Genomic DNA, 230686 nt, shown 5'->3' with positions numbered 1-230686 from the left:
CGAATAAAATCATCCTCCTCTTTAACATTGCGCTGACCCGGACACAGCCTCGCGAAGAGCTATCGGGACCAGGAAGATGTTATTGTGTGATATCAATCACATTTCATCTGGCTGGAAATGTAACTTTCATTTTCTTAAGTGAATGCTGTCACATATTTATCGGGCGTGCTGGCGTAGAGTGGCGCGATACCTTCCCTTAACAGGAGTCTGAAAAATGACACAGTCTGACGTTTTCCATCTTGGCCTGACTAAAGCCGATCTGCAGGGCGCCACCCTGGCGATTGTGCCGGGCGATCCGGAGCGTGTGAAGAAAATTGCCGGACTGATGGAAGATGCCACGCATCTCGCCTCACACCGTGAATTTACTTCATGGCTGGCAAAAATTGATGGTAAACCCGTTGTGGTCTGCTCAACCGGTATTGGCGGTCCTTCAACGTCGATTGCGGTGGAAGAGCTGGCACAGCTCGGCGTGCGCACCTTCCTGCGTGTCGGGACCACTGGCGCGATCCAGCCACATATCAATGTTGGCGATGTACTGGTGACCACCGCATCGGTTCGTCTGGACGGGGCCAGCCTGCATTTTGCGCCGATGGAGTTCCCGGCAGTGGCAGATTTTGCCTGTACCACCGCACTGGTTGCTGCCGCAGAAGCCTGTGGCGCGAAGACCCATATCGGTATCACCGCCTCATCTGACACCTTCTATCCGGGCCAGGAGCGTTACGACACTGTTTCAGGCCGCGTCGTCAGCCGCTTTAAAGGTTCGATGAAAGAGTGGCAGGAGATGGGTGTACTTAACTATGAGATGGAATCCGCTACACTGTTAACCATGTGCGCCAGCCAGGGTCTGCGAGCCGGCATGGTGGCGGGCGTGATTGTGAACCGCACGCAGAAAGAGATCCCGGATGCGGTCACCATGAAACAGACAGAAAGTGACGCAGTGAAGATTGTGGTCGAAGCGGCGCGTCGCTTGCTGTAGGCCGCGTCAGGCAGCAGGTTTTTGTCCAGACTCAAAACCTGCTGCCGGTCGTTAATGGCGCGTAACGTCAGTGAAACCTGAGAGTGTTTATGCGCAACACCATTCCTGTCCGACGTCCTCTCCCCGGCGCGAATCCTGCCGCACTCAATGCCCGCCTGGAACGCAGTGCCGAACGTTTCCGTGCCGCCATGCAACAGGGCGACTATGCGCTGGCAGCCCAGTGCTGCGAAGAGGTGCTGCGCTCAATGCCCAACCAGATGCAGGTGCTGAGCGACTACGCCCTTTGTCTGCTGCGTCTGGGTCAGTACAATAAAGCGTACAAAATCTATCAGAAGATTTATCAGTCACCGCCCGCTGTGCAGGCTACAGCTTCTGAAACCTGGCTGGATGGCCTGACCGAAGTGTGTGGCTGGCTGGATAAAAAGGACGAAGTCGCACGTTACGGTCTGGCGTCGCTGATGCGTTCTGATGCACGTTTCAGTCAGGGGCAGCGCATGGCCTTTCCCGCTCCGCAACCTGAGCCTGTTGATCTCCGTCAGCCGCAGCAGAATGTCATTGCTTTCTGCCTGTATGGCGATCAGCCACGTTACTGCGAAACCTTAATCAAAAACGTTGAAGTCGCGCCTGAGTTTTATCCCGGCTGGGTCTGTCGCATCTATCTTGATGACAGCGTGCCGCAGCATGTCTGGCAGCGCCTTGACCAGTCGCACGTCCAGCTGGTCGATATGTCTCATGAAAAAACTTTGTATCCAACCCTGTGGCGTTTTCTGGTGCTCGACGATCCCGCGGTGAAGCGCTTTATCGTGCGCGATGCCGACTCGTTGCTCTCGGAGCGCGAAGCGGCGGCGGTTAATGCCTGGCTGGCGTCGCCTTACTGGTTCCACCATATGCGTGACTACTTCTCTCATACCGAACTGCTGCTGGCAGGGATGTGGGGCGGCTGTCACGGCGTCTTCCGGGGTGTGGAACAGGCGATGCGTGATTTCATCGCGCAGTATCAGGGTAGTGAACGCTTCACCGACCAGTATTTCCTCAAGGTAGCGCTGTGGCCAACTGTGCGCGAAAGCCTCCTGAGCCATGATGAGTTGTTTCATTTCCATCAGGCCCAGCCGTGGCCTGACCATACGCCTGTGCGCTGGAATACGCCGCATTTTCACGTTGGTAGTAATGCGGGATTTGCCAGTATGACCGGTAAAACCAGCGCCGCTGACGGTAACCGGCAGCGCGTCGCGATCACCTCCGGCGAGACAACCTGGCACTATCTGGCGCAGGTCAAAAACGGTGAATGGCTGCTGCCGATGCCGTTTTTCCTGATTGATGCGTGGCAGGCTGGAAAGCTGACGGTGGCGGCTCTGTAAGCCGCTGAGTCTGGCTAAAATTGTCTGGACATTCATACAGTGCGACTCTACCTTTTCCCTCAGCAGCCTGAGTCGCGGGGAAATCATGGATCAGCACATCATCATCAGCGCCTGTCTGGCGCTTGCCGGGTTAGGGATTGGCTGGATGCTGGCACAGTTACGTGCCGGTCATCAGGTCGCCAGTTTCCAGACCGAGCGCCGTCTGCAGGAAGAGGCGCAACAGCGCCAGCAGCAGCAAATCGAACAGCTTCAGCAGCAGACGCAGCAGCGTGAGCAGGAACTGCGTCAGCTTCACGGCGCACTAAGCGGTGCCAATGAGCGACTGCAACAGCTTGATTACTGGCGCAATGAAAGCGAACAGCTCAATCGTGAACTGCGTAATCAGCTGGAGGTTAACAGCGCGCAGGAAGCAGAACTGCGTGAAGTGACCATCCGCCTGGAAGAGACCCGCTTCGCAGCTGAAGAGAAACAGCGCCTGCTGACCAACAGCGAACAACGCCTCAGCGCCCAGTTTGAAAACCTCGCCAACCGTATTTTCGAAAACAGCGGCCGTCGCGTCGATGAACAAAACCGCCAGAGTCTGGATGGGCTGATTGGCCCGCTGCGTGAGCAGCTTGATGGCTTTCGTCGTCAGGTTCATGAGAGCTTTGGCGCAGAGGCGCGTGAACGCCACACCCTGACCCATGAAATCCGGCAGTTACAGCAGCTGAATGCGCAGATGGCGCAGGAGGCATTAAACCTGACCAAAGCGCTGAAGGGCGACAACAAAATTCAGGGTAACTGGGGTGAAGTTGTATTGGGCCGCGTGCTGGAAGCCTCCGGACTGCGTGAAGGTTATGAATATGAAACCCAGGTGAGCATTCAGTCAGAACAACAGGGCAGGATGCAGCCGGATGTAATAGTGCGTCTGCCGCAGGGCAAAGATGTTGTCGTGGATGCCAAGATGACGCTGGTGGCTTATGAGCGCTACTTCAATGCAGAAGATGAAATTGAACGTGAGCAGGCGATTCAGGAGCATGTCGCTGCTATGCGGGCGCACATCCGTCTGCTGGGCCGAAAAGATTATCAACAGTTGCCCGGTTTACGATCGCTGGATTATGTGTTGATGTTTATCCCGGTTGAGCCCGCCTTTTTGCTGGCCATTGATCGCCAGCCTGAGCTGATTGGCGAGGCACTGCAGCAGAACATCATGCTGGTCAGCCCCACCACACTGCTGGTGGCGTTGCGAACCATTAATAATCTCTGGCGCTATGAGCATCAGAGCCGCAATGCACAGCGTATTGCCGATCGGGCAACCCGGCTTTATGACAAGATGCGGCTGTTTGTCGATGACATGACCGGCATTGGTCACAGTCTTGATAAGGCGCAAAACAGCTATCGCGAGGCGATAAAAAAGCTGTCAGAGGGGCGCGGCAACCTGATTGCGCAGACAGAGGGATTTCGGGCGCTGGGCGTGGAGATCAAACGGCCCATCAACCCGCAACTGGCCGAACGCGCCATGCCGGAAAACCGGGCGGATGAGGATGCAGATGACGACAGGGATGCGGATGAGAGTGAGCCGCGTGTGAGACGCCTCCACGAATAGTATGGGCGCAGCGTGCCTGACTTCCGTGACTCTGATACACTTCGGGAAGTATTGTTTGTGGAGCAGGTAAAACCGATGGCAGATGAATCACAGCAGGAAACCACCCATTTTGGCTTTCAGACGGTCGCCAAAAGCGAAAAAGCTGACAAAGTCGCGGACGTGTTTCACTCCGTAGCGGCAAAATATGACCTGATGAACGATTTGATGTCGTTTGGCGTCCATCGTATCTGGAAGCGTTTTACCATTGACAGCAGCGGCGTACGTCGCGGTCAGCGCGTGTTAGATTTGGCCGGCGGTACGGGCGATTTGACCGCAAAATTCTCTCGCCTGGTGGGCGAAACCGGTCAGGTTGTCCTGGCCGATATCAACAGCTCCATGCTGAAGATGGGCCGCGAAAAGCTGCGCAATCAGGGTGTGGTTGGCAATGTGAGTTACGTACAGGCCAACGCAGAAGCTCTGCCTTTCCCCGATAACTATTTCGACTGCATCACCATCTCCTTTGGTCTGCGCAACGTCACGGAAAAAGAGAAAGCGCTGGCCTCGATGTTCCGCGTCCTTAAGCCGGGCGGACGTCTGCTGGTTCTGGAGTTCTCTAAGCCGGTGCTGGATCCGCTGAGCAAGGCGTATGATGCTTACTCATTCCACATTCTGCCGCGTATCGGACAGCTGGTGGCGCAGGATGCAGAGAGCTATCGCTATCTGGCCGAATCGATACGTATGCATCCCGATCAGGAGACCCTGAAAGCGATGATGAACGATGTCGGTTTTGAAAATACCACTTACTCCAATATGACCGGCGGCATTGTCGCGCTGCATCGTGGATTTAAGTTCTGAGTGAGATGGTAATGAACCTGATGCCCTTGATTACCGCGGGCCTGGAAACGGCGCTGAACCGTATTCTCTATCGCGATCGCGGCCTGAAACCGGCGCGGCAACGTCTGAATGGCAAAGTGCTGACGCTGCGCCTGACTGAGTTCTCTTATCCGCTGGTGCTGGTTTTCAGTGAACAGCAACTGGACGTGTTATCGGACTGGCAGGATAGCAGTGACTGCACGGTGATCACCTCGCTGAAAACGCTGACGAAGCTGCGCGATCGCCAGCAGCTGACGCCGCTGATTCGCAGCGGTGAGCTGCAGGTTGATGGCGACCTGCAGGTAGTGCAGCAGTTCTCCGCGCTGATGGATCTGGCTGAGCTGGACCCGGCAGAATATCTGGCTCCCTGGGTAGGCGATATCGCCGCACAGGGCATCAGTCAGCGCTCGCAACAGGCATTCCGCTTTTTCACAGGCGAAGTGCAGCGTCGCCAGGATTATCTCGGACAGGCTATCACCGAAGAGTGGCGTGTTGCGCCTGGCTCACTGGAATTAGCCTGGTTTTCTGAGGAGGTCGACGCGATGGAACGTTCGCTTGAGGCGCTTGATGCGCGTCTGGCGCAGCTGGAGGCAAAATGAGTTTTGGAGAGATCCGCCGCTTATATCTGATCATGAAGGTGTTTCTGACCTATGGCCTTGATGAACTGATACCTCAGACACGCCTCACATTCCTGTTTCGCCTGTGGCGTCGCTCTGTTTTCTGGATCCCGAATCTGCATCAGCATGAACCCATCGGCGCACGTATGCGCATGGCGATGGAGCAACTGGGTCCGGTCTGGATCAAGTTCGGGCAGATGCTCTCGACCCGTCGGGATCTCTTCCCGCCGCTGATCGCCGATCAACTCGCGATCCTGCAGGACCGCGTAGCGCCCTTCGATGGCGTCAAAGCGAAAGCGCAGATTGAAGCCTCAATGGGCGCGCCGATTGAAACCTGGTTTGATGATTTTGATATCAAGCCACTGGCGTCGGCATCCATTGCACAGGTGCACACCGCCACGCTGAAATCGACCGGCAAGAAAGTGGTGATCAAAGTGATCCGCCCCGATATTTTGCCGGTGATCAAAGCGGACATGAAGCTGATCTATCGCCTGGCCCGCTGGGTTCCGCGTCTGCTGCCGGATGGCCGCCGTCTGCGTCCGGTCGAGGTGGTGCGCGATTATGAGAAAACCCTGCTTGATGAGCTGAACCTGTTACGTGAAGCAGCCAACGCCATTCAGCTGCGCCGGAATTTTGAAGACAGCCGCATGCTCTACGTACCGGAAGTCTATTCAGATTACTGCAGCGAAACCATGATGGTGATGGAGCGTATCTACGGCATTCCGATTTCTGACGTTGCTACGCTGGAACGCCATGGCGTGAATATGAAGCTGCTGGCTGAACGTGGCGTGCAGGTCTTTTTCACCCAGGTCTTTCGCGACAGCTTCTTCCATGCGGATATGCATCCGGGCAACATCTTTGTCAGCTATGACCATCCGGAAGATCCACAATATATCGGCATTGACTGCGGTATCGTGGGTTCACTGAACAAAGAAGATAAGCGTTATCTGGCGGAAAACTTTATCGCCTTCTTTAACCGTGATTACCGTAAGGTCGCGGAACTGCATGTAGACTCCGGCTGGGTGCCGCCCGATACCAATGTCGAAGATTTCGAGTTTGCGATTCGTACGGTCTGCGAACCGATTTTTGAAAAGCCGCTGGCTGAGATCTCCTTCGGACATGTGCTCCTGAACCTGTTTAACACCGCACGCCGCTTTAACATGGAAGTGCAGCCGCAGCTGGTCCTGCTGCAAAAAACGCTGCTTTATGTGGAAGGGATTGGCCGTCAGCTCTATCCTCAGCTCGATCTGTGGAAGACAGCCAAGCCGTTCCTGGAAGAGTGGATTAAGGATCAAGTCGGTCTGCCGGCCATTATCCGTGCGGTGAAAGAGAAAGCGCCATTCTGGGCTGAAAAGTTACCCGAGCTGCCCGAGCTGTTTTACGACAGCCTGCGCCAGCACAAGCTGCTACGGCATAGCGTCGATAAATTGGTGGGTGATATGCACGCACAGCGCGTTCGTCACCATCAGGCGCGCTACCTGTTTGGCGTCGGGGCAACGTTGCTGTTAAGCGGAACGGCTGTACTACTCACCCGACCGGATTGGGACTTCTTCCCGGCGGTGTTAATGGCGGCGGGAATCGTCTCCTGGTTAATCGGCTGGCGTAAGACAAACTGATTGTCACGTCCGTCTAAAAAAAGGTAATGTCGCTGGCTCAGGCCCGGTTGAAAAGGGCACTCTGTGGTGCATTACCTCATCGTTTTCACAGAATATTAGAGGCTATCTCATGGGCGGTATCAGTATCTGGCAATTGGTAATCATTGCCGTCATTGTTGTACTTCTGTTCGGTACCAACAAATTACGTAATCTGGGTTCGGATTTAGGTTCTTCGATTCGTGGCTTCAAAAAAGCCATGAGTGACGAGGACGATAAAAAGGATCAACCGAAAGAGCAGGATGCTGACTTCGCGGCCAAAACGCTGGCTGATAAACAGCACACTTCGGCTACCAAAGAAGACACCAAGAACGACAAGCAGGTGTAAACCGTGTTCGATATTGGTTTTAGTGAACTGGTATTAGTGTTCGTTATCGGGCTGATTGTACTCGGCCCGCAACGTTTACCGGTTGCGGTGAAAACCGTAGTTGGCTGGATCAGGGCGATTCGTTCGCTGGCAGCCAATGTGCAACATGAACTGGCGCAGGAGCTCAAGCTGCAGGAGCTGCAGGACAGCCTGAAAAAGGTGGAAGAAGCGAGCCGCGGCACGCTCTCACCTGAGCTGAAAGAGTCGATGGAAGAGCTGCGTAAAACGGCAGATTCAATGAAACGCTCGGTCAGTCAGAGCATCGACATTGAAAAAGAGGAAGACGAGGCAAACACCATTCATTCGGCCCAGCACAGGCCCGTGTCTCATCCTGCTTCAGAAGCAGGAGACGCATCTGAGTCTGGCACGGCGGAACTTTCGGCGACACCGGCTACCGCAGAACATCAGGCCAGCGCGCCAGCACAGGCCCCCGCTCCGGTTTCAGACGCTGTCACTGCTGTGCAACCTGCTGCGGCACCTTCCGCTGTTGCCACTGCCCCGGCACAGGCTCCGTCAGCCGTTTCATCCGCGCCGGCTGTGCAATCTTCTGCCGCACCTTCCGCCGTGGCCAGCGCCCCGGCACAGGCACCTGGGGATGAAGCCACCAGACCGGCCAATGCTGTGCGACATTCCGCCCCACCCTCTTCTGCAAGTGATGAACGATAATGGCCGTTGAAGATACTCAACCGCTCATCAGTCATCTGATTGAGCTGCGTAAGCGACTACTGAATTGCATGATCGCAGTATTAGCGATTTTTCTGGTGCTGGTTTTCTTCGCCAATGATATTTACCAGCTGGTCGCGGCACCTCTGATTAGCCAGATGCCGGTTGGATCGAGCATGATCGCGACTGATGTCGCCTCACCGTTTTTCACCCCGATTAAGCTGACCATCATTGTGTCGGTGTTTCTTGCGGTGCCGGTGATCCTCTATCAGGTCTGGGCATTTGTCGCCCCGGCGCTATACCGGCATGAGCGCAGGCTGGTTATGCCACTGCTCTTTTCCAGCACCTTCCTGTTCTATTTCGGCGTAGCGTTTGCCTATTTTGTGGTCTTTCCGCTGGCATTTGGTTTTTTCACCAAAACCGCGCCGATCGGTGTCACCGTTGCGACAGATATTGCCAAATACCTCGATTTTGTCATGACGCTGTTTATGGCATTTGGCGTGGCGTTTGAAGTGCCGGTGGCGATTGTGTTGCTGTGCTGGACCGGCATCACCAGTCCGGACGATCTGAAGAAGAAACGTCCTTATATTCTGGTGGGTGCCTTCGTCGTCGGGATGTTGCTCACACCGCCGGATGTTTTTTCCCAAACTTTGCTCGCTATTCCGATGTACTGCCTGTTTGAAGTCGGCGTATTCTTTTCCCGTTACTACGTGGGTAAAGGCCGCCGGTCACAGGATGAGGACGAGAACATCGACTCCTGATGCCGACAGCGTTACCGTTACCCGCACTGGCGGGAAGCGATCAATCCAAACCGCCCTGATGGGCGGTTTTTGTTTATAAACTGTGGGAAAAATTATGTTTGATATCGGTGTAAACCTGACCAGCACGCAATTCGCCTCCGACCGGCAAAAGGTGGTTAAACGCGCGCGTGATGCGGGCGTCACCGGCATGCTTATTACCGGCACTAATGCGCTGGAGAGCCAGCAGGCTCAGCGGCTGGCTGAAGCGCAACCCGATTTCTGCTGGTCTACCGCGGGCGTTCATCCTCATCATGCCAGCGAATGGTCCACGGACATTGCCAGTACCCTGCGTCGACTGGCTGAAAAAACGGAAGTGGTGGCTATCGGTGAGTGCGGGCTCGATTTTAATCGCAACCTGTCGGCGCATGAGCAGCAGGAGTATGCGTTTGATGCACAGCTGGCACTGGCGGCGGAACTCAACATGCCGGTGTTCCTTCACTGCCGTGAAGCCCATGCACGTTTCGCCGCGGTGCTTGAACCCTGGCTGCCAAAATTGCCGGGTGCGGTGATTCACTGCTTTACCGGCACGCGTGATGAACTTGAAGGCTGTCTGGCCATGGGATTATCCGTGGGGATCACGGGCTGGGTGTGCGATGAGCGTCGTGGTCTGGAACTGCGAGAGCTGCTGCCACTGATTCCGGCCGATCGTCTGCTGCTGGAAACCGATGCGCCGTATCTGCTGCCACGCGACATGCGTCCGCGCCCGACTTCACGCCGGAACGAACCCTGCTTTTTACCGCATATTGTGCATCAGGTGGCGACATGGCGTGGGGAGAATGCTGAGGAACTGGCGGTCCGCATTGATCAGAATGCGCGGACGTTGTTCAGACTGGCTTAAAGCTTGCGGAACTGCTTGTTATCCACACTGCGCATCACCTGCTTGTTCAGCAGATTAAGCAACAGAATCGAGCGTGTTTCACCATCCGGCTCGGCAAAGATGGCGCGCAGCCCCTCAAAGGTCCCTTCAGTGATAACCACTTCGTCGCCGCTTTGAGGGGTTTCCGGATCAAGCAGGATTTGCGGGACATCAGTCTCCAGCGCTTCAATCACGGCCGATGGCACGGTCGCAGGTGTGGTGCCGAAGCGCACAAAGTGGCTGACACCGCGCGTGCTGCTGATGGTCGTGGTGTGAATCGCTTCCGGATCGAATTCAATAAACAGATAATTTGGAAACAGTGGCTCACTCACCGTGGTACGTTTTCCGCGCACGATCTTTTCCAGAGCGATCATCGGACTCAGGCAATGCACTTCCTGCCGCTCCAGATGCTCCTTCGCGCGCAATAGCTGTCCACGTTTGCAATAGAGTAAGTACCAGGATTCCATAACTGCTCCCATTGAATGGACGCTAAGAATAGCAAACCTGCTGCCAGAGTTATAGCGCAGGGGCAGGGTAAAGCGTCCTGCAAAGAAAATAAACTGAGACTTTTCTTAACAGGCCGGCTGGCAGGTGAAAAGGTAACTGAAAATTGACGTCTGCTTAAGAGGCTGCACTATAAACCTCAGCATATCCGCTTAATCAGACCTATAATGGCCGATTCACTCTGGCCGGAAAGCTAAAGCCGCATGAAATATCACGATTTAAGAGACTTTCTCGCGCTGCTCGAACAGCGCGGTGAGCTAAAGCGCATTACCCAGTCGATCGATCCCGAACTGGAAATGACCGAAATTGCCGACCGTACACTGCGCGCCGGTGGTCCCGCCTTGCTGTTTGAAAACCCGAAAGGGTACGACATGCCGGTACTGTGCAATCTGTTCGGCACGCCAAAGCGCGTGGCAATGGGCATGGGCCAGGAGGAGGTCAGCGCACTGCGTGAAGTGGGTAAACTGCTGGCCTTCCTGAAAGAACCGGAGCCGCCAAAAGGCTTCCGCGATCTGTTCGATAAAATGCCGCAGTTTAAGCAGGTTCTGAACATGCCGACCAAACGGCTGCGTAATGCACCCTGTCAGGAGGTGGTGTTCAGTGGCGATGACGTTGATCTGACGCGCATTCCGGTGATGAAGTGCTGGCCCGGTGATGCGGCACCGCTGATTACCTGGGGCCTGACTGTGACGCGTGGTCCCCATAAAGAGCGGCAGAATCTTGGTATCTATCGGCAGCAGGTGATCGGCAAAAATCGTCTGATTATGCGCTGGCTGTCGCACCGTGGCGGTGCGCTTGATTATCTGGAGTGGACGAAAGCGCATCCGGGTGAGCGTTTTCCGGTGTCGGTGGCGCTGGGTGCCGATCCTGCCACCATTCTTGGTGCCGTGACGCCGGTGCCTGATACGCTGTCAGAATATGCGTTTGCCGGTTTGCTGCGCGGCAATAAAACAGAAGTGGTGAAGTGTCTCTCGAACAATCTCGAGGTGCCTGCCAGCGCTGAAATCGTGCTGGAAGGATATATCGAAGCGGGCGATATGGCGCCGGAAGGCCCTTACGGTGACCACACGGGCTACTACAATGAAGTAGATAGCTTCCCGGTGTTTACTGTGACGCATATTACGCAGCGCCATAAGCCTATCTATCACTCAACCTACACTGGCCGTCCACCGGATGAACCTGCGGTACTGGGTGTGGCGCTGAATGAAGTGCTGGTGCCGATTCTGGTGAAGCAGTTCCCGGAGATCGTGGACTTCTATCTGCCGCCAGAGGGTTGCTCATACCGCCTCGCGGTTGTGACAATTAAAAAGCAGTACGCAGGGCATGCCAAACGTGTCATGTTTGGCGTCTGGTCGTTTTTACGGCAGTTCATGTACACCAAATTTGTTATTGTGTGTGACGATGACGTTAATGCGCGTGACTGGAACGATGTGATCTGGGCGATCACCACGCGTATGGATCCGGCTCGCGATACGGTATTAGTGGAAAATACCCCGATCGATTATCTCGATTTCGCCTCGCCTGTGTCCGGGCTGGGATCGAAGATGGGGATGGATGCGACCAACAAGTGGCCGGGTGAAACGCAGCGCGAATGGGGTACACCCATTGTGAAAGACCCTGCGGTCACCGCGCGCATTGATGCCATCTGGGATGAGCTAGGTATTTTTGATCAGCCGCCACAGCGTTGATGGCGAGCACAACCATAAAGACGACCCGACAGAGGGAACGCATGACAACGTTAAGCTGTAAAGTAACTTCAGTTGAGGCGATTACCGACACGGTCTATCGCGTTCGCCTGATCCCTGAAGCGGAATTCAGTTTTCGCGCGGGCCAGTATCTGATGGTAGTGATGGATGAGCGCGACAAGCGTCCGTTCTCACTGGCTTCAACGCCGATGGAAAAAGATATCATTGAGCTGCATATCGGCGCGTCCGATCTGAACCTCTATGCCATGGCCGTTATGGATCGCATCCGTAACGATCGCCAGATCACGGTTGATATGCCGCACGGCGACGCCTGGTTGCGCGAAGAGAGCACTAAGCCGCTGATTCTGATTGCGGGCGGCACCGGTTTCTCCTATGCCCGTTCAATTCTGCTTACCGCGCTGGCGGAACAGCCAGAGCGCGATATCGCCATTTACTGGGGCGGACGTGAGCTCAAGCATCTGTACGATATGGACGAGCTGGATGCGCTGGCAGTCAAGCACCCGAACCTGAAGGTGATCCCGGTCGTCGAGCAGCCCGAAGCGGGCTGGCAGGGTCGGTCAGGCACGGTCCTGACAGCCGTGATGCAGGACTTCAGCACGCTGAGCGAGCATGAGATCTACATCGCCGGACGGTTTGAGATGGCGAAGATTGCCCGTGATCGTTTCTGTGCCGAGCGTGGCGCCGTAGAGTCACAGATGTATGGCGATGCGTTTGCCTTTATCTGATTCCCGGTAGCAGGCTGTAGCAGACAGAAAAAACCCGCCGGTTAACGGCGGGTAAATCTGACAAAGTAAGACTCAACGTATTACAGACGCTCGAATACGGTCGCAATCCCCTGACCCAGTCCGATGCACATGGTAGCGAGTCCGAAACGGGCATCGCGTCGTTCCATAATATTCAGCAGTGTGGTGCTGATGCGCGCGCCGGAACAGCCCAGCGGATGGCCTAAAGCAATCGCACCGCCATTCAGATTCACCTTTTCATCCATCAGCTCCAGCAAACCTAAGTCCTTGATGCAGGGCAACGTCTGCGCGGCAAAGGCTTCGTTCAGTTCAAACACGTCGATATCACTGACGCTTAACCCCGCCCGTTTCAATGCCAGTTTACTGGCCGGAACCGGTCCATAGCCCATGATCGACGGATCACAGCCGACCACTGCCATGCTGCGGATGCGGGCGCGTGGCGTCAGCCCCAGTTCACGGGCGCGTGATTCACTCATGACCAGCATGGCGGCTGCACCATCTGACAACGCCGACGACGTGCCCGCCGTGACGGTGCCATTCACCGGATCGAAGGCGGGTTTGAGCGCCGCCAGTCCTTCGGCGCTGGTCTCCTCGCGGATCACTTCATCAAAGTCATAGCGTTTAAGAATGCCGTCGCTGTCGTGTCCATAAGTGGCGACAATCTCAGTGGCGAAGTCGCCGCGCTGGGTGGCCTGCCATGCGCGCTGGTGCGAACGCAGGGCAAACGCATCCTGCTGCTCCCGGCTGATATGATGCATACGTGCCAGCATCTCGGCAGTTAAGCCCATCATGCCTGCGGCTTTGGCGACGGTGCGTCCCAGGCCGGGATGAAAATCCACACCGTGATTCATCGGCACGTGCCCCATGTGCTCCACGCCACCGATCAGGCAGCACTGTGCATCGCCCACCATAATGGTGCGGGCCGCATCGTGCAGCGCCTGCATTGACGAACCGCACAGCCGGTTAACGGTAGTGGCCGGTACAGAGTGCGGGATTTCGGCCAGCAGCGCGGCGTTACGCGCGATATTAAATCCCTGTTCCAGCGTCTGCTGTACGCAGCCCCAGACGATATCGTCGAGCGAACTCGGATCCACTGCCGGGTTGCGGCTCAGAATTTCGCGCATCAGGTGCGCAGAGAGGTCTTCAGCGCGCACGTTCCGAAAGGCTCCGCCTTTTGAACGTCCCATTGGCGTGCGCACCGCATCAACAATCACCACATTTTCCATCTTTTTGCCCTCAGGCGCTTTTCAGCGCGGCTTCATCAATCGGTTTAGCGGCGGGATACCAGCTTTCATGCTGATGGGCTTTCTGCACCAGCAGCGCAGGCAAGGCATAGAGCCCACCGAGCGCGCTATAGCGGCGTGCCTGATCGACCACATTACTGTTGCCAAGGGTATCGAGATAGCGGAATGCGCCGCCACGGAACGGCGGGAAGCCAAGGCCGTATACCAGCGCCATATCTGCTTCAGCGGGTGAGGCGATAATCTTCTCTTCAAGGCAGCGCACCACTTCATTCAGCATCGGCAGCATCATGCGGTTCAGGATCTCTTCGTCACTGAAGACCCGCGCGGGCTGACAGACCTGTTGCAGCAGTGTGTCCACCTCTGCATCGGGCACTTTCTTCAGCTTGCCTTTTTTATCCTCTTCCCAGCGCCAGAAACCTTTGCCATTTTTCTGGCCAAAACGACCGGCATCAAACAGCAGGTCAATCGCATCACGATAGTCATGCTTCATACGATCCGGGAAACCGTCCGCCATGACGCTTTGCGCGTGATGTGCGGTATCGATGCCTACCACATCCAGCAGCCAGGAGGGACCCATCGGCCAGCCGAACTGTTTTTCCATTACTTTATCAATCTGGCGGAAATCAGCGCCGTCGCGGAGCAGCAGGCTGAAAGCGGCGAAGTAGGGGAACAGCACCCGGTTAACAAAGAAGCCGGGACAATCATTCACCACGATAGGGGTTTTGCCCATTTTGCTGGCCCAGGCCACCACTTTACTCAGCGTGGCTTCACTGGTTTTCTCGCCACGAACCACTTCAACCAGCGGCATACGTGGCACCGGATTGAAGAAGTGCATGCCACAGAAGTTTTCCGGGCGTTGCAGCGCCTGCGCCAGCTGGCTGATAGGAATGGTCGAGGTATTGGAGGCCAGAATCGCGTCTTCACGCAGATGCTGTTCGGTTTCAGCCAGCACTTTGGCCTTGATCAGCGGGTTCTCAACCACGGCCTCCACCACCACATCGGCCTGATCAAAACCGGCATAATCGAGTGTGGGCTGGATAGTGGCGATCACACTGGCGAGTTTGTTGCCGTCGATTTTGCCGCGTTCTAACAGCTTATTAAGTAACTTACTGGCTTCGTTCATCCCCAGGGTTAGCGCCTGTGGGTTGATATCTTTCATTCTGACCGGCACGCCTTTCCACGCAGACTGGTAGCTGATGCCGCCACCCATAATGCCTGCGCCCAGTACTGCCGCCTGAGCGGGGGCGCCGCTTTCGCTGCCACGCTTTTTCGCCAGGCCTTTGACGTACTGGTCGTTAAGGAAGATGCCGACCAGAGCGCGAGCTTCATCAGACTGCGCCAGCGGCACAAACGCCGCGGTTTCAAGTTTCAATGCATCGTCACGGCCAAGGCTGGCCGCCGCTTCAATGGTTTTCACTGCCATCAGCGGGGCGGGATAGTGTTTACCTGCAGTCTGCAGCACCATCGCTTTCGCAATAGAAAAGCTCATGGCTGCTTCAATCGGGCTGAGTTTCAGCGGAGCCAGTTTCGGTGCCCGGCGCGCGCGCCAGCTGCCATCAGTGGCGGCGGCTTTGAGCATGGTGATCCCCGCCTCGCGCAGTTTTTCGCGAGCGACCACGGCATCGACCAGACCGAGTTTCAGGGCGGCATTGCCATCAACATCTTTGCCCGCCGCAATAATTTCCAGTGCACTGTCGGCACCCAGCAGGCGTGGCAACCGCACGCTGCCACCAAAGCCAGGCATGATGCCAAGTTTGGTTTCCGGCAGGCCAATGCGGGCGTCCGCAGTAGCAATACGCAGATCGGTTGCCAGCACACACTCACATCCGCCACCCAGCGCATAGCCGTCAATGGCGGCCAGGGTCGGCACGGGTAAATCTTCCAGACGATTGAAGATGCTGTTGGCATAGCTCAGCCACTGGCTCAGCTTTTCGGTGGGTGCATTAAACAGTGAAAGGAACTCGGTGATATCCGCACCCACAATAAAAGCAGGTTTAGCGGAGCTCAACAGCAGGCCGCGAAGATCTGGCTGCTGCTCCAGCACTGCAATTGCCTCGCCCAGACTGGCGACAGTTTGCGTATCAAGCTTGTTGACTGAGCCTGCAGCGTCAAAAACCAGCTCGGCGATACCATCGTCCAGCCAGTGAAGTGTAAGGTTAGCGCCTTGGTAGAGCATGTGCGTCTCCTGAAACCGCGAAAGGTGATCTGGTCATACCAGATGATCGTGAGTGTGGGAGGGATGTTAATTATTTGCAAACTGCTCTTTGCTTATTTGCTAACAAGATCACAGCCGTGTCGACATCAGCAACTGCGCAAGGGGTATGCTAAACTTGCGGCCATTTCGCGACACTGGAGAGACGTCAATGGATTCACTGAAGACCTTGTATCACGCGCACATCGCCACGTTGCAACAACGGGCGCAGCAGGTGCTGGCACGCAATAAACTGGATGCGATGTTGATCCATTCCGGTGAGTTGTTGACGGTGTTTCTGGATGACCACACCTATCCGTTTAAGGTGAATCCGCAGTTCAAGGCCTGGGTGCCGGTGACACAGGTTCCCAACTGCTGGCTGTGGATTGATGGTGTGAACAAACCGAAACTGTGGTTCTACTCTCCGGTGGATTACTGGCATAACGTTGAACCTCTGCCGGATAGCTTCTGGACTGAAGATGTCGAGGTTATCGGCCTGAAAAATGCGGATGAGATTGCGCAGTTGCTGCCTGCACAGCGTGATAATGTCGCTTATATCGGCCCGATCAACGCACGGGCGGCACAGCTTGGTATCGCCTCCGGCAATATCAATCCTAAAGCGGTGATCGACTTCCTGCATTTCCATCGCAGTATCAAAACAGATTATGAACTCGCCTGTCTGCGCCAGGCGCAGAAGCTGGCAGTGGCGGGTCATCGCGCAGCGAAAGAGGCGTTCTCGGCGGGTTTAAGCGAGTTCGATATCAACCAGGCGTATCTGACCGCGACCGGTCATCGCGATACCGATGTGCCGTACGGCAATATCATTGCGCTGAATGAACACGCTGCGGTGCTGCACTACACCCGGCTGGATCATCAGCCGCCGGCGAAACGCCACAGCTTTTTGATTGATGCGGGCGCTGAGTATCTTGGCTACGCCGCCGACCTGACCCGCAGCTATGCGGCGCAGAGCAGTTCGCTCTATGCCAGAATGGTTGAGGCGATGAACGCGGAAGAGCTGGCGCTGATCGCCACGCTGAAAGCGGGCGTGCGCTACACCGATTATCATCTTCAGATGCATCAGCGTATTGCGAAGATGTTGCTGAAGTTTGAGCTGGTGCAGGGCATCAGCGAAGAAGCACTGGTGGCTGAAGATCTGACCGGACCATTTATGCCGCATGGGCTGGGGCATCCACTGGGTCTGCAGGTGCATGACGTGGCGGGTTTTATGCAGGATGATCAGGGCACGCATCTGGCCGCGCCTGCGCAATATCCTTATCTTCGCTGCACCCGCGTGCTGCAACCGGGCATGGTATTAACCATCGAGCCAGGCTTCTATATTATTGACTCATTACTGGCACCACTGCGTGCAGGCCGTTTCAGTCAGCACTTTAACTGGCAGGCTATCGATGCACTTCGGCCTTATGGCGGAATTCGTATCGAGGATAACGTGGTGATCCATGCGCATCGCGTTGAGAACATGACCCGCGATCTGCATCTGGCCTGATGGAAGCCTTTGATATTCCCGCGGTGCCCGTGAGCAGCAGCGAGGAGACGATCAAAAAGAGTCGCTTCATTACGCTGCTGGCGCACACCGAGGGGGCAGAGGCGGCGCGCGCCTTTGTCCAGCAGGTCAAAAACGAGCATCCGGCTGCCCGGCATCACTGCTGGGCATGGGTCGCGGGCGCGCCGAATGATTCTCAACAGCTCGGCTTCTCTGATGATGGTGAACCTTCGGGTACAGCAGGGAAACCGATGCTGGCGCAGCTGATGGGCGCGGATATTGGCGAGATTACTGCCGTGGTGGTGCGTTACTACGGCGGCATCATGCTGGGAACCGGCGGCTTAGTGAAAGCCTATGGTGGTGGCGTTCAGCAGGGGCTTAAGCTGCTGCCACGACAGCGCAAAGTGCCGATGAAGCTGTTCACTCTGCAATGTGACTATCCACAGCTCAGTGATGTTGAACGGCTGGTACAGCGTTTTGACGGTAAGGTGACCGACAGTCAGTTTCAGGATCGCATTGCGCTGACGCTGGCTGTACCTTACGGACAAATCGACGGATTTAAAAAAAATCTGTCAGACTTTAGTCGGGGTGCATTATCGCTGATCCCGCTCACACCCTGATGTTCATCTCTATTATTTAAAGGAACGGCTGAATGCACTTTCGCGCCATTACCCGCATAGTCGGTCTGCTGGTGATCCTCTTTTCAGTGACGATGATTTTGCCCGGCCTGGTCGCATTAATTTATCGCGATGGCGCGGGGCGGGCGTTTAGCCAGACCTTTATGATGGCGCTGGTGATCGGCTCGCTGCTGTGGTGGCCGAATCGCAAAAAGAAAACCGAACTCAAACCGCGGGAAGGGTTTCTGATTGTCGTGCTGTTCTGGACGGTGCTGGGCAGCGTAGGGGCCATGCCCTTTATCTTTGCCGAACAGCCGCATCTTTCCGTGACGGATGCGTTCTTTGAATCTTTCTCTGGCCTGACAACGACCGGGGCCACTACGCTGGTGGGGCTGGACTCGCTGCCTAAAGCCATTCTCTTCTATCGACAGATGCTCCAGTGGCTGGGTGGTATGGGGATCATTGTGTTAGCAGTGGCGATATTGCCGATTCTGGGCGTCGGGGGCATGCAGCTCTATCGCGCTGAAATGCCGGGGCCGCTGAAAGATAATAAAATGCGGCCGCGTATTGCCGAAACAGCGAAAACACTCTGGCTGATCTATGTTCTGTTGACGGTGGCCTGTGCGCTGGCATTGTGGCTGGCAGGCATGCCGGCCTTTGATGCTATTGGTCACAGCTTCTCGACCATCGCGATTGGCGGCTTCTCAACCCATGATGCCAGCATCGGCTATTTTCACAGCGGCACTATCAATACTATCGTGGCGGTGTTTTTGCTGATCTCAGGCTGTAACTACGGCCTTCACTTTGCCATGTTAAGCGGGCGCAATCTGCGCGTGTACTGGCGCGATCCTGAATTCCGCATGTTTATTGGCGTTCAGCTGACGCTGGTGTTGATCTGCACGCTGGTGCTCTGGTTCCACAATGTTTACGACAGTGGCTGGCAAACGCTGAACCAGGCCTTCTTCCAGGTCGTTTCCATGGCCACCACGGCAGGATTCACGACCGACAGCATCGCACGCTGGCCCTTGTTCCTGCCGGTGCTGCTGTTGTGCTCCGCCTTTATCGGCGGCTGTGCCGGTTCAACCGGCGGTGGCCTGAAGGTTATCCGCATCCTGCTGTTATGCAAGCAGGGTAACCGTGAGCTTAAGCGTCTGGTTCACCCGAATGCGGTCTACACCATTAAGCTGGGGAATCGGGCGTTGCCTGAGCGTATCCTTGAGGCCGTATGGGGATTCTTCTCAGCTTATGCGCTGGTGTTCCTGGTCAGCATGCTGGCGATCATTGCCACCGGTGTCGATGACTTCTCGGCATTTGCTGCCGTTGCCGCGACCCTGAATAACCTCGGGCCGGGTTTGGGGGTTGTGGCCGATAACTTCACTTCAATGAATGACGTGGCGAAATGGATTCTTATCTCCACCATGTTATTCGGGCGTCTCGAGGTATTTACCTTGCTGGTGCTGTTCACGCCTACTTTCTGGCGTGAATAATTAATAAGGATGCTGACATGAAAGCGCTGATTCTCTATTCCACCCGCGACGGACAAACCAGGAAGATTGCCTCTTCTATCGCTGAGGTGATCCGTCAGCACCAGCCATGCGATGTGCTGGATATTCAGGATGCCGCTCTGCCTGACTGGGCGCAGTATGATCGCGTGCTGATTGGCGCCTCTATTCGCTACGGTCATTTCCAGCCGGTCGTCGACAAGTTCGTAAAGCTTCACCTCCCTGCATTGCAGCAGCGTACCAGTGGTTTCTTTTCGGTAAACCTCACGGCGCGCAAACCTGAGAAGCGTTCTCCTGAAACGAATGCTTATACGCAGAAGTTCCTGGCCAGCTCGCCGTGGCAACCTGATTGCTGTGCCGTGTTTGCGGGCGCGCTCTATTATCCGCGCTATCGCTGGTTTGATCGCGTCATGATTCAGTTGATTATGCGTATGACTGGCGGTGAGACCGATTCCACAAAAGAAGTGGAGTACACGGACTGGCAGCAGGTACGCACTTTTGCTAATGATTTTGCACAGTTACCAGGCAAATCGTAGCGAAATAGCGCGATTTGATGAAAATTACTGCGAACAGTAATCTTTTCGCAATAAACACTTGTCAGTCCGCGCGAACTCCCTATAATGCGCCTCCATCGACACGGAACACCGGCAACGGGAAGCGGGTTGAGAGGCACAGGGGACTGCGCCGCCGGAGAAAAACTTCTGAAATAGAGGTTGACTCTGCAGGAGGAAAGCGTAATATACGCCACCTCGCGACAGGACGCTAACGCACTGTTCGCACTGCTCTTTAACAATTTATCAGACAATCTGTGTGGGCACTCGCAGGATTGATATCAGCGTCTTAGGACGCAAAAAAATATCAAAGCCTCACGAGTGAACACATAATGAAATTCATTATGACGTTTTACAGATGAGCACCGCTTAACTTGTTTAAGCAAATCAAACTTAAATTGAAGAGTTTGATCATGGCTCAGATTGAACGCTGGCGGCAGGCCTAACACATGCAAGTCGGACGGTAGCACAGAGAGCTTGCTCTTGGGTGACGAGTGGCGGACGGGTGAGTAATGTCTGGGGATCTGCCCGATAGAGGGGGATAACCACTGGAAACGGTGGCTAATACCGCATAACGTCGCAAGACCAAAGAGGGGGACCTTCGGGCCTCTCACTATCGGATGAACCCAGATGGGATTAGCTAGTAGGCGGGGTAATGGCCCACCTAGGCGACGATCCCTAGCTGGTCTGAGAGGATGACCAGCCACACTGGAACTGAGACACGGTCCAGACTCCTACGGGAGGCAGCAGTGGGGAATATTGCACAATGGGCGCAAGCCTGATGCAGCCATGCCGCGTGTATGAAGAAGGCCTTCGGGTTGTAAAGTACTTTCAGCGGGGAGGAAGGCGGTGAGGTTAATAACCTTACCGATTGACGTTACCCGCAGAAGAAGCACCGGCTAACTCCGTGCCAGCAGCCGCGGTAATACGGAGGGTGCAAGCGTTAATCGGAATTACTGGGCGTAAAGCGCACGCAGGCGGTCTGTTAAGTCAGATGTGAAATCCCCGGGCTTAACCTGGGAACTGCATTTGAAACTGGCAGGCTTGAGTCTTGTAGAGGGGGGTAGAATTCCAGGTGTAGCGGTGAAATGCGTAGAGATCTGGAGGAATACCGGTGGCGAAGGCGGCCCCCTGGACAAAGACTGACGCTCAGGTGCGAAAGCGTGGGGAGCAAACAGGATTAGATACCCTGGTAGTCCACGCCGTAAACGATGTCGACTTGGAGGTTGTTCCCTTGAGGAGTGGCTTCCGGAGCTAACGCGTTAAGTCGACCGCCTGGGGAGTACGGCCGCAAGGTTAAAACTCAAATGAATTGACGGGGGCCCGCACAAGCGGTGGAGCATGTGGTTTAATTCGATGCAACGCGAAGAACCTTACCTACTCTTGACATCCACGGAATTCGGCAGAGATGCCTTAGTGCCTTCGGGAACCGTGAGACAGGTGCTGCATGGCTGTCGTCAGCTCGTGTTGTGAAATGTTGGGTTAAGTCCCGCAACGAGCGCAACCCTTATCCTTTGTTGCCAGCGCGTGATGGCGGGAACTCAAAGGAGACTGCCGGTGATAAACCGGAGGAAGGTGGGGATGACGTCAAGTCATCATGGCCCTTACGAGTAGGGCTACACACGTGCTACAATGGCGCATACAAAGAGAAGCGACCTCGCGAGAGCAAGCGGACCTCACAAAGTGCGTCGTAGTCCGGATCGGAGTCTGCAACTCGACTCCGTGAAGTCGGAATCGCTAGTAATCGTGGATCAGAATGCCACGGTGAATACGTTCCCGGGCCTTGTACACACCGCCCGTCACACCATGGGAGTGGGTTGCAAAAGAAGTAGGTAGCTTAACCTTCGGGAGGGCGCTTACCACTTTGTGATTCATGACTGGGGTGAAGTCGTAACAAGGTAACCGTAGGGGAACCTGCGGTTGGATCACCTCCTTACCTGAAGATACCTTCCCGCGCAGTGTCCACACAGATTGTCTGATAAAAAGTAACGAGCAGAAAAAACCTCTACAGGCTTGTAGCTCAGGTGGTTAGAGCGCACCCCTGATAAGGGTGAGGTCGGTGGTTCAAGTCCACTCAGGCCTACCAAATTCGCACTCACGCTGCGTTATGTTCCCGGCTCGCATAGTTCACTATGCTTCGCGGAAACATGCCTTGCCTGAGCACGAATTGCATTTCTCAAGAAGTGTACTCGGTTGAGTGGTAGTAGTGGTCTCTGCAGTAACTGTATGGGGCTATAGCTCAGCTGGGAGAGCGCCTGCCTTGCACGCAGGAGGTCAGCGGTTCGATCCCGCTTAGCTCCACCATACCGTTTTAACTGTTTTTTCTGAATACTTCAGAGCGTACCGGCAACGGTGTGCTGCGAAGTATTATGCTCTTTAACAATCCGGAACAAGCTGAAAATTGAAACGACGTGTCGTTTTCATTCTCCGTAATAAGAATGAAAAGCGCGACACGTTCGAGTCTCTCAAATGCTTGCAGCTCGCAGCGTTGTAAAACGCCTGTGGGTTGTGAGGTTAAGCGACTAAGCGTACACGGTGGATGCCCAGGCAGTCAGAGGCGATGAAGGACGTGCTAATCTGCGTAAAGCGACGGTAAGGTGATATGAACCGCTACAGCCGTCGATGTCCGAATGGGGAAACCCGGTGCACTCTGTGCATCATTGCAGCATGAATACATAGTGCTGCAAGGCGAACCGGGGGAACTGAAACATCTAAGTACCCCGAGGAAAAGAAATCAACCGAGATTCCCCCAGTAGCGGCGAGCGAACGGGGAGCAGCCCAGAGCCTGAATCAGCATGTGTGTTAGTGGAAGCGTCTGGAAAGTCGCAGGGTACAGGGTGATACTCCCGTACACAAAAGCACACGTGCTGTGAGCTCGATGAGTAAGGCGGGACACGTGGTATCCTGTCTGAATATGGGGGGACCATCCTCCAAGGCTAAATACTCCTGACTGACCGATAGTGAACCAGTACCGTGAGGGAAAGGCGAAAAGAACCCCGGCGAGGGGAGTGAAACAGAACCTGAAACCGTGTACGTACAAGCAGTGGGAGCCTTCTTTATGGGGGTGACTGCGTACCTTTTGTATAATGGGTCAGCGACTTATATTCTGTAGCAAGGTTAACCGTATAGGGGAGCCGCAGGGAAACCGAGTCTTAACTGGGCGTTAAGTTGCAGGGTATAGACCCGAAACCCGGTGATCTAGCCATGGGCAGGTTGAAGGTTGGGTAACACTAACTGGAGGACCGAACCGACTAATGTTGAAAAATTAGCGGATGACCTGTGGCTGGGGGTGAAAGGCCAATCAAACCGGGAGATAGCTGGTTCTCCCCGAAAGCTATTTAGGTAGCGCCTCGTGAACTCATCCTCGGGGGTAGAGCACTGTTTCGGCTAGGGGGCCATCCCGGCTTACCAACCCGATGCAAACTGCGAATACCGAGGAATGTTATCACGGGAGACACACGGCGGGTGCTAACGTCCGTCGTGAAGAGGGAAACAACCCAGACCGCCAGCTAAGGTCCCAAAGTCATGGTTAAGTGGGAAACGATGTGGGAAGGCACAGACAGCCAGGATGTTGGCTTAGAAGCAGCCATCATTTAAAGAAAGCGTAATAGCTCACTGGTCGAGTCGGCCTGCGCGGAAGATGTAACGGGGCTAAACCATGCACCGAAGCTGCGGCAGCGACACTATGTGTTGTTGGGTAGGGGAGCGTTCTGTAAGCCGTCGAAGGTGTGCTGTGAGGCATGCTGGAGGTATCAGAAGTGCGAATGCTGACATAAGTAACGATAAAGCGGGTGAAAAGCCCGCTCGCCGGAAGACCAAGGGTTCCTGTTCAACGTTAATCGGAGCAGGGTGAGTCGACCCCTAAGGCGAGGCCGAAAGGCGTAGTCGATGGGAAACAGGTTAATATTCCTGTACTCGGTGTTACTGCGAAGGGGGGACGGAGAAGGCTATATCAGCCGGGCGACGGTTGTCCCGGTTTAAGCGTGTAGGCGGAGGGTCCAGGTAAATCCGGTCCCTTATCAACGCTGAGGCGTGACGACGAGGCACTACGGTGCTGAAGTGATAAATGCCCAGCTTCCAGGAAAAGCCTCTAAGCATCAGGTAACACAGAATCGTACCCCAAACCGACACAGGTGGTCAGGTAGAGAATACCAAGGCGCTTGAGAGAACTCGGGTGAAGGAACTAGGCAAAATGGTGCCGTAACTTCGGGAGAAGGCACGCTGGCGCGTAGGTGGAGGGATTTACTCCCCGAGCCGAAGCCAGTCGAAGATACCAGCTGGCTGCAACTGTTTATTAAAAACACAGCACTGTGCAAACACGAAAGTGGACGTATACGGTGTGACGCCTGCCCGGTGCCGGAAGGTTAATTGATGGGGTTATCCGCAAGGAGAAGCTCTTGATCGAAGCCCCGGTAAACGGCGGCCGTAACTATAACGGTCCTAAGGTAGCGAAATTCCTTGTCGGGTAAGTTCCGACCTGCACGAATGGCGTAATGATGGCCAGGCTGTCTCCACCCGAGACTCAGTGAAATTGAACTCGCTGTGAAGATGCAGTGTACCCGCGGCAAGACGGAAAGACCCCGTGAACCTTTACTACAGCTTGACACTGAACATTGAGCCTTGATGTGTAGGATAGGTGGGAGGCTTTGAAGCGCGGACGCCAGTTCGCGTGGAGCCAACCTTGAAATACCACCCTTTAATGTTTGATGTTCTAACGTAGGCCCGTGATCCGGGCTGCGGACAGTGTCTGGTGGGTAGTTTGACTGGGGCGGTCTCCTCCTAAAGAGTAACGGAGGAGCACGAAGGTCAGCTAATCACGGTCGGACATCGTGAGGTTAGTGCAATGGCATAAGCTGGCTTGACTGCGAGAGTGACGGCTCGAGCAGGTGCGAAAGCAGGTCATAGTGATCCGGTGGTTCTGAATGGAAGGGCCATCGCTCAACGGATAAAAGGTACTCCGGGGATAACAGGCTGATACCGCCCAAGAGTTCATATCGACGGCGGTGTTTGGCACCTCGATGTCGGCTCATCACATCCTGGGGCTGAAGTAGGTCCCAAGGGTACGGCTGTTCGCCGTTTAAAGTGGTACGCGAGCTGGGTTTAGAACGTCGTGAGACAGTTCGGTCCCTATCTGCCGTGGGCGCTGGAGAATTGAGGGGGGTTGCTCCTAGTACGAGAGGACCGGAGTGAACGCACCACTGGTGTTCGGGTTGTCATGCCAATGGCATTGCCCGGTAGCTAAGTGCGGAAAAGATAAGTGCTGAAAGCATCTAAGCACGAAACTTGCCCCGAGATGAGTTCTCCCTGACTCCTTGAGAGTCCTGAAGGGACGTTGAAGACTACGACGTTGATAGGCCGGGTGTGTAAGCGCAGCGATGCGTTGAGCTAACCGGTACTAATGACCCGTGAGGCTTAACCTTACAACGCCAGAGGCGTTTTTGAGAGAGACGATTTTCAGCCTGTACCGGATATATCTGCGCGGCCTTAAGGGGCGGCGCGGAGAACAGAATCTGCCTGGCGGCTTTAGCGCGGTGGTCCCACCTGACCCCATGCCGAACTCAGAAGTGAAACGCCGTAGCGCCGATGGTAGTGTGGGGTCTCCCCATGCGAGAGTAGGGAACTGCCAGGCATTATATAAGTGAAGAAGCCCCGCACGAGAGTGCGGGGCTTTTTTACGTCTGCAGATCGTGAAAAACCTCATCATAATCCCCGAAAACAGCCTGAGAACCCCTCCCTGATACGGTAAACTACGCCCAGATAACTCAGTAAAGGTCGTCAAATGTCCAGCCAGCATCCTTCCTTAAAAGCCGACAATACGCTTGGGCTTGAAGTACATACACAGAAACGCATCGTTGCTGAGACGCCAGCTGCCATTCTGGCTGCATGGCAGGCCAGCCAGCGTGATCAAACCCCTTTCATGGTGCTTGGTGAAGGCAGCAATGTCCTCTTTCTGGATGATTTCGCTGGTACTGTGGTACTTAACCGCATTAAAGGCATCAACATTCAGGATGAGTATGAGTACTGGAAGTTGCATGTCGGAGCAGGTGAGAACTGGCATCAGCTGGTTAAGAGCACACTGGAAAAAGGGATCACTGGCCTGGAGAATCTGGCATTAATCCCTGGAATGACGGGTTCTGCACCGATTCAGAACATTGGTGCCTATGGTGTGGAATTAAAAGATGTCTGCGAATATGTGGATGTGCTTAACCTGGACAGTGGTGAGACAGAGCGTCTCGATCGTGAAGCCTGTGAATTTGGCTATCGTGACAGCATTTTCAAGCATCGCTATCAGAGAGGTTATGTCATCGTCGCGGTCGGGATAATCCTGCCTAAACAATGGCAGCCCGTATTGACCTACGGTGATCTGAAGACTCTGAATCCGGTAACGGCTAGCGCCTGGGATGTTTATCACGCGGTGTGCCAGATGCGGCAGAGCAAATTACCGGATCCAAAAGTGACCGGGAATGTAGGCAGCTTCTTCAAAAATCCGGTCGTTACCGAGGCGCAGTGCAGCGCCTTGCTGGCGCATTTTCCAGCTATGCCACACTATCTGATGCCGAATGGTGAAACCAAGCTGGCAGCCGGATGGCTTATCGATCAGTGTCAGTTGAAAGGTTATCGTATCGGCGGTGCCGCCGTTCATCAGCAACAGGCTCTGGTGCTGATTAATGCTGATAATGCCACACCTGACGATATCGTTGCGCTGGCAAAAACCGTGCGTGCGAAGGTGGGTGAAAAGTTTGATGTCTGGCTGGAGCCTGAGGTGCGGTTTATTCAGGCACAGGGCGAGTGCAATGCTGTCGGGGTAATCGCATGAAAGACAACAGTATCCCGCTAAAGCTGGTCGATATTTTATCTGACGGTGAGTTTCATTCTGGCGAACAGCTGGGTGAAACACTGGGCATGAGTCGCGCAGCCATTAACAAGCATATCCAGACCTTAAAAAGCTGGGGACTTGACGTTTATACCGTGACAGGGAAGGGCTACAGTCTCTCTGCCCCGATGCAGCTGTTGGATGAGCAGGCAATTGTCGCTCAGGTTAAGCAGGGCAATATCTCTGTTATCCCGGTGATTGACTCCACAAATCAGTATCTGCTGGAGCGCATGCATGAGATGGAGTCGGGTGCTGCCTGTATCGCTGAGTATCAGCAGGCTGGTCGTGGCCGTCGTGGGCGTCAATGGTTCTCTCCCTTTGGCGCTAATCTCTACATGTCTATGTACTGGCGTCTGGAGCAGGGACCCGCTGCGGCGATGGGTCTTAGTCTTGTGATTGGTATTATCATTGCTGAGACATTACGTTCATTAGGGGCTGATGATGTTCGCGTCAAATGGCCCAATGATATTTACCTTAACGATCGCAAACTGGCAGGTATTCTGGTCGAACTGACCGGTAAAACGGGTGATGCCGCGCATATCGTCATGGGGGCCGGGATTAACCTTGCTATGCGTACAGCCGATGCATCGCAGATTAATCAGGGCTGGATTAACCTGCAGGAAGCCGGTGTATCCGTTAACCGCAATGAGCTGGCCGCCCATCTGATAAATAATCTGCGCGAAGCCCTGCCGTTGTTTGAGCAGGAAGGGTTAACGCCCTTTGTTACACGCTGGATGGTGCTGGATAACTTTATTCACCGGCCTGTTAAATTGCTCATTGGTGAACGTGAAGTGCATGGTATTGCGCGGGGCATTGACAGTCAGGGTGGCCTGTTACTTGAGCAGGATGGCGAAATAAAAGCCTGGGTGGGCGGAGAAATATCTCTACGTCCTCTCTGATCAAAAAAGCCTGCACTAATGCAGGCTTTTTTACTGGAGCGGTTATTTACGCAAGCGAACCCTGTCGACCGCATGATTGCCACTTTTAGTCATGATCAGGCTGGCCCGTTCGCGTGTTGGCAGGATATTTTCCCGCAGGTTTAGCCAGTTAATCTCTTTCCATAAATTGCCCGCTATCTCTACTGCTTCCGCTTCTGAGAGCTGGGCATAATGGTGGAAGTAAGAGTCCGGGTCGGTAAATGCACCCTGGCGGAATTTGAGGAATCGATTGATATACCAGCTTTGCAGCAGCTCTTCCTCAGCGTCGACATAGATAGAAAAATCAACGAAGTCTGAAACAAAGACATGATGTGGGTCATGGGGATAGTCCATGCCACTCTGCAATACATTCAGACCTTCCAGAATAAGGATATCAGGCTGCTGAACCACTTTATCGCCATCAGGGATGACATCATAAATCAGATGCGAATAGACCGGTGCTGTGACCTGACTGGCGCCTGATTTCAAATCGGAGACGAAATTGACCAGCCGGTGCATATCATAAGATTGCGGAAACCCTTTTTTCTTCATTAATCCGCGCTCTTTCAGCACGGCATTGGGATGAAGAAAGCCATCCGTCGTGATCAATTCTACTTTACGATGTTCAGGCCAGCGGCTGAGCAACGCCTGTAATACACGCGCAGTTGTGCTTTTACCGACGGCTACGCTGCCCGCAATACTGATGATATAGGGGATTTTCTGGCCATTGGTGCCGAGAAATTGCTCCAGTACAGCCTGCCGACGAACATTAGAGCTGATATAGAAATTAAGCAGACGCGAAAGTGGCAGATAAATTTCTGCTACCTCCTCCAGCGAGAGATCCTCGTTGATGCCCTCCAGCTGCGCGATCTCTTCCTCTGACAGTGTCATAGGAACGGAATCACGTAATGCAGCCCACTGCTCACGAGTGAACTCTAAATAAGGCGTTGTCAGGGGGGTCGTTTTATCCATAAGCATGCATCTGACCGCAAATTCATTGCTATCAACCGCGTGTCATCCGATAAGCAGGAGAGCACAGGTGAAATAAATCACGAATCGCTGGTTTATCAGTGAGAACAATGGGCTGGAGGGTATCACCAGTATGGCTTTTAACAGAAGTAAAAAGATAAACGTGATCGCGCTTTCGTCGGCATACCCACAAAACATCATAATAACGCTAATTCTGACAGCTGTATCACTACGTATAGTGCTACACGGGCCATCAAAGCTTATGTGCGGCTTTTATCTGCCTTAAATAGCAGTCAGACGCCCTGTATGACCCAATAGAGCTGTAACGGCGTACAGAGAGGCTAAAAGCACATACATTCAATATGCAGCGTATATTTCCCGACTGAAGAATAAAGAGCTGCGAGACACTGGAACCGTTTTTTACCGTTATCGTCGTACCAGCGAGAGAGATATGCAGGACAAAAACGTCTCCCTGTTCTGCAGATATCTTAAGTGCACGAAAAATAACGCCGATAAGGGTTAAAAAAGCATCACTCAGAACAGGCTGCGCAAAATAAAAAGGCGATGGGCGGAATATTTTACCTTAAAAAGAGCATGCCAGAGCAGCAGGGGACGATAGCGAGGCAGGGTGGGCGGTGTAAAAACAGGACCAGATCGCACAAATATTCTGCACAAAAACGCCAGAATGCGATGATTTGCACAAATAGTAAGCGATAGAACAAAATTAGTGATTTTTTAGTTGCATCGAAGGCCCGACCTTCCTAGAATGCGCTCCACTTGATGCCGGCTTAGCTCAGTTGGTAGAGCAACTGACTTGTAATCAGTAGGTCACCAGTTCGATTCCGGTAGCCGGCACCATCAAGTAGGTGGGATTCCCGAGCGGCCAAAGGGAGCAGACTGTAAATCTGCCGTCACAGACTTCGAAGGTTCGAATCCTTCTCCCACCACCATCTCAGCCTCACGGTTGAGTACAGGTAAACAACCTGTTTATCTGTCAGGTGAGTCACTTATCACCCTGAATTCAGACTGAGCGTTAGCGAAGTCAACGTCGGTCAGCTTCGCTGGCAGACAGTAGATAGCAGAGAAACATTCACTGTTATCTGCAAGCTACAGAAAGAACAGGTAGCCGAGTTCCAGGATGCGGGCATCGTATAATGGCTATTACCTCAGCCTTCCAAGCTGATGATGCGGGTTCGATTCCCGCTGCCCGCTCCAGATGTGCTGATATGGCTCAGTTGGTAGAGCGCACCCTTGGTAAGGGTGAGGTCCCCAGTTCGACTCTGGGTATCAGCACCACTTCCTTTAATCTCCCTCCTGATTTTCTCTGTAACTTCCTTGCAGTCAGGCAATGCCTGGTTAATGTGATGATATCATTGATATATCCGTGTCTTAGAGGGACTAGCGATGGCTAAAGAGCAATTTCAACGTAACAAACTGCACGTAAACGTGGGCACCATCGGTCACGTTGACCACGGTAAAACCACCCTGACTGCAGCTATCACTACCGTACTGGCTAAAACCAACGGCGGCCAGGCTCGTGCATTCGATCAGATCGACAGCACACCTGAAGAAAAAGCCCGCGGTATCACCATCAACACCGCTCACGTTGAGTATGAGACTGCTGCACGTCACTACGCTCACGTTGACTGCCCAGGCCACGCCGACTATGTGAAAAACATGATCACCGGTGCTGCGCAGATGGACGGCGCGATCCTGGTTGTTGCTGCGACTGATGGCCCAATGCCACAAACCCGTGAGCACATCCTGCTGGGTCGTCAGGTTGGCGTTCCTTACATCATCGTGTTCCTGAACAAGTGTGACATGGTTGATGATGAAGAGCTGCTGGAGCTGGTAGAGATGGAAGTACGTGACCTGCTGTCACAGTACGACTTCCCAGGCGACGACACCCCAATCGTTCGTGGTTCTGCTCTGAAAGCGCTGGAAGGCGTTCCTGAGTGGGAAGCGAAAATCATCGAACTGGCTGAACACCTGGACAACTACATCCCGGATCCAGTCCGTGCGATCGACATGCCGTTCCTGCTGCCAATCGAAGACGTATTCTCAATCTCTGGCCGTGGTACTGTTGTTACCGGTCGTGTTGAGCGCGGCATCGTTAAAGTCGGCGACGAAGTTGAAATCGTGGGTATCAAAGATACTGCGAAATCAACCTGTACCGGTGTTGAGATGTTCCGTAAGCTGCTGGACCAGGGTCAGGCAGGCGAAAACTGTGGTGTTCTGCTGCGCGGTATCAAGCGTGAAGACATCCAGCGTGGCCAGGTTCTGGCTAAGCCAGGCTCAATCAAGCCACACACCCAGTTCGAGTCAGAAGTTTACGTTCTGTCTAAAGACGAAGGTGGTCGCCATACTCCGTTCTTCAAAGGCTATCGTCCACAGTTCTACTTCCGTACAACTGACGTAACCGGCTCAGTAGAGCTGCCAGAAGGCGTTGAAATGGTCATGCCAGGCGACAACATCAAAATGGTTGTTACCCTGATCCACCCAATCGCAATGGACGAAGGTCTGCGCTTCGCAATCCGCGAAGGTGGCCGTACCGTTGGCGCGGGTGTTGTTGCTAAAGTTATCGCATAATTACCGATAACGTTTGACGCAATGCACACGGAAAGGGCATCATTTGATGCCCTTTTTGCACGCTGTTTCATAGAACCTGGCTCATCAGTGATTTTTTGAATCATAATCATTGCTGAGACAGGCTCTGTTATGCGGCGTTGGATACCGAGTTACGCCTCAAAAGCTCATTCGGTTTGGACGCCTCGCACTGCGGGGCAGAATAGTTTCTGAATTATTGTGGCAGGTTGGTTTATGAGTGCGAATACCGAAGCTCAAGGGAGCGGGCGTGGCCTGGAAGCGGTAAAGTGGGTAGTAGTTGTATTACTGCTGCTTGCAGCGATTGTAGGTAACTACCTCTATCGTGATGTGTCACTGCCACTGCGTGCATTAGCCGTAGTTGTACTGATTGCAGCGGCTGGCGGCATTGCGCTTTTAACGACCAAAGGCAAAGCGACCGTGGCTTTTGCTCGTGAAGCAAGAACAGAAATGCGTAAGGTTATCTGGCCAACCCGCCAGGAAACGCTGCACACCACGTTAATCGTTGCCGCGGTTACTGCCGTGATGTCACTGATTTTGTGGGGGCTGGATGGTATTCTGGTCCGTCTGGTATCGTTTATCACTGGCCTGAGGTTCTGAGATGTCTGAAGCTCCAAAGAAACGCTGGTACGTCGTACAGGCGTTTTCCGGTTTTGAAGGCCGCGTAGCCCAATCGCTGCGCGAGCATATCAAATTGCACAACATGGAAGAGCTGTTTGGCGACGTCATGGTTCCGACTGAAGAAGTCGTTGAAATCCGTGGTGGCCAGCGTCGTAAGAGCGAGCGCAAGTTTTTCCCGGGATACGTACTGGTTCAGATGGTCATGAATGACGCCAGCTGGCACTTAGTACGCAGCGTCCCGCGCGTGATGGGTTTCATCGGCGGTACCTCTGACCGTCCGGCGCCTATCAGCGATAAAGAAGTTGATGCGATCATGAACCGTCTGCAGCAGGTCGGCGACAAGCCTCGTCCGAAAACGCTGTTTGAGCCGGGTGAAATGGTTCGCGTTAATGACGGTCCATTTGCTGACTTTAACGGTGTGGTTGAAGATGTGGATTACGAGAAGAGCCGCCTGACGGTTTCCGTATCTATCTTTGGTCGCGCAACACCGGTTGAGCTGGACTTTGGTCAGGTGGAGAAAGGTTAACCTCTTTCCGCTCACAAATTAGCTGTTGCAGCAGGCGCGAAATTTAACTACAATTTCGCGCCTTTTGTTTTTATGCGCTGGCAACAGCGTGTAAATCGTTATCACGGGGAGCCTTTACAGGCGCTATAACCCAATTGAGGAAATATCATGGCTAAGAAAGTCCAAGCCTACGTCAAGCTGCAGGTTGCAGCTGGTATGGCGAACCCAAGTCCACCGGTTGGTCCAGCACTGGGTCAGCAGGGCGTTAACATCATGGAATTCTGTAAAGCGTTCAACGCTAAGACCGAATCTCTGGAAAAAGGTCTGCCGACTCCTGTTGTTATCACCGTATACAGCGACCGTTCTTTTACCTTCATTACCAAAACGCCTCCGGCTGCCGTACTGCTGAAAAAAGCAGCGGGCATCAAGTCTGGTTCTGGTAAGCCGAACAAAGATAAAGTCGGTAAAGTGACTCGTGCTCAGGTACGTGAAATCGCAGAAACCAAAGCTGCGGACATGACTGGTTCTGACGTTGAAGCGATGACTCGCTCAATCGAAGGTACTGCTCGTTCCATGGGCCTGGTAGTAGAGGACTAAGAAATGGCTAAGCTGACCAAGCGCATGACCGTAATTCGCGACAAAGTTGACGCGACCAAGCAGTATGACATTGCTGAAGCTGTTGCTCTGCTGAAAGAACTGGCTACTGCCAAGTTCGTTGAAAGCGTTGACGTTGCTGTCAACCTCGGCATTGATGCACGTAAATCTGATCAGAACGTGCGCGGCGCGACCGTTCTGCCACACGGTACTGGTCGTTCAGTACGTGTTGCTGTCTTCACCCAGGGCGCAAACGCTGAAGCTGCTAAAGCAGCAGGCGCTGAGCTGGTAGGTATGGAAGACCTGGCTGATCAGATTAAGAAAGGCGAAATGAATTTTGACGTTGTTATTGCTTCTCCGGATGCAATGCGCGTTGTTGGCCAGTTAGGCCAGATTCTGGGCCCACGCGGCCTGATGCCAAACCCGAAAGTCGGTACTGTAACCCCTAACGTTGCTGAAGCAGTTAAGAATGCTAAAGCGGGTCAGGTTCGTTATCGTAACGACAAAAACGGCATCATCCACACTACCATCGGTAAAGTGGACTTTGACGCTGACAAACTGAAAGAAAACCTGGAATCTCTGCTGGTCGCGCTGAAAAAAGCAAAACCATCTCAGGCGAAAGGCGTGTACATCAAGAAAGTCAGCCTTTCAACCACCATGGGCGCCGGCGTTGCCGTTGACCAGGCTGGTCTGAACGCAACAGCAAACTAATTGCTGCTTGAAACGGGCGAAAAATTCACCTAGAATCTTACGCCCGTTGTTCTGTTATTAGCAGAACAGGACATCAGAGAGTCGGAACTGACTGTTGCGTTTATCGCCTTTCCTTCTGACTCTGCTGTGTCACACAGAATTTAGGTTGGAGCCAGGCCTTATCCTGGCCTCCGTCCAAGACCGCAGGCGCTGTTTATCTCCGGATATTCCGCTTAATACCCTGCGTAGACGGTGACAGAACCAAAAGAATTTTTTCTTAGCTGGATTCTGCTCACCGTGTTCGAGCGCTTACCACCCTTCGGGGTGGTTAAGTGAAGTGAGTTCCGGGGAAATCCTTTCCCGGTCAAATCCAGGAGCAAAAGCTAATGGCATTAAATCTTCAAGACAAACAAGCGATTGTTGCTGAAGTCAGCGAAGTAGCCAAAGGTGCGCTTTCAGCGGTTGTTGCGGATTCCCGTGGCGTTACCGTTGATAAAATGACCGAACTGCGTAAAGCAGGCCGTGAAGCTGGCGTTTACATGCGTGTTGTTCGTAACACCCTGCTGCGCCGCGTCGTTGAAGGAACTCAATTTGAGTGCCTGAAAGACACGTTTGTTGGTCCGACCCTGATTGCATATTCTATGGAACACCCGGGCGCTGCTGCTCGTCTGTTCAAAGATTTCGCGAAAGCGAATGCAAAATTTGAGGTCAAAGCTGCAGCCTTTGAAGGTGAGCTGATCACGGCGGCCAATATTGACCGTCTGGCAACTCTGCCGACCTACGAAGAAGCACTGGCACGTCTGATGTCGACCATGAAAGAAGCCGCTGCCGGCAAACTGGTCCGCACTCTGGCTGCTGTACGCGATGCAAAAGAAGCGGCTTAAGGCCATATTCTTTTCTTCGTACTTGCTTACGTATAAACTTTTTCTGATTCTTAGGAACAATTGTCATGTCTATCACTAAAGACCAAATTCTGGAAGCTGTTGCAGCGATGTCCGTAATGGAAGTTGTTGAGCTGGTTTCTGCAATGGAAGAAAAATTCGGCGTTTCTGCTGCTGCTGCTGTAGCTGTTGCTGCTGGCCCGGCTGAAGCTGTTGAAGAAAAAACTGAATTCGACGTAGTCCTGAAAGCTGTTGGCCCGAACAAGGTAGCAGTAATCAAAGCCGTACGTACTGCAACTGGTCTGGGCCTGAAAGAAGCCAAAGACCTGGTTGAAGCAACTGGCGTGATCAAAGAAGCAATCAGCAAAGACGACGCAGCTGCACTTGAAGCTGCTCTGAAAGAAGCTGGCGCTGAAGTTGAAGTTAAGTAAGACAACCTTCGGGTTGCAGTCTGAGTAGTTTCAGACTGATGGCTGGTGACTTTTTGGTCACCAGCCTTTTTGCGCTACAGGGTCTCAATGGGGTTTCACACTGTTTGTCCATTGTTACTCTTCAATATCTTTCTCTATCGACGACTTAATATACCGCTTTCCTGTGCGGGTTCCCTGCCTTCTCAAAAGCGATGAAATGATTTAAGCGTGATAGAAAGAGGTATTGCACTGCTGCCGCGCAGCCAGTGAATCAAACAAAATCGTGTTGCATGAACTGTCCTGTCAGGACGGACAGCGTGGGTCGACTTGTCAGCTAGCTGAGGAACCCTATGGTTTACTCCTATACCGAGAAAAAACGTATTCGTAAGGATTTTGGTAAACGTCCGCAAGTACTGGACATACCTTATCTCCTTTCCATCCAGCTCGACTCGTTCCAGAAGTTTATCGAGCAAGATCCAGAAGGTCAGTACGGACTGGAAGCTGCATTCCGTTCTGTATTCCCTATTGCGAGCTACAGCGGCAACTCTGAGTTGCAGTATGTGAGCTATCGCCTGGGTGAACCTGTCTTTGACGTGAAAGAGTGTCAGATCCGTGGCGTGACCTATTCGGCACCGCTGCGCGTGAAACTGCGTCTGGTGGTCTATGAGCGCGAAGCGCCAGAAGGCACCGTAAAAGACATTAAAGAACAAGAAGTCTACATGGGCGAAATTCCGCTCATGACCGACAACGGTACCTTTGTTATTAATGGTACCGAACGCGTTATCGTTTCTCAGCTGCACCGTAGTCCTGGCGTGTTCTTTGATAGCGATAAGGGTAAAACCCACTCATCGGGTAAAGTGCTGTACAACGCACGTATCATCCCTTACCGCGGATCATGGCTCGACTTTGAGTTTGACCCGAAAGATAACCTGTTTGTCCGTATTGACCGTCGTCGTAAGCTGCCGGCCACTATCATCCTGCGTGCGTTGCAGTTCACTACACCTCAGATCCTCGATATCTTCTTCGAGAAAGTGGTGTTTGAAATCCGTGACAACAAGCTGCAGATGGAGCTGGTGCCTGAGCGCCTGCGCGGTGAAACCGCTACCTTCGATATCGAAGCGAACGGCACCGTCTACGTCGAAAAAGCACGCCGTATTACTGCGCGCCATATCCGTCAGCTGGAAAAAGATGGCATTCAGCACATCGAAGTTCCGGTTGAATATATCGCGGGCAAAGTGGTCGCTAAAGACTACATCGATGAGAGCACCGGTGAGCTGATCATTGCAGCGAACATGGAACTGTCACTGGATCTGCTGGCTAAACTGAGCCAGTCCGGTCACAAGCGCATCGAAACGCTGTTCACCAACGATCTGGACCACGGTCCTTATATCTCCGAGACCCTGCGTGTCGACCCAACCAGCGATCGCCTGAGCGCACTGGTTGAGATCTACCGCATGATGCGTCCTGGTGAGCCGCCAACACGCGAAGCAGCAGAGAACCTGTTTGAGAACCTGTTCTTCTCTGAAGATCGTTACGATCTGTCTGCTGTTGGTCGTATGAAGTTCAACCGCTCATTACTGCGTGATGAAATCGAAGGTTCAGGCATCCTGAGCAAAGACGACATCATCGAAGTGATGAAGAAGCTGATCGACATCCGTAACGGTAAAGGCGAAGTGGACGATATCGACCACCTCGGTAACCGTCGTATTCGTTCAGTCGGTGAAATGGCTGAGAACCAGTTCCGTGTGGGTCTGGTGCGTGTTGAGCGTGCGGTTAAAGAGCGTCTGTCACTGGGCGACCTGGATACCCTGATGCCACAGGACATGATCAACGCGAAGCCGATTTCGGCCGCGGTGAAAGAGTTCTTTGGTTCAAGCCAGCTTTCTCAGTTCATGGATCAGAACAACCCGCTGTCAGAGATTACGCACAAACGTCGTATCTCTGCTCTCGGCCCGGGTGGTTTGACGCGTGAGCGTGCCGGCTTCGAAGTGCGTGACGTACACCCAACGCACTACGGTCGTGTCTGCCCAATCGAAACCCCTGAAGGTCCGAACATCGGTCTGATCAACTCCTTGTCTGTTTATGCACAGACGAACGAGTACGGTTTCCTTGAGACACCTTATCGCCGTGTTATCGACGGTCTGGTTTCTGACGAGATTCATTACCTTTCTGCTATCGAAGAGGGTAACTACGTTATCGCTCAGGCGAACGCCCCTCTTGATGATAACGGCGCGTTTGTTGATGACTTAGTCACCTGCCGTAGCAAAGGCGAATCAAGTCTGTTCAGCCGTGATCAGGTTGACTACATGGACGTTTCGACCCAACAGATCGTTTCTGTCGGTGCGTCCCTGATCCCGTTCCTGGAACACGATGACGCCAACCGCGCCCTGATGGGTGCGAACATGCAACGTCAGGCCGTTCCGACTCTGCGTGCTGACAAGCCGCTGGTTGGTACCGGTATGGAACGTGCTGTTGCTGTTGACTCCGGTGTTACCGCCGTTGCGAAACGTGGCGGTACCGTTCAGTACGTCGACGCATCACGTATCGTTATCAAAGTGAACGAAGACGAAATGCATGCTGGCGAAGCCGGTATCGACATTTATAACCTGACCAAATATACCCGTTCTAACCAGAACACCTGCATCAACCAGATGCCATGTGTTTCTCTGGGTGAGCCGGTTGAGCGCGGCGACGTGCTGGCAGATGGCCCGTCCACCGATCTGGGTGAACTGGCACTGGGCCAGAACATGCGCGTAGCGTTCATGCCGTGGAACGGCTACAACTTCGAAGACTCCATCCTGGTCTCCGAGCGTGTGGTTCAGGAAGATCGCTTTACGACTATCCATATTCAGGAACTGGCTTGCGTGTCGCGTGACACCAAACTGGGGCCGGAAGAGATTACCGCTGATATCCCGAACGTGGGTGAAGCCGCTCTCTCTAAACTGGATGAGTCAGGCATTGTCTACATCGGTGCTGAAGTGACCGGTGGTGACATTCTGGTTGGTAAGGTCACGCCGAAAGGTGAGACCCAGCTGACGCCAGAAGAGAAACTGCTGCGCGCTATCTTCGGTGAAAAAGCCTCTGACGTGAAAGATTCGTCACTGCGCGTACCGAATGGCGTGTCAGGTACCGTGATTGACGTTCAGGTCTTTACCCGCGATGGCGTGGAAAAAGACAAACGTGCGCTGGAAATTGAAGAGATGCAGCTGAAGCAGGCCAAAAAAGACCTGTCTGAAGAACTGCAGATTCTGGAAGCGGGCCTGTTCAGCCGTATTCAGAACGTCCTGATTTCTGGTGGCGTTGAAGCAGACAAACTGGACAAGCTGCCGCGCGAGCGCTGGCTGGAACTGGGTCTGACTGACGAAGCCAAGCAAAACCAGCTGGAGCAGCTGGCAGAGCAGTACGACGAACTGAAGCACGAGTTTGAGAAAAAACTCGAAGGTAAGCGTCGTAAAATCACCCAGGGCGATGATCTGGCACCAGGCGTGCTGAAAATCGTTAAGGTTTATCTGGCTGTTAAGCGTCAGATTCAGCCGGGTGACAAAATGGCAGGCCGTCACGGTAACAAAGGTGTTATCTCCAAGATCAACCCGATCGAAGATATGCCTTACGATGAAAACGGCACGCCGGTTGACATCGTTCTGAACCCGCTGGGCGTACCATCGCGTATGAACATCGGTCAGATTCTGGAAACCCACCTGGGCATGGCAGCGAAAGGCATCGGCGAGAAGATCAACGCCATGCTGAAGAAGCAGGAAGAAGTCGCGAAACTACGCGAATTCATCCAGCGCGCCTATGACCTGGGTAGCGATCTGCGTCAGAAAGTTGACCTGAACACCTTCTCCGATGACGAAGTTCTTCGTCTGGCAGAGAACCTGAAGAAAGGTATGCCAATCGCCACTCCGGTGTTTGATGGCGCGAAAGAGAGTGAAATCAAAGAGCTGCTGCAGCTCGGCGGCTTGCCTTCTTCCGGTCAGATTACCCTGTTTGACGGCCGTACCGGTGAGCAGTTCGAACGTCAGGTAACCGTTGGCTATATGTACATGCTGAAACTCAACCACCTGGTTGATGACAAGATGCATGCACGTTCAACCGGTTCCTACAGCCTGGTTACTCAGCAGCCGCTGGGTGGTAAGGCACAGTTCGGTGGTCAGCGCTTTGGTGAGATGGAAGTATGGGCACTGGAAGCATACGGTGCCGCGTATACCCTGCAGGAAATGCTTACCGTTAAGTCTGATGACGTCAACGGCCGTACCAAGATGTATAAAAACATCGTTGACGGTAACCATCAGATGGAACCGGGCATGCCGGAATCCTTCAACGTACTGTTGAAAGAGATTCGCTCGCTGGGTATCAACATCGAGCTGGAAGACGAGTAACCCCTTTTCAGGCTGCGGTTCGCCGCCGCCTGATAGCGCAGGGTTTAAAGCGCTCGCAATTGTACTGGTTACGGGGCGTTCAATTTCGGTTGGACGCCCTCTGAGTCTCACTCCGACGGGAGCTAATCCGTGAAAGACTTACTTAAGTTTCTGAAAGCGCAAACTAAGACCGAAGAGTTTGATGCGATCAAAATTGCGCTGGCTTCGCCAGACATGATCCGTTCCTGGTCTTTTGGTGAAGTGAAAAAGCCAGAAACCATTAACTACCGTACTTTTAAGCCAGAGCGCGATGGTCTGTTCTGTGCCCGTATCTTCGGGCCGGTAAAAGACTATGAGTGCCTGTGCGGCAAGTATAAGCGCCTGAAACACCGTGGTGTGATTTGTGAGAAGTGCGGCGTTGAAGTGACCCAGACTAAAGTACGCCGTGAGCGTATGGGCCACATCGAACTGGCGTCGCCGACAGCGCACATCTGGTTCCTGAAGTCACTGCCATCGCGTATCGGCTTACTGCTGGATATGCCACTGCGTGACATCGAGCGCGTGCTCTACTTTGAATCTTACGTGGTAATCGAAGGTGGCATGACCAACCTCGAGAAGCGTCAGATCCTGACTGAAGAGCAGTACCTTGACGCTCTGGAAGAGTTCGGTGACGAGTTCGACGCCAAAATGGGCGCCGAAGCGATCCAGGCCCTGTTGAAAAACATGGATCTGGAGCAGGAGTGCGAGCAGCTGCGTGAAGAGCTGAACGAAACCAACTCCGAAACCAAACGTAAAAAGCTGACCAAGCGTATCAAGCTGCTGGAAGCGTTCGTACAGTCTGGTAACAAGCCAGAGTGGATGATCCTGACCGTGCTGCCTGTTCTGCCACCGGATCTGCGTCCGCTGGTACCGCTGGATGGTGGCCGTTTCGCAACGTCGGATCTGAACGATCTTTATCGTCGCGTGATCAACCGTAACAACCGTCTGAAGCGCCTGCTGGATCTGGCTGCGCCAGATATCATCGTACGCAACGAAAAGCGTATGTTGCAGGAAGCGGTCGATGCACTGCTGGACAACGGTCGTCGCGGTCGTGCGATCACCGGTTCCAACAAGCGTCCGCTGAAATCGCTGGCTGACATGATCAAAGGTAAGCAGGGTCGTTTCCGTCAGAACCTGCTGGGTAAACGTGTCGACTATTCTGGTCGTTCGGTTATCACCGTTGGTCCATACCTGCGTCTGCATCAGTGCGGTCTGCCTAAGAAAATGGCACTCGAACTGTTCAAACCGTTCATTTACGGCAAGCTGGAACTGCGTGGCCTGGCCACCACCATCAAAGCCGCGAAGAAAATGGTTGAGCGCGAAGAAGCGGTTGTCTGGGATATCCTCGACGAAGTGATCCGTGAGCACCCGGTTCTTCTGAACCGTGCGCCTACGCTGCACCGTCTGGGTATTCAGGCCTTTGAACCGGTTCTGATCGAAGGTAAAGCAATCCAGCTGCACCCGCTGGTTTGTGCGGCCTATAACGCCGACTTCGATGGTGACCAGATGGCTGTTCACGTACCGCTGACGCTGGAAGCCCAGCTGGAAGCGCGTGCGCTGATGATGTCGACTAACAACATCCTGTCACCTGCGAACGGCGAGCCAATCATCGTTCCTTCTCAGGATGTTGTACTGGGTCTGTATTACATGACCCGTGACTGTGTTAACGCTAAAGGCGAAGGCATGGTGCTGACTGGCCCGAAAGAAGCTGAGCGTGTTTATCGCGCTGGCCTGGCCTCTCTGCATGCTCGCGTTAAAGTGCGTATCACTGAACACGAGAAAAACGAGCAGGATGAGTGGGTTGCTAAAACCAGCATCATCGATACAACGATTGGCCGTGCCATCCTGTGGATGATCGTGCCGAAAGGTCTGCCGTTCTCTATCGTTAACCAGGCGCTGGGCAAAAAAGCTATCTCCAAAATGCTTAACACCTGTTACCGCATTCTGGGTCTGAAGCCGACGGTTATCTTTGCTGACCAGACCATGTACACCGGTTTCGCTTACGCTGCCCGTTCAGGCGCGTCAGTCGGTATCGATGATATGGTTATTCCAGAGAAGAAAGTGGAAATCATCACCGAAGCGGAAGCGGAAGTGGCTGAAATTCAGGAACAGTTCCAGTCTGGTCTGGTAACCGCAGGCGAACGTTACAACAAAGTCATCGATATCTGGGCAGCAGCCAACGAACGTGTTGCCAAGGCGATGATGGAAAACCTCTCTACCGAAGTTGTGATTAACCGCGACGGTGCAGAAGAGCGACAGGTTTCCTTTAACAGCATCTTTATGATGGCCGACTCCGGTGCGCGTGGTTCTGCTGCACAGATTCGTCAGCTGGCCGGTATGCGTGGTCTGATGGCGAAACCAGATGGTTCCATCATCGAAACACCAATCACGGCGAACTTCCGTGAGGGTTTGAACGTACTTCAGTACTTCATCTCAACCCACGGTGCACGTAAAGGTCTGGCGGATACCGCACTGAAAACGGCGAACTCCGGTTATCTGACGCGTCGTCTGGTTGACGTTGCACAGGATCTGGTTGTTACCGAAGATGACTGTGGTACACACGAAGGCATCATGATGACGCCAGTGATCGAAGGTGGCGACGTTAAAGAGCCACTGCGTGAACGTGTACTGGGTCGTGTGACGGCAGAAGACGTTCTGAAGCCGGGCACTGCTGACATTCTGGTCCCACGCAACACGCTGCTCGATGAGCACTGGTGTGACGTGCTGGAGCTGAACTCAGTTGATAGCCTGAAAGTCCGCTCTGTTGTAGGTTGTGAAACCGACTTTGGTGTGTGTGCGCATTGCTACGGTCGCGACCTGGCACGTGGTCACATCATCAACAAAGGTGAAGCGATCGGTGTTATCGCAGCACAGTCCATCGGTGAGCCAGGTACACAGCTGACGATGCGTACGTTCCACATCGGTGGTGCGGCATCACGTGCGGCTGCTGAATCCAGCATTCAGGTGAAGAACAAAGGTACCATCAAGCTGACCAACGCCAAGTCCGTAACGAACTCGGCAGGCAAGCTGGTGATCACCTCGCGTAACGTTGAACTGAAAATGATCGACGAATTTGGTCGTACCAAAGAGAGCTATAAAGTTCCTTATGGTTCTACCATGGCGAAAGGTGATGGTGAGCAGGTTGCCGCGGGTGAAACCGTTGCAAACTGGGATCCGCATACCATGCCAGTCATCACCGAAGTGGGCGGTTTCATTCGCTTCACTGACATGGTTGATGGCCAGACCATTACCCGTCAGACAGATGACTTAACCGGTCTCTCTTCGCTGGTGGTTCTGGACAGTGCTGAACGTACTGCGGGCGGTAAAGATCTGCGTCCTGCGCTGAAAATTGTTGATGCCAACGGCAACGACGTTCTGATCCCGGGCACCGATATGCCGGCTCAGTACTTCCTGCCAGGTAAAGCGATTGTTCAGCTGGAAGATGGCGTTAAGATCAGTGCCGGTGACACGTTAGCGCGTGTTCCGCAGGAATCTGGCGGTACCAAAGATATCACCGGTGGTCTGCCACGCGTTGCTGACCTGTTCGAAGCGCGTCGTCCGAAAGAGCCCGCGATTCTGGCGGAGATCAGCGGCATCATCTCCTTCGGTAAAGAGACCAAAGGTAAGCGTCGTCTGGTCATTACCCCGCTGGATGGTAGCGAGCCGTACGAAGAGATGATTCCGAAATGGCGTCAGCTGAACGTGTTCGAAGGTGAACGTGTTGAGCGCGGTGACGTGGTTTCCGATGGCCCAGAGTCTCCACATGACATCCTGCGCTTGCGTGGCGTGCATGCGGTGACCCGTTACATCACTAACGAAGTGCAGGAAGTTTACCGTCTGCAGGGCGTTAAGATTAACGATAAGCACATCGAAGTCATCGTTCGTCAGATGCTGCGTAAAGCAACCATCGTGAGCGCAGGAAGTGCAGACTTCCTGGAAGGTGAGCAGGCTGAATTCTCTCGCATCAAGATCTCTAACCGTGATCTGGAAGCGAACGGAAAAGTTGGCGCAACCTTCATGCGTGACCTGTTGGGTATTACCAAAGCGTCACTGGCTACCGAATCGTTCATCTCTGCAGCATCGTTCCAGGAGACGACACGTGTCCTGACCGAAGCAGCAGTTGCAGGCAAGCGCGACGAACTGCGCGGCCTGAAAGAGAACGTCATCGTGGGTCGTCTGATTCCGGCCGGTACCGGTTATGCGTACCATCAGGATCGTATGCGCCGTAAAGCGGCAGGTGAAGTGCCGGTTGCACCGCAGGTTACTGCGGATGAAGCCTCAGCCAGCCTGGCTGAACTGTTGAACGCCGGTCTCGGCGGCAACAAAAACGATTAATCGTTCTTTGCCTGATAAAAACCCTGCCTCGGCAGGGTTTTTTTTGTCTGTCATTCAGGCATTCCAGTCGTTGCGCCTGAGACCAATGTCTTTCAACTGACTGTCACTCAGTTTCGACAGGATGACGCGGGTTTCACGCCGTAGTTGCCAGCGTTTATAACTACGCCACATGAAACGAACCAGCTGGTAAGGTGTGCCTGTAAAGGGTTTAGCTGCGCGATTCTCGTCGTATCCCATGATAGTGCCCTCAGTGAAGTATCTGAGGACCATTTTCATCGCATCGCTCTGTATGATACAGACGCAAAAATCACCTTTTTTTAACATACAGATTGCGGTTGTCGTGATCTGAATGGTAAAAAAGAAGCATAACTGTACTGGTTAATGCTCATCATCTGAGACAGAGGAAATACAATGACGCGATATGAACATCTGGCCACACTGCTGGCTCAGCGCATTGAACAGGGTTTATATCGCAGTGGTGAGCGCCTGCCTTCGGTACGCAGTCTGAGTGCCGAACATGGCGTCAGTATCAGCACCGTACAGCAGGCTTATCATCTGCTGGAAGAGAAGCAGATGATCACGCCGCAGTCTCGCTCCGGCTATTTTGTCGCCTCGCGCAAAGCGACACCCCCGATGCCTGCGCTGACCCGTCCTGCACAGCGGCCGGTTGAGGTGACGCAGTGGGATGCGGTACTGGAGCTGATTAACAGCCGACTGGAGGATGATGTGTTGCAGCTGGGCAGCGGTATGCCGGATCTGACTCAGCCGACGCTTAAGCCGCTGTGGAAAGCATTCAGCCGTCAGGCGCAGAAGCAGGACATGGCGCTGCTGAATTATGACAACCTCTATGGTGTTCTCGCGCTGCGACAACAGGTTGCACGGCTGGCAATAGACAGCGGCTGCCAGCTCACCGCCGATGACATTGTTATTACCACCGGCTGCCATGAGGCGTTATCGGTCTCCGTTCGGGCTGTCTGCGAGCCGGGCGATATCATTGCCGTTGAGTCACCGTCGTTTCACGGCATCATGCAAACCCTGCGCGGCTTTGGCATTCGTGCCATTGAGATCCCAACAGATGCGGTCACCGGCATCAGTCTGGAAGCGCTGGAACTGGCCTTTGATCAATGGCCGATTAAAGCAGTCGTTGTTGTGCCGAACTGCAATAATCCTCTGGGATTCATCATGCCTGAACAGCGTAAGCGGGCATTGCTGGCGCTGGCGCAGCGGTTTGATGCGGCGGTAATCGAAGATGATGTTTATGGTGAGTTAGCCTGGGAATACCCGCGCCCACCTACTATTAAAGCGCTGGATCTCGATGGCCGGGTTCTGCTGTGCAGCTCTTTTTCTAAAACGCTGGCGCCCGGTTTACGTGTCGGCTGGGTTGCACCAGGACGCTATCGCGACCGCGTGCTGCACATGAAATATATCGTCACAGGCTCCACCGCCACGCAGCCTCAGCATGCGGTTGCGGAGTTTATCCGCCAGGGCCATTATCAGCTGCATCTACGGCGGATGCGGCAAATCTATCATCGTAACTATGAAACCTTTAGCTGCTGGGTGCGCCACTACTTTCCCTGCGGCATCTGCGTTTCCCGCCCTCAGGGCGGTTTTCTGATGTGGATTGAACTCCCGGAAGCATTTGATGCGGTCCTGCTTAACCGGGAACTGCGCGAGTCAAAAATTCAGATTGCCGCAGGCTCACTCTTTTCGGCCTCGGGCAAATATCGCAACTGCCTGCGCTTAAACTACGGGCTGCCAATAAACGAGCAAACTGAACAGGCGCTGGCGCGGGTGGGTGCGGCCGTCGAACGCGCTATGCTCTCGTGCCAGCATGAGCCGCAGACTTCAGCCTCTGCTATCGTATAGAGGAAAGAAGAAGCAGGGCCGGCAAGAGGAGGGAACCGGCCCTGGTCAGTTAACCTTAACCTGACGGATGCCACGTTAAGGTTTTGGCTCACAGCACGCCAGCGGCAACCCTCACGTTTGCGCGCTGCTTTCCCGGAAGAATGCGGGCATTACCTGTTTTGCAGCGGCTATGTGGCACAGCTTCCACAAATCCTTAATGGCCAGGTTCTGCCAGCGCCATCAGTGTCCGGGTTGCTTCACGCCAGTCATCTGCCTGAGTAATCGCACTCACTACCGCAATACTTCCAACGCCGGTAGCCAGTACCTCAGGTGCTCGCGCAATCGAGATACCGCCAATCGCCACAGTGGGAATATGCGTCAGGCGTGCCAGATGTCGCTTCAGCTGCTCAATGCCCTGCGGCGCAGAAGGCATCTCTTTAGTCTGCGTCGGGAAAATATGCCCAAGTGCGATGTAAGAGGGCTGGATTGCCAGCGCGCGATCCAGCTCCGCGTCGTCATGGGTGGAGAGCCCCAGACGCAATCCGGCCTGATGAATGCGGGCAAGATCGGCCACATCCATATCCTCCTGCCCCAGATGTATGCCATAAGCCTGATGTTTAATTGCCAGCTGCCAGTAGTCATTGATAAACAGGCGTGCGTCATAGCGTTTTCCCAGTGCAATCGCATGGGCAATAGCGGGCTCAGCGATCGCATCGGGCTGATCCTTAATGCGCAGCTGCAGCGTGCTAACGCCCATCTCCAGCAGGCGTTCAATCCACTCGGGGCTATCAACCACCGGATAAAGCCCCAGGCGCGGGGCGGTAGCAGGGAATGCGGGCATCGTTACTCCTCCTTAATGGCATCGGCAGGGTGATAAAGCTCACCGCCGTGGCTGCGAAAACGGTCTGACATCTGCGCCATGCCCACTTCAACCGGCTCGGCACGCGCATCCTGGCGTGCTGCAAACTCGCGCACCTCCTGAGAAATTTTCATTGAGCAGAATTTAGGGCCACACATCGAGCAGAAATGAGCCACCTTTCCTGACTCCTGCGGCAGGGTTTCGTCATGCATAGCACGCGCCGTGTGGGGATCCAGCGCCAGATTGAATTGATCTTCCCAGCGGAATTCAAAGCGCGCTTTGGACATGGCGTTATCACGGATCTGCGCAGCGGGGTGGCCTTTGGCCAGATCGGCGGCATGCGCCGCGATTTTGTAGGTGATCAATCCCTGTTTCACATCCTCTTTGTTGGGCAGACCCAGATGCTCTTTAGGTGTGACATAACACAGCATCGCACAACCAAACCAGCCAATCATGGCGGCACCGATACCCGAGGTGAAATGGTCATAGCCGGGCGCGATATCGGTGGTCAGCGGACCGAGGGTGTAGAAGGGGGCTTCATCGCACAGCTCGAGCTGTTCCGTCATGTTGCGGCGGATCATATGCATCGGCACGTGGCCCGGACCTTCAATCATTACCTGAACATCATATTCCCAGGCAATACGGGTCAGTTCACCCAGGGTACGCAGTTCGGCAAACTGCGCTTCATCGTTGGCATCCTGAATCGAACCCGGACGCAGGCCATCGCCCAGCGACAGGGAGACATCGTACGCCGCACAGATTTCACAGATCTCACGGAAGTGCTGATAGAGGAAACTCTCCTGATGATGGGACAGGCACCACTTCGCCATGATCGATCCGCCCCGCGAGACGATGCCGGTCAGACGTTTCGCCGTCATCGGGACATAACGCAGTAGCACGCCCGCGTGGATAGTGAAGTAATCGACGCCCTGTTCCGCCTGTTCAAGCAGCGTGTCCCGGAATATTTCCCAGTTCAGCGCCTCCGCCACGCCATTCACTTTTTCCAGCGCCTGATAGATCGGCACCGTACCAATAGGCACCGGGCTGTTGCGCAAAATCCATTCGCGCGTTTCATGAATATAACGACCGGTAGAGAGATCCATCACCGTATCGGCACCCCAGCGAGTTGACCAGACCAGCTTTTCCACTTCTTCTTCAATGGAAGAGGTCACCGCCGAATTACCGATGTTGGCGTTAACCTTAACCAGAAAGTTGCGGCCTATGATCATGGGCTCTGATTCAGGGTGATTGATATTCGCCGGGATGATAGCGCGTCCGGCAGCAACTTCCTGACGCACAAACTCGGGGGTGATGCGGGCGGGCAGATGCGCACCAAAGCTGTGACCCGGATGCTGTTGCAGCAGCACCTCACTGCGGATTCGCTCGCGCCCCATGTTTTCGCGCAGAGCGATAAACTCCATCTCCGGGGTGATGATCCCCTGGCGGGCATAGTGCAGCTGCGTGACGCGGCGCCCGGCACGGGCATGGCGCGGTGTCGGAAGGTGATCGAAGCGCAGATGATCCAGCCCCTCGTCAGCCAGTCGCTGTTGGGTATAGCCTGAGCTGTTCTGTTCAAGAAGTTCGCTGTCGCCGCGTTCAGTAATCCAGCGCGCGCGTAGCTTTTCCAGGCCACGATGCACATCAATCTCTGCCGCGGGATCACCATAAGCGCCTGCCGTGTCATAGACCGGCACCGCTTCATTTTGCTCATAGAGAGGCTGTTCTTTGCTACCGCCAGTGTGGGTCGGGCTCAGGGTAATTTCACGCATGGGTACGCGAATATCCTCCCGGCTGCCGGTAATCCAGATGCGACGGGACTGGGGAAAGGCACTGCCGCTTTGCAGAGAATCGATAAATTCCTGCGCCTGGGCACGCTGTTCACGACGGGTCATTTTTGGGTCAGACATAGCAATCTTCCTGTTAAGAGGGAACGATGCTTGTCCGGAGTTCGGAAGGAGTAACCGTATAGACAGCGTAAGCGTGCTGACATACAGAGAATATTTACTCTTGTTCCCTTCGCAGGTTCTAACCTGATCAGGTTCCGCGGATCCCGAATTAACGGTCTCAGCCCAACTGGGCACTCCGACAAGAAGCTACTTTTTGCACTGGCGTCCTGTAACAGACTCCGGCGTAAAAAGCTTAAATTTCAAAGCACAAATAAAAAAGGTTCATTGGAAAGCGCTCCGCAGAACCTGTTTAGCATAAAAGGGCTGGAAGATAATCTCAACCCCTTTCCCGACGGCGATAATCAGGCCGGGCGGGCGATTTGGCTGTCATTCGCCACTGGCGGGGGGACGAGCTTGTTGTCCCATGCCAGCTGAATCAGCTTATCTTCAAGTGTAAACCGGGCTTCCAGCACTTCGCCCACTTCGGACAACGCCTGCTGGAAGGTCATGCAGTTTTCGTCATCAATCGCCTGCTGAAGGTGGCCGTCATAGAGCTGCATCAGACGTTCCGTATTGGCCTCCAGCGGGGGATAAATCTGCGCGGCAGCGATCATCGGGCTGTCGCCACTCATTTCACTGATCACACGCTCATAGATACTGAAGTGACCCGCAGAAAGATAATCGACCAGGCCATGACAGAAGTTGTCGAGCGCCTGTTCATCCAGACGCGTCAGCGCCTCTTTATTAGGTTTAAGACCCACCAGGTGATAATAGGTCACCAGTAGCTGACGACGGGCTTCAAGCCACGAATCGACCAGTTCATTACTGCCACCTACGCGTTCAGCCAGGACGTCTAACTGGTTAAGCATATCTAACTCCATGTGAGTTATAGTTGTTTATCTACACACTTAACATCAGGGCTTCAGCGTGCGATTTGACGCTAAGGATGACGAAATAAATGCAATGCGAAATCTCAAGCGTAGACGCTGGATGGTGGATTGTCAGCCATGAACAGAAAATTTGGTTGCCACAAGGTGATTTACCCCACGGAAACGCCGAAAAATTTGGTTTAACTGGCAGTAAGGCCCGGACCATCGGTGAGTGGCAGGGCGAAAAAGTCTGGCTGATTTGTGAACCGCGTTCTGCCGATATGTTCTCAGTCCGTCAGCTAATCGATCAGGATGCAGCGCTGTTTCAGCTGGTGGGTCGCGGTGTTCAGCTGGCGGAATTCTACCGTTCTCATCGCTGGTGCGGCTATTGCGGCCATGAAATGCATCACAGCAAACATGAATTTGCCTGTCTCTGCAGCCATTGCCGCGAGCGTTACTATCCGCAGATTGCACCCTGCATCATTGTGGCGATCCGTCGCGGCGATGAAATCCTGCTGGCGAACCATGCCCGCCATCGCAATAAGGTCTATACCGTGCTGGCGGGGTTTGTCGAAGTCGGTGAGACACTGGAGCAGGCCGTGGCCCGTGAAGTGATGGAAGAGAGCAATATCCGCGTCAAAAATGTCCGTTACGTGACCTCCCAGCCGTGGCCCTTCCCGCAATCGCTGATGACAGCATTTATGGCAGAGTATGACAGCGGCGATCTGCAACACGACGGCAAAGAACTGCTGGATGCGGCCTGGTTCCGTTTTGATGACCTGCCGTTGCTGCCACCTCCCGGCACCGTGGCGCGTCGTCTGATTGAAGATACTGTCGCCCTGTGCCGCGCCGAAGCGTGAAAGTGCTACACTACACGCCTGTTATTGAGAGAGTGTTGAGATGAGTGAACTGAAGAACGATCGTTATTTGCGTGCCCTGTTACGCCAGCCAGTTGATGTCACGCCGGTATGGATGATGCGACAAGCCGGTCGCTATTTGCCGGAGTACAAAGCGACACGCGCCCAGGCGGGTGACTTTATGTCGCTATGCAAAAACGCCGAGCTGGCCTGCGAAGTCACCCTGCAGCCGCTGCGCCGTTATCCGCTGGATGCCGCTATCCTCTTCAGTGACATCCTGACCATTCCTGATGCGATGGGACTGGGTCTCTACTTTGAAACCGGCGAAGGCCCGCGTTTCTCTAACCCTGTGACCTGTCGCGCTGACGTTGAGCGTTTACCGGTACCCGATCCAGAAATGGAACTGGGCTACGTGATGAATGCGGTCCGCACCATCCGTAAGAACCTGAACGGCGATCTGCCGCTGATTGGCTTCTCAGGCAGTCCATGGACGCTGGCCACCTACATGGTGGAAGGTGGCAGCAGCAAGGCGTTTACCAAAATCAAAAAGATGATGTATGCCGATCCGGCTACGCTGCACGCGATGCTGGATAAGCTGGCCGACAGCGTCATCCTCTACCTCAATGCTCAGATCCGCGCCGGTGCGCAGTCTGTCATGGTGTTTGATACCTGGGGCGGCGTGCTGACCGGTCGTGATTATCGCGAGTTCTCACTTCACTACATGCATAAAATTGTTGATGGCCTGCTGCGTGAAAATGACGGTCGCCGCGTGCCGGTGACGCTCTTCACCAAAGGCGGCGGGCAGTGGCTGGAAGCGATGGCAGCCACCGGTTGTGATGCGCTGGGTCTCGACTGGACCACCGATATTGACGACGCCCGCCGTCGCGTGGGCGACAAAGTTGCGCTACAGGGCAACATGGATCCTTCAATGCTCTATGCGGCACCGGAGCGTATTGAACAGGAAGTGGCCGGCATCCTGGAACGTTTTGGCTCGGGTACCGGGCATGTCTTCAATCTGGGTCACGGCATTCATCAGGATGTACCACCTGAAAATGCGGGTGTCTTTGTTGAAGCGGTGCATCGTTTATCACGTCCCTGGCATCAGGAGTAATTATGGACATTGCCGCACTCCGCGCTGAGCAGTTACAACGCGCCGCTGAGGTAGTGCGTGAGGATGACTTTGATGTGCTGCCGCCCCGTTTTATCGGCGGGGCGGACGTTGGATTTGAGCAGGAAGGCACCGTAACGCGGGCGGCGATGGTGATACTGGAGTATCCCTCGCTAACGCTGGTGGAGCATCGTATCGCGCGCGTTGAGACCACCATGCCCTACATTCCGGGCTTTCTCTCATTCCGCGAGTATCCGGCACTGATGGCCGCCTGGCAGATGCTGGAACAAAAGCCGGACCTGCTGTTTGTGGATGGGCACGGTATTTCGCATCCAAGACGACTGGGCGTCGCATCGCATTTTGGCCTGCTGGTGGATGTGCCGACGATTGGCGTTGCGAAAAGCCGTTTGTGCGGTCGTTTTGACGATCTGGACGCGCAGCCCGGCAGCCGGCAGCCGCTGATCGACAAAGGTGAGCAAATTGGCTGGGTATGGCGCAGCAAGCTGCGTTGTAATCCGTTGTTTGTCGCCACGGGTCATCGCGTCAGCCTGAATACTGCGCTGCAGTGGGTCGAAAACTGTACGCGCGGTTACCGGTTGCCGGAACCGACCCGCTGGGCCGATGCGGTTGCCTCGAACAGAACCGCTTTCCAGCGCTGGCAAAACGCGCTTTAACACTGTTTGTGCTGCGGTTTTGCAGTTACACTGCGGCCAGCGAAACGAATAAGAGCCACCTTTATGTTACAAAATCCCGTTCATCTGCGTCTGGCGAAGCTGGAAAGCTGGCAGCACCTTACGTTTATGGCCTGCCTGTGCGAGCGCATGTATCCCAACTATCGGGCGTTCTGCGAGCAGACTGAATTTGCCGATCCGGCGCTATATCGCCGCATTCTTGATCTGATCTGGGAAAACCTGACGGTCAAAGATGCGAAGATTAACTTCGACAGCCAGCTGGAAAAGCTCGAAGCTGCCATTCCGGATGGCGATGCGTTTGACGTTTACGGCGTTTACCCGGCTATTGATGCCTGTGTGGCACTAAGCGAAGTCGTGCATGCGCAGCTGAGCGGTGAAACGCTTGAACATGCAATTGAAGTCAGCGAGACGTCAATTACCACTGTCGCTATGCTGGAGATGACCCAGGCTGGGCGCGAAATGACCGATGACGAGCTGCGTGAAAACCCGGCTATCATCGATGAGTGGGACCTTCAGTGGGAGATTTTCCGCCTGCTGGCGGAGTGTGAAGAGCGCGACCTTGAATTGATTAAAGGTCTGCGATCTGATCTGCGTGAAGCTGGAATTAGCAACATCGGTATAAATTTCCAGCAGTAAGGCGATAAAACGTGACTTCAGGCCCGAATTAGCGCGCCTGGAGGCTTCACATTGGCCCCCTGTCTGGTCTACATTTGGGGGGCTGAAAATTGTGGCTATCGGTGCGTGCAGGCAGAAGAGTGCCAGAATATGGCTTTTCCCTCGCACTCGTTGCTTAGCAAGCGATAAATACACTTTAAGGATAACTTATGAACAAGACTCAACTGATTGATGTGATCGCAGAAAAAGCTGACCTGTCTAAAACCCAGGCAAAGGCAGCGCTGGAATCTACTCTGGCTGCGATCACTGAGTCTCTGAAAGATGGTGATGCTGTACAACTGGTTGGTTTTGGTACTTTTAAAGTGAACCACCGCGCTGAGCGTACCGGTCGTAACCCGCAGACTGGCAAAGAGATCAAAATCGCTGCAGCAAATGTACCGGCATTCGTGTCTGGTAAAGCGCTGAAAGACGCCGTTAAGTAAGACGTCGCACTGCGGTTAAGCTTTAAAACAGGGGGCGTTTCGCCCCTTTTGTTTAAGAGGCAAGCCATCATGACCCCGCTGTTTCAGCGTTTTTGTATTCTGTTTCTCTCCCTGATTCTTTTCGGTTGCAGCTCAACTCCGGATATTCCTCCTTTTTCTGCCAGTGGCTATCTTGCCGATCGTGGTGTTGTCCGTATCTGGCGCAAAAATAGCGATCATCAGTCGGTCCATATTCGCACCCTCTATACACCCTTCAGTGGCGGTGAAGGTGAAGTGACAGATTACGTCTGGCTGGAAGGGTCGTTGATCAGCATTCAGCGCCAGGTAAAGGGCAAACAGCCTGACGATGTGACCCTGCGCTTTGATCAGGCGGGTGGTCTCAACTTCATGCAGCGCCAGCTTGCAGGGCGGCGTGAGGCGGTCAGCCCGGATGCCATTGAGCTCTATAAGTTTGATGCGGAGCGGATGCGTAACCTCAGCGATGCGCTTTTAAGCGGCAGGGTGTTTCTGAAGCAGGGACACTGGCTGGGAAGCGATCGACTGGAGACGTGTGAAGGCCAGCAGGTCAGACCCGCTTTTGACGCTGACGATCGGCAGTTGCTGATACAGCAGCAGCAGAGCGCATCGGCACCGCTCATGGTGTCGTGGCTTGAAGCGCCGGAAGGGCTACAGTTGTTGCGGGTCAGTCAGCAGGATGACTGCTCACAGCAGCCGACAGAAGACGATATGTGAAGTGAAAAGGGGGCACGCTGTGCCCCCTGTGCTTATTTACGATTAATGGCGCGGTAGCCAATATCGCGGCGACAGAAGCTACCCTGCCATGAGATCGGCTTTGTCAGCTCGTAAGCCCGCTTTTGTGCGGCTGCTACGTCGTCGCCCAGCGCGGTGACACACAGCACGCGGCCACCGTTGGTCAGCACCCGATCTTCTTCCAGACGTGTTCCGGCATGGAATACCTTACCGTCAGCCACTTCCTCCAGTGGCAGGCCATGAATCTGGTCGCCCTGCGCATAATCACCCGGATAACCGCCAGCTGCCAGCACCACACCCAGCGCAGGTCGTGGATCCCATTGTGACGTTTTCTGATCCAGCTTACCGTCACAGGCAGCCAGGCAAAGATCGACCAGATCCGACTGCAGGCGCAGCATGATCGGCTGCGTCTCCGGATCGCCAAAGCGGCAGTTGAATTCGATCACTTTCGGCTGTCCGGTATGATCGATCATCAGGCCCGCATAAAGAAAACCGGTGTAGACGTTGCCTTCAGCGGCCATGCCACGCACGGTCGGCCAGATCACCTGATCCATCACGCGCTGGTGGATCTCATCGGTAACCACCGGCGCCGGGGAGTAGGCACCCATGCCGCCCGTGTTGGGACCGGTGTCGCCATCACCCACACGCTTGTGATCCTGGCTGGTGGCCATGGGCAGCACATGCTCGCCGTCCACCATCACGATGAAGCTGGCTTCTTCGCCCTCCAGAAACTCTTCAATCACAATGCGGTGTCCGGCATCACCAAAGGCGTTACCGGCCAGCATATCCTGAACCGCATCTTCAGCTTCCTGCAGCGTCATCGCGACTATCACGCCTTTACCTGCGGCCAGACCGTCGGCTTTGATAACGATTGGCGCGCCTTTCTCACGCAGATACGCCAGAGCAGGCTCAACGTCGGTAAAGTTCTGGTACGCCGCGCTGGGGATCTGGTGACGCGCCAGGAAATCTTTGGTGAAGGCTTTAGAACCTTCCAGCTGTGCAGCGGCCTGAGTCGGACCGAAGATAGCGAGGCCTGCCTTACGGAACGCATCGACCACGCCGATCACCAGCGGCGCTTCAGGTCCGACAATCGTCAGATCGATCTTTTCGCGCTGGGCAAATTCCAGCAGGGCGGGAACATCTGTCGCACTGATCGCAATATTCTGAAGCGCAGGCTCTAATGCGGTGCCCGCGTTACCCGGCGCGACAAACACCGTTTCCGCTAACGGCGACTGAGCCGCTTTCCAGGCCAGAGCATGTTCACGTCCGCCATTACCGATTACTAAAATTTTCATCTGTTACTCTCCAGAACAATTAATGGCGGAAGTGGCGCATGTCGGTGAAGATCATGGCAATGCCGTGCTCATCAGCCGCCGCAATCACTTCTTCATCACGGATGGAGCCGCCAGGCTGGATAACACAGCTCACGCCGGACGCCGCTGCAGCATCAATTCCATCACGGAACGGGAAGAAAGCATCTGACGCCATGGCGGATCCTTTGACTTCCAGACCTTCATCGGCTGCTTTGATACCTGCAATTTTAGCGGAGTAGACGCGGCTCATCTGCCCGGCACCTATACCAATTGTCATGTTGTCGCGCGCATAAACAATGGCATTGGACTTAACAAACTTCGCCACTTTCCAGCAGAACAGCGCATCACGCAGCTCCTGTTCGGTTGGCTGGCGTTTGCTGACCACGCGCAACTGGCTGGCATCCACCATACCGAGATCGCGATCCTGGACCAGCAGGCCACCATTGACGCGTTTGAAATCCAGTGCGGCAGTACGGTTTTGCCACTGACCACAGATCAGCACACGGACATTCTGTTTAGCCGCGGTAATTTTCAGCGCGGCTTCGGAAACGGCGGGTGCGATGATCACCTCAACAAACTGGCGGCTGATAATCGCCTGAGCCGTCGCTTCATCCAGCTCGCGGTTAAAGGCGATGATGCCGCCGAACGCGGAAGTTGGGTCGGTCTGATAAGCCCGCTCATAGGCTGCCAGCAGATCATCACCGGTTGCGACACCACAAGGGTTTGCATGCTTGACGATGACGCAGGCGGGTTCACTGAACTCTTTGACACACTCGAGTGCAGCATCGGTGTCAGCAATATTGTTATAGGAGAGTGCCTTGCCCTGAACCTGCTGCGCAGTGGCCACTGAGGCTTCACTGATATTCTCTTCTATATAGAAGGCTGCATCCTGATGGCTGTTTTCGCCGTAACGCATGTCCTGCTTCTTAATGAAGTTCAGATTCAGGGTACGCGGGAAACGGCCAGCGGGCTGATTGCGTTCACCGTGATAGGCGGGCACCAGGGTGCCGAAGTAGTTAGCGATCATGCTGTCATAAGCGGCGGTGTGTTCGAAGGCTTTGATTGCCAGATCGAAACGGGTCTCAAGCGTCAGTGCGTTCTCATGAGCGTCCATTTCAGCAATGATGGCATCGTAGTCGCCGCTGCTGACCACAATGGCGACATCTTTATGGTTCTTTGCAGCAGAGCGCACCATGGTCGGGCCACCGATGTCGATATTTTCCACTGCATCTTCCAGTGAACATCCTTCACGGGCGACAGTCTGTGCAAAGGGATAGAGGTTAACGACCACCATGTCGATTGGGCTGATATCGTGCTGCGCCATGATGGCATCATCCTGGCCGCGACGACCTAAAATGCCGCCATGCACTTTCGGATGCAGGGTTTTGACGCGTCCATCCATCATTTCCGGGAAGCCGGTGTAGTCAGAGACTTCAGTGACAGCCAGACCCGCATCCGCCAGAAGGCGAGCTGTTCCACCTGTGGAGAGCAGCTCGACACCGCGACTTGAGAGCGCCTGAGCAAATTCGAGGATACCGGCTTTGTCAGAGACACTGAGCAATGCGCGGCGTACAGGACGAGGTTGTTGCATGGTGGTTTATCCCTTGGCTTTGTTTCGCGTATATAAGAGCGTTACGTCAGGCTTCATAGCGGTTTTCTCTTCTATATAGGAAGAAAAGATCAAAAACCTCAGGTAACGCCCCGAAAAGGGGTGTCCGGAATATTGCCCGGCATTGTAGCGAAAACGTTTGCGCGATGCTCGCCTAAATTCATATAGCCCGCTCTGTGTGGATAACATTGTGTGTAACTGCGTATAACAGCGGCTTTTGCTGTGGAATGCAGCGAACGCTCTCTTTTATGCAATTTATGGGTTGCGACTCTCCGACAACTCCCTATAATGCGCATCCATCAACACGGAACACCGGCAACGGGAAGCGGGTTGAGAGGCACAGGAGACTGCGCCGCCGGAGAAAAACTTCTGAAATAGAGGTTGACTCTGCAGGAGGAAAGCGTAATATACGCCACCTCGCGACAGGACGCTAACGCACTGTTCGCACTGCTCTTTAACAATTTATCAGACAATCTGTGTGGGCACTCGCAGGATTGATATCAGCGTCTTAGGACGCAACAAAATATCAAAGCCTCACGAGTGAACACATAATGAAATTCATTATGACGTTTTACAGATGAGCACCGCTTAACTTGTTTAAGCAAATCAAACTTAAATTGAAGAGTTTGATCATGGCTCAGATTGAACGCTGGCGGCAGGCCTAACACATGCAAGTCGGACGGTAGCACAGAGGAGCTTGCTCCTTGGGTGACGAGTGGCGGACGGGTGAGTAATGTCTGGGGATCTGCCCGATAGAGGGGGATAACCACTGGAAACGGTGGCTAATACCGCATAACGTCGCAAGACCAAAGAGGGGGACCTTCGGGCCTCTCACTATCGGATGAACCCAGATGGGATTAGCTAGTAGGCGGGGTAATGGCCCACCTAGGCGACGATCCCTAGCTGGTCTGAGAGGATGACCAGCCACACTGGAACTGAGACACGGTCCAGACTCCTACGGGAGGCAGCAGTGGGGAATATTGCACAATGGGCGCAAGCCTGATGCAGCCATGCCGCGTGTATGAAGAAGGCCTTCGGGTTGTAAAGTACTTTCAGCGGGGAGGAAGGCGGTGAGGTTAATAACCTTACCGATTGACGTTACCCGCAGAAGAAGCACCGGCTAACTCCGTGCCAGCAGCCGCGGTAATACGGAGGGTGCAAGCGTTAATCGGAATTACTGGGCGTAAAGCGCACGCAGGCGGTCTGTTAAGTCAGATGTGAAATCCCCGGGCTTAACCTGGGAACTGCATTTGAAACTGGCAGGCTTGAGTCTTGTAGAGGGGGGTAGAATTCCAGGTGTAGCGGTGAAATGCGTAGAGATCTGGAGGAATACCGGTGGCGAAGGCGGCCCCCTGGACAAAGACTGACGCTCAGGTGCGAAAGCGTGGGGAGCAAACAGGATTAGATACCCTGGTAGTCCACGCCGTAAACGATGTCGACTTGGAGGTTGTTCCCTTGAGGAGTGGCTTCCGGAGCTAACGCGTTAAGTCGACCGCCTGGGGAGTACGGCCGCAAGGTTAAAACTCAAATGAATTGACGGGGGCCCGCACAAGCGGTGGAGCATGTGGTTTAATTCGATGCAACGCGAAGAACCTTACCTACTCTTGACATCCACGGAATTCGGCAGAGATGCCTTAGTGCCTTCGGGAACCGTGAGACAGGTGCTGCATGGCTGTCGTCAGCTCGTGTTGTGAAATGTTGGGTTAAGTCCCGCAACGAGCGCAACCCTTATCCTTTGTTGCCAGCGCGTGATGGCGGGAACTCAAAGGAGACTGCCGGTGATAAACCGGAGGAAGGTGGGGATGACGTCAAGTCATCATGGCCCTTACGAGTAGGGCTACACACGTGCTACAATGGCGCATACAAAGAGAAGCGACCTCGCGAGAGCAAGCGGACCTCACAAAGTGCGTCGTAGTCCGGATCGGAGTCTGCAACTCGACTCCGTGAAGTCGGAATCGCTAGTAATCGTGGATCAGAATGCCACGGTGAATACGTTCCCGGGCCTTGTACACACCGCCCGTCACACCATGGGAGTGGGTTGCAAAAGAAGTAGGTAGCTTAACCTTCGGGAGGGCGCTTACCACTTTGTGATTCATGACTGGGGTGAAGTCGTAACAAGGTAACCGTAGGGGAACCTGCGGTTGGATCACCTCCTTACCTGAAGATACCTTCCCGCGCAGTGTCCACACAGATTGTCTGATAGAAAATAACGAGCAAAGTGTCTTTCGAAGACAGACTTAATTGTCCCCTTCGTCTAGAGGCCCAGGACACCGCCCTTTCACGGCGGTAACAGGGGTTCGAATCCCCTAGGGGACGCCAAAGCTTGGTGACAGGTGAAAGATGTTGCCCACATATCTTAAAGATGACTTACGAGTCATGTTTAAGATATTGCTCTTTAACAATCCGGAACAAGCTGAAAATTGAAACGACGTGTCGTTTTCATTCTCCGTAATAAGAATGAAAAGCGCGACACGTTCGAGTCTCTCAAATGCTTGCAGCTCGCAGCGTTGTAAAACGCCTGTGGGTTGTGAGGTTAAGCGACTAAGCGTACACGGTGGATGCCCAGGCAGTCAGAGGCGATGAAGGACGTGCTAATCTGCGTAAAGCGACGGTAAGGTGATATGAACCGCTACAGCCGTCGATGTCCGAATGGGGAAACCCGGTGCACTCTGTGCATCATTGCAGCATGAATACATAGTGCTGCAAGGCGAACCGGGGGAACTGAAACATCTAAGTACCCCGAGGAAAAGAAATCAACCGAGATTCCCCCAGTAGCGGCGAGCGAACGGGGAGCAGCCCAGAGCCTGAATCAGCATGTGTGTTAGTGGAAGCGTCTGGAAAGTCGCAGGGTACAGGGTGATACTCCCGTACACAAAAGCACATGTGCTGTGAGCTCGATGAGTAAGGCGGGACACGTGGTATCCTGTCTGAATATGGGGGGACCATCCTCCAAGGCTAAATACTCCTGACTGACCGATAGTGAACCAGTACCGTGAGGGAAAGGCGAAAAGAACCCCGGCGAGGGGAGTGAAACAGAACCTGAAACCGTGTACGTACAAGCAGTGGGAGCCTTCTTTATGGGGGTGACTGCGTACCTTTTGTATAATGGGTCAGCGACTTATATTCTGTAGCAAGGTTAACCGTATAGGGGAGCCGCAGGGAAACCGAGTCTTAACTGGGCGTTAAGTTGCAGGGTATAGACCCGAAACCCGGTGATCTAGCCATGGGCAGGTTGAAGGTTGGGTAACACTAACTGGAGGACCGAACCGACTAATGTTGAAAAATTAGCGGATGACCTGTGGCTGGGGGTGAAAGGCCAATCAAACCGGGAGATAGCTGGTTCTCCCCGAAAGCTATTTAGGTAGCGCCTCGTGAACTCATCCTCGGGGGTAGAGCACTGTTTCGGCTAGGGGGCCATCCCGGCTTACCAACCCGATGCAAACTGCGAATACCGAGGAATGTTATCACGGGAGACACACGGCGGGTGCTAACGTCCGTCGTGAAGAGGGAAACAACCCAGACCGCCAGCTAAGGTCCCAAAGTCATGGTTAAGTGGGAAACGATGTGGGAAGGCACAGACAGCCAGGATGTTGGCTTAGAAGCAGCCATCATTTAAAGAAAGCGTAATAGCTCACTGGTCGAGTCGGCCTGCGCGGAAGATGTAACGGGGCTAAACCATGCACCGAAGCTGCGGCAGCGACACTATGTGTTGTTGGGTAGGGGAGCGTTCTGTAAGCCGTCGAAGGTGTGCTGTGAGGCATGCTGGAGGTATCAGAAGTGCGAATGCTGACATAAGTAACGATAAAGCGGGTGAAAAGCCCGCTCGCCGGAAGACCAAGGGTTCCTGTTCAACGTTAATCGGAGCAGGGTGAGTCGACCCCTAAGGCGAGGCCGAAAGGCGTAGTCGATGGGAAACAGGTTAATATTCCTGTACTCGGTGTTACTGCGAAGGGGGGACGGAGAAGGCTATATCAGCCGGGCGACGGTTGTCCCGGTTTAAGCGTGTAGGCGGAGGGTCCAGGTAAATCCGGTCCCTTATCAACGCTGAGGCGTGACGACGAGGCACTACGGTGCTGAAGTGATAAATGCCCAGCTTCCAGGAAAAGCCTCTAAGCATCAGGTAACACAGAATCGTACCCCAAACCGACACAGGTGGTCAGGTAGAGAATACCAAGGCGCTTGAGAGAACTCGGGTGAAGGAACTAGGCAAAATGGTGCCGTAACTTCGGGAGAAGGCACGCTGGCGCGTAGGTGGAGGGATTTACTCCCCGAGCCGAAGCCAGTCGAAGATACCAGCTGGCTGCAACTGTTTATTAAAAACACAGCACTGTGCAAACACGAAAGTGGACGTATACGGTGTGACGCCTGCCCGGTGCCGGAAGGTTAATTGATGGGGTTATCCGCAAGGAGAAGCTCTTGATCGAAGCCCCGGTAAACGGCGGCCGTAACTATAACGGTCCTAAGGTAGCGAAATTCCTTGTCGGGTAAGTTCCGACCTGCACGAATGGCGTAATGATGGCCAGGCTGTCTCCACCCGAGACTCAGTGAAATTGAACTCGCTGTGAAGATGCAGTGTACCCGCGGCAAGACGGAAAGACCCCGTGAACCTTTACTACAGCTTGACACTGAACATTGAGCCTTGATGTGTAGGATAGGTGGGAGGCTTTGAAGCGCGGACGCCAGTTCGCGTGGAGCCAACCTTGAAATACCACCCTTTAATGTTTGATGTTCTAACGTAGGCCCGTGATCCGGGCTGCGGACAGTGTCTGGTGGGTAGTTTGACTGGGGCGGTCTCCTCCTAAAGAGTAACGGAGGAGCACGAAGGTCAGCTAATCACGGTCGGACATCGTGAGGTTAGTGCAATGGCATAAGCTGGCTTGACTGCGAGAGTGACGGCTCGAGCAGGTGCGAAAGCAGGTCATAGTGATCCGGTGGTTCTGAATGGAAGGGCCATCGCTCAACGGATAAAAGGTACTCCGGGGATAACAGGCTGATACCGCCCAAGAGTTCATATCGACGGCGGTGTTTGGCACCTCGATGTCGGCTCATCACATCCTGGGGCTGAAGTAGGTCCCAAGGGTACGGCTGTTCGCCGTTTAAAGTGGTACGCGAGCTGGGTTTAGAACGTCGTGAGACAGTTCGGTCCCTATCTGCCGTGGGCGCTGGAGAATTGAGGGGGGTTGCTCCTAGTACGAGAGGACCGGAGTGAACGCACCACTGGTGTTCGGGTTGTCATGCCAATGGCATTGCCCGGTAGCTAAGTGCGGAAAAGATAAGTGCTGAAAGCATCTAAGCACGAAACTTGCCCCGAGATGAGTTCTCCCTGACTCCTTGAGAGTCCTGAAGGGACGTTGAAGACTACGACGTTGATAGGCCGGGTGTGTAAGCGCAGCGATGCGTTGAGCTAACCGGTACTAATGACCCGTGAGGCTTAACCTTACAACGCCAGAGGCGTTTTTGAGAGACACGATTTTCAGCCTGTACCGGATAATAATCTGCGCGGCCTTAAGGGGCGGCGCGGAGAACAGAATCTGCCTGGCGGCTTTAGCGCGGTGGTCCCACCTGACCCCATGCCGAACTCAGAAGTGAAACGCCGTAGCGCCGATGGTAGTGTGGGGTCTCCCCATGCGAGAGTAGGGAACTGCCAGGCATTATATAAGTGAAGAAGCCCCGCACGAAAGTGCGGGGCTTTTTTACGTCTGCATTATTTTGCGTCTGCGCTATGTCCCTTTAATACTATGCCCCTTTAAGCTGAAACATTTTCATTTTCCGCATGAAACCTCGACATCTCACAACGATCAGGCTAATGTTGGGCATCCAGATGTCTAAACGTTTATATGGTTGCGAGAGGTGAGCAGGTTATGCCAATCAGGGTTCCCGACGAATTACCGGCAGTGAATTTTTTGCGTGACGAAAACGTCTTTGTCATGACGTCGTCGCGCGCCAGTGTTCAGGAGATCCGACCGCTTAAAGTGCTCATACTGAATCTGATGCCGAAAAAGATCGAAACAGAGAATCAGTTTCTGCGTCTGCTTTCCAACTCGCCCTTACAGATCGATATTCAGCTGCTGCGCATCGACAGCCGCGAGTCACGCAATACGCCCACTGAGCACCTCAACAACTTCTACTGCAATTTTGAAGATATCCAGCATGACAACTATGACGGCTTAATCGTGACAGGTGCGCCACTGGGGCTGGTCGATTTTAATGATGTTGCTTACTGGCCCCAGATTCAGCGCGTGCTGCACTGGGCAAATGAGCACGTCACCTCAACGCTGTTTGTCTGCTGGGCCGTGCAGGCGGCGCTTAATATTCTGTATGGCATTCCCAAGCAAACCCGACATAACAAACTGTCCGGCGTCTATGAACATCAGATATTGCATCCTCATGCCTTACTGACCCGGGGTTTTGATGATAATTTCCTCGCACCACACTCTCGTTATGCTGATTTTCCTACTCAACTGATCTCGGATTACACCGATCTTGAGCTGTTTGCTGAATCGGAACAAACCGGTGCCTATCTGATGGCGAGTAAAGACAAACGCCTGGTATTTGTTACTGGCCATCCGGAGTATGACGCGCTGACGTTGTCTGGTGAGTATCATCGTGATTATGAAGCGGGTGTGAATCCGGAAGTCCCCTATAACTATTTCCCACAGGACAATCCGGCCCTGCCACCGCGCGCGACCTGGCGTAGCCACGGTAATCTGCTGTTCTCGAACTGGCTCAACTACTACGTTTACCAGATCACGCCATTCGATCTGCGTCGCATGAATCCAACGCTGGAGTAGTCCCGCCCGAAGATCAACTGAACCGTGTTAGCCGATGGCAACACGGTTTTTTTTCGCCTGAAAAACAGCAATGAAAGTCGTTCCTTTAATAAATAAAACTTTAAATCCATATAAAACATCAGGATAGCTGGGTTGGTGTATAAAAATGGAAATAGTTTTTGATTTAGAAAAATAAATGCTTATGCTCTGCTCCTGTAGCTCACAAAATAAACACCGTGTGGATCCGCTGCATTCGATCCTTTGAATACAGGAGAACGCCAGCATGACAGACTCAGTGATCAGCCCTGCGCTGAATTTCAGCCAGCCCTTTAGCCATGCCGAACAACAGCTGTTAACGCCCGAAGCGGTTTCTTTTCTGGAAGCGCTGGTCGCACGCTTTGCATCGCAACGCAACGAGCTGTTGTTGGCACGCCAGCAGCGTCAGCAACGCTATGACCAGGGCTATCTGCCAGACTTCGATATGGAAACTGCTTCCATAAGAGAGGGTGCGTGGCGTATTCAATCCATTCCGGCCGACTTAGAAGATCGTCGGGTTGAGATCACCGGCCCACCGGATCGAAAAATGGTCATTAATGCCCTGAACTCAAACGTAAAAGTCTTTATGGCCGACTTTGAGGATTCGCTGTCACCGGAGTGGTCAAAGCTGATGGAAGGGCAGCTCACACTGCGCGAGGCGGTGCAGGGCACGCTGAGTTACACCAGCGACAAAGGCAAAATTTATCAGCTCGGCGCAAACCCAGCGGTGCTGATGTGCCGGGTTCGCGGTCTGCATCTGTCAGAAAAACATGTCAGCTGGCAGGGTGAGGCGATTCCGGGCGGGCTGTTTGATTTCGCGCTCTATTTCTTCCACAACGTCCGGCCTTTACTGGCCAAAGGCAGCGGGCCTTACTTCTATCTGCCGAAAACAGAGAGCTGGCAGGAGATCGCCTGGTGGCGTGAGATCTTCAGTTTCAGCGAGGATCAGTTCGATCTGCCGCGCGGTACGATCAAGGCTACCGTCCTGATTGAAACGTTACCCGCTGTGTTTCAGATGGATGAGATCCTGTGGAATCTGCGCGATCACATTGTGGGCCTCAACTGCGGCCGCTGGGATTACATCTTCAGCTACATCAAAACCCTGAAACAGCATGCGGATCGCGTTCTGCCGGATCGCCAGTCAGTCACTATGTCGCAGCCGTTTCTGGATGCTTACTCACGTCTGCTGATTAAAACCTGTCACCGTCGGGGAGCCTTCGCGATGGGGGGAATGTCAGCCCTGATTCCTGCTAAAGACCCAACACGTAATGCCTGGGTACTGCAGCGCGTGACGGAAGATAAACAGCGTGAGGCGGGCAACGGGCATGACGGAACCTGGATTGCGCATCCGGGCCTGGCAGACACCGCTATGGCGGTCTTCAATGCCGTGCTGGGCGACCAACCCAACCAGTTGCATGTTATGCGGGAAGAGGATGCCCCGATCACGGCGGAGCAGTTACTTGCGCCCTGTCAGGGTGAGCGCACCGAAGCGGGGATGCGCGCCAACATCCGCGTCGCGCTGCAATACCTTGAAGCCTGGATCAGCGGTAACGGCTGTGTGCCGATTGACGGGCTGATGGAGGATGCCGCCACCGCTGAGATTGCACGGACCTCAATCTGGCAATGGATTCGTCATCAGCAAATCCTGAACAACGGCCAGCAGGTTACGGCCGAACTGTTTCTGCGCTGGCTGAACGAAGAGCTGCATCTGCTGCAAAACGCGCTGGGCGAAGCCCACTTCAGCGCTGGTCGCTATGACGACGCGGCACAGCTGATGGCGCAGATCACCACCGAACGCGAACTGGTTTCCTTTCTTACCCTGCCAGGCTACCGCCTGATCCCCTGAACAGAGGAGCTATTGCCATGACACGTACTCAACAGATCGATCAACTGGAACAACTCTGGCAGACCGCACGCTGGGAGGGCATTATCCGCCCTTACAGCGCAGCAGAGGTGGTTAATCTGCGCGGCTCCGTTCTGCCTGCCTGTACGCTGGCAGAGCGCGGTGCCGAAAAGTTATGGGCGCTGCTGAACGGCGAGGCGAAGAAAGGTTACATCAACAGCCTGGGTGCGCTCAGTGGCGGGCAGGCACTGCAACAGGCCAAAGCGGGCATTGAAGCGATCTATCTCTCTGGCTGGCAGGTGGCTGCGGATGCCAATGTGGCAGGACAGATGTATCCCGATCAGTCGCTCTACCCGGTGAACTCCGTACCGGAAGTGGTGACCCGCATTAACCAGACGTTTCAGCGTGCCGATCAGATTCAGTGGTCCAGCGGCATTGAAGAGGGCGACAGCCGGCATACTGATTTCTTCCTGCCGATTGTTGCCGATGCTGAAGCCGGTTTTGGCGGCGTGCTCAATGCCTATGAGCTGATGAAGGCGATGATTCAGGCGGGGGCGGCGGCTGTCCACTTCGAAGACCAGCTGGCGGCGGTTAAAAAATGCGGTCACATGGGTGGCAAAGTGCTGGTACCGACCCAGGAAGCGATTCAGAAACTGGTGGCGGCACGACTGGCGGCCGATGTGATGGGTGTGCCAACCGTGCTGCTGGCTCGCACCGACGCCGACGCCGCTGACCTGATTACCTCAGACTGCGATGAATACGATCGTCCCTTTATCCGGGGCGACAGGACGGCAGAAGGCTTCTTCCGCACTCATGCCGGTATTGAACAGGCGATCAGTCGCGGACTGGCCTATGCACCTTATGCAGACATCCTGTGGTGTGAAACCTCAACACCGGATCTTGCGATGGCGCAGCGTTTTGCTGACGCTATTCATGCGCGTTTCCCCGGCAAGCTACTGGCCTACAACTGCTCGCCCTCGTTTAACTGGAAAAAGAACCTCGATGACCGCACTATCGCGCAATTTCAGCAGGCGCTCAGCGACATGGGGTATCGCTTCCAGTTCATCACGCTGGCAGGCATCCACAGCATGTGGTTCAACATGTTCGATCTGGCCCATGCCTACGCGCAGGGTGAAGGGATGCGCCACTATGTGGAAAAGGTTCAGCAGCCTGAGTTCGCGGCCCGCTATCGCGGTTATAGCTTCTCGTCACATCAGCAGGAAGTGGGCACCGGCTATTTCGATCAGGTGACCAACATCATTCAGGGCGGTAAATCCTCGGTCACCGCGCTCACCGGCTCGACCGAAGAGCACCAGTTCTGACGCTTCTCCTCTGATGGGTTCCCCGCCCGCACCATGCGGGCGGGCATTGACCGGAGCTGACTATGCCGCCACGCGAATCGTTGATTGCCCACACTATCCTGCAGGGATTTGATGCTCAGTATGGCCGCTTTCTGGATATTACTGCCGGTGCGCAGCAGCGCTTTGAGCAGGCGGAATGGCAGGCAGTGCAGCATGCCATGAAGGCTCGCATTCATCTCTATGATCATCACGTCAGCCTGGTTGCCGATCAACTGCGCGTGCTGAACGGTGCGGCAAGCTGGGATGCGATGTTCTGGCTGAGGGTCAAGGATCACTATCAAAGCCTGCTGCCTGGCTATCCCCGGCACGAAATTGCCGAAAGCTTCTTTAATTCCGTCTATTGCCGGCTACACGGACATGCTGACCTGCAACCTGACCGGCTGTTTATCTTCAGCTCTCAGTCCCTGACCGTGCCGGTCACACCTCTGCGCCCCTTATCACGGCGTTACCAGCCGGAGCGGGGCTGGCGGGCATTGGTAGATCAGATACTGGAGGATTTACCGCTGACGCTACCGTGGCAGCACCGCGCGCGTGATGTGGGCTGGATTGTCCGCCACCTGGAGTCGCATTTTCCCCGGCTGAGCGAGGCATGGCTCGAGGTCAACAGTGAGCTCTTTTATCGCAACAAAACGGCCTGGCTGGTGGCGCGTCTGCATCTGCCAGCGGGTATCTTTCCCTGTCTGTTGCCGATCCAACGCACGGAAACCGGCGAACTGTGGATCGACACCTGTCTGACGGATGTGAATGACGCCAGCATTGTCTTTGGTTTTGCCCGCGCCTATTTCATGGTGTATGCCCCGGTACCTGCGGCACTGGTCGCCTGGCTGCAACCCATTCTTCCCGTTAAAACACTGGCCGAACGCTATATGGCGATTGGCTGCCAGAAGCACGGTAAAACGGAAAGCTATCGCGAATATCTTCAGGCGCTGGCAGAGAGTGAAACGGCCTTTGAGATCGCGCCTGGCGTGCGCGGCATGGTGATGCTGGTCTTCACGCTGCCGGGCTTTGACTGGGTATTCAAGGTCATCAGGGATCGCTTCGCACCGCAAAAAGAGGTGACGGAAGCACAGGTCCGCGCCTGTTATCAGCAGGTCAAAGAGCACGACCGCGTGGGGCGCATGGCCGATACCCAGGAGTTTGAACAGTTTGCACTGCCGCTGGCGCGCATCTCACCGGCGCTGCTGGCGGAACTCCACGCCTGTGTGGCAGAGAAGCTGTATATCGAAGGCGATCGCCTGATTATTCGTCATCTGTGGCTGGAGCGCCGTATGCAGCCGCTGAATCTCTATCTTGCCCAGGCCAGCCCAGCCGAGCGACGTCATGCCATTGAAGAGTATGGCAATGCCATTCGACAACTGGCGGCAGCCAATATCTTTCCCGGCGATATGCTGTTTAAAAACTTCGGCATAACCCGTCATGGGCGGGTGATATTTTACGATTACGATGAGATCCGCCCGATGCAGGAGCTGAACTTCCGGGAGGTGCCCGCGGCACGCTATGAGGAAGATGAACTCAGTGCCGAGCCGTGGTACAGCGTGGGGCCAGACGATGTCTTTCCCGAAACCTTCCGCTATGCGTTATGCAGCGAAACCGCGACCGGCGCTTTACTGCTGGAACTGCATCCGGAAATATTCGACGCCAGCTGGTGGCGCGCACAGCAGCAGCGCATCGCGCAGGGCCACGTTGAAGAGGTGATCGCCTGGCGGCAGACGCAGCGTTTCAGCGTCTGCTATACGCCAGAGAGGGTTAGCGACCGCTGTACGCCAGCGTAACCTGACGCGCTTCGCGGATGACCAGCGCACCTAATTCCGTAATCCTGTCGTCTGTCATGCGGGCGATAGGGCCGGAGATGGAGAGGGCAGCAAACGCCTCGCCATGTTCATCATAGATGGGTGCAGCGACACAGCGCAGTCCGAGTGCATGCTCTTCATCATCCAGCGAAAAGCCCGCTTTACGCACCTGTGCCAGATTCTCTTTCAGACTCTGTGGCGACATCAGGGTTTTTGGCGTGTAGTAGTGCAATCCTTTCTGATGCAGCAGGGCAGTAATCTGTTCTTCACCCAGATGGGCCAGAAAGGCTTTGCCCGCGCCTGACGCATGCATTGGCAGCTTGCCGCCAATCGGTGCTGACATCCGCATCAGCTGGGTGCACTGCACCTGATCAATGATCACCGCCTGATAGTCACTGAGGTCCAGCACCGCCAGATTCACTGTTTCACCGGACTGCTCCATCAGGCTCCGCAACACCGGATGAACCAGCGCCAGCAGATTACGGCTTTGCAGGAAACTGCTGCCAACCACAAAGGCGTGTGCGCCAATCGTCCATAGCCCGAGATCGCCCACCTGGCGGACAAAGCCCTGTTGCTGCATGGTGCTGAGCAGGCGATGCGTAGTGGAGTTTGGCAAACCCGCCTGCTGCGCCAGCTCGGTCAGCGCCACGCTGCCATGTGAATCTGCAATCAGCTCCAGCAGCGTCAGGCCGCGCGTCAGCGATTGAACCTGACCGCCCGCGGGTGCGGCGACAGGGGTGCCGCGGGGTTTCTTACCGCGCTTAACAGGAACGGGCGTGGCCATTGTTGTCTCTCCTTTTGCATTGTGGAAATCATTTTCGTTTTAATCACGCGGTTTGCAAACGCTGGTTTTCTGGTCAGACCTGTGAGGCGGTGATCTGAAAATCTCTCAGGTGAGGTTACTTTGTCGCCAGACAGGGTTGTGCCAGAATGGAAAACAGGGTTTTCCGCCAGCAGACTGACGTGAATGGGGCAACAGTGAGCAATAAAATCGACGCGCTGCATCAGCAGCTCGCACAACGCATTATGGTGTTGGATGGCGGCATGGGCACCATGATCCAGAGTTACCGGCTGGAGGAAGAGGATTATCGCGGCAGCCGTTTTGCTGACTGGCCCTGCGATCTCAAAGGCAACAACGATCTGCTGGTGCTGAGTAAATCGGACGTGATCCGCGAGATCCACGACGCTTATCTGGCTGCAGGTGCAGATATCCTCGAAACCAATACCTTTAACGCCACGTCGATTGCGATGGCGGACTACCAGATGGAAAGTCTGTCGGCGGAGATCAATTATGAAGCGGCCCGGCTGGCGCGAGCCTGCGCAGATGCATGGACGGCGAAAACACCGGACCGCCCGCGTTATGTCGCGGGGGTGCTCGGCCCGACCAACCGCACCTGCTCGATCTCACCCGACGTCAACGATCCGGCTTACCGAAACGTCACCTTTAATCAGCTGGTAGAGGCATACCGCGAATCAACCCGTGCGCTGGTGGAGGGCGGTTCCGACATCATTATGATCGAAACGGTGTTCGATACGCTGAATGCCAAAGCCGCCATCTATGCAGTGCAGACCGAGATGGAAGCGCTGGGTGTCACGCTGCCGCTGATGATCTCCGGCACCATCACCGATGCGTCAGGCCGGACGCTCTCCGGCCAGACCACGGAAGCCTTTTACAACTCACTGCGCCATGCCGAACCGCTCTCTTTTGGCCTGAACTGCGCGCTGGGACCGGATGAACTGCGTCAGTATGTGGCGGAGCTGTCACGCATTGCTGAAGGCTACGTGACTGCCCATCCTAACGCCGGTCTGCCCAACGCGTTCGGCGAATACGATCTTGATGCAGAGTTGATGGCGCAGCAGATTGGTGAATGGGCGACCTCGGGTTTCCTGAATATTATTGGCGGCTGTTGTGGTACGACGCCGAAGCATATCGCTGCCATGGTCGCGGCGGTTGACGGTGTTGCGCCGCGTCCATTGCCGACGATTCCAGTGGCCTGTCGTCTCTCGGGTCTTGAGCCGCTGAACATCACCGCAGAGTCACTGTTTGTTAACGTTGGTGAGCGCACCAACGTCACTGGCTCCGCAAAATTTAAGCGGCTGATCAAAGAAGAGAAGTACAACGAAGCGCTTGAAGTGGCGCTGCAGCAGGTGCAGAGCGGCGCGCAGATCATCGACATCAACATGGATGAAGGGATGCTCGATGCTGAAGCAGCGATGGTGCGCTTCCTGAATCTGATTGCAGGCGAGCCCGATATTGCCCGCGTGCCGATCATGATCGACTCCTCCAAATGGGAGGTCATTGAGAAAGGGCTGCAGTGCATTCAGGGCAAAGGGATCGTGAACTCGATTTCGATGAAAGAGGGTGAAGCCGCCTTCATCCACCATGCGCGGCAGGTCCGGCGTTATGGGGCGGCGATGGTAGTCATGGCGTTTGACGAAGTGGGCCAGGCGGATACGCGCGCCCGTAAAATTGAGATCTGCCGCCGTGCTTACCAGATCCTCACCGAGCAGGTCGGTTTTCCACCGGAAGATATTATCTTCGATCCGAACATTTTTGCAGTCGCCACCGGCATCGACGAACACAACAACTACGCCATGGATTTCATCGGTGCCTGTGAAGATATCAAGCGTGAACTGCCCCATGCCATGATCTCCGGCGGCGTCTCCAACGTATCGTTTTCATTCCGGGGCAACGATCCGGTTCGTGAAGCAATACACGCGGTGTTCCTCTACTACGCCATCCGAAACGGCATGGATATGGGCATCGTTAACGCAGGTCAGCTGGCCATCTATGACGATCTGCCGACAGAACTGCGCGAGGCGGTAGAAGATGTGATCCTTAACCGCCGGGATGATGGCACCGAGCGGCTGCTGGCGCTGGCAGAGAAATACCGTGGCGGCAAAAGCGATGGTGCGCAGGAAAAGCAGCTCGCCGAGTGGCGAAGCTGGGACGTGGTGAAGCGACTGGAGTATTCCCTGGTTAAGGGGATCACGGAGTTTATTGAGCAGGATACCGAAGAGGCGCGCCAGCAGGTGCCGCGTCCGATAGAAGTGATTGAAGGTCCGCTGATGTCCGGCATGAACGTGGTCGGTGACCTGTTCGGCGAAGGCAAAATGTTCCTGCCGCAGGTGGTGAAATCGGCACGCGTAATGAAGCAGGCGGTGGCTTATCTGGAGCCCTTTATCGAAGCCAGCAAAGAGGCGGGGCGCAGCAACGGTAAAATCGTGCTGGCCACCGTTAAAGGCGATGTGCATGACATCGGCAAAAACATTGTCGGCGTGGTGCTGCAGTGTAATAACTACGAAATTGTCGACCTTGGCGTGATGGTGCCGGGCGAAAAAATCCTTAAAACGGCGCGCGAAGTGAATGCGGACATCATTGGCTTATCCGGTCTGATTACGCCGTCGCTGGATGAGATGGTCAATATGGCAAAAGAGATGGAGCGTCAGGGCTTTACCATACCGCTGCTGATTGGCGGCGCGACCACCTCGAAGGCACATACTGCCGTCAAAATTGAGCAGCACTACAGCGGCCCGACGGTCTACGTGCAGAACGCCTCACGCACCGTTGGCGTCGTTTCATCACTGCTCTCCGCCACCTTAAAAGACGATTTCGTTGCCCGAACGCGCAAAGAGTACGAAACCGTACGCATCCAGCATGCGCGCAAAAAGCCGCGCACGCCGCCGGTCTCGCTGCAGACGGCACGCGATAACGCCACGTCGATTGACTGGGAAAGCTACTCGCCGCCAGTGCCGCACCGTCTCGGTGTCAGCCAGGTGGAGGCCAGCATTGCTACGCTGCGCCACTACATCGACTGGACGCCATTCTTTATGACCTGGTCGCTGGCGGGCAAATATCCCCGCATTCTTGAAGATGAGGTGGTCGGTGAAGAGGCGCAGCGTCTGTTCGCCGATGCCAATGCGATGCTCGACAGATTAAGTGAGCAGGCACTGCTGAAACCGCGTGGTGTGGTCGGTATTTTCCCGGCGAACCGGGTCGGCGATGATATTCATCTCTACAGTGATGAGCGGCGCGATGAAGTGTTGTGTGTGAGTCATCACTTACGTCAACAGACCGAGAAAACCGACTTCGCTAACTACTGCCTGGCGGATTTTGTCGCGCCGAAAACCTCCGGAAAAGCGGATTATCTTGGCGCGTTCGCGGTGACAGGCGGACTGGAAGAGGATGCGCTGGCGGAGGCTTATGATCGTCAGCACGACGACTACAACAAGATCATGGTGAAAGCGCTGGCTGACCGTCTGGCAGAAGCCTTTGCCGAATACCTGCACGAGCGGGTGCGTAAGGTGATCTGGGGCTTTGCGCCCAACGAAAATCTCAGCAACGAAGAGCTGATTCGCGAAAATTATCAGGGGATACGTCCGGCGCCAGGCTATCCGGCCTGCCCGGAGCATACCGAAAAAGCCACTATCTGGCGTCTGCTGGCAGTGGAAGCGCAGACCGGCATGAAACTCACCGAGTCTTATGCGATGTGGCCGGGTGCGGCGGTGTCTGGCTGGTATTTCAGCCATCCTGACAGCCGCTATTTCGCCGTGGCGCAGATTCAGCGTGATCAGGTGGAAGATTATGCGGCACGCAAAGGGATGTCGGTTACGGAGGTGGAGCGCTGGCTGGCGCCGAATCTCGGCTACGATGCAGACTAAATAAAAAGCGGCCACAGGGCCGCTTCAGACTGCTGACAAATCCAGCTCCGGGTAAATCTGGCAGCAATGAAGAAACTCAACGCCCAGGGAACCCGGTTAGAGGAGGAAAGCGTCCCGCGCCAGGGATGGCCCGCGCTGAGCATGCCACGGATGGCGTTTTTGCGTCTTTACGCAGAGCGTTTGCTCCCTGAGCCTGCTTCTGTAAACAGCGTTGAGCGGCCCGAAGGCCGCCTCTGCTTAGTTAAAGCGAGCGTCGCGATCCGACGTCAGATCATACAGCTGGTACTTACGGCCCAGCATCTGACCACCATCACGCGTTAACGGCACCCAGTTCACCTGCGCGCGACCACGCGTTGGCGTCACGGTGAACAGATCCATCGGGATGGAGATATAGAAGCCTTTGGTGAAGTCGCCTTCGCCATACTCTTCAGACGACACATTGGTTTTGGTGGCATAAACACCGACCATCACGCCGCTGTCGAAGCGCTTCGACACATCAACCGTCACGCCTTTATCTTTCGCCAGATACTGACCGACGCTGGTTTTCACCAGTACATCCTGCATGAACCATGGACGCCAGTAGCCCGTCAGGTTGCCGGTTGCCGCTTTATAGCGGTTAAACTGCATCATATTGTCCCAGTCACGCTGACGGACGTAGTTGGCATCGACGCCCACCGCCCAGTTCGCATCGACCGGACGATAGAGCAGCTCGCCGCCCACGCCGCCGTACATTGTCTCAAGATACCCGCCGTAGACCTGACCATAAAAGCCATTACCGAGGTGGCCCATATAGTTCGCCTGCAGATCGTTGACGTAAACGTTGTTCTCAACGTAGTCGCGGATGTGCGTACGTACGCGCGGCAGTGAAGAGTCAGCCGGTGCGCCGTTATAGTTGAACTTGTCATAGTTGTTGGCGAGGTTACCAAACAGGCTGCCGCCTACCAGCAGGTGATCTGTCAGCCAGTAATCCGCGTTTGCCATGACGCCGACCTGATACATATAGAAGCTTTCCGGGCCGCCCACCGACTGATTCAGCACCGGAGAAAGGCTGTAGTTCAGGCGATCTTTACGGATAAACATACCCTGCTCAGTATTCCCCGGATCGACCGGCTCTTTACGGGTCTGTTGCAGCGGCTGCTCATGGCCCAGCGGATAGCCTTCCAGATCGTTACGCAGGCTGGCGACCTGGGTCTCAGTGGTGACCTGCGGCATGTTAAAGCGCGACTCAGTGACACTGATGGTGTCGATACCATCAGGCAGATGGTTCATTATGATGCGGTTAGCGCGATCGACGCCTTCACGGGTATCCCGATACTTCGTCTGTTCACCTGACACATAGAGCGTGTGGCCCTGAGTCTGAATCTGCGGACCGTCCAGGCCGGCGTTGTACTTGAGATCAGTCAGCTGCGTGCCCACTACCGTCGGTTCCAGCAGTTTCGGCTGCGGCTGCGGATTATAGGCCGGCTTCTCGCTGTCGATGTGCGCCTGACGCAGATCGTTGAAGTTGGTACGGATGGTGACACCAAACATAAAGGTATTGCCGCGTTCGTAGCTGGCGTTGATGTCGGCCCAGTCGGTCACACGATAGATTGCCCCGACGTTGAGCTTGCTGCGCTGATCAAGGCGGCCAGCAAAGTCATTCTGGTAGTCGTTGCCTTCATATTCCATCTTAAGGCGCAGCGGCTGCCAGGGCGTCTGATACTCCACGCCGCCAAACAGGGCAGTCGGACCATGGAACATCTGCGAGCCATTGATGGAACCCGCTTCGCCCACTTTCGGACGCTGACAATAGCTGTCGCTGTATGAGCAGAAGGGGTTCTTCAGCGTGCCGCTGTTGCCGAGGTAGCCCCAGCCGACGCCCAGCGTAAAGTCGAACGGTCCCCAGGCTTTGGTTCCCACCAGATATTCGCTGTCGAACAGGCCAGTACCGCCGAGATCGCGGGTTCCCACCGCCACCTCTGGCAGCCAGAAACCTTCCTGCCACAGGCGCAGTTTCAAATCGAAGGCTTTATCTTTGTAGCTCTGTGTGCCGCTGAATTCTGATACCGCACTGTACTGACGGGTCCGCACGTCGGTATAACGCACCGTAGTTTCCAGCCAGGGGAAGAGCTGCAGTGAGGCAGAGTAGTAACGATACTGATCGTTGTCGCGGGCGTTGAGGCTGAATTCACCCTCTCTGGACATGCGCGCCGTCGGCACCTGCATCAGGCCAACACCACCGAAATCGGATTGTGAAGGACCCACCGGCGCGGGGAAAGTGTCAGCCTGCGCCTGACAGGCTGCCGCCACGGAAACAGCCAACAGGCTGAAGAGATAACGTTTTTTCATCAGTCTGGTATCCGGTGAGTCAGTACGGAAAGGATGCGATCGTTCAGGTCTTCATCACTGCCTGGCAGGCTCCATGACGAAAAGCCCAGCCAGATAACGCTGCCTGGCTCCACTTCCGCATGGCGGCGATTCCAGTAAGCAACCGGCACCTGCTGTGTGGCGCCTGAAGGGGCAATCACCGTGACAAAATTGCGTTCTGCCCCGGAGAGTGCGTCATGACCATCCAGATAGTCGCGTACTGATTTACCCGGCTGCCAGCTCACCTTGCCTGCGCCGCTCAGTGCGCCGAGCAGCAGCACTGAATCGGTGGGCGCCTGCAGATAGAGGTCATAGCTGCCTTCCAGCCGACGGTTGTCCGCCGGATGTAAGCGGATCCAGTCCGGGTCGAGCGACGTGAACTGACGACCAGCCACTTTAATGGCGCTCAGCTGGCGAATCACCTCATCAATGGCCGCCGCCCGATCGCCGCTGCTGTCGGCACGCCAGGCCCGTAACGCGCCCAGCGTCTGTTGATATTGCTGCCGGGCGACTGCGGTTGCACCGCGCTCGGCAATAAAGGTACTGCGCCAGTCCGTGTTGACCTGCAGTGGAGGCAGGGTCACCAGCTGTGAGAGATCAGTGATCTGGCTCAGCTCAGCCTGACCGCCATTGTGCGGTGTATGGACAGTAACCTGCGCAGCAGCCTGCGCCCCTGCGACGCTGAACAGGCTCAGCCCGGCCAGCAAAATAGTGATTTTTTTCATGATTTCGCCGGCTTCAGAATAGTGATATCAACAGGGAAGGCATCGGCCGCCAGCATCTGATGGGCCTGCACCACATCGCCGCTGCTGTTATCGATCCAGAAGGTGTTTTCCCACTCGCGGTTACTGCTGTCGATGCTCACCTGCTCATGCCAGACACGACACGGGATGCGGTTGCCTGCAACCGTCAGCACCTCGTCGGTGCCGCGCTGGAAGGTTGAACGCACGGTCGCGCCGCGAACCTTACCCTGCTCGGTCCACTGCACGATGCGGGTCCAGCCAGCGCCGTTGCTGATATGCAGACTGTCAGCGAGCGGATCCTGTTGCAGATTGCTGACGCTCAGCAGGTTATCGGGTAAGCCCAGGGTTTTAACCAGACGGCCATGCTGTGTTACCAGCATCGCCTGATCCTGCGTGACCCATTTCTGCTGTCCCTGCTCGCTGTAGCCCAGCACCACAAAAATGCGCGGACCGTCATTCAGACGAGCGTAGAGACTGGCATAGGGGAGATTGTTGACCTGTTGATCGGTAACGGTGACGTCATCCGGACCGTTAACCGCGAGCAGCAAAGTCTGTTCAAGACCTTTTTGCGTTTGTGTACAGGCCTGCAGCAGCAGGCAAGCGAGCAGCAGAGGAAGTTGGCGCACTGTGTGTCCCTGATAAGTCATGCCAAAGTAAAAATAACCACACAGGCGTGTGGTTATGTTTAAAGGTGCTCTGCCCGTCCCGTCTGGCTGCAAAGCGGCAGACAATGTGGCTCCGCTGAAATCCTCACCGTAGTCAGTTTTTCAGCCTCGCCGGTTTGTTACCGTTCAGTAATCAGACGCGTTTCGGGCATCCATCAACGAGTGGTGCTCGTCGTGGTTGTGGTTGTTGTACCGGTATTTGCACCGTCACCACCGCCAGAAGCGGCAATGCCGAGCCCGACCAACGCACCAAGTGCGCCGATACCGACAGCGGTAGAAGCACCAGCAGAGATTGCTCCCGCCTGCGCGCCTGCTGCAGTACCTGCTTCACCTGCTTCCTGCGGCGCAGCAAATGCGCTTGAGGAGGCGGCAACGAGGATCAAGGCTGCACCGGCAACCATAGTTTTTTTCATAACAACGTTTCCTGCATTGAGTGAATGAAGGATCTCTGACCAGCGACAATGGCTATGCAGACAGGCTGCGACCAGTGCGACGGACAGTCCCATTGCGGGCGCGTTCATTATAGGGCAACAAAATATCAGAGTTCAGTGCTATAAAAACCAGGGCAAATGGCGGGATGATTGCGTGATTTAATCAGTAATATTGGGGATAACTGCTTTTTATATCGGAGTATTTCCGGTTGATACCCTATATTTCGCTGCTGCTAAGGGGAATGCAAAGCGTAATGTTCTTTTTTATTTATAAATGGTACGGAATAAGAATAATCAGAATTTACTCAGAAGGCCTTAAATTAAATATGGCTATGAATCAATAGTTAACCTCGTAACGCCGCTATTATCAGATCCGCTTTATACTGGATTAAGCGCTGTTCCGGAGCGTGATGTTCAGAATTATCCTGGGGTATTTTAAGACTTTTCCCGTGCTGGCAGGCATCTCTGTCCTGATGAATTACCCAATAAGATGTTAAAACAGACAAAAAAAGGGCGACAAGGTTGCCGCCCGGTAAAATTAATGCCGATTAACGCCAGGATTTATAACGATTAATTAAGGCATTGGTGGAACTGTCGTGAGTGGTAATTTCATCCTCATTTTCCAGTTCCGGCAGAATACGGTTTGCCAGCTGCTTACCTAATTCCACACCCCACTGATCGAAAGTGTAGATATTCAGGATGGCGCCCTGAGTGAAGATTTTGTGCTCATACAGGGCAATCAGCGCACCCAGGCTGTATGGGGTGATCTCACGCAGCAGGATGGAGTTAGTCGGGCGGTTCCCTTCAAACACTTTGAACGGCACGATATGGGCCACTGACTCTGCAGATTTACCGGCATCGGTAAACTCTTTCTCGACAACGTCGCGTGATTTACCAAACGCCAGCGCTTCGGTCTGGGCAAAGAAGTTAGAGAGCAGCTTCGGATGGTGATCTGTCAGCGCGTTATGGGTAATAGCCGGCGCAATAAAGTCACACGGAACCAGCTTGGTGCCCTGATGGATCAGCTGATAAAACGCGTGCTGACCGTTAGTGCCAGGTTCACCCCAGATGATGGGGCCAGTCTGGTAGTCCACCGGATGACCGGCGCGATCCACATACTTGCCGTTTGACTCCATATTTCCCTGCTGGAAATAGGCGGCAAAGCGGTGCATGTACTGGTCATAAGGCAGAATCGCTTCGGTTTCAGCACCAAAGAAATTGTTGTACCAGATGCCAATCAGCGCCAGCAGCACCGGCAGGTTCTGCTCAGCCGGGGTCGTTGCGAAATGCTGGTCCATGGCATGTGCGCCGCTCAGCAGCTGCTCGAAGTTTTCGAAGCCAATTGAGAGAATGATCGACAGACCGATGGCTGACCACAGTGAATAGCGGCCGCCAACCCAGTCCCAGAATTCAAACATGTTGTTGGTGTCGATACCGAATTCACCCACCGCTTTGGCATTGGTCGACAGCGCAGCAAAGTGTTTCGCTACGTGCTGCTGATCGCCAGCAGTTTTCAGGAACCAGTCGCGCGCACTGTGGGCGTTGGTCATAGTTTCTTGAGTCGTGAAGGTCTTGGAGGCAACCAGGAACAGGGTGGTTTCCGGGCTGAGGTCTTTCAGCGTTTCGGCGATATGGGTGCCGTCAACGTTGGAGACAAAATGCATGTTCAGATGGTTTTTATACGGGCGCAGCGCCTCTGTCACCATAAATGGGCCGAGGTCGGAGCCGCCGATGCCGATATTCACCACGTCAGTGATCGCTTTACCGGTATAGCCTTTCCATTCGCCGCTGATGATGCGCTCTGAGAAGCCTTTCATCTTGTCCAGCACCGCGTTGACGTCTGGCATCACATCTTTGCCATCCACCAGAATCGGCGTGTTGCTCCGGTTGCGCAGTGCGACATGCAACACCGCACGATCTTCAGTGCGGTTAATCTTCTCACCCGAGAACATAGACTTGATGGCACCGCTGAGATCGGTCTCTTTGGCCAGCGCCTGGAGCTTATCGAGCGTTTCCTGGGTGATGCGGTTTTTGGAGAAATCCACCAGCATCTGATCATCAAAGGTGGCAGAGAATTTGGCAAAACGATCGGCATCCTGGGCGAACAGATCGGCAATTTCTACCGATTTCATCTGCTCAAAATGCTGTTGCAGCGCTTTCCAGGCTGCGGTTTGTGTCGGATTGATATTTTTCATGGCAACACTCTTGTTGATATTAAGAACCGTCATTCCATCGGAGGCACATCATGCCCGTTTAGCGTTTCAGTATGACCACAGTTGTAACTGAAAGGAAAAATTTTGTCAGCGCGCACCGGACAGGCGATCGGCACGCTGTGGTTTATCGTCAGCATTCACTGGCGCGAACACCCTGCGGGGCACAGACCCCGCGCGCAGCAAAGTGTGGCGCAAAAGTCTGCGCAAAACGTTGTGCCGTATCAGGGATTGCTGCAGGTGCTGAACCCATTAAGCACTGTAGCCGTTGCGGCGCGGGTTAATTTGTTTTCTGATGCGGCTCTCCAGCCATCGCTGACATTGACAGCAGGTCCAGAAAAGGCTAAATCTATGCGCCTACTTGCGCACCTGTGCGCAAGCCAGAAGAGGCGCGTCGCCCAGGTAGTGTGTTGGAGGAACCGTATCCGGTGAAAACACATAATGGGGAGCGACGCCGAGGTGGGTCAGCACACGGTGTGCTGCCTGTCGGCTACAGGGGCTGAATCCTCTGGGTTGTCACCAGAAACGTCTGCAGTCGACGTTTCGCAAGGTGGGGCGCTTCTGGGTGACTCGTCTATCTGATCTTGTCCGCCCGTTTCTGCTCTTTCCTTGTGCCTGGCTGAAAGAATGTTTCTCGACCCTTTCATCGGCGAGAACAAGATAACCTGACACGAGGTCCTACATGTCTCAAACTCTGATAGTGGCAAAATTTGGCGGCACCAGCGTAGCCGATTTTGAAGCGATGAACCGCAGCGCCGATGTGGTGTTGCAGGACGCCAGTACGCGTCTGGTTGTGCTCTCTGCTTCGGCGGGCATTACCAATCTGCTGGTGGCGCTGGCTGAAGGCCAGCAGGCTCCGCAGCGCGCTGTTCTGCTTGATGATATCCGCCGTATTCAGTATGCCATTGTCGATCGCCTGCAGCATCCGGAAGTGATCCGCGATGAAATCGATCGGATGATCGACAATATCAGCATGCTCTCTGAAGCGGCTTCACTGGCCACCTCTAACGCCCTGACTGATGAACTGGTCAGCCACGGCGAGCTGATGTCATCACTGCTGTTTGTGGAAATTCTGCGTGAACGTCAGGTTAACGCGGAGTGGTTCGATGTCCGTAAAGTGATGCGCACCGACGATCATTTTGGCCGGGCTGTACCGGATGTTGAGGTGCTGGCGGAGCAGGCGACGGCGCAGTTACAGCCGCGCATCGGGCAGGCATTGGTCATTACTCAGGGCTTCATTGGCAGTGAACGTGAGGGGCGCACCACCACCTTAGGGCGTGGCGGCAGTGATTACACCGCCGCGCTGCTGGGCGAAGCGCTGAATGCGGCGCGGGTGGATATCTGGACAGATGTGCCAGGCATCTACACCACCGATCCCCGCGTGGTGCCGACGGCGAAGCGCATTGACGAGATCACTTTTGAAGAAGCCGCCGAAATGGCGACGTTTGGCGCGAAAGTGCTGCATCCCGCGACACTGCTTCCTGCTGTGCGTCGGGGTATTCCGGTCTTCGTCGGTTCCAGCAAGGATCCGGCAGCGGGCGGAACCCGCGTCTGCAACGAAACCCGTAACCCGCCGTTGTTCCGGGCGCTGGCTTTACGCCGCAAGCAGACGCTGTTAACGCTGCATAGCCTTAACATGCTGCATACGTTTGGTTTCCTCGCCGAACTCTTCAACATTCTGGCACGTCACAACGTCTCGGTTGACCTGATCACCACCTCCGAAGTGAGCGTGGCGCTGACCCTCGACACCACCGGCTCGACCTCAACCAGCGCCAGTCTGCTGACCCAGGCCTTGCTGACTGAACTCTCGTCGCTGTGCCGGGTAGAGGTGGAAGAAGATCTGGCGCTGGTGGCGATTATCGGCAACCAGCTGTCAAAAGCATGCGGTGTCGGCAAAGAGGTGTTTGGTGTACTCGATCCGTTCAACCTGCGGATGATTTGCTACGGTGCCAGCAGCTACAATCTCTGCTTCCTGGTGCCCGGCAACGATGCGGAAAGCGTGGTACGTACCCTGCATCGCAATCTGTTCGAGTAATCCTCTGGTTAATGCCGATTATCGGTGCCGTGCCAGGTGGTTCGATCTACCGTGGTTTAGAGGAAAAAGCAGCGTAATTTCGCCAATATTCTGCGGATCGGCAGCAGTCGATCCGCATTTTGCCGCCTCGCCCCATCTTCGCCTTACGCCATGATAATGAAATGTTATGATCCCGCCTTCGTCACGGCAGTCGTTCCTGTCTGGCGATTCTCTATGGCAAACCTGCATAAAACATAACATTCTTATAAGGAAGTCTGGCTATGCTCGCCACGTTAACCCGCCTGTTCCCGCTCTGGGCCGTGCTGTTGTCTGTCGCCGCGTATTACTCTCCTGGTACCTTTCTCGGCATCGGCCCCTGGGTCACCTATCTGCTGATGCTGATTATGTTCGGCATGGGTGTGACGCTGAATATCGACGATTTCAAACGGGTGCTGACCCGACCTGCGCCGGTAATTGCCGGAACTTTCCTGCACTATCTGGTGATGCCGTTAGCCGCCTGGGGACTGGCAAAACTGTTTCATATGCCGCCCGATCTGGCAGCCGGCATGATTCTGGTCGGCTCCGTGGCCAGCGGCACCGCCAGCAACGTGATGATCTATCTGGCGAAAGGGGATGTGGCGCTGTCGGTCACGATCTCGTCAGTTTCTGCGCTGGTGGGGGTGTTCGCCACGCCGTTGTTAACCCGCTTTTACGTTGATACCCACATTCAGGTTGATGTGGTGGGTATGCTGCTGAGTATTGTGAAGATCGTGGTGATCCCGATTAGCCTTGGGCTGATCATTCATCACAGCATGAACAGCGTGGTTCGCCGGGTGGAACCCTGGCTGCCTGCATTTTCCATGGTCTGCATTCTGCTGATCATCAGTGCGGTGGTGGCGGGCAGTCAGGGCTTTATTGGATCGGTGGGTCTGATGGTGATCGCGGCGGTAATCCTGCATAACGCGATTGGCCTGCTTGGTGGTTACTGGGGTGGCAAGCTGTTTGGTTTCGATGAGTCGACCTGCCGTACGCTGGCGCTGGAAGTTGGCATGCAGAACTCCGGGCTGGCGGCCACGCTGGGCAAACTCTACTTCTCACCGCTGGCGGCATTGCCGGGCGCGCTGTTCTCGGTGTGGCACAACCTGTCAGGTTCACTGCTGGCGGGTTACTGGTCCGGTAAGCCGATTAAGAAGAAGTAACTGTGGCGGCGCATGATGATGCGCCGCTTCTCATTATTGTTGCGCCGGGTGTTTTCAGCCTGTCGCAATGGTCTGTTCACACGCCTTATTCGTAATCCCGCTCATCGTCGGGCTGTTCCAGCACGGTATAGGCCACGCTGCAGAACAGCGAATTCAGACGCTTCATGTCGCCGAGTAGACCAAGGTGCAGTGAGCTGGTCTCAATGCTCTGCACGTTCTGCTGGTGCAGGCGATCAACATGGGCGTGAGAGTAGCGGCGAATCATCAGGCGGAAGCGATGTTTCGCGCGGCGCAGCCGTTTGGCGCTGGTGACATCATGCGACAGAAACACCGACAGGCTCATTCTGAGGTTGGCAATCAACAGCTCCTGCAGCTCCTGCAGCTCTTTTAATCCCTCGGCAGAAAACGCGCGGCCCGCTGCCAGCGACTTGTCGGCCACATCGCCGCTCATCCGTTCAATAATGTCTCCGGCCTGCTCCAGATTCAGCGACATCTCGATAATTTCGCCCCAGCGGCGCGAATCCTCTTCGGGGAGATCCTCTTTTGGCATCCGCGCCAGATAGAGCTTGATGGCGGTATAGAGCACATCGACATCATCATCCAGCCGACGCACCGTGCGCTCCTCGCGGGATTCGCCATGCACGACTTTATTAAACGCCTCCAGCATCTGTTCCACCACGTCACCGATGCGCAGCGCTTCGCGGGCGGCATTCACCAGCGCCAGCGCCGGGGTATCCAGCGCGCTGCGATCGAGATGCTTAGGCTTGAGGTGCAGTGCGTTATCGACGTCGTCGGCAATCATACGACGGCAAAGGCGCGCCATCAGGTCAGCAAACGGCACCATCGCCACGCAGCGAATCAGGTTGTAAAACACATGGAAGAAAATCACTAACTCTTCATCGTTAACCGGCAGCTTATCAAGCCAGGTAGCCACAATATCGACAAACGGCAGGATTACGATGCAGCCAACGAACTTAAATAGCAGGCTGCCGAGCGCCACGCGTTTACCGGCGGCATTCGAGCCGCTGGCGTTGATCATTGCCAGCAGGCCACTCCCAAGGTTGGCACCAATCACCAGACAGAGCGCGACCTTGAACGAAATGACCCCGGTGGCGGTCAGCGTTGCGGTGATCAGCACGGCGGCCAGACTGGAGTAACTGATAATGGCGAATACCGCACCCAGCAGTGCATCAAGCATCACGTCGCCGGTCAGGCTGGAGAAGAGGACCTGGACACCGGCGGCCTGGGTAATCGGACGAGCCGCTTCAACAATCAGCTGCAATGCCAGCAAAATCAGGCCCAGACCAATGCTGGCCCGGCCTAACTGACCGGCGCGGGTCTGCTTGCGGCTGAGGAAAAAGACCACGCCAAAAAAGATAAACAGCGGTGAAAGCCAGGAGAGATCAAAGGTCAGGATACGCGCCATGATGGCGGTACCGACATCCGCACCCAGAATCACTACCAGCGCGGGTGTCAGGCTGACCAGATTCTGCGCCACAAACGAGGTGACCAGCAAGGTCGTGGCGTTGCTGCTCTGCACCAGGGTGGTCACACCGATGCCCGCCAGAAACGCCATCGGTTTTTTTTCTATGCTGCGGCTCAGGACGCGGCGCAGATCGGCACCATAGACCCGCATGATGCCGGTTCGCACAATATGCGTGCCCCAGACCAGCAGGGCCACTGCAGAGAGTAGATTAAGCAGGGTTAACACGTGGTGTCGCTCCTTGTGTCAGGCTGCAAGCAGCACAGACTGCCAGCCTGACAGAGAGAGCAATCTGTGAAAGGGGATTGCCGTACTATGCGTGATTTTTTCCTGTGTTTTAAGCAACCTGGCGCAAAGTCGACATCTCTAATTGTAGACCAATCTTCCTGCCTGCGGGGTGCAAATCCGCCGCCGAGCGGTTTAGCACATCCACTGAAAGTTCGACGTCATGCGCGCGGATCCGATAGCGGATCACGTTGCCCAGCAGACTGTGGCTGAGAATTTCCGCAGGAATGCCCTGGTCTGGCGCGGTGAACAGCATCGATTCCGGACGAATGGCCACCTGGCTATTAAAAGGCTGACCGGTCAGTCGCGTTGCCTGTTCAGCACTCAACAGGTTGTAGTTGCCAATAAATCCGGCGGCGAACAGATCGACCGGCTGGGTATAGAGTGCTTCGGCGTCGCCGTTCTGCACGATTTTGCCCCGGTTCATCAGCACGATGCGATCGGAGAGCGTCAGCGCCTCCTCCTGGTCATGGGTCACGAACAGGGTGGTGAGATTCAGCTCACGCTGGATGCGCCGGATCTGATCGCGCAGATGACGACGGATACGCGCATCCAGCGCCGACAGCGGCTCATCCAGTAGCAGCAGTCGCGGACGCGTCACCAGTGAACGCGCCAGCGCCACGCGCTGACACTGCCCGCCCGACAGCTGGTGCGGATAACGGCGCGCATAGTCGCTGAGTTCAACCAGCTCCAGCACCTCCAGCACCCGCTGGCGGATTTGTGCTTCGGGCAGTTTCTGCATCTTCAGGCCAAACGCGACGTTCTTCTCCACCGTCATGTTGGGAAACAGCGCATAACTCTGGAACACCATGCCGATGGCGCGCTTCTGCGGGGCCAGCGGCACAATATCTTTGCCTTCCAGCCGGATTTCACCGCTGTCGACGCTGGTTAGTCCCGCCAGACAGCGCAGCAGCGTTGATTTACCACAGCCGCTGGGGCCAAGCAGGGTGACAAATTCCCCTTCAGCGGCGCTGAAATCGATCTGCTCGAAAATGGGCGTCGGTCCATAGGACTTGTTCAGCTCTCTGACCTCAAGGTAACTCATATTCAGCCTCGTTCGGGATTCAGGGCGTTGGCCAGCCAGGTGACCAGCAGCACCACAAAGAAGTAGGAGATCACCAGCGCGCTGGTGAAGTGACCGCTGCCGTTACGCATGTTGAAGAGGTAAACCTGCAGGGTTTCATAGCGGTTGCCGACCAGCAGGTTAGCGAAGACAAACTCACCAATCAGAAAGGAGAAAGAGAGCAGTACGGCAATCAGCATCCCTTTGCGCAGGTTGGGGAGCACCACCCAGATCGCTGCCTGCCAGGTACTGGCCCCCAGCAGCTGTGCCGCATCAATCAGCTCTTTGAGATTGATCGCCTGCATATTGTTCGACAGTGCCCGGTAGATAAAGGGGAGTGCGATAGTGAAATAACAGCCAATCAGAATCCACGGCGTGCCGGTCAGCATCAGTGGTGACGACGAGTAGAGCTGGAGTAATCCCACGGATGACACCACTGGCGGCACGGCGAACGGCATCAGGATCAGGATGTTCATTACTGAATCCAGCCGGGGAAAGTAGTAAGCAATTACAAACATGGCAGGCAGCACCAGCGCTAGCGAGAACAGCAGCGCACCAAAGCAAATCAGCAGCGAATGGCCCAGCGCCGTCAAAAATCGCGGGTCGCTCCAGAGCTGGATGAACCACTTCAGGCTGTAGCCCTGCGGCAGAATGGTATTGCTCCAGTCGGAGGAGATTGCATAAAGCAGCGTGGCCAGCAACGGCAGCGCCAGCAGAGTAAAGAGTAACCCGACCATGATTCGATGATAGAGGTGCTCAGCACGTGACATGACGGCTCCTTTCATGGCTGTTTCGCATTGAGATAGCTGCGGCGCACCAGATACTGCTGTACCAGGGTAATCAGCGCCATGATAGCCACCAGCAACATTGCCAGCGCGCTGCCGGTGTTGGGATCCAGCGAGATATCACCGGAAACCAATGCAGCGATGCGTACCGGAACCACGTTGAAATTACCGGTGGTCAGGGCGTAAATCGTGGCGTAAGCGCCGAGGGCATTCGCCAGCAGAATCACAAAGGTTCCGAGCAGCGCCGGGAAAAGAATTGGCAGTCCGATGTGCCACCAGTAGCGCCAGCGGCTGGCGCCCAGTAGTGCGGCCGACTCCTGCCACTCTTTTTTCAGCCCGTCGAAGGCGGGATAGAGCAGCAGCACGCCCAGCGGAATCTGAAACCAGGTGTAGACCAGTACCATGCCGTTGCGCGAGAAGAGTCTGAAGCTCTCAATCACACCATAATGGCGCAGCAGCAGCGTCAGGCAGCCGTTCAGCCCCAGCAGAATCACAAAGGCAAACGCCAGCGGGACACCGGCAAAGTTACTGGTCATGTTGGTAAAGGAGATAAGAAAGCGCTGCAGTCGTCCGCCGCCGAGCTGATGCAGCGAATAGCCGGTGACCAGCGCAATCAGTAATCCCCAGACGCTGGACCAGAGCGAGATATCCAGCGAAAATCGAAATGCCTGCTGGTAGAAGGGTGAGGTGAGGATGTCGTGATAGTTATCCCAGCCCCACTGGCTGTTCATGTCACTCCAGAAGCTGTTGATGGCGATCCACAACAGCGGTGCCAGCTGGAAGGCGACCCAGAACAGGGTGAAAGGTAACAGCAGCAGCAGTGCGACGCCTTTTCCCTTCATCTTTGTGACTCCGCCAGCAGGCCGCGGCAGACCGGCTTGTCATGCGCCACCTCAAGCAGTTCACACAGCGTGCCACACAGGTCGGTTTGCTGCGGCGCAAGGTCAGGCTGCAGCGAGAAAGCATGACCAAAGACAAACAGCGGCACCGTGGTCTCCTCCGGCAGAATCCCGCCGTGGGAGCGATCGTCATTCATGCCGTGATCGGCGGTCACCATCACCTGATAGCCCTCGGCCAGCCACAGCGGCATCCACTGCGACAGCAGGCCGTCGGCGATACGTGCCCGGTTGCGGTACTGCGGCGAAGAGAGCCCCGACTTATGACCGGCATCGTCGATATTCATCGGGTGGATCAGCAGAAAATCGGGATCGTGACGCAGCCGCAGGCTCTCCGCATCTTCAAACAGATGCGAGTCAGGATAGCTATCGTCAGAGTAGAAGTGGCCGAACTGAATGGGCAGGTCCGGCGCATCGGTGTGACGATCGCGCGCCGGAACGAACGGAGTGCGGTTGTAAAGCTCACTCACCCAGTGGTAGGCCGCCGCCGCCGTAGTCAGGCCCGCCGCACGCGCAAAGTGAAACACGCTGCGCTCGCGACTTAACCGGCTGACGCCATTATGAATAATGCCGCTTCTGACCGGCGGAACCCCGGTCAGAATGCACTCATAAAGCGGGCGCGACAGCGACGGCAATTCACAGGTCATACGGTAATAGAACCCGTTGCCCTGTGAACATTCGGCATGCAGGTAACCCATTGCATGTTGTGCGACCTGATTGCTCAGGCCGTCCAGCACTACCAGGATGGTCTTCATTCCGTTCTCCCTGCCGCGAATTACTGCTGCATGTTGATGATGACGTTTTCCTGCCACAGGCGCGGCAGCATTTTCGACGATTTATCCCAGGCAGCCTGATCCTTAACCGGACGGGCATTTTTATATTCTGATTGCGGCAGCAGGCGAGCCTGAACGTCTGCTGGCAGCGTCAGATGCTCAGCACGAATCGGGCGGGCATAGCCTTTAGCCAGATTGATCTGTCCCTGGTCTGAGAAGATATATTCGCGCGTCAATTTTGCGGCGTTAGGGTGTTTCGCATATTTGTTGATGATGGTGGTGTAGCCGGAGGTCACTGAGCCATCAGACGGAATCACCACTTCGTAGCGATTTCTGTCAATCTGGTCGCGGTAGTTAAGGGCGTTAAAGTCCCACACTACTGCCATCTGCACTTCACCTTTTTCAATGTTGGCAATCACCGGATCGGTCACGCCAAGACGCCCCTGTTTTGCCAGATCGGCAAAGAAGGCCAGCGCCGGTTTCAGGTTCTTCTCATCACCGCCTAAGGCGTAGTTGGCAGCCAGGACGCCGTTGGCCGCCTGAGCTGCCACGCCGACGTCACCGATAGTAACCACATACTTACCTTTCTTCAGATCGGCCCAGCTGTGGGGGATATCTTTAACCTGCTGCTTGTCGATCAGAAAAGCGATGGTGCCGGTATAAGCCAGTGCCCAGTTACCCTCTTTATCTTTGGCCCAGGCCGGAATCTGATCCCAGTGCGTCGGTTTGTAGGGCTGGGTTACACCCTTCGCGACAGCGATTGGACCAAAGGCGGCGCCCACATCGCCGATGTCAGCGCTGGCGTTCTCTTTCTCTGCATCAAATTTCGCCAGCTCCTGCGCCGATGACATATCGGTATCGCTGTGCTTAAGGCCATATTTGGTGCTGATGTCGTTCCAGGTATCTTTCCAGTTGGCCCAGCTGTCTGGCATCCCGACGCTGTTGACCTGACCTTCACTGCGGGCCGCTTTTTCCAGCGCGGCGAGGTCGTTATCGGCGGCCTGCGCAACGGGCAGGGTGAGGACTACAGCACTGGCTACTACAGAGGCGATAAACGCTTTCATCTCAGTTGCTCCGGGTGTAAGTTGATGGGCCTGGCTGGTCTAGTCCAGCAAGAACCGAGCCAATGTAGCCCCTCTATATGAACGATTTATGACAAAGCGGCGCTGTGCGGGGAATGGGCGATGAAAGACGTGGCGCGTTCGCCCGCCACAGGCGTGTTTATCTGACCAGTAAAAGTGCGAAGTCGCACCAAAATGAGGCTACTGTTGTGGAGTCGATAGCACTCAAAACGGCGGATGCGATAGCCAGCGCACTGCTGACACGCATTCAGGCAGGTGAGTTCAGCGGCGGACGCCTGCCGGCAGAGCGTGCCTTAAGCGAGGCGTTCAGCACCACGCGGATTACTCTGCGGGAAGCGCTGGGCAAGCTGGAAGCGCAGGGGATGATCTACCGTGAACTGCGTCGTGGCTGGTTTATCGCACCGCCGCGTCTGATCTACAACCCGCTGCATCACAGCCACTTTCATGCCATGGCGACGCAGCAGGGGCGTCAGGCAACCACTGAGGTGATCGCCGCTGAGCAGGTCGCGGCGCACGAGAGCGTAGCCACTGCGTTGCGGCTGGCACCCGGCTCGGCGGTTTACTGCATACGCCGCCTGCGGCGCATTGATGGGCGTGCGGTGCTCTATGTTGAGCACTACCTCAACCCCCGTTTTTTCCCTGGCCTGCTTGATGAAGACCTGACCCGTTCCCTGACCGATCTCTATGACCAGCGCTACGGTATTCGTTATGGCGGCGCGCGTTTTACGATTATGCCAGGCCCTTTACCCGAGGTCGCAGCGCCCACACTGAATGTGGCACCGGGCAGCCCCGGCTTGCTGATCACCCGCATCAACCGCAATCAGCAAAAAGAGGTGATTGACTGCGATTGTGAATACTGGCGTTACGATGCGCTCTGTGTTGATGTGGAGGCCTGAGGCGTTATTGTGATTTGCGTCACACTCGCGCATGATGCTGCGCTAATAACTCCTTTTTAAAGGCGCAACATGAGTGACAAAAATCCTTTGGCCCGCCACCTTGCAACGGTACTGCAATGGGTGCTGAATCTGGGGCTACTGAGTCTGGCGATTATCCTGATCGTCTTTTTAGGCAAAGAAACGATTCATCTGGCAAACGTGCTGTTTAACACCAGCGAGCAGGCTTCCTCCTATCTGCTGATTGATGGAATCGTCATCTATTTCCTCTATTTCGAATTTATCGCCCTGATTGTTAAGTACTTTCAGTCGGGCTATCATTTTCCCCTGCGCTATTTTGTCTATATCGGGATCACGGCGATTATCCGCCTGATCATCGTCGACCATAAAAATCCCTTCGATACGCTCTGCTACTCTGCGGCGATTCTGATTCTTGTCGTCACCCTGTGGCTGGCAAACAGCAACCGGCTGAAACGCGAGTAATCCTCCTGCCGTCTGACACGACGGCAGGTGTTCGCATCGCCTCTCTGCGCTAAACTAGCGACCTGAAAATTATCGGGAGTGGTGCTATGTCGCAAGACGCACTCAGCTTATTACGTTCGCTCAACTGGCTTTCTCCGTCGCAGGCCACCCTTGCGCCGCCATTGCTTGACTGGCTGATGGAGGAGGATTCAATGACGCGCCGTTTTGAACAGCACTGTCAGCGGGTCACGGTTCAGCCGCTGCGTGAAGGCTTTATCGACGCCAGCGAGTTGGGTGAGGAAAGGGCGTTATTGCCAGACGACGAACGCTTCTGGCTGCGTGAAGTGCTGCTGTTCGGCGACGATCAGCCCTGGCTGGCTGGCCGCACGCTGGTGCCGGAAAGTACCCTCAACGGGCCAGAGGCGATGCTGCAACAGCTGGGCACCCGTCCTCTGGGTCGCTATCTTTTCTCCTCGTCGACGCTGACCCGCGATTTTATTGATCCGGGCCAGGTAGAGGGATTGTGGGGACGGCGTTCACGCCTGCGTCTTTCCGGCAAACCGCTGCTGCTGACTGAACTGTTTTTGCCGGCATCGCCGCTCTATCGCGATCTGGTCTGAGGATTCTGTGGTGCAAAATAGCGTAAGTATGAATAAGTGGCGGGCCTATGCTCGCCTGATGCGTATTGATAAACCGATCGGTACGCTGCTGCTGATGTGGCCAACGCTCTGGGCGTTATGGCTGGCGGATATGTCGATTCCGCCGCTGCCGGTGCTGGCGGTGTTTGTGGCCGGGGTTTTCGTGATGCGAGCAGCCGGTTGTGTGATCAATGACTACGCCGATCGGAAAGTCGATGGTCACGTTGAGCGCACAAAGCACCGTCCACTGGCCAGCGGCGCGGTCAGTGCAAAAGAGGCTAAGCTGCTGTTTGTGATTCTGGCGCTGGTGGCGTTTGCGCTGGTGCTGACCATGAATCTGATGACGATTATGCTCTCCGTCGTGGGGCTGGCGCTGGCCTGGGTCTATCCCTTTATGAAGCGCTATACCCATCTGCCGCAGGTCGTTTTGGGTGCCGCGTTTGGCTGGGCAATTCCCATGGCGTGGTCCGCAGTTAGTGAGTCCTTACCTCTGGTCTGCTGGCTGGTATTTATCGCTAATATCTGCTGGACGGTGGCTTATGACACGCAGTATGCGATGGTGGACCGGGATGATGATCTGAAGATTGGTGTGAAATCGACGGCGATTTTATTTGGTCGCTTCGACAAGCTGATCATTGGCCTGCTGCAACTGGCGACCCTGCTGCTGATGGCGCTGGTGGGCATGATGCTGCATCTGAATGGTGCCTTCTACTGGACGCTGCTGCTGGCGGCTGCGCTGTTTGTTTATCAGCAGAAGCTGATCGCCGGGCGCGAACGTCAGCCCTGCTTTCAGGCTTTCCTGAATAACAACTACGTCGGGATGGTGCTGTTCCTGGGCGTACTGATGAATACGCCGCCGTTCAGTCAGCTGTTCTGAAAGTTTTGGGCATAAAAAAGGCGACCTCATGAGGTCGCCTTTTTACAATGCGCGCGGGGGTCAGTCGTGCGCCACCGCGGTTTCAATCGTCATGCGGACATCACTGGTGACCAGGTCAGCCAGAATATGCCAGGTCGCCAGGGTCTGCGCGACATCGGCATCACCGCTGTCGCTGATATACCCTTCATCACGCAACGTCAGTACCAGTGAGGTAAAGACCGCTTTGTCGAAGAACTCCGGCGCATTGATTCCGTGCAACACTGACAGACGCTGTGCCAGCGTCCGGCTCTCTTTCTCCAGCGTGCCACGGTTAATCGTCGGCTTGGCGCTGAGAATCGAGAAGGTAATGGCATAACGCTGCAGCGTTTCGCGCACACCGGCGGCCAGCAGTTGCAGCGTGCGATAGCGTGCTGCGGTAAAGCGCAACTCACCCGCTTCGAAGGTAATCAGGCCCTGACGTGCCAGCTCCTGACTTACGTCGGTCAGCAGTTGTGGCAGCTCATCGGTCTGCCAGCGCAGGAACAGTTCACTCTTCAGCATCGGATAGACCAGGCTCACCTGACGCAGCAGTTCCGCTTCACTCAGCGTCTGATGTTGCTGAACAATGGCGGCAATCAGCGACGGCATCACCAGCATGTGATGAATGTTGTTACGGTAGTAGGTCATCAACACTGCCTGCTCACGTGGCAGAATGATGATGTCGCCAATACTGTCTTTTTCACTCTCAAATTTGTTCATACCCAGGGCGTGATCCAGCAGCGCTTCTGCGGAAAGATCGGGTACGGTCGCATTGGGCGAATAAGGCACATTACGCAGCAACTGGGTATAGCACTCCAGCTGTTCAATCAGCTGTTCACGGGTTAGTGAGCGCTGACGTGACGCCAGCAGCGCCGTGACACAGAGGTTCATCGCGTTAGCCGCGCCCGCTTCATTAATACGCACCATCAGACTGGCCGCGATGTCATTAACGGTCGGCGTTAACCAGCTCGGACGTTGCGGCTCAATCGGATCGATCGCGTCGCGCCATTCCGGCACCCGCTTATTGAGATAGTTGACCAGCGGCAGCGGTTCGCCGAAGTTAACGTAACCCTGACCGAGATTGCGCAGCTTGCGTAAGCCGCGCACCATCTGCATGAAGCCCTCTTTCTCTTTGGCTGCACCGCGTAGTTCTTTGGCGTAAGTGCCCACTTCCATCACGTGCTCATAACCGATGTAGATCGGCACCAGCGTGATGGGGCGATTTCCGCCGCGCAGCATCGCCTGTAAGGTCATGGCTAAGGTGCCGGTTTTCGGGTCCAGCAGGCGACCGGTACGTGAACGGCCTCCTTCGACAAAGTATTCAACTGAATAGCCGCGGGTGAACAGCTCGCCGAGATATTCGCGGAATACCGTGGCGTAAAGCTTATTGCCTTTAAAGGTACGACGAATAAAGAAGGCGCCCAGACGACGGAAAATCGGTCCGGCTGGCCAGAAGTTGAGATTGATACCCGCGGCAATGTGCGGCGGCACCAGCCCCTGATGATAGAGCACATAGGAGAGCAGCAGATAATCCATATGGCTGCGATGGCAGGGTACATAGACAATCTCGTGGCCATCCTGCGCCAGCTGGCGAACTTTTTCACCGCCATTGACGTTGATGCCCTGATAGAGACGACTCCAGAGCCAGCCCATCACACGGTCGGTGACGCGAATGGCTTCATAGGAGAAGTTAGCAGCGATCTCTTCCATCATCTCAACAGCATTCTGCTGGGCTTTCTCATGGGAGATTTTTTTGCTGCGCGCTTCATCTTCGACGGCTTTTTCAATCGCTTTGGATTGCAGCAGACGATTAAACAGATCCTGACGCGCCGGTAAACGCGGGCCGATCGCCGCCAGTCGCTGACGGGCAAAATGGATGCGTGCCACGCGAGCCAGTTTCTGGGCAATCGACTTGTCCGTACCGTGTTCCGTTGCCATGCGGCGCAGCGAGACGGTCGGCGAGAAGCGGACAAAACTGTCACGTCCGTGCCAGATGACCGCAAAGAATTTCTGCACCCCATTCAGCACACGCAGATGCGGCGTCGCTTCGCCCTGGACTTCACGTCCTGGCGCACGACCAAACATCACGGTGACCGGCAGCATCTGAATATCCAGCTCAGGATTATTGCGATGCAGGTCGAGGTAATCGTGAAAGATTTTTACCGATTCAACGCTGGGCACAAAATAGGGAAATACGCGTGGGCCATTATGAATAAACACGTGGCGCGGCAGCAGCGAACCATCAATCTCCAGCGGAATCAGCGGATCGGGCAGATGATGCCGCAGACACTGTGCGCGTAAAGTCAGTAAGTCAGCCTTCGAATCGTAAGGCAAAACATACATAATAGGTCGGGTCGGATCCAGACCATGTTCAGACACGGGATCGGCCGGAATGGCCTTACTTTTTACCAAAAAGGAGAGTGGTAAATTAAGTAATTTGTAATAGAGTTTACGCCAACCTGACATAGACAACATGAAGCCTCTTGTTAGCAAAGCGCCGCAAGCATACCAGAAAGCGCAGCGAAGATCTGTGGTGGTGCCAATTGCACGCAGCCCAGACATTGACGTCAATTGAATGAAAGGGTTCCCACATCATGGCAAATAATGCCACCGGACTTATCAGAATAGTAAAAGCCGCAGGCTACTCCTGGCAGGGACTGCGTGCCGCCTGGCAGCATGAAGCCGCCTTTCGGCAGGAAGCCCTGGCTGCGCTGGCCGCTATTATTATCGCGTGCTGGCTGGATGTCGATGTGATCGCCCGCATCCTCATGATTGGCGCCGTGGTGCTGGTCGTCATTGTCGAAATCCTCAATAGCGCCATTGAAGCGGTGGTTGACCGGATTGGTCAGGAACATCATCCCCTGGCGGGCCGGGCCAAAGACATGGGCTCGGCGGCGGTACTGATCAGCATCTTACTGGCCCTGTTTGTCTGGGTCGCGCTGCTCTGGACACATTTGCGATAAGCCTTCCATAACGCGCCTGAGGGCGCGTTTTCCCTGACAATCGGTTTCCATTTCGCCAATACCTGTATATACTCACAGCGACTGTATAAACAACCAGGGGGCGGGATGAAAGCATTAACCAGCAGGCAGCAGCAGGTCTATGACCTGATTCGCGACCATATATCTTCAACGGGCATGCCGCCTACGCGTGCAGAGATCGCCGCGCAACTGGGCTTCCGTTCGCCAAATGCGGCTGAAGAGCATCTGAAAGCGCTGGCGCGTAAAGGCGTTATTGAGATCGTTTCGGGTGCATCACGCGGCATTCGTCTGTTAATGGAAGAAGAAGTTTCAGAAGGACTACCGCTGATTGGCCGGGTTGCTGCCGGTGAGCCGATCATGGCGCAGGAACATATCGAAACCCACTACAAAGTGGATCCGGGCCTGTTCAAGCCTTCTGCCGACTTCCTGCTGCGCGTCAGCGGAATGTCGATGAAAGATATCGGGATTATGGACGGCGACCTGCTCGCGGTACATAAAACCCAGGATGTGCGCAACGGTCAGGTTGTCGTTGCACGCATTGATGATGAAGTCACCGTTAAACGCTGGAAAAAGCAGGGTGCTATCGTGCATCTTCTGCCTGAAAACAGCGATTTTGACCCTATCGTGGTCGACACCCGTGCGCAGTCACTGACCATTGAAGGTCTTGCGGTTGGCGTGGTGCGTAACGGCGAGTGGCTTTGATTCTGAGGCCTGCGTGCATTCGCCTTTTCTGATGCTATTCTGTCTGCCCTAATTTTGTTGCCTGCTTTGCTGCAGCGACACTGAGCACGGAACGGCGAATGCGCTTTATCACGGCAACGGATAAAAATCTCTGGCGGCTTGCGCTGCCGATGATCCTTTCAAATATCACCGTTCCCTTACTGGGCGTGGTCGATACTGCAGTTATTGGTCATCTCGACAGCCCTGTCTATCTTGGCGGGGTTGCGGTCGGGACCACAGTGACCAGCTTCCTCTTTATGCTGCTGCTTTTCCTTCGAATGAGTACCACTGGCCTGACGGCGCAGGCGTTTGGTGCGGGCGATAAAACCGCTCTGGCACGCGCGCTGACGCAGCCGCTGATCATTGCGCTGCTGGCCGGCGTGCTGTTCATCGCATTGCGTTATCCGATTATTCAGCTGGCGACCCATCTGGTAGGTGGCAATCCTGATGTACTGGAACAGGCGGCGCTGTTTATTCAGATTCGCTGGCTCAGTGCACCTGCCACGCTGGCAAACCTGGTCATCCTGGGCTGGCTGTTGGGCGTTCAGTATGCGCGGGCGCCGGTAATCCTGCTGATAGTGGGCAATCTGGTGAACATCGTGCTCGATCTCTGGCTGGTGATGGGGCTGCACTGGGGTGTCGCGGGAGCAGCAACCGCCACGGCGCTGGCGGAGTACATCACGCTGGGCGTCGGCGGCATCATGGTCTGGCGGGTGTTAAAGCTGCGCGGTATTACGTTTAATCTGCTGAAGCAGAGCTGGTGCGGTGACAGCGGCCGACTGCTGCGACTGAACCGGGATATCATGTTGCGCTCTCTGATGCTGCAGCTCTGTTTCGCCTCGCTGACCGTGCTGGGTGCGCGGCTGGGTCCGGACGTGGTGGCGGTTAACGCGGTATTACTGATGTTCATTACCTTTACTGCCTACGCGCTGGATGGTTTTGCCTACGCGGTTGAAGCTTTTGCCGGCGAAGCGCATGGCGCAAAAGATGGCAGTAAATTGCAGCACGTCTGGCACTCAGCCTGTCGGCAGGCGGTGGTAGTCGCGCTCTTCTTCTCGCTGGTTTATGCCATTTTTGGCCCGCAGATTGTTACCCTGCTGACCTCGCTTGAGTCACTGCAGCAGACAGCTGACCGCTATCTGGTCTGGCAGATAATCATGCCGCTGATCGGCGTCTGGTGTTATCTGCTGGATGGAATGTTCATCGGGGCGACACGTGGACGCGAGATGCGTAACAGTATGGTCGTGGCGGCGGCTGGCTACTTTCTGACGCTGCTCAGCGTACCGTTGCTGGGCAACCACGGTCTCTGGCTGGCGGTGACGGTATTCCTGGCGCTGCGCGGCCTGTCACTGTGGCTCATCTGGCGTAAGCACTGGCGTCAGAACAGCTGGTTTGAGGCGTGATCCAGCAGCGCTGACTCGGGAGGATACGGATTATTCTGTATTATTCTGCATTTTTGAAATTGGCTACTACAATTAACTCTAACAAGCGAAGTTAACCCGCGCTTTGTATCGTTATTTTGTTAAGCAGCAAGATAATTATTTAACCCGAGGATTGGAGGTCTGCCATGAACAAAGATGAAGCGAGCGGTAACTGGAAGCAGTTCAAAGGCAAAATGAAAGAGAAATGGGGCAAGCTGACCGACGATGATATGCAGGTTATCGAAGGTAAACGCGATCAGCTGGTCGGTAAAATCCAGGAACGCTACGGCTATGCAAAAGATGAAGCAGAGCGCGAAGTAGCAGACTGGGAAGGCACCAATAAAGATTACCGCTGGTAATCAGCGCATTACCCGATAGCCCGCTAAAATCCTTCCGGCGCGCCTGCACCGGAACAGTACAGGGACGGAACCGCACAAGGATGTGCCCGTCAGCCGCGTTTTCCCCGCTTTTTACCCTCATCCTGATGATTATGATCGCAACTCTCATGGTGCGTGCAGGCTTCAACGACGGCACAACTTTCACATAAACCATGTGCTTCAATCACGCTGTGGCGTAATGCAAACTGCGCTTCACCCGCCAGTGTCGCGATAATCTTTTCTACGCCCTGTGCCTGTTTCTCAGTAACGGCTGCACAACGGTCACAGACCAGCATGACTGACGTATGTGCCGGTGCTTCAAAGTGGTGACACATGACGTAGCTATTGTTGGATTCCACCCGATGAATGAAACCCTGTTCCAGCAGAAAGTCCAGCGCCCGATAGACCGTGGGCGGCTTAGCCTGTGGTTCGCTGACGCGAAGTTGATCCAGCAGGTCGTAGGCGCTGATAGAGCCCGGCTGTTCCGCCATCAGGCGCAACACCTCAGCACGCTGCGAAGTCAGACGCACACCGCGCTGCAGGCACATTTTTTCGGCCTGAATCAAAATTTGCTGCGACGTCAGGTTGGTCATGAAAATTCTCCGCTGGATAAGTGATGTTATTTTATCACACATAGTTTCGCGGTGCTGAGGTTGGTTTTTGTCTGATAAAACAGCATTATTCGCCTGATAAAGCAGCATATTTAGAATTCAGCCCGCTTTTTATCTCAAATATGACGATAATTCAGATCCATTCTGCAACCGTCTGAAGCGGAATTTGTTGGCATTTTGCTTTGCATCTCACTGAGTTAAGAAGTAATGTTCAGAAAGACTTAAGAAAAGTCTGGCATTGTTTGAAATGCACCGATGCAGTCTGAACTATTACAACGGTTTTTTGATTGGAAAACGTCCAATCCTTTGAATTAAGACACTGTTTCCTTTGAATTCACAGCAATAACGCGTTAGCCAGGGTTCACAATAGGGCTAACAAACTATTCAGTCGTTGAATGTTTCAATGACAATTTCTCAGGTGATGGCAGGCAAATGGTGAAAAAATCCGCTCAACGTTCAGCGCTGAAGTACTCCGCTGTAGTGACCGCGCTTTTCCTTTCTTCTTCCGCCATGGCGGCAGGGACCTGGTACGATGCACGTAATGACGCCATGGGTGGCACCGGCGTAGCATCTTCTCTTTATGGTTCCGCAGTGCTGGCGAACCCGGCATTGATGACGCGTGCTAAACCCGACGATAACGTCAGCATTATTGTTCCTTCAGCGGGTATTCAGGTTACTGACAAAGATAAGCTGCTTGATAAAGTCGATGATATTTCGGACACCGTGGATCGTTACCGCACAGTGCTGAATAACTTTACGCCAGCGGATTTCTTCCGCGGCTACCCTGAATTACGCGCCGCCTCCGGCGATGTCGCTAACAAACTCAGCGATTTGCGTGGCAACAAAGCGGATGGCAGTGCGGGTGCGGCCGTGGCCGTGACCATCCCCAATGAGACCCTGCCTTTCGCCTTTATCACCAAAGCCTACGGAACCGCGCACGTCCGCGCCAATGTCGTACAGGGTGATATCGACTATCTGCGCGGTGTTGCTGACGGTACGCGGTTCCCACGTCCTGGCGATCAAAATAACCTGCGCTCCAGCGCCAATGGCCTGGCGGCACTGACCACCGATTACGGTGTCGCGGTGGCGCATGAGTTCACCATCGCCGGTCAGCCAGTATCTGTTGGTGTGACGCCAAAAGTGCAGAAAACCTGGCTCTATAACTATACCGCCAGCATCTACAACTACGACAAGAACGACATCAACAATAGTAAGTATCGCAGCACCGACACCGGCTTTAACGTTGATGCCGGTCTGGCGACCACCTTTGCTGAAAACTGGACGCTGGGCGTGACCGGACAGAACCTGGTTTCACGCGATCTGCAGACCAGAGAGGTCAATGGTTACCGCGACACCTACCAGATTCGCCCGCTGGTCACCACCGGTCTCTCCTGGGATAAAGGTCCGTTTACCGTGACGGGCGATGTGGATCTGACGGAAACCAAACGCTTCAAAAGCCAGGATAACAGCCAGTATGCGGCGGTGGGCGCGGAATACCGCGTATTTGACTGGCTGCAGCTGCGTGGCGGTTATCGTGCGGACATGCGTTCTCACGACGAGAATGTCGCCACAGCAGGTTTTGGTGTGTCACCGTTTAACAAAGCCGTCCATCTGGATCTGGCTGGCTCAGTGGGTGCTAACAACACCTGGGGCGCGATGATGCAGCTCGGCTTTAACTTCTAACCGCGTTATTCAGGCTGTCGGGGTCGGGCGATGCACTATCGCCCGACCTTGTGTTATCCTTGCACAGAATTCCATCATCTTTAATTACCGGATTGCCTGCGCTTCATGTCTAATTTCTCTTCGCAACGCTTCTCTATTGCCCCTATGCTCGACTGGACCGATCGTCACTGTCGCTATTTTCATCGTCAGCTGACCGGCGATACGCTGCTCTACACCGAAATGGTGACCACGGGCGCGATCATTCATGGCAAAGGGGATTACCTGGCTTACAGTGAGGCGGAACATCCGGTCGCATTGCAGCTCGGTGGAAGCGATCCGGCGGCGCTGGCGCAGTGCGCGAAGCTGGCAGAGCAGCGTGGCTACGATGAAGTGAACCTCAATGTCGGCTGTCCCTCCGATCGCGTACAAAATGGTCGTTTCGGTGCCTGCCTGATGGCCGAAGCGAATCTGGTTGCGGATGCCATTAAAGCGATGCGCGACGTGGTCTCCATTCCGGTCACGGTGAAAACCCGCATCGGGATTGATGAGCTGGATAGCTATGAATTCCTGACTGATTTCATCGGCACGGTGGCGGGACGCGGCGAGTGCGAGACATTTATCATTCATGCGCGCAAAGCCTGGCTCTCTGGCCTCAGCCCTAAAGAGAACCGCGAAATTCCCCCGCTGGATTATCCACGCGTCTATCAGCTGAAACGCGATTTTCCGCATCTGACGATCGCGCTGAATGGCGGCGTGAAAACGCTGGAAGAGGCAAAGACTCATCTGCAACACCTCGATGGTGTGATGATGGGACGTGAAGCCTATCAAAACCCCGGCATTCTGGCGCAGGTCGATCAGACGTTGTTTGGTCGTCAGCATCCGGCGGCTAACCCGGTGGACGTGGTGCGCGCCATGTACCCCTACATTGAAGCGGAACTGGCGAAGGGCACCTATCTGGGGCACGTCACGCGCCATATGCTGGGACTGTTCCAGGGCATTCCCGGCGCCCGTCAATGGCGACGCCACCTGAGTGAAAACGCCCACAAACCGGGTGCTGATGTCCGTGTGCTGGAAGCCGCGCTGGCGCTGGTAGCGGATAAGATCCCGCAGGAAGCCTGATCTGCAATCCCGTCCTGAAAAACCAGCCATCAGGGTTGGTTTTTTTTACGCCACTTTATGGTTTTTTTCGCCAAAGCGTCATGCGGCTTTTGATTTTTATTATATAAAAATCAATGAATTAATGGTTGGCACGCTTCTTGTAATAGCGATAACAATCGATTTCAAAAAAGGAGCGCTGACGTGGAAATATTATTCGTATTAGGGTTTTTCCTGATGCTGTTGCTGACCGGTGTTTCGCTGATTGGTGTGCTGGCGGCACTGGTTGTCGCAACCATCGTGATGTTTGTCGGTGGACTGTTCGCACTCGTGATCAAAGTATTGCCGTGGCTGGTGCTGGCGGTGATCGCTGTATGGCTGCATCGGGCCTTTTTTGGCGACAGCGATGCGCGAGCGCGTCGTAAGCTGAGACGTAAAATCGACAGGCTGGACCGTAAAGGCTGGCGCTAAATGCGGTGATGATCACACTGTGAGAGATTGCTCAGCGCTGAACTGCAATTAACCATACTTTTTACTTATGTTTTCTGGCAGGATGCCTGAGGTCAAATCGATGTGCCATCGACTCGACATGAATTCATCGCCGCTGTCCCTACACCAGCGCGAACAAAAAATAAAAAACAGAAGAGGGCTTCCCATGGGAAGCCCTTTTTGTTGCCTGCAATTACGGGATTAACAGACAGGATCCCTGCGTGGCGCGGCTCTCCAGCAACTGGTGCGCTTTGCTGGCCTCTTTCAGCGCAAACTTCTGCTGTTCCGGCACATCCACTTTAATTGCGCCACTCGCCAGCAGAGAGAACAGTTCGGCGCTGGCGATTTCCAGCTCCTGACGGTTGGTGACATAGCCAAAGAGTGAAGGGCGGGTCACAAACAGTGAGCCTTTTTTATTCAGAATACTGAGATCAACGCCGGTTACCGGCCCCGATGCGTTACCAAAACTGACCATCAGGCCATGACGGCGCAGCGAGTCCAGCGACGCCTCCCAGGTATCTTTACCCACGGAGTCATACACCACGGCCACTTTTTTCCCTTCAGTCAGCTCGCTGACGCGCTGTGCAATGTTCTCTTCGCGGTAATTAATGGTCGCCCAGGCGCCGGCATTTTTCGCCATGGTGGCTTTTTCCGCTGAACCCACGGTGCCGATCAAATGCGCGCCCAGCGCTTTTGCCCACTGACAGGCGATTAATCCGACGCCGCCGGCGGCAGCATGAAACAGGAAGGTCTCACCGGCGCTGATTTTATAGGTCTGGCGCAACAGATATTGCGTGGTGAGTCCTTTCAGAAAGCTGGCTGCGCCCTGCTCAAAGCTGATGGCTTCCGGAAGATGCATCAGGCGATCTTCCGCCACGTTGTGCACGTCACTGTAAGCACCCATAGCCGCCATGCAGTAGACCACGCGATCGCCGGGTTTAAACAGGGTCACACCATGGCCTACGCGCGACACCACGCCCGCGGCTTCTGTCCCCAGGCCTGAGGGAAAATCGGCAACCGGATAGAGCCCGCTGCGAACATAAGTATCGATGTAATTAATCCCGATAGCGCGATTTTCAACCTGCACTTCATGTTCAGCGGGGTCAGCAGGTTCAAAATCCGTCCACGCTAAAACGTCCGGACCGCCATGTGCGCTGAACTGAATACGCTTTGCCATTCTGACTCCTGTGATTGTTTCATCATGAGGGTGAGGCACGCACCCCAACTAAGGTATACTTGCGCGTCCCCACAGAAGATCGGTAATGCATTCACTATGGCAGGAAATAAACCCACCAACAAATCGAACGAAACGCAGGATCGCCAGCTCGCAGGCGTGAAAATGCCCCCGCATTCTCTGGAAGCGGAGCAGTCGGTGCTCGGTGGGTTAATGCTGGATAACGAGCGCTGGGATAACGTCTCTGAGCGCGTCGTCGCGAATGACTTTTACAACCGCTCGCATCGGCTGATTTTTTCCGAGATGCAGCGGCTGCTGGAAAACAGCAAACCCATAGACCTGATTACGCTCTCCGAATCGCTGGAAACCCGTGGTGAACTGGAGATGGCGGGCGGATTCGCCTATCTGGCTGAACTGGCGAAAAACACCCCGAGCGCGGCAAACATTGGCGCGTATGCTGACATCGTGCGTGAACGTGCGGTGGTGCGTGAGATGATCTCCGTCGCCAACCAGATTGCCGATGCCGGTTACGATCCGCAGGGACGTAACAGCGAAGAGCTGCTCGATTTTGCCGAGTCGAACGTCTTTAAAATTGCGGAAGCGCGTGCGGATAAAGATGCTGGCCCGAAAAACATTGAGCAGATTCTGGAATCGACCGTCTCCCGTATCGAATCGCTCTATCAGACGCCGCACGATGGTGTCACCGGCGTCGATACCGGCTATCAGGATCTGAATAAAAAGACCGCAGGCCTGCAGGGCTCTGACCTGATTATTGTCGCCGCACGTCCGTCGATGGGTAAAACCACCTTTGCGATGAACCTGTGCGAAAACGCCGCCATGCTGCAGGAAAAGCCGGTGCTGATATTCAGTCTGGAGATGCCCAGCGAGCAGATCATGATGCGTATGCTGGCCTCGCTCTCTCGCGTCGATCAGACCCGCATCCGAACCGGACAGCTGGATGATGAGGACTGGGCGCGAATCTCCGGCACCATGGGCATCCTGCTGGAGAAGAAGAACATGTACATTGATGACTCTTCTGGCCTGACGCCTACCGAAGTGCGTTCGCGCGCCCGGCGCATCTACCGTGAAAACGGTGGCTTAAGCATGATCATGATCGACTACTTACAGCTGATGCGTGTGCCGGCGCTGTCGGACAACCGTACGCTGGAAATTGCGGAGATCTCCCGCTCGCTGAAAGCACTGGCCAAAGAGCTGAATGTACCGGTGGTGGCGCTGTCGCAGCTCAACCGCTCACTGGAACAGCGTGCTGACAAGCGTCCGGTCAACTCGGATCTGCGTGAATCGGGCTCGATCGAGCAGGATGCGGATTTGATCATGTTTATCTACCGCGATGAGGTTTACCACGAAAACAGCGATCTCAAAGGGATCGCCGAGATCATTCTGGGTAAACAGCGTAATGGTCCCATCGGTACGGTGCGCCTGACCTTTAACGGTCAGTGGTCGCGCTTTGATAACTACGCGGGCCCGCAATACGACGACGAATAATCGCCGGTTTGTGCTGTCATGCACGATCTGTGCATGACAGCACCCATCATCAGAAAATAGTGTTGGACAACCTCTCGGGTAATCGGGTTATCTGTAATAAAGCGACGCCCGGACCGATGTGGAAACGGAATGACTCACGTAGACGATTACGACCTTAAAATCCTCACTTTATTACAAACTAACGGCCGTCTGACCAATCAGGAACTCAGCGATCTGGTCGGCCTTTCCGCCTCACAATGTTCCCGCCGCCGTATCAATCTGGAACAGGCTAATCTCATCCTGGGTTATCACGCCCGGCTGTCGCCCGATGCGATCGGACTTGGCATGGTGGGATTAATCGAGGTGCGCTTAATTAACCACACCGCAGAATATGTCGAGAGCTTTCACCGCATGGTGGAGCAGGAGCAGGCGATCGTGGATGCTTACAAAACGACCGGCGACGCTGACTATCTGCTTAAAGTGGCAGTGGCCGATCTCAATTCTCTCAGTGCACTAATCAGCCAGTTAGTCGCGGGCCACCAGAGTGTTTCCCATGTGAAAACCTCGGTAGTACTGGGACGAATGAAAGAGAACGGGCTGATGATGATCCCCGGAGAGAAGACGCGCTAAAAAGGTGCGTGATGTGCGGTTTTGGTGCACACTTGCGGCAATAAATGCAAGTAACGCGCATGTTAACGGACTTTAATGCATAGGTTGATGGTGCAGGCCAGAATTTGTGCACACGTTTCCGTTATAAAGCGCCTTAGATATCAACAGGATATCGCGGGCACTTCGTTTACAGCCGTTAAGGGTTGTGACGCTGGTGTGTTTTTTGCATAGAAACGGCATCTTTTGCACTGAGAAAACCTCCATGGATAACATCGCAGAACCCTCCCGCGTCCCACATTCGCGCATTGAAGATGCGCTGGCGATGGTGCTCGGCACCCTGATGGTCTCGTTCGGCGTCATTATGCTGAAACAGGCGGGCGCGCTGACCGGCAGCACCGCAGGCATCGCCTTTCTGATCAGTTATCTCTCGCCGCTTTCGTTTGGCAGCGCGTTCTTCCTGATCAACATCCCTTTTTACTGGCTGGCGGTAAAACGCATGGGCTGGGAATTTACCCTTAAAACGTTCTGTGCCGTCGGACTGGTATCGCTGTTTACCCAGCTGCACCCGCTGTTCGTCCACTTTTCTGACCTTAACCCCTTCTATGCGACACTGTTCGGTAACGTCATCATGGGAATCGGGTTTATAGTGTTATTTCGTCATAAGGCGAGCCTGGGCGGCATCAATATTCTGGCCCTGTGGCTACAGGATCGCTTTGGGATCCGCGCGGGTAAACTGCAAATGGCGGTTGATACCTGCGTCGTGCTGGCCTCACTGTTTGTGGTGAGCGGCCCCATCCTGCTTGCGTCTATTGCGGGCGCGGTGATCCTGAATCTGATAATTGCAATGAACCATCGTCCGGGACGCTATCGGGTTTAATCCGCCTCTGACTTCTGGACCAATCATGGAGACCTACACCGTGTTTCAAAACGTTGATGCCTATGCTGGCGATCCGATTCTGTCGTTGATGGAAGCGTTCAAACAAGATCCACGCGAACACAAAGTTAACCTGAGTATCGGGCTCTATTACGACGAACAGAATATCATCCCGCAGCTGAAGGCCGTCGCCGCTGCCGAAGAGCAGATCTATGCTGAGCCGCATCAGGCTTCCCTCTATCTGCCGATGGAAGGGCTGAACAGTTACCGCAGTGCGATTGCACCACTGCTGTTTGGTGCCGATCATCCGCTGTTAAACGCGGGCCGGATTGCATCGATTCAGACGCTGGGTGGTTCTGGCGCGCTGAAAGTGGGCGCGGATTTCCTGAGGCGCTACTTCCCGCAATCTGCAGTCTGGGTCAGCGATCCGACCTGGGAAAACCACATCGCGATCTTTAATGGCGCAGGTTTTGAGGTCAATACCTATCCCTGGTATGACGCAGAGACCCACGGTGTGCGATTTGATGCCTTCATCAGCACGCTGAAAACCTTGCCTGCGCAGAGCATCGTGCTGCTGCATCCCTGCTGCCATAACCCGACCGGCGCTGACCTGACTGATGCGCAGTGGGATCAGACCGTTGAGGTGCTGAAAGCACAGCAGCTGATTCCTTTCCTTGATATCGCCTATCAGGGCTTTGGTGCCGGTATGCAGCAGGACGCTTATGCACTGCGTGCGGTCGCGGCGGCGGGTCTGCCTGCGCTGGTCAGTAACTCCTTCTCCAAAATCTTTTCGCTCTATGGCGAGCGCGTAGGCGGTCTCTCCATCGTCTGTGACAGCGCCGAAGAGTCAGCGCGCGTACTGGGCCAGTTGAAAGCCACCGTTCGCCGCAACTACTCCAGCCCGCCTAACTTTGGTGCGCAGGTGGTTGCGCGCGTTCTCAATGATGAGGCACTGAAAGACAGCTGGCTGGCTGAAGTGGAAGCGATGCGTCTGCGTATTCTCGCGATGCGTCAGTCGCTGGTGGATGTGCTGAGTACCGCGCTGCCAGGTAAAAACTTTGACTACCTGCTGAAACAGCGTGGCATGTTCAGCTATACCGGCCTGAGTGCGCAACAGGTCGATCGTCTGCGTAACGAGTTTGGCATCTATCTGGTGGGCAGCGGCCGCATGTGTGTGGCCGGTCTGAACAGCAAAAACGTGCATCAGGTCGCTGAAGCCTTTGCCGCCGTGATGTAATGGCTGTCAGGCTGTAAATTAAACCGTCAGGGTTCGCTCTGGCGGTTTTTTTATGGGTCAGGGTTTACCTTTCGGCGTCATGCTGCACACTTAAACGGGATAACCGTTTCAGGAATACGCTATGTGGCATCAACAAACTATTACGCTGAGCGCGAAGCCGCGTGGATTTCATCTGGTCACCGATGAGATCGTCAACTCGCTCTCCGGACTGCGTGATATCAAAACCGGTCTGCTGCATCTGCTGTTACAGCATACCTCGGCGTCGTTAACCTTAAATGAGAATTGTGACCCGACGGTGCGCAGCGACATGGAGCAGCATTTCATGCGGCATGTGCCGGAGAACGCACCATATCAGCATGACTACGAAGGGCGTGACGATATGCCGGCGCATATCAAATCATCGATTGTAGGCGTTTCGCTGTTATTGCCGGTTCAGCGGGGGCGTCTGGTGCTGGGCACCTGGCAGGGTATCTGGCTGGGCGAGCATCGCATTGAGGGCGGTGCCAGGCGGATTGTCGCTACGTTACAAGGGGAGTCGTAATGAATAACTCAGATTTATTGACCTACTGCATGAGCAAGCCGGGCGCGGAGCAGAGCGTCCACAGTGACTGGAAGGCAACGCAGATTAAAAGCAACGGTGTGCTGTTTGCAATGGTGCATGAGGCAAAAGGGCGGCCAGCCGTTTCGCTGAAATCGACGCCTGCGCTGGCCGAATTACTGCGCGAAGAGCATAGCGACATCATTCCCAGTGAGCATCTGAACAAGTCACACTGGAGCACGCTGTTTCTGGACGGCTCGCTGAAAGATTCGCAGATTTACTATCTGGTCGATGCTTCATTCCAGCAGGTTGCGGCTGCCCGATAAACGGCAATAAAAAAACCCTCTTACCCGAGCAAGAGGGTGTCAGATCTGACGGGTTACGCGGCAGGCTGCTCGCGCAGGGTATTGATGTCGATAACAAAGCGGTATTTCACATCGCTTTTCAGCATGCGCTCATAGGCTTCGTTAATCTGATCCATCGCGATCAGTTCAATGTCTGACGTAATGCCATGCTCACCACAGAAATCGAGCATCTCCTGGGTTTCTGCGATGCCGCCAATCAGTGAACCGGCGATGCTGCGACGCTTGAAGATCAGGTTAAACACCTGTGGTGCCGGGTGATCGTGCTCCGGTGCACCGACCAGCGTCATGTTGCCGTCCAGTTTCAGCAGGGTGATGAACGGGTTGAGATCGTGCTGAGCAGCCACGGTGTTCAGAATGAAGTCAAAGCTGTTCGCGTGCTGCGCCATCTGCTCTGGATCTTTAGAAATCACCACTTCATCGGCACCCAGACGTTTGCCATCTTCAATTTTGGACGGCGAGGTGGTGAACAGCACCACATGTGCGCCCATTGCATGGGCAATTTTCACGCCCATATGACCCAGGCCGCCTAAACCGACGATACCCACTTTCTTGCCAGGACCGACATTCCAGTGACGCAGCGGTGAGTAGGTGGTGATACCGGCACACAGCAGCGGTGCAACGCCCGCCAGCTCCAGGTTCTCCGGAATGCGCAGCACAAAGCTCTCATCAACCACCATCGACGTTGAGTAACCGCCGTAGGTAATGGCGCCGGTTTCACGATCTTCGCCGTTATAGGTGCCGACAAAGCCGTTTTCACAATACTGCTCCAGACCCTGCTGACAGCTCGGACAGCTGCGGCATGAATCGACCATACAGCCGACGCCGACCAGATCGCCGACTTTATATTTCTGCGTCTGCGGGCCAACAGCGGTCACGCGACCGACAATTTCATGACCCGGAACCACAGGGAAAATGGTGTTTTTCCACTCATTACGGGCCTGGTGCAGGTCTGAGTGGCAAACGCCACAGAACAGCACTTCAAGCTGAACGTCATGGGCGCGCAGCTCACGCGGCTTAAAATCGAACGGTGCCAGTTTGGATTTTGCATCCTGAGCAGCATACGCATGCGTAATATTCATGGTGTCTCCAGTTTCGATGTGTCGTGAGTGTTATTCGATGAAGTGCAGCAGCGTTAATGTGCTGCGAAAACAGGGCGACGCCAGGGACGTGCCAAAGAGGAACTGCTTAAGGATAGTCAGCCTGGGGAAAAGCGTATATGCCTATACATGTCTGAATCTTGCCTGATTCTGCATTTTTCTGGCTGAATCAGCAGATGTCATGAAAAGGCCCGCACGCGGCGGGCCTGCAGGAATTACTTCTGTAACAGAGGCTTCAGGAAACGTGCAGTATGGGATTTCTCACACTCCGCCACGGTTTCTGGCGTGCCGGCAACCAGGATTTCACCGCCGCCGCTGCCGCCTTCCGGACCGAGATCCACAATCCAGTCTGCGGTTTTGACCACGTCAAGATTGTGCTCAATGACCACGATGGTGTTGCCCTGATTGCGCAGCTGATGCAGCACTTCCAGCAGCTGCTGGATATCGGCAAAGTGCAGACCGGTGGTCGGCTCATCAAGAATATAGAGTGTCTGACCGGTGCCGCGCTTCGACAGTTCACGCGCCAGCTTCACACGCTGGGCTTCACCGCCGGACAGGGTAGTGGCGGACTGACCGAGGCGGATATAGGTAAGACCCACATCGATCAGCGTCTGCAACTTACGCGCCAGCGCCGGCACGGCATCGAAGAACTCACGTGCTTCTTCGATAGTCATCTCCAGCACTTCGTGAATGCTCTTGCCTTTGTACTTCACTTCCAGCGTTTCACGGTTATAGCGTTTGCCTTTGCACTGGTCGCACGGCACATAAATGTCCGGCAGGAAGTGCATTTCGACTTTCAGCACACCATCGCCCTGACAGGCTTCACAACGTCCGCCTCGAACGTTAAAGCTGAAGCGACCCGGATTATAGCCACGCGAACGCGCTTCCGGCACGCCCGCAAACAGTTCACGCACCGGCGTGAAGATGCCGGTATAGGTGGCTGGGTTGGAGCGCGGTGTACGACCAATCGGGCTCTGATCAATGTCGATCACTTTGTCGAAGTGCTCCAGTCCCGCCACTTCGCGGTAAGGTGCCGGTTCGGCGATGGTTGCACCATTCAGCGCTCGCTGGGCAATCGGGAACAGCGTATCGTTGATCAGGGTCGATTTACCAGAGCCGGACACACCGGTAATGCAGGTGAAAAGCCCGACCGGCAGCGTCAGCGTGACATCTTTGAGGTTGTTGCCGCGTGCGCCGGTAATCTTCAGCACTTTGGCCGGATCGCCTTTGACGCGTTCCTCTGGCACCGTAATACCCCGCTTGCCGCTCAGGAACTGGCCCGTCAGTGACGCGTCTTCCGCCATAATCTGATCGACGGTACCTTCAGCCACCACCTGTCCGCCATGGACGCCTGCACCCGGACCGATGTCGATGACATGATCAGCGGCACGAATCGCATCTTCATCATGCTCAACTACGATCACGGTGTTACCGAGGTCTCGCAGATGAATCAGGGTGCCAAGCAGACGTTCGTTGTCGCGCTGATGCAGGCCGATTGAAGGCTCATCCAGCACATACATGACACCGACCAGGCCGGCACCGATCTGGCTGGCCAGACGGATACGCTGCGCTTCTCCACCGGACAGGGTCTCGGCGGAACGGGACATCGAGAGATAGTTCAGGCCGACGTTGACCAGGAAGCTCAGGCGATCGCCAATCTCTTTCAGAATCTTCTCGGCGATCTGCGCGCGCTGGCCGCTGAGTTTCATGTTTTCAAAGAAGGACATCGCATGGCCGATGCTCATCTCAGAGATGGTCGGCAGCGTAGTGTTCTCGACGAAGACGTGGCGCGCTTCACGACGCAGACGGGTGCCTTCACAGCTGGCACAGGCGCGGTTGCTGATAAATTTCGCCAGCTCTTCGCGTACCGCTGAAGACTCGGTCTCTTTGTAGCGGCGCTCCATGTTATTGAGCACGCCCTCAAACGGATGACGGCGAACAGACGTATCGCCGCGATCGTTGATGTACTTAAATTCGATGCTCTCTTTGCCTGATCCGTACAGAATTACTTTCTGCACGTTCTCGGGCAGGCTGCCGAACGACGCTTCGATATCAAAATCGAGGTGCTCCGCCAGCGAACGCAGCATCTGGAAGTAGTAGAAATTGCGCCGATCCCAGCCACGGATTGCGCCGCCTGCCAGAGAAAGTTCAGGATTCTGCACCACGCGGTCAGGATCGAAGTATTGCTGTACGCCCAGGCCGTCGCAGGTTGGACAGGCGCCTGCCGGGTTGTTAAACGAGAACAGGCGCGGCTCCAGCTCGCTCATGCTGTAACCACAGATGGGGCAGGCGAAGTTAGCCGAGAAGAGCAGCTCTTCTGCGGCGCTGTCATCCATGTCCGCCACGATAGCCGTGCCGCCGGAGAGCTCCAGCGTGGTTTCAAACGACTCCGCCAGACGGGTCGCCAGATCGTCACGCACTTTAAAGCGGTCAATCACCACTTCAATGGTGTGCTTCTTCTGCAGCTCAAGTTTCGGCGGATCGGAGAGGTCACACACTTCGCCATCGATACGTGCACGGATGTAGCCCTGCGTCGCCAGATTTTCCAGCGTCTTGGTGTGCTCACCCTTGCGATCTTTCACCACCGGTGCCAGCAGCATCAGGCGACGGCCTTCCGGCTGGGAAAGCACCTGATCCACCATCTGGCTCACGGTCTGCGCCGCCAGCGGCACATCATGATCCGGGCAGCGCGGTTCGCCTACGCGGGCAAACAGCAGACGCAGATAATCGTGAATCTCAGTGATGGTTCCCACGGTTGAACGTGGGTTATGCGAGGTGGATTTCTGTTCGATGGAAATGGCGGGCGACAAACCTTCGATATGATCGACGTCCGGCTTCTCCATTAACGAAAGAAACTGGCGCGCATACGCAGAGAGCGACTCTACATAGCGGCGCTGACCTTCCGCATACAGCGTATCAAACGCCAGTGAGGATTTACCTGAACCTGACAGGCCGGTCACCACAATGAGTTTGTCGCGTGGGATGGTCAGGTTGATGTTTTTCAAATTATGGGTGCGGGCACCACGAACTTCGATCTTATCCATTCACCTTTCCCGGATTAGCAGCACTCACCGCGCCTTGCCGACACGGCCAGAATAAACGTGTCATTATGGCACAAAAAATAGACTGAATAAATATCCAGTACTCTTGCGCGCCAGAACAGAGAGCGTTAAAACTGGAACCCTGCTCGAAAGTGGGAAACAGTCCGCAGGACGTGTTAGAATTGATAGATTAGACTGTATGCATTAACTCATCGGGAGACAGCAACATGGCCAGTCGTGGCGTTAACAAAGTGATTCTTGTCGGGAATCTGGGTCAGGATCCGGAAGTACGTTACATGCCAAATGGTGGCGCTGTTGCCAACATTACGCTGGCTACGTCAGAGAGCTGGCGCGACAAGCAGACCGGTGAAAATAAAGAGATCACTGAGTGGCACCGTGTGGTGCTGTTTGGCAAACTGGCTGAAGTCGCAGGCGAATACCTGAAAAAAGGTTCGCAGGTTTACATCGAAGGCCAGCTGCGTACCCGTAAATGGCAGGATCAGGGCGGCCAGGAACGTTACACCACCGAAGTCGTGGTTAACGTTGGCGGCACCATGCAGATGCTGGGCGGCCGTCAGCAGGGTGGAAACGCGGGTGCGCCAGCAGGTGGCGGCGCGCAGGGTGGCAACAACAATGGCTGGGGTCAGCCGCAGCAGCCGCAGGGCAATAACAACCAGTTCAGTGGCGGCGCGCAGTCTCGTCCGCAGCAGCCACAGAGCGCGCCGGCCAGCAACAACAACGAACCCCCAATGGATTTCGACGACGATATTCCATTCTGATTTCGCTGGCTGGAATTCTTCTGGCAAAGAGTGCAAAAAGCCCGCTTATGCGGGCTTTTTTTATGCGCGGCTTTTGCGGCCTGTTACGACCATTCTGCCAGAATGGCCTCCGTGCTCAGCACACGCGGCACGTTGCCGGGGATCAGCAGTGAAGCCCACACCTCATTGTGCTGGTTAATCAGCGCATCGGCGCTGACCCAGCGGCGATCTGCCGTGGTGTGTGCATCCGCAGCGACGGTGATGGCATAGCCCGCACTGGCTCCGACTTTTATTGTGGTATCCAGGCAGTAGTCTGTGGCACAGCCGCACACCACAAATTCCTTAATCGCCAGCCTTTCTAACAGCGCGCCCAGCTCGGTTTGCCAGAAGCTGTCGCAGGCGGTTTTCGTGATGTAGTGCGCGCCAGCAGGCTGAGCGATTTCCGTCAGCAGCTCAAACGCTTCATTCCCCTCACACATCGTGCCTTCACGATGTTGTATAAAGAGGGGGATGTCGGCGCGTGCGGTCAGCCGGTTAATCTGCGCCACTCGTCCCGCTTTATCGAAGCGTGGCGAGCTGAATACGCCATTCTGCATATCGACAACCAATACCACCCGCTGTGCCATGCTTAACTCCATCGGGTTTAAAAAAACAGTGTTACCTGCGGCGTGATGGATAGCAATCTTTTGCATTTCCACCCTGGTCACAGGCATGCTTAACCCACTGGTTAAATAAGGAGAGAGAAGTGGACGGTGTTCCGGCGAGTTTCCCCTATGAAAAAGATCGCGCCCGCTTTCAGCAACTCGCAGAGCTGCCTGGTGTGGAGCTTTATCAGGCTCACATCTCCCGCTACGCCTTTGAACCGCATACCCATGAAGCTTTCGGAATTGGCACTATCGAAGCGGGTGCACAGCGCTTTCGCTATCGTGGCACTGAATATACGGCGCCGGAGAACTCGCTGGTCATGATGAATCCGGATGAGCTGCACACCGGTGAGTCCGCTTGCGAAGAGGGCTGGCGCTATCAGATGATCTACATTCAGCCGCAGCTGATGGACGAACTGACCGGCGATCGCGGCTGGTGGTTTAATGAGGCGCTGCTGACCGATTCACGTGTGGCGCAACCGCTCTCCCGAACACTTGCCGCACTCTGGCAGGCGGAGTCTGAACTGGCACGTCAGAGCCTGATCGCGGAACTGCTGCTGCAGATCCGTCCGCTGGCATGCATGTCTTCACAGGGCAGACCCGACACCCGGCATCGTTTTGATCAGGTAAAAGATTTCCTGCGCGCCAACCTTGCTGAACCCGTGCGGCTGGATGAGCTGGCAGCGCTGGCATCGTTATCGCCATGGCACTTTTTACGCGCTTTTCGCCAGCACTATCACGTGACGCCCCATCAGATGCTGATGGCTTTCCGGCTCTATGACGCCAAGCAAAGGCTGGCTCAGGGAGAAGCGGCCGCCAGCGTCGCGGCGGCGGTGGGATTAACCGATCAGGCTCATCTCACCCGCGCTTTTGCCAATCGGTACGGCATCACGCCGGGCCGCTATCAGAAGCAGGTGCGCCAATCCTGATATCACCGCAATCTGCTACAAGCATTCCCCGCCCGAACCCGCCACACTCTGTCAAAAAGCTATATAAGGAAGGAATCATGTTTGCTGGTGTCATGTTTGCCGTCACCGCCGGGCTGATGTGGGGGCTGATCTTTGTCGGGCCACTGCTGGTGCCTGACTACCCCGGCGCGCTGCAGTCGGCGGGACGCTATGTGGCGTTTGGATTGATTGCGCTGCCGCTGGCCTGGCATGGTCGTCATCGCCTGCGTCAGCTGGCTCGCGCCGACTGGCTTGAGGCCGTAAAACTCTCGCTGGTGGGAAACCTCTTCTACTATGCTTTTCTGGCGAACGCCATTCAGCGCACTGGCGGCCCGGTCTCGACCATGATTATTGGCACACTGCCGGTGGTGATCGCCGTGACGGCCAATCTCTGTTACGGCCATCTTGAAGGAAGATTGCCGTGGCGGCGGCTGTTTCCGGCGCTTGTCATGATGGCGGCCGGCTTACTCTGCGTAAACGCGGCGGAGCTAAAAAGTCAGGGCCAGTTGCTTGATCTGAGCCGTTATCTCACAGGTATCGTGCTGGCGCTACTGGCCGTAGTCTGCTGGACCTGGTATCCGCTGCGTAATGCCCGCTGGCTGCGCACACATCCCGAGCTGCGGCCGTCGACCTGGGCCACCGCGCAGGGTCTGGTCACATTGCCCATGGCGTTGATCATGTATGCGCTGGTCAGTGTGCAGCTCACCTGGCTACAGCCCGACTTTTCGTTGCCATTTGGGCCGCGTCCCGGCGTGTTTATCTCTCTGATGCTGACCATTGGCCTGCTCTGCTCCTGGCTCGGCACCTTATGCTGGAACGCTGCCAGCCAGCGTCTGCCGACCGTATTGATGGGGCCACTGATCGTTTTCGAGATTCTTTTTGGCCTGTTGTGGACTTTTCTCTGGTATCAAAGCTGGCCACCGCAGCTCACTGTGACCGGCATTGTTTGTCTGCTGGCTGGGGTGCTGTGGGCAATGCGTATTAAACCTCAACCTCTTGTGGTCTCATTGAACGAGTAAACCGCAACGTCCATCCAAATCGCTCTGCCGCGCGAACAGCATGTCGCGCGGCTTTTTAAGATTAAACCCTATGCCGATTTGCACGCTCTCCGACAGATTTATGCCGCGAAATCGATTTCATTCCACCAGGTGATAGTACCGTCTCCCGCAATTGTCTCTCTCATCCCCCATTCTTCAGTGAAAAAACGGTACTTACGGTCTGCGGAGAACACGCCTTTTCGGGTCTGACCGTGTTTTATTGCTCAGATATCGGTCATTAATCAGGAAAAATAGCGCAGCATTATGGACATTATGCTTTCTCTCACGGCTTTTTATTGCATGGTGGCACTGAGAACGAGAGGCGAAAAACCACCATTAACTTCACTCAGTGATAAATGAGTAAGAGAATTCCGCCGTTGCGTTATTAATTAAAGATTAATCTCTGGCATCAATGATGCGCAATGATGAGAGTGAAAAGAGAAGCGCGTAACGTTAGTGATAAGGAGCTATAAACTATTTATCCCGGATTAATCCTGGAGAAAGTTTATGCAATAAACCCATCATCGGAAATTAAAGCGCAGCCGCAGAATTTGAGTCAGGGCCACCGTTAACTTAAAACGGCGACGGCTGTTTTTTGCACGATGTTTAAAGCAGCTTAATAGTATTAAGCAGAATTAGTTCCGACGATTAGCTGGGCTTACGTAAGAAATAGAGGGCCCAACCCCGTGTCAACGAGATTGGGAAGGGAAGAACAGGCGTAGAATGCGAGACTTTTGCTGTTGTGAATCAATTTTACCGCAAAAAAAGAAGCTTAGCCGTGAAGCCATTCATTAGTTATAAATGGAGCGGAAAAGGGTGCCGCAATTGTCCTGTTAAATGATCTTCATCTCTTCTGGTAAGAACAAATCTCAGCGTTAAGTCTAAAAAGCGCGGTAGCATTGGGTTTAGCGGTTCTCCGTGCCTGACGGATAATGGTACACACTGCGACTGATATCTAATAGTCTGCAGCTACGGCGTGTACCGATGTCGAAGGTGGCCTGCAGGAAATCCACAGCCTGACGTTTTTCATTTGTCGTAAAGAAGTGCTTCAGAACGCTCTGCAGCATCTCTTTATCGGAGTTGAGCGTCTGCAACTCACGCGTGATGTTTTGCAGTTTTTCTTCCAGCTCCTTGATTTTTCTGCCTTCTTCCGAAGACAACCCAGAAAACTTCTTTTTCCAGCTATAGAACGTGGCTTCAGAGATACCTAACTCTTCACAGATCTCTCTGACTTTCACGCCCGATTCAGAAGCTTTAATGGCATTTGTGATTTGATCTTCGCTGTATCGTGACTTTCTCATAAATGCTCTTACCTTTCTTATCGATTAATGGATGAGAATGACTTTAATAATTTCTGGCACTGTAAGGTTTTATTAAGGCAGTATTAAAGTGCGCGAATTGAATTGCGAAGCCTAAATTAAGATATTTAGAAGAAATATCATCATGGGATAAATCTTATTTTATTCTTATCGGGGGGGCGTACCTTCCTGGAGGGGCATTTTTGTTATAAATTCATCGCATCCAAAATACGAAATAAATACAACGTATGCGGGATATTTAGCCTGAGCGATGTGATTAATATGGCGGTCAGGCGCTTTAGGGTTGTTTTATTTTCAGCCTGAAATCGTTTCCATTTGAAGTGATTCGCACCATTTATAATAAGAATTATCCTGAATTCACTCTCCGGATTATGACTTGCATCTCAATTTTCGGACCAGTTTGGTCTGAAGTCTTACATTTTCGCCAGGCCCACTGAGCGCTTATTAATTCGTTACAGGGATGTTGTACCGAAGCGGTTGTAGTTGAGTAATACTAAGGAAGAGTCGATGAAATTGAGCGTAATGTCTAATGCCGCCTGGATGATGTCTGAGAAGATCATCTCCGTTTTTGGCGTCATTTTTGTGACGTCTTACGTGGCGAAGTCTTTTGGCCCAACGGTGTTTGGTCAGATGGCGTTTTCAACCTCACTATTTGCGATGGTGCAAACCGTTGCGATTTTTGGCACCGAAACCATTCTGTTTAAGCGCGTCAGCAAAAATGCGTCAAAAGGCCTGCGCCTGATGACCATTGCCCGTACGCTGCGAATGGTGTTATTGCTGGTCACTTCGGTGCCAGTCTTAATCTGGGTCTGGTACAACATGCAGGAAAATTTCCTGGCGTTTGCACTGGCCTCATTTGTTGCCTCCGTTTTTGTCACCCAGGACACCTTCAGCGTTTATAACAACGCGCGTCTTGCTTCGCGTCTTAACACCATTGCTAACGCCGTGGGCATGCTGCTGAGTTTCAGCATCAGCTTTATCGTCGCCTGGCTGCGTCTCAATCCACTCTGGCTGACGCTGTCGATTGTCGCCGTCACGCTGGTGCCTTACCTGATCAAGCGTCGCAACTTTTATCAGGACCATCAGGATCAGATGCCGCCCCGCGAGAAGCGTACCGCTTATCTGCGCTATCTGATGTATGCCGGACTGCCGCTGGCCATCTCCAGCATCTTTATTTCGGTGCAGGTCAAAGCCGCACAGATGTTTCTGGCAGGCACGGCTCCCGCCCGCGATCTGGGTCTGTTTGCGGCGGCGAATACCATTTCCGCTTCCTGGATTTTTATCCCGGTAGCGCTCATCACCTCCTGCTTCACTGAGATCTTCAGGGAGCGCGGTGAGGTCGCCATTAAGCTGGCTGCGCGGCTCAATGGTTACGTTATGGGTGTTTCATTGTTGATGCTGCTTGTTATTTCGCTGTATGGCGAGCGGATCATCATTGCGTTGTACGGACCGGCATACACACAGTCAGGAAGTCTCATTACGTTGCTGTCGATAGCGACCAGCTTTTCGGCAATGGGGACCGTAGCGTATCGCTACATGGTCAAAGAGGGAGGATTTAACTACTTACTGAGGAAAATCATCTGCCTGATGGTCATCAGTCTGCCGCTCTCCTGGTGGTTGATCCAGGGTCACGGCATCATGGGGGCCGCGTGGAGCGTTTTCCTTTCAGAACTTTTGTCCCTGACCGTAATGAATTACTTCTTTAAAAACGGCGTCATTCAAAAGATTCAGGTTTCCTCACTCAACTACAAAACATACAAATGAGGTCAGATATGCTCAAGTTGAAAGAAGAACTCAGAAGAAGTGTGCAGTACTTTATTAAGAAGATGCCCTGGGCTTATCAGGACCGCATTTACTACTTCCACAAGTTCAGAAAGCTGCCCAATCTGCGTCAGCCAAAAGTGTTCAATGAGAAGGTGCTGTACCGTAAGTTTATCTTCGGCGATTACCAGAATTACGGTCGTCTGTCAGATAAGTACTCGGTGCGCGAATTCATTGCTGAAAAAATCGGTAATGAATACCTGATTCCGTTGGTACACGAAACCACTGACCCGACAACGCTGAACAGCTTACCCTGCTGGAAGGGGACGGTGATCAAGCCGAACCACGCCTCCAACATGGTTGAGATTTTGCTGGAAGAGCCGGATGCCCTGCGCAAGCAGCAGATCATTCATGACTGCTATCGCTGGCTGAAGACTGACTTTGCCAACGAAGCGCGTGAGATTCACTATCGCTACATCAAGCCACGTATCCTGGTTGAGAAGTACATTGGTGATGGCAAGAGCGCGCCGATTGATTACAAGTTCCATATGTTCAACAAGCGGGATGGCAAGTTCGAATATGTGCTGCAGGTGATCTACAACCGCTGTCAGCCGCTGCTGTCGATGAATTTCTACGTGAACAACCTCAACGAGGCCTATCACAAAATTCGCGATACCGGTCTGGATGTGTCACCGATTATGCCGTCACTGGAACATGCGCTCGAACTGAGTAAAAAACTGGCCAGTGATTTCGACTACGTACGTGTGGACTGGTATATCCATGACGAACGGATCTACTTTGGCGAACTGACCTTCACCCCAGGTGCAGGACTGGTCACCGGCTTAGATCGTGGTTTAAATCAGATGATGGGAGATATGTGGATTCAGGACCGCCGCGGAACGCAGAGCCCGGGCGCTACCGTGCAGGATGTTAATATTCCTGCCATGTTGAAGAAAATTTAAGCACACACAGCAATATAAAAAACCCCGCTTAGCGGGGTTTTTTATGCGCAAAATTCAGGCAATCAATCAGGGCATCGGCCAGTCAGCAGGCGCCTGGCTCATTGCTTCAATAAAGGCATGCTTTGAGATTTCCACGAAGTTATGCACGTTATCCATACTCAGGGTAATGCCCATCAGACCGGTGACAAACCAGCAGGTCATGCCTAAACCAATCCCGCCACACATAAATGCCATCACGTGACGGCTATCCTGACGAAGTTTAGTTTTCAGGGTGCTGGCAAAAAACATCATAACTGCGCTCAGCAATTCCCAACGCATAACAAGAAAACTGGTGGTTAACGTAGCCATTGGCCGGACCTCAATATCAACAGGTAATCCTGACAATCTGCAGACATCACCGGCGGCGAAAAAGTGTGTCAGGGGAGACTTATACGCCGTCAAACCAGGTTCAAAGTGTGACTTGGGTCACATTATATCACCCGATTTTAAATTTTGAACAAAATTTACACGGGTGTGGCAGTGACACGAAGGAAGGGTCGGCAGCAGAAGAAGAACGGCGGGGAAATCAGTCAGATGCGCCCGGAGCGGGCGCAACGGAAAATCAGCGAACCGGGCAACACTCGCCGGTGGTGCGCTGGGTAAAGCTATTGATTGGATCGTTATAGCCAAAACCTGGCAGGCGAGGGCGCTGAATCGCCTGACGACGCATGGTGTGCCGATAAGCGGTTGGCGTCTGTGCAAACTGACGACGAAACACGCGGGAAAAGGTCTGCTGCGAGTCATAGCCATACTGCATCGCAATATCAAACACCGGTCGCTGTGTCTGTGACAAAGCTTCAGCTGCCAGCGTCAGGCGGCGCTCACGAATATAGCCACCCAGCGTTTGTTTCGTTACGGAACGGAACATACGCTGCAGATGCCATTTCGAATAGCCCGATTTGGCCGCAACTTCATCAATCGACAAGCTCTTATCCAGGTTCTGGTCAATCCAGTGCGTCAGGGAATGAATGATCTCTTCTTGCATCATGGCCTCATCCTTCTGGTGTTTAATAAACGCTAATGGGAGTTTAGGGGTTTCGATGGAGAGCAAGTATAATTCCTCAAGTTAACTTGAGGTAAAGAGCCTGATGAAAAAAGAACGCAACTATCCAAAACCGGTTTTAACACCGGGTGAAGTGGCGCGCCGTAGCGGTGTGGCGGTCTCGGCGCTGCACTTCTATGAGACAAAAGGATTGATCTCCAGCACGCGAAATAGCGGCAATCAGCGGCGATACAGCCGTGACGTGCTGCGACGTGTCGCGATTATCAAGATTGCGCAGCGCATCGGTATTCCGCTGGCGACCGTGAGTGACAGTCTGGACCATATTCCCGCAAACAAGCGTATGTCCACACCAGAGTGGGATGCCCTGACGCAGCACTGGCGCGAAGAGCTGGATAAGCGTATTGAAACCCTGACCCGCCTGCGCAATGACCTCGATGGCTGTATCGGCTGCGGCTGCCTGTCGATGCGCGACTGCCCGCTGCGCAACCCCGGCGATCGGCTGGGTCAGCAGGGCTCAGGTGCCGTGCTACTCGACCCGGAACAGGATGATAAACATACCGATACAGAGTGACGTCTATACTTGGTGAAGGTCAAAACACAGGGAATCATGATGATCACCGTTCACCATCTCGAGAAATCGCGCTCACATCGGGTGCTGTGGCTGCTGGAAGAGCTTGAAGTGCCGTACCAGATTAAACGCTATCAACGCGAACCGACCATGCTGGCTCCGGAGGCGTTAAGAAAAGTGCATCCGCTGGGGAAATCGCCCGTCATTACCGATGGCAATCGGGTGGTGGCAGAATCCGGTGCCATTCTCGAATATCTTGAAGAGAAACATGACCACGCGTTCCGACTGAAAGTCAGTGATGAGGAATCACGGCTACAGTGCCGCTACTGGCTGCATTATGCCGAAGGCTCGCTGATGCCACTGCTGGTCATGAAGCTAATCTTTGGTCAGATGGGCAAAGCACCGGTGCCCTGGCTGCTGCGTCCGGTTGGGGCAGCATTCGGCAAAGGCGTGCAGAAAGCTTTCCTGGATAAACAGCTGAAGCCGCACATGCAGATGATCGAACAGCATCTGGCTACGCATCCCTGGTTTGCCGGCCAGCGTTTCTCGATTGCGGATATCCAGATGAGCTTTCCGCTGCTGGCGCTGGCGCAACGTGCCGGACTCGATCAGATGCCTGCCACGCAGAAATGGCTTCAGACCGTGCAGCAGCGTGCTGCCTGGCAACGTGCGATTGATCAGGGCGGCGAGCTTTCACTGCCAGGTTAGTTCTCTTTTCCACCGGCGCGTCGGATCTCCTCATGCCTGCGCCGGTGCGCTTTTTCTCCGGAAAATCGCTTTAACTTCAGGATGTCAGCGAGTGATCATGGCTTGTACCGGACGCCTATCCCCTCTTTATCTCTGATTTTTATGCTGATGAATCTCCCTGTTGCTGTTGAAAATGTGCCGCTAAACGCCCGATAATCCCCTGCCTTTTTATCTGGCCGATTTTAGCGGCTAACTATCTGCGGCAAGGTAAACGTTTGCCTGCCAGGTTAAACCGGGCAGTGACGCCGTCTACCCGCTTATTCCAGGGACAGCGATGGTCGCAGAGCGATCCACACAACAAGAAATTTGAGGCTCAACTATGTCAACTGAATCACGCCCGGCCAGTGGAAAACTGGACGCCTGGTTCTCGATCTCGGCGCGCGGCAGCAGCGTGCGCCAGGAAATTCTGGCCGGACTCACCACCTTCCTGGCGATGGTCTACTCCGTCATCGTGGTGCCGGGAATGCTGGGCAAAGCCGGTTTCTCCCCCTCCGCCGTGTTTGTCGCCACCTGCCTGGTCGCCAGCTTTGGCTCCCTCCTTATGGGGCTATGGGCCAATCTGCCGATGGCGATTGGCTGTGCGATCTCTTTAACCGCCTTTACCGCTTTCAGCCTGGTGCTGGGTCAGCACATCAGCGTGCCGGTGGCGCTGGGTGCAGTGTTTCTGATGGGCCTGCTGTTTACCCTGATCTCGGTGACCGGCATCCGCGCCTGGATCCTGCGTAATCTGCCAATGGGTGTAGCGCACGGAACCGGCGTCGGGATTGGCCTTTTTCTGCTGCTGATTGCGGCTGACGGCGTCGGGCTGGTCGTAAAAAATCCGGCACCGGGCCTGCCGGTGGCACTGGGCCACTTCACCAGTTTCCCGGTGATGATGACGCTGCTGGGACTGGCCGCGATCATTGGACTGGAGAAGCGGCGGGTGCCCGGCGGCATTCTGCTGACGATTATCGCTATTTCACTGCTGGGCCTGATCTTTGACCCAGCGGTGACCTGGCAGGGACTGTTTGCACTGCCAAGCCTGCGTGATGCCAGCGGTCAGTCGCTGCTGTTTAGCCTGGACATTATGGGCGCGATGCAGCCGGTGGTGCTGCCCAGCGTACTGGCACTCGTGATGACCGCGGTCTTTGACGCTACCGGCACGATTCGCGCGGTCGCGGGTCAGGCCAATCTGCTGGATAAACAGGGCCAGATTATTAATGGCGGCCGTGCGCTGACCAGTGATTCTGTCAGCAGCCTGTTCGCGGGACTGGTGGGCGCATCACCGGCTGCGGTCTATATCGAATCGGCGGCAGGCACCGCAGCAGGCGGCAAAACGGGTCTTACTGCGATTGTGGTTGGCCTGCTGTTTCTCGCTATTCTGTTTATGTCACCGCTGGCTTATCTGGTGCCGGCTTACGCGACCGCACCCGCCTTAATGTATGTGGGGCTGCTGATGCTCAGCAACGTGGCAAAAGTCGACTTCAATGATTTTGTCGATGCGATGTCGGGCCTGCTAACGGCCGTGATCATTGTGCTCACCTGCAACATCGTAACCGGCATCATGATCGGTTTTGCCAGCCTGGTGGTGGGCCGCCTCTTTGCCGGTGAATGGCGTAAGCTCAACGTCGGTACGGTCATTATTGCTGTCGCGCTGGTGGCATTTTACGCCGGTGGCTGGGCTATCTGACGGCACAACCGGGCGTGCGCTTGTGCGCCCGGTATTTGTCACTTTTTTCCCGCCCGGCGCACGCGTAGCTGACACCCTTCACCGCAGTTTGTTTTACACTTTAATGCTTAACCAATGATTGAAAGAAACGACGCCTAAGGAAAGCATGGAAATCTTTTTTACAATTCTCATCATGACGCTGGTCGTGTCGCTCTCTGGCGTCGCGGCTCGTATTCTCCCTTTTCAGATCCCCTTGCCACTCGTTCAGATCGCCGTGGGTGCGATGCTGGCCTGGCCAACGTTTGGTCTGCATGTCGACTTTGATCCAGAGCTGTTTCTGGTGCTGTTCATTCCGCCGTTGCTGTTTGCGGATGGCTGGAAGACGCCCATCAGTGAGTTCCTGCATCATGGCCGCGAGATAATTGGCTTAGCGCTGGCGCTGGTGCTGATTACGGTGTTCGGCATTGGCTATCTGATCTACTGGCTGGTGCCGGGTATCCCGTTGATTCCGGCGCTGGCGCTGGCGGCCGTGTTGTCGCCTACCGATGCCGTGGCGCTTTCCGGCATTGTGGGTGAAGGCCGCATTCCCAAAAAGATTATGTCGATTGTGCAGGGTGAAGCCCTGATGAATGATGCATCGGGTCTGGTTTCACTGAAATTTGCCGTGGCCGTTGCCATGGGCACGATGGTGTTTACCTGGGGCGGTGCCAGCATTGAGTTTCTGAAGGTCGCCGTGGGTGGCCTGGTCGCGGGTGTGGCAATCTGCTGGCTCTACGGTAAGTCGTTGCGCCTGCTCAGCCGCTGGAGCGGTGACGATCCGGCCACTCAGACCGTACTGCTGCTGCTATTGCCTTTCGCCTCTTATCTGATTGCTGAACATCTGGGTGTTTCAGGCATCCTGGCGGCGGTGGCGGCCGGTATGACCATCACCCGTTCCGGTATTATTCGTCAGGCCCCGCTGGCGATGCGTCTGCGTGCAAACAGCGTCTGGCAGATGCTGGAGTTCGTGTTCAACGGCATGGTCTTCCTGATGCTGGGCCTGCAGCTGCCGGATATTCTGCAGACCTCAATCGACCAGGCACAGGCCGATCCGAACGTCGAACTCTGGATGCTGTTTGCCGATATCGGGCTGGTCTACGCCGCGCTGATGATCGTGCGTTTTGGCTGGCTGTGGATTATGCAGCGTTTCAGCAAACGGCTGCTGAAGAAGAAGCCGATGGAGTTCTCTAACTACTCGCTACGTGAGCTGTTGATCGCCTCTTTTGCTGGTGTGCGCGGTGCCATTACGCTGGCCGGTGTGCTGTCGATTCCGCTGTTCCTGACCAATGGCGAGCCTTTCCCGGCGCGTTATGAGCTGGTGTTTATCGCCACCGGTGTGATTCTGTTCTCATTGCTGGTGGGCGTAGTGCTGCTGCCGATTCTCCTGCGTGGCGTGGATACCATTGATAAAGGTGCGCACCGCCGTGAGCTGCAGAATGCCCGTGCGGTAATGGCAGGCGCCGCGATTGAAAGCCTTCACAAGATGGAAGAGCGACTGGATAACGGATCGGAAGAGAACATCGATCCGGAACTGCTCAAAGAGGTGAGTCTGCGAGTGATTGGCAACCTGCGTCGTCGTGCCGAAGGAAAGAATGACCTCGAACACGCGCTGTATGCTGAGAACCTTGAGCGTCGCTTCCGTCTGACCGGATTGCGTGCCGAGCGCGCGGAGCTCTATCATCTGCGCGCGACCCAGCAAATTTCCAATGAGACGATGCAGACGTTACTGCACGATTTGGACCTACTGGAAGCGTTGCTGATCGAAAAAGAAGAGTAAGTCTGACCGGCACGCCTGCGCATTCATGCGGGCGTGCCAGCCTTTCACACCGACAGGCGCGGCGGCTCATCCGGCCAGTGCTCCCGGCAACAGTTGATCCACGCCTGCGCACTGCGCGACAGATAACTCCCTTCCCGCCAGATTAAACCCAGACTCCACTTCAGTTCCGATTCCAGCGGCAGCCACAAGAGCGACTGCTTATCCAGCCGCTGACAGATAGGCTCTGGCAGAATCGCCAGCCCCATTTCCGCCTGCACCATCGCCGCCAGAAAATCCCACTGACCGCTCCGCACTGCCACCGTGGGCGTCAGGTTAAGCCGCTGAAACGCCTGCATTAGCTGACGATTCAGCGAAAACTCCTCATTGAAAATCAGCAGCGGATGCGCGGCCAGTTCTGCCAGTCCAATCTGCTGGCGGCTGAGCCACTCCGGGCGACGCGGCAGCAGCACGCAAAGCGGATGATGCATCAGGGGCAGGGTGTTCAGCGGCAGCTCAGCGTCGACCGGCAGTGCGGTCAGGGCGATATCCAGACTGCCCGCCAGCACCGCCTGCTGAACGGTCAGACCGCCGAACTCAGAGATTTTCAGCTGAACGCCGGGATAGCGGCGGCGAAAGGCGGAAATCGATCCGGCTATCTGCATACCGACCATCGGCGGAATGCCGAGTCGCAGCTCGCCGGTTTTAAGCTGGTTGATGTCACCAATCTCCGCTTCCAGCTGATGAAACTCCTGCAGGATCGCCAGGCCACGCTGATAGACCGCCTGACCGCTGTCGGTAAGATGAAGACGACGGCCATCGCGCAGGATCAGCGTACAGCCCAGCTCCTCCTCCAGCTGGCGCAGCATTTTGCTGATGGTTGGCTGCGTCACAAACAGCTTTTGTGCCGCGCGGGTAAAACTCTGCTGGCGAACCACTTCAGTAAAGTAACGCAGGGCGCGCACGTCCATAACTATTCCTTTCAGGCATGATTACGATAATTTTAATTCATTTTTTTCACACTCTGTTGGCGTTTTATACTGGCGACATCAATTTAATCGGGGAGACACGGTGATGGCGTTAGCACTCACTCCACTCAGCAACCGCGCAGTGCAATGGCTTAGCCTGCCACTGCAGGTAGGGTTATATATTGGCCTGTTTGTCGCCAGTCAACAGCTGGTGAGCTGGCTGCACCTGCCACTGCCTGCCAATATCGTCGGGATGCTGGTGCTGCTGGCGTTGATCGTAACGCGGATTGTGCCGCTGAACTGGGTAAAAGCCGGGTCACGCTGGCTGCTGGCCGAGATGTTGCTGTTTTTTATTCCGGCGGTGGTGGCCGTCGTGAACTATGGCGCGCTGCTGCGTGTGGATGGCTGGCGCATCTGTGTGGTGATTGGTGTCAGTACGACGCTGGTGCTGGCGTCGACCGCCTGGGTCGTGGACCGGCTTTATCAGTATGAAGTCGCGCGCGCCGCGCGTAAGCAGAATCCAGATGCGTGATTTTATCATCAGTCTCTTGTGTGTCGCGGTTACGCTGCTGGTGTATGCGCTGAATAAACGGCTTTATAGCCGCTGGCGGACACTGCTGTTAATGCCACTGGTCATGACGCCGCTGGTGCTGGTCGGACTGCTGCTGCTGACGCACATCAGCTGGCAGGATTACATTGCTGAAAACCACTGGCTGCTCTGGTTGCTGGGACCCGCTACGCTGGCGTTTGCAGTGCCAGTCTATGAGAACGTGGAGATTATTAAGCGGCACTGGCTATCCCTGAGCGCGGGCGTATTGACCGCCACACTGGTCGCTGTCTGCAGCTCGGTCTGGCTGGCGCGGCTGTTGACCCTGCCGGAGTCAATCCAGCGCAGTCTGGCGGTGCGCTCCATTACTACCCCGTTTGCGCTGGCCGCAGCCGGACCGATTGGCGGTCAGCCCGATCTGGTTGCGCTGTTTGTGGTCATCACTGGCGTGTTTGGCATGGCGGTAGGTGACGTGCTTTTTCTGCGCCTCGCAATCAAGCAGGGTGTGGCGAAAGGGGCCGGGTTTGGGGCTGCGTCGCACGGTGCCGGAACGGCGCGTGCTTATCAGCTTGGGCAGCAGGAGGGCGTGGTCGCCAGCCTGGTCATGATGCTCTCGGGCGTAGTGACCGTGGTGCTGGCCCCGCTGATTGGACACCTGATGTGGACAATATAGTCTACACTGCGTAGCGCAGAGGCAGCGGTAATTCTGAACGCGACACGTATTTTTACGTAAAGTTTCCCGGATTTTGTTGTCTCTCCGTTTCAGGCTGTTAACCTTGCGGCCGAATTAATTGTCCTTCACGGAGTGGAATCATGTTTAAGCAACTTGTTACCGGGAGCGCCCTTGGGCTGGTTTTACTGAGCGGCGCCGCTCAGGCAATTGAAGGCAGTGTTGATGTCAGCGAACACAACACCAACCTGAACCTGGGTCTGGGCACCACAACACCCGGTCTGTTTCTGAAAGGTAACTGGCTGCGTAGCGACCATGACGGCAGCACCTACGGTGCCGGTCTGGGTTACAACGTTGATTTCGGGCCGCTGCGTCTGGCGCCGACCGCAAAAGCGATTTTCACCCATCCTGAAGATGGAAAAGATGGATTTGCGGTGGCGCTGGGTGGTGCAGCACACTACAGCTTCAACAGCATGTGGGGCCTGTATGGTGAGTATTATTACGCGCCAGAGTCGTTCACCGATCACCTCGACAGCTATCAGGAAGCCGCTGGCGGCCTGAGCTTCACGCCGGTTTCACTGCTTAACCTGCGTGTGGGTTATCAGTACATCGAACTGAACAACAAAGATGGACGCAAAGATAACGTGCTGGTCGATGGCCCGTACGTGGGTGCATCTCTGCGCTTCTGATTCTGTTGCGTGAAAGAGAAGGGCGACTACTTCTGTAGTCGCCCTTTTTTATTGGCTGCTCGTTATCAATGTTAAACGGCGATCAGTGCGCCTTACCCTGTTCAATGCCGGTGCCCGTCTGCGAGCGAATAAACTGTGCGCGGAAGCGCGAACGTTCCTCTGCGCCCTGCTGCGAATGGTCGGTGACAGAGAAGAGCCAGATGCCCACAAATGCCACTACCATGGAGAACAGCGCCGGATATTCATACGGGAAAATCGGTGTCGCATTTCCCAGCACCTGCACCCACACGGTTGGGCCAAGGATCATCAGAATGACGGCAGTCAGCAGACCCAGCCAGCCGCCCACCATCGCGCCGCGCGTGGTGAGTTTTGACCAGTACATCGACAGCAGAATGATCGGGAAGTTACAGCTGGCCGCAATTGAGAAGGCCAGCCCGACCATAAAGGCGATGTTCTGCTTCTCAAACAGAATACCCAGCGCAATAGCGACCACGCCCAGCGCCAGCACGGTGATTTTAGAAACCCGCAGCTCATCTTTCTCGCTCGCCTGACCTTTGCGGTACACGCTGGCATAGAGGTCGTGAGAAACCGCCGACGCACCCGCCAGGGTCAGGCCCGCGACCACGGCCAGAATGGTGGCAAAGGCAACCGCTGAGATAAAGCCCAGGAAGGTGCTGCCGCCCACGGCGTTAGCCAGATGCACCGCCGCCATATTGGTCCCACCAATCAAGGCGCCGCTGGCATCTTTAAAGGCCGGATTAGCGCCCACCAGCAGGATGGCACCGAAGCCGATAATAAAGGTGAGGAAGTAGAAGTAACCCATAAAGCCGGTGGCCCAGAAGACACTTTTACGGGCCTCTTTGGCATCCGCGACGGTGAAGAAGCGCATCAGAATGTGCGGCAATCCGGCTGTACCAAACATCAGGCCCAGCCCCAGCGACAGCGCCGAGATAGGATCTTTCACCAGTCCGCCAGGCTGCATAATCGCGATGCCTTTTGGATGGACTGCCATCGCTTCGGTGAACAGCGTATTAAAGCTGAAATTGGCTGCTTTCATTACCATGATGGCCATAAAAGAGGCACCAAACAGCAGCAGCACCGCCTTGATGATCTGCACCCAGGTGGTTGCCAGCATGCCGCCAAACAGCACGTACATCACCATCAGAATGCCCACCAGAACCACCGCCACATGATAGTTCAGGCCAAACAGCAGCTGGATAAGCTTACCGGCACCCACCATCTGCGCGATCAGGTAGAGCGCCACCACCACCAGCGAACCGCAGGCTGACAGGGTGCGAATCGGCATCTGCTTCAGACGATAGGAGGCGACGTCAGCAAAGGTATAACGACCCAGGTTGCGCAGCCGCTCGGCAATTAAAAACAGAATCATCGGCCAGCCGACCAGGAAGCCGAGCGAGTAGATCAGTCCGTCATAGCCGGAGGTGTAAACCAGCGCCGAAATGCCCAGAAATGAGGCTGCTGACATGAAGTCACCCGCCATCGCCAGGCCATTCTGAAAGCCGGTGATATTGCCGCCCGCAGTGTAGTAGTCGTTGCGCGAACGGGTGCGTTTTGACGCCCAGTAAGTAATCCCCAGCGTGGCGCCGACGAAAATCGTAAACATGATAATCGCCTGATAGTTGGTCGCCTGGCGCTGCACCGCACCGGTAATCGCATCGGCGGCCAGCGCTGAAAACGGCAACATCAGGGCCAGTAGCCATAAGGTGAGACGGGTCATGATTTCACCTCGCGGAGGATCGCTTTGGTTAAACGGTCAAATTCCCCGTTGGCGCGCCAGACATAGACACCGGTCAGCACAAATGACATCACAATCAGCCCGACGCCAATCGGGATGCCGCGCGTCACATTGGTTCCGGCATGCAGCGGCGTACCGAGCCAGCCGGGCGCAAACGCAATCAGCAGGATAAAACCGACATAGAGCACCAGCATAATCAGCGACAGCAGCGTCGCGAACGCCTGGCGCTTATGGACTAACTCATGAAAAAGCGGATTACGTTCAATCTGCTGATTGATTGCATCCTGATTCGAAAGGGCGTCATTCATCACATTTTCTCCAGAGGGCTTGCAGGCAAGAACCTCACGACAGGGCGTGGATTCAGCTGGTTATAATATTTGTGACTACCGGAACAGACTGCGTAGGGCGGGGGTGGCGGGAAGCGATCTTCCCGCCGGACAGCGTGCGCTTAAGGCATTTTGATCGACTGTTTCTCCTCAAGCAGTTTTTCAACTACGCCAGGATCGGCGAGGGTAGAGGTATCACCCAGGTTGCTGGTATCACCGGTGGCAATTTTGCGCAGAATACGGCGCATGATTTTGCCGGAGCGGGTTTTCGGCAGTGAGTCGGTCCAGTGCAGCACATCAGGCGTGGCAATGGGGCCAATCTCTTTGCGGACCCACTGGCGCACTTCGGTGTACAGCTCTGGCGACGGCTCTTCACCGTGATTCAGCGTGATATAGGCATAAATCGCCTGGCCTTTGATGCTGTGAGGGATCCCCACCACGGCCGCTTCGGCAATTTTAGGGTGCGACACCAGCGCCGATTCAATCTCAGCGGTTCCCAGGCGGTGACCGGAGACGTTGAGCACGTCATCAACGCGTCCCGTGATCCAGTAGTAGCCATCTTCATCGCGACGGGCACCGTCTCCACTGAAGTAGACATTTTTAAAGGTAGAGAAGTAAGTCTGCTCAAAACGGTCATGATCGCCAAAGAGGGTACGCGCCTGTCCAGGCCACGACTCGGTGATCACCAGATTGCCTTCACAGGCACCTTCCTGTGGCTGACCTTCGTTGTCCACCAGCGCCGGTTGCACGCCAAAGAACGGTCGGGTGGCAGAACCGGCTTTCAGTTCGGTCGCACCCGGCAGCGGCGTGATCATGAAGCCGCCAGTTTCGGTCTGCCACCAGGTATCCACAATCGGGCAGCGGCTGTTACCAATTTTCTTGTAGTACCACTCCCAGGCTTCAGGGTTAATCGGCTCGCCGACCGAGCCCATAATGCGCAGGCTGCTGCGGTCGGTGCCGGCAATCGCTTTGTCCCCTTCCGCCATCAGCGCACGGATGGCGGTCGGCGCGGTGTAAAGCAGGGTGACTTTATGTTTATCAACCACTTCCGCCATACGGCTCGGTGTTGGCCAGTTCGGCACCCCTTCAAACATCAGGGTGGTGGCACCACAGGCCAGCGGACCATACACCAGATAGCTGTGACCGGTTACCCAGCCGACATCGGCGGTGCACCAGTAGATATCATCCTGATGATAATCAAAGACGAACTTAAAGGTGGTGGCGGCATAGACCAGATACCCGCCAGTGGTATGCAGCACACCTTTAGGTTTACCGGTTGAACCCGACGTATAAAGGATAAACAATGGATCTTCCGCGCCGACTTCGGCTGCAGAATGGTTGGTGCTGGCGTTGAGCATCAGGTCATGCCACCACTGATCGCGGCCTTCAACCCAGCCCACATCTTTACCGGTGCGCTGGAACACCACCACGTTTTTCACGCTGGTGACGTTGGGATTTTTTAACGCATCATCGACATTTTTCTTCAGCGGAATGCTGCGACCGGCGCGGATCCCTTCATCGGCCGTAATCACCAGCGAAGCGCTGGAATCGACGATACGGCCAGCGACCGCTTCCGGTGAGAAGCCGCCAAAAATCACCGAGTGGACGGCACCAATACGCGCGCAGGCCAGCATTGCCACCGCGGCTTCCGGCACCATCGGCATATAGATCGCCACCACGTCGCCTTTTTTCACGTCCAGCAGCTCCAGCACGTTGGCGAAGCGACAGACTTCAGCATGCAGCTGGCGGAAGGTCAGGGTTTTGCTTTCGCTGGCGTCATCGCCTTCCCAGATAATCGCCGGGTGATCGCCGCGCGTGGCGAGATGACGGTCAAGGCAGTTTGCCGCCAGGTTGAGCGTGCCATCTTCGTACCAGCGAATGTTAATGTTACCTGGCGCAAACGAGCAGTTTTTCACTTTGCTGTAAGGCTTAATCCAGTCAAGGATTTTGCCCTGTTCGCCCCAGAAGCTGTCTGGATCGTCGACAGATTGCTGATACATCGCCTGATACTGCTCTGCTGTAATCAGGGTGTTTGCTGCAATATTCTCTGGAACAGGATGAATGTGATTTTGGCTCATGGCGGATCTCCTTGAAGATGTTAATGATATGTCAATCAATGGTTAATTAAAGCCTGCCCTGAGTCTTTGTTTCTTTTTTGCGCCACAGATCACGTGATAGCGCTTCCGCCGCAAAACGTGAAGCCGGATTGCTACTTTCGTTTAACGCTCTGACGGCGATGGGGAATTAAGAAGGGGTATGAAAAGGGAATGGGCTGGATAAAAAGCAAGCAAACGCGCCGGCAGCCTTTTTAACCAGTAGTGAATAGCTATGCGTAAATTCATCTAAGTATTACTTTTCATAACAGCAGGTTAGGTATTTTTACTTCCGGCAGCACTTTATGCTGCTTAGGTGGCTAACTTTTAATCGGATCTGCCAGGGGTTGCATTTACCACAGTGAAAATGGTACTTATCTCGCCCCTGTTCTGCAGGTATCAACTCAGACCGCGTCTGAAAATGGGTATGGGAATCATCAGATTTTCATACGAGGCGCTGTTTCTAAACACCCTCTAATTTACCGGGCTTTTTGCTCACTCCCTGTGTGTATTGTCTTCTGCACCTTCGCAGTAGAGAGAAACGGGTTTTGACTGAGGAAATTACGCGTTATGAAAGGTTTTAAAATCAGCCTGGCCTGGCAGATTCTGACAGCCCTGGTGCTTGGCATCGTTGTGGGTGCTGTATTGCATAATCAGCCAGACAATCGTGAATGGTTAGTCGCTAACATTCTCAATCCTGCAGGCGATATCTTTATTCATCTTATCAAGATGATTGTGGTACCGATTGTGATTTCATCCCTGGTTGTCGGCATCGCTGGCGTGGGTGATGCAAAAAAGCTGGGACGCATCGGCGTCAAAACGATTCTCTACTTTGAAGTGATCACCACCCTTGCCATTGTGGTCGGTATTACGCTGGCCAACGTATTTCAACCCGGCACCGGCATTGATATGTCAACGCTGGCAACGGTGGACATCTCTAAATATGAAGCGACAACGGCAGAGGTACAGGGCGGTCCGCACAGCCTGGTCACCACCATTCTGTCGCTGATCCCGCAGAATATCTTCGCTTCCATGGCGAAGGGCGACATGCTGCCGATTATCTTTTTCTCGGTGCTGTTTGGCTTAGGTCTGTCGTCACTGCCGTCGGAACAGCGCGATCCGCTGGTAAACCTGTTCCGTGGCATTTCTGAAACGATGTTTAAAGTGACGCACATGATCATGCGTTATGCGCCGGTCGGTGTGTTTGCGCTGATTGCGGTGACCATCGCTAACTTCGGATTTGCCTCGCTGTGGCCGCTGGCTAAGCTGGTGCTGCTGGTTTACGCGGCAATTCTGTTCTTCGCTTTTGTGGTGCTGGGCGGAGTCGCGCGCTTCTGTAAGCTGCGGATTACTACGCTGATGTGTATCCTGAAGGATGAGCTGATTCTCTCTTACTCTACCTCCAGCTCAGAAACCGTATTGCCACGCATCATGGAGAAGATGGAAGCCTACGGCGCACCAAAAGCGATAACCAGCTTCGTGGTGCCGACCGGTTATTCGTTCAATCTGGATGGTTCGACGCTGTATCAGAGTATCGCGGCGATCTTTATTGCCCAGCTGTACGGCATTGACCTGTCGCTGACCGATGAGATTGTGCTGGTCCTGACGCTGATGGTGACCTCGAAAGGGATCGCGGGTGTGCCAGGCGTGTCGTTCGTGGTGCTGCTGGCCACGTTGGGCAGCGTTGGTATTCCTCTTGAAGGTCTGGCGTTTATCGCCGGTGTTGACCGCATCATGGATATGGCGCGTACTGCGCTGAACGTGGTCGGTAACGCGCTGGCGGTGCTGGTGATTGCCCGCTGGGAAAACCAGTTCGACGCTGAACAGGCAAAAGAGTATGAGCTGCAGTTGCGTACACAGACCGCAAGCTGAGAACAGCGTTAACGTAAAGAGGGGCTCAACGAAAGTTGGGCCCTTTTTGTTTGTGTGGCTTTGTCATCGTTCTTAGCAGGATGAGCATTCAAAAAATTAGTTATATAAATATAACTAAATAGCGCTTTTGATAGCTTTTTCGTTGCTTTTATGACTGAATTTGGTTATTTTTAAAGGTGGATTGAAAGCGTGCTTTGACAACAAGGAGTGTTGACGGATGCCAGAAATTAACTGGACGAAAAGGGCATTGAAACAGCTATATGGGCTGCCTCAGAAAGAAGGTAACGCCATCGAAGATGCTGTAGAGGCGCTGGCTAAGTGGCCTGATATTCCCATCTGAAGGTCGAAAAGCTGACGGATGATAAAGAGAAGCGAATGAAGTTGGTGGTGGGTCACTACCGCGTGCTGTGGAAGATAGAGAAAGGTCAGCCAGTGGTTATCGCTATTCTAGAAGTCGTAAGAAGAACATCGACCACGTATAAAAAGCGTTAGCAAGCGGTTGGGGTTAGCCTGCGTCACCACTGAGTTAAGAGCAGATAAGAACATAGCTAAGTCGCGCCAGCAGATGATCAGGTCTGGACTGTTGCGGCAGTAAGGAGTGATTAACCATGAATGCGATACAGTTTCTGACAGACGAGCGCGGGAACCGCACGGGTGCCGTCATCCCCATTGAGTTGTTTAACCGGCTCATGGCCGGGCGTCACTTAGACGACGTATTTGAGCCTCTCACCTATAAAGCGGGACCGGATGATGACGAAACGATTCCCCATGACGTAATGAAAATCAGCCGGAGGCAATCTGTTCCTTTGCATGTTGCCTGGCGTTTACATCGGCAAATGTCGCAGGAAGAGGTCGCGAACAAATTAGGCATCACGCAGGCTGGCGTTTCGAAGTTAGAGTCGAGAAAGAAACCTCAAAAACAAACGCTTGAGAAGCTGGCAGCCTTATATGACTGCAGAACGTCACAACTTTATATTGATTAAATCAACGTGCTTTTAAACCGCATTGTGCCTTTCAGTCGGACACAAAGGGTGGCTACGTAAAGTCGGCGTAAACCCATCCCTGGGGCCTCGGCCGCCGCATCCATGCGGCGGACGCTTTACTCCGCTCCCCCTTTGTATCCGCCTTTATGCCAGCTATGCGCTGTATTTTAAGAAAATCAAAAGATCGTATCGAAGGATTTATTTGCGATACAGCACGGATTTTTAAATCTTATCGGCAAGCTCAAGCCCTTTACAAACAGCAATAAAACAGCCTAAGGGAAGAAAAGGTTCACCTGAAGAGTAAAGCGTCCCACCGCCAGGGATGGCGTGGGCCGAGCGTCATGGATGACGAATGCGTCTTTACGATCAGGTGAACCTTTTCTGACTGGCTCTGATCACAAAGCCATTAAGCCCCGAATGCCAGGCACCCTGCTTAAGCTCAACGCTAACCAGCCCAATCCCCCGCAACATGACCCACCCCACAGCCATTGAAAAAAGATCTCACTCAATGAATTAATCATTCGTTATGATAGTGAGTAAATCGAATAATTTATTCCTTAGCGGAGCCCGCCATGAAACTCGACCTCAGCCAGATGCTCACCGAAGGCCGCAACCCGGCCAGCCAGAACATTGATGAACTCTCCACCGAAGCGATGCTGCGCGTCATTAATGACGAAGATAAAAAGGTGGCGCTGGCGGTTGAGGCCATCGTGCCGCAAATCGCCACCGCCGTTGACGCCATCTGTGCCGCGTTTCGTGCAGGTGGACGACTGATCTATTGCGGTGCGGGCACCTCCGGGCGGCTGGGCATCCTGGATGCCAGCGAATGCCCGCCTACCTTTGGCACGCCGCGTGAGCAGGTGATTGGCCTGATTGCCGGCGGCCACACCGCAATACTACAGGCGGTTGAAAACGCCGAAGATAACCGGGAACAGGGCGCGCAGGATTTGAAAGACATCCATTTTAGCCGCCATGACGTGCTGGTCGGTATCGCCGCCAGTGGTCGCACACCTTATGTGCTGGGTGCGCTGGCTTACGCGAATGAACTGGGCGCGACCACTGTGTCGCTTAGCTGTAATCCGGGCAGCGCGATGTCACAGGTTGCCGCCATTGCGCTCACACCCGTGGTCGGTCCGGAAGTGGTCACCGGCTCCTCCCGCATGAAAGCGGGCACGGCGCAGAAACTGGTGCTCAACATGCTCACCACCGGATCAATGATCCGCAGCGGAAAAGTCTATGGCAACCTGATGGTCGATGTGGAAGCCACTAACCAGAAACTGGTGCAGCGCCAGGTCAACATCGTCATGCAGGCTACGGATTGTGATGACGCGACTGCTCGTGCGGCGCTGACCGGCTGTGGCGGACACTGCAAAACCGCCATCCTGATGGTACTGGCTGACCTGAACGCCGATGAGGCCAAAGCGCTGCTCGGTCAGCATCAGGGCTTTATCCGTCAGGCGCTACAGGCAGCGGGGGCACGCTGATGGCGAAAATCACCGAGGCACTGTTACGCGACATCCTGCAGGCGGTCGGTGGTGCGCAGAATATCGCGGCCTGCGGTCACTGCATGACACGGCTCCGCCTGACGCTGAATCAGCCAGAACAGGCTGATCTTTCCAGGTTAAAAAGCCTGCCGGGCGTGCTGGGGGTCATCGACAGCGATGCGCAGTTACAGATTGTCGTGGGGCCAGGAAAAGCGCAAACCGCCGCCGAGGGAATGCAAAGCCTGCTGTCGCAGGGTGATACTGCAATGGCTTCGCAGGGCGAAACGGCGGCGCTTAGCCAGCTGGCAGCGCAGCAGAAGCAGCAGCTAAAGGCGAAACAGACCAGTGGGGTGCATCAGTTCCTGTCGCGCTTCGCCACTATCTTCACGCCGCTAATCCCAGGCTTTATCGGCGCGGGACTGCTGCTGGGATTTGCCACGCTGATTGAACAGAGTCTCCATCTTAATGCGCCCGGCGATCACGCGCCCTGGCTGCTGCACACCGTGGCCTACATGAAGGTGTTCGGCAAAGGGCTGTTCACCTTTCTCAGTATTCTGATCGGCTATAACGCACAGAAAGCCTTTGGCGGCAGCGGCGTAAACGGCGCCATCATCGCCTCGCTGTTTGTGCTCGGCTATGTGCCCACGGCCACCACCGGCTACTACAGCGGTATGGAGAGCTTCTTTGGTCTGACGATCGATCCGCGCGGCAACATTATCGGTGTGCTGATGGCGGCGATTATCGGGGCGTGGATAGAGAAACAGCTGCGCAAAATCATTCCTGACAACCTGGATATGATCCTCACCTCGCTGTTTACGCTGGTGATCACGGGCGCCATCACCTATCTGCTGATTATGCCGCTGGGCGGCGAACTGTTTAAGGGAATGTCGTGGCTGTTTATCCACCTCAATAGCAATCCCTTTGGCTGCGCGCTGCTGGCTGGACTGTTCCTGATTGCGGTGATGTTCGGTATTCATCAGGGCTTTATTCCTGTCTATTTTGCGTTGATGGAAACCCAGGGATTTAACTCGCTGTTTCCGATTCTGGCAATGGCGGGCGCAGGCCAGGTCGGCGCATCACTGGCACTCTGGTGCAAAGCAGAAAAAGGCGCGCTGCTGCGGGCGCAGATCAAAGGTGCAATTGTCCCCGGCCTGCTTGGGGTGGGCGAGCCGCTGATCTATGGTGTCACGCTGCCCCGCCTCAAGCCCTTTATCACCGCCTGTGGCGGCGGAGCACTGGGCGGCTTTTTTATTGGATTGGTCGCGTGGCTGGGTTTGCCAGTGGGGATGAACACGGTATTCGGGCCGTCCGGGCTGGTCACTCTGCCACTGATGACCTCCAGCCAGGGCATCTTCGCCGGGATGGCAGTTTACCTGGCCGGGCTGATCGTCGCATGGACCGGCGGTTTTCTGCTCACCTGGTGGTTTGGCACCCGTAATGTTGACCTCAGTTAAGCCACTGCCGGAATTCTCCAGTCTGGCTAACGGATAAAAACAGATCAAAAGTGTGAAAGCCGCTGCAAAGTGGCTTTTTTCGCGGCAGAAATTAAAGCGTATTACTAAAGAGTCGGCGCGGGCATGCCGAAAATATAAAAAAGGGTAATCGTTATTTCTCAGCCCGCCGTTTTCACGCTGCGCCTCAGACTGTTGCGTGCAGGACGTCGGGTCTCCAAGGACTTTTGATGCGTAACAACCAGCCTGTCTCTCAGCGTGAATATCTGTTCGATGATCATGCGACACTGATGTCGACCACCGATCTCAACAGCCACATTACCTACGCCAACGACGCGTTTATCGAAGCAAGCGGATTCACTGCTGACGAGATCAACGGGCAGCCGCATAACATGGTGCGTCACCCCGATATGCCGCCAGAAGCCTTTGCCGATATGTGGGCGACGCTGAAGCAGGGCGAACCCTGGACTGCGCTGGTCAAAAACCGCCGGAAAAACGGCGACCACTACTGGGTGCGTGCCAATGCCATTCCGGTCGTACGCGACGGTAAAGTGCAGGGTTATATGTCCGTGCGCACCAAACCTACGGCTGAAGAGGTGCGTCAGACAGAAGTGCTCTATCAGGATTTTCGTGAAGGCCGCGCCAGAGGGCGACGTTTTCACAAAGGCCTGCTGGTGCGCAGCGGCTGGCGTCGTCCCGCCTCAATCCTGAAGACGCTGCCCCTGCGCTGGCGGATTCGCAGCACGCTGATGGCGTTACTGCCTCTCTCGGTGGCGGGCGTCTGGGCACTGGGCATGACCCACACTGCACTGGCAGGCTTTGCTGCGGGAATGGCTGGGCTGCTTCTGCTCTGCAGTGTGTGGCTGGAGCAGCAGATTTCACGTCCTATTGAGCGGATGTGCAAACAGGCGCTCCGCGTAGCGACCGGTGCCAGCCATCAGGTTGAACAGATGGATCGTGTGGATGAGGTCGGCGTCACGCTACGTGCCATTGGCCAGCTCGGATTGATGTTCCGCTGGCTGGTGGATGATGTCAGCGGCCAGGCGATCAATGTGCTGAGTGCCAGTGATGCCATCGCCCGCAGTAACAACGAACTGAGTCGCCGTACTGAACAGGCGGCGGCTAACGTGCAGCAAACCGCGGCGACCATGAACGAAATGACCGCGACGGTGAAGAGCAACACCGAAACTGCACATGAGGCGAATAGCCTCTCAGCCAGCACCAGTCACGCCGCCAGCAAAGGCGGCGATGTGATGACGGATATGATGGGCATGATGGGCGAAATTGCCGACAGCTCAACGCGTATCGCCAATATAACCAGCGTGATCGACGGCATTGCCTTCCAGACTAATATTCTGGCGTTGAATGCTGCGGTGGAAGCGGCGCGGGCAGGTGAGCAGGGTAAAGGCTTTGCCGTGGTCGCGGGTGAAGTTCGCAGCCTGGCGCAACGCAGCGCTAAAGCCGCCAGCGAGATTAAAATGCTGGTTGAAACCAGCAGCAGCCGGGTCAAATCGGGCAATGAGCATGCCAGCGCGGCGGGCCGGACGATGCAGGATATCGTGTCGCAGGTGCAGAATGTCACTGCGCTAATCGCCCAGATCAGTGCCGCTACGGCGGAACAGGCGACGGCGCTCAGCGAGGTCAGCTCAGCAGTAGAAGATCTCGATGATATCACCCATCAGAACGCTGCCCGCGTGACAGAAAGCGCTGAGGCGTCTGGTCGCATGACCCATCAGGCTAACCGTCTGGTGGAAGCGATCAGCGTCTTTCGCTAAGAAGCCAGCGCCTGCGTGCCTTCGCGTCCGGCACGCAGCGCGCCAGGCGACTGACCAACGATCCGCTTAAACGCGCGACTGAACGCCGCAATCGAGCCGTAGCCGAGATGATAGGCCACGGCTTCCACCGCTTCCCCATTGTTCACAATCCGCTGCACCGCCAGCCGCATCCGCAACTCCGTAAGATAACGCAGCGGCGTCATACCGGTGGCATTGAGAAAACGTCCGGCAAACACCGAGCGCGAACAGCCTGCCACGCTGGCCAGTCGCGCTACCGTCCAGTTTTCGCCCGGCTCCCGATGCATCGCGGCAATCGCCTGACTCAGACGCGGGTCGCGCATTGCCTGCACCAGCCCGCTACTCTGGCCGCAGCCGTTTTCTACCCAGCCGCGCACAATCAGTGCGGCCACGACATCCGCCAGACGCGACAGAATGCCGGCAAACCCCGCCTGACGCGTGCGTGACTCCCGCTCCATTGCGGCCAGGATCGGCTGAATCTCCGGGTACTGCGACAGCAGAGTGCTCACCAGCATCACATCCGGCATGGTATTGATCAGCGGCTGCATGCCGCCAAGCTCAAACGCCATGCAGGCGCTGAACAGCAGTACGCTGTGCTCGTCCTCACCGGCATCTTCCGGGGCGGCGATGGCGCAGACGCTGTCGCAGAGCGGCTTGCTCGCCATGTTTTTAATGCACTGGCAGTCCGCCTCCTCACTGGAGATCAGGCTGTGCGGTTTACCGTGTGGCACCAGCAGCGCATCGCCGCTGTTGAGCTGAAACACCTCGCCGGAGGCGCTGCGCACCAGCAGTGAGCCACGCCCGACAAAGTGGAACTGCGCCCGGCCCGGTGCGTGCTCGTAGCGCAACCCGAATGGCGCGCTTACCGCGATGCGCTGGTAGTTCACGCCATACAGGCGCATCCCCATCAGCAGTTCACTGGTCAGATCTCCATAGTGGCTCATGTGATTCCAGACGAATTATCAAAAATGAAGGTGTAAGCATCATAGATCGTCCTGATGCGACACTCTATGCTCACACTCACTTTTTTTATCTTCCGGAGAAGCAGCATGAGTCTGACAACCGAAGTGGCTGATGAGGTTTCCTCGCCGACCCGTCCCGCGTGGGGTGCGGTATTTGCCATGGCATTTGGGGTGTTCAGCCTCATCACCGCCGAATTTTTACCTGTGAGTCTGTTGACGCCGATGGCGCACAGTCTCGGTGTGTCCGAAGGGCAGGCGGGACAGACCGTCACCATTACTGCACTGGTCGCGCTGTTTACCAGCCTGGTGACCGGCAGCGTCACGCGGCGAATTGACCGCCGTATTGTGATGCTGGTTTTTTCACTGTTGCTGATCGCCTCTGCGCTGATGGTGGCCTTTGCGGCTGACCTGACGGTAATCCTGCTGGCGCGGGTGCTGCTGGGTATGGCCATTGGTGGCTTCTGGACACTTTCAACCGCTATCACTATGCGTCTGGTGCCCAGCGATCAGGTGCCACGTGCACTCTCTATTGTGTTTAGTGGTATCTCGCTGGCGACAATTATCGCTACGCCGCTTGGCAGCTATCTCGGTGGACTGGTCGGCTGGCGCAACATCTTTATGCTGACCGCCGGGCTGGGCGCGGTGGCGCTGCTGTGGCAATTCTTTACGCTGCCCGCCATGCCGGCAGAGAACAAAGCCCGCAACGGCGGGGTGCTGGCACTGCTGCGTATCGGTGTGATGCAGTGGGGCATGCTGGCCGTGATCATGATGTTTACCGGCCACTTCGCCTTCTTTACTTACCTGCGTCCGTTTCTGGAAGGTGTCGCGCAGCTCAACCTTAATCAGCTGTCGCTGGTGCTGCTGGCCTTTGGCGTAGCGAACTTTTTTGGCACCTCGCTGGCCGGTTATCTGGTCACCCGTAGTGTGTCGCTGACGCTGAGTGGCATGGCGCTGTTAATGAGTATCACCGCGCTGCTGCTGGTGAGCTTTGGTGATGTCAGCTGGCTGGTCGGCGCGGGCGTGGCGATCTGGGGGATGGCGTTTGGTTCGATGCCAACCGGCTGGTCTACGTGGATTTCACGCGCGGTGCCGGATGATGCGGAATCGGGCGGCGGTTTACTGGTTGCCACTATCCAGCTGGCGATTACCGTTGGTGCGGCGGCAGGCGGCTGGATGTTTGACCTGCGCGGCGCAGGCGGTGTGTTTGTTGCCAGCGGCGTACTGATGCTGCTGGCTGCGCTAACTATCTTCAGCCGGGTAAGGCATCACGGATAATTCTCTGAAGGCAGCGCGTTATGCTGCCTTTTTTATTGAATCTGGATTATTAACCTTTTGAGTGATAACTGTGCGAAATGTGCTTTTTATCATCAGTTTTATTGAATGAGTTAAGCAAAACCCTCCGCTTTTTACTGATCAACTTCAGGGCTAATATATCTATCAACAAGGCAGCACGCCTTACCTGATAAAAATTAACCGAGGAATTGACCATGAAATCTATCAAAACTTTTGCAGCTGTTATCGCCCTTTCTGTTCTGCCATTCGCCAGCTTCGCCCAATCTGTGACCGCTGTCGACTCTACGCTGGACGGTGCTGAAGCGAAAATCGCTGCGCAGGCTCAGGATGCTGGTGCTTCATATAAAATCACTGAAGCCTACACCAACAACGGCGTTCACATGACTGCTGAGCTGCTGAAATAAGCTGCAATTTACCCTCTGATGCTGACAGGACGCCTTCGGGCGTCCTGGCGGCGTTTCTGCTGAAATAAAAGATTTTACTTCCAGATTTTGCAAACGAAAAAGCCACTCTGACGAGTGGCTTTTTTATGTCAAAAAACGGCAATCCTCACCCGTTACACGTCTTCCGATGCCTCGCGCATCATCTCATCGTGCGGCACATCATCCAGAATCTGCTCAAAGCTGCGCAGACGCTTGTAGATCGACATCAGTTCGATCAGCGTTGACCAGGAGGCGATCAGATACTGGAACGAGCCGCGTACCTGATCAAACACGTTGGTGATCTGGTTGAGTAAGCCCAGCGTAATCGTGCCCGCGACAATCGACGGGAACAGCAGGAAAAGACCAAACACATTATCGACCTGCAGATAGAGAATGCGGGTGATATTGAAATAGAGATAATGGAAATAGAGTCGGAAGTAGTTAACCCGCACCCGACTGAACAGCTCCTGCACCGTTTGTGGCCCGGCGCGATCGGCATTGTCTTCGCCGTAAACCAGCTCTTTACGGTAGGCGGCTTCAACCCGCTGATTGCGGAACTCCAGCCCCGGCAGCTTAATCCCAACCAGCGCCAGCAACCCGGTGCCGAATACGGACCAGAGCACAGCGGCTATCACCAGCGCGTAAGGAATATTGCCGAGGATCGGAATATCTTTCACATGATGTGACAGCGCGACCAGCACCGGCAAAAACGCGACCAGCGTCATAATCGCCTGAATAAAACTCACCCCCCAGTTTTCCAGCGTGGTTGCAAACCGCATGGTGTCTTCCTGCACACGCTGTGCAGCACCTTCGACATGACGCAGGCGCTGCCAGTTGTGCATGTAGTAGTTATTCATGGCCGTACGCCAGCGGAAAACCCAGTGGCTGATAAAGAAGGAGTTGAGTACGCCAATCACCACCGCGATTAATGCGATGCCGAGAAAAGAGATAACCTCATGGTAAAACTCTGCAATCTGCACCGATCCCGCTTTGGTCAGCGCTTTCTGAATCAGATCGTAGAACGGGCCATACCAGGCATTAATGGCGACACCTACCTGCACGCCAAACCAGGTGACAAAGATGATCAGCGCAGAACCCCACACAGACCAGCGCCGCCATGGATGCGGATCAATAAGCCGCCAGGCCCCGGCAAAAATAGCTACCATTATCCAGTAATAGAGATAAAACCAGAGCTGACTTGCGGCAATAAAACGCGCCGCCGTCGTTGGGAGGGGCTGCTTCATTGCGGTTTCAAAAGTGGGCCAGATGCCTGGCAGATGGGCGGCAAAGCCGAACCAGGCAAAAATTGCTAATAAGCTCCAGACAGCCGCAGAGCTGAAAAACAGCGCTGGCCGCGGAAAAAAAGACTTAAACATAGGTACTCCGCTGTTGTGTATTGCTTGTTATAACGTTTTTGACGTGTCGCTGTCTGTAGTCTGTTGTTTCTGCTCATGACAGGAAGAAGATAGATGTTAATGAAATTGTGCGATTTTGTTTCTTTGAACTAAATCTTTGTGAATGGCAGTGATACAATATGCAGGTTTGTTACCGGTAACAAGCAGGCGCCACGCCTGTATCTGCTGATAAAAACCATTACAACGCAACCACCACTTTTTCATACCGCCAGTGAGTGCGGGAATGAGGCAATGTCATGTCAGAACAAAAAAAGGGTCATTCACGCAGGGATTTTTTGCTGAAGACAATTACCCTGGCGCCTGCGATGGCGGTAGGCTCCACCGCAATGGGCGCGCTCTCCCTTCCGCTGGCCGCGCAGGCGGCTGAAACCCCGGCCGCACCGCAGCAGGCACGTGATTACCAGCCGAACTGGTTTACCGCCGAAGAGTTTGCCTTTATTACCGCCGCCGTGGCACGCCTGATTCCCAGCGATGAACGCGGACCGGGAGCGCTGGAAGCGGGCGTGCCGGAATTTATCGATCGTCAAATGAATACGCCGTATGCCACGGGATCGAACTGGTATATGCAGGGTCCGTTTAATCCCGACCTGCCGAAAGAGCTGGGCTATCAGCTGCCGCTGGTGCCACAGCAGATTTACCGCCTTGGTCTGGCCGATGCGGATAATTACAGCAAAAAGCAGCACGGCAAGGTCTTTGCTCAGCTCAGCGGTGAGCAGCAGGATGCCTTATTGCAGGCGATGGAGAGTGGCAGCGCGGAATTCAGCCAGCTGCCGGCAAAAGTCTTCTTCAGCTTCCTGCTGCAGAACACCCGTGAAGGCTTCTTTAGCGATCCTATCCACGGCGGGAATCAGGGCATGGTCGGCTGGAAGCTGATCAACTTCCCTGGCGCTCGCGCCGACTTTATGGATTGGGTAGAGCGCGGCGAACGGTATCCGTTCCCGTCAGTGTCGATTCGCGGAGAGAGAAGCTAAGCATGGCAAACGAAATGAAAAAAGTGGATGCGGTCATTGTCGGCTTCGGCTGGGCAGGCGCGATTATGGCGAAAGAGCTGACTGAAGCGGGCCTTAACGTACTGGCGCTGGAGCGCGGGCCGCATCGTGATACCTATCCCGATGGATCCTATCCGCAGTCCATTGATGAGCTGACCTATAACGTCCGCAAAAAGCTCTTCCAGGACCTCTCCAAAAGCACCGTGACGATTCGTCATGACGCTTCTCAGACGGCGGTACCTTATCGCCAGCTGGCGGCATTTTTGCCCGGCACCGGGACCGGTGGCGCAGGCCTGCACTGGTCAGGCGTCCATTTCCGTGTTGATCCCGTTGAGCTGCGGATGCGCAGCCATTACGAAGAGCGCTACGGTAAAAACTTCATTCCGGAAGGCATGACGATTCAGGATTTTGGCGTCAGCTACGATGAACTGGAGCCGTTCTTCGACAAGGCGGAAAAAGTCTTTGGCACCTCAGGCAGCGCCTGGAGTATCAAAGGTAAAGTGGTCGGCAAAGATAAAGGTGGTAACCCGTTTGCGCCCGACCGCTCAGATAACTTCCCGCTGCCCGCGCAGAAGCGTACTTACTCGGCGCAGTTGTTTGCTCAGGCGGCAGAGTCAGTGGGTTATCATCCTTATGATCTGCCCTCCGCCAATACGTCAGGTCCGTACACCAATACCTATGGCGCGCAGATGGGGCCGTGCAACTTCTGCGGTTACTGCAGCGGCTACGCCTGCTACATGTATTCCAAAGCGTCGCCGAACGTCAATATCCTGCCCGCGCTGCGTCAGGAGCCGAAGTTTGAGCTGCGCAACAACTCCTATGTACTGCGGGTCAATCTCAGCGATGACAAAACGCGTGCCACCGGCGTGACCTATGTGGATGGACAGGGCCGTGAGCAGGTTCAGCCCGCAGATCTGGTCATCCTTTCCGCCTTCCAGTTCCACAATGTGCATCTGATGCTGCTGTCGGGCATCGGCAAACCGTACAATCCGATGACCAACGAAGGCACTGTGGGCCGTAACTTCGCCTATCAGAACCTCTCTACGCTCAAGGCGCTGTTTGATAAAAACACCACCACCAATCCGTTTATCGGTGCGGGTGGTGCAGGCGTCGCGGTGGATGATTTCAACGCGGATAACTTCGACCATGGGCCACTGGGCTTTGTCGGCGGTTCGCCATTCTGGGTCAACCAGGCGGGCACCAAACCGATCTCTGGCCTGCCAGTGCCTGCGGGTACGCCTAACTGGGGCAGCAAATGGAAAGCGGCGGTAGCGGACACCTACACGCATCACCTGTCGATGGATGCGCATGGCGCTCACCAGTCCTATCGCGCCAATTACCTCGATCTCGATCCTAACTACAAGGATGCCTATGGGCAGCCGCTGCTGCGCATGACCTTTGACTGGCAGGATAACGACATCAAAATGGCGCAGTTTATGGTCGATAAGATGCGCAATATTGCTGAAGCGATGAATCCAAAGATGATCATCGGCGGCGCGAAAAAGCCGGGCACCCATTTTGACTCCACGGTGTATCAGACCACCCATATCAGCGGCGGGGCGATCATGGGCGACGATCCCAAAACCAGTGCGGTTAACCGTTATCTGCAAAGCTGGGATGTGCCGAATGTCTTTGTTCCAGGCGCATCCGCCTTCCCGCAGGGACTGGGTTACAACCCGACCGGCATGGTGGCGGCGCTGACTTACTGGTCAGCCAAAGCTATTCGCGAACACTACCTGAAAAACCCCGGCCCACTGGTGCAGGCATAAGGATATGGCGATGAAAAATAGCATTCTGGCTCTGGTTCTTGGCTCCCTGACGTTTGCCGCACTGGCGGAGAGCAACCAGGACGATCTGGTTAAACGGGGTGAGTATCTGGCGCGTGCCGGGGACTGTGTTGCCTGCCACACCAGCAAAGGCGGCGCGGCGTTTGCCGGTGGTCTGCCGATGGCGACACCCATTGGTACCATCTACTCCACCAACATTACGCCCGATCGCGACACCGGCATTGGTGAATACAGCTACGACGACTTCCAGAAAGCGGTGCGTCACGGCGTAGCGAAAAACGGCGATACGCTCTATCCGGCGATGCCCTATCCCTCCTACGCCGTGGTCAGCGATGAAGACATGAAGGCGCTTTACGCTTACTTCATGCATGGCGTTGCGGCGGTTAAGCAGCCAAATCGGGAGAGCGACATTCCCTGGCCGCTATCGATGCGCTGGCCGCTGGCGGTCTGGCGCGGGATTTTTGCGCCCGACGTGAAAGCATTCCAGCCTGCAGCAGAGGAAGATCCGGTGCTGGCACGCGGTCGCTATCTGGTTGAAGGACTGGGCCACTGCGGGGCCTGTCATACACCGCGTAGCATCACCATGCAGGAGAAGGCGCTGACTAACGAAGAGGGCAGCGACTATCTGGCGGGCAGCAGTGCTCCTATTGATGGCTGGACCGCCAGCAACCTGCGCGGCGATAACCGCGATGGGCTGGGGCGCTGGAGCGAAGACGATCTGCGTCAGTTCCTGCGTTATGGCCGCAACGACCAGACTGCCGCGTTCGGTGGCATGACCGATGTGGTGGAACACAGTCTGCAGCACCTGAGCGAGTCTGATATCACGGCAATTGCGCGCTATCTGAAGTCACTGGGTGCGAAAGATCCCCATCAGGCAGCGTTCAGCGTGGATGATGCCACGGCAAAAGCGCTGTGGCGTGGTGATGACAGCCAGACGGGTGCTGCAACCTACGTTGACAGCTGCGCGGCATGTCATAAAACCGATGGCAGTGGCTATAAACGCTTCTATCCAGCGCTGCGCGGTAATCCGGTCGTTCTGGCGGACGATCCCACCTCCCTGATCCATATCGTGCTGGTGGGCGGGCAGTTGCCTGGCGTGAATGGCGCGCCGTCGACCATTACTATGCCAGCATTTGGCTGGCGTCTGAACGATCAGCAGGTGGCGGACGTGGTGAACTTCGTGCGCAACAGCTGGGGCAACACGGCGTCGAAACAGGTCAGCGCGAAACAGGTCGCTGAGCTGCGTAAAGATGAGAAAGATCGGCTGGGCAGTGCGGATATCAGCGTACTGGAAGGTAAATAACCGACAGTAACAGAGGCCGTCATCAACAGGATGACGGCCTTTTTTTTAAATATTCTCCAGATCGATTCCGCGTGTTTTCGGCCCGTAAATCCCTACCGACAGCATCACCATCACCATGCTCAGCACGATAAAGGTGATTACGCCTGGCGTGCCGGCATACTGCAATATCACCCCAATCAGAATACTGCTGAAGACCGTAGAAAGGCGACTGAAGGAGTAGCAGAAGCCGACTGCCCGCGCGCGGATATGGGTCGGGAAGATCTCGGTCTGATAGGCGTGGAAGCTGAAGGTCAGCCAGGCGTTGGACCAGGTGATCAGGAAGCCGCAGAGAATCAGCAATACTGGCTGCGTCTGGAAGGCGAACAGCGTGCCGAACACCACCGTCATCAGCGACGACAGGACGATCTGCCACTTATTCTCCAGCTTGTCAGCGTAGCGGCTGCAGATCAGCGAACCGAGCGGATAGGCCAGCGTGATGAAGAAGGCATAAAGCAAACTGTGCGTCACCGTGGCACCGTTTCCTGACAGCAGCGCAGGCAGCCAGTTACCAAAGCCGAAAAAGCCGATCGCCTGGAAAAAGTTCATCACCACCAGCATCAGGGTGCGCTTGCGGTAAGCGGGTGACCATATCTCGCTGAAACGCCCTCGTTTTGGCAGCTGCCCTGCGGCGTCATCGGGCTGAACAGCGGGGCCAGCCGGGATACCACAGCGCTGCTCCATCGTGGACAATACCTGATGCGCCTCCTGATGACGGCCCTGCTGCGCCAGCCAGCGTGCCGACTCCGGCAGATTTCTGCGCACCAGCCAGATCACCAGTGAACAGACCGCGCCTGCGATCACCACCCAGCGCCAGCCTTCAAGACTGAGCAGCGTTTGCGGAATCAGCCACCAGGACATCAGCGCCACGGCGGGTACCGACAAAAACTGCACGAAAAAAGAGAAGGCAAAGGCGCGGCTGCGAAGATGGGTCGGCACCCACTCCGACAGATAGGTGTCAATGGTCACCAGCTCGACGCCCAGCCCGATCCCCACCAGGAATCGGAACAGAATAATCATCTCCGCACTCTGCTGGAACGCCATCAGCAGTGAAAACAGCCCATACCACAGCAGCGCACACATAAAGGTCAGACGGCGACCAAAGCGGTCAGCGTAGGGCGCCAGCAGGCTGGCACCGAAAAACAGGCCGAGAAAAGTGGCCGAGGCGAATGCCGCCTGATCGGAGAAGCCCAGCACGCCTGCCGCGCCGGTGTGAAAGACGCCTGCGGATAGCAGGCCGGTGCTGATATAGCCGGTTTCAAACAGGTCATAAAGCTCAAAAAAACCGCCCAGCGCCAGCAGCGTAATAAAGCGCCACAAACCGGTGGAGGAGGGCAGCGCATCAACCCGTGCGGCTAAGCTGTTGCGGGCCGCCGATGAAGCGTGCAGTGGCGGCAGGCTAGTGGAGGTAGTGGTCATTTCAGCATGAACCTCAGGCAGTGTGGAGACGACTCGCAGCCGGTCAGATAAGGACTAACAGAGTTAACCGTTAGCAAGCGAAGAAATAGCAGAATAATCAATTCATCCGCCGTTGCCGAGCGGGGTGTTGCTGACGATTTAGCAATGTACGTTGCAGGTTTTGCCATCTGTGGCGCACGTACTCCGGCAGCGACGACTGGAGCAGGATCTGCATGCCGCAAATTCCGGGCTGTCTCTCAGCCCGGTCACGTGAGGGCAGGTCCGCATGGATGCAAATGGCGTCCTTGCGCTAGCATAGTCCCGCTTTGTGACACTTTCTTCACGGACGCGGAAAAAGCTGAGCTGAAGAAGCAGACCCAATTACGGAAAGATGAGGTTAACGTGAGTTTTTTTGACGAGCTGAAAGCATCGCTGGAAGAAGCTGTTGAGATCAAAAACGGCGTCCGGGTGCCTGGTCGTGTTACGCGCTATACGGTGGCCGATGTGAAGGCTATTCGGGCACTCAACCCATGCCCCGATATCCCCCAGCCGGAAAAGAGAGAAAGCGCCACCGATAATGCCTGCATCGGTGGCACTGAGACTTAAGGCAGTTTCGGCCAGACACCCGGCCCAATTGGCAGACCCAGCAGATACCACACCATCAGCAGCGCTATCCAGCTGATAAAGAACACCAGCGGATAGGGGAAAATCAGCACGTAATAGGTGCCGAGCTGCGCATCTTTCTGATAACGCTGCAAAAAGGCCAGGAACAGCGGCAGGAAGGGCGACATGGGTGCCAGCGGCAGTACGGCGGAGTCAGCGATGCGGAAAATCATCTGAGCGAAGGCGGGATGAAAGCCGAGCAGCATAAACATCGGCACAAAGACCGGCGCCAGAATTGACCAGATTGCTGAGCCGCTGGCGATAAACATACAGAGAAACGCCGACAGGAACATCAGGCCCAGAAAGGCGGGCGCGCCGCTGACGCCTGCGCTTTCCAGCACATCGGTCAGCCCGATTGCCATGAATTTTCCCATGTTGCTCCAGTTGAAGAACGCCACGAACTGCGACAGCGGAAACACCATCACAATAAAGCCCGCCATGCCCTTCATCGGATCGACCAGCAGCTGCGGGATATCATCCGGACGGCGGATCTGCCGTGTCACCACGCCGTAAGCAATCGCCACCACAAAGAAGAACAGAATGATGATGGGCACAATGCCCTGAATAAAAGGCGAAGGAATGATGGCGCCGGTGGTGGGATTGCGTAGCGGTGCATTTTCGGGGACCACCAGCAGCGCCATCAGGGCGATAAACAGCAGCGCGGCGATCCCGGCGGCCCGCAAACCGCGGTTCTCCAGAGGCGTCAGTGCCGCCAGCTTCTCACCGTTGCCCTGCCACTGCGGCAGGCGCGGCTCGACGAATTTATCAGTGAGCAGCGCGCCCACTATCGTCAGCACAATCACCGAGGTCGCCATAAAGAACCAGTTGTCGATGACGCTGACATGCACCGTATCGCTGACGGCTTTAGCCGCTTCGGTGCTGATGCCCGAGAGCAGCACATCGGTGGTGACAATCAGCAGATTGGCGGTAAAGCCAGAGGCGACGCCGGCAATGGCCGCCAGCAGGCCTGCAACCGGATGACGGCCCACTGCCAGGAAGATCAGCGCACCGAGTGGCGGCATCACCACCAGCGCAGCATCCGAGGAAATATGGCTGAAGAAGGCGATAAACAGCACCATATAGCTGGCGTAACGACGGCTGACGCGCGACGCCATCTTCACCATCAGTGACTGTAGCAGGCCGACTTTTTCCGCCAGACCGGCACCAATCACCAGCGCCAGAATCGATCCCAGCGGGGTGAAGCTGCTGAAGTTTTTGATGATATTGGGCAGGATCCACTGAATGCCTGCGACGCTCAGCAGGTTGTTCACCCGCACCATTTCACCGTTACTGGGGTTCTTTACCGCCAGATCCAGTGCACTGATAATGGCGGTGGCCACCATCAGCACCACGATCAAATAAACAAACAGTAAGAACGGGTTGGGCACTTTATTGCCCACACGCTCGATCCAGCTGAAGAGCCTGCCGGGGCTTCGGTTCTCGGATGTTGCTTCCATGGTATGGGTTCTCGTCTTGTGTTTCCCCTATCGGCGCAGGCCCGGTCTGGCGTCGGTCATGGTATATGACCGACGGTGAGTTCAGAGTCGGCTCCGCTGAAGCAGGGATGTGTTTGCACTATTTTTATAGTGGTCCGTGTCAGAGACACGGCCGGTGGCTCATTCGGCCAGTTTTGTTGGTGTGATCCCCGCCGGGATCGGACAGATATAAGGCTGCGCGGCGCGCACCCGTTCAAACTCGGCCCGGCAGCCTGCCAGCGCCTGCGGATCCGTTAGCAGTGTTAACACCGTGGCCGCCATCACTTTGCCTGCCAGAAACATCCCCTTATGCCCGATAGTGGTGCGGCCCTGCGCCACCAGTTGCCAGGTGTGCAGCGGCGTGCCGAAGGTAAAACAGGGCGCAAAGCACTGTGCGGTCGGCGTCACCCAGCTGACATCGCCGACATCGGTGGAGCCATACAGCAGCTCACGCGTAACCGCATAGGGCGCGACCTCATCCATGAACAGCTTATTGCCCAGTTGCGCAGCCCAGGCATGACCGGCTTCGCCACCCGTACGGGCGGCATTGAGCCGGGCGTTGCGCAGATCGTCATCGGTCAGAGTGGCACGCAGTTCCGCCGCAAACGCGCGCTCTTCGTCGCTGTAGTCGGGCAAACCAAACTGATGCAAATAGCGCTCCATGACCGCTTCAAGTGCACGATTAGGCACGTAGTCTGAACAGGCTTTGTCAAAACGCACGGTCAGCGTGGTGTCGGTCATCAGTGCAGCGCCCCTGGCGATGTTAATCACCCGTTCGTAGATCGCCTGCGCCTGCGGCAGTTCCGGGGCGCGAATCAGGTAAAGCACCTCTGCATCAGCCTGCACCACATTCGGTGAAACGCCACCGCTATTGGTGATGGCGTAGTGCAGACGCGCTTCCTGCACGATATGCTCGCGCAGAAAGTTGGCACCGGTATTCATCAGCGTGACGGCATCCAGCGCGCTGCGGCCCAGGTGGGGAGAGTTGGCCGCGTGCGCCGCGATGCCTTTAAAGCTGAACGCCGCCTGGATATTGGCGAGCGTGCGCAAATTGAACATGCCGCTGAAGCCTTCAGGATGCCAGGTTACCGCGGCATCAACGTCGTCAAACAGCCCTTCGCGCACCATAAAAGTTTTGCCCGATCCGCCTTCTTCGCCAGGGCAACCGTAAAAGCGAACCGTGCCGCCCGTGTGATGCTGTTCCATCCAGGCTTTTACGGCGCACACCGCGGCTACACCTGCTGTACCGAGCAGGTTGTGGCCGCAGCCGTGTCCGTTGCCGTTAGCCTCCAGCGGCTGCGGCCGTGCACAGCCCGACTGCTGGCTCAGACCAGCCAGCGCATCGAACTCGCCGAGGATAGCGAGCACCGGCTTGCCGCTGCCCACGCTGGCGATAAAGGCGGTGTCGATGCCACCCACACCGCGTTCCACAGTGAATCCTTCTTTTTCCAGCGCGTCAGCCAGCAGAGCAGAGGATCGGGTTTCGGCAAAACGGGTTTCCGGCGTGTCCCAGATAGCGTCACTGAGCGTGCTGAAGCGGAGCTGATGGCGATCGATATACCCGGCAATAAATGCTTCAATCATTGTGATCCTCCGAACTGTGCCTGATTCAGCGCCAGTGTTGCCAGCAACGTGATGGCGTCTGGCATGACCCGCTCATCAAAGTCGAATTTCGCATTGTGGTGACCCGCCGCCAGTTCACAGCCAAAAATGACGTAAGAGGCCTGACCGCCACGCTGCTTTACGCGCTCCATCATGTAAGTGGCATCCTCCGAACCTGCCGCCTGCGCTTTACGATCGACCACAGAGTCGAATATGCCGAGTGCATCTGCCTGCTGATGGATAAAATCGACCCACGGCTGTGTCGGGGTACAGCTGCGTGCAGCACCCATTAATGAAACCTGCTGCTCAACGCCATACATCGCGGCTGCACCGTCAATCACCCGCAGCGCCTGCTGATAAATATCGTCATTAACCTGATTAGTGACGCCACGGGTTTCGACTTTCAGCAGGGCGCAGTCGGCCACCACATTGCGGCCGGTTCCTGCCTGTAGCACGCCAACGTTAACCCGCGCCACGCCGCCGCTGTGCTGTGTTAAGCCATGCAGCGCCAGCGTCGCCTGTGCGGCAGCCAGCAGGGCGTTGCGACCCTCTTCCGGGCGACCGCCCGCATGAGCACCGACGCCGGTGAAGTGAACATCCAGCTTGGTAGTAGCCAGGAAGCTGTCGCTGCCGCATACCACTTCGCCTGCCGGCACGCCGGTACCGATGTGAATCGCAGTAAAACGATCAACGTCATCGACTGCGCCTGCCGCGACCATCGCTTTGGCACCACGCACACCCTCTTCGGCGGGCTGGAAGATCAGTTTAATTGTGCCGCTGAGTTCATCTTTCATCGCCATCAGCACGGAAGCGAGGCCCAGACCAATGGTGGTGTGACCGTCATGGGCGCAGGCGTGCATCATGCCGGCGTTGCAGGAGGCGAACCCTTCACGCTGTGGCAGATGATCGTCGGCCTGGCTTTCATTGAGATCCAGTGCATCCATATCGACGCGAAAGCCCATCACCGGACCGGGGCGACCGGTCTCAAGTGTCGCCACAATGCCGCAGAATCCGCCGGAGAAGTGGCTGATCCACTGCGGTAGCGCGCCCTGCTGTAACGCGCGCGCCTCCTGCTGCTTCAGTACGGCTTCGTCAGGTAAGCCCATCCGCGCATCGGCGTCGATCACTTCACGGCCCAGCTCCAGTTGATAACCGAGCTTATGCAGTTCTTCTGCGACTAACGTCGCGGTGCGGAACTCAAGCCAGCCCGATTCGGCGTAGTGATGGAAGTCGCGACGCCACTGTTGCAGCTTTGGCAGCAGGGCGCAGACGTGCTCTGAAAGGGGTCTCATCGGCTCTCTCCTCGTTGTTGATTTTTTATGCACTGCATCGAATCTACACAATGGAGTTGGGCGGCATAAGATGCGAATATCTTGTGACTGATAAACAACGGTTATCGAAAAACTATGTCTGCCAATCTCAAACTTCATCAGCTGCGCGCTTTCACTGACGTGGCGCGACAGGGCAGTATCCGGGCGGCAAGCCGACTTTCCGGGCTGTCGCAACCGGCGTTAACCAAAGCGATTCAGGAGCTGGAGCGCGAGTTGGGGGCAAAGCTGTTTATCCGCCGTCAGCAGGGTGTCGTGCTGACCGATATCGGTGATAACTTTTTTCGTCATGCCAGCCTGGTACTGGCAGAGCTGCGGGTCGCCGAAGAGGATATCCAGCAGCGATTGGGGCTGGGCGGCGGTCAGGTGAATATTGGCGTGGGTGGCAGCGTGGCCCGCACCATCATGCCGCAGGTGATAAACCAGTTTCATCGCGAATACCCACTCGTGAAGGTGCGCATTGTTGAAGGCCAGCTGGTCTCTATGGTGCATGAGCTGCGTCAGGGGGCGCTCGATTTCACTATCAATACGTATGACCAGAGCCATCTCGATCAGGAGCTGATGTATGAGCGGGTAATGGAGCGCGAGTACAAAGTGGTGGTGCGCAAAGGCCATCCGCTGGAGAAAGCCCGTTCTCTGGCAGAATTACAGCAGGCAGACTGGACGATGCCAACCCCGAAAGGCAGTTACTATCGCTTGCTGCACGATCTGTTTGGCGAGCGCGGCATGGCACCTAAAATCGTGGTGACCTGTGAAACCTTTATGGCCTGCACCAGCCTGGTGGCACAAAGTGATTTCATCAGTATTCTGTCGGTCGACGTGATTGACGATCCCATTCTGGGCCGTTCGCTGGTGGCACTGTCGCTCGATGACCCTTTGCCGAAAGCGATCTTCTATCTGATTCAGCGCAAAGACACGACGCTGACCCCAATGAGCAGTTATATGGCACAACTCTTTCGCCGTTATTGTCAGTAAAATCAATACGTAAAGTCGATCGTCTACACTGTTAAGGTACTGAAAAAATCCAACCGACAAATAGAGGTTACGATGCAAGTTAGTCCTTATCTGTTTCTCTATGGCCGTTGTGAAGAGGCTATCGACTTTTACCTGCAGGCAACCGGTGGAGAGTTACTCTCTAAAATGAAATTCGGTGATATGCCGGATCAGGGTGAGCAGGTCGGCGATGAGTCCGCAGCGCCACAGCCGCCAGAAAAGATCATGCATGCGCAATTACGCATTGGTGAGGGTGAGCTGATGCTCAGCGATGGCAATACCGAACAGCCGCCAGCGTCAGAGCATGCGGGTTACGCGGTCAGCCTCTCTACCCATGATGTTGAAAAGGGCAAAGCCTGGTTTGAGAAATTATCGGCAGGCGGCAAAGTGACGACGCCGTGGCAGGAGACGTTCTGGTCGAACGGATTCGCGATGTTCATTGATAAATTCAACATTCCATGGCGCATCAATGTTGAGAAGCCGCAGAATTAAATGCAGAGCAGATGCAGTGCTTATCAGATTAGCCTGCAGCTGAAAAGCTGGCCCTGATGCGTGATGTCCTGGGCCAGCTCACCGACTAAACGGGCGGTTGTTGCAACCGCCCGCTATTATCAGAAGTTATAACCCGCCACCAGGTAGTAACCCCAGCCGGTCGATTTCACTTCAAACGGACCCTTGCCGAAGTTCAGCTCCTGGCCATCCGCCCACTGTCCGCCGTTATGGAAGTAACGCGCCACCGCAGAGAAGTGCCAGTGATCGTAACCCAGGGACAGAATGTGGCTGGAGGCAATAGAGTTGCTGGTGCGTGATGAACCGCCTTTCTCATTGAGATCGGAACCCCAGTCGAAGTTGGTGAAGCCCACATAGCCCAGGTTACCACCCCACAGCGTGGTGATTGGCACGAAGTATTTCACCTTAAAGCGATAGCCATCCCAGCTGTTTTCGTTCGCCGCGCCGTAGTTTTCCCACTGATATTTGGCATAGACGTTCAGCGACAGGCCGACATCGCTGTGCGTATCGATATCGGTGCCCAGACCCATGTACCAGGTGTTCTGGCGGTTATCGCTGTTACGGCCCATGTCGTAAATGTAGTTGTTGGCGAAATACCACTCTTTGAACGGGCCAAAGGCCAGGCTGGTGCCGGTCAGCTTGTCGATAGAGAAGCGTGGTTCAATCTCCATAAACATCGGTGAACCGTGGTCGAACACGCCATTGGCATTGCTGTTGCCCACGCCGAAGAAGTTAGGCACGTCGAGATAGCCGTAGAAATCAAACCAGTCTTTCCTGGCAAACGCTTCATATTCCAGATAAACGTCGTTGTTAAACTGCGGTCCGAAACGCGTGTGGTAACTACCGACCACGTTTACGCTCTGATGCCACCAGTCGGAGACATACTGCGGATCGCTTTCCGCTGCCTGCGCAGCACCACTCAATGAACATGCCAGCACGGCACCTGCTATCAACGTTTTATATTTCATTATTATCAGCCACATGCTTTTGACCGCCGCACAGCAGACGCAGTCAGAGAAAAATCGGTCCCTTGATGGGAATGAGGGTTTCACAGCAAATAACAGCCAGTTCTTCAGCCCGCGTAGCGTGCCTGTAACAGATCGATAGAAAATAGATTTTGCTCACGTTTGTCAAAAAGTGTTGCATTACAATTCAGCTAAAATGTGATGAGCTTCACAATAACGGCGTGGATCGAACGGAACCAGGCAACCGTTTACGTTGTCTGGTTCGTGATCAAACAGCGGGAATCAGGGAAGTGTAACGCGAACCTGCAAACCACAAATTGCACCCTGTGGCGAGAGGCAATTAGAAAGGGCGACGTGAATCTGATGCTTTTGAGCGACGTTGCGCACAATGGATAATCCCAGGCCGCTACCCTGAGCTTTAACATCAGGCGAACGGGTAAAGCGATCAAATGCGCGCTCGATAAAGGATTCCGGCATGCCCGGCCCGTTATCCACAATATCGACCACGGTCTTTCCGGCAACCCGATGCAGCAGTACATCGACCAGGCTACCTTCCGGGGTGTGTAGCATGGCGTTACCAATCAGATTATCGAACAGGCTTCGCAGCTCGGAACGGCTGGCCTGCAGACGGTACTGCGTGGAGCCATTAAAGCCGATATCGATGCCGCGTTTATCCGCCACGACCATCAGCTGCTCAATGCTCTCTTTCAGCAGATCTTCCAGTTCGATATGCTCAACGCTGGCGACCACGCTCTGGTCATCCTGGCGTGAGACATTGAGTAATTGCGTGACCAGGTGACGGGTACGTGTCACGCCCGCTTCCAGCTGGCTGAACTGCCGGCTCGCTTCGCCTGGCTGAATATGCTGACGCAGGTTTTCCAGCTGTAACGTCACGGCCGTTACCGGCGTGCGCAGTTCATGAGCGGCATCTTCCAAAAACTGACGCTGTGACGACCAGGCCTCACGCAGTTTACTCAGCAGCGAGTTATAGGCGGCCACCAGCGGCAGGATCTCATCCGGCAAGCCTTCGGGTGAGACGTTGTGCGGATGATGCGTCTCCTGCGCCGCAATCTGACGCGAAGCGACCTGCAGATCCCGGGTGATCTTGCGTACGACCAGCCAGATCACCAGCAGCGACAGCGGCATCATTAGGATCATCGGAATGATCGCTGACAGCGCCCGCTTGACCATCAATGCCTTCATGTAGCTGAGGTTGTGCATCACCTGAATGGTTTTAATCTCACTGCCCGGCAAGCCGGGCCGGGTATAGATGCGCCATTCACAGTCGTCGCACTGACCGATATGGACGTCGCGATAGCCACGCTGGTTTTGCAGCGGGGCCTGCAGCTCCGGCCATGAGCTGGCGCGCAACTGGCCCTGATCGTCCCATAGCTGCACCACAAAGGCGCTTTTCGCCTTGTCAGGCGCAATAAGCATCGGCATCAGGGCGGGCATCTGTTTATTGGTGGACCAGGCATCCGCGATTTTCGCCAGCTGATCGTCCTTCATGGTGCCGACCATATCGCCGTAGCAGCTGAAGAAATACCAGGTGACGCCACCGATCATCAGCAGATGAATAATCAGCAGCGTAGAGAGTAATTTGTTTCGCAGTGAGCGCATAAAGCGAAAAGGTTTCATATTGCCGGCACCCGCCAGCCCAGACCGCGCACGTTGCGGATCACGTCGTTATCCAGCTTGCGGCGCATCCCGTGGATCAACACATCCACCGCGTTGCTGCTGACTTCATCGCCCCAGCCATAGATACGGTTTTCCAGCTGCTCGCGTGACAGAATAGCGCCCGGCCGCTCCAGCAGGGCGTAGAGCAGGGCATATTCGCGCGCCGTAAGCTGCTCACGCTGGCCTTTGTAGAGCACTTCGCGGGTCATCATATCCAGCTGCACATCGCCGCTGCCCAGCACCGAGTCTGCCGCGCCGTGGCTGCGTCGGGTAATGGCTCGCATCCGGGCCATAACTTCCTGTAAATCGAACGGTTTAAGCAGGTAGTCGTCAGCACCGCTGTCGAGTCCCTGAATCCGCTGCGCCACCGTGTCGCGTGCGGTAAGAATGAGTACTGGCGTCGCGTCGCCGCGCCCGCGCGCCCGGCGCAGGACCTGCAGGCCATCATCCCGTGGTAAGCCGAGATCGAGCAGCACGCAGCTGTAGCCGCCTTCGCTCCAGGCGTTCTGGGCATAGACGCCATCGCGCACCCAATCCACCGACCAGCCCGCGCCCTGCAGTGCCTGCTGCAGGTTAGCGCCGATCATTTCATCATCTTCAACCAGTAACACGCGCATGGCTGATCTCCTTCATAAAGATAAGAGAGAGTTTACTCATCAATTGTTAGGCCAGAATTATCCTTCCGCCGTCATACTTCGCACTATGGCGGCGTTGGCTGCTTTTGCTCACCCCAGTCACTGACTGATGTCAGCTCCCGGGGATTCGCGCATTTGCCGCCTTGCCACAGCACGAATTATTTTGGCGGACCGCTGTCATACTTCGCACTGTGGCGGCGTTGGCTGCTTTTGCTCACCCCAGTCACTGACTGATGTCAGCTCTTGGGGATTCGCCCTTGCCTCAGCACAAATTATTTTGGCAGTCTGCCGGCCTTAACGTTTTGCTGGAGTCGCGTCTGGCCGCGCAATGCGGCACCCGTTTCCGTCCTTGCTAATTCTGCGCTAATTTTCTGCTAATTAAGGGATAAATTTAAACAAGTAAAGTGGTTCCACTGCACATCAGAATCGACAGGAGGAACCATGAATCAGCGCGAGTTTATTCGGAGTTTGCTGGACTGGATTGAGAATAACTTAGGACACGATCTGCACCTGGATGAAGTGGCGCGCCGCTCAGGCTATTCTCGCTGGCATCTGCAACGCCTGTTTCGACAGCATACTGGTTTTTCACTGGCAGAATATATCCGTCAGCGCCGCCTGACCGAGTCTGCGCTCACGTTGCTGAGCAGCAACGAAGCGATACTGCAGGTGGCGATGAACTACGGCTTCGATACCCAGCAGGCCTACACCCGCACCTTTAAAAACTATTTCATGATGACGCCGGGCCAGTTGCGCCGTCAGCGTCGCGTCGAGCCGGATCGGCTGCTGTTCCCCCTGGCGATGGCCAGCTGATGCCTGATAAGATCTTCCCGTCACAGCCAGCAGACGGGAAGGTCGGCCCGCGCTCTGCACCATTCTCCTCCTGCCTCTGCCTCGCTTTTTTTCCCGCCCGCCACAGCGTCCCAGCCTGAACGTGTTAGTTTGTTGCCAGCATCCCTTTATTTTCGGAGTCGGGAAACATGGAAAACGGCGCGAATTTAACCGCCATGCTGGTATTTGCTCGGGTAGTAGAGTTACAGAGTTTCAGTGAAGCGGCCCGCGCACTGGGCTGGTCCAAATCCCATGTCAGTCGGGAGATCGCCCGGCTGGAGTTGCGGCTCGGTATCCGATTATTGCAGCGCACTACGCGGCGGCTGGCACTCACCGAGATGGGCCAGGCATACTATCCCTACTGTGTGCGTATGCTGGCAGAAGTCCAGCGTGCCGAAGCCTTTGTGCAGCAGTTGCATCAGCAGCCCGCCGGCCATATCCGACTTCAGGCACCCGTCACCTTCGGCTGCCAGTGTGTCGTTCCTGTTCTGAACCTTTTTCTGCGTCGTCATCTGCATATCAACGTTGATCTTGATCTGACCGATCGCAATCATGATCGGCTGGACGATCAGACGGATCTGGCGATTGTGATCCGATCCCGATCCCCGCAGCAGGGCAATTTCCGGGTATTGAGCGATATCGACTGGGGACTCTATGCCGCGCCCGCTTATCTGGCGCAGCGGCCCGCCATCACCCACCCCGAAATGCTGCCGCGCCACGACCTGCTGATGTTCCATGGTCCGGCACACACCGCCGCGCTGCCGTTCCGCCGGGATAAACAGCGACTGGCGCTGGACGTGCGCAGTCGTTTTCGCGCCAACAACAGCATGGCGCTGCTTAATGCCGCGCTGGCGGGCAGTGGCATCGCGTATTTGCCTTCCTACATGGCGCAGGAGGCGATGGCGCGTGGGGATATCCAGCAGCTGCTGCCGGAGTGGCAGATGGATCGCCTGCAAAGCTATCTCCTGCTTCACGACCATCCCGACCCGGTGTCACCGGTGACGCTACTGTGTGATGCACTGGTTGAGGCGCTAAATCCAGGCTGATTGTTGCCTGCTGACAACAATCAGCGCCACAGAGTAACTATTCCGCCACGACTGTTGTTGCTGCGCGACTCCGGTTAGCCTGTATCCCTGATCATTCAACGGATATCACCATGCAACAGTTACCCGAAACGGCAGAGTTTCAACACTGGAAACGGAATTTAGCAGTCTGCGTCGCTGGCTCATTTACCACTATCGTGGCGATGACGCTGCTGCTGCCGTTTCTGCCGCTCTATATTCAGCAACTGGGTGTTGAGCAGCCTGCGGCTATTGCCCGCTGGTCCGGGCTGGCCTATGGAGCGACCTTTTTCAGCGCCGCGCTGACGGCACCGCTGTGGGGCCGGCTGGCTGATCGTTATGGTCGTAAACTGATGCTGATTCGGGCCAGTCTCGGAATGGCGATTGCGATGTCGCTGATTGGCATGGCGACGGCGCCGTGGCAACTGGTGGCGCTGCGCCTGCTGGCGGGGCTGCTGGGCGGCTACGCATCGGGATCGACCATTCTGGTGGCAGCGCAAACCCCAAAAGCGCAGACCGGCTGGGCGCTGGGCATCCTCTCCTCGGGCATTATGGCGGGCAACGTGGTCGGGCCGCTGCTAGGGGGCGTCTTGCCGCCGCTGATTGGCATCCGTCAGACTTTCTGGTTGACGGGCGCGGTGATTTTTCTCGCTTTCCTCGCCACCACATTTTTACTCAGGGAGTTGCCGCGTGCTGCGGCGACGTCGCGCGGCAATCCGCAACAGCTGCCTGCAGAGCAGCCGGTTAACCACAATCTGGTGCGGCTGATGTGGCTCTCGGGCATGTTGCTGATTTTCGCCAGCATGTCGATTGAGCCGATTATCACGCTCTATGTGGGCGAGTTTGTGCGGGGTGACCATCAGGTCACAGTGGTAGCCGGACTGGTGATGTCTGCTGCGGCGCTGGGCACGATCCTGGCGGCACCCCGACTGGGTCGTCTGGCCGATCGGGTGGGGCACTGGCGGGTACTGACCGGCGGTCTGGTAATCAGCGGGCTGCTGCTGATTCCACAGGCATTTATCACGGCAGCCTGGCAACTGGTGTTATTACGTTTTCTGATGGGGATGGCCCTGGGCGGATTGATGCCGTGCATCACGGCGATTATCCGCCATAACGTGCCGGCTTCACAGGTGGGGCGGATGCTGGGGTATTCGACCTCGGCGCAATATATCGGCCAGGTGAGCGGCCCGTTGTTTGGTGGGGTGATCGGCGGTGCGTTTGGGATGCGACCCGTTTTTCTGGCAACCTGCGGAGTAATGTTATTTTGCGCGTGGCTTAACTGGCGCGGAATGCAGAAATAGCGCGATCAAAAAAAGGCGGACCGGAGTCCGCCTTTTGTTATTCACTTTCCAGTGAATTACTTCTGATCAGGTAATGCGTAGGCAATCACATAGTCACCCAGCTTGGTACCAAACGAGCCATGACCACCCGCCGCGATGACAACGTACTGCTTGCCATTCACTTCATAGGTCATCGGCGTCGCCTGGCCGCCTGCTGGCAGACGTGCTTCCCAGAGCAGTTCGCCGGTATCGGTGCTGAAAGCACGCAGGTAGTTATCTGCGGTCGCTCCAATGAAGAATACCTTGCCCGCGGTGGTGACAGGACCACCCAGCATTGGCATACCCATTTTGAACGGCAGCGGAACCGGTGCGCTGTCGCGAACGGTACCGATACGCTGTTTCCAGACAACGTTGTTGGTTTTCAGATCCACCGCGGAGACATAACCCCAGGCAGGCTGTTTGCAAGGCAGACCAAACGGTGACAGGAACGGGTTCAGCTCGACGCCATACGGCACGCCATACTGTGGCTGAATACCGGTTTCCGTACCTGAACCACCCTCAGCACCTTTTGGCGGCTCAATCGGGTTGCCCGGGCCACGTGGAACCAGCTTAGAGACAAACGGCAGCGCCATTGGGTTAGCAATCGCGATCTGACGATTAGGATCGACTGCGATGCCGCCCCATTCGAACATACCGAGGTTACCCGGGAAGACCAGCGTGCCCTGCTCAGATGGCGGCGTGAACGGACCTTCATAGCGCAGACGCTTGAAGATCACGCGGCACACCAGCTGGTCGAACATCGTCGCGCCCCACATGTCCTTGTCCGTCAGGTTCTGTTTCGGACGGAAGGTCAGCTCAGAGTAGGGCTGAGTGGCAGCAACATGGTCGCCTTTAGCGGCACCCTGTGGCACTGGCGTTTCTGGCGCGGGAACTACTGGCTTGCCGGTGCGACGATCCAGCACAAAGATATTGCCGGTTTTCGCTGGCGCGTAAACAACCGGTACGGTGTTGCCATCTTTATCGGTGATATCAGCCAGTGTCGGCTGCGACGGCAGATCCATATCCCACAGGTCGTGATGCACGGTCTGATAAGACCAGACCAGCTTACCGGTCGTGGCGTTCAGGGCCAGTACGCTGCTCGCATAACGTTCCTGCTCTGGCGTGCGGTTGCCGCCCCAGATATCCGGCGTGGTCACACCCATCGGCAGGTAAACGGTATCCAGTTTCGGATCGTAAACTGCCGGGGCCCATGAGTTCGGAGAGTTCATGGTGAAGGTGTGTTCATCAGCCGGAATAGCATTCGGGTCTTTCGCGCCGGGATCAAATACCCACAGCAGTTTGCCGGTATTCACATCAAAGCCACGAATCACGCCTGATGGCTCGCGAGTCGAGAAGTTATCGGTAACCGCACCCGCCATCACGATGGTGGTATTGGTAATCACCGGCGGAGAAGTTGGCTCGTACATACCCGCTGTGGTGACAGGCTGTTTATGCTGGAGATCCAGCTCGCCGTTGACACCAAAGGACGGGCAGCGTTCGCCAGTCTCTGCGTCCAGCGCAAACAGACGGCCATCGTTCACAGGCAGATAAATACGACGTGAGCAGATTGCAGGCTGAGTGTTCGCTGCATCGGCTGCTGCGGGCACTTCGTGGTAAGAGACACCGCGACAGGTCACGTGCTGGAAGGTTGGGTTCACCTTCATGCCCGGATCGAACTTCCACTTCTGCTTACCGGTTGCCGCATCCAGCGCAAACAGAATCTGGTGTGGCGAACAGAGATAAAGCGTGTCGCGGATTTTAATCGGGGTCACTTCGTCGGTGATTTCACCGGGATCGTTAGGGGTTTTCATGTCGCCTGTCTGGAACTGCCAGGCAACCTGCAACTCTTTCACGTTCTGGTGATTAATCTGCTTCAGCGGCGAGAAACGGGTTCCCTGCTGATCGCGCGCATACGCGGGCCAGTCAGCATCCGGGATGTTGCTCAGCGGCGTAGCCTGCGGAGCGTTGTCAGCGGTTTCTGGTACAGACCCGTTGATAACCTGCGGATCGTTGAATACCGCATAAGCCAGCACGATGGCACTGGCAATCAGCGCGACAGCCATCGAACCCAGTGCCGCTTTGCTGCCGGCATTGAAGCTGCGATAAACAAACGGCAGGATCAGCCAGACACCGAAGATCACCAGCACATCAGTGCGTGGTGCCAGTGCCCAGAAGTCGGTACCCACTTCCCACACGCCCCAAATCAGGGTGCCGATCAGCAGCAGCGCATAAAGAACCAGCGCAGTGCTTTTGCGACGGGAAAGCAGATAAGCGGTGATAAGCATAATCACACCGCCGAAAACGTAATACCAGGAACCACCAATGGCGGCTAACCAGCCACCGCCAATCAGCATAAACGCGCCCGTCAGCACTGCGAACAGTACTGTCAGGAAACGAATTACGCCAAAAGATGAGGAGTTTTTCCCCATAATATCGACCTCGTTTCGTTGCCATAAAACACACGAAAACAACCAGATAGGCTGTTTCCAGTTATCAAGTACAAATGATTAAAGGTGTTCTTGAGTATCTCTTCCGCTAAGACAGACGGTCCCTTTGTGTTAAATGTTATAGCAAAATTAGATCGAGGTTTGATTTTTTTAGCTTAAAGCGCTTAACAATTGGAGTAATACGACATTTTATGAGGGATTAAAGGACGTTAAGCGCACCGCCATGTGCCCTTAACGCCGGAAGGCAGGATTTGTGAATCAGCCGCTAATAAGTTCGCCATCCGAGCGTTGCTGTTGCCAGCCGCTGATGTTTATCTCAGTAAACTGTTCAGCGGTTAAAGGTGGCGTATGACATCGCACGATGACCTCTGCACCTTTTTCACGGAATGTCGCCATAAAAAAGGGAAAGGTAAATTTTTCGTAATTATCACTGAAGAACGATTCAGTTAAAACAATACCTGAAAAAGGAAAGGATTCCAGTAGTCGCCAGTCTGCTCCCGGCGGTGCAAAATCATAAAGCCAGAAATCAAATTTCGTTGTTAATTCAAGCAGTGACGCACTGTTCGCAGCTAAGCTGGAATAATTTATTCCAATCCGGACGCGCTCATTTTGTAAATGTGCATAGGCGTCCGGAATCGCGATCATTTCCTGCAAACGAATATCGCCAACCGGAACAATCATTAATGCTTCTTCACTTGCAATTTTGTTGTGCAATGAAACAATGTTGTTTGTATTAAGTATATTTCCGCGGTCCTGGTTTTGCTCAAGATAAGGCACGCTATAGCAAATGCCTGTGACATTACGCTTAACGTGATGAATAGGTTCAGTAACATAAGGGTTATATAAACTGTTTTTCATTATCTCTACGAAATGCAATAAAAAGGATTTATTGATAATTAAGCATATAAAAAATCGCATTTTTTTAAACGCGTGAATAAATATAGATCAACTGCATAATCCAAATCACCCTTTTGTTGGATTAGAAAGTAAATATACCTATTAACAGTGAGATGATAATTCCTTTGGTATCTGATGATGTGCTGGAATATATTCAATGGTAGGTATCAATAGGTTGTTAATAATCAGGATGGGGCTGACACACCGTTACTGCAAAGTAATGCAGTGTATTGCGCAGTAAGACAGGGCTGGAGCCGCAGGCCATGCGCTCTCATCCGGGTCTGTTAACCGGGTATCGTCAACATTTACACCAATAACACCGCGCAACGACGCGGGTTTTCTCACCTGATTTGGGATAAGACATGGGATTTATGGCATCCGCAGCGGAAGAGTCGCTGTGGCGACATCGGACTTTTGTCGCCTTCTGGCTAGCGCGCACCTGCTCATCATTTGGTTTTCAGATGTTCTCGGTGGCGATCAGCTGGCAGATCTATGCGCTGACCAACAGCGCAATGGCGTTAGGGATGATTGGCCTGATGCAGTTTCTGCCGTCGGTGTTGCTGGCGCTGCCAGCGGGTCATCTGGCGGATCAGTATGACCGGCGGCGCATCGTCCTGTTCGGCCAACTGGTGGAATTTGTCGCACTGCTGGCATTAGTGGTGCTTACCTTATTTCATACTGCCGATAAGACCGCGCTTTGGGGGCTGGTCTTTATGATTGCGGTGGCAAAAGCGCTGGAGTGGCCGGCGATGTCTTCGATGTTGCCCTCACTGGTGCCTCCTTCGATTCTGGCACGTGCTATGGCGATGAATTCAGTTGGCGGGCAGGCGGCTGTGATTGTCGGGCCAACGCTTGGCGGGCTGCTTTATGTTGCTGGCCCGCATGTGGTGTATGGCGTTTCCGGACTCTTTTATCTGATTTCGCTGACGCTGGTGAGTCTGCTGCGCTATGAGTGCCCGGTGCAGGCCCGTTTGCCAATGAATTTAAAGAATCTGTTTGCCGGTATTCACTTTATCCGTGACCGTAAAGATGTGCTTGGGGTGATTTCACTCGATCTGTTCGCGGTGTTACTGGGCGGCGCGACGGCGCTGCTGCCGATTTTTGCCAAAGATATTCTGCACACCGGGCCCTGGGGGCTGGGGATGTTGCGCGGTGCGCCATCGGTGGGGGCGTTGCTGGTGGGTATCTGGCTGAGCCGTCATAAACTGGAAAAACATGTCGGGATGATTATGTTTGGCTCAGTAGCAGGCTTTGGCGTTGCGACCCTGCTATTCGCGCTTTCCACGCAACTCTGGCTGTCACTGCTGGCGCTTTGCGCCCTCGGCGGCTTTGATATGGTGAGTATGGTGATTCGCGGTGCGCTGGTGCAGCTGGATACGCCGGATACCATGCGCGGGCGGGTGAATGCGGTTAACGCGATATTTATTAATACCTCGAATCAGCTGGGTGAATTTGAGTCGGGGTTGCTGGCCGCCTGGGTGGGCGCAGCACCTGCGGCAGCAATTGGCGGCATCGGTACGCTGATTGTGGTGGCGTTGTGGATGAAGTTGTTTCCGCATCTGCGGCGGCGTCAGAAGCTTGAGAATGAGGTGGATCCGGTTCAGGACTAGCGTTGTAGCGGGTTGGGTTGGCTGAGGAGATGTGTGCGGTTATGGTCTGCGGTGCACGCTCAGGGAACATACGCCTTTCGCAAAGACGCAAAAGCGCCATTCCTGGCAGGCTCAGCGCGGGCGATTACGCACCTCATCCCTGAGGTGCGCCCGTTGCCGGGCCAACGCGTTGCGTTGTTCAAAAACGCTCCCTGCGTTTTTATCCGGGCGGCGCGATGCTTTGCTACAGGCGTATGCTCCCATCACTATAAGTGCGTAAGTTTCCTCGGGCTGAGGAGCGGTTTGTTTGGCTGGTTGTGGGGATTTGTGCGGTGAGTGCGTGGTCGCTGGCGCAGGTTTTATTAGCTGGCTCAGTACAAAGGTTGTAACTGGCCCGAAGGCCAGTACAGGAAGTTACCAGTCATACTGCCATTCAAATCCCAGGATCAGAGGGGGAGGCTGACCCGCAGGATGGGGCTATCAGGCCCCGGTTTTTCCCAGGTTGGCGTCAAATGTTTGCCAGCTTTCACGCATATCCACTACGCTGCGGGTTTTGCGCGCCTCATCGATTTTTATGGCGGTGAGGCCCGCTTCCAGCGCGTCCACGACTGAAACTTTCAGCGGTGTTCCCTGTTTAATATGTTTAACGATCTCTTCGGCCATCAGCGCATCTGCGCCATAGTGGCCATCATAAGCGTTGCCGCTGTAGGCGGTGTCGACCTCTTTCTCACCGCTGCGCGCGTTATGTACACGGAAGTAGTTTCGTACGAAGTCGCCTTCCGCCATGCCGTCAGTGCCCATGACACAGAAACGGCGGAACTCATCCGGCACGTTCAGGTTGGCGTGGAAGGCGAGTGTTGCGCCGCCTTCGTACTCAATCAGGGCAGTCTGGTAGTCGACGATATCAGCGTCGCTGTCGAAGACGGCGTCGGTGCTCGACCAGCCGCTGGGTTTCACGTGGTAGAGCTCTGACTCCGCGGTGATCGCACCCTGCGGCGCATGCGCGGGGGTAAAGGATTTCCGGCCACCAAAGCTGGCGACGCGGATCGGACGCTCCTGTAACAGCCCCTGGTAGAGGTCGATGTCGTGGCAACATTTTTCCAGAATATAGGGACCGGCGTACTTCTCCAGACGTCGCCAGTCGCGCTGGAAGAATGCGCCGTGGTAAGGCTTGATATGTTCTGTCGCCTCGATCGAGGTGATCTCACCCAACTGTCCGGCATCGCGTGCCGCCAGCAGATCGTGATAGAGCGGGGAGTAACGCAGCACCAGACCAACCAGAATGCGTGCCTCGCCATACTGGCGCACCAGTTTCGCCATCTCCATGGTCTGCTCTTCATTAATCACCACCGGCTTTTCGGTAAACACGGTGTAGCCCGCCGCCAGCGCCTGACCCACATGTTCCAGATGCAGGAAGTTGGGTGAGCCAACCAGCACCACATCCATTCCGCCGTGTTCAAGCAGCGCGTCGATGGACGCAAAGGACTGGCCGGGCGCGATACCAAAGCTGTGCAGATTAGGCAGTCCGGCGGGCGCCGGATCGTAATAACCCACTACCGAGAAGGCGTCGTCGGCTTTGCTGAACTCTTTGATCACGTGGGACAGACGAAAGCCGAGACCGATAATGCCTACTTTCATGTTAAACCCCTGCTCCTGAATTCGGATGATGCATAGCCCGCCTGTGTCCGGACGCGCCTGTTGATAATCTGACCACCAACTTATTACGACAGAAAAACTAATGTCAATAACGTGCTGCGCATTTTGCGAGGGTGATTTTTGTTATAGCCATGTAAATTAACGAAAAAGTGTCGATATGTTTTTGCCATATTTATTTGTTATTGCGATTTAAGTTTTTTTATCCTATCGTTCGCTCATTATGGCTATAACCCTTAATCAGGGAAGGAAGCGCGTGCAACCACACTATCTCCTTGGCATTGATGGCGGCGGTACACAGTGTCGTGCGCGGTTAACCGACCTGCAGGGCCGTGTGCTGGCGGAAGCCACTGGCGGTCCAGCTAACGTCTGGTCAGATTACGACGCGGCGCTGACCTGCGTCGGGCAACTGATTGACCGGATATTGTCACACGCGGGATTAGCCCCGGAGGCTCTGGCGCAGACCGCGCTGGTTGCCGGATTAGCGGGGGCCAATGTCGCCTCGGTGCAGGCAAGGCTTGCCAGCTGGCAGCCTGCCTGTGCGGCGTTACAGGTGGTCAGCGATGTGGAAATCGCCTGTGCGGGTGCACATTCCGGCGCACCGGGCGCTGTCTTTATTATCGGCACCGGCAGTCAGGGAGCCGCGTGGGATGGCGAGCAGTTTACATTGCTGGGTGGCTGGGGCTTTGCCCTCTCTGATCAGGGATCGGGTGCTGAGCTGGGTCGTCGTGCACTGCGTCTGGCGTTGCTGGCCCATGAGGCGATCATTCCACAGAGCGCCTTTACACAGCAGCTGATGACGCAGTTTGACGACAGCCCGGAAACCATGCTGCTCTGGACGCGCTCAGCGACGCCTGCAGACTGGGCCCGCGTGGTGCCGCGGATTTTTGCAGCCGCCGACGCGGGCGACCGTCACGCTCAGGATCTGCTGCATCAGACTGCCGCCGATATCGGCCTGATGGTGCGCCGTCTGATTGCGCTGAGCAGCGGGCGGGTGGCGCTGATGGGTGGCCTGGCCACGCCGATTCAGCGCTGGCTGGACGACGATATTCAGGCCCGGCTGGTGAGGCCGCAGGGCGATGCCCTGAGCGGCGCGCTGATACTGGCGCAGCAGCTGGCGCCTGTCCGATTACCGATCTGACGCTGGCGGAGCTTCTTCCGCCAGATAACCCGAGGAACTTATGACCGCTCCCAACGTAACCGCGCGTATTCTGCGGTTGATTGTTGAAAATGCGCCGATCAGTCAGTCAGACCTGAAAGTCCGAAGCGGACTCAGCATGTCGACCGTGTCGCAGGCCACTAATCGCCTGCTTGCGCAGGAGATTGTGCAGGAGCTGGGGCTGCGTCGCGTATCAATGGGGCGGCCAAAAACCCTGCTGGGCCTCAATCCCGATCGCGCCAGCGTGATTGGCATTCAGCTCAATGCGGAACGTAATCTTATCGTTATGACCGATCTCAGCGGCAATCTGCTGGGCGAACAGCAGATGCCCACAGGCACGCTGACACCCCGCCAGCTTGGCGATGCGCTGGCGAAATTCCTGCGCGGCGTGGAGGAGAAGCGGGTGGGTGCGATTGGTCTGGCACTGTCGGGTCTGGTGGATGCTGAAAATGGCTACTGCATTCGCTCTAAAGTGCTCGACTGGGACAACGTCCCGATTGCGCGTCTGCTGGAAGAACGTTTCTCACTGCCGGTATTTATCGAGAACGACGCCAACGCGATGGCAATGGCGGCGCTGGTGTTTGGTCAGCTTGGCAATGCACAGTCGGCGGTGATCGCCACCTATGGCAAAGGGATTGGTGCGGGCATCATCCTGAATCGTCAGCTCTACCGTGGCCGTCACGGCAAAGCGGGCGAGATTGGCAATGGGCTGGTGGGGGACGGCTCGCTGCGTCTGCTGGAGGATGTCGCCTCATCGCGTGCCATTCTGCAGCGGCTTGCAGCGCAGGAACCGGTGGAAGGCCTCACGTTGCAGGCGCTGGATCAGCGTCCTGCGCCTGAGGTACTGGCGGTGCTGGAAGAAGCAGGACGTGAGCTGGGCATTTCGCTGGCGAACCTGTCAGTGGCCTACGATCCGGATGTGGTTTATCTGGCGATGGAGCCGCACATGGCGTCGCGCATTCTGCTCGATCACATCACTCAGAGCTTCCAGGCCTACCGGCTTAAACTGACGCCACAGATGACGCCGCTGCAGTTCCTGACGGAATCGAACCGGATGTGGGCGCTGGGTGCGGCGGGTTTTGCCGTCAACCGGCTGCTTGATCTGCTGGCGGCGCAGGCCGATGAAGAGCCGGTCACCTGAGTGATCTCTCAAATAAAAAAACGGGCGCTGCGGCGCCCGTTTTTGTTTCCACGCGTCCTTAGCGCAGGCGCATTCCCTGCTCATCAAACAGCAGGCAGTGCGCGGCAGAAAAGCCCAGTTCAACCTGGGTTCCGAGCTCGCGCGTCGTCGCCTCGCGCTCTTCCACGACCAGCATCTGTTCACGCCCGATATCCAGGTAGAGATAGTTGGTGTGACCCAGCATCTCGCCATAAGCCAGCTCGCCGTGAAAGCGCAATGCGTCCGGCGTCTGCGCGGCAGGCTGGAAATGTTCAGGACGAATGCCCAGCGTGACGGTTTGTCCCTCGCGGCAGTCGGCGGCGATTTTCAGCACCAGCCCCTCAATCTTCAGTTCCGGCACCCGCAGTTGCACTTCCCCCGCGCCCGTGGCGCTGATTTCCGCCCGTAGGAAGTTCATTTTTGGTGAGCCGATAAAACCGGCGACAAACAGATTATCCGGGTCGTGATAAAGCGTCAGCGGTGCACCGACCTGCTCAATGCGGCCCTGACGCAGCACCACGATGCGGTCAGCCAGCGTCATTGCCTCCAGCTGATCGTGGGTGACATAAATCATGGTGTTGCCAAGCGAGGCGTGCAGCCGGGCAATCTCAATGCGCATCTGCAGGCGCAGCTCTGCATCAAGGTTAGAGAGTGGCTCATCAAACAGGAAAATGCGCGGATGACGGATAATCGCCCGGCCAATTGCCACGCGCTGTCGCTGTCCGCCAGAGAGCGCGCGCGGCAGGCGGTCGAGCAGTTCGGTGAGATGCAGACGGGCGGCCGTCTGGGCTATCGCCTCGTTAATCTCCGCTTTGGACTTTTTCATTACCTCCAGCGGATACGCCAGGTTGCCGCGCACCGTCATGTTGGGGTAGAGCGCATAAGACTGAAACACCATCGCGATGCCGCGCTCAGTGGCGGGCTGCTGTGTCATGTCCTGCTCCTCAATCAGCAACTGCCCACTGCTGATCTCCTCCAGCCCGGCGATCATCCGCAGCAGCGTCGACTTGCCGCAGCCAGATGGCCCAACAAACACGACAAATTCGCCACTGTTTATCGTCAGATCGATGCCATGAATGACATTAACGTGTTCATACGACTTCTTCACATTCTGCAAGCGCAGGCTGGTCATCGGCTACCTCACTCAGAGTAACTGGCCCATGTAGATGGCATTGCTGCGCATGATTGGGGTAAACCCCATGCGCGCATAGAAGGCACAAACCTGCTCGTTCTGCAGGCTGACGCCAAGATGAACACCACTGACGCCAGCAGCGCGGAGCGCCGCCAGTTCATGCTCAATCATCCGGCGACCCCAGCCGCCTTTCTGTGCCGCCGGCAGCAGGTTGATATGCAGATGAGCAGGCCACTGCGTCACCAGGATCTCAGCGGCCTGCTCGGGATGGCGTATTGAATCGAGCACTTTGCTGTCGAGCGGGGCACTGGCGCTGCGATCGCGATATTTCTCCTGCAACTGCGGCCACCATTCGGCCTGAAGCTGCGCTTCAAACGCGCGGGTATCCGGCGCGGCGACCACGTAACCCTGCACCTCACCGTCCTGCTCCAGTACAAAAGCAAAGTCCGGCGCAAAATGCGCATAGGGCACGGCAAAACGCTGGCCGGGATAGTCAGGATCGGAGTAGAGCGCGCGGGCATCGCCGCCCGCATCGGCTGTTTCCAGGCAGATGCGGTAGAGCGCCGGGTAGTCCGCCGGTGTGGCCGGACGAATGACACCTTGATTCGCCATGGTGAGTTCTCGTGAGTGAGGGAACCGGTCAGGGATTGAACAGCTCCGCAGGTAAAAGTTACGTTAATGAAAGTGGACTTAGTTTTCAAGATAGAATAATTACCTTATCGCACTAACGCAGGCGGTTCGGCAATGTTTACCGGCATCGGGATGCACAACTGTGATCGCCAACACGCCCGGAACAGGGCGGCTGGCGGCAGATTCACGGCCGGTCAAAAGAGAAAAGTGTGAGCGTGATAGGATTTTCATATGTTTTATCAGGACGTTATTTTGCGATTATTCCTCTGGCATCTCCTGCTGCAGAAAAAGTGGCTGGCGACGTGCCGCCACGGTTAATGGCGTAAAAGCCAGCGCGGCGTGCTGATTTTCACGCCATGTCACTGTTTATTTGCGCGTGCTCACAGCCTGACAATTCGGTCGGCAGGCTGTTTGACTTTATTTTTCTATTAAAGTAAGTATGAGTGAGTGCGTTTGTGTGCGGCTGCAGCCTGCAGGATGTCAGGCGGTGAGATGAAAGGATGCCGACCCTGGTCTGAAGAAGGTGAGCATAATGTCTGTTTCTTCCGTTCGTTCGTTCCGAATTCGCAATGTGGGTCGGCTGCTGGTAGCGGGCCTGCTGGCGGGCAGCGTCTCTCATGCCGCCCACGCTGCTGTCACTCTGAATGAGTGGGATATCTACAACTACCCTGAGCAGACCGCTGCGGTGGATGAAGGGATTAAAGAGTTCTCACAGCAGAATCCCGGCATCGTGATTAACCGCTCGGTTCACTCCTTTGAAGATACCCGTATTCCGCTGAAGCTGGCACTGACTGCCGGTGATGGCCCGCAGATCGCCCAGGTCAACCAGGGCGGCGGCGATATGGGTTCGCTGGTTAAAGATAAGCTGTTGCTGCCGCTCGATAGCTATGCCGCCAGCGACGGCTGGACTACCCGCTTCCCGGACTCGATTCTGAAACGTAACCGCTGGTCAGACAGCGGCGAGTTTGGTAGCGGCAAGCTGTATGGCATCGCCAGCCTGGGCGAAATGGTCGGGCTTTATTACAACAAAGCGGTGCTGGACAAAGCGGGCATTGCGGTGCCGAAAACGCTGGCTGAGCTGGAGAGTGCCATGGCGAAGCTGAAACAGCAGGGCACCGCGCCGATGATGCTCGGCCTGCTGGATGGCAACATGGGCCAGCAACTGCTTAGCACGCTGTGGCAGGCGCAGATTGAAAGCCATGACCGCAAGACGCTGGATAATCTGATTTACGATGTGGGCGGCACCTTCAAAGACAGCAAGCTGGTCAATGCCGCCACGATGATGAAGAGCTGGACCGACAAAGGCTACTTCTTCCCTGGCTTCCAGGGCATTGGTCACGACGATGCGGCGACGCTGTTCCAGAACGGTCAGGCTGCGTTCCTGGTCAGCGGCACCTGGTATCTCGGCCAGTTTAAAGACAACAAAGATATTCACTTCGCCGCGATGCCTGCCGGTGAAGGCGTGAAACAGCCGCTGATGGTGGGCGGTACCGATCTGGCGTTCTCAATTACCAGCACCGCCAAAGGCAAAGATCAGCAGGAGGGTGCAGCGAAGTTCATCAACTATATGGTCTCTGATGCCATGGCGAACCGCTGGCTGAAAGTGGGCTTCCTGCCGGCCAGCACGAATAAAGCGGCCAAAATGCCAGCGGATAATCCGCTGCTGGCGGAGGCATATCAGGTCTGGCTGACGCTCAACGACTATGACGGTTTAGGCCACTACGTGGACTGGGCAACACCGACTATGAATGCCGAGCTGAATCAGAACGTCCAGCTGCTGCTGGCGGGCCGTCAGACCCCCGATCAGATGGTGGTGAATTTTGATAACAACTATCAGCGTTACCTGAAAACCCTGAAGCATTAAGCCGGAGGCCCGGCGAACAGCCGGGCCTGAGCATCGTTCTGAACCACGAGTAGGGTTATGTTGAATTTAAGCAGCTGGCGTAATTTCCTCTATGTTCTGCCTGCGGTGCTGGTCTATGCGGTGTTTCTGCTGTGCCCGCTGCTGGCCTCGCTGGGCATCAGTTTTACCGAATGGGACGGCACCTCACTGCCGGTATTTAGTGGCATCAGCAACTACATGCGGATGTTCAGCGATCCGGTGTTCTGGATTGCGCTGGGCAATAACGCCATCCTGATGCTGTTCTATACCCTGTTGCCGATTGGCGTCGGCCTGCTGCTCTGCAGCTTTCTGTATGACACGCGCAACAATAACGAACGCAGCGTACTGCGCATTCTCTTCTTCCTGCCCTACATCATGCCAATGGCAGTGCTGGGTGTGGTGTGGCGCTGGCTCTACAACCCGGCGTTTGGCCCCATCGATCAGATATTACGCGCGATCGGATTGCCCCAGCTGGCGCTCTCCTGGCTGGGTGATTTCACCTGGGCGCTGCCCGCTGTCGGTCTGGTCGCGACCTGGTACTTCTTCGGCTTCTGTCTGGTGCTGTTTATGGCAGGCCTGCAGCGTATGGATCCCTCACTGCTGGAAGCCGCCGATCTGGATGGCTCATCGCGCCGTCAGAAATTTATGCGTATTACGTTGCCCGGCCTGCGGCCCGAGCTGCGGATTGCGCTGCTGCTGACGGTGATCGCCAGCCTGAAAGCCTTTGACCTGGTCTATGTGATGACGCAGGGCGGCCCAGGCACCTCCACCATGGTCACCAACATCTTTATGTATAAGCAGGGCTTTGACCTGCACTACTTTGGCTACGCCTCGTCGGTGGCGGTGTTCAGCATGATTATTGTTTTAGGGATCAACTATCTGATTCATCTGGCCTTAAAGGAGCGTTACTGATGCGAAGCACGCCGGTGATTTCACGCGCGCTGATCTGGATCGTAGCGCTGATGACGATTCTGCCGTTTCTGATGGCGTTGATGACCTCGTTTAAAACCCAGATGGAGCTGTTCCAGGGCATCTTCACGCTGCCAGCCTCGCTGAATTTCAAAAACTACGTGACCGCGTGGCAGCAGGGGCATTTTAACGTCTACTTCCTCAACTCGGTGCTGGTGGTGATTCCGGTCGTACTGTTCAGCGTGCTGCTGGGTATTCTGGCTGGTTTTGGTTTCGCCTGGCTGAAGATCCCCGGTAAAAAAGTGATTGGGGCGATGCTGGCCCTGGGGATGGTGCTGCCGAGTGAAGCCTTTATCATTCCGCTCTATCACGAGCTGCGCTGGATGGGGCTCACCAACACCTATCTGGCGCTGATCCTGCCGCAAATCGCCCTGTCGCTGCCCTTTACCACGCTGATGATCGCCAGCGCGTTTCAGCAGGTGCCGAAAGAGCTGGTAGAAGCGGCGGTGATGGATGGGGCGTCGCGGGTCAAAATTCTGTGGGGCATTCTGGTGCCGGCAATCTGGCCAACGCTGTCGACGCTGGGGCTGCTGCTGTTTATCTGGACCTGGAACGAGTTTCTGATCCCACTGATTCTGGTCAACAAGGATGAGCTGCGCACGCTGCCGATTGGCATGATGTTTTTCCAGAACAAAAACACCATCGACATTCCGGTGCTGATGGCGGGCGCAATGATTGTGATTATGCCGCTGATCGTGGTGTTCCTGATTTTCCAGCGCAAGTTTATCAGCGGCGTCACTGAAGGGGCCGTGAAGTAATTTGTGATATCCCGCACGAAACGGCGTACTGGCGACCAGACAAAGGTTTCCCGCGCCGTGTCGTGCTGGAATTTCTCCTCCTCAATCCTGCGGGAGACGCATGATGCACCTTTCCCTTGCTGATTTTCATCCTGTCGCCGATGGCGAAACCCCGGACACGGCCGTGCTGCAGCGCGCCATGGATCAGATTGCGGCGGCCGGCGGGGGGCGTCTTACCCTGCCTGCCGGGCGTTATCGCAGCGGCTGCCTGAATCTGCCATCTGATTTTGAACTGCACCTGGAAGCGGGTGCGGTGCTGATCGCCAGTCCGCGGCTGGCTGACTACCAGGCGGTGCAGGCACTCAGCTGTGCTGAGAAGTCCCATAACGTGCTGCTCTATGCGCTGGGCCAGCGCAATATCACTATCAGCGGCACTGGCCGCATCGATGGCGAGGGTGAAGCCTGGTTCGCCGCTGAGCGGGATGAGCAGGGTTATCGCCTGCCGCGTCCTGACCGGCCGCGCATTATCGTGTTTGAAGATTGCGAGCAGGTGACGCTGACCGCCTTTACCATCGTGCAGGCGCCAATGTGGACGGTGCATCTGGTGAGCTGTCGCCATGTGCATATCGACCATCTCACTATCGACAACGCGATGACTATGCCGAATACCGATGCGCTGGATATTGACGGATGCGAGGCGGTGTTTGTCAGCAACAGCTACCTCAGTGCCGCTGATGACGCTATCTGCATTAAAACCACCCACAAACCGGCTGCGCTGCGGCGTCCGGCGCGGCAGATTATGATCACCAACTGCCTGCTTCGCAGTTACAGCTGTGCCTTTAAAATCGGCACCGAAACCTGGGATGATGTGGAAGATGTCACGGTGACCGGCTGCACCATTTTTGATTCCAACCGGGGTATCGGCATTCTGTCGCGTGACGGCGGTGCAATGCGGCGTCTGCTGTTCAGTAACCTGACCTTTGCCTGTCACCATGCGCCGCCCTGTCACTGGGGCAAAGCCGATCCGCTGCATATTTCTGTGCGCCATCGCGATCCCGCCATCACACCTGGCGTCGTGGAGCAGGTGCAGTTCAGCAACATGACGGGCGTGGCGGAAGGGGCGATTAATCTGCATGCGGCAGAACCGGGCTGGATACGCGATGTGGTTATCAGCCAGCTTCAGATGCGGCAGACCGTGTCGCCGATGACGCAGGGACACTATGACGTGCGACCACCCTGTAACCCCGACTCACCGACCGGCATGGGGCTGGATAACGCCTACAAACTTGACCCGAAAACCGGTGAAGCCTTTGGCGTAGAGCGCTATCCCGGCGGTTTGCCGGGCCTGTTTGCGCGCGGGGTAGAGAACCTGCAACTGCACAACCTGGTGATCAACAGGCCCGCGCCGTTACCGCCAGGCTGGCATGCTGAATGCGTGGTGCAGTTGCCGGACTGATTTACAGCGCGGCGGCGATGGCCGCGCCGAGCTCTTCGGTGCTGGCGTTGCCGCCGAGGTCGCGCGTCAGATGCTCTCCCGCCGCCAGCGTACGTTCAATTGCATTTAACACCGCATCACCCGCCGCTTTGTAGCCGAGATGCTCCAGCATCATCGCCCCACACCAGATCTGCCCGATAGGATTGGCGATGCCTTTGCCTGCGATATCCGGCGCAGAACCGTGAACCGGCTCAAACAGGCTGGGAAACAGGCCTTCCGGGTTAATATTGGCGGAGGGCGCAATGCCAATGGTGCCGGTACAGGCCGGGCCGAGATCGGAGAGGATATCCCCAAACAGGTTGCTGGCCACCACTACATCAAACCAGTCCGGGTGCAGCACGAAGTTGGCGGTAAGAATATCAATATGATACTTGTCGACGCGAACCTCGGGGAACTGGCCGGACATCGCTTCGACGCGGCTGTCCCAGTAAGGCATGGTGATAGCGATGCCGTTGGATTTGGTGGCGGAGGTCAGGTGCTTCTTCGGCCGGCTCTGCGCCAGCTGATAAGCAAACTTCAGGATGCGGTCAACACCAGTGCGCGTCATCACCGTCTCCTGAATCACCACTTCACGGTCGGTGCCAGGGAACATGGTGCCACCCACGCTGGAGTATTCACCTTCGGTGTTTTCACGCACCACATAGAAGTCGATGTCGCCAGGCTGACGGTTTGCCAGCGGCGCTTTCACCCCTGGCATCAGTCGCACCGGACGCAGATTGACGTACTGGTCGAACTCACGGCGGAACTGTAGCAGCGAGCCCCACAGTGAAACGTGGTCGGGCACCACATCGGGCCAGCCGACCGCGCCAAAATAGATCGCGTCAAAGGCTTTCAGCTGCGGAAACCAGTCGTCAGGCAGCATTTTGCCATGCTGCTGCCAGTAGTCAGCGCTGGCGTAATCGAACCACTCCCAGCGCAGCGGAATGTTAAATTTCTCAGCAGCCGCATTCATTACACGGACGCCTTCCGGCATCACTTCTTTGCCGATGCCATCGCCAGGGATCACAGCAATAGAGTAGATTTTATCAGTCACAGGGCACCTTTCCGGTTGATGTTCGAATTGTGTACGCAGTATAACTGTCGATTCCGGGGAAATAATGAGCCTGAAAGGCAATCCATTGTTGAATCAAAGTAGAGAATCCCGCACCTCCACTGATGACTTAGCCTTCTTTGTTCGCCTGGCCGCGCTGGATAGTCTGACTGCGGCGGCGCGCGAACTGGGCCTGTCACTGGCAGCGGTAAGCAAACGTCTGAGCCAGCTGGAGCAGCGCCTTGGTGTGCAATTGCTGCGCCGCACCACACGCCGGCTGGAACTGACGCCGGAAGGCCGCCGTTATCTGGCGGGCGCGCGTCCGCTGCTGGATCAGCTTGCGGCGCTGGAAGAGGCGGTCAGCGGTGAAACAGCCCAGCTGCGCGGCACCCTCAACATCAACGCCTCCTTTGGTTTTGGCCGTCGCCATATCGCGCCCTGCGTCTCGGCTTTTGCCGCGCTGCATCCGCAGCTCTCACTGTCGTTACAACTCAGCAGCCAGCCGCTTAATTTTCTTGATGCGCACATGGATATCGATATCCGCGTTGGGGAGCCGCCTGACTCGCGGCTGGTGGCACGTAAGCTGCGAACCAATCCGCGTATCCTCTGCTGTTCGCCCGCCTATGCTGCCCGGCACGGCCTGCCTGCCACTGTGCGCGATCTGGCGCAGCACAACTGCATTTTACTGCGTCAGCACGACAGCGATTTTACCCTGTGGCGGCTGACCTGCGGTGAACAGAGCATCAGCCAGAAAGTGCGCGGCAGCCTGATCACCAACGATGGTGAAGTAGCGATGCGGCTGGCGATGGATGGACATGGCATTCTGCTGCGTTCCTGGTGGGATGCGCAACACAGCCTGGCTGCGGGCGAATTGTTGCCGGTGCTACCGGACTGGCAGGCACCTGATGGTGATATCTTTGCGGTCTGGCAGGCGCAACGCCAGCTTCCGGCTCGTATTACCGCGTTTGTGGCGTTTTTGCAGAATAATCTTCAGGTTGTTGATTAGTCGAGGTTATAAATTGAGTGACGGGCACAGAAAAGCGCCTGTGGACAATAAATATACCGCATTAAGCTGATTCGGTTGCTTCAGGGTGCCGTTGCGTTTACACCCTTTTTAGTGATGCGTATGATTCTCATTCTTTTTCTTCCCTGCCTGCCCGCTGTGTTGCGGCCTGCCGGGAGCAGCAGATGGATAGGGGAGTTAACTATGAAAGCGTTGTTCAGCTCGCGTAAAGCGGCACTCGCACTGGCGATAGTCACCACCTTCAGCCTGACGGCGTGCCAGATGAGAGCGAAAAAAGTGGATGGCAATGCGCTGATGGTGATGCAGCCCTCCAGCCCCGACAATCTGATTCAGCGCGAGCTGGGCGACGGATTATATGAGATGGCGTATCTGCCCGCCAAAAATACGCTCTATGTGGTCAGTGCGCCCGAGGGCAAGGATATCAGTGGCGGTATGATCTATCGTCTTGATGGCACCACGCTGCAAAGCACCGGGGCGGGGCATTACGATCTGAAAAATGCGGGTCTGAGCAGTGGACAGGATGGCAGCGCGCTTTACACCACCCAATCAGTGGATGGTGGCATCGCTAAGATCGATCCCGATACCGGCAACGTGCTGAAGCGCCTGATGTTTGACGAGAAGAATGAGAAAGGATCGCCGGTGAAAACCCGCGAGATCTTTCTGCATGACGGGCTGCTCTATGTCGGCGGCGCAGACGAACCTGGCGTGATCTGGGTCGTTGATGCGAAAACCCTGACGCTGAAAGCCCGGATTAAAAATGCTGGCAAAGGTGTTACAGGCATTATCTTCTCGCCAGTCAGCGATCGCATTTATGCGGCGAACGGCAGCGGTGAAATCCTGGTGATCAATCCGCGCAATCACAAAATCGAGCAGCGCCTGACGGCAGGTGATGGGCAGGACACTCACTTCCTGAATATGGCAGAAGATCCGGCAACCGGTCGCCTGTTTGTCACGGATAACGCCAAAGAGAAAAATACCCTGGTGTTTGATGAGCGCAGCGGCAAGGTGATTCAGCGCCTTGATCCAGGCGATTCAGTGGGGATTAAGTTTAACGGTAAGCGCAATGAGATTTATATCAGCCAGCGCGAATCGAAGAAGGTGCTGCAGCTGGATGGCACCACGTATGAAGTGAAAAACAGCTGGTCGTTTGAGGGGCATCCAGAAAGCCTGCTGGTCTCACCGGACGGCCAGACACTGTATGTGACTCTGAAGCAGGGCTTCAATGACGACCACAGCCATCAGCTTCTGGATGGCGTGGCGCGTATCACGCTGCAATAAAAAAGGCGGCATCGCTGCCGCCTGAAGTCTTACTTAGCTACACCCTCGACCAGCACCACGCGATAGTTCGCGCCTTTCAGACGGTGCGCTTTGGCAGCCTGATATTCCGGGCTGTCATACCATGCATGTGCTTCTTCACGGCTCGCGAATTCCAGAATTACCACACCTTCTGCTTCCTGACCTTCCAGCGTTTCCAGCTCGCCATAAAAGGCGAGAGGGTTGATCTGATGATCGCCGCGCGCCTGGCCCGCTTTCTCGGCGTAGATCGCCATTTCGTCCGGGTTCAGGGTGTTATCACGAATAAATACAACGTATGCACTCACAGGTCTCTCCTTACGCTTTTTTATCCTGGGTTTTGGTATCGAAGTCAGCCGCATCATGACGCTCATGCAGCTGATCGGCCGGGTCGCCCATGACGCGGTTGACCTTGCGGCCACGAATAACGGCAGGACGCTGTGCGATCTCTTTCGCCCAGCGAACCACATTTTTATAGGACTGCACATCCAGGAATTCGGCTGCGCCATACTGGTCATTCAGCACCATGTTGCCGTACCACGGCCAGGTGGCGATGTCAGCGATGGTGTAGTCATCACCCGCCAGATAGCGGTTATCAGCCAGCCGACGATCCAGCACATCAAACTGACGCTTCGCTTCCAGTGTGAAGCGGTTGATGGCGTACTCAATTTTTTCTGGCGCGTAGTGATAGAAATGACCGAAACCGCCGCCGAGATAAGGCGCTGAGCCTTGCAGCCAGAACAGCCAGTTCAGGGTTTCAGTACGGCCAGCGATATCTTTCGGCAGGAAGTAGCCAAACTTTTCCGCCAGATAGAGCAGAATATTGCCGGATTCAAATACCCGAATCGGCGGCGTTGCGGAGTGGTCGCTCAGCGCAGGGATTTTCGAGTTCGGGTTCACATCGACAAAACCGCTGGAGAACTGATCACCTTCGCCGATACGGATCAGCCAGGCATCATATTCAGCATCGTTGACGTTAAGTGCCAGCAGCTCTTCCAGAAGGATGGTGACTTTCTGGCCGTTAGGCGTGCCGAGCGAATAGAGCTGTAAAGGATGTTTACCGACCGGCAACGCTTTTTCATGGGTGGGACCTGCAAACGGACGATTAGTTTTCGCGCCGTTACCTTTGGCTTCAGGGTCCCAGGTCCAGACTTTTGCGGGCTGATATGCATTTTCCGACATAATGAAAGTTCGCCTTATGGTGTGGTATTGGTCTGGAGTGTAGCAGGTGCTGCAAAGGGGGTTTAACTCTGCTGGCTGTGCGAGGGTGTGCTAAAACGGGGCGAGCTCAGGCGGGTCGCGGCATCAGAGAAAAGTGAATAAAAGTGTGTCAGGCGGGGCGTTTGTTGTCCTGAACAGACATTACCGTGCAGCCAGCCATGACTGCACGGCAGGTCGGTTACAGCAGTTCGCGCTCAATCAGTTCGCGGGTTTCAATCGCCTGAACTTTCATCTTTTCCGGATAGCCAAACAGAGACGCTGCGATGATCGGTTCACCGCCGACTTTATGGGTGCGGGTAGCAAAGCCGGTGTCGCGCAGCGTTTTGAACAGGGTATCGAAGTCCACTTCGCCTTCGCCCACGCCAACATGCTGGTGGATGGTGGCATCCACGCCTGGCGGGTTAACGATATAGCGACAGTGTTTTGTATGGTTCATGGTATCGGCGATCAGCATGTGCGACAGATCGTCACCCGCGTACTCCAGCATCGGTTTCACATCCCCTTTGCCTTTGTCATAGAAGAAAGTGTGTGGCGCGCTGTAGATATACTTTACGTTATCGCTGCGGAACGACTTCACGATATCCACGGTTTCGTTGTTCTCTTCGCAGAAATCCCACGGATGCGCCTGAATTTCGACGCGGATGCCTTCACGTTCGATGATCGGCAACAGCTCTTCCATTGAGCGATAGAACATCTCTTCACAGATTTCCGGTTCGTTAGGGGTGCCGGAGAGTTCGGTGTTAATCACCTGCACACCCATCTCAACCGCAATCTCAATCATCCGCTTCCAGTTCTTCACCGCTGCCTGACGGCGCAGCTCATCCGGACCTGACCATCGGTAAACAACGATAAACGAGGAGATCTCCAGCCCGGTGGCGCTTAACGCATTTTTATACTCGGTGATGATTTCACGGCTGGCTTTAGGATGTTTATAAAACGGGTTGATCTGCGGATGTGGCGACTGTTCGATATATTTGTATCCCCAGTCGGCCACCTGATGAACCATACGGGTGATGCCTAAATCTTTGATTACATCCACATCAAAAGCGATTTTCATCTTTCTGCTCCAGGCACATTAAAGTTGCTGTTCTTCATTGAAGGTGATGCCAATCTGCTGCCTGACGTTGTCCATCGCAGCCAGGGTGATAATCGCCTGGTCAAGCGAATGGACAGGGGAGTCGGTCAGGTTCTGGCCGATACACCAGGCGAAGTGGTTAATTTCATGGCTGAGCTGTTCATACCGATTAGTGGGTTCCTGCCATTGCAGGCGGTGACACCGGTCGCTGGAGGTCAGGGTAAAATCACCAGGCGCATAGAACTGGCCCGCCAGCTCCAGCGTGGCGTCGCGACCGGCGATCACCGCACAGCCTGGCGTGTTGCTGAACAGCGTGGTATTCAGCAACGATTGCATGCCGTGCCGATGGGTAAACAGCATCGACGTCTGACCGTTAACGCGGCCATTCGGGACGGGCTGACCACGGGCGACGATCGTTTCAGGCGCACCGCCGCCCACAAACACACTCAGCGCCACCAGATAACTGCCGAGGTCAAGCATTGGGCCGCCCGCCAGGTCGGCATTGAAAATGCGATGATCCGGCGTGAAAAACTCACCATGATCGGCAATCAGGGTGTGGACCTCACCGGGTACGCCATCCTCCAGCAACTGACGGATGACGTCATACTTCGGCGTGAAGTTGCACCACATCGCCTCCATGCAGAGCAGGTTCGCGGCAGCGGCGGCCTGTTTAAGCTGCGTTGCCTGCTGCGCATTCAGCGCCAGCGGCTTTTCAATCAGCAGAGGCTTTCCGGCGGCAATCGCGCGCAGACCATCGGGGAAATGGTGGTTGTGAGGCGTAGCGATATAGACCGCATCAACATCCTCCCGCGCCAGCAGCGCATCCAGGCTGTCTGTGGCATGGCCGATTGCCCATTTGTCGGCAAAGGCCTGCGCTTTTGCCGGGTCACGTGCGGCGACTGCCGTGATCTGCTGCCGGGTATGCCGACGCAGCGCATGGGCAAAATGATCGGCTATCCAGCCTGGCCCGATAATGCCCCAGCGCAGTCGTGGAACCTGGCTGGCATCCGTTATGCGTGGAGCCGGAAGCGTTGAAGGGAACATAGCTTTTCCTTTTTTACGTACGGGCAGGTGGTGCTCAGGACTCCACTATAGAAAGCCCGCCGTCGTCGCTCTAACCTTTTAATGATGTGATCCCATCAACCGAATCGGTGTGGGATTTTTATCCGTTTTAGCAAATAGATGTTTTGAAGAGAATGCAGAAAGAAATGAATGTTTCATTTTGAGAGGGTGATCAAGGTTAGCACTGATTTTCTATCAAAAAAATGAGAGGAAATGGCCGTGTCACGATAAAGTGTTGATGGCTTATTTAACAGAATCTAAAAGCGTAGCCGTCAGCTAACGCTACCGATAGCAGCAGGGAGAAGGATAATGTCTAAAGTGACGATGACCGCGATCGCGCAGGCGGCGGGCGTGGGTGTGGCGACGGTAGACCGGGTGCTGAACCGCCGTGCGCCGGTTCGCAGCGTGACTGAACAGAAAGTGCTGGCGGCGGCGCGCGAGCTGGGTTATCGCCTGACGCAGGCACACAGTCAGGCCATCCCGACCCTGGCAGAGACTCCACTGCGCGTGAGCTTTATCCTGCTGCCTGCCCGCTATTCATTTTATCAGCAACTGGGCGAAGCGCTGAATCAGCAGCTTAAGATGCAGCAGCCACAGGGCCGCGAACCTGAATTCTGCTGGCATGACATTCACGAAGTGGACGCGGTGGCGCAGTCGCTGCGTCAGCTGGCTCAGCGCAGCGATGTGATTGCGCTGGTGGCGCTGGACCATCCGCTGATTCGTCACGCCATTCAGGATGTGTCACGACTGGGCGTACGAGTCTACGCGCTGTTCTCCGATTTCTCGCCCTGTGAGCATGCGGGGTTTATCGGCATTGATAATCAAAAAGCGGGGCGCACTGCCGCATGGATGGCGCAGCATCTGCTGCGTGAGCCGGGATGCGTCGGAGTACTGCTGGGCGATCACCGCTTTACCTGCCAGGAGAGCAGCGAGATCAGTTTTCGCTCCTATCTGCGTGAGTCGGGCATCCGTCAGCGGGTACTGGAACCGTTAAAGACTTTTGAGTCGTCAGAGGGTGGCTATCAGGCAACCCGCCAACTGCTGGAGACCCATGATGATCTGGTGATGATTTATGCGCCCTGCGGCGGCATAGAGGGTGTGGTGCGGGCACTGCGTGAGAGCGGGCGCCGGGAGATCGACCTGCTGTGCCACGGTCCGCTGCCGGGTGATGAACTGGCGCTGATTGACGGCACCATCACGCTGATGCTGCGTCATCGCCTTGATGCCATGGCAGAGGCGGTCATACATACCTGTCTCCACAGCCGATCGGAGCAGCACGACCATTTTGCGCAGGTCACCGTGCCGTTTGAGATCGTGACGCGTGAAAACCTGTAAAAAGAGCAGGTTAGCCTATATTTGATAGTAATCTATCATTTATCGCAATTTTTAAACGCGATCTCTATCAAAAAATGAAACTTTCACTGTTGTCCAGGATGAAATTTTTATTTGATACTGCCCGCAGTTCTCACTGCACAGGCAGATATCATGACCTTTCATATTGCTAATGCGCCCTGTAGCTGGGGCGTGGATGATCCCGCTAATCCCTGGCTACCGCCGTTTCACAAAGTCCTGACCGAGGCCGCGCAGGCTGGCTACCCCAGCATCGAACTCGGCCCCTGGGGTTATCTGCCAGTGAATGCCGATGAGCTGACCCGGCAGCTTAATGCCCACTCGCTTTCGCTGGTGGCGGGGACGATTTTTGATGATTTAGTCAGTGAGGCGCATTTTCCGGCGCTGGTGACGCTGACTCACAATCTGTGTCGCACGCTCGCCAGCGTGCCGACAGCCGCCAGAACACCTGGAGCCAGCGCGCCTTATCTTGTGATCATCGACTTCGGCAATCCGGAGCGGGCGAAATATGCGGGTCAGTCAGAAAAAGCGCCACGCCTTTCCGCGGATGACTGGCAGTGCATGATGCAGCACATCACTATTCTGAGCGAGATTGCCTGGCAGGAGTATGGCGTGCGGCCGGTGATCCATCCGCATGCGGGCGGCTGCATTGAGTTTGCTGATGAGCTGGCGCAGCTGGTTTCTGACATTCCGCATGACGTCGCCGGTTTATGCCTGGATACCGGCCATCTCTATTACGCCGGAATGGATCCCGTTGCGTCGCTGGAGCAGTACTGGTCGCGCATCGATTACCTTCATTTTAAAGACGTCAACCAGCAGATCTGGCGTGACGCGCGCTCTCGCGGACTCGACTTTTTCACCGCCTGCGCGCAGGGCGTGATGTGTCCGCTCGGGCAGGGCGCAATCGACTATCCGGCGGTGCGTAATCTGCTGACTGAGCGTAATTATCAGGGCTGGATCACCATCGAACAGGAGCGTGATCCGCGCCATGCCGACACCAGCCTGCGGGATGTTAAAGCCAGTCTGGACTATCTCCGATCAACAGGATTCTGAGGACAACAGCATGATTAACGGTAAAAAAGCGGCTAATCGCTCACTTCGCTGGGGCATGATCGGTGGCGGCGGCACCAGTCAGATTGGTTATATCCATCGTTCGGCGGCACAGCGTGACGGTAACTTTGTGCTGCTGGCGGGCGCGTTTGATCTTGATGCGGTACGTGGGCGCGAGTTCGGTCAGGCGCTGGGTGTGGCACCTGAACGCTGTTATCCTGATTATGCCAGCCTGTTCGCCGGGGAAGCAGGGCGCGAAGATGGCATAGAAGCGGTGTCGATCGCCACACCTAACAATACCCATTTCGCCATCTGTCGGGCGGCACTCAATGCCGGGCTACATGTTGTATGCGAGAAGCCGCTCTGTTTTACGGTCGAAGAGGCCGATGAGCTGGAGCAGCTAAGTCGTGAGAAGCAGAAAATTATTGGCGTCACTTATGGTTATGCCGGGCATCAGTTGGTTCATCAGGCCAGAGAGATGATTGCCGAAGGGGCCCTGGGAGAGATCCGCATCGTGAATATGCAGTTTGCTCATGGCTTCCATAATGAAGCGGTGGAGCTACAGAGTGAAAGCACCCGCTGGCGGGTCGATCCGCGTTTTGTTGGCCCGAGTTACGTGTTAGGCGATCTGGCGACGCATCCGCTATTTATCGCTGAAACGATGTTGCCGCAGTTAAAAGTGACGCGTCTGCTCTGTTCCCGCCAGAGCTTTGTCACGTCGCGTGCACCACTGGAGGATAACGCCTTTGTGATGATGGAGTATGACAACGGCGCGGTCGGCACGCTCTGGGCGTCGGCGGTAAATGCCGGATCGATGCATGGGCAGAAGATCCGCGTGGTTGGATCGAAAGCCAGTCTGGAGTGGTGGGATGAGCAGCCAAACCAGCTGCGATACGAAGTGCAGGGCGAACCCGTGCGGATTCTGGAGCGCGGCATGGGCTATCTCAGCCCGCGCGCGCTGGAAGAGGACCGCATTGGCGGAGGGCACTCCGAGGGATTATTTGAAGCCTGGTCGAATCTTTATCGCCGCTTCGCACTGGCTATGGATGCGACCGATCGCCACGACTCTGCCTTCCTTGAGGATTTCTGGTATCCCGATGTGCATGCCGGATTAGCGGGCGTGCGCTGGGTGGCGCAATGCGTGAAATCAGCGGACGCCGGAGCGGTGTGGGTGGCGTGCTGAAGCGAATATAACGTGAGCGAGCAGACTTTACGGCTGCGGTATAAAGTTAAGCGCTATCTCCTGTGACTGAGCATAAACCGGTTGGATATGGGCCAGACAGCCCGTATTGGCCGGTTAATTTACTTAAAGCCCGGAACGATGGCTGACAGGAAAAGTAAGCAGCAGAGCATGAGGGGTTCCAGAAATCCGATTACCTGTGCAGAGATATAGTACCTGGACGCATGACCGCCGGAGCATTAAATAATTCTGTTAAACGCTGCACATCTCATCATTGTCTGACTCACTCTGTCTGCATCCGAACGATTGTTGTTCCTGCTCATGTTTATTCAGCAGCGGCTAACATGTGCAGGTCGCAGACGTGATTTCTATTTTCCCCTCATTCATATCGTGTCATTGCACGCGTCATTTCACTATTCCGGAAACAATCTGTTAACCAGCGTTGTCATTTTAGTTCAGCAAAATAAATAACACCGATTTAACCAAGCGATTAATTTTTATTGAAACACAGTAAATGCTGTTTGTTTTTTTAAACATTTATCTTCTCCTGCTTCCCGTTTATTGAATAAAGCCATAAATCAGATATTTCGCGCAACTGATGGAAAATCGTACTGCTTAGTGATTAATGTAAATCAGCCGCTTACTGCACACCCTTATTCTGTAAGACCTTATCGGGATTCGCAGGAAAATTCTTATAAATCATCATGATGATTCGGGCTTGTTAAAATCAGCATCGGTAATATTCTGTTACATCTTTCCGTTTACGCTCAGGCATTCAACGTTCCTACACTCCGCCTACTGGGTTTTATCTGAATTTTTTCATTTCAGACAAATGACTCAGAAATACCGTGTCGACATGCTGGTGAAGGGAATACGCCCGCTTTTAATTCCGGATTTCTGATTTACGTCGGATGACGTGAAACGTGAAGCTGTTCTGGCAGGGTCTTACTTTTCCGTTTATTTCTCACTGGCACTGACCGCTTCTGTCAATTCATAGAACAGGGACAACCATGTCTGACTCTTCCTTTCAGTCCGAAATACCCAAAGCGCGCATTAATTTAAAACTTGATTTGCACACGGGAGGCGCAGGCAAAAAAACCGAGCTCCCGCTGAAATTACTGGTGGCGGGCGACTTCAGTAACGGTCAGGCGTCTGCGCCCCTGTCCGAGCGCAAAAAAATTAACCTGAATAAAAATAACTTTGACGCCGTGCTTTCTGAATATTCCCCGAAAGTAAACCTGACGGTTAAAAACACGCTGGCCGGTGACGGCAGCGAAGACAACATCAGCCTGACCTTCCGTAGCATGAAGGATTTCACCCCGGAGCAGGTCTCCCGCCAGATTCCCCAGCTGAAAGCCATGCTTTCCATGCGAAGTTTACTGCGTGATTTAAAGGCGAACCTGCTGGACAACCAGACGTTCCGCAAAGCACTGGAAAACATCCTGCTCGACCCGACGCTAAGCGCAGAGCTCAGAGCCGAACTTTCAGCCCTGGTCCCTGAACAGCCATAACGATTTAACGGATTAATAAGGAAGATGCTGATGTCTGTACAAAACGGCAGTGCCGCGGCTGGCGAAGGTGTGGTGCAGGAACGTCCTGCAGCCGGCGGGATTTATGCCTCGCTGTTTGAAAAAATCAATCTGACGCCGGTCGCCGCGCTGAGTGCGCTGGACACCTGGCAGGACGCGCAGGCGATGTCGGAGGCCACGGCGGACGAGCGGCTGACGGCGGGCATGCAGGTTTTTCTGGAGTGCCTGACCAAGGCGGGCTCAAAGGTTGAAAAACTCGACAAACACCTGATTGACCACCATATCGCGGAGCTGGACTGGCAGATTAGCCGCCAGCTTGACGCCGTCATGCACCATGAGGCCTTTCAGGCAACAGAGAGCCTGTGGCGCGGCGTCAAATCCCTTGTCGACAAAACCGATTTTCGCCAGAACGTGAAGATTGAGCTGCTGGATATGTCCAAAGAAGACCTGCGTCAGGACTTCGAAGACAGCCCGGAAATCATCCAGAGCGGCCTCTATAAACACACCTATATCGATGAGTATGACACGCCGGGCGGGGAGCCGGTTGCCGCGCTGATTTCCGCTTACGAATTTGATGCGTCTGCGCAGGATGTCGCCCTGCTGCGCAGTATTTCCAAAGTGTCTGCCGCCGCGCACATGCCGTTTATCGGCTCTGCCGGCCCGAAATTCTTCCTGAAAGAGAGCATGGAGGAGGTGGCGGCCATCAGGGACATCGGCAACTACTTTGACCGCGCCGAATACATCAAGTGGAAATCGTTCCGCGAGACGGACGATGCCCGCTACATCGGTCTGGTGATGCCGCGCGTGCTGGGCCGGCTGCCGTACGGCCCGGACACCGTGCCGGTGCGCAGCTTCAGCTACGTGGAGGAAGTGAAAGGCCCGGATCACGACAAATACCTGTGGACCAGCGCCGCGTTTGCCTTTGCGTCCAACATGGTGCGCAGCTTCATCAGCAACGGCTGGTGTGTGCAGATCCGTGGCCCGCAGGCCGGGGGTGCCGTTCAGGACCTGCCGATTCATCTGTACGATCTGGGTACGGGTAATCAGGTGAAGATCCCGTCAGAGGTGATGATCCCGGAAACCCGCGAATTTGAGTTCGCAAACCTGGGCTTCATTCCGCTCTCTTACTATAAGAACCGCGATTACTCCTGCTTCTTCTCGGCAAACTCCACGCAGAAGCCGGCCCTGTATGACACCGCCGATGCGACGGCTAACAGCCGCATCAATGCCCGTCTGCCGTACATCTTCCTGCTGTCGCGTATTGCCCACTACCTGAAGCTGATCCAGCGCGAAAACATCGGCACCACCAAAGACCGCCGGCTGCTGGAGCTGGAGCTCAATACCTGGGTGCGCAGTCTGGTCACGGAGATGACCGATCCGGGCGACGAGCTGCAGGCCTCACACCCGCTGCGCGATGCGAAAGTGGTGGTGGAAGACATTGAGGATAACCCGGGCTTCTTCCGCGTGAAGCTGTATGCGGTGCCGCATTTTCAGGTGGAAGGGATGGACGTCAACCTGTCACTGGTTTCCCGGATGCCGAAGGTAAAATCGTAAGCTAAGGCAGGAAGCCAATGAGAACGGAACAGCCGTTATGGGGAAGAGGCGTGATGGTCTCTCCCCAGCACTTCCAGCAACAGGTCGCGTATGCGGCCTGGTCTGCCGAAGGTATCGCCCGAATGGGGTTATCACACCCCTGGGGCGTGATAAATGTCGCTTTTGAACCAGAAACGCTGAGGCTGGGCCGACTGCAGGCCCGCCATCTGCACCTTCGGTTCCCGGACGGCACGCTTATCGACACGGATAATGCTGACGATCTGCCACCGGTACTGGCACTTGAGGATGAATCACAGGACGTGGTGGTCGTTCTGGCTCTTCCGCTGATGCGCGCGAATGGCGGTAACTGCCTTAAACCTGATGAGGTGGCCGAGCGTCCGGTGCGCTACCGCCAGTGCTGGCGGGATGTCCGGAATATATTCGGGGAAGACACCCGTCAGATTGCGGTGATGCAGCCATTGCTGACGCTGCGTTTCGCCCATCAGAACAACAGCGATTACCTGACCTGTCCGGTTGCCCGTCTCCAGCAGGATTCGCAGGGAGGCTGGGCACTCGATGACACCTGGCTTCCGCCTTTGCTGGCTCTGCAGGGCAGCCGCTGGCTGGTGACTCAGCTGGAGCAGCTGATGACGCAACTGCGTGCTCGTCTGAGTCGCCTGATGAATATGCGTCGTGAAAGTAACGAACGCATGGCCGATTTTGCCGTGGCTGACGTCTCCCTTTTCTGGCTGCTCAATGCCCTGAACAGCGCTGAACCGGTACTCAGTCAGTTTCAGCGTCACCCGCAAAGCCCGCCTGAACGTCTGTACCCGGAGCTGGCGCGGCTTGCGGGAAGTCTTCTGACCTTCTCGCTGGAACACCAGGTCAGTGCCATTCCGGTCTGGCAGCATGAGCAGCTGAATAACGTCTTCCCGCCACTGTTTGATTTACTGGGCGATCTGCTTGAGGCCAGTCTGCCGTCGCGGGTGGTGGCTATTGAGCTTGAGCATGATGCACGGCTTCACTTCTGGCAGGCCCGGCTGCATGACCCACGGCTGCGCGAAGGGGCTGATTACTATCTCTCCGTGCGTTCACCCATGCCGGTGGCCCGGCTGCAGGAGCAGTTCCCGCGCCAGTGCAAGGCCGGCAGTCCCGATCACGTCAGGAGTATCGTCAATTCGTCACGGACAGGCGTACCGCTGACGCCACTGCGCCATGTGCCTGCCGCCATTCCACTGCGTCTGGAAAACCAGTATTTCAGCCTTGATGTCTCTCATCCTCTGGCTATTGAAATGCTTCAGGGTGGCACCTGCATGTTTTACGTTCCGGGCATGCTCGGCGAGCCTGAACTTGAACTCTTTGCGGTACTGAGAACATGAGTAAGCGTAAACGTGGCGTGTCCGCGTCCATTGATATTGATGCCCTGCTGCAGAATACCTGGTTGCAGGTGATTAGCCTGTGTCACGGTCCGATATTCCAGGAGGGAGAGGGACGCCTGTTGTGGGAGTACTGCATTGCTGATGTCGAACGGGTGCAGCAGGCGCTGAAAGCGAAGGAACTCGATGAAGTCAGCTGTCAGCATATTCTCACTGCGCAGTGTGCGCTGCTTGATGAGGCAGTCAAAGGTCGCGGTGTGGAGGATGATGCCTGTGTGCAGTGGTATGACATTCCCCTGCAGGGACATTTCCTTGGCACCATGGACGCTGGCGATACGCTCTGTGATCGGATGCGGGATGTGCTGCGTGAGCCCGATCCTGACCATGCTGTCGTGACCTGCTTCCAGCGCGTCATGATGCTGGGATTTCTCGGCAGTTTCCGATCGCTGAGTGACCCGGAGCGCCAGAAACTTGTCAGTGCACTCAGCGAACATGTCACGCCGTTCAGTTATCCACAAACCCATCCGGTGCTGGCGGAAAGCCTTGCCACAGGCCGAATGGGCGGCTGGCTGGCGTCATGGCCCGTGCGTATTGGTCTGAGCGTAGTGGTGGTGGCTGCACTCTGGTGGGGGCTGAACTACTGGCTGGATCAGACGCTGCTGACCCTGTTGCCGGGAGCCGTGACATGAGTCCTGCACAACAGCGCGGACTTGCGCTGTGGGCCGCCCTGCTGAGTGCAGTGATCTGCCTGGGGTTTCTGCCGCTATCCCGGCTGATGTCCGTGCTCGTTCTGCTTACCGTTCTGGGGCTGATCCTGGCGATCCTGACTGTCGCCAGTCGTCGTGCGGCGCAGGATGTCATCCTGCATCTGGATGGTCTTCCGGAGGCGCCTTATCGCCATCCTGTGGTGCTGATCTGTGGCGATCTTCCGCAAGCCTGGACGCAGCCGTCACCGGTGCTCACGGTCGCGCAGGGTTGCTGGATCCGTGTGGAAGATCATCAGGATCTGGAGCAGGCAGCCCGTCAGGTATTGTGGCTTCGTCCCGACTGGGGGCGTCAGCTGTCGGTGATGATTACTGTCTGCCCGCAGAAACATGCCGACAGCGAGCGCCTTACCCAACACCTGCTGGCTCTGCGCTGGCAAATCAGCCAACTGCGTAAAGCAACGGGCCATTCTCTGCCGCTGGTTCTGAATGGTCAGGTTGGCAGCGCGATGATGAATGACATGCTCTGGCAGGTGGCCATACCGGGGGAAAGCGTGAGGATGTGGCGTGCGTCTTCAGCACCGTGTTCCATCGCTGCATGGATCACCACCGGTGGGCTGCCTGCGATGCAGCAACAGGTGCTGATGAACAGTCTGATGAGCTGGTTCCATCACCACGTTGAAGCTGTCTTTACAGATGAGAACCCCGATGTTCCTGCCATTGCACCGCTGGCGATGCTATGGGGAATGGGACCAATTCTTGCCGGAAGTCTGGCCACATCAGTTTGGACAGCATGGCTTTCCCATCGCACGGCGATGCAGCAGGTGGCAGGCTGGCAGCCAATCGGGTCCGACAGTACGATTTTATCCCCCTTCCCGGATTTTGTCCTGCCGCTGCTGCCAGAAGGAGAGGGCCTGACCTCGCGTGGACGCAGCTGGCGTTGTGCTCTCGGTATTTTCACGCTGGCGGCAACCGCAGCACTGCTTAGCAGTGGCTGGAACAATCGTCAGTTGCTGCAGCGTGTGAGTTTCGATATTGCCCGCTATGACCGTATTCCGATGCAGGATTCCGGACCAAAAGCCAGCGCCGTTGCCACTCTGCGTGATGATGCGACAGAGCTGGATGGCTGGGCGCGGAATGGGGTACCGGCACGGATGAGCCTCGGCCTGTATCAGGGTGAGCGTCTGCGAATGCCTGTGCTGGATGCCATCCGTTCTTATGAACCCCCGTCACTGCCGCCTGAACCCCAGCCGATCCCTCAACCGGTAACGAAAATTGTCCGTCTCGACAGTATGTCGCTGTTTGACTCCGGCAAAGCGGTGCTGAAAACAGGCTCCACCAGAATGCTGGTCAATTCTCTGGTCGGCATTAAGGCAAAACCGGGCTGGCTGATTGTCGTGTCCGGGCATACCGACAACACCGGTAATCCGCAACTGAACCAGACGCTGTCGCTCAGGCGTGCCGCCGCGGTTCGTGACTGGATGCGCGACACCGGTGACGTGCCGGAAAGCTGCTTTGCGGTGCAGGGCTATGGCGAAAGCCGCCCTGTTGCAACCAATGACACCCCGGCGGGGCGGGCGCTCAACCGCCGTGTCGAAATCAGTCTGGTTCCGCAGGCGAACGCCTGTCAGATACCGGGCAACACCCAGGCGTCATCGCAGGATGATGACGTATCACAACACAATGGAGAGTAATGCCATGGCAATTCCTGTTTATCTCTGGCTGAAAGACGACGGTGGCGCGGACATTAAAGGGTCTGTGGACGTGCAGGACCGTGAAGGCAGCATCGAAGTGGTGGCGCAGGAGCATAACCTGTACATCCCGACCGACAACAACACCGGCAAGCTGACCGGCACCCGTATCCACACCCCGTTCCTGTTTACCAAGGAGATCGATTCGGCCAGCCCGTATCTGTACAAGGCGGTGACCACCGGCCAGACCCTGAAATCTGCGGAGTTCAGGTGGTACAGAATCAACGACGCGGGCCAGGAAGTGGAGTACTTCAACACCAAACTGGAAAACGTGAAAGTGGTGAAGGTCAATCCTGAAATGTATGACGTCAAGGACCCTTCTTACGAGAAGCACAACCACCTTGAGCGCATCGAACTGCGCTACGAAAAAATCACCTGGACCTACAAAGACGGCAACATCATCCACTCCGATAGCTGGAACGAACGCGCCACCGCGTAAGCCCGATGCGGACGGGATTTCCTGTCCGCAGTTTTTTGCTGAGCGCCTGTCTGAAACGGGCTTTCAGCAAAGAAACCCACAATCTGCCTGCTGACCGAATGCGCTCTGGTCCCCTTAACGGGAAACAGCGATGGGCGGTAGCGTGTCCAGGAACCGACAAAGAGAGAACTTTATGGAAAATCCAGCCATCCTGCTGCGACGTCTGAACCCTTATTGTGCCCGCGCGATGGAGGGGGCGGCTTCGCTCTGCCAGACCCGCGCACACGCAGAAATTCTGCCGGAGCACTGGCTGCTGAAACTGCTGGAGCAGGGCGAGGGTGACCTGACGGTGCTGGCACGCCGCTACGAGTGGGATATGGACGCCATCTGGCAGGATTTGCTGGGCTGGCTGGACAGGCAGCCGCGCTCGGTTCGCCATCGTCCACAGCTGTCTGATGCCATTCAGACTCTGCTGCAGGAAGCCTGGCTGATTGCCTCACTTAATGGTGAAGGGCAAATCCGAAGCCAGCATCTTTTGATGGCTCTGGTGGAAAAACAGAACCTGGTACGCTGCGATGGGCTGTGGCCACTGCTGACGCTGGGCCAGAGCCAGCTGGAACGTCTGCGTCCGTTGCTCGATGCACAATCGGACGAACGCCCGGAAGTGCAATATGAAGAGCAACTGGCACAGAACCATGGCGGAGATGTGGAGTTTACTGGCCGTCCGGTTGGTGCAGAACAGAAAGAGGGCGAACTGAACCCGGCGCTGCAGAATGCGCTGGATAAATTTACCCTGGACGTTACCGCTAAGGCAAAGGAAGGAAAGATTGATCCGGTGTTCGGCCGTGGCACGGAAATCCGCCAGATGGTGGACATTCTCTCCCGCCGTCGCAAGAACAACCCGATCCTGGTGGGCGAGCCGGGTGTGGGGAAAACCGCGCTGGTGGAAGGTCTTGCACTGCGTATCGCCGAAGGCAACGTGCCGGAAAGTCTGAAGCCGGTTATTCTGCACGCCCTTGACCTCGGCCTGCTGCAGGCGGGCGCAGGTGTGAAGGGAGAATTTGAACAGCGGCTGAAAAACGTCATCGATGCTGTACAGCAGTCGCCGACCCCAATTTTGCTGTTTATCGACGAAGCCCACACCATCATCGGCGCGGGTAATCAGGCGGGCGGAGCCGATGCGGCCAACCTGCTGAAGCCGGCGCTGGCGCGTGGCGAGCTGCGCACCATTGCCGCAACCACCTGGAGTGAGTACAAACAATATTTTGAGAAGGATGCCGCGCTGGAGCGGCGCTTCCAGATGGTGAAGGTCGACGAGCCGGATGACGATACCGCCTGCCTGATGCTCAGAGGCCTGAAATCACGCTACGCGGAACACCATAACGTGCATATCACTGACGATGCGGTTAAAGCCGCGGTCACCCTGTCCCGCCGTTACCTGACCGGCCGTCAGCTGCCGGACAAGGCGATTGACCTGCTTGATACCGCAGCTGCCCGAGTGCGCATGAGTCTTGATACGGTGCCGGAACAGATTGTACGCCTTAAGGCACGGCTTACCGCACTGGCGCTGGAAGAGCAGGCGCTGCTGGACGACATCGCCGCCGGCAGCAACCGTCATGGTGATCGCCTGGGTGTCATTGAACAGCTGCGGACGGAACTGGATGTGCGCATCGGAGAACAGGAAGCGCGATTCAGCAGTGAAAAGGCGCTGGCGCAGCAACTGATAGCCGGCCGGCAGGATATCAGCAATCAGGCTAACATTTCCGGCCTGCAGCAGCAGCTTGAGCAGGCACAGCAGGGCGACGTGCTGGTTCAGGTGGATGTGGACACCCGTACGGTTGCGAACGTTATTGCTGACTGGACGGGTGTGCCACTCTCCTCACTGATGAAAGATGAACAGGCCGGACTGCTGACGCTGGAAAATGAAATGGGCCGGCGTGTGGTGGGTCAGGATGCTCCCCTCCATGCCATTGCGCAGCGCCTGCGTGCAGCGAAGACCGGGCTGACGTCAGAGAACGGCCCCCAGGGCGTGTTCCTGCTGGTCGGGCCGAGTGGCGTGGGCAAGACCGAAACCGCCCTGGCGCTGGCGGATGTGCTGTACGGCGGCGAGAAGTCGCTGATTACCATTAACCTCTCCGAATACCAGGAGCCACACACCGTATCGCAGCTGAAAGGCTCGCCGCCGGGTTACGTCGGTTACGGCCAGGGCGGCATCCTCACCGAAGCGGTACGTAAACGCCCTTACAGCGTGATCCTGCTGGATGAAGTCGAGAAAGCGCATCACGACGTCATGAACCTGTTCTATCAGGTCTTTGACCGCGGCTTTATGCGCGACGGCGAAGGCCGCGAAATCGACTTCCGCAATACCGTTATCCTGATGACCTCCAACCTTGGCAGCGACCCACTGATGCAGTTGCTTGATGAGCAGCCGGAGGCCACGGAAGGCGATCTGCAGGAACTGCTGCACCCGATTTTACGCGACCACTTTCAGCCCGCACTGCTGGCTCGCTTCCAGACCGTGATTTACCGCCCGCTGGCGGAAGCTGCGATGCGTACCATTGCAGAAATGAAGCTGTCACAGGTCAGCAGGCGCCTTCATCGCCATTACGGCCTGACCACGCAGATTGACGAGAGCCTGTATGGCGCACTGACCGCCGCCTGCCTGCTGCCGGATACCGGGGCGCGTAACGTTGACAGTCTGCTTAATCAGCAGATTCTGCCGGTGCTGAGTCAGCAGCTGCTGACTTACATGGCGGCAAGACAGAAACCCCGGTCATTACGCCTTAGCTGGAGTGAGGAAGAGGGAATCGGACTGGAGTTTGACCCGATACCAGGAGCGTCTGAATGAGCACCAATCCCCTGATCAGATTCAGCCACAGCCACCATCTGCTGACGGTAAAGGGATGTGAAGCCGATCTTGATGTGCTGGCGTTTGAAGGTCACGAAGCCCTGAGCACGCCGTTCAGCTACCGCATTGAATTCACAAGTGATAACCATGCTATCAGCAAAGAGATGATGCTGATGAAGGCGGCCTCTCTGACGCTGCAGGCCCCGGTTAATCAGGGTTACGGCATCAGAATACAGCAGCCGGTTCGGGTGATTCAGGGCGTGGTTACGGGCCTGGAACGGCTTGGCACCTCAAAAGATGAAACCCACTATGCCGTAACGCTCCGGCCGCGCCTGGCGCTGCTCGACCGTTCGCACCAGAACACCATTTATCAGGACATGTCGGTCCCACAAATCGTGGAAAAAATCCTCCGTGAGCGCCATGGCATGCGCGGCCAGGATTTTCTGTTTTCGCTGAGCGGTGAGTACCCGCGCCGCGAGCAGGTGATGCAGTACGGCGAGGACGACCTGCATTTTATTACCCGCCTGCTGGGCGAAAACGGTATCTGGTTCCGCTTCACCACCGACACGCGCCTGAATATCGACGTGGTGGAGTTCTGTGACAGCCAGCAGGGCTATGAGAAAGGCCTGACGCTGCCCTCGGTGCCGCCATCCGGGCAGCATTCGCACGGCGTGGACGCGGTCTGGGAGATGGAGAGTCATCATAACGTGGTGCAGAAGCAGGTCAGCACCCGCGACTACAACTACCGCCAGGCCACCGAAGAGATGAATGCCCTGGCCGACGTGACCCGCGGGGATGCCACCACCTGTGGTGAGGCCTATCACTGGGCGGATAACTGGCTGACAGCGGGTAATGTCTACGAACGTCATCCGGCCCCGGAGTCCGGTGCATTTTACGCCCGCATCCGGCATGAGCGCTATCTGAACGGCCAGACGCAGATCCATGCTGTCACCAGTTGCCCGACACTCTCTCCCGGTCAGGTCCTGAAAGTCAGCGGCGGATACGAAGTGGCAGAGGTGTTTGCGCATGGCGTTGTCATCACGGCGATACACAGTCATGCGCGGCGTGATGAGGATTTTGGCGTCAGGTTTGACGGTATCCCGGACAGCGCAGATGTTTGCTTCCGTCCGGCCCCCGGCAATCGTCCGGTGATGGCTGGCACCTTACCGGCACGCGTCACCAGTACCACGGAGAACGACACCTACGGACATGTTGATAAAGAGGGCCGCTATCGCGTCAGCATGCTGTTTGACCGTGAAAAAAGGGAAACGGGGTTTGAGAGCCTGTGGGTCCGTCAGGCCCGCCCGTACGCCGGGGACACTTACGGTCTGCACCTGCCGCTACTGGCAGGCACCGAAGTGGCGATTGGCTTTGAGGACGGCAACCCGGACCGGCCCTATATCGCCGGCGTGCTGCATGATTCGGCGCACCCGGACCCCGTCATCATCCGCAACTACAAACGTAATGTACTGCGCACGCCGGCGAATAACAAAATCCGTCTCGACGATGAGCGGGGCAGGGAGCACATCAAGGTCAGCACCGAATACGGCGGCAAGAGCCAGCTGAACCTGGGGCATCTGGTCGATGGCGAAAAACAACAGCGCGGCGAGGGTTTTGAGCTCAGAACCGACAGCTGGGGCGCTATCCGGGCGCAGAAAGGGATATTTATCTCGGCGGACGGACAGGCAAAGGCGCAGGGCGACGTTCTGGCGATGGAGCAAGCGATTAGCCTGTTGAAAGGTGCGGTCAATCAGGTTTCAGAATGGGGAGGGCTTGCAAGGACTCACCAAAACTTCGCACCGGATGCGCAACCCCTGAAGGCGCTTGTTTCAGGAGCCAGCGAACTCAAAGAACCGGTTTTGTTGATGTCTGCGCCAAAAGGTATTGCCGCCGTCACACCTGAAACAGCAGTAGTAAACACAGGGAAAGGTCTGTATCTGCAAAGCCAGGGTGAAGTTAATCTCAGCACGGCTCAGCGCTATTCGGTCAATGCCAGCCAGGCCATTTCGGTGATGGCGCATCAGGAAGGCATTCGCCTGGTCTCTGCCAAAGGCCCGCTGGCGGTGGAATCCCACGCAGATACGCTGTCGCTCACATCAATGAAGGATGTCACGGTGCAGTCCACTCAGGGGCATCTGCAGCTGACGGCAAAGAATGGGATCACGCTTGCCTGCGGTGGTGCTTACATCAAGCTCACGCCTGAGGGTGAAATCAACGTGCATGGTCCAGGCCTGTTAAGCCTCAGAGGGCAGCATAAATTACAGGGCCCGACGAGTGAGGATTATTCATTGCCAGAATTGCCTTCGTCAGTATGTAAAGAGTGCCTGAAAAAGGCGCAACAGCTGGCACAGGGCTTTGTGCCAAGGGAGTCATAAGTGAATACGACACATATCGCTGACTGGGTGAATCTGCTTCAGCAAACCTGTGCTGATATAAAAATGACTCACCTGGATTTTGTTCTCGACCAATGCGGTATTGATTTTTCCGTCATTCCTGTACTGCGGGATTTTTCATCATCTCTGGTATGGCAGTCTCTTTATCAGGGCTTGCCGGAAGATGCTCTGCATGAAGAGTCGCCGCTGTTAATCAGGATCTCTTTACATGATCCTCAGCAAAAGCAGTGGTTTATGGAACTGGCTCAGAAAGTACAAAAGACTGCCCCGCTGTTGGTGGTCTGTTCTCCCTGGCCTTTCACTACTCTGGCTGAATGGTTAACTGCCTGCACTGATGCGACACATGAGGGACGTGCAGGGCTGTTCAGATACTTTGATGCCCGTATTTTCCCTTATCTGTTTTCTCATATTCTGGAGCCTGATCAGCAGGCCCAGTTGCAGCGTCCGGCACTGTTCTGGAGTTGGCTGGATCTCGACGAGAAGCCGGGAGTGCTGATGGGGCAGGGAGCCCAGCCTGGAATCAACGAGAAGTGTCAGAACATCGCCTTAAGCGATAGCCAGTTTGAAGCCCTGATGTGCATCTGCGACGTCAAGCTCATGCTTCGCCATCGTAATGTTCCCGATGCTGGATTTTCCTCTCAGGATCAGCGTTTTACTGCCTGTTTCAACGGTATGTTATCCGCTACCGCCAAAGGGATGATACTGGATGAAGAGCGAGAGGATTGGGTGATTGGGACCCTGACCGGACGACCTTCAGCAGACGTCTGAAAGTGGGGTTATGTGGCTGCTCGCCTTCGGTAATGCTTAGTCATGTCGTTCCGAAAAGTCATGGCAAAGCAGGACGCACATCATCTGATTCTTCATTAAAGGAATGCAAATTGAAAATACGACATTACTTCGTGGTACTGGGTGCCCTGCTGCTGGCGGGCTGCAGTCAGCCGGCGGCGAAAGCCGGAACCCGAAGCGGCGGTGGCGGGGTTATTGTCGCCATCAACCATACCAAATGGGCAATCAATCATTTCAGCGTCGATGGTCAGTCGGGGATTGATATTATCGGGCCGTATCAGGGCGGCGGCGGTGGCTGCTGCTACGGCGTGCCGGCGAAATGGCGGCCGGGAATGACGGTTAAAATCGACTGGGAAACGGGGGTTGGAGGCTCAAAGGGATTTCCGGGGTTTGCAAATAGGGAAAAATACAATGTTTGGCGAAACAAGATGAAAGCCCAGAATAAGCAGCACAGCACGGTGGTACCTGTACCGGACTACACGGGGCAAAAAACCTGTGGGATCACGGTGCACTTTATGCCCTGCGATGAAGTCAGGGTGACTACAAGCTGTGTGAGCCCTGGCAGACCGGGCTATCCAATCAATGAGCCGCTGCAGATGCCGGAGCCAAAAGTATGTCCGAAATAATCACCGAACTGGCGTGGTTCCCGCCGGTGTTTCCGGCTCAGGGGCGTTTACCCACTCAGGCTGCGCTGGCTGGTAAAAACTGCTCGCAGCAGGACAACTGCGAGATTTTATAAAGCATTGAATATCGAAGTTTTTCTACGGAATCGGTAATGACCTTGATCACCGTCTGGCCTTTATTCCCCTTTTGTAATGCTTAGCCATGCCATCCCACAGGGGCATGGCTAAGCAGGACGCACATCATCTGTTTCTTTATTAAAGGAATATAAAATGAAAATACGACATTACCTCGTGGTACTGGGGGCCCTGATGCTGACGGGCTGCAGCCAGCAGCAGGCGAACGCGGAAAGCCGGGGTGGTGGTGGAACCATAGAGGCAATCAACCATACCAAATGGGCAATCAATCATTTCAGCGTCGACGGTCAGTCGGGAATAGACATCATCGGGCCGTATCAGGGCGGCGGGGGCGGCTGCTGCTATGGCGTGCCGGCGAAGTGGCGGCCGGGTATGACGGTCAAAATTGACTGGGAAACTGGTGTGGGATACTCAATGGATTTCCCCGGTTACGAAAATTGGGATAAATATCTGGCCTGGAAAAAAAAAATGAAGGCCCAGAATAAGCAGCATAGCGCGGTGGTACCGGTACCGGACTATTCGGGGCAGGAAACCTGCGGGATCACGGTGCATTTTCTGCCCTGCGATGAGGTAAAAGTGACGACCAGCTGTGCGAACTATGGCCATCCGGAACACCCGATTAAAGAGCCTCTTAAGATGCCGGAGCCCAGAGTATGTCCGAAATAATTACCGAACTGGCGTGGTTCCCGCCGGTGTTTCCTGCTCAGGGGCGTTGACCCACTCAGGCTGCGCTGGCTGGTAAAAACTGCGCGCAGCAGGACAACTGCGATATTTTATAAAGCATTGAATATCAAAGTTTTTCTACGAAATCGGCAATAATCTTAATCACCGTCTGGCCTTTATTCCCCTTTTGTAATGCTTAGCCATGCCATCCCACAGGGGCATGGCTAAGCAGGACGCACATCATCTGTTTCTTTATTAAAGGAATACAAAATGAAAATACGACATTACCTCGTGGTACTGAGTGCCGTGTTGCTGACGGGCTGCAGTCAGCCGGCGGCGAAAGCCGGAACCCGAAGCGGCGGTGGCGGGGTTATTGTCGCCATCAACCATACAAAATGGGCAATCAACCATTTCAGCGTCGACGGTCAGTCGGGTATAGATGCTATTGGCCCCTGGCAGGGGGGAGGTGGTGGCTGCTGCTATGGTGTGCCGGCGAAGTGGCGGCCGGGTATGACGGTCAAAATTGACTGGGAAAGCGGAGAAGCCTCAATGAAAGGCTTTCCTGGGTTTGCAGATACGGCTAAGTATCGAGCATGGGAAAAAGAAATGAGTGCTAATAATCGCCAGCATAGCGCGGTGGTAACGGTACCGGACTATACGGGGCAAAAAACCTGTGGGATCACGGTGCACTTTATGCCCTGCGATGAAGTCAGGGTGACTACAAGCTGCGTGAGCCCTGGCAGACCAGGCTATCCAATTAATGAGCCGCTGCAGATGCCGGAGCCAAAAGTATGTCCGAAATAATTACCGATCTGGCGTGGTTCCCGCCGGCGTTTCCGGCTCAGGGGCGTTTACCCATTCAGGCTGCGCTGGCTGGTAAAAACTGCTCGCAGCAGGACAACTGCGAGATTTTATAAAGCATTGAATATCGAAGTTTTTCTACGGAATCGGCAATAATCTTAATCACCGTCTGGCCTTTATTCCCCTTTTGTAATGCTTAGCCATGCCATCCCACAGGGGCATGGCTAAGCAGGACGCACATCATCTGTTTCTTTATTAAAGGAATATAAAATGAAAATACGACATTACCTCGTGGTACTGAGTGCCGTGTTGCTGACGGGCTGCAGCCAGCAGCAGGCGAACGCGGAAAGCCGGGGTGGTGGTGGAACCATAGAGGCAATCAACCATACCAAATGGGCCATCAACCATTTCAGCGTCGATGGTCAGTCCGGCATTGATGCTATTGGCCCCTGGCAGGGGGGAGGTGGTGGCTGCTGCTATGGTGTGCCGGCGAAGTGGCGGCCCGGAATGACGGTAAAAATTGACTGGGAAAGTGGTGAAGCATCTACAAAAGGATTTCCGGGATTTGCAAATACGGAAAAGTATTTGGCCTGGGAAAAAAAAATGAGTGCTAATAATCGCCAGCACAGCGCGGTGGTACCGGTACCGGACTATTCGGGGCAGGAAACCTGCGGGATCACAGTGCATTTTCTGCCCTGCGATGAGGTGAAAGTGACGACCAGCTGTGCGAACTATGGCCATCCGGAACACCCGATCAAAGAGCCTCTTAAGATGCCGGAGCCCAGAGTATGTCCGAAATAATCACCGAACTGGCGTGGTTCCCGCCGGTGTTTCCGGCTCAGGGGCGTTTACCCACTCAGGCTGCGCTGGTCGGTAAAAACTGCGCGCAGCAGGACAATCACGAGCTTGCGTACCGGCAGGAACTGTGTCTGGCCGCCGGGCGACGCGTGGAGCCCCCGTGCTGTAAAACGTTGCATATCAGCCTGTTTTTCGACGGCACCGGCAATAACCTTAATCATGACTTATATATTGCTGACCCGAAGCACCCCACCAATATTGCCCGTCTGTTTCGCGCTACTATCGGGCAGGGGGCTGCCGGGGGAGTAGTAAACGATGAGGAGTCGCTGGATGCTGATGGCAGCGGCGATGACAAATACTACAAATATTATATTCCCGGCGTCGGGACGCCTTTTCCCGAGGTGAACGATCTGGATTTCAGCATGATGGGCCTGGCGGCGGCGACCTATGGTGAGGACCGCATCAACTGGGGTCTGTTGCGGATTATCGATGCCCTGAAGCGTACGACAACTAAGAAGAGTCTGTCGAACGGTGTGAGCTGGAGCGCGGTGAATAAAATGGCAACCTCTGTGGCGTCCTTTGGGCTGACCGGCGCGGCCAACCGTTTTGAGACCTTCCAGAGCCTGCTGAAAGAGATGACACCAGATCTGCAAAAGGCCCTGGTACCTGTTGAACCTGGAAAGCCGAAGCTGTTGGGGATCAAACTTTACGTGTACGGCTTTTCGCGCGGGGCAGCAGCGGCGAGGGCTTTTGTTAACTGGCTTAGTGAGCTGCTGCCAAAGCCTGAGGAGGGAAAAGACAAACCCGAGCAGTGTCTGGCGGTGGACGGGCTGAAAATTCCGCTCAGCGTGGAGTTCCTCGGCCTGCTGGATACCGTGGCCTCGGTGGGCGTGGCGCATATCGCCCCGGTGGCGGAAGGGCATATGGGCTGGGCGAACGGGACCCAGGAGCTGCCGGCTGAGAAGACTTACGGCGGGTTGGTTAAGAAGTGCGTCCACCTGGTCTCTTCTCATGAGCAGCGGCTCTGCTTTCCACTGGATTCGATTCGCCGCCCGGATGGTAGGTATCCGGCGAACAGCCTTGAGGTAGTTTATCCGGGAATGCACTCGGATTTAGGGGGAGGCTATCCACCGGGGGATCAGGGAAAGGCCAATGCAGACAACGACGGCTATTTGTTGTCACAAATAGCGCTACATGAAATGTATGCCTCTGCCTTCGGATCTGGTGCCCCCTTAAAAGTACCTAAGGAAGTGCTGCCTGTGGATTTGGCACAAAGCACTTGGAGAACTATGCCTTTTGATTTAGGACGGGAATTTTATATATCAGAAATATTAATCAATCGTTTCAATGCCTGGCGCGAAATAACCCTCGGCCTTACAGCTCCCGATGAACCCCTCTCCCCCGAACAAGCCGCAAACTATGATCCGCCACGCGCGCCGGTCAGCCTGGAGAAAGCCCTTGAAAATCAGATGGGCTGGATCACCGCGTGGCGTATCAATCGCTATGCCGGTGGAACCTACAAAACACAGCGCTTCTATGTTGATTCGGCGGCGAACGGGCTGGATAAAGACAGCGATCCGCTGGTCAGAAAGCAGTCTGAGGCAGACTGGAAAGAAGCAAAGAGAAAAATTGACGATACTCGCCGGGCCATGAAAGCCGCCCACACTGCGGAAAAGGGCTTCCTGATGCTTCCGCCGGGTCCGAAGGATTTCGACGCCGCACTGGCGCAAACTCAGCTGCGCCAGGCCGCCGAAGAGTTCAGGGAAGATTACAGCGGCCTCTCCCGGTCGGATACCGGGAACTGGCGGTTTACCGTCATCGATTCAGTGAGTAACGCCGTCTTCCTGCTGAATAACGACAATCAGTACGGTGAGTGGCTGAAAATAAAAACCGCGGGTGACGATCGCAAGGACGTGCTTTTCCCGGGGACCGGAGAAGCGAGCAACGCGACCGGGTCTGCCGGGCTGACGCGCGCGCTGTTTGACGATCAGGTTCATGATTCCCGCGCGTGGTTTATGCACAACGCCTTAGGCTCCCGCGAACCCTGGGGCAGCTATTTCCTCTACCGGATGATCTATTTCGGCAACTGCAGCAGTAAGCCGATGACGCCGTTGATGATTGCCGGGGCGGTGGTTGGCGCTGCGACCCTTGCCGCAGGCGCGGCCGTAATCATTAAACAGAAAACCGTGAAGGGCAAACTTGCGGGGCTTGCCGGTACCGCGGGGGGCATTTATTTCGAAAAACAGGCCATCGATCTGCTTTCCGGTAAACCATTACCGATGCTGTCTGATGCCGCACAGCTGCAGGCGCCAACGATGGAGCCCGGCACGGTGGTTGCACAGCAAACTCAGATCATCAGCGATCAGCGGCTGGCGCTGGCAAAATCGATGATTGAGTCCAGCTGGGCGGAAAATCTAAAGGCAACCGTAAAGGCCTGATTCAGGGAGGAATTAAGGATGAAAGCAGTGATACGCGAGGGCGATACCCTGCGGGAGTACGGTGGAAAAGTGCTGGGCGGGCATTATCTTCTCTTCGGTAACGGGATTGCCTGCAAAGGCGATGCGGTGAAGTGCAATAAACATGGGATGACGGTCATCAGCGAAGGCAGTTCATTATCGGAAGTTGACGGACAGCCGGTGGCGTTGCACGGTCACCGTTGTGCCTGTGGCTGTACGCTGGTGAGCTCCTTTCCCGATTGTGGCATTGAGCTGTGAGACCGTTACCGGAGTATCCACTCTATCGGGTTGCGCGTCCTCCTGCGGTAAAGCGATGGTTGTCAGCGGGCGCGCTGATGATATTGCTGTGCGGTGGGGGCGGTGCGCTGCTTCAACCTGCCGGGAACGGTGCCGGCCTGGCCATAAAAGGAATGGCTGGCGCGGTGATCCTGATGGGCATGCTCTGGTTAATACACCTGCTGTATTACCGGACTTCGGCCCATAACGCCCGATATTATGAACAACTGGTTGAGCAGCAGCAGCAGGCCTGGTGGAAGCAGCATCGACACCGTTTCGCGCTCAGTGAAATGGTGCTGCTGGGCCCGGCCGGAACCGATACGTCACACTGGCTGCGGCTGTTAAAACGCGAGCATCGGGTTCCTGAGATAAAAAATGAGCCGGGCGGGAAAGCGCTGCGTATTGGTCGAACACTGGTCGATACGGTGACTGAACGCGAGGCTTTGCTGGCAAAAATGCTGGTGCTGCAATGGCAGACGCAAAGCGCAGATTCCCCCCTCCCACACTTATGTCGCTGTTACTGGCAGGGTTCTCTGGATGCCTGGCATGCATTCTGTACCCAAATGCAGGTTTCATTTCCGGACGTGGTGCTGCCGAAAAAACCGGAGGCATGGCAAGGCGAAGAGACGCTGTCTGCACTTGCCTCAACGGCTCAAACGCTTCCTGAAACAGAGGCCATTCTGGTTGCCGGGTGTCATTCGATAGCGGCCTCATTTAATTCTGTGCTGCCTGCCGGTGAGTCCGCTGCACTGTGTCTGGTCGCGCAGAAAGGACTGGTCAGCCTCACCCGTGGAGAGGTTTACGATATCGCCGGGAAAGAGGTTTTAACCGCAGCCTGCGAACGAGCGGAGCAGCAAAGCGGCTGCGAAGAGCCGCCTGACGCCTGCATGCTGTTCTCACAGCCGACGCTGCCCGCCCTGGCGCAAAGCGGCTGGAATGTGACCCATCACGTTCAGGACCTCAACTGGGGCAACCCCAATGATATGGAAATGCTTATCGTGCTGGTTCTGGCAGCCCTTTACGCAAAAAACTATCAAGAACCCTGCGGCTGGATAGCCAAAGACCCTCTTCATACTCTCGCACTTGGAATTATTAAACCTTATGGTGAAGGAAAATAAACCCGCTGAATTTTCTGTGCTTGCCACGGCGGTGTTGTTTGTTGCCACTATCACGCTGCTTGTGCTGGCAGGTGGATTGCTGTGGTGGTATTGGGGGGAAGATCTCTCCACGGAATGGGTTTTGATACGTCGAATCATAACGGCCTGCTTTGTTGTCTGGGGAGTGTCGCTCTGCATACTGGTGCTGGGGTTTATCGCTTTTCATTTAATGATACGGGATAAAGTGATGGGGGAGGCTTCTTCCAGACCGGTCAAAAAGAAAAGAATGCCCTGTCTGACTCTCAGCACGGACATCAGCAGCCATCTCCGTCGCCGCTATAACCTCTTCTGGCGGCGTAAAACCCGTCTGTTGTTAATCACTGGCGATGAAGCGGCAATCGAACAGCTGGTACCGGGCCTTCACGAAAACCAGTGGCTCGAAGGCAATCGTACCGTCCTGATATACGGCGGCAGTCTGACTTCTGAACCCGATAAGGAAAAATACACCGCGCTGCGTAAACTGCGCTGCGGGCGTCCTCTGGACGGTATTGTCCGGGTAATGCCGCAGTCGCTTAATCTGACCCCACAAATCAGTGACAACGATCTACGCAGCCTGGAAAAAATCAGCGAACTGTTGCGTTATTCAGCGCCCGTCTGGTTGTGGCAATTGTGCGACAGCCACTGGCCGCAGGAGAATCGCCCGGAACAGGCAGTAGGGGCAAGCTTCCCCCCGCGTGCAAAAGAAGACGATATTATTCACCAGCTGGAACTGATGCTGCCTGCCTTGCAGACACAGGGTTTACAACAGGTTGTGGAAAATAACAGCCACGACTTTCTGCTGCGCCTGGGTCAGCACCTTAAAGAGGGAGGTATCAGGCGCTGGGCTCAGCAGCTGGTACCCTGGTTATCTGCCTCCCAGCAGCGCGTTCCGCTGCGGGGCCTGATGTTCAGCCTGCCTGCGAGTAAACCTGCTGATATTGCTGAGGGAATAACCGGTGATGCAACTGCCGGCGTCGGGAAATATCTCCCGGAATCACAACGTCATGCGCTGATTCTGCCGTTGACCTGGCAAGGAATAGTGGATGACTGTACCCGCATACGTGGTCGCCGCGTCGGTATGGCGTGGGAACAGACGACTGGCTGGGCACTGATGGCCATCCTTTGCGTATGGGGCGCGGGGATGCTGCTGTCGTTTGCAGTTAATCGTCTGCAGATTGTCTCTGTTGCGCAGCAGGCTCATGGTCTGGTCGGGCATCCTTCCGTATCGGATTACCACCTCACGGCTCTGCATGCCCTGCGTAATGATGCGGGACGCCTTCACCACCGTATTCGCGATGGCGCTCCGTGGTATCAGCGCTTCGGTCTGGATCACAACCCGCAGTTGCTCGACGCGATGCTGCCCTGGTACGGCGTGGCGAACAACCGGCTGATACGCGATCCAGCGAATACGGCCCTGATGCAGAAAGTCAGTGCGCTGGCAAACTCCGCACCTAATAGCGACCAGCGGATCCTCCTGGCGAAACCAGGCTATGACCAGCTAAAAGCCTGGTTAATGATGGCGCGTCCGGATAAAGCCGATGGCGCGTTTTACGCCCGGATTATGAAAGACGTGCAGCCGACGCGGATGGGCATTTCAACCGGCCTGTGGCAAAGCCTCTCCCCGGATTTGTGGGCTTTCTACATGAATGAACTGCCTCAGCAACCACAGTGGACAGTCACACCGGATGCACAACTGGTGAGTCAGAGTCGTCAGGTACTGTTGCAGCAGATTGGTCGCCGCAATGCAGAAAGCACGCTGTATGAGAACATGCTCAAATCCGTAAGTCGTAACTTTGCCGATCTCTCTCTTGACGACATGACCAGCGGCACCGATGCCCGTCGTCTGTTCACCACCGATGAAGTGGTACCAGGCATGTTCACCCGCCAGGCCTGGGAAGGCGGCATTCAGCAGGCTATAGAAAAGGCTGCCAGTTCCCGCCGTGACGAAATTGACTGGGTACTGAGCGATTCCCGTAAAGCAGTATCGTCAGACCTGTCGCCGGAAGCCCTGAAAGCACGTCTGATACAGCGTTACTTCACCGACTTTGCCGGCAGCTGGCTGAGCTTTCTCAACAGCCTGCGGCTTAACCCGGCAAACAATATTGCGGACGTCACCGACCAGCTGACGCTCATGAGTGATGTCCGCCAGTCGCCACTGATTGCCCTGATGAATACCCTCGCCTGGCAGGGGCAGACCGGACAGCGAAGCGAAGGCCTTTCAGATTCCCTCATCAAATCAGCTAAAGACCTCACAGGCGGGAAAGACAAACCTGCAATCGACCAGTCCGCCTCAATTCCGCAGGGGCCGCTGGACGAGACCTTTGGCCCACTGCTGCAGTTACTGGGCAAAAACAAGGGCAACAACGTCATGTCGGCGGACAACTCTCTGAGTCTGCAGACGTATCTGACCCGTATCACCCGCGTGCGTCTGCGCCTGCAACAGGTGGCCAGTGCCTCTGATCCGCAGGAGATGATGCAAAACCTGGCACAAACCGTATTTCAGGGTAAAAGCGTGGACCTCACTGATACTCAACAGTATGGCAGCCTGATTTCCGCGAGTCTGGGTGAAGAGTGGAGTGGGTTTGGCAATACGATGTTTGTGCAGCCACTGAGCCAGGCCTGGGAGACCGTGCTTCAGCCATCGGCAGCCAGTCTGAATGACAAATGGAGCCGGTCAGTTGTCGCGAACTGGCAAACTGCCTTTTACGGTCGTTTCCCGTTTGCCGCCAGTAAAAGCGATGCCTCTCTGCCGATGCTGGCCGAGTTTATACGCAAGGACAGCGGGCGTATTGAACGCTTCCTGACCACGGAACTGAGCGGCGTATTGCACAAAGAAGGTAGCCAGTGGGTACCGGATAAGGTCAACAGCCAGGGGCTGACCTTTAACCCGACGTTCCTGCGTGCCATCAATAAACTGAGCCAGCTGTCAGACATTCTGTTTACCGACGGCAGTCAGGGTATCAGCTTCGAACTTCAGGCACGTCCGGCACCTCAGGTAGTGGAAACTCAACTGACCATTGATGGACAAAAGCTGTACTATTTCAACCAGATGGCTGACTGGCAAAGCTTTCGCTGGCCGGGAGACACTTACAAGCCGGGAACCATGCTGACCTGGACTACGGTCAACGCCGGGGCACGTCTCTTCGGTGACTACAGCGGAACCTGGGGGTTTATTCGCTGGCTGGAGCAGGGCAAGCGCCAGCAGCTTGACCGCAGCCAGTGGATGATGAGTTTCACTGCCCCGGACGGTCGTACTCTGCAGTGGGTGTTGCGCTCACAACTCGGAAAAGGGCCGCTGGCGCTGCTGGATCTGCGCGGTTTCACGCTGCCGGATCAGATATTCAGTGTGGACAGCGCCGCCACCGCGCAGGCGCTGATGGCTAATACAGGAAACAGTGACATGGAGGGTCTCGAATGAGCATTTTGCAGAATCTTGTTGCCGCATGTCAGGCGGATGAAATTCAGTTGCGGCGACAGGCGCAGGCACGGATAGAAAGCTGGCACCCCTGGTTAGCTCCGGTAAGTGACGTCAGTCCGACCGGAGAAGACCCAGGCTATGATGATGATTTTCAGCGTATCCGGGAGGAGGTCAATAAACTCTCCGGGATTGATACCGGGCTGATATGTGGGCTTGCTGAAAAGTTACTGACCACTGAGGTCAAAGATATCCGGATTGCGACTTATTACTGCTGGGCGCGCCTGCATCAGGATGGCGAAGCAGGCTTTGCCGAAGGGCTTGAGTTGCTGGCGGGTTTACTGCTGCGCTTCGGCATGCAGCTTCATCCACAGCGTGATCGCAGCCGGAAGGCCGCGCTGGAGTGGCTCGCGGGTCCCCGTCTCCTGAACAGTCTCTCACTCTACCCGGAGGTCGTACGCGAGGATGCACTACGTACCGCCGGCGCGCTGCTGATCATCCGCGATAACCTTGACGCTGAACCTGAAGCGTCCCGACCGGAACTGAATGCCCTTTACAGTGCGCTGGAATCTCGCCTGATAAAGGCGGGTGGCGTGGATGCTGTGGTGCCGCAGAATGCAGGTAATACAGTACTTTCCCAGGCCTCCACGCTTACCACTGCACCTGACGCACCGAGCCTGAGTCGTATTGCCTCTGGTCAGGATTTGCTGGCCCAGGCCCGAACCCTGACGGAATATCTGCGTGATCAGCCCGACGGCTGGCTGGCAGCACACCGGCTGATGAAAAGCCTGCGTCATGACACGCTGAGAACGATTCCGGCACCGGATGCCGAAGGGAAAACGCGTATCGAACCGCCGCGGGCCGATCAGCGGGCCATGCTCAAACGTCTGTACCTGCAGCAGAGCTGGTCAGAGATACTGGAGCAGGCGGACAGCACCTTCTCGCGTGGCGCCAATCACCTCTGGCTGGATTTGCAGTGGTATATCCACCAGGCCCTGATCAAGTCGGGGCAGGATGTGCTGGCAGACATCATCGCCGCCGACCTGAAAGGGTTGCTGCGCCGCCTGATCGGGCTTGAAACCCTGGCTTTTAATGACGGTACACCGTTTGCCGATGAGGTCACGCTGAACTGGATAAATCAGAGCGTACTGGATGATATGTCAGGCTGGCGTGATGAACCGATCAGTGCCGTCAGTGAGATGGATAACCAAATCCTGGCCCTTGAGCCGGAAGCGCTGGAGAAAGCGGACACCGATGGTCTGGATGCCACACTTCACTGGCTGCAGACTCGCCCGGGCATAGACGCCACAAAAGACAAATGGCTGCTGCGTCTGGTGATGGCTCGCGTGGCTGAACAGAAAGGCAGGAATGAACTGGCCCTGCATCTGCTGGGTGAGCTCGACAGTGCCGCACAGGCAATTACCCTCACGCATTGGACACCCGCACTGCTGTTTGAAGTGAAATCACGCCGCCTCAGACTGCTGCGCATGAAAGCCACACGCAGTGAAACCGATAAATCCCGACTTCAGCCCGAGATGGATTTGCTTTTGTCCGATCTGATTGCGATCGATCCGGCAGGCAGCGCAGTGCTTTGCGGCTGAATCCGTTGACTCCCCCCTTTGACTCTTTTTATGAGCTTATCTGATGGAAATAAATAGTAAGGAACGCCGCCCGCTTGCCACACGCGACAAGCGCTGGGCGCAAAACAGTGCCCGCTGGTTAGGGAAAATGAACATCACACCGAACCAGATTTCGCTCGCCAGTATTGTCTGCGCGCTGATGGCGTGCGTCGCATTTAGCCTGGCGTTTACCTGCCTGAGCGTATGGGCGCACTGCTGTGGTGGGTCACTCCTTTCGCACCGTGGCAGGCCGCGCTGATCTCTCTGGTGATTACGCTGCTAGGCTTTGCGGGCGGGCTATGCAGTCCGCGATTAAACGAGATCGCGGCGTAAAGGACTTCGGTGCGATGATCGAGGGACATGGAGGAATGATGGATCGTATTGATTCGCTCTGTTTTGCCGCCCCGGTTTTTTCCATCTTGTCAGTTTTTATTTCGCCTGAACCTTCCCCTGACCAATCAGAATAAAATGCTATGGATGACTTAACTCTGCGTTATTACGACGCTGAAATGCGCTACCTGCTGGAAGCCGGTGAAGAGTTTGCCCGTGCTCACCCTGATCAGGCAGCCATGCTCAACCTTGATAAAGCGGGGGCGCGTGACCCGTTCGTGGAGCGCCTGTTTGAAGGCTTTGCCTTCCTGATGGGCCGGCTTCGCGAGAAGCTTGATGACGATCTGCCGGAGCTGACCGAAGGACTGGTCAGCCTGCTGTGGCCGCATTACCTGCGTACCATTCCGTCGATGTCGGTAGTGGAGTTCACGCCCGACTGGCGTGAAATGAAAGAGCAGATGCGCATTGTAAAAGGTTTTGAGGTGAACTCGCGGCCCGTCGGTGAGAAGGGCACGCGCTGCCGCTATAGCACTACCAAAGAGATTATCCTTCAGCCGCTGTCACTGGAATATGCCCGATTATCGACGGGTCCTGACGGGCATTCGATCATCAGCCTGCGCTTTAACTGCAGCCATCTTGCCGACTGGAGCCGGGTCGATCTCCGACAGATACCCCTTTACTTCAATGCTGACGCACCCCTGGCCTGTGCCATGCATGAAGCCTTTACCATGAACACGGCGCAGCTCTGGCTACGGATGCCGGGTGACACGGACAGAAGACCGCTTGCCGGACATTTCACCGCGCTGGGATTTGGCGATGACGATACCCTCTGGTCGAAAGGAAACTGCAGCTTCAGCGGCTACCAGTTACTGCTGGAGTACTTCACCTTCCGTGAGAAATTCATGTTCACGGGCCTGCGTGGGCTGGAGAAAGTGGTCTTTCCGGCTGAGCTCCCCTGGTTTGAAATCGATGTGGTTCTGGCGCAACGCTGGGAGCATGATTTCAATTTTACGGAAAAGCACCTTCGCCTGAACTGCGTACCGGTAATCAACCTGTTCCCGCTGGAGTCGGATCCGCTGACGCTTAACGCACTGCAGACTGAATATATGCTGCGTCCGATGCGCGTGCAGGATGGCCATACCGAGATATATGCGGTGGATTCGGTGATGTCATCGAGCCAGCATACCTATGTCCCATTTTCCGGGTTTCGCCACAAAGGCGGAATGATGCGGCATGAAGCGCCGGAATATTACTACCATACCCGCGTGCGTCGGGGGCCTTCCGGGCTGCATAACACCTGGCTTATCCTCGGCGGCGAAGCCTTTGATAACCATACGGTCCCGGAAGATGAAAGTCTGTCACTGACGCTCACCGGCACCAACGGCCAGCTGCCACGCCGTGCGCTGCAGAGCACGGTTCTCGATACGGTGATGAAAACCACCTCGGCCAGCATCGCCGTACGTAACCTTTGCGCGCCGACGCTGCCCTGTTATCCCCCGGCACAGGATCGTTTTCACTGGCGCGTGCTGAGCCATCTCGGCAGCGGGTTTCTGTCGATGATGGACAACGCCGACGTGCTACGCGGCACCCTGGCGCTGTACGAGTGGACTGACAGCGAGATGAACCGCCGCCGCCTGGAAGCCATCATTGACGTGAAGCACAGCGAAACCGAGCGCTTTGAGCAGGGCTACCTGGTGCGTGGTGTGCAGATCGAAGTGACGCTCGAAAGCCACGGTTTTGCCGGACGTGGCGACATCTGTTTATTTGGCGAGATGCTGAGTCGCTTCTTCGCGCTCTACACCGATATCTACCTGTTTAACCGCCTGATTATTATCCTGCAACCGACCGGAGAACGCCTGCAATGGGAAGAGAAGCACAACCGCCGCATTCCCGGCTGAGCCCGCGACTGGAAGCTGATCTTCACCGCATTAACTTTTACCGTTTATGTCAGCTGCTGGAGAAGCGTAATCCCGGCGGGCCGCTAATGGGCTCAACCAGCCATCCGGCGGATGACCCGGTGCGATTTGCACCGCATCCGGGAATGGGGTTTCCGGTCAGTGAACTGAAAGCTGTCGACTATGACGAGGCTGATGACAGCAGGCCTCCGCTCATCCGAACAACCTTTATGGGGATGTATGGTGTCGATTCCCCCTTGCCGACCACCTATCTTGATGACATCACTCAGCGCCGTGAAGGGCATGAAGCGCTGCAGGGGTTTCTGGATATCTTCAGCCACCGCATCCTGACGCAGTTTTACCGCATCTGGCGTAAATATTCTTACCCGGCCACATTTGAGCCCGGCGGGACCGACACCATTTCGCAGTCGCTTCTGGGTCTGGTGGGGCTGGGTATTCCCGGCACCGCTAACCATATTGCCACACCCGTCTCCCGCTTTCTGGCGCTGCTGGGTGTGCTGCAACAGCCCGGTAAAACCCAGGAGGGGATGCAGGGACTGGTGACTTTGCTGGCCCCGGATACCACTGTGCAGGTCAGTCCTTACTGTCTTCGGCCTGTGGAGGTCAGTCAGCCTCTGGGTTTTTACGGTGATAACGATTTTCTGCTGGACGGTAACACGCCGCTTGGCGAAGAGGCGATGGATGCCAACAGCCAGTTGCTGATTGCTCTGTCCACAGATAATGAGCAGGAGTCGCAAAACTGGAAGCCGGATGGCCTGCTGTATCAGGATTTTCTGGTGATGCTGCGCGTTTATCTTGGCTGGCGTTTTAAGGCAAAAATCACCCTGACCACACGGACTCATCTGCTGGCCGCTCCACCGCTCGGCGACGGTCCTTTCTGGTTGGGTATGAACGGCGTACTGGGTGTGGAGAGAGATAATCTGCCGGACGACATCCCGCAGACTTTTACCACGGAACTGGGCTATTACACCGGCCTGCAGCCCGCCACACCACAACAAGGAAACCGACATGTTACGTACACATTTGATTAATCCCGCGTGCTGGCTACCTGCACTGCTGGCATGCAGTCTGACGGGCTGCGGGGTAACGCAGGGCATCACTGAGGGTACCAAATCGGCATTTAACGCTCTGTTTTATAAAAATATTAATGTGCTGCATCTGGATTTCACCGCACGTGAAGCGCTGAACACCGATTCACGGGAAAGTAACTCGCTGTCTGAACCGGTGGTGGTCCGGGTTTACCAGCTGAAAGACCGCAATACCTTTGACAAAACGGTCTACCAACAGCTGCTGAAAGAGGGAGAGGCCATTCTGCAAGCCGACCTGCTTGCCAGCCGTGATGTGGTGGTGAAGCCGGGCGGTGATGTCAGCCTGAATATGCCGATGGAGGCCGACGCGCAGTTTGTGGCGGTGGTGGGGTTGTTTCGCCACCCGGATACTGTCAACAACACCTGGAAGCGGGTGTTACAGCGTGAAGACCTCGATCCCGATAAGCCGCGCATTCTGGAAGCGGGTAACAATCATCTGACACTACTGCCGTTTAAGGACCGCTGATGACCCAGGGACATAACACACCTTCGCTGTATGAAATGCTCACCGGCCATTTCACCGGTGGCCTTGGTCTCAACCAGGTCAGTGAGGAAAATCAGCTCATCCTGTCAGTACTCGATAATATGCAGCGCATCCTTAACTGCCGTGCCGGCACGCTTGCACATCTGCCGGATTACGGCCTGCCCGATATGACCAGAATTCTGCAGGGGATGCCGGGAACGGCCCATGAGCTGATGGGCACGCTATCGGCCGTGCTGCTCAAATATGAACCCCGATTGAAAAAGATAGATGTTGTTCTTCAGCAGCAGAATATTCCCGGAGAACTGCGCTATGCCATTGACGCTGAACTTAAAGGGGTTGGACTGGTGCGATATGGCACGGAGTTTATGCCCGAAAGGCGTGTTCTCCTGCGCCATCTTAAACAGCAGCAGTATCTCGACACAGCAACCCGTATGTAAGGTCAGGCAACACCATGACAGTAAAATCGCAGTTCCTCAAAAAACTACGGGCCAGACAACCCGCGCCTGTCTCGTTTACCAGCAAAACGCAGGCCGATATCGCGGAGTTTCGCCTGCGAATGACGCAGCTTCAGGAGCAGATCGACGTGTGGCTGGTGGATACCGGACTGAAGGTAGAGACGCTCAGTACATCCGTGACGGACCTGCTGGTGGAGAGTGGGGTTTTTGATATTTCTGCTATCGTTCTGCGTCACGACGACAGGATCGTAAAGTTTATGCCGCTATTTCTTTACGGTCAGGGCGTGACCGGATGTGTGGAGGTAACGCTCCATGCAGCAGGCGGCATAACGTTCCTGGGGCGTTTGTGCATGCGGTCAGGTAATTCGGGTGGCTGGTCTTTTATGTCGCCAGATGCTTTATCTCTGGCAGTACAGCATTTCGATGAAAGCACGTTTTTTAATCTGATTCTGGCGCTCCTGCCGTAGCGGTCAGTACCACTATTTCTGCAGAATCACACAATCTGAAAGCGAATCCGCAACTCCCTATACAAACCCTCTTCCACTGTTTCAGATCCGTCAAATGGACAACCTGTCATGAATGACATCACCCAACGTAAAATTAAAACCGGTGGCGATCCGCGTACGCTATCGGATTACGCCGCCCTTCGCGATGAACTGAGTAAGCTGACACATCCGGCGCGTCCTGATGTTAACTGGCATTATGTCGAAAAACTTTGCCTCTCGCTGTTTGAACAAAATGGAGTGGAGCTACAGACAGTGGCCTGGTATACGCTGGCCCGCACGCAGCTAACCGGATTATTCGGTCTCAATGAAGGGCTGGCGATACTGGAAGCGCTGATAAGCCATCAGTGGGGTGTGCTATGGCCTCAGCCTGTCCATGCTCGTATGGAAATTCTCAGCAGTCTGAGTCAGCGTCTGCATCAACTGATGCGTATGATCCCGCTGAATTACAGCGACCTCAGCCAGCTTTATCATGCAGAGCAAAAACTTACCCGGCTGGGAGAAGTATTACAGCGTCTGGAGCTTAAGCATCTGAGCCAGCTTGATACCCTGCGAACACTGCTGCACAACAGTGCTGTCCGGCTGGAAAACAGTGATGATACAACCTGTTCAGGGTTAAAAAATCAGTCTGGTATTGTGTCGCCAGCTTCCGTGACGAATGCGGCTGCCGCATCCACCAGAGAGCTTACGGATGGTTCGCCTGAAGATATCCAGACGCCAGGCGGCACAGTGAAATGGGTGTACGTTGCGCAGCCGGAACCGCAGCCGAATGTGGATGTGCTGGCGACAGTGCCCACGCCGGTGAAACAGTGGAAATCCTTTATGGCCGGGATGTGTACCATGCTGCTGATAAGCGCTGCCGCATTGTGGAGCTGGCACCTTATTCAACGGCCTTCCCCGCTGAGGGTTCAGCTTGCCGCCTCGCTGGCACCATTACCTGCAGTTCTTGCGCCTGACAAACTGGCGCAATTACGCCAGCAGTCTCCACTACCCGAGGAACTCCTCACTCAGACGCAGCAGCAGCTTGCCCGGCTGGATGAATTACCTGCTGACTGGAATATTGACTATAGCCGTCTGTTGATTGAGCAGGCCAGGGTACTGTGGCCAGAGCAGGCAACATCTATGGCATTGCACTGGCAGCAACAGCTTAATGCTGCAGCACTACCGACAGAACGCCTGAATGGCTGGCATGAGGGGATGACGGCGCTACAGAAATTGAGTGACAGGCTAAACGGGCTGGATGAGAAAAAGGGAAAATATATGACGGTGAGTGAGCTGAAGTCAGTGGTCTTTTCCTCAATGCAGTCATTTAATCGATCCATACCGGCTGAGGAGCAACTGCGCGAGTTGTCCGCAAATCCTGCCGGTTTACCGTTACCTGTTACAGCCAGAGTTCAACTGGAGATGCACCTGAAACAATTGATAGCCCGCTATGCGGAAATAAAACAGACCGCTAAAGAGTAAGCGCGGGAGAAACTCGTTAATTCATTCGTTTACCCAAAGAGATATGGCGGGCGATCTGATCCATCACCCGAGATCACTGACCATCAAACGGAGTCAGGCACGAAATGCGGATCGGCATTAGCGGAGATGAGTGGCATAAAAAGTATTGCTGAGGTGTAGAATCTGGCGCTTCAGAACGCAAAAAACCCGCCAGAGGCGGGTTTCTTTAAATTGTGGTGCCCGAACCCGGACAAAAATGCCGGGAGCATTTTTGCCTCGCGCGCCTGCGCGACCCGTAGGGCGAGCCACAGGATGTGGCGAGTATATCGAACCTTCGATAACGGGTTCGCTTCAGAACGCAAAAAACCCGCCAGAGGCGGGTTTCTTTAAATTTTGGTGCCCGAACCCGGACAAAAATGCCGGGAGCATTTTTGCATTGCGCGCCTGCGCGACCCGTAGGGCGAGCCACAGGATGTGGCGAGTATATCGAACCTTCGATAACGGGTTCGCTCCAGAACGCAAAAAACCCGCCAGAGGCGGGTTTCTTTAAATTGTGGTGCCCGAACCCGGAATCGAACCAGGGACACGGGGATTTTCAATCCCCTGCTCTACCGACTGAGCTATTCGGGCAACGGGGCGCATTAAACCGTAAAGGCTGCGGGTCGTCAACGGCTTTCACTAAAAAACCCCAGGAAACGTGACTGATTGCCTGAATTTCAGTCAAAGCAGGTAAAACCTCAGGCCAGCGCGCCATTTTTGCGGCACAGCGCGATGCTGTAGACATCCTCCGCCAGCCGCTGAGCGGTGGCGACATCCTGCACATTACGCTTCACCAGTAGCCTGCTCAGACAACCTTCAAGGATCAGTTCCATCTGATCGGCCACCATACCTGGGTTATCCAGCTCCTGTTGCACCAGAATGTCATGGGTGAACTGCCATGAGCCGCGTTTTTGCTGCTCGGCCAGTTGATGGATGGGCTGATCGGGCTGAGGGTAGAAGCTACAGGCGGCGATAAACAGGCAGCCCGGGAAACGGCCTTTGCTGACCTGCTCACTCAGGACTTCATAGCGTGCCATCAGTTTCTGATCCGGCGACAGAGATTCATCCAGCAGAATCTGACGGCGCCAGGTTTCAATCTGCTGGCCGTGATAGCGGAGCGCATCATAAAGCAGCGCGTCGCGATCGGGCCAGAACTGCTGAAGCCGATCAAGCGTTAATTCAGTCTCTCCCGCCAGGGTTTCCAATGAGAGGGTGGCGGCGAGGCCGTTCTGTTCAAGCACATTCAATGCATGCTCGAGTATCTGTTCACGCTGCAAGTGACTCTCCTCTGGTATGCAGGCCCGGCAATTTCGCCGGGCAATGACCTGTCCAGTGTTGTTTATGGGGTAAGTTTCTGCAAATGCGCCTGGAAATCGGCGGCATTGAGAAACCCGGTGATGCGCGAGTCGGTGATTTCACGGCCCTGCGCATCAAAGAACAAAATGGTCGGTAAGCCCAGCACCCTAAGGTGCTGCAACAGCGCGTTGTCGCTGGCGCTGTTGGCTGTGACGTTAGCCTGTAGTAGCTGTACCTTGCTCAGGCTATCGCGCACGGCGCTATCACTAAAGGTATATTTTTCAAACTCCTTGCAGGCGACGCACCAGTCTGCGTAGAGATCGACCATAGTGATGCGACCATGTGCCTGCTGCAGCGCGCTATCGAGTTGTTGCGGCGTCTGGAGGGGCTGGAACGGCAGCGGTGCCACAGCATGCTGTACCGCCTGACCGCCAAATGCCCAGTCCTGTAACGGACGTGCGCTGATTAACGCCGCAGCCAGCATGACAATCTGCACCACGCGCCACTTACCGCTGCTGGCACGCAGGCTGACGCTGAACGCCCAGCCAAAGAACGCCACGCCAAGCAGACTCCAGAGTCGCAATCCCCACACGTCGCCCAGTACCCGCTCAAGCAGGAAGACTGGCAACGCCAGGATGACAAAACCAAAGCCCTCTTTGACGGTTTGCATCCACGGACCGCTTTTCGGCAGCAGTCGATTTCCAGACAGGGTTACAGCGATCAGCGGTAATCCCATGCCGACCGCGTAGAGCCACAGCGTCCCGGCACCGGCCCAAAGATTTCCGCTCTGCGCGATATAAAGCAAAATAGCGCTAAGCGGGGCAGTGGTGCAGGGCGAGCAGATCAAGCCGGCCAGCGCGCCCATCAGAAAGACGCCGGGCAGCGATCCCCCCTGCTGACGATTGCTCCACAGTGTCAGACGGGTTTGCAGGCTCGAGGGCAGTTGCAGCGTAAACAGGCCGAACATCGACAGGGCCAGCACGATAAACAGCACGGAGAGCGTCAACAGCACATATGGGTGCTGCAACGCGGCCTGGAAGCGCAGGCCCGCGGCCGCGACCACCAGGCCCAGCAGCGTATAGGTCAGCGCCATTCCCTGAACATAAACCATCGCCAACGCAAATAGCCGGCCCAGCGAATAGTGGCGATTTCCGCCCAGGATAATGCCGGAGATCAGCGGATACATCGGCAGCACACAGGGCGTAAATGCCACGCCGATGCCGATCAGCAGCGCCCAGAGCGGGGAAAAGGGCAGCGGATTAGCGGGCGTGGGCTGTGCACTGACCGGCGCAGGTGCGCTGCTGGCTGCTACCGCACTCACCGGTACGCTGCGCGTCTCGGGGGGATAACAGAACCCGGCGGCGGCACAACCCTGATATGTCACGCTGAGTGTGGCACCGGTGCCCGCCTGTTGCAGTATCACAGGCAGCGTCAGGTCCTGCGGATAGATCTCACTTTTGCCAAAGAATTCATCCTCATGCGGCTGACCAGCCGGTAGCGTCAGCGGCGCGAGGGTCGCGTTCTGCGGCGTGATGTGGATTTGCTGGCGATAGAGGTAATAGCCCGATTTCACTTTCCAGTGCAGATTAAGCTGAGCGCCCTGCTGGTCGAAGTCAAACGTAAACGCCTGATCAACGGGCACAAAGCGGCTGGTCGCCGGATTAGAAAAGAGGGATGCGTGCGCCTGCAGACAGATAAACAGCGTCAGCAGAAGCGTAATTAAGCGAGAGATGCGTGCAGCCATGACAAGTATTCACTATCTCCATGTTGAACCGGCAGCGCCAGCAATTCGGGGACATCGTAAGGATGTGCTTCTTTAAGCAATTCACACAGCGCCTGCTGATGATCGCTGTCGCACTTCAGCAGCATCTGGATTTCGCTGCTCTTCTCCATTTTGCCCTGCCAGAGATACCAGGATGTGGCACCCGGCAGCAGTGTCACGCAAGCTGCCAGTCTGGCCTCCAGCGCTAAGGCGGCAAGATGGTCTGCCGTGGCCTGATCAGGCGCAGTGCAGAGGATAACGACAGCATTCATCCTGAGACTCCTGTTTAAAAGAGCGGCGATGATAGCACGCTCCATCCGTAACACGATGAGCGGGCTATAACAGCAACCCACCGAAGACGAAGCCAGAGAGCACCGACAGCGCAATGGCAATTACCCCTGGAATGATAAAGGCATGGTTAAAGACAAACTTGCCAATCCGGGTTGAGCCCGTGTCATCCATCTCAACGGCGGCCAGCAGGGTCGGGTAGGTCGGCAGCACAAACAGCGCCGAAACGGCGGCGAAGGAGGCGATGGCCGTCAGCGGCGTCACGCCCAGCAGCAGCGCGGCGGGCATCAGGGCTTTGGTGGTGGCGGCCTGCGAATAGAGCAGCATCGAAGCGAAGAAGAGCACCAGTGCCAGCATCCATGGATAGGTTTTTAGCGTATCACCAGCCAGCATCTGAATCTCGGCCAGATGCGCTTTTACAAAGGTATCACCCAGCCAGGCGACGCCCATTACGCAGATGCAGGCGCTCATGCCGGATTTAAAGGTGCTGGCACTGAGGATCTCACTGGTGTCGAGTTTGCAGGTCAGGCTGATGAGTGTGGCGATGGTCAGCATAAACACCACAATCGCTTCATTGCGCGGCAGCGGTGGATTGACGATTAACCCGACGCTGGCGCTGGTTGCGGTGGCATAGAGCACCACAGCCACAATGCCCGTCAGAAACAGCAGCACCGATTTTTTCGCGCCCGGTTTTGCCTGGTAACGGCTGGCGCCACGCAGCGTGACTTCGCCTTTGGCGAGGCGGGCCTGATAAACCTCATCATCTTTCAGCTCACGGCCTAAGAAGTTAGTCACCAGCGCGGCCAGGAAGAGACCCACCATGGTTGAGGGGATGGCAATCGCCAGCAGGGTGATATAGCCGATACCGCGCGGTTCAAGCAGTGTGGCGAAGAAGACCACGGCGGCTGAAATCGGTGACGCAGTAATCGCTATTTGTGAAGCCACTACTGCAATCGATAGCGGCCGGGAAGGGCGTACGCCTTGCTCCTTCGCCACTTCCGCAATCACTGGCAGCGTCGAGAACGCAGTATGACCCGTACCGGCCAGCAGCGTCATCAGGTAGGTGACCAGCGGGGCCAGCAGCGTGACATGGCGCGGATGACGCCGCAGCAGGCGTTCAGCCAGGCTGACGAGATAATCCATGCCGCCGGCCACCTGCATCGCAGCGATAGCCGCGATCACCGCCATGATGATTTCAATCACATCGAACGGGATAGCGCCGGGTGCCATGCCAAATCCCAGCGTCAGGATCAACACGCCCATCCCGCCAGCAAAGCCAATGCCAATGCCGCCAAGACGTGCGCCCAACCAGATCGCCATCAAGACGATAATCAGCTCAACCACAAACATGAATCACTCCTGAACATTAAATCGGTAAAACCGGGGTGTGCTGTGTACCAAAAAAAAAGGCACACCGTTTTGATCGCGGTATGCCTTTGGTTAACCTGCGTCGGTTAAGCCTTACTGTTCGTTTTCATCGGTATAACGTTTGGCTTTATAAACCGGGTACATCAGGTTCTGTACCGAGAAGATATCGTCCAGTTCACTTTCCGTCAGCAGACCACGCTCCAGCACGACCTCGCGCACGCTTTTACCGGTTTCCGCACAGATTTTGCCGACGATGTCGCCATTGTGGTGGCCGATGTAAGGGTTGAGGTAAGTGACGATACCAATCGAGTTAAAGACATAGGCTTCGCACACCGCGCGGTTGGCGGTAATGCCGTTGACGCACTTCTCCAGCAGGTTGTAGCAGGCGTTAGTCAGGATGCTGATTGACTCAAACAGCGCCTGGCCAATAACTGGCTCCATCACGTTGAGCTGCAGCTGGCCCGCTTCAGAGGCCATCGTGACGGTGATGTCATTGCCAATCACTTTAAAGCAAACCTGGTTTACCACTTCCGGCACCACCGGATTGACCTTGGCTGGCATGATGGAGGAGCCCGCCTGCAGCTCTGGCAGGTTGATTTCGTTCAGACCCGCGCGCGGACCGGATGAGAGCAGGCGCAGGTCGTTACAGATTTTGGAGAGCTTCACGGCCAGACGTTTGAGTGACGAATGGACCATCACATAAGCGCCGCAGTCAGAGGTGGCTTCAATCAGATCTTCCGCCGGTACTACTGGCAGGTTGCTGACTTCCGCCAGACGCTGTACAGCCAGATGCTGATAGCCATCCGGCGTATTGAGACGGGTACCGATGGCAGTCGCGCCCAGGTTCACTTCCAGCAGCAGTTCAGCGGTGCGCAGAATACTTTTGGTTTCTTCGTTCAGCAGTACGCTGAACGCGTGAAACTCCTGACCGAGAGTCATCGGCACGGCATCCTGTAGCTGGGTGCGGCCCATTTTCAGGATGGTCTGGAATTCATCAGCTTTGTGCTGGAAGCCTTCGGCCAGCTGGCTGATGCCATCAAGCAGTTTCAGCAGAGAGCTGTAGACCGCGATGCGGAAACCGGTTGGATAGGCGTCGTTGGTAGACTGGCATTTGTTCACATGATCGTTGGGGTTGAGGTACTGATATTCCCCTTTCTGATGGCCCATCAGCTCCAGGCCGATGTTCGCCAGCACCTCATTGGTGTTCATGTTGACCGAGGTTCCGGCACCGCCCTGATAGACATCAACAGGGAACTGGTCCATACAGCGGCCGTTGTTCAGCACTTCGTCGCAGGCCTTAATGATGGTATCGGCAATGTTGCGCGGAATAGTCTGCAGCTCTTTATTGGCCATCGCCGCTGCTTTTTTGACCATCACCATGCCGCGGACAAATTCAGGAATGTCACTGATTTTGCTGTTGCTGATATAAAAGTTCTCAATCGCACGCAGAGTATGAACGCCATAGTAGGCATCCGCCGGAACTTCGCGCATGCCTAACAGGTCTTCTTCGATACGAATGTTGTTCGCCATGATAACCTTCTTATTGTTGCCGCTAACCATCACAAAGGATGTGTTTATTTTGTCGTGGTGTGCCCGTGCCGACATATTATCCGTCTTCAAAGGGGCGTGTGCGATCATATTCTGATGCTTAAGAAAAGCACGCATGCAGATCACTTAATGCTGCAGTCTGGTTAACGATATGTGAAGTTGGTTACAAAATTAACCCCGCAGGATAAATTTGATACGATCGGTTGAAAATGGCGGCGCGGGTGCCCATCTCTTTTCTTATCATCCTCAGGATGAACGCTTTCTGCTGACCGGCACGCTGCCGTTCAGCCCCTACTTACAGGAGAGTACGGTGCGCTGGATACCGTTATTAGTCTTTTTTATTCTGGCCTGGATAGAGATTTCACTCTTCATTCAGGTGGCACACGTCATGGGCGTGCTGCTTACCATGCTTCTGGTGGTGTTCACCTCGTGCATCGGGGTGTCGCTGGTCAAAAATCAGGGCATGAAGAACTTTATGCTGATGCAGGAGAAGCTGGCGCGTAATGAAAGCCCGGCCAGTGAGATGATAAAAAGCGTGTCACTGATCATCGCGGGCTTCCTGCTGCTGTTGCCTGGCTTCTTCACTGATCTGCTGGGTCTGTTGCTGTTGCTGCCACCGGTACAGAAGCATCTGACGCTGAAACTGATGCCCCATCTGCGCGTCTGGCGCGGACCGGGTGCTGGCCCTGATAGCGGCTATACCATGGATGGCGAGTTCGAGCGTAAAAATAGCGATCGCCTTGAGCACCATGACGATCACAAGGATCGTTAACCGCAGTTTAAGCCTCTGAAAGCGCAACCTCCGGGTTGCGTTTTTTATTTACCCCATCATCTGTTTAAAAAGTCACCACTTATCACATCCGGATAAAAAAATTTGTTGTCCGCCCCCTTGAAAGTGGGTGGTGGCGGCCCTATCTCTCTGGTCACGAGGCCGGAAGCCATGCAGCCCGGTGTTCAACCCCAAAACTGAATGATTGGACTTCTCAAAGGAGAGCTATCAAATGAAAATTCGTCCATTGCACGATCGCGTCATCGTCAAGCGTAAAGAAGTTGAAGCTAAATCAGCTGGCGGCATCGTGCTGACCGGTTCTGCAGCCGGTAAATCCACCCGTGGTGAAGTTCTGGCTGTCGGCAATGGTCGCATCCTTGAGAGTGGCGACGTTAAGCCGCTGGACGTGAAGGTTGGTGACGTCGTGATCTTCAATGAAGGTTACGGTGCTAAAACCGAGAAAATCGACAACGAAGAGGTGCTTATCATCTCTGAGAGCGACATTCTGGCCGTTGTTGAAGCGTAATTTTTACGCGTAATTCACTGAACGAAACGAATTTAAGGGATATTTAAAGATGGCAGCTAAAGACGTAAAATTCGGTAATGACGCACGCGTAAAAATGCTGCGTGGCGTGAACGTACTGGCAGATGCAGTAAAAGTTACCCTGGGCCCGAAAGGCCGTAACGTGGTTCTGGATAAATCTTTTGGTGCACCGACCATCACTAAAGATGGTGTTTCTGTGGCACGTGAAATCGAGCTGGAAGACAAGTTCGAGAACATGGGCGCGCAGATGGTGAAAGAAGTGGCCTCTAAAGCGAACGACGCTGCAGGCGACGGCACCACCACTGCAACCGTACTGGCTCAGTCTATCATCACCGAAGGCCTGAAAGCGGTCGCAGCGGGTATGAACCCGATGGATCTGAAGCGCGGTATCGACCAGGCGGTTATCGCTGCAGTTGAGAAACTGAAAGCGCTGTCTGTGCCTTGCTCAGACTCTAAAGCCATTGCGCAGGTGGGTACCATCTCTGCTAACTCCGATGAAACTGTAGGCCAGCTGATTGCTCAGGCGATGGAAAAAGTCGGTAAAGAAGGCGTGATCACCGTTGAAGAAGGCACCGGCCTGCAGGATGAGCTGGATGTGGTTGAAGGTATGCAGTTTGATCGCGGCTACCTCTCTCCTTACTTCATCAACAAGCCAGAAACCGGTGCGATTGAACTGGAATCTCCGTTCATCCTGCTGGCTGACAAGAAAATTTCTAACATCCGTGAAATGCTGCCAGTGCTGGAAGCCGTTGCGAAAGCAGGCAAACCACTGCTGATCATCGCGGAAGATGTTGAAGGCGAAGCGCTGGCAACGCTGGTGGTTAACACCATGCGTGGCATCGTGAAAGTGGCTGCTGTGAAAGCACCAGGCTTCGGCGACCGTCGTAAAGCGATGCTGCAGGATATCGCTATCCTGACCGGTGGTACCGTGATCTCTGAAGAAATCGGTATGGAGCTGGAAAAAGCGGCTCTGGAAGATCTGGGCCAGGCTAAACGCGTTGTGATCAACAAAGACACCACCACCATCATCGACGGTGTGGGTGAAGAAGCGACAATCCAGGGCCGTGTCACCCAGATTCGTCAGCAGATCGAAGAAGCAACCTCTGACTACGACAAAGAAAAACTGCAGGAGCGCGTAGCGAAACTGGCAGGCGGCGTAGCCGTTCTGAAAGTAGGCGCAGCAACTGAAGTTGAAATGAAAGAGAAGAAAGCCCGCGTTGAAGATGCGCTGCACGCAACCCGTGCTGCTGTAGAAGAAGGCGTGGTTGCAGGTGGTGGTGTGGCGCTGGTTCGCGTTGCAGCACAGCTGGCGGATCTGCGTGGTCAGAACGAAGATCAGAACGTCGGTATCAAAGTTGCGCTGCGCGCGATGGAATCTCCACTGCGTCAGATCGTGTCTAACGCCGGTGAAGAGCCATCTGTTGTTGCTAACAACGTGAAAGCGGGCGACGGTAACTACGGTTACAACGCGCAGACTGAAGAGTATGGCAACATGATCGACTTCGGTATCCTGGACCCAACCAAAGTGACCCGTTCTGCTCTGCAGTACGCGGCCTCAGTTGCAGGTCTGATGATCACCACCGAATGTATGGTCACTGACATGCCTAAAGGCGACGCACCTGATTTAGGCGGCGGCGCTGGCGGTATGGGTGGCATGGGCGGTATGGGCGGCATGATGTAATTGCCGTTGACTGCTTAAGTCATCACAGAACCCCCGATCGGAAACGGTCGGGGGTTTTTCTTTTGGGCGGGAAAATAGTATAAGTAGTGTCGCAATCGTTCGTCTTTCCTCTTGATATCTTCCGCTGTCTGCACGCTGACTGCTGCCGCCTCGCCGGATGGACTTATTATCGTAAGTTACCGGGACGCGCCACTCTGCTGGCCTGAATACAGTATGAAATATGAAGATGATATAACGGGATTAAGGCAATGAATGTTCAGAAAAAAGAGATCTTTTTCTGCTACGCTGCCACCCGACTCTGATGATAATAAATGGGGATTACAATGCGGATTAACCTCTTGCTCGGACTGACGGCTGGCGCGTTATTGCTGGCGGGCTGCAGCAGCTCTACGCAACTCTCTTCAGCGGGGCAGCGTGTGACGTTTACCGATCAGCAGCCTGGCAATAACTGTCAGCTTCTGGGCAATATCACCGGCTCACAGAGCAACTGGCTGAGCGGTGCAGGCGGTGAAACCAGCGCACTGCGTGGTGCGGCCAATGATCTGCGCAATCGTGCAGCCGAGATGGGCGGCAACGTGATTTATGGTGCCACCAGCCCGACGCAGAATCTGTTGTCCGCGTTCGCGCCACTCGACAGCAAAATGACTGGCCAGGTTTATAAGTGCCCATAGTGTGAGTCGGGCATCCTACCGTATTCAACCGGCCAGCCTTGCGCTGGCCGTTTTTATTCCTGACGTAACTGCAAATCTAACGGTGTTTTACTCGGCTCACCGCCGATTTCACGCGCCAGCTTTGGCACCAGATAGCCGGAGACCTGTGAGAGCAGGGACCGAACCAGCTGGCGTGCCTCGTCGTCTGAGACAAAGAAATGCGCGGCGCCCTGGACTTTGTCCAGCACGTGCAGATAGTAGGGCAGAATACCGGCATCAAACAGCGCATTGCTCAGGGTAGCCAGCGTCTGGGCATTATCGTTGATGCCACGCAGCAGCACGCTCTGATTCAGCAGGGTCACACCGGCACGCTTCAGCCTGATCATCGACTCACGCAGCGCCTCATCAATCTCCTGCGCATGGTTAATATGCGTCACCATAATCACCTGCAGTCGGGTATCGCTTAGCATCTGACAGAGCTGTTCGGTAATACGCGCCGGTATAACGACCGGTAAGCGGCTGTGAATGCGCAGACGTTTGAGATGCGGGATCTGTTCCAGCGCGGCGATCAGCCAGGCGAGCTCATGATCTTTGGCCATCAGAGGATCGCCGCCGGAAAAAATGATCTCATCCAGCTCGGGA

189 protein-coding genes, 8 tRNA genes, 6 rRNA genes, 2 pseudogenes and 2 riboswitches (1 of these 207 running past the window's edge) are annotated in these 230686 nt (G+C 55.3%); of the genes and pseudogenes, 144 read left to right on the top strand and 61 right to left on the bottom strand.

Annotation, left to right across the window (positions count from 1 at the left end):
* The first annotated feature begins 214 nt into the window (after positions 1 to 214).
* The 10 genes from udp (at position 215) to tatD (ending at position 9708) form a co-directional block, all read left to right on the top strand.
* Complete coding sequence (udp, locus tag IAI47_RS18300; protein WP_008926449.1) at positions 215 to 976, top strand: uridine phosphorylase; 762 nt, start codon at positions 215 to 217, stop codon at positions 974 to 976.
* Positions 977 to 1065: 89 nt separating this feature from the next.
* Positions 1066 to 2334 carry a tetratricopeptide repeat protein gene (locus IAI47_RS18295; protein WP_008926450.1) on the top strand — a complete coding sequence of 423 codons (1269 nt, stop codon included), beginning with the start codon at positions 1066 to 1068 and terminating at the stop codon, positions 2332 to 2334.
* Between the two features lie 85 nt (positions 2335 to 2419).
* Positions 2420 to 3919, top strand: a complete 1500-nt coding sequence (gene rmuC, locus IAI47_RS18290) for a DNA recombination protein RmuC (protein WP_008926451.1) — start codon at positions 2420 to 2422, stop codon at positions 3917 to 3919.
* 75 nt (positions 3920 to 3994) lie between these two features.
* A complete protein-coding gene (gene ubiE / locus IAI47_RS18285) occupies positions 3995 to 4753 on the top strand; it encodes a bifunctional demethylmenaquinone methyltransferase/2-methoxy-6-polyprenyl-1,4-benzoquinol methylase UbiE (RefSeq protein ID WP_008926452.1) in 759 nt (252 codons plus the stop codon).
* An 11-nt stretch (positions 4754 to 4764) separates the two neighbouring features.
* Positions 4765 to 5370 carry an SCP2 domain-containing protein gene (locus IAI47_RS18280; RefSeq protein ID WP_008926453.1) on the top strand — a complete coding sequence of 202 codons (606 nt, stop codon included), beginning with the start codon at positions 4765 to 4767 and terminating at the stop codon, positions 5368 to 5370.
* Positions 5367 to 7004, top strand: a complete 1638-nt coding sequence (gene ubiB / locus IAI47_RS18275) for a ubiquinone biosynthesis regulatory protein kinase UbiB (protein WP_008926454.1) — start codon at positions 5367 to 5369, stop codon at positions 7002 to 7004. Before IAI47_RS18280 ends, ubiB begins: the two co-directional genes overlap by 4 nt.
* Before the next feature lie 109 nt (positions 7005 to 7113).
* Complete coding sequence (gene tatA, locus IAI47_RS18270) at positions 7114 to 7368, top strand: twin-arginine translocase TatA/TatE family subunit (protein ID WP_008926455.1); 255 nt, start codon at positions 7114 to 7116, stop codon at positions 7366 to 7368.
* A gap of 3 nt (positions 7369 to 7371) precedes the next feature.
* Positions 7372 to 8073, top strand: a complete 702-nt coding sequence (gene tatB / locus IAI47_RS18265) for a Sec-independent protein translocase protein TatB (protein ID WP_008926456.1) — start codon at positions 7372 to 7374, stop codon at positions 8071 to 8073.
* Positions 8073 to 8831, top strand: a complete 759-nt coding sequence (gene tatC / locus IAI47_RS18260; protein ID WP_008926457.1) for a Sec-independent protein translocase subunit TatC — start codon at positions 8073 to 8075, stop codon at positions 8829 to 8831. Before tatB ends, tatC begins: the two co-directional genes overlap by 1 nt.
* Positions 8832 to 8925: 94 nt before the next feature.
* Entirely contained in the window at positions 8926 to 9708 is a 783-nt protein-coding gene (tatD, locus tag IAI47_RS18255; protein ID WP_008926458.1) for a 3'-5' ssDNA/RNA exonuclease TatD, read from the top strand.
* Here tatD and rfaH read toward each other — a convergent pair.
* Positions 9705 to 10193, bottom strand: a complete 489-nt coding sequence (rfaH, locus tag IAI47_RS18250) for a transcription/translation regulatory transformer protein RfaH (protein WP_008926459.1) — start codon at positions 10191 to 10193, stop codon at positions 9705 to 9707. The two genes, tatD and rfaH, sit on opposite strands and share 4 nt — an antisense overlap.
* A gap of 240 nt (positions 10194 to 10433) precedes the next feature.
* Here rfaH and ubiD point away from each other — a divergent pair, with 240 nt between their 5' ends.
* Together ubiD and fre are read left to right on the top strand one after the other, a co-directional pair.
* The gene (ubiD, locus tag IAI47_RS18245; RefSeq protein WP_008926460.1) at positions 10434 to 11918 is read left to right on the top strand and encodes a 4-hydroxy-3-polyprenylbenzoate decarboxylase; all 1485 of its coding nucleotides are present in this window, start codon (positions 10434 to 10436) and stop codon (positions 11916 to 11918) included.
* A 41-nt stretch (positions 11919 to 11959) separates the two neighbouring features.
* Positions 11960 to 12661 (top strand): NAD(P)H-flavin reductase, encoded by a 702-nt coding sequence (gene fre, locus IAI47_RS18240; protein ID WP_008926461.1) that lies wholly within the window; start codon positions 11960 to 11962, stop codon positions 12659 to 12661.
* An 80-nt stretch (positions 12662 to 12741) separates the two neighbouring features.
* Here fre and fadA read toward each other — a convergent pair whose 3' ends face one another.
* Together fadA and fadB are read right to left on the bottom strand one after the other, a co-directional pair.
* Positions 12742 to 13905: an acetyl-CoA C-acyltransferase FadA gene (gene fadA, locus IAI47_RS18235; protein ID WP_008926462.1), complete on the bottom strand. Its 1164-nt coding sequence runs from the start codon at positions 13903 to 13905 to the stop codon at positions 12742 to 12744.
* 10 nt (positions 13906 to 13915) lie between these two features.
* Positions 13916 to 16099 carry a fatty acid oxidation complex subunit alpha FadB gene (gene fadB / locus IAI47_RS18230; RefSeq protein WP_008926463.1) on the bottom strand — a complete coding sequence of 728 codons (2184 nt, stop codon included), beginning with the start codon at positions 16097 to 16099 and terminating at the stop codon, positions 13916 to 13918.
* Positions 16100 to 16286: 187 nt separating this feature from the next.
* On the opposite strand from fadB, the gene pepQ reads away from it, so the two are divergent.
* From pepQ to birA, 11 genes are all read left to right on the top strand, one after another.
* Positions 16287 to 17618 carry a Xaa-Pro dipeptidase gene (gene pepQ, locus IAI47_RS18225; protein WP_004571217.1) on the top strand — a complete coding sequence of 444 codons (1332 nt, stop codon included), beginning with the start codon at positions 16287 to 16289 and terminating at the stop codon, positions 17616 to 17618.
* Entirely contained in the window at positions 17618 to 18235 is a 618-nt protein-coding gene (locus IAI47_RS18220; protein ID WP_008926464.1) for an IMPACT family protein, read from the top strand. Before pepQ ends, IAI47_RS18220 begins: the two co-directional genes overlap by 1 nt.
* Positions 18236 to 18267: 32 nt before the next feature.
* On the top strand, positions 18268 to 19719 hold the full coding sequence (trkH, locus tag IAI47_RS18215) for a Trk system potassium transporter TrkH (protein WP_004571219.1): 1452 nt from the start codon (positions 18268 to 18270) through the stop codon (positions 19717 to 19719).
* A gap of 17 nt (positions 19720 to 19736) precedes the next feature.
* Positions 19737 to 20270 (top strand): menaquinone-dependent protoporphyrinogen IX dehydrogenase, encoded by a 534-nt coding sequence (gene hemG, locus IAI47_RS18210; RefSeq protein ID WP_008926465.1) that lies wholly within the window; start codon positions 19737 to 19739, stop codon positions 20268 to 20270.
* A 410-nt stretch (positions 20271 to 20680) separates the two neighbouring features.
* A 16S ribosomal RNA gene (locus IAI47_RS18205) occupies positions 20681 to 22221 on the top strand.
* A gap of 73 nt (positions 22222 to 22294) precedes the next feature.
* Positions 22295 to 22371 (top strand) — tRNA-Ile (locus tag IAI47_RS18200).
* A 142-nt stretch (positions 22372 to 22513) separates the two neighbouring features.
* Positions 22514 to 22589, top strand: a tRNA-Ala gene (locus IAI47_RS18195).
* A gap of 208 nt (positions 22590 to 22797) precedes the next feature.
* Positions 22798 to 25705: ribosomal RNA gene (locus IAI47_RS18190) — 23S ribosomal RNA — on the top strand.
* 93 nt (positions 25706 to 25798) lie between these two features.
* Positions 25799 to 25914: ribosomal RNA gene (gene rrf / locus IAI47_RS18185) — 5S ribosomal RNA — on the top strand.
* Together the 16S, 23S and 5S rRNA genes with 2 tRNA genes alongside form the textbook arrangement of a ribosomal RNA operon.
* A 150-nt stretch (positions 25915 to 26064) precedes the next feature.
* Complete coding sequence (murB, locus tag IAI47_RS18180; RefSeq protein WP_008927171.1) at positions 26065 to 27102, top strand: UDP-N-acetylmuramate dehydrogenase; 1038 nt, start codon at positions 26065 to 26067, stop codon at positions 27100 to 27102.
* A complete protein-coding gene (gene birA, locus IAI47_RS18175) occupies positions 27099 to 28058 on the top strand; it encodes a bifunctional biotin--[acetyl-CoA-carboxylase] ligase/biotin operon repressor BirA (protein WP_008927172.1) in 960 nt (319 codons plus the stop codon). Before murB ends, birA begins: the two co-directional genes overlap by 4 nt.
* A 42-nt stretch (positions 28059 to 28100) precedes the next feature.
* Here birA and coaA read toward each other — a convergent pair whose 3' ends face one another.
* Positions 28101 to 29048: a type I pantothenate kinase gene (gene coaA / locus IAI47_RS18170; RefSeq protein ID WP_033743664.1), complete on the bottom strand. Its 948-nt coding sequence runs from the start codon at positions 29046 to 29048 to the stop codon at positions 28101 to 28103.
* A gap of 779 nt (positions 29049 to 29827) precedes the next feature.
* Between coaA and IAI47_RS18165 the strand changes: the two genes are divergently transcribed.
* The 13 genes from IAI47_RS18165 to rpoC all read left to right on the top strand — a co-directional run bounded on the left by IAI47_RS18165 (position 29828) and on the right by rpoC (position 44082).
* Positions 29828 to 29903, top strand: a tRNA-Thr gene (locus IAI47_RS18165).
* 7 nt (positions 29904 to 29910) lie between these two features.
* A tRNA-Tyr gene (locus IAI47_RS18160) sits at positions 29911 to 29995 on the top strand.
* A 190-nt stretch (positions 29996 to 30185) separates the two neighbouring features.
* Positions 30186 to 30260: transfer RNA gene (locus IAI47_RS18155), tRNA-Gly, on the top strand.
* A gap of 5 nt (positions 30261 to 30265) precedes the next feature.
* Positions 30266 to 30341 (top strand) — tRNA-Thr (locus IAI47_RS18150).
* A 108-nt stretch (positions 30342 to 30449) separates the two neighbouring features.
* On the top strand, positions 30450 to 31634 hold the full coding sequence (gene tuf, locus IAI47_RS18145; RefSeq protein ID WP_013359730.1) for an elongation factor Tu: 1185 nt from the start codon (positions 30450 to 30452) through the stop codon (positions 31632 to 31634).
* A gap of 231 nt (positions 31635 to 31865) precedes the next feature.
* Complete coding sequence (secE, locus tag IAI47_RS18140) at positions 31866 to 32249, top strand: preprotein translocase subunit SecE (RefSeq protein WP_008927141.1); 384 nt, start codon at positions 31866 to 31868, stop codon at positions 32247 to 32249.
* Position 32250: 1 nt separating this feature from the next.
* The gene (gene nusG / locus IAI47_RS18135) at positions 32251 to 32796 is read left to right on the top strand and encodes a transcription termination/antitermination protein NusG (RefSeq protein ID WP_003848088.1); all 546 of its coding nucleotides are present in this window, start codon (positions 32251 to 32253) and stop codon (positions 32794 to 32796) included.
* A gap of 147 nt (positions 32797 to 32943) precedes the next feature.
* Positions 32944 to 33372 (top strand): 50S ribosomal protein L11, encoded by a 429-nt coding sequence (rplK, locus tag IAI47_RS18130; protein WP_006121495.1) that lies wholly within the window; start codon positions 32944 to 32946, stop codon positions 33370 to 33372.
* 3 nt (positions 33373 to 33375) lie between these two features.
* Positions 33376 to 34080 carry a 50S ribosomal protein L1 gene (rplA, locus tag IAI47_RS18125; protein ID WP_003848092.1) on the top strand — a complete coding sequence of 235 codons (705 nt, stop codon included), beginning with the start codon at positions 33376 to 33378 and terminating at the stop codon, positions 34078 to 34080.
* 365 nt (positions 34081 to 34445) lie between these two features.
* Entirely contained in the window at positions 34446 to 34943 is a 498-nt protein-coding gene (rplJ, locus tag IAI47_RS18120; RefSeq protein WP_003848098.1) for a 50S ribosomal protein L10, read from the top strand.
* A 65-nt stretch (positions 34944 to 35008) separates the two neighbouring features.
* Positions 35009 to 35371 (top strand): 50S ribosomal protein L7/L12, encoded by a 363-nt coding sequence (gene rplL, locus IAI47_RS18115; RefSeq protein ID WP_008927142.1) that lies wholly within the window; start codon positions 35009 to 35011, stop codon positions 35369 to 35371.
* 329 nt (positions 35372 to 35700) lie between these two features.
* Positions 35701 to 39729 (top strand): DNA-directed RNA polymerase subunit beta, encoded by a 4029-nt coding sequence (rpoB, locus tag IAI47_RS18110; protein ID WP_008927143.1) that lies wholly within the window; start codon positions 35701 to 35703, stop codon positions 39727 to 39729.
* A gap of 129 nt (positions 39730 to 39858) precedes the next feature.
* The gene (gene rpoC, locus IAI47_RS18105; RefSeq protein WP_003850116.1) at positions 39859 to 44082 is read left to right on the top strand and encodes a DNA-directed RNA polymerase subunit beta'; all 4224 of its coding nucleotides are present in this window, start codon (positions 39859 to 39861) and stop codon (positions 44080 to 44082) included.
* A 54-nt stretch (positions 44083 to 44136) separates the two neighbouring features.
* Here rpoC and IAI47_RS18100 read toward each other — a convergent pair whose 3' ends face one another.
* Positions 44137 to 44319: a DUF1127 domain-containing protein gene (locus tag IAI47_RS18100; protein ID WP_033743647.1), complete on the bottom strand. Its 183-nt coding sequence runs from the start codon at positions 44317 to 44319 to the stop codon at positions 44137 to 44139.
* 174 nt (positions 44320 to 44493) lie between these two features.
* On the opposite strand from IAI47_RS18100, the gene IAI47_RS18095 reads away from it, so the two are divergent.
* On the top strand, positions 44494 to 45948 hold the full coding sequence (locus IAI47_RS18095) for a PLP-dependent aminotransferase family protein (protein WP_008927145.1): 1455 nt from the start codon (positions 44494 to 44496) through the stop codon (positions 45946 to 45948).
* A gap of 193 nt (positions 45949 to 46141) precedes the next feature.
* Here the strand turns inward: IAI47_RS18095 and thiE are convergent, their stop codons facing one another.
* The 3 genes from thiE to IAI47_RS18080 form a co-directional block, all read right to left on the bottom strand.
* Positions 46142 to 46768: a thiamine phosphate synthase gene (gene thiE / locus IAI47_RS18090; protein ID WP_008927146.1), complete on the bottom strand. Its 627-nt coding sequence runs from the start codon at positions 46766 to 46768 to the stop codon at positions 46142 to 46144.
* A 2-nt stretch (positions 46769 to 46770) separates the two neighbouring features.
* Positions 46771 to 48693, bottom strand: coding sequence for a phosphomethylpyrimidine synthase ThiC (gene thiC / locus IAI47_RS18085; protein ID WP_008927147.1), 1923 nt, complete (start codon positions 48691 to 48693; stop codon positions 46771 to 46773).
* A gap of 87 nt (positions 48694 to 48780) precedes the next feature.
* A riboswitch (TPP riboswitch) is annotated at positions 48781 to 48881 on the bottom strand.
* 153 nt (positions 48882 to 49034) lie between these two features.
* A complete protein-coding gene (locus IAI47_RS18080; protein ID WP_003850126.1) occupies positions 49035 to 49541 on the bottom strand; it encodes an Rsd/AlgQ family anti-sigma factor in 507 nt (168 codons plus the stop codon).
* Positions 49542 to 49630: 89 nt separating this feature from the next.
* On the opposite strand from IAI47_RS18080, the gene nudC reads away from it, so the two are divergent.
* The 6 genes from nudC to IAI47_RS18050 all read left to right on the top strand — a co-directional run bounded on the left by nudC (position 49631) and on the right by IAI47_RS18050 (position 54027).
* Positions 49631 to 50401: an NAD(+) diphosphatase gene (gene nudC, locus IAI47_RS18075; RefSeq protein ID WP_003850129.1), complete on the top strand. Its 771-nt coding sequence runs from the start codon at positions 49631 to 49633 to the stop codon at positions 50399 to 50401.
* Positions 50402 to 50441: 40 nt separating this feature from the next.
* Positions 50442 to 51509 (top strand): uroporphyrinogen decarboxylase, encoded by a 1068-nt coding sequence (gene hemE / locus IAI47_RS18070; protein ID WP_008927148.1) that lies wholly within the window; start codon positions 50442 to 50444, stop codon positions 51507 to 51509.
* A gap of 2 nt (positions 51510 to 51511) precedes the next feature.
* On the top strand, positions 51512 to 52180 hold the full coding sequence (gene nfi / locus IAI47_RS18065; protein WP_003850133.1) for a deoxyribonuclease V: 669 nt from the start codon (positions 51512 to 51514) through the stop codon (positions 52178 to 52180).
* Positions 52181 to 52243: 63 nt separating this feature from the next.
* Entirely contained in the window at positions 52244 to 52834 is a 591-nt protein-coding gene (locus IAI47_RS18060) for a YjaG family protein (protein ID WP_003850135.1), read from the top strand.
* Between the two features lie 188 nt (positions 52835 to 53022).
* Entirely contained in the window at positions 53023 to 53295 is a 273-nt protein-coding gene (gene hupA / locus IAI47_RS18055) for a nucleoid-associated protein HU-alpha (RefSeq protein WP_003850136.1), read from the top strand.
* A 69-nt stretch (positions 53296 to 53364) separates the two neighbouring features.
* Positions 53365 to 54027 carry a DUF1481 domain-containing protein gene (locus tag IAI47_RS18050; protein ID WP_003850138.1) on the top strand — a complete coding sequence of 221 codons (663 nt, stop codon included), beginning with the start codon at positions 53365 to 53367 and terminating at the stop codon, positions 54025 to 54027.
* Between the two features lie 32 nt (positions 54028 to 54059).
* Here IAI47_RS18050 and purD read toward each other — a convergent pair whose 3' ends face one another.
* Complete coding sequence (purD, locus tag IAI47_RS18045) at positions 54060 to 55340, bottom strand: phosphoribosylamine--glycine ligase (protein ID WP_008927149.1); 1281 nt, start codon at positions 55338 to 55340, stop codon at positions 54060 to 54062.
* 19 nt (positions 55341 to 55359) lie between these two features.
* Positions 55360 to 56949: a bifunctional phosphoribosylaminoimidazolecarboxamide formyltransferase/IMP cyclohydrolase gene (gene purH / locus IAI47_RS18040; protein WP_008927150.1), complete on the bottom strand. Its 1590-nt coding sequence runs from the start codon at positions 56947 to 56949 to the stop codon at positions 55360 to 55362.
* Between the two features lie 632 nt (positions 56950 to 57581).
* Between purH and IAI47_RS18035 the strand changes: the two genes are divergently transcribed.
* The 8 genes from IAI47_RS18035 (at position 57582) to aceK (ending at position 68749) form a co-directional block, all read left to right on the top strand.
* Positions 57582 to 59124 (top strand): 16S ribosomal RNA (locus IAI47_RS18035).
* Positions 59125 to 59210: 86 nt separating this feature from the next.
* Positions 59211 to 59286 (top strand) — tRNA-Glu (locus IAI47_RS18030).
* Positions 59287 to 59498: 212 nt separating this feature from the next.
* A 23S ribosomal RNA gene (locus IAI47_RS18025) occupies positions 59499 to 62406 on the top strand.
* Between the two features lie 95 nt (positions 62407 to 62501).
* Positions 62502 to 62617, top strand: a 5S ribosomal RNA gene (rrf, locus tag IAI47_RS18020).
* 211 nt (positions 62618 to 62828) lie between these two features.
* Positions 62829 to 63758, top strand: coding sequence for a homoserine O-succinyltransferase (gene metA / locus IAI47_RS18015; protein WP_003852776.1), 930 nt, complete (start codon positions 62829 to 62831; stop codon positions 63756 to 63758).
* Between the two features lie 262 nt (positions 63759 to 64020).
* Positions 64021 to 65619, top strand: coding sequence for a malate synthase A (aceB, locus tag IAI47_RS18010; protein ID WP_008926590.1), 1599 nt, complete (start codon positions 64021 to 64023; stop codon positions 65617 to 65619).
* 17 nt (positions 65620 to 65636) lie between these two features.
* On the top strand, positions 65637 to 66938 hold the full coding sequence (gene aceA, locus IAI47_RS18005) for an isocitrate lyase (protein ID WP_008926591.1): 1302 nt from the start codon (positions 65637 to 65639) through the stop codon (positions 66936 to 66938).
* A gap of 62 nt (positions 66939 to 67000) precedes the next feature.
* Complete coding sequence (gene aceK / locus IAI47_RS18000) at positions 67001 to 68749, top strand: bifunctional isocitrate dehydrogenase kinase/phosphatase (protein WP_008926592.1); 1749 nt, start codon at positions 67001 to 67003, stop codon at positions 68747 to 68749.
* On the opposite strand, the gene iclR is transcribed toward aceK, so the two are convergent.
* Positions 68724 to 69551, bottom strand: a complete 828-nt coding sequence (gene iclR, locus IAI47_RS17995) for a glyoxylate bypass operon transcriptional repressor IclR (RefSeq protein WP_003852768.1) — start codon at positions 69549 to 69551, stop codon at positions 68724 to 68726. The two genes, aceK and iclR, sit on opposite strands and share 26 nt — an antisense overlap.
* A 242-nt stretch (positions 69552 to 69793) precedes the next feature.
* On the opposite strand from iclR, the gene metH reads away from it, so the two are divergent.
* The gene (metH, locus tag IAI47_RS17990; protein WP_370581737.1) at positions 69794 to 73429 is read left to right on the top strand and encodes a methionine synthase; all 3636 of its coding nucleotides are present in this window, start codon (positions 69794 to 69796) and stop codon (positions 73427 to 73429) included.
* Between the two features lie 237 nt (positions 73430 to 73666).
* On the opposite strand, the gene IAI47_RS17985 is transcribed toward metH, so the two are convergent.
* From IAI47_RS17985 to pgi, 5 genes are all read right to left on the bottom strand, one after another.
* Positions 73667 to 75757, bottom strand: a complete 2091-nt coding sequence (locus tag IAI47_RS17985; protein WP_008926595.1) for a YjbH domain-containing protein — start codon at positions 75755 to 75757, stop codon at positions 73667 to 73669.
* On the bottom strand, positions 75757 to 76500 hold the full coding sequence (locus tag IAI47_RS17980) for a capsule biosynthesis GfcC family protein (RefSeq protein WP_008926596.1): 744 nt from the start codon (positions 76498 to 76500) through the stop codon (positions 75757 to 75759). The genes IAI47_RS17985 and IAI47_RS17980 overlap by 1 nt, the downstream gene beginning before the upstream one ends.
* Positions 76497 to 77144 (bottom strand): YjbF family lipoprotein, encoded by a 648-nt coding sequence (locus IAI47_RS17975; RefSeq protein WP_003852764.1) that lies wholly within the window; start codon positions 77142 to 77144, stop codon positions 76497 to 76499. Before IAI47_RS17975 ends, IAI47_RS17980 begins: the two co-directional genes overlap by 4 nt.
* Positions 77145 to 77338: 194 nt before the next feature.
* On the bottom strand, positions 77339 to 77596 hold the full coding sequence (gene yjbE, locus IAI47_RS17970; protein WP_008926598.1) for an exopolysaccharide production protein YjbE: 258 nt from the start codon (positions 77594 to 77596) through the stop codon (positions 77339 to 77341).
* A gap of 566 nt (positions 77597 to 78162) precedes the next feature.
* Positions 78163 to 79809, bottom strand: a complete 1647-nt coding sequence (gene pgi / locus IAI47_RS17965) for a glucose-6-phosphate isomerase (RefSeq protein ID WP_008926599.1) — start codon at positions 79807 to 79809, stop codon at positions 78163 to 78165.
* 391 nt (positions 79810 to 80200) lie between these two features.
* A riboswitch (Lysine riboswitch) is annotated at positions 80201 to 80393 on the top strand.
* Between the two features lie 113 nt (positions 80394 to 80506).
* Between pgi and lysC the strand changes: the two genes are divergently transcribed.
* Together lysC and panS are read left to right on the top strand one after the other, a co-directional pair.
* Complete coding sequence (gene lysC / locus IAI47_RS17960) at positions 80507 to 81859, top strand: lysine-sensitive aspartokinase 3 (RefSeq protein ID WP_003855819.1); 1353 nt, start codon at positions 80507 to 80509, stop codon at positions 81857 to 81859.
* Positions 81860 to 82119: 260 nt separating this feature from the next.
* Entirely contained in the window at positions 82120 to 83037 is a 918-nt protein-coding gene (panS, locus tag IAI47_RS17955) for a ketopantoate/pantoate/pantothenate transporter PanS (RefSeq protein WP_003855809.1), read from the top strand.
* 85 nt (positions 83038 to 83122) lie between these two features.
* Here the strand turns inward: panS and IAI47_RS17950 are convergent, their stop codons facing one another.
* The 6 genes from IAI47_RS17950 to IAI47_RS17925 form a co-directional block, all read right to left on the bottom strand.
* Positions 83123 to 84748 carry a Na/Pi cotransporter family protein gene (locus IAI47_RS17950; RefSeq protein WP_003855807.1) on the bottom strand — a complete coding sequence of 542 codons (1626 nt, stop codon included), beginning with the start codon at positions 84746 to 84748 and terminating at the stop codon, positions 83123 to 83125.
* Between the two features lie 109 nt (positions 84749 to 84857).
* Positions 84858 to 85850, bottom strand: a complete 993-nt coding sequence (locus IAI47_RS17945) for an ABC transporter ATP-binding protein (protein WP_003855804.1) — start codon at positions 85848 to 85850, stop codon at positions 84858 to 84860.
* A 2-nt stretch (positions 85851 to 85852) separates the two neighbouring features.
* Complete coding sequence (locus tag IAI47_RS17940) at positions 85853 to 86638, bottom strand: ABC transporter permease (protein WP_003855803.1); 786 nt, start codon at positions 86636 to 86638, stop codon at positions 85853 to 85855.
* 11 nt (positions 86639 to 86649) lie between these two features.
* Positions 86650 to 87495, bottom strand: a complete 846-nt coding sequence (locus IAI47_RS17935; protein ID WP_003855801.1) for an ABC transporter permease subunit — start codon at positions 87493 to 87495, stop codon at positions 86650 to 86652.
* Entirely contained in the window at positions 87492 to 88304 is an 813-nt protein-coding gene (locus tag IAI47_RS17930; RefSeq protein ID WP_003855799.1) for an alkaline phosphatase family protein, read from the bottom strand. The genes IAI47_RS17935 and IAI47_RS17930 overlap by 4 nt, the downstream gene beginning before the upstream one ends.
* Positions 88305 to 88324: 20 nt before the next feature.
* Positions 88325 to 89386 carry an ABC transporter substrate-binding protein gene (locus IAI47_RS17925; protein WP_008926600.1) on the bottom strand — a complete coding sequence of 354 codons (1062 nt, stop codon included), beginning with the start codon at positions 89384 to 89386 and terminating at the stop codon, positions 88325 to 88327.
* A gap of 206 nt (positions 89387 to 89592) precedes the next feature.
* On the opposite strand from IAI47_RS17925, the gene IAI47_RS17920 reads away from it, so the two are divergent.
* The 4 genes from IAI47_RS17920 to ubiA all read left to right on the top strand — a co-directional run bounded on the left by IAI47_RS17920 (position 89593) and on the right by ubiA (position 92274).
* The gene (locus tag IAI47_RS17920) at positions 89593 to 90300 is read left to right on the top strand and encodes a UTRA domain-containing protein (protein ID WP_008926601.1); all 708 of its coding nucleotides are present in this window, start codon (positions 89593 to 89595) and stop codon (positions 90298 to 90300) included.
* Positions 90301 to 90369: 69 nt separating this feature from the next.
* Entirely contained in the window at positions 90370 to 90780 is a 411-nt protein-coding gene (gene psiE, locus IAI47_RS17915) for a phosphate-starvation-inducible protein PsiE (RefSeq protein ID WP_003855792.1), read from the top strand.
* An 86-nt stretch (positions 90781 to 90866) separates the two neighbouring features.
* Positions 90867 to 91379, top strand: coding sequence for a chorismate lyase (gene ubiC / locus IAI47_RS17910; RefSeq protein ID WP_003855790.1), 513 nt, complete (start codon positions 90867 to 90869; stop codon positions 91377 to 91379).
* A 10-nt stretch (positions 91380 to 91389) separates the two neighbouring features.
* The gene (ubiA, locus tag IAI47_RS17905) at positions 91390 to 92274 is read left to right on the top strand and encodes a 4-hydroxybenzoate octaprenyltransferase (protein ID WP_003855787.1); all 885 of its coding nucleotides are present in this window, start codon (positions 91390 to 91392) and stop codon (positions 92272 to 92274) included.
* 60 nt (positions 92275 to 92334) lie between these two features.
* On the opposite strand, the gene plsB is transcribed toward ubiA, so the two are convergent.
* Entirely contained in the window at positions 92335 to 94758 is a 2424-nt protein-coding gene (plsB, locus tag IAI47_RS17900; protein ID WP_003855785.1) for a glycerol-3-phosphate 1-O-acyltransferase PlsB, read from the bottom strand.
* Between the two features lie 128 nt (positions 94759 to 94886).
* On the opposite strand from plsB, the gene IAI47_RS17895 reads away from it, so the two are divergent.
* The 4 genes from IAI47_RS17895 (at position 94887) to IAI47_RS17880 (ending at position 97773) form a co-directional block, all read left to right on the top strand.
* Positions 94887 to 95255 carry a diacylglycerol kinase gene (locus IAI47_RS17895; RefSeq protein WP_003855779.1) on the top strand — a complete coding sequence of 123 codons (369 nt, stop codon included), beginning with the start codon at positions 94887 to 94889 and terminating at the stop codon, positions 95253 to 95255.
* Between the two features lie 105 nt (positions 95256 to 95360).
* Entirely contained in the window at positions 95361 to 95975 is a 615-nt protein-coding gene (lexA, locus tag IAI47_RS17890; protein WP_003855777.1) for a transcriptional repressor LexA, read from the top strand.
* A 98-nt stretch (positions 95976 to 96073) separates the two neighbouring features.
* Positions 96074 to 97396 (top strand): MATE family efflux transporter DinF, encoded by a 1323-nt coding sequence (dinF, locus tag IAI47_RS17885; RefSeq protein WP_008926604.1) that lies wholly within the window; start codon positions 96074 to 96076, stop codon positions 97394 to 97396.
* A 164-nt stretch (positions 97397 to 97560) separates the two neighbouring features.
* The gene (locus IAI47_RS17880) at positions 97561 to 97773 is read left to right on the top strand and encodes a CsbD family protein (protein WP_003855774.1); all 213 of its coding nucleotides are present in this window, start codon (positions 97561 to 97563) and stop codon (positions 97771 to 97773) included.
* An 89-nt stretch (positions 97774 to 97862) separates the two neighbouring features.
* Here the strand turns inward: IAI47_RS17880 and zur are convergent, their stop codons facing one another.
* The gene (zur, locus tag IAI47_RS17875) at positions 97863 to 98384 is read right to left on the bottom strand and encodes a zinc uptake transcriptional repressor Zur (protein ID WP_008926605.1); all 522 of its coding nucleotides are present in this window, start codon (positions 98382 to 98384) and stop codon (positions 97863 to 97865) included.
* Positions 98385 to 98834: 450 nt separating this feature from the next.
* Between zur and IAI47_RS17870 the strand changes: the two genes are divergently transcribed.
* The 3 genes from IAI47_RS17870 (at position 98835) to pspG (ending at position 101630) form a co-directional block, all read left to right on the top strand.
* A complete protein-coding gene (locus IAI47_RS17870) occupies positions 98835 to 100085 on the top strand; it encodes a conjugal transfer protein TraF (RefSeq protein ID WP_003855763.1) in 1251 nt (416 codons plus the stop codon).
* A gap of 105 nt (positions 100086 to 100190) precedes the next feature.
* Positions 100191 to 101183, top strand: coding sequence for a tRNA dihydrouridine(20/20a) synthase DusA (dusA, locus tag IAI47_RS17865; RefSeq protein ID WP_008926606.1), 993 nt, complete (start codon positions 100191 to 100193; stop codon positions 101181 to 101183).
* 180 nt (positions 101184 to 101363) lie between these two features.
* Positions 101364 to 101630 carry an envelope stress response protein PspG gene (gene pspG / locus IAI47_RS17860; protein ID WP_003855759.1) on the top strand — a complete coding sequence of 89 codons (267 nt, stop codon included), beginning with the start codon at positions 101364 to 101366 and terminating at the stop codon, positions 101628 to 101630.
* Positions 101631 to 101841: 211 nt separating this feature from the next.
* Here pspG and IAI47_RS17855 read toward each other — a convergent pair whose 3' ends face one another.
* Positions 101842 to 102825, bottom strand: coding sequence for a quinone oxidoreductase (locus IAI47_RS17855; RefSeq protein WP_003855757.1), 984 nt, complete (start codon positions 102823 to 102825; stop codon positions 101842 to 101844).
* 96 nt (positions 102826 to 102921) lie between these two features.
* On the opposite strand from IAI47_RS17855, the gene dnaB reads away from it, so the two are divergent.
* From dnaB to IAI47_RS17825, 6 genes are all read left to right on the top strand, one after another.
* Positions 102922 to 104328, top strand: coding sequence for a replicative DNA helicase (gene dnaB / locus IAI47_RS17850; RefSeq protein ID WP_003855755.1), 1407 nt, complete (start codon positions 102922 to 102924; stop codon positions 104326 to 104328).
* Positions 104329 to 104457: 129 nt separating this feature from the next.
* Entirely contained in the window at positions 104458 to 104937 is a 480-nt protein-coding gene (locus tag IAI47_RS17845; RefSeq protein ID WP_008926607.1) for an Lrp/AsnC family transcriptional regulator, read from the top strand.
* Positions 104938 to 105178: 241 nt separating this feature from the next.
* Positions 105179 to 105793, top strand: a complete 615-nt coding sequence (locus IAI47_RS17840) for a YitT family protein (protein WP_003855751.1) — start codon at positions 105179 to 105181, stop codon at positions 105791 to 105793.
* A gap of 40 nt (positions 105794 to 105833) precedes the next feature.
* Positions 105834 to 107027, top strand: coding sequence for an amino acid aminotransferase (locus tag IAI47_RS17835; RefSeq protein WP_085980572.1), 1194 nt, complete (start codon positions 105834 to 105836; stop codon positions 107025 to 107027).
* 121 nt (positions 107028 to 107148) lie between these two features.
* Positions 107149 to 107568 (top strand): secondary thiamine-phosphate synthase enzyme YjbQ, encoded by a 420-nt coding sequence (locus tag IAI47_RS17830; RefSeq protein ID WP_003855749.1) that lies wholly within the window; start codon positions 107149 to 107151, stop codon positions 107566 to 107568.
* The gene (locus tag IAI47_RS17825) at positions 107568 to 107891 is read left to right on the top strand and encodes an MmcQ/YjbR family DNA-binding protein (RefSeq protein WP_003855748.1); all 324 of its coding nucleotides are present in this window, start codon (positions 107568 to 107570) and stop codon (positions 107889 to 107891) included. The genes IAI47_RS17830 and IAI47_RS17825 overlap by 1 nt, the downstream gene beginning before the upstream one ends.
* A 53-nt stretch (positions 107892 to 107944) precedes the next feature.
* Here the strand turns inward: IAI47_RS17825 and IAI47_RS17820 are convergent, their stop codons facing one another.
* On the bottom strand, positions 107945 to 109009 hold the full coding sequence (locus tag IAI47_RS17820; RefSeq protein WP_003855747.1) for an NAD(P)-dependent alcohol dehydrogenase: 1065 nt from the start codon (positions 109007 to 109009) through the stop codon (positions 107945 to 107947).
* A 233-nt stretch (positions 109010 to 109242) separates the two neighbouring features.
* Positions 109243 to 112071, bottom strand: coding sequence for an excinuclease ABC subunit UvrA (uvrA, locus tag IAI47_RS17815; RefSeq protein ID WP_003855745.1), 2829 nt, complete (start codon positions 112069 to 112071; stop codon positions 109243 to 109245).
* Between the two features lie 224 nt (positions 112072 to 112295).
* Between uvrA and ssb1 the strand changes: the two genes are divergently transcribed.
* Positions 112296 to 112847, top strand: coding sequence for a single-stranded DNA-binding protein SSB1 (gene ssb1, locus IAI47_RS17810; RefSeq protein ID WP_003855743.1), 552 nt, complete (start codon positions 112296 to 112298; stop codon positions 112845 to 112847).
* 83 nt (positions 112848 to 112930) lie between these two features.
* Here the strand turns inward: ssb1 and IAI47_RS17805 are convergent, their stop codons facing one another.
* The gene (locus IAI47_RS17805) at positions 112931 to 113452 is read right to left on the bottom strand and encodes an isochorismatase family protein (RefSeq protein ID WP_008926609.1); all 522 of its coding nucleotides are present in this window, start codon (positions 113450 to 113452) and stop codon (positions 112931 to 112933) included.
* Positions 113453 to 113571: 119 nt separating this feature from the next.
* Here IAI47_RS17805 and IAI47_RS17800 point away from each other — a divergent pair, with 119 nt between their 5' ends.
* Together IAI47_RS17800 and IAI47_RS17795 are read left to right on the top strand one after the other, a co-directional pair.
* Positions 113572 to 114399: an AraC family transcriptional regulator gene (locus tag IAI47_RS17800; RefSeq protein ID WP_008926610.1), complete on the top strand. Its 828-nt coding sequence runs from the start codon at positions 113572 to 113574 to the stop codon at positions 114397 to 114399.
* Between the two features lie 77 nt (positions 114400 to 114476).
* A complete protein-coding gene (locus IAI47_RS17795; RefSeq protein WP_003855735.1) occupies positions 114477 to 115436 on the top strand; it encodes a DMT family transporter in 960 nt (319 codons plus the stop codon).
* A gap of 923 nt (positions 115437 to 116359) precedes the next feature.
* On the opposite strand, the gene IAI47_RS17790 is transcribed toward IAI47_RS17795, so the two are convergent.
* A complete protein-coding gene (locus IAI47_RS17790) occupies positions 116360 to 116755 on the bottom strand; it encodes a transposase (protein ID WP_003855733.1) in 396 nt (131 codons plus the stop codon).
* 525 nt (positions 116756 to 117280) lie between these two features.
* Here IAI47_RS17790 and IAI47_RS17785 point away from each other — a divergent pair.
* Together IAI47_RS17785 and IAI47_RS17780 are read left to right on the top strand one after the other, a co-directional pair.
* Positions 117281 to 118537: an oligosaccharide flippase family protein gene (locus tag IAI47_RS17785; protein ID WP_003855732.1), complete on the top strand. Its 1257-nt coding sequence runs from the start codon at positions 117281 to 117283 to the stop codon at positions 118535 to 118537.
* Between the two features lie 8 nt (positions 118538 to 118545).
* Positions 118546 to 119496: an ATP-grasp fold amidoligase family protein gene (locus IAI47_RS17780; protein WP_008926611.1), complete on the top strand. Its 951-nt coding sequence runs from the start codon at positions 118546 to 118548 to the stop codon at positions 119494 to 119496.
* 66 nt (positions 119497 to 119562) lie between these two features.
* Here the strand turns inward: IAI47_RS17780 and IAI47_RS17775 are convergent, their stop codons facing one another.
* Together IAI47_RS17775 and soxS are read right to left on the bottom strand one after the other, a co-directional pair.
* A complete protein-coding gene (locus IAI47_RS17775; protein ID WP_008926612.1) occupies positions 119563 to 119844 on the bottom strand; it encodes a YjcB family protein in 282 nt (93 codons plus the stop codon).
* A 253-nt stretch (positions 119845 to 120097) separates the two neighbouring features.
* Positions 120098 to 120523 (bottom strand): superoxide response transcriptional regulator SoxS, encoded by a 426-nt coding sequence (soxS, locus tag IAI47_RS17770; RefSeq protein ID WP_003855727.1) that lies wholly within the window; start codon positions 120521 to 120523, stop codon positions 120098 to 120100.
* Between the two features lie 100 nt (positions 120524 to 120623).
* On the opposite strand from soxS, the gene soxR reads away from it, so the two are divergent.
* From soxR to IAI47_RS17750, 4 genes are all read left to right on the top strand, one after another.
* Positions 120624 to 121109, top strand: a complete 486-nt coding sequence (gene soxR, locus IAI47_RS17765) for a redox-sensitive transcriptional activator SoxR (RefSeq protein ID WP_003855725.1) — start codon at positions 120624 to 120626, stop codon at positions 121107 to 121109.
* 39 nt (positions 121110 to 121148) lie between these two features.
* On the top strand, positions 121149 to 121814 hold the full coding sequence (locus IAI47_RS17760) for a glutathione S-transferase family protein (protein WP_033743428.1): 666 nt from the start codon (positions 121149 to 121151) through the stop codon (positions 121812 to 121814).
* A gap of 358 nt (positions 121815 to 122172) precedes the next feature.
* Positions 122173 to 123522, top strand: coding sequence for an NCS2 family permease (locus tag IAI47_RS17755; protein ID WP_008926615.1), 1350 nt, complete (start codon positions 122173 to 122175; stop codon positions 123520 to 123522).
* 145 nt (positions 123523 to 123667) lie between these two features.
* On the top strand, positions 123668 to 125317 hold the full coding sequence (locus IAI47_RS17750) for a Na+/H+ antiporter (protein ID WP_003855721.1): 1650 nt from the start codon (positions 123668 to 123670) through the stop codon (positions 125315 to 125317).
* A 44-nt stretch (positions 125318 to 125361) separates the two neighbouring features.
* Here IAI47_RS17750 and IAI47_RS17745 read toward each other — a convergent pair whose 3' ends face one another.
* Complete coding sequence (locus tag IAI47_RS17745; RefSeq protein ID WP_008926616.1) at positions 125362 to 126264, bottom strand: LysR family transcriptional regulator; 903 nt, start codon at positions 126262 to 126264, stop codon at positions 125362 to 125364.
* A gap of 103 nt (positions 126265 to 126367) precedes the next feature.
* On the opposite strand from IAI47_RS17745, the gene IAI47_RS17740 reads away from it, so the two are divergent.
* The 3 genes from IAI47_RS17740 (at position 126368) to IAI47_RS17730 (ending at position 128167) form a co-directional block, all read left to right on the top strand.
* A complete protein-coding gene (locus tag IAI47_RS17740; protein WP_033763398.1) occupies positions 126368 to 126793 on the top strand; it encodes a CidA/LrgA family protein in 426 nt (141 codons plus the stop codon).
* Positions 126786 to 127481: an LrgB family protein gene (locus tag IAI47_RS17735; protein ID WP_003855718.1), complete on the top strand. Its 696-nt coding sequence runs from the start codon at positions 126786 to 126788 to the stop codon at positions 127479 to 127481. The genes IAI47_RS17740 and IAI47_RS17735 overlap by 8 nt, the downstream gene beginning before the upstream one ends.
* Positions 127482 to 127621: 140 nt before the next feature.
* Complete coding sequence (locus IAI47_RS17730) at positions 127622 to 128167, top strand: YfaZ family outer membrane protein (protein WP_003855717.1); 546 nt, start codon at positions 127622 to 127624, stop codon at positions 128165 to 128167.
* An 82-nt stretch (positions 128168 to 128249) separates the two neighbouring features.
* Here the strand turns inward: IAI47_RS17730 and IAI47_RS17725 are convergent, their stop codons facing one another.
* From IAI47_RS17725 to acs, 3 genes are all read right to left on the bottom strand, one after another.
* Entirely contained in the window at positions 128250 to 129905 is a 1656-nt protein-coding gene (locus IAI47_RS17725; RefSeq protein ID WP_003855716.1) for a cation acetate symporter, read from the bottom strand.
* Positions 129902 to 130231: a DUF485 domain-containing protein gene (locus IAI47_RS17720; protein ID WP_003855715.1), complete on the bottom strand. Its 330-nt coding sequence runs from the start codon at positions 130229 to 130231 to the stop codon at positions 129902 to 129904. Before IAI47_RS17720 ends, IAI47_RS17725 begins: the two co-directional genes overlap by 4 nt.
* A 140-nt stretch (positions 130232 to 130371) precedes the next feature.
* A complete protein-coding gene (acs, locus tag IAI47_RS17715; RefSeq protein ID WP_008926618.1) occupies positions 130372 to 132327 on the bottom strand; it encodes an acetate--CoA ligase in 1956 nt (651 codons plus the stop codon).
* Positions 132328 to 132912: 585 nt separating this feature from the next.
* Between acs and gltP the strand changes: the two genes are divergently transcribed.
* The 6 genes from gltP to IAI47_RS17690 all read left to right on the top strand — a co-directional run bounded on the left by gltP (position 132913) and on the right by IAI47_RS17690 (position 139907).
* Entirely contained in the window at positions 132913 to 134214 is a 1302-nt protein-coding gene (gltP, locus tag IAI47_RS17710; protein ID WP_008926619.1) for a glutamate/aspartate:proton symporter GltP, read from the top strand.
* A gap of 217 nt (positions 134215 to 134431) precedes the next feature.
* On the top strand, positions 134432 to 134554 hold the full coding sequence (locus tag IAI47_RS22095) for a type II toxin-antitoxin system RelE/ParE family toxin (protein ID WP_003855712.1): 123 nt from the start codon (positions 134432 to 134434) through the stop codon (positions 134552 to 134554).
* A 268-nt stretch (positions 134555 to 134822) separates the two neighbouring features.
* Positions 134823 to 135197, top strand: a complete 375-nt coding sequence (locus IAI47_RS17705) for a helix-turn-helix domain-containing protein (RefSeq protein ID WP_003855711.1) — start codon at positions 134823 to 134825, stop codon at positions 135195 to 135197.
* A gap of 572 nt (positions 135198 to 135769) precedes the next feature.
* On the top strand, positions 135770 to 136681 hold the full coding sequence (gene murQ, locus IAI47_RS17700; RefSeq protein WP_008926620.1) for an N-acetylmuramic acid 6-phosphate etherase: 912 nt from the start codon (positions 135770 to 135772) through the stop codon (positions 136679 to 136681).
* Positions 136681 to 138135, top strand: coding sequence for a PTS N-acetylmuramic acid transporter subunit IIBC (gene murP / locus IAI47_RS17695; RefSeq protein ID WP_008926621.1), 1455 nt, complete (start codon positions 136681 to 136683; stop codon positions 138133 to 138135). The genes murQ and murP overlap by 1 nt, the downstream gene beginning before the upstream one ends.
* Positions 138136 to 138362: 227 nt before the next feature.
* Complete coding sequence (locus IAI47_RS17690) at positions 138363 to 139907, top strand: PAS domain-containing methyl-accepting chemotaxis protein (RefSeq protein WP_008926622.1); 1545 nt, start codon at positions 138363 to 138365, stop codon at positions 139905 to 139907.
* Here IAI47_RS17690 and IAI47_RS17685 read toward each other — a convergent pair.
* Entirely contained in the window at positions 139904 to 140869 is a 966-nt protein-coding gene (locus tag IAI47_RS17685) for an AraC family transcriptional regulator (protein WP_008926623.1), read from the bottom strand. The genes IAI47_RS17690 and IAI47_RS17685 overlap by 4 nt on opposite strands.
* 105 nt (positions 140870 to 140974) lie before the next feature.
* Here IAI47_RS17685 and IAI47_RS17680 point away from each other — a divergent pair, with 105 nt between their 5' ends.
* A complete protein-coding gene (locus IAI47_RS17680; RefSeq protein WP_008926624.1) occupies positions 140975 to 142162 on the top strand; it encodes an MFS transporter in 1188 nt (395 codons plus the stop codon).
* A 212-nt stretch (positions 142163 to 142374) separates the two neighbouring features.
* Complete coding sequence (locus tag IAI47_RS17675; protein ID WP_003855705.1) at positions 142375 to 142584, top strand: DUF1471 domain-containing protein; 210 nt, start codon at positions 142375 to 142377, stop codon at positions 142582 to 142584.
* Positions 142585 to 142736: 152 nt separating this feature from the next.
* Here IAI47_RS17675 and sbmA read toward each other — a convergent pair whose 3' ends face one another.
* Positions 142737 to 143978, bottom strand: a complete 1242-nt coding sequence (gene sbmA / locus IAI47_RS17670; protein WP_008926625.1) for a peptide antibiotic transporter SbmA — start codon at positions 143976 to 143978, stop codon at positions 142737 to 142739.
* A 275-nt stretch (positions 143979 to 144253) separates the two neighbouring features.
* Here sbmA and IAI47_RS17665 point away from each other — a divergent pair, with 275 nt between their 5' ends.
* From IAI47_RS17665 to IAI47_RS17655, 3 genes are read left to right on the top strand one after another with little or no spacing between them, the layout of a single operon-like run.
* Positions 144254 to 144988, top strand: a complete 735-nt coding sequence (locus tag IAI47_RS17665) for a gluconate 2-dehydrogenase subunit 3 family protein (protein ID WP_008926626.1) — start codon at positions 144254 to 144256, stop codon at positions 144986 to 144988.
* A gap of 2 nt (positions 144989 to 144990) precedes the next feature.
* Complete coding sequence (locus tag IAI47_RS17660) at positions 144991 to 146775, top strand: GMC family oxidoreductase (RefSeq protein WP_008926627.1); 1785 nt, start codon at positions 144991 to 144993, stop codon at positions 146773 to 146775.
* A 10-nt stretch (positions 146776 to 146785) separates the two neighbouring features.
* Entirely contained in the window at positions 146786 to 148096 is a 1311-nt protein-coding gene (locus tag IAI47_RS17655; RefSeq protein ID WP_008926628.1) for a cytochrome c, read from the top strand.
* Between the two features lie 45 nt (positions 148097 to 148141).
* Here IAI47_RS17655 and IAI47_RS17650 read toward each other — a convergent pair whose 3' ends face one another.
* Complete coding sequence (locus IAI47_RS17650) at positions 148142 to 149551, bottom strand: MFS transporter (protein WP_008926629.1); 1410 nt, start codon at positions 149549 to 149551, stop codon at positions 148142 to 148144.
* A 381-nt stretch (positions 149552 to 149932) separates the two neighbouring features.
* Between IAI47_RS17650 and nadS the strand changes: the two are divergent.
* Positions 149933 to 150052: pseudogene (nadS, locus tag IAI47_RS22150) on the top strand (NadS family protein); the annotation flags it as partial.
* 80 nt (positions 150053 to 150132) lie between these two features.
* Here nadS and abgT read toward each other — a convergent pair.
* The 3 genes from abgT to IAI47_RS17630 all read right to left on the bottom strand — a co-directional run bounded on the left by abgT (position 150133) and on the right by IAI47_RS17630 (position 154562).
* Positions 150133 to 151650, bottom strand: coding sequence for a p-aminobenzoyl-glutamate transporter (abgT, locus tag IAI47_RS17640; protein ID WP_008926630.1), 1518 nt, complete (start codon positions 151648 to 151650; stop codon positions 150133 to 150135).
* A gap of 159 nt (positions 151651 to 151809) precedes the next feature.
* Positions 151810 to 153252, bottom strand: coding sequence for a M20 family metallopeptidase (locus tag IAI47_RS17635; protein WP_003855696.1), 1443 nt, complete (start codon positions 153250 to 153252; stop codon positions 151810 to 151812).
* Positions 153249 to 154562 carry an amidohydrolase gene (locus IAI47_RS17630; RefSeq protein ID WP_008926631.1) on the bottom strand — a complete coding sequence of 438 codons (1314 nt, stop codon included), beginning with the start codon at positions 154560 to 154562 and terminating at the stop codon, positions 153249 to 153251. The genes IAI47_RS17635 and IAI47_RS17630 overlap by 4 nt, the downstream gene beginning before the upstream one ends.
* 114 nt (positions 154563 to 154676) lie before the next feature.
* On the opposite strand from IAI47_RS17630, the gene IAI47_RS17625 reads away from it, so the two are divergent.
* Positions 154677 to 155573: a LysR family transcriptional regulator gene (locus IAI47_RS17625; RefSeq protein ID WP_003855692.1), complete on the top strand. Its 897-nt coding sequence runs from the start codon at positions 154677 to 154679 to the stop codon at positions 155571 to 155573.
* A gap of 72 nt (positions 155574 to 155645) precedes the next feature.
* Positions 155646 to 156083, top strand: a complete 438-nt coding sequence (gene yjdN / locus IAI47_RS17620; RefSeq protein ID WP_008926632.1) for a VOC family metalloprotein YjdN — start codon at positions 155646 to 155648, stop codon at positions 156081 to 156083.
* 119 nt (positions 156084 to 156202) lie between these two features.
* On the opposite strand, the gene IAI47_RS17615 is transcribed toward yjdN, so the two are convergent.
* The 3 genes from IAI47_RS17615 to IAI47_RS17605 form a co-directional block, all read right to left on the bottom strand.
* Entirely contained in the window at positions 156203 to 157069 is an 867-nt protein-coding gene (locus IAI47_RS17615) for a nucleoside-specific channel-forming protein Tsx (RefSeq protein ID WP_033743432.1), read from the bottom strand.
* Positions 157070 to 157348: 279 nt separating this feature from the next.
* Positions 157349 to 158704: a HAMP domain-containing sensor histidine kinase gene (locus tag IAI47_RS17610; protein ID WP_003855688.1), complete on the bottom strand. Its 1356-nt coding sequence runs from the start codon at positions 158702 to 158704 to the stop codon at positions 157349 to 157351.
* Entirely contained in the window at positions 158701 to 159360 is a 660-nt protein-coding gene (locus IAI47_RS17605; protein ID WP_003855687.1) for a response regulator, read from the bottom strand. The genes IAI47_RS17610 and IAI47_RS17605 overlap by 4 nt, the downstream gene beginning before the upstream one ends.
* A gap of 459 nt (positions 159361 to 159819) precedes the next feature.
* Between IAI47_RS17605 and IAI47_RS17600 the strand changes: the two genes are divergently transcribed.
* From IAI47_RS17600 to IAI47_RS17590, 3 genes are all read left to right on the top strand, one after another.
* Positions 159820 to 160188, top strand: a complete 369-nt coding sequence (locus IAI47_RS17600) for a helix-turn-helix domain-containing protein (protein ID WP_003855685.1) — start codon at positions 159820 to 159822, stop codon at positions 160186 to 160188.
* 167 nt (positions 160189 to 160355) lie between these two features.
* Positions 160356 to 161252 (top strand): LysR family transcriptional regulator, encoded by an 897-nt coding sequence (locus tag IAI47_RS17595; protein ID WP_003855683.1) that lies wholly within the window; start codon positions 160356 to 160358, stop codon positions 161250 to 161252.
* A gap of 110 nt (positions 161253 to 161362) precedes the next feature.
* On the top strand, positions 161363 to 162568 hold the full coding sequence (locus IAI47_RS17590; protein ID WP_008926634.1) for an MFS transporter: 1206 nt from the start codon (positions 161363 to 161365) through the stop codon (positions 162566 to 162568).
* A 56-nt stretch (positions 162569 to 162624) separates the two neighbouring features.
* Here the strand turns inward: IAI47_RS17590 and IAI47_RS17585 are convergent, their stop codons facing one another.
* Positions 162625 to 165015 (bottom strand): glucose/quinate/shikimate family membrane-bound PQQ-dependent dehydrogenase, encoded by a 2391-nt coding sequence (locus tag IAI47_RS17585; RefSeq protein ID WP_008926635.1) that lies wholly within the window; start codon positions 165013 to 165015, stop codon positions 162625 to 162627.
* A 276-nt stretch (positions 165016 to 165291) separates the two neighbouring features.
* The gene (locus IAI47_RS17580; RefSeq protein WP_033743435.1) at positions 165292 to 165891 is read right to left on the bottom strand and encodes a hypothetical protein; all 600 of its coding nucleotides are present in this window, start codon (positions 165889 to 165891) and stop codon (positions 165292 to 165294) included.
* 401 nt (positions 165892 to 166292) lie between these two features.
* Between IAI47_RS17580 and IAI47_RS17575 the strand changes: the two genes are divergently transcribed.
* Positions 166293 to 167540, top strand: a complete 1248-nt coding sequence (locus tag IAI47_RS17575; protein ID WP_008926637.1) for an MFS transporter — start codon at positions 166293 to 166295, stop codon at positions 167538 to 167540.
* Positions 167541 to 167999: 459 nt separating this feature from the next.
* Here the strand turns inward: IAI47_RS17575 and IAI47_RS17570 are convergent, their stop codons facing one another.
* On the bottom strand, positions 168000 to 169157 hold the full coding sequence (locus tag IAI47_RS17570; RefSeq protein WP_003855673.1) for a Gfo/Idh/MocA family protein: 1158 nt from the start codon (positions 169155 to 169157) through the stop codon (positions 168000 to 168002).
* A gap of 271 nt (positions 169158 to 169428) precedes the next feature.
* On the opposite strand from IAI47_RS17570, the gene IAI47_RS17565 reads away from it, so the two are divergent.
* Positions 169429 to 170313 carry a BadF/BadG/BcrA/BcrD ATPase family protein gene (locus IAI47_RS17565; RefSeq protein ID WP_008926638.1) on the top strand — a complete coding sequence of 295 codons (885 nt, stop codon included), beginning with the start codon at positions 169429 to 169431 and terminating at the stop codon, positions 170311 to 170313.
* A 40-nt stretch (positions 170314 to 170353) separates the two neighbouring features.
* Positions 170354 to 171472, top strand: a complete 1119-nt coding sequence (locus tag IAI47_RS17560; RefSeq protein ID WP_003855670.1) for an ROK family transcriptional regulator — start codon at positions 170354 to 170356, stop codon at positions 171470 to 171472.
* 58 nt (positions 171473 to 171530) lie between these two features.
* Here IAI47_RS17560 and IAI47_RS17555 read toward each other — a convergent pair whose 3' ends face one another.
* Both IAI47_RS17555 and IAI47_RS17550 read right to left on the bottom strand, forming a co-directional pair.
* The gene (locus tag IAI47_RS17555) at positions 171531 to 172622 is read right to left on the bottom strand and encodes an ABC transporter ATP-binding protein (protein WP_008926639.1); all 1092 of its coding nucleotides are present in this window, start codon (positions 172620 to 172622) and stop codon (positions 171531 to 171533) included.
* 12 nt (positions 172623 to 172634) lie between these two features.
* Complete coding sequence (locus tag IAI47_RS17550; RefSeq protein ID WP_003855666.1) at positions 172635 to 173234, bottom strand: GNAT family N-acetyltransferase; 600 nt, start codon at positions 173232 to 173234, stop codon at positions 172635 to 172637.
* A gap of 550 nt (positions 173235 to 173784) precedes the next feature.
* Here IAI47_RS17550 and IAI47_RS17545 point away from each other — a divergent pair.
* The 4 genes from IAI47_RS17545 to IAI47_RS17530 all read left to right on the top strand — a co-directional run bounded on the left by IAI47_RS17545 (position 173785) and on the right by IAI47_RS17530 (position 178296).
* Positions 173785 to 175116, top strand: coding sequence for an extracellular solute-binding protein (locus IAI47_RS17545; RefSeq protein ID WP_003855662.1), 1332 nt, complete (start codon positions 173785 to 173787; stop codon positions 175114 to 175116).
* Between the two features lie 57 nt (positions 175117 to 175173).
* Positions 175174 to 176046, top strand: a complete 873-nt coding sequence (locus IAI47_RS17540; RefSeq protein ID WP_008926640.1) for a carbohydrate ABC transporter permease — start codon at positions 175174 to 175176, stop codon at positions 176044 to 176046.
* Positions 176046 to 176861, top strand: a complete 816-nt coding sequence (locus IAI47_RS17535; RefSeq protein WP_003855657.1) for a carbohydrate ABC transporter permease — start codon at positions 176046 to 176048, stop codon at positions 176859 to 176861. The genes IAI47_RS17540 and IAI47_RS17535 overlap by 1 nt, the downstream gene beginning before the upstream one ends.
* A 103-nt stretch (positions 176862 to 176964) precedes the next feature.
* On the top strand, positions 176965 to 178296 hold the full coding sequence (locus IAI47_RS17530) for a glycoside hydrolase family 28 protein (RefSeq protein ID WP_008926641.1): 1332 nt from the start codon (positions 176965 to 176967) through the stop codon (positions 178294 to 178296).
* A gap of 1 nt (position 178297) precedes the next feature.
* On the opposite strand, the gene IAI47_RS17525 is transcribed toward IAI47_RS17530, so the two are convergent.
* A complete protein-coding gene (locus IAI47_RS17525) occupies positions 178298 to 179368 on the bottom strand; it encodes a tartrate dehydrogenase (protein ID WP_008926642.1) in 1071 nt (356 codons plus the stop codon).
* A 64-nt stretch (positions 179369 to 179432) separates the two neighbouring features.
* Between IAI47_RS17525 and IAI47_RS17520 the strand changes: the two genes are divergently transcribed.
* Both IAI47_RS17520 and IAI47_RS17515 read left to right on the top strand, forming a co-directional pair.
* Entirely contained in the window at positions 179433 to 180371 is a 939-nt protein-coding gene (locus IAI47_RS17520) for a LysR family transcriptional regulator (protein ID WP_008926643.1), read from the top strand.
* Positions 180372 to 180572: 201 nt separating this feature from the next.
* On the top strand, positions 180573 to 181667 hold the full coding sequence (locus tag IAI47_RS17515) for a YncE family protein (RefSeq protein WP_008926644.1): 1095 nt from the start codon (positions 180573 to 180575) through the stop codon (positions 181665 to 181667).
* A gap of 29 nt (positions 181668 to 181696) precedes the next feature.
* On the opposite strand, the gene IAI47_RS17510 is transcribed toward IAI47_RS17515, so the two are convergent.
* The 4 genes from IAI47_RS17510 to IAI47_RS17495 all read right to left on the bottom strand — a co-directional run bounded on the left by IAI47_RS17510 (position 181697) and on the right by IAI47_RS17495 (position 185022).
* A complete protein-coding gene (locus IAI47_RS17510; protein ID WP_008926645.1) occupies positions 181697 to 181990 on the bottom strand; it encodes a DUF1330 domain-containing protein in 294 nt (97 codons plus the stop codon).
* Positions 181991 to 182000: 10 nt separating this feature from the next.
* Entirely contained in the window at positions 182001 to 182864 is an 864-nt protein-coding gene (yghU, locus tag IAI47_RS17505) for a glutathione-dependent disulfide-bond oxidoreductase (RefSeq protein WP_003855644.1), read from the bottom strand.
* Between the two features lie 217 nt (positions 182865 to 183081).
* Positions 183082 to 183960, bottom strand: coding sequence for a sugar phosphate isomerase/epimerase family protein (locus IAI47_RS17500; RefSeq protein ID WP_003855643.1), 879 nt, complete (start codon positions 183958 to 183960; stop codon positions 183082 to 183084).
* A gap of 18 nt (positions 183961 to 183978) precedes the next feature.
* A complete protein-coding gene (locus tag IAI47_RS17495) occupies positions 183979 to 185022 on the bottom strand; it encodes a Gfo/Idh/MocA family protein (RefSeq protein ID WP_008926646.1) in 1044 nt (347 codons plus the stop codon).
* 327 nt (positions 185023 to 185349) lie between these two features.
* Here IAI47_RS17495 and IAI47_RS17490 point away from each other — a divergent pair, with 327 nt between their 5' ends.
* The 31 genes and pseudogenes from IAI47_RS17490 to IAI47_RS17350 all read left to right on the top strand — a co-directional run bounded on the left by IAI47_RS17490 (position 185350) and on the right by IAI47_RS17350 (position 220120).
* A complete protein-coding gene (locus tag IAI47_RS17490) occupies positions 185350 to 186375 on the top strand; it encodes a LacI family DNA-binding transcriptional regulator (RefSeq protein ID WP_008926647.1) in 1026 nt (341 codons plus the stop codon).
* Positions 186376 to 186525: 150 nt separating this feature from the next.
* Complete coding sequence (locus IAI47_RS17485) at positions 186526 to 187443, top strand: TIM barrel protein (protein ID WP_008926648.1); 918 nt, start codon at positions 186526 to 186528, stop codon at positions 187441 to 187443.
* Positions 187444 to 187453: 10 nt separating this feature from the next.
* Complete coding sequence (locus IAI47_RS17480) at positions 187454 to 188623, top strand: Gfo/Idh/MocA family protein (protein ID WP_003855639.1); 1170 nt, start codon at positions 187454 to 187456, stop codon at positions 188621 to 188623.
* A gap of 1007 nt (positions 188624 to 189630) precedes the next feature.
* Entirely contained in the window at positions 189631 to 190131 is a 501-nt protein-coding gene (gene tssB, locus IAI47_RS17475) for a type VI secretion system contractile sheath small subunit (protein WP_008926649.1), read from the top strand.
* Positions 190132 to 190155: 24 nt separating this feature from the next.
* Positions 190156 to 191703, top strand: coding sequence for a type VI secretion system contractile sheath large subunit (gene tssC, locus IAI47_RS17470; protein ID WP_033743439.1), 1548 nt, complete (start codon positions 190156 to 190158; stop codon positions 191701 to 191703).
* A 17-nt stretch (positions 191704 to 191720) separates the two neighbouring features.
* On the top strand, positions 191721 to 193061 hold the full coding sequence (tssK, locus tag IAI47_RS17465; RefSeq protein WP_008926651.1) for a type VI secretion system baseplate subunit TssK: 1341 nt from the start codon (positions 191721 to 191723) through the stop codon (positions 193059 to 193061).
* The gene (tssL, locus tag IAI47_RS17460; RefSeq protein WP_008926652.1) at positions 193058 to 193747 is read left to right on the top strand and encodes a type VI secretion system protein TssL, short form; all 690 of its coding nucleotides are present in this window, start codon (positions 193058 to 193060) and stop codon (positions 193745 to 193747) included. The genes tssK and tssL overlap by 4 nt, the downstream gene beginning before the upstream one ends.
* Entirely contained in the window at positions 193744 to 195456 is a 1713-nt protein-coding gene (locus IAI47_RS17455) for an OmpA family protein (RefSeq protein ID WP_008926653.1), read from the top strand. The genes tssL and IAI47_RS17455 overlap by 4 nt, the downstream gene beginning before the upstream one ends.
* Before the next feature lie 4 nt (positions 195457 to 195460).
* On the top strand, positions 195461 to 195952 hold the full coding sequence (hcp, locus tag IAI47_RS17450; protein ID WP_008926654.1) for a type VI secretion system effector Hcp: 492 nt from the start codon (positions 195461 to 195463) through the stop codon (positions 195950 to 195952).
* A 172-nt stretch (positions 195953 to 196124) separates the two neighbouring features.
* Positions 196125 to 198779, top strand: a complete 2655-nt coding sequence (tssH, locus tag IAI47_RS17445; protein WP_003855632.1) for a type VI secretion system ATPase TssH — start codon at positions 196125 to 196127, stop codon at positions 198777 to 198779.
* Positions 198776 to 201154 carry a type VI secretion system Vgr family protein gene (locus tag IAI47_RS17440; protein WP_008926655.1) on the top strand — a complete coding sequence of 793 codons (2379 nt, stop codon included), beginning with the start codon at positions 198776 to 198778 and terminating at the stop codon, positions 201152 to 201154. Before tssH ends, IAI47_RS17440 begins: the two co-directional genes overlap by 4 nt.
* Before the next feature lie 27 nt (positions 201155 to 201181).
* Positions 201182 to 201940, top strand: coding sequence for a DUF4123 domain-containing protein (locus IAI47_RS17435; RefSeq protein ID WP_223296462.1), 759 nt, complete (start codon positions 201182 to 201184; stop codon positions 201938 to 201940).
* A gap of 110 nt (positions 201941 to 202050) precedes the next feature.
* Entirely contained in the window at positions 202051 to 202584 is a 534-nt protein-coding gene (locus tag IAI47_RS17430) for a DUF3304 domain-containing protein (protein WP_008926657.1), read from the top strand.
* Complete coding sequence (locus IAI47_RS22090; RefSeq protein ID WP_008926658.1) at positions 202572 to 202697, top strand: hypothetical protein; 126 nt, start codon at positions 202572 to 202574, stop codon at positions 202695 to 202697. Before IAI47_RS17430 ends, IAI47_RS22090 begins: the two co-directional genes overlap by 13 nt.
* Before the next feature lie 154 nt (positions 202698 to 202851).
* Positions 202852 to 203382, top strand: a complete 531-nt coding sequence (locus IAI47_RS17425; protein ID WP_110411715.1) for a DUF3304 domain-containing protein — start codon at positions 202852 to 202854, stop codon at positions 203380 to 203382.
* 267 nt (positions 203383 to 203649) lie between these two features.
* Positions 203650 to 204183, top strand: coding sequence for a DUF3304 domain-containing protein (locus IAI47_RS17420; protein WP_008926661.1), 534 nt, complete (start codon positions 203650 to 203652; stop codon positions 204181 to 204183).
* Positions 204171 to 204296: a hypothetical protein gene (locus IAI47_RS22085; protein ID WP_008926662.1), complete on the top strand. Its 126-nt coding sequence runs from the start codon at positions 204171 to 204173 to the stop codon at positions 204294 to 204296. The genes IAI47_RS17420 and IAI47_RS22085 overlap by 13 nt, the downstream gene beginning before the upstream one ends.
* 154 nt (positions 204297 to 204450) lie before the next feature.
* Positions 204451 to 204981, top strand: coding sequence for a DUF3304 domain-containing protein (locus tag IAI47_RS17415; protein WP_008926663.1), 531 nt, complete (start codon positions 204451 to 204453; stop codon positions 204979 to 204981).
* Complete coding sequence (locus tag IAI47_RS17410) at positions 204969 to 207416, top strand: DUF2235 domain-containing protein (RefSeq protein ID WP_008926668.1); 2448 nt, start codon at positions 204969 to 204971, stop codon at positions 207414 to 207416. The genes IAI47_RS17415 and IAI47_RS17410 overlap by 13 nt, the downstream gene beginning before the upstream one ends.
* A gap of 18 nt (positions 207417 to 207434) precedes the next feature.
* A complete protein-coding gene (locus IAI47_RS17405) occupies positions 207435 to 207692 on the top strand; it encodes a PAAR domain-containing protein (RefSeq protein WP_003855563.1) in 258 nt (85 codons plus the stop codon).
* Positions 207689 to 208828: a hypothetical protein gene (locus tag IAI47_RS17400; protein WP_008926669.1), complete on the top strand. Its 1140-nt coding sequence runs from the start codon at positions 207689 to 207691 to the stop codon at positions 208826 to 208828. Before IAI47_RS17405 ends, IAI47_RS17400 begins: the two co-directional genes overlap by 4 nt.
* The gene (locus tag IAI47_RS17395) at positions 208812 to 212264 is read left to right on the top strand and encodes an ImcF-related family protein (RefSeq protein WP_008926670.1); all 3453 of its coding nucleotides are present in this window, start codon (positions 208812 to 208814) and stop codon (positions 212262 to 212264) included. The genes IAI47_RS17400 and IAI47_RS17395 overlap by 17 nt, the downstream gene beginning before the upstream one ends.
* A complete protein-coding gene (tssA, locus tag IAI47_RS17390) occupies positions 212261 to 213862 on the top strand; it encodes a type VI secretion system protein TssA (protein WP_008926671.1) in 1602 nt (533 codons plus the stop codon). The genes IAI47_RS17395 and tssA overlap by 4 nt, the downstream gene beginning before the upstream one ends.
* Before the next feature lie 43 nt (positions 213863 to 213905).
* Positions 213906 to 214139: a CDP-alcohol phosphatidyltransferase family protein gene (locus tag IAI47_RS17385; RefSeq protein ID WP_008926672.1), complete on the top strand. Its 234-nt coding sequence runs from the start codon at positions 213906 to 213908 to the stop codon at positions 214137 to 214139.
* A pseudogene (locus IAI47_RS22145) lies at positions 214088 to 214322 on the top strand (phosphatidate cytidylyltransferase); the annotation flags it as partial. The gene IAI47_RS17385 and the pseudogene IAI47_RS22145, both read left to right, overlap by 52 nt.
* 31 nt (positions 214323 to 214353) lie before the next feature.
* Entirely contained in the window at positions 214354 to 216108 is a 1755-nt protein-coding gene (gene tssF, locus IAI47_RS17375; RefSeq protein ID WP_008926673.1) for a type VI secretion system baseplate subunit TssF, read from the top strand.
* Positions 216072 to 217157, top strand: coding sequence for a type VI secretion system baseplate subunit TssG (gene tssG, locus IAI47_RS17370; protein ID WP_008926674.1), 1086 nt, complete (start codon positions 216072 to 216074; stop codon positions 217155 to 217157). The genes tssF and tssG overlap by 37 nt, the downstream gene beginning before the upstream one ends.
* The gene (tssJ, locus tag IAI47_RS17365; RefSeq protein WP_008926675.1) at positions 217135 to 217680 is read left to right on the top strand and encodes a type VI secretion system lipoprotein TssJ; all 546 of its coding nucleotides are present in this window, start codon (positions 217135 to 217137) and stop codon (positions 217678 to 217680) included. The genes tssG and tssJ overlap by 23 nt, the downstream gene beginning before the upstream one ends.
* A complete protein-coding gene (gene tssE, locus IAI47_RS17360) occupies positions 217680 to 218135 on the top strand; it encodes a type VI secretion system baseplate subunit TssE (protein ID WP_008926676.1) in 456 nt (151 codons plus the stop codon). Before tssJ ends, tssE begins: the two co-directional genes overlap by 1 nt.
* A 14-nt stretch (positions 218136 to 218149) precedes the next feature.
* The gene (locus IAI47_RS17355; RefSeq protein ID WP_008926677.1) at positions 218150 to 218620 is read left to right on the top strand and encodes a hypothetical protein; all 471 of its coding nucleotides are present in this window, start codon (positions 218150 to 218152) and stop codon (positions 218618 to 218620) included.
* Positions 218621 to 218728: 108 nt separating this feature from the next.
* Complete coding sequence (locus IAI47_RS17350; RefSeq protein WP_008926678.1) at positions 218729 to 220120, top strand: VasL domain-containing protein; 1392 nt, start codon at positions 218729 to 218731, stop codon at positions 220118 to 220120.
* 533 nt (positions 220121 to 220653) lie between these two features.
* Here the strand turns inward: IAI47_RS17350 and IAI47_RS17345 are convergent.
* The 6 genes from IAI47_RS17345 to aspA all read right to left on the bottom strand — a co-directional run bounded on the left by IAI47_RS17345 (position 220654) and on the right by aspA (position 226382).
* A tRNA-Phe gene (locus tag IAI47_RS17345) sits at positions 220654 to 220729 on the bottom strand.
* Between the two features lie 107 nt (positions 220730 to 220836).
* Entirely contained in the window at positions 220837 to 221415 is a 579-nt protein-coding gene (locus IAI47_RS17340; protein WP_003848326.1) for a transcriptional regulator, read from the bottom strand.
* 62 nt (positions 221416 to 221477) lie between these two features.
* Entirely contained in the window at positions 221478 to 223178 is a 1701-nt protein-coding gene (locus tag IAI47_RS17335) for a protein-disulfide reductase DsbD (RefSeq protein WP_008925390.1), read from the bottom strand.
* Complete coding sequence (gene cutA / locus IAI47_RS17330; RefSeq protein WP_003848322.1) at positions 223154 to 223468, bottom strand: divalent cation tolerance protein CutA; 315 nt, start codon at positions 223466 to 223468, stop codon at positions 223154 to 223156. The genes IAI47_RS17335 and cutA overlap by 25 nt, the downstream gene beginning before the upstream one ends.
* Before the next feature lie 64 nt (positions 223469 to 223532).
* Positions 223533 to 224834: an anaerobic C4-dicarboxylate transporter gene (locus IAI47_RS17325; RefSeq protein ID WP_008925391.1), complete on the bottom strand. Its 1302-nt coding sequence runs from the start codon at positions 224832 to 224834 to the stop codon at positions 223533 to 223535.
* 111 nt (positions 224835 to 224945) lie between these two features.
* Entirely contained in the window at positions 224946 to 226382 is a 1437-nt protein-coding gene (gene aspA / locus IAI47_RS17320; RefSeq protein ID WP_003848319.1) for an aspartate ammonia-lyase, read from the bottom strand.
* Between the two features lie 328 nt (positions 226383 to 226710).
* Here aspA and IAI47_RS17315 point away from each other — a divergent pair, with 328 nt between their 5' ends.
* The 4 genes from IAI47_RS17315 to IAI47_RS17300 all read left to right on the top strand — a co-directional run bounded on the left by IAI47_RS17315 (position 226711) and on the right by IAI47_RS17300 (position 230065).
* Positions 226711 to 227172 (top strand): FxsA family protein, encoded by a 462-nt coding sequence (locus IAI47_RS17315; RefSeq protein ID WP_181405311.1) that lies wholly within the window; start codon positions 226711 to 226713, stop codon positions 227170 to 227172.
* Between the two features lie 229 nt (positions 227173 to 227401).
* Positions 227402 to 227695 (top strand): co-chaperone GroES, encoded by a 294-nt coding sequence (locus IAI47_RS17310; protein WP_003848316.1) that lies wholly within the window; start codon positions 227402 to 227404, stop codon positions 227693 to 227695.
* A gap of 49 nt (positions 227696 to 227744) precedes the next feature.
* A complete protein-coding gene (gene groL / locus IAI47_RS17305) occupies positions 227745 to 229394 on the top strand; it encodes a chaperonin GroEL (protein WP_008925393.1) in 1650 nt (549 codons plus the stop codon).
* Positions 229395 to 229717: 323 nt separating this feature from the next.
* The gene (locus tag IAI47_RS17300) at positions 229718 to 230065 is read left to right on the top strand and encodes a DUF4156 domain-containing protein (protein WP_008925394.1); all 348 of its coding nucleotides are present in this window, start codon (positions 229718 to 229720) and stop codon (positions 230063 to 230065) included.
* A gap of 53 nt (positions 230066 to 230118) precedes the next feature.
* Here IAI47_RS17300 and epmB read toward each other — a convergent pair whose 3' ends face one another.
* Positions 230119 to 230686: the 3' portion of an EF-P beta-lysylation protein EpmB gene (epmB, locus tag IAI47_RS17295; RefSeq protein ID WP_033743098.1), read on the bottom strand. 461 nt of this gene lie beyond the right edge of the window; the window shows 568 of its 1029 coding nt (coding positions 462-1029); the start codon falls outside the window, past its right edge; its stop codon occupies positions 230119 to 230121.

Source organism: Pantoea sp. MT58, from assembly GCF_014495885.1.
GTDB lineage: Bacteria > Pseudomonadota > Gammaproteobacteria > Enterobacterales > Enterobacteriaceae > Pantoea > Pantoea eucalypti.
The sequence above is the reverse complement of the archived record's forward strand: the minus strand, read 5'-3'. Positions and strand labels throughout refer to the sequence as shown.

Coding starts and splice junctions, on each gene's coding strand:
- udp (WP_008926449.1), top strand. CDS start 215: ATGACACAGTCTGACGTTTTCCATCTTGGCCTGACTAAAGCCGATCTG.
- IAI47_RS18295 (WP_008926450.1), top strand. CDS start 1,066: ATGCGCAACACCATTCCTGTCCGACGTCCTCTCCCCGGCGCGAATCCT.
- rmuC (WP_008926451.1), top strand. CDS start 2,420: ATGGATCAGCACATCATCATCAGCGCCTGTCTGGCGCTTGCCGGGTTA.
- ubiE (WP_008926452.1), top strand. CDS start 3,995: ATGGCAGATGAATCACAGCAGGAAACCACCCATTTTGGCTTTCAGACG.
- IAI47_RS18280 (WP_008926453.1), top strand. CDS start 4,765: ATGAACCTGATGCCCTTGATTACCGCGGGCCTGGAAACGGCGCTGAAC.
- ubiB (WP_008926454.1), top strand. CDS start 5,367: ATGAGTTTTGGAGAGATCCGCCGCTTATATCTGATCATGAAGGTGTTT.
- tatA (WP_008926455.1), top strand. CDS start 7,114: ATGGGCGGTATCAGTATCTGGCAATTGGTAATCATTGCCGTCATTGTT.
- tatC (WP_008926457.1), top strand. CDS start 8,073: ATGGCCGTTGAAGATACTCAACCGCTCATCAGTCATCTGATTGAGCTG.
- tatD (WP_008926458.1), top strand. CDS start 8,926: ATGTTTGATATCGGTGTAAACCTGACCAGCACGCAATTCGCCTCCGAC.
- rfaH (WP_008926459.1), bottom strand. CDS start 10,193: ATGGAATCCTGGTACTTACTCTATTGCAAACGTGGACAGCTATTGCGC.
- ubiD (WP_008926460.1), top strand. CDS start 10,434: ATGAAATATCACGATTTAAGAGACTTTCTCGCGCTGCTCGAACAGCGC.
- fre (WP_008926461.1), top strand. CDS start 11,960: ATGACAACGTTAAGCTGTAAAGTAACTTCAGTTGAGGCGATTACCGAC.
- fadA (WP_008926462.1), bottom strand. CDS start 13,905: ATGGAAAATGTGGTGATTGTTGATGCGGTGCGCACGCCAATGGGACGT.
- fadB (WP_008926463.1), bottom strand. CDS start 16,099: ATGCTCTACCAAGGCGCTAACCTTACACTTCACTGGCTGGACGATGGT.
- pepQ (WP_004571217.1), top strand. CDS start 16,287: ATGGATTCACTGAAGACCTTGTATCACGCGCACATCGCCACGTTGCAA.
- IAI47_RS18220 (WP_008926464.1), top strand. CDS start 17,618: ATGGAAGCCTTTGATATTCCCGCGGTGCCCGTGAGCAGCAGCGAGGAG.
- trkH (WP_004571219.1), top strand. CDS start 18,268: ATGCACTTTCGCGCCATTACCCGCATAGTCGGTCTGCTGGTGATCCTC.
- hemG (WP_008926465.1), top strand. CDS start 19,737: ATGAAAGCGCTGATTCTCTATTCCACCCGCGACGGACAAACCAGGAAG.
- murB (WP_008927171.1), top strand. CDS start 26,065: ATGTCCAGCCAGCATCCTTCCTTAAAAGCCGACAATACGCTTGGGCTT.
- birA (WP_008927172.1), top strand. CDS start 27,099: ATGAAAGACAACAGTATCCCGCTAAAGCTGGTCGATATTTTATCTGAC.
- coaA (WP_033743664.1), bottom strand. CDS start 29,048: ATGGATAAAACGACCCCCCTGACAACGCCTTATTTAGAGTTCACTCGT.
- tuf (WP_013359730.1), top strand. CDS start 30,450: ATGGCTAAAGAGCAATTTCAACGTAACAAACTGCACGTAAACGTGGGC.
- secE (WP_008927141.1), top strand. CDS start 31,866: ATGAGTGCGAATACCGAAGCTCAAGGGAGCGGGCGTGGCCTGGAAGCG.
- nusG (WP_003848088.1), top strand. CDS start 32,251: ATGTCTGAAGCTCCAAAGAAACGCTGGTACGTCGTACAGGCGTTTTCC.
- rplK (WP_006121495.1), top strand. CDS start 32,944: ATGGCTAAGAAAGTCCAAGCCTACGTCAAGCTGCAGGTTGCAGCTGGT.
- rplA (WP_003848092.1), top strand. CDS start 33,376: ATGGCTAAGCTGACCAAGCGCATGACCGTAATTCGCGACAAAGTTGAC.
- rplJ (WP_003848098.1), top strand. CDS start 34,446: ATGGCATTAAATCTTCAAGACAAACAAGCGATTGTTGCTGAAGTCAGC.
- rplL (WP_008927142.1), top strand. CDS start 35,009: ATGTCTATCACTAAAGACCAAATTCTGGAAGCTGTTGCAGCGATGTCC.
- rpoB (WP_008927143.1), top strand. CDS start 35,701: ATGGTTTACTCCTATACCGAGAAAAAACGTATTCGTAAGGATTTTGGT.
- IAI47_RS18100 (WP_033743647.1), bottom strand. CDS start 44,319: ATGGGATACGACGAGAATCGCGCAGCTAAACCCTTTACAGGCACACCT.
- IAI47_RS18095 (WP_008927145.1), top strand. CDS start 44,494: ATGACGCGATATGAACATCTGGCCACACTGCTGGCTCAGCGCATTGAA.
- thiE (WP_008927146.1), bottom strand. CDS start 46,768: ATGCCCGCATTCCCTGCTACCGCCCCGCGCCTGGGGCTTTATCCGGTG.
- thiC (WP_008927147.1), bottom strand. CDS start 48,693: ATGTCTGACCCAAAAATGACCCGTCGTGAACAGCGTGCCCAGGCGCAG.
- IAI47_RS18080 (WP_003850126.1), bottom strand. CDS start 49,541: ATGCTTAACCAGTTAGACGTCCTGGCTGAACGCGTAGGTGGCAGTAAT.
- nudC (WP_003850129.1), top strand. CDS start 49,631: ATGCAATGCGAAATCTCAAGCGTAGACGCTGGATGGTGGATTGTCAGC.
- hemE (WP_008927148.1), top strand. CDS start 50,442: ATGAGTGAACTGAAGAACGATCGTTATTTGCGTGCCCTGTTACGCCAG.
- nfi (WP_003850133.1), top strand. CDS start 51,512: ATGGACATTGCCGCACTCCGCGCTGAGCAGTTACAACGCGCCGCTGAG.
- IAI47_RS18060 (WP_003850135.1), top strand. CDS start 52,244: ATGTTACAAAATCCCGTTCATCTGCGTCTGGCGAAGCTGGAAAGCTGG.
- hupA (WP_003850136.1), top strand. CDS start 53,023: ATGAACAAGACTCAACTGATTGATGTGATCGCAGAAAAAGCTGACCTG.
- IAI47_RS18050 (WP_003850138.1), top strand. CDS start 53,365: ATGACCCCGCTGTTTCAGCGTTTTTGTATTCTGTTTCTCTCCCTGATT.
- purD (WP_008927149.1), bottom strand. CDS start 55,340: ATGAAAATTTTAGTAATCGGTAATGGCGGACGTGAACATGCTCTGGCC.
- purH (WP_008927150.1), bottom strand. CDS start 56,949: ATGCAACAACCTCGTCCTGTACGCCGCGCATTGCTCAGTGTCTCTGAC.
- metA (WP_003852776.1), top strand. CDS start 62,829: ATGCCAATCAGGGTTCCCGACGAATTACCGGCAGTGAATTTTTTGCGT.
- aceB (WP_008926590.1), top strand. CDS start 64,021: ATGACAGACTCAGTGATCAGCCCTGCGCTGAATTTCAGCCAGCCCTTT.
- aceA (WP_008926591.1), top strand. CDS start 65,637: ATGACACGTACTCAACAGATCGATCAACTGGAACAACTCTGGCAGACC.
- aceK (WP_008926592.1), top strand. CDS start 67,001: ATGCCGCCACGCGAATCGTTGATTGCCCACACTATCCTGCAGGGATTT.
- iclR (WP_003852768.1), bottom strand. CDS start 69,551: ATGGCCACGCCCGTTCCTGTTAAGCGCGGTAAGAAACCCCGCGGCACC.
- metH (WP_370581737.1), top strand. CDS start 69,794: ATGGTGTTGGATGGCGGCATGGGCACCATGATCCAGAGTTACCGGCTG.
- IAI47_RS17985 (WP_008926595.1), bottom strand. CDS start 75,757: ATGAAAAAACGTTATCTCTTCAGCCTGTTGGCTGTTTCCGTGGCGGCA.
- IAI47_RS17980 (WP_008926596.1), bottom strand. CDS start 76,500: ATGAAAAAAATCACTATTTTGCTGGCCGGGCTGAGCCTGTTCAGCGTC.
- yjbE (WP_008926598.1), bottom strand. CDS start 77,596: ATGAAAAAAACTATGGTTGCCGGTGCAGCCTTGATCCTCGTTGCCGCC.
- pgi (WP_008926599.1), bottom strand. CDS start 79,809: ATGAAAAATATCAATCCGACACAAACCGCAGCCTGGAAAGCGCTGCAA.
- lysC (WP_003855819.1), top strand. CDS start 80,507: ATGTCTCAAACTCTGATAGTGGCAAAATTTGGCGGCACCAGCGTAGCC.
- panS (WP_003855809.1), top strand. CDS start 82,120: ATGCTCGCCACGTTAACCCGCCTGTTCCCGCTCTGGGCCGTGCTGTTG.
- IAI47_RS17945 (WP_003855804.1), bottom strand. CDS start 85,850: ATGAGTTACCTTGAGGTCAGAGAGCTGAACAAGTCCTATGGACCGACG.
- IAI47_RS17940 (WP_003855803.1), bottom strand. CDS start 86,638: ATGTCACGTGCTGAGCACCTCTATCATCGAATCATGGTCGGGTTACTC.
- IAI47_RS17935 (WP_003855801.1), bottom strand. CDS start 87,495: ATGAAGGGAAAAGGCGTCGCACTGCTGCTGCTGTTACCTTTCACCCTG.
- IAI47_RS17930 (WP_003855799.1), bottom strand. CDS start 88,304: ATGAAGACCATCCTGGTAGTGCTGGACGGCCTGAGCAATCAGGTCGCA.
- IAI47_RS17925 (WP_008926600.1), bottom strand. CDS start 89,386: ATGAAAGCGTTTATCGCCTCTGTAGTAGCCAGTGCTGTAGTCCTCACC.
- psiE (WP_003855792.1), top strand. CDS start 90,370: ATGAGTGACAAAAATCCTTTGGCCCGCCACCTTGCAACGGTACTGCAA.
- ubiC (WP_003855790.1), top strand. CDS start 90,867: ATGTCGCAAGACGCACTCAGCTTATTACGTTCGCTCAACTGGCTTTCT.
- plsB (WP_003855785.1), bottom strand. CDS start 94,758: ATGTCAGGTTGGCGTAAACTCTATTACAAATTACTTAATTTACCACTC.
- IAI47_RS17895 (WP_003855779.1), top strand. CDS start 94,887: ATGGCAAATAATGCCACCGGACTTATCAGAATAGTAAAAGCCGCAGGC.
- lexA (WP_003855777.1), top strand. CDS start 95,361: ATGAAAGCATTAACCAGCAGGCAGCAGCAGGTCTATGACCTGATTCGC.
- dinF (WP_008926604.1), top strand. CDS start 96,074: ATGCGCTTTATCACGGCAACGGATAAAAATCTCTGGCGGCTTGCGCTG.
- IAI47_RS17880 (WP_003855774.1), top strand. CDS start 97,561: ATGAACAAAGATGAAGCGAGCGGTAACTGGAAGCAGTTCAAAGGCAAA.
- zur (WP_008926605.1), bottom strand. CDS start 98,384: ATGACCAACCTGACGTCGCAGCAAATTTTGATTCAGGCCGAAAAAATG.
- IAI47_RS17870 (WP_003855763.1), top strand. CDS start 98,835: ATGGTGAAAAAATCCGCTCAACGTTCAGCGCTGAAGTACTCCGCTGTA.
- dusA (WP_008926606.1), top strand. CDS start 100,191: ATGTCTAATTTCTCTTCGCAACGCTTCTCTATTGCCCCTATGCTCGAC.
- IAI47_RS17855 (WP_003855757.1), bottom strand. CDS start 102,825: ATGGCAAAGCGTATTCAGTTCAGCGCACATGGCGGTCCGGACGTTTTA.
- dnaB (WP_003855755.1), top strand. CDS start 102,922: ATGGCAGGAAATAAACCCACCAACAAATCGAACGAAACGCAGGATCGC.
- IAI47_RS17845 (WP_008926607.1), top strand. CDS start 104,458: ATGACTCACGTAGACGATTACGACCTTAAAATCCTCACTTTATTACAA.
- IAI47_RS17840 (WP_003855751.1), top strand. CDS start 105,179: ATGGATAACATCGCAGAACCCTCCCGCGTCCCACATTCGCGCATTGAA.
- IAI47_RS17830 (WP_003855749.1), top strand. CDS start 107,149: ATGTGGCATCAACAAACTATTACGCTGAGCGCGAAGCCGCGTGGATTT.
- IAI47_RS17825 (WP_003855748.1), top strand. CDS start 107,568: ATGAATAACTCAGATTTATTGACCTACTGCATGAGCAAGCCGGGCGCG.
- IAI47_RS17820 (WP_003855747.1), bottom strand. CDS start 109,009: ATGAATATTACGCATGCGTATGCTGCTCAGGATGCAAAATCCAAACTG.
- uvrA (WP_003855745.1), bottom strand. CDS start 112,071: ATGGATAAGATCGAAGTTCGTGGTGCCCGCACCCATAATTTGAAAAAC.
- ssb1 (WP_003855743.1), top strand. CDS start 112,296: ATGGCCAGTCGTGGCGTTAACAAAGTGATTCTTGTCGGGAATCTGGGT.
- IAI47_RS17805 (WP_008926609.1), bottom strand. CDS start 113,452: ATGGCACAGCGGGTGGTATTGGTTGTCGATATGCAGAATGGCGTATTC.
- IAI47_RS17795 (WP_003855735.1), top strand. CDS start 114,477: ATGTTTGCTGGTGTCATGTTTGCCGTCACCGCCGGGCTGATGTGGGGG.
- IAI47_RS17790 (WP_003855733.1), bottom strand. CDS start 116,755: ATGAGAAAGTCACGATACAGCGAAGATCAAATCACAAATGCCATTAAA.
- IAI47_RS17785 (WP_003855732.1), top strand. CDS start 117,281: ATGAAATTGAGCGTAATGTCTAATGCCGCCTGGATGATGTCTGAGAAG.
- IAI47_RS17780 (WP_008926611.1), top strand. CDS start 118,546: ATGCTCAAGTTGAAAGAAGAACTCAGAAGAAGTGTGCAGTACTTTATT.
- IAI47_RS17775 (WP_008926612.1), bottom strand. CDS start 119,844: ATGGCTACGTTAACCACCAGTTTTCTTGTTATGCGTTGGGAATTGCTG.
- soxS (WP_003855727.1), bottom strand. CDS start 120,523: ATGATGCAAGAAGAGATCATTCATTCCCTGACGCACTGGATTGACCAG.
- soxR (WP_003855725.1), top strand. CDS start 120,624: ATGAAAAAAGAACGCAACTATCCAAAACCGGTTTTAACACCGGGTGAA.
- IAI47_RS17760 (WP_033743428.1), top strand. CDS start 121,149: ATGATCACCGTTCACCATCTCGAGAAATCGCGCTCACATCGGGTGCTG.
- IAI47_RS17755 (WP_008926615.1), top strand. CDS start 122,173: ATGTCAACTGAATCACGCCCGGCCAGTGGAAAACTGGACGCCTGGTTC.
- IAI47_RS17750 (WP_003855721.1), top strand. CDS start 123,668: ATGGAAATCTTTTTTACAATTCTCATCATGACGCTGGTCGTGTCGCTC.
- IAI47_RS17745 (WP_008926616.1), bottom strand. CDS start 126,264: ATGGACGTGCGCGCCCTGCGTTACTTTACTGAAGTGGTTCGCCAGCAG.
- IAI47_RS17740 (WP_033763398.1), top strand. CDS start 126,368: ATGGCGTTAGCACTCACTCCACTCAGCAACCGCGCAGTGCAATGGCTT.
- IAI47_RS17735 (WP_003855718.1), top strand. CDS start 126,786: ATGCGTGATTTTATCATCAGTCTCTTGTGTGTCGCGGTTACGCTGCTG.
- IAI47_RS17730 (WP_003855717.1), top strand. CDS start 127,622: ATGTTTAAGCAACTTGTTACCGGGAGCGCCCTTGGGCTGGTTTTACTG.
- IAI47_RS17725 (WP_003855716.1), bottom strand. CDS start 129,905: ATGACCCGTCTCACCTTATGGCTACTGGCCCTGATGTTGCCGTTTTCA.
- IAI47_RS17720 (WP_003855715.1), bottom strand. CDS start 130,231: ATGAATGACGCCCTTTCGAATCAGGATGCAATCAATCAGCAGATTGAA.
- acs (WP_008926618.1), bottom strand. CDS start 132,327: ATGAGCCAAAATCACATTCATCCTGTTCCAGAGAATATTGCAGCAAAC.
- gltP (WP_008926619.1), top strand. CDS start 132,913: ATGAAAGGTTTTAAAATCAGCCTGGCCTGGCAGATTCTGACAGCCCTG.
- IAI47_RS22095 (WP_003855712.1), top strand. CDS start 134,432: ATGCCAGAAATTAACTGGACGAAAAGGGCATTGAAACAGCTATATGGG.
- IAI47_RS17705 (WP_003855711.1), top strand. CDS start 134,823: ATGAATGCGATACAGTTTCTGACAGACGAGCGCGGGAACCGCACGGGT.
- murQ (WP_008926620.1), top strand. CDS start 135,770: ATGAAACTCGACCTCAGCCAGATGCTCACCGAAGGCCGCAACCCGGCC.
- murP (WP_008926621.1), top strand. CDS start 136,681: ATGGCGAAAATCACCGAGGCACTGTTACGCGACATCCTGCAGGCGGTC.
- IAI47_RS17690 (WP_008926622.1), top strand. CDS start 138,363: ATGCGTAACAACCAGCCTGTCTCTCAGCGTGAATATCTGTTCGATGAT.
- IAI47_RS17685 (WP_008926623.1), bottom strand. CDS start 140,869: ATGAGCCACTATGGAGATCTGACCAGTGAACTGCTGATGGGGATGCGC.
- IAI47_RS17680 (WP_008926624.1), top strand. CDS start 140,975: ATGAGTCTGACAACCGAAGTGGCTGATGAGGTTTCCTCGCCGACCCGT.
- IAI47_RS17675 (WP_003855705.1), top strand. CDS start 142,375: ATGAAATCTATCAAAACTTTTGCAGCTGTTATCGCCCTTTCTGTTCTG.
- sbmA (WP_008926625.1), bottom strand. CDS start 143,978: ATGTTTAAGTCTTTTTTTCCGCGGCCAGCGCTGTTTTTCAGCTCTGCG.
- IAI47_RS17665 (WP_008926626.1), top strand. CDS start 144,254: ATGTCAGAACAAAAAAAGGGTCATTCACGCAGGGATTTTTTGCTGAAG.
- IAI47_RS17660 (WP_008926627.1), top strand. CDS start 144,991: ATGGCAAACGAAATGAAAAAAGTGGATGCGGTCATTGTCGGCTTCGGC.
- IAI47_RS17655 (WP_008926628.1), top strand. CDS start 146,786: ATGAAAAATAGCATTCTGGCTCTGGTTCTTGGCTCCCTGACGTTTGCC.
- IAI47_RS17650 (WP_008926629.1), bottom strand. CDS start 149,551: ATGACCACTACCTCCACTAGCCTGCCGCCACTGCACGCTTCATCGGCG.
- abgT (WP_008926630.1), bottom strand. CDS start 151,650: ATGGAAGCAACATCCGAGAACCGAAGCCCCGGCAGGCTCTTCAGCTGG.
- IAI47_RS17635 (WP_003855696.1), bottom strand. CDS start 153,252: ATGATTGAAGCATTTATTGCCGGGTATATCGATCGCCATCAGCTCCGC.
- IAI47_RS17630 (WP_008926631.1), bottom strand. CDS start 154,562: ATGAGACCCCTTTCAGAGCACGTCTGCGCCCTGCTGCCAAAGCTGCAA.
- IAI47_RS17625 (WP_003855692.1), top strand. CDS start 154,677: ATGTCTGCCAATCTCAAACTTCATCAGCTGCGCGCTTTCACTGACGTG.
- yjdN (WP_008926632.1), top strand. CDS start 155,646: ATGCAAGTTAGTCCTTATCTGTTTCTCTATGGCCGTTGTGAAGAGGCT.
- IAI47_RS17615 (WP_033743432.1), bottom strand. CDS start 157,069: ATGAAATATAAAACGTTGATAGCAGGTGCCGTGCTGGCATGTTCATTG.
- IAI47_RS17610 (WP_003855688.1), bottom strand. CDS start 158,704: ATGAAACCTTTTCGCTTTATGCGCTCACTGCGAAACAAATTACTCTCT.
- IAI47_RS17605 (WP_003855687.1), bottom strand. CDS start 159,360: ATGCGCGTGTTACTGGTTGAAGATGATGAAATGATCGGCGCTAACCTG.
- IAI47_RS17600 (WP_003855685.1), top strand. CDS start 159,820: ATGAATCAGCGCGAGTTTATTCGGAGTTTGCTGGACTGGATTGAGAAT.
- IAI47_RS17595 (WP_003855683.1), top strand. CDS start 160,356: ATGGAAAACGGCGCGAATTTAACCGCCATGCTGGTATTTGCTCGGGTA.
- IAI47_RS17590 (WP_008926634.1), top strand. CDS start 161,363: ATGCAACAGTTACCCGAAACGGCAGAGTTTCAACACTGGAAACGGAAT.
- IAI47_RS17585 (WP_008926635.1), bottom strand. CDS start 165,015: ATGGGGAAAAACTCCTCATCTTTTGGCGTAATTCGTTTCCTGACAGTA.
- IAI47_RS17580 (WP_033743435.1), bottom strand. CDS start 165,891: ATGAAAAACAGTTTATATAACCCTTATGTTACTGAACCTATTCATCAC.
- IAI47_RS17575 (WP_008926637.1), top strand. CDS start 166,293: ATGGGATTTATGGCATCCGCAGCGGAAGAGTCGCTGTGGCGACATCGG.
- IAI47_RS17570 (WP_003855673.1), bottom strand. CDS start 169,157: ATGAAAGTAGGCATTATCGGTCTCGGCTTTCGTCTGTCCCACGTGATC.
- IAI47_RS17560 (WP_003855670.1), top strand. CDS start 170,354: ATGACCGCTCCCAACGTAACCGCGCGTATTCTGCGGTTGATTGTTGAA.
- IAI47_RS17555 (WP_008926639.1), bottom strand. CDS start 172,622: ATGACCAGCCTGCGCTTGCAGAATGTGAAGAAGTCGTATGAACACGTT.
- IAI47_RS17550 (WP_003855666.1), bottom strand. CDS start 173,234: ATGGCGAATCAAGGTGTCATTCGTCCGGCCACACCGGCGGACTACCCG.
- IAI47_RS17545 (WP_003855662.1), top strand. CDS start 173,785: ATGTCTGTTTCTTCCGTTCGTTCGTTCCGAATTCGCAATGTGGGTCGG.
- IAI47_RS17540 (WP_008926640.1), top strand. CDS start 175,174: ATGTTGAATTTAAGCAGCTGGCGTAATTTCCTCTATGTTCTGCCTGCG.
- IAI47_RS17535 (WP_003855657.1), top strand. CDS start 176,046: ATGCGAAGCACGCCGGTGATTTCACGCGCGCTGATCTGGATCGTAGCG.
- IAI47_RS17530 (WP_008926641.1), top strand. CDS start 176,965: ATGCACCTTTCCCTTGCTGATTTTCATCCTGTCGCCGATGGCGAAACC.
- IAI47_RS17520 (WP_008926643.1), top strand. CDS start 179,433: ATGAGCCTGAAAGGCAATCCATTGTTGAATCAAAGTAGAGAATCCCGC.
- IAI47_RS17515 (WP_008926644.1), top strand. CDS start 180,573: ATGAAAGCGTTGTTCAGCTCGCGTAAAGCGGCACTCGCACTGGCGATA.
- yghU (WP_003855644.1), bottom strand. CDS start 182,864: ATGTCGGAAAATGCATATCAGCCCGCAAAAGTCTGGACCTGGGACCCT.
- IAI47_RS17500 (WP_003855643.1), bottom strand. CDS start 183,960: ATGAAAATCGCTTTTGATGTGGATGTAATCAAAGATTTAGGCATCACC.
- IAI47_RS17495 (WP_008926646.1), bottom strand. CDS start 185,022: ATGTTCCCTTCAACGCTTCCGGCTCCACGCATAACGGATGCCAGCCAG.
- IAI47_RS17490 (WP_008926647.1), top strand. CDS start 185,350: ATGTCTAAAGTGACGATGACCGCGATCGCGCAGGCGGCGGGCGTGGGT.
- IAI47_RS17485 (WP_008926648.1), top strand. CDS start 186,526: ATGACCTTTCATATTGCTAATGCGCCCTGTAGCTGGGGCGTGGATGAT.
- IAI47_RS17480 (WP_003855639.1), top strand. CDS start 187,454: ATGATTAACGGTAAAAAAGCGGCTAATCGCTCACTTCGCTGGGGCATG.
- tssB (WP_008926649.1), top strand. CDS start 189,631: ATGTCTGACTCTTCCTTTCAGTCCGAAATACCCAAAGCGCGCATTAAT.
- tssC (WP_033743439.1), top strand. CDS start 190,156: ATGCTGATGTCTGTACAAAACGGCAGTGCCGCGGCTGGCGAAGGTGTG.
- tssK (WP_008926651.1), top strand. CDS start 191,721: ATGAGAACGGAACAGCCGTTATGGGGAAGAGGCGTGATGGTCTCTCCC.
- tssL (WP_008926652.1), top strand. CDS start 193,058: ATGAGTAAGCGTAAACGTGGCGTGTCCGCGTCCATTGATATTGATGCC.
- IAI47_RS17455 (WP_008926653.1), top strand. CDS start 193,744: ATGAGTCCTGCACAACAGCGCGGACTTGCGCTGTGGGCCGCCCTGCTG.
- hcp (WP_008926654.1), top strand. CDS start 195,461: ATGGCAATTCCTGTTTATCTCTGGCTGAAAGACGACGGTGGCGCGGAC.
- tssH (WP_003855632.1), top strand. CDS start 196,125: ATGGAAAATCCAGCCATCCTGCTGCGACGTCTGAACCCTTATTGTGCC.
- IAI47_RS17440 (WP_008926655.1), top strand. CDS start 198,776: ATGAGCACCAATCCCCTGATCAGATTCAGCCACAGCCACCATCTGCTG.
- IAI47_RS22090 (WP_008926658.1), top strand. CDS start 202,572: ATGTCCGAAATAATCACCGAACTGGCGTGGTTCCCGCCGGTGTTTCCG.
- IAI47_RS17425 (WP_110411715.1), top strand. CDS start 202,852: ATGAAAATACGACATTACCTCGTGGTACTGGGGGCCCTGATGCTGACG.
- IAI47_RS17420 (WP_008926661.1), top strand. CDS start 203,650: ATGAAAATACGACATTACCTCGTGGTACTGAGTGCCGTGTTGCTGACG.
- IAI47_RS22085 (WP_008926662.1), top strand. CDS start 204,171: ATGTCCGAAATAATTACCGATCTGGCGTGGTTCCCGCCGGCGTTTCCG.
- IAI47_RS17415 (WP_008926663.1), top strand. CDS start 204,451: ATGAAAATACGACATTACCTCGTGGTACTGAGTGCCGTGTTGCTGACG.
- IAI47_RS17410 (WP_008926668.1), top strand. CDS start 204,969: ATGTCCGAAATAATCACCGAACTGGCGTGGTTCCCGCCGGTGTTTCCG.
- IAI47_RS17405 (WP_003855563.1), top strand. CDS start 207,435: ATGAAAGCAGTGATACGCGAGGGCGATACCCTGCGGGAGTACGGTGGA.
- IAI47_RS17395 (WP_008926670.1), top strand. CDS start 208,812: ATGGTGAAGGAAAATAAACCCGCTGAATTTTCTGTGCTTGCCACGGCG.
- tssA (WP_008926671.1), top strand. CDS start 212,261: ATGAGCATTTTGCAGAATCTTGTTGCCGCATGTCAGGCGGATGAAATT.
- IAI47_RS17385 (WP_008926672.1), top strand. CDS start 213,906: ATGGAAATAAATAGTAAGGAACGCCGCCCGCTTGCCACACGCGACAAG.
- tssF (WP_008926673.1), top strand. CDS start 214,354: ATGGATGACTTAACTCTGCGTTATTACGACGCTGAAATGCGCTACCTG.
- tssG (WP_008926674.1), top strand. CDS start 216,072: ATGGGAAGAGAAGCACAACCGCCGCATTCCCGGCTGAGCCCGCGACTG.
- tssJ (WP_008926675.1), top strand. CDS start 217,135: ATGTTACGTACACATTTGATTAATCCCGCGTGCTGGCTACCTGCACTG.
- tssE (WP_008926676.1), top strand. CDS start 217,680: ATGACCCAGGGACATAACACACCTTCGCTGTATGAAATGCTCACCGGC.
- IAI47_RS17355 (WP_008926677.1), top strand. CDS start 218,150: ATGACAGTAAAATCGCAGTTCCTCAAAAAACTACGGGCCAGACAACCC.
- IAI47_RS17350 (WP_008926678.1), top strand. CDS start 218,729: ATGAATGACATCACCCAACGTAAAATTAAAACCGGTGGCGATCCGCGT.
- IAI47_RS17335 (WP_008925390.1), bottom strand. CDS start 223,178: ATGGCTGCACGCATCTCTCGCTTAATTACGCTTCTGCTGACGCTGTTT.
- cutA (WP_003848322.1), bottom strand. CDS start 223,468: ATGAATGCTGTCGTTATCCTCTGCACTGCGCCTGATCAGGCCACGGCA.
- IAI47_RS17325 (WP_008925391.1), bottom strand. CDS start 224,834: ATGTTTGTGGTTGAGCTGATTATCGTCTTGATGGCGATCTGGTTGGGC.
- aspA (WP_003848319.1), bottom strand. CDS start 226,382: ATGGCGAACAACATTCGTATCGAAGAAGACCTGTTAGGCATGCGCGAA.
- IAI47_RS17310 (WP_003848316.1), top strand. CDS start 227,402: ATGAAAATTCGTCCATTGCACGATCGCGTCATCGTCAAGCGTAAAGAA.
- groL (WP_008925393.1), top strand. CDS start 227,745: ATGGCAGCTAAAGACGTAAAATTCGGTAATGACGCACGCGTAAAAATG.
- IAI47_RS17300 (WP_008925394.1), top strand. CDS start 229,718: ATGCGGATTAACCTCTTGCTCGGACTGACGGCTGGCGCGTTATTGCTG.